This window comes from Wolbachia endosymbiont (group A) of Machimus atricapillus (genome assembly GCF_964027095.1).
In the GTDB taxonomy this organism is placed as follows: Bacteria; Pseudomonadota; Alphaproteobacteria; order Rickettsiales; family Anaplasmataceae; genus Wolbachia.
In genome coordinates this window covers 1,211,104-1,383,300 of sequence record NZ_OZ034727.1, presented here as the reverse complement: position 1 = coordinate 1,383,300, position 172,197 = coordinate 1,211,104, and the positions used below count along the sequence as shown (strand labels likewise).

The window sequence follows — 172,197 nt, the reverse complement described above, 5'->3', positions numbered from 1 at the left end:
TCTATTTTATCTATTTTTCTGTATACTAAAGTATAGTAGTAATAATAGTTCTATCAACAACTTGTTACTAACTTAAAATTCAGTAAAAATTGACGTTGTTTAATTTGTGGATAAATATGTTAACAACTTCTATATGCTATTGATTTTCTGTTATGATTTATGTGTATAAGTAAGATGTTCAGAGTGTTAGTAATTTTCTTTTATGGAAAACATTTTACCATCATGCATTGTTACATAACTATGTATATGTCGTTGAAAAAACTGTTGATCAATTGTTGGTATTTTATATCAACAAATAATTCACAAATTAATTTGACATTATTCACATGCTTATTAAACATTTAATAACAGTTTTCTTGATAAATCTGATCTGAAAACGTTTTTGCCATTACAGGGAATAAATTGAGTAAAAAAGGAACCTTAGTAGAAAAAATAGCATATAGAATTTTTCTCTTCCTTTTCAAAAAAGCTTCTGTGTTGAAAAAGTGTGCGACTGAAGCATTAATGAAAGATCTGCCAGACCTTAATATATTTAATGGTCTATTAAAATTCCGCGATTGTGGTATAATGGATATAATGACTCCACGTACAGAGATATGCGCAGTAGACATTGAGTCAAGCGAGCGTGAAATAATAAAGAAGATAAAAAACACTTGCCACACTAAAATACCAATTTATAGAAATAACTTTGATAACGTAATAGGCTTTTTTTATGTAAAAGATGTTATTTTTAATAGGGATAAAAATTTTAATCTGAGAAATATTATACAAAGCGTAATATTTGTTCCGCCCTCGATGAAGACAACTAATCTTTTTGTTAGGATGAAATCTTCTAAGTCATACTTAGCTATTGTATTGGATGAATATGGTGGAACTGATGGTTTAATTTCAATGACCGATCTTATAGAGGAGCTAATACCAAACATTGATAGTGAGAACGAAATAAATTCAGAATATACCATTACTGAATTGTCTCAAAATAAGTTTGAAGTGTCAGCAAGGGTTCTTATAAAGGATATAGAAGAGGATCTAAAAATAGAATTACGTGACCCTGAAGAAGACTATGTTACACTTGGTGGTTTGATTCTTTCGATTGCTGGTAAAGTGCCTTCTGTAGATGAAGTCATTAAATATAAAAATGGTATGAAGTTTATCATCAAAGATGCAAATGAGCGCTACATTAATAAAATAGTACTAGACTTAAGTGATTACAAAAATTAGATTTGGTACCCCTTGTCGGGGAATGTCTTGCCTTGAAACGAAGAAAAAGTTGTAATAACCAAATATGCAACTCAAGGTATAGTTAAACCTATCTCCAGCAAATTATTTTCGCAAGTACAATGCATTTCAGTTTTATAGTACTCTAATAATAAAGAGGTCATATAGATATTAATATCTTTTGTATTTAAATTAGTGTCATTTTTTTTGATTAATTTGTCTACTAATGATTTGCTTATTGGTTTGTGTTCATTTAGAATTTTTATAGTTAATAGCATTTTATCTTCTGTTTGACTCAGTAAAACAGACACTAGTTCAACTTCCGCCACTGCGCTGGCTATAGTTAGCACCATATTAGAAATTATCTTATTTATCTTTTCAATTAAATCTTCCTTATTTTTTGCAGAGTATGCGTCTATTTTCCACGTAAGCTTTACTTTTTTTTTAATAAATAATTTTCGATATTAGATTTGGTCTGATCAAAGCTGTAATTATCTGCTGAAGAAGAATATGCCTGCTTCATAACTTTATGTTTATATATTAAATCATCGGAGCTTTCTTTAAGAAACGACAACGCTTCCTTCTGCGCATCAGCATCGTTCTTATCTATTACTTCAAGCTCTTCTAAGCCAAACATTATTCCATTCATAGAGTTAGCAAAGTCATGAAGCAGCCGTCCTGATAGCAGCTCCGTTATTAACAGTATGTTTTTGATGTTTTTGTTCATTGGATAATTATAAATGATTTAAGTTACCCTATATTGGTAAACATATAATAGTCAATTAAGAGAAAGTTTCGTTGCATTTTTTATATCAAGGCATTAATATAGTATTAACAATTTTAAAATTTATAGAAGGATTATGAATACTTATATCAGATCAGGAATAGATCTTGAACTATATAATAAGTTAATAAAAGAAGTCAAGCCTATTGCTCAAGAAACTACTAGAGAAGAAGTAATCAGCGAAATAGGTTCATTTTCTGCGTTGTTTGATTTTGCTGCACTAAGTAAGAAATATGACCATCCAGTACTTGTTTCCTCAACTGATGGAGTAGGTACGAAACTATTGATAGCTCAAGAAGTGAATAGGCATGATACTATAGGTATAGATTTAGTTGCAATGTGTGTAAATGACTTACTTGCACAAGGAGCAACGCCTTTATTTTTCCTTGATTACTTTGCAACAGGTGTTTTGAGCAAGGACGTTTTATTATCTGTGGTCCAAGGCATTGCAAAGGGGTGCAAGCAAGCTAAAATAGCATTGGTTGGTGGGGAAACTGCAGAAATGCCTGGAATGTATGATAATAATCACTATGACCTTGCAGGGTTTGTGGTTGGTGTAGTTGATCGAAAGCAAATTCTTCCAAACTGTAGCATGATGAAAGTAGGTGATTATATAGTTGGCTTAGAGTCAAGTGGAATTCACTCAAATGGGTTTTCTTTGGTGCGCCATATTTTCAAAGGCTTAGGTATAAATTATAACGACTCATCTCCATGGAATAATCAGCTTTGGAAAGAAGTGTTGCTCGAACCAACAAAAATATATGTTGATTCTTTGTTGCCTATTATGCCAAAGGTAAAAGGCATTGCACATATAACAGGTGGTGGCTTGATAGATAATATTCCGCGGATTCTTCCAAAAAACTTATTTGCAAACATAGACATTAATTCCTGGAAATGGCCAGATATATTTTTATGGCTAACAAAGGAGGGTAAAATAGAGAAGAAAGAAATGCTAAAAACATTTAATTGTGGTATTGGCATGGTATTGATCGTAAGTCCTGAGAATATGCAAAACGTGAAAAATCATTTCCAAAAACGTGGAGAAAAAATTGAAATTATTGGAAAACTTGATGAGGCATGTAACCCTCCACTTGATAGAGTAGTATTTAGTTAGTCTAACTTTACTGACAGTCTTTTTGCAACTTCTAGGTACGCTTCCTTTAAATCTCCTAAATTCAAACGAAAGACGTCTTTATCTAGCTTTTTATAAGTATTTTTATCCCATAACCTGCAGTTATCAGGGCTGATTTCATCGGCTAAAATGATTTTAGTACTGTCATTTATTAATCTGCCAAATTCTAACTTGAGATCAACTAAATATATACTTGCATTTGAAAATAGGTGGACTAAGATTTCGTTGATTTTTAAAGTTGTAGTTTTAACTTCATCCATTTCTTTGCTAGATAGCCAATCAAAATACAGTATGTGATTTTCATTCACCATTGGGTCGGCTAGGTCATCATTTTTGTAAAAAAACTCGATTATAGGAGATGTAAGTGCCTCACCTTCTTTGATATTAAAACGTTTGCAAAAGCTGCCAGCTGCAACATTTCTAACTACCACCTCAAGAGGTATTATCTTGAGCTTTTTGACTAGCTGTTCTCTTTCGTTTAGAGTTTTTATAAAGTGCGTGCTAGTTCCTGCTTCTTCAAGCTTTTCCATGATAAAAGCACTAACATGATTATTAATTATTCCTTTGCCCTCAATAATTTCATATTTTTTCTTATTGAATGCTGTAACATCATCTTTAAAGTGCTGTATAACAGTTGATGAGTCTTCAGTTTCAATAATGGCTTTCGCTTTACCTTCGTATATTGTTTTATTCAGTGACATGCTTAATTTAACTATATATTATATCAATTTACTGTTCTTAGAGTATAGCTCCAAATAACTTAAAATAAACCTTAATGGCATTCAATGTTACAATATTAACCATATTTCCAGAAATGTTCCCCGGGTTTTTGAACTATTCTCTTGCCGGAAAAGCGTTAGAAAAAAAAATATGGAACCTTGAAGTAATAAATATTCGTTCTTTTGCGAAAGATAAACATTCAACTGTGGATGATGTTCCATATGGAGGTGGAGCAGGAATGGTTATGCGTTCTGATGTAGTTGGTGATGCAGTAGATAGTATGCTCTCTGTTCATAAAAACACTAAGTTTATTTACATGACTCCATCTGGAACTAAGTTTAATCAGAATATTGCCAGAGAATTATTAGAGTTTCCTCATATAACAATATTGTGTGGTCGATTTGAAGGTATTGACCAAAGGATAATTGATGCGTATACTCCTTATGAATTAAGTATCGGAGATTATATACTTTCAGGAGGTGAGCCAGCTGCGATGGTGGTTCTCGATGCATGCATTAGACTTCTTCCAGGTGTAGTAAATAATTCCGATAGTATTATTGAAGAAAGTTTTAGTTATGATGGTGGTATGCTTGAATATCCTCAATATACTAGACCTGAGCAGTGGAAGGGATATAAAGTACCTGAGGTTTTGTTATCTGGCAATCACAAAAAAATAAGTGATTGGAGGCAGAAGCAGTCTCATGTTATAACAAAAAAGCGTAGGCCTGAATTATTGAATGGAGAGATAAATGACAAATTTACTTAAAAAATTTAACGAACAGCAAATGCAAGTGTTAGCTAAAGAAATACCAGAATTTCGTCCTGGTGATGATTTGAAGGTCACTTTTAAAGTAGTTGACGGTGCAAGTGAACGTATACAGATATTTGGAGGTGTATGTATATCAAAAAGGAACCGCGGGTTGCATTCTTCTTTTGCAGTCAGAAAAGTGAGCCATGGAGAAAGTATAGTGTCTCAATTTTTTGTTTATTCTCCTGCACTGGTTTCAGTGCAAGTGACAAGAAAAGGAAAGGTTCGTAGAGCAAAACTGTATTATCTATGCAAACTATTTGGAAAAGCTGCAAGGATCAAAGAGCGTACTACTTATGTTAAAAAGAAATCTAAGTAGATACAATAGGGAGTGATGTCAATTGTGTCATCCCAGCACTTCCCCAGTGTCATCCAAGTAGCTGATACTGGGATCTACCTTATTCTATATCATGGATGTTATTTTTAGCATGGAGTCTGTTACCAATTGCCTGATTTGTAAATATTTTTATAACTGGATTCCAGTGTCAAGCACTGGAATGACATCAACGTTTATTAAACTGGACGTTTGTACAGCTGTGGGCTTGACGATAGGATCCAGGGAAAATAAATGAGTATAAAGAAAAAATTCCTTAAATTACTTCAGTCAAGGCGTGTACATGCTCGTATAAAAAGGAAAAATAAAAAGAACAGAGCGTTACGCTTTTGCTCTTTCACGGCACTAGTTATCTCACTTGGCTGTCCTGTGTGTATATTGTTGAGTATATTAGTTAACTCTTACAGTGCCTTAACAGTAACGAAAATTTTATTGCCAATTGAAATAAGTGCTGATCTTACTTTAACAAATAATCCTAGTGATTTGCGGTATAAGTCCATTGGCTTACTCAACGATTCTTTACGTAAGGTGTTTAAAGGAACTGATTTTAAAGACAGTGACGAAATTTTAAGTCGTAATTCTTACAAAGAACTAGAGAAATTTTTTCGTAAGAAAGTAAAAGATAGTGGTGAATATGAGATCTGGTTTACCGCGTCAAGTATAATTAATTCAATAAATAAAGATAAACATTTGAATGATCGTTATGCTAAATTACTTGATTGGCTAAAAGAAAAGAGGAGAGTGAAAAAATTTTTTAATAAGTCTTTATTCCTTAAATCTGACTCTCGTGAACCTGAGAATGCAGGGATTTTAGGGGCATTTATCGGTTCATTAATGACAATTATAGTGTGCCTAGCATTAGCATTACCAATAGGAATTATGTCGGGCATCTGTCTTTACGAATTTATGCCTAAAAATAGGCTAATGACTAATATTGTAGAAATTAGCATGAATAATCTTGCTGCAGTGCCTTCAATAATATTTGGTGTAGTGGGCTTAACTCTCTATCTTGGCATATTTGGGCTACCGCGCTCTTCACCACTTGTTGGTGGAATGACTCTTTCATTTATGATGTTACCTAATATTATAATTGCAACAAAAAATGCCTTTGCGAATGTTCCTATTACGATAAAAGATGCAGCGTTTGCGCTCGGTGCGCCTCACATCAAGGTGATATTAGATCACTCTTTACCGATTGCGTTACCAAGAATAATACATGGTACTGTGCTTGCAATTGCAAGGATTTTAGGTGAATCTTCCCCTTTACTTATGATAGGTATGGTGGCATTTATTGCTGATACACCTACGTCCTTTTTCGATCCGGCGACTGTTCTGCCTGTGCAAATATACATATGGTCAAGTAGTCCTGAAATTGCATTTATTGAACTTGCTGCTATTGCAATTATAGCTTTATTATTGGTGTTATTTGCGTTAAATTTAGTAGCAAATTTTGTAAAAAAGAAATTCGAATTTTTTAATTTTTAGCAATTCATGAAAATCACAGTCCTATCTGGTTATGGCTTAAATTGCGAAAAAGAAACCGCATTTGCATTTATGGAATGCAGCAGAAAACTTGGTATTAGTAATATTGAAGTAAAAATCGTTCACATTAATGATATCATAGATAATCCAAGTGAACTGAAATTAAGCAATATACTTGCAATTCCAGGAGGTTTTTCCTATGGTGATAACACTGGTGCTGGTAATGCGTTTGCTTTACGTATTAAAAACAACTTGTTGGATGAGTTTCAAGAGTTTTTATCTCAGGACAAGCTGATTATAGGAATATGTAATGGTTGTCAGATATTAGTAAAATTAATTCCAGAGTTCTCTAGTCTAGCTTTAATCCATAATGATATAGGCAATTATCAATGCCGTTGGATTAGAGTGGGAGTTAATCCGCAGAGTAATTCTGTTTGGCTACGGGGCCTGAGTGAACTATATCTCCCTATTGCTCATGGGGAAGGCAAATTTTTTATGGATCAAGATATTTTGAACCAATTGATTGAGAGCAATTCCACCGCATTACGTTACATTGATGAAAATGGCAACTATGCTAACCTACAATTTCCTTACAATCCGAACGGATCTACATACGACCTAGCAGCTTTATCAGATAAAAGTGGAAGAGTGCTAGCTTTAATGCCCCATCCAGAGAGGGGAATATTTTTTACTCAGCAAGATAATTGGCCTCTTGAAAAAGAAAAGAGCAAGCGTTTAGGTATTGCTGTGCCAAAATATGGTGATGGAATGCTTATATTTGAAAATGCACTAAAGTATTTTTGTTAAAATTTATTGGTAGGGGTTTATGGTCGAAATTATCCCCTGATATTGCAAAAAATTACTTTACAAGTTTCGCCAGTCCCCTTATTATGATAATAAGGGTATTTATGACTCAAAACTTGTTTTTGACCTGCAGGCTCAATGACAAAATTCAGTAAAAAACTCAGGGTATTTATTGGCGGATTACATAAAATTATAGCGGCTGCATGTCTTTTTTATTTTTTCTACATTCAGCCAAATCGCGCTTATTTTAAGCGTTAGCACATTATTACAGCGCCACTTACAGTAATATAGAGTCAAAACTCGCACCACGGGAGTTCTTTGCCTTTTTTTTTATTTGGTAAATTTCTTAATGTTTGTAGCTAAAGCAACTTAAGAGACCGAAAATGGTGTCATTCCAGCGCGTGACGCTGGAATCTAGTCTTTATTATGCAGCCACTTATTTAAAGTTAAGTTTTCTGGATCCAAGTAGTCAGGGCACTGGGATGACACCTTGACGATTTGAAGAATCGTCATCCCGCTACTTGTTAGCGGCTAAGAGATACCGCGGCGGTATGACGTAGGGACTCCGCCAACAATATTGGAAGAAATCTGAAACTTGAGAAAACTATTTCCCGAAAGCTTCTACAAAAAGAACAGAGAGTTGAATTTATTTATAGAGCTAGTGATCAAATAACCATATGTCTCGATGAATAATAAATGGGAGAGCTAATGGGCAACAAGAAATTAATAGTTTGTATTCGTTGTAGTTATGAAGTGAATAGATTAGCAGAGTTGTATCTATTAGATGCATATGAAAAATTAGTGTTAAGTAAACCAATAAAAGTGAGCAAAAAGGAAGAAAACTCTGAATGTAAGAAAGTAGATTTGAGGAGGGTTAAATGGTAACAGTTAGATTATATGCAAGAGTTTCTTCAGGGAGACAAGCACAAGAAGGTACAATAGCAAGTCAAATTGCTGCTATAGAGAATCAAATTAGTATGGACGGACATAAATTATTAAATGAATATAAATTTATTGATAATGGTTCTAATATAATCCGTCCTGGTTTAGAAAAATTACGTGATAAAATAGCAGAAGGTAGCATTGATAAGGTTTATATTCATTCTCCTGATCGTTTATCTCGCAAGTATGCATATCAGATGGTATTACTTGAAGAGTTCAAGAAACTAGGAGTAGAAGTCATTTTTTTTAATTAGCGATAATCCAGAATCTCAATTACTATTACAAATGCAAGGTATGATAGCAGAATATGAACGTGCAAAAATCATGGAAGGAAGCTGCCGAGGAAAGATTTATGCAGCCAATAAGGGTTATATAAGTGTAATGAGAGCTGCTCCTTATGGCTATCATTATATAAATAAAAATACAGAGACAGGACAAGCCTTATTTGAAATTTATGAAGAAGAAGCTGAAGTTGTGCGTAAAGTATTTTTTTGGGTAGGAAGAGAAAGAGCGAGTATAGGAGAAGTATGTCGTGGGCTAAGTGCTATGTCCGTTATGACGCGAACAGGAAAAGAATATTGGGATAGGGCTGTAGTTTTGAGTATGTTAAAAAACTCTGCTTATAGAGGACAAGCAGCTTTTGGTAAAACAAGGTTAGGCGTAAAATTAAAACATATAAGACCAAAAAAAACTCCTGCGAGCAACCAAAAGATAATTATTCTACTTATCCTGTTCCAAAAGAGGATTGGATTTATATTAAAGTACCTAGTATAGTAAACGAAGATTTATTTGATATAGTTCAAGAACAATTAGCAGAGAATAGAAAAATAGCAAGAACAAGACAAAGAGGAGCAAGATATTTATTGCAAGGTTTAGTAGTATGTAAGCTTTGTAATTATGCATATTATGGTACTAGCACTGCAAGGAATAAGGAGGGAAAAAAACTAATAATCAGGTGTATTATCGTTGTATTGGCACGCCGTTTTGGTGGTAATAAAATGTGTAACAACAAATTAATTCGTACAGATACATTAGACATAGCTGTGTGGGAAGAAGTAAAGCATCTATTAAAAAATCCGAATAGAATATTAGAGGAGTATAAACGAAGACTTTCAGAACTTACCACTAGATCAAAAAAGCGCTTTGCTTGAAGCACAAGAAGATAAATTAAAACGTGGTATTGCAAGGTTAATTGATAGTGATGCTCAAGAATATATTGATCAAGAAGAATTTGAGCCAAGAATTAAAGCAATGAAACAAAACTTAAAAATGGTTGAAGAACAAAAGAAAAAAACATTTGATCAGAAAAAACTCACACAAGAGTTCACTCTAGTAGTAACAAATTTAGAGGGATTTTCCTCTAGTATTAACTCAAGTCTTGATAATGCAGACTGGCTAACTAAACGTGATATTATTAGAACGTTAGTTAAGCGAATTGAGATTAATTTTGAGGATGTGAACATCGTGTTTAGAGTGAAAGAGCTTCCAGACTCTTCTCATGGGGAGAAAAATCAATACTTGCAATGTTGTTGTAGGGGTAGTCATCCCGCTACTTGTTAGCGGGATCTAGAGATACTGCGGCGGTATGACGTCTCGCTTGGGTCAGCTATACCTTTTTTCTACTTAGTTTGGGTTATGCAAGAAGTCTATTATAATCAGGCTTTAAGTGTGCGGAAGTAATTTTTTGCATTAGAGTAAAAAATTTTTTCTATAGCTAATCAAAGTGGGGTCAAGAGAAACTTACCACTTTCTTTACAAAGGGTTTGATGTTACCATTTGATGAACTATTCTGAATTTATTGAATGAACATTAACATAAAGAATCTAGTTCATGCTTTTTCTAAATTGCCAAGTTTAGGACCATCATCATCACGCAGGTTGGTTATACATTTACTCCAAAACAAAGAGAAAGTTATGCTACCACTTGTATCTTTGATTAAAGAGCTAGCAGATCTTATAGTAGAATGTGAGATTTGCGGAAATCTAGATACTAAATCACCTTGTTCTATTTGTACTAACCCAAAACGTGACACTAAGTTACTGTGTGTAGTAGAAGAATTGGGTGATCTATGGGCGTTTGAAAAAGGAAATATATATTCAGGTTTATACCATGTTTTGGGGGGCAGATTGTCTGCAATAAACGGCATAGGTCCAAAAGAACTTAACCTTGATACTATTCTGGAAAGAGTGACAAAATCTAAAGTTGAAGAGATAATTATTGCAATTAATCCGACATTAGAGGGTCAAGTTACTGCACAATATATAATTGAATTGCTAAAAAATTTGGATGTGAAAATATCACGTCTTGCTTGCGGCATACCAATGGGCGGAGAAATTGACTATCTAGATGAAGGAACGTTAAAAGCAGCCCTCACTTCAAGACAAGAATATGAGTTAAATATAAAATAAGGTATGTGCTTAAAAAAACTTGCATCGTTAATAACGTTCAAGAAGAAAGAAACAGCGCCACCACTTCAAGTGGCGGATTGGGAAAATGACCGTCTAAACTATAAGCAATTTTCAGGCAAATTCAACACTATAATTAAAACGATTGATCAGTTTTTTACAATAATATCTTTAGAAGGATATGACGGATGGGGTAAGACGTTTTTTCTGAAAGAGTGGGTAAAAGAGTTAAAACAGCAAAATGAAATTGCAGCTTACTATAACGCATGGGATATCAATGCACTGGATCAACCACTTCCTTCTTTTTTAAATTTTCTATTTGAAGATTTATTTGCATCGTATGAAGTAAAAAGAAGCGTTATACAACAGTTCAAGAACATAAACCAAGAACTATTTTCTCTAAACACACTAGGAAAGCTGATCAGTAAATCTCCACTTGCTATGCTTTCCGTATTGCTTGACGCTACAAAAGAGGCTGATAGGAAAGATATTGGTTCTGTACTGAGAGAGTTGAATACTCTTCAAAGAAGAGAAGAAAACATTAAGGATTTTAAAACACAATTGGCAAAAGTAGTTAATAGAATTAGAAAAGACAAAAACATTTATATAATGGTGGATAATCTTGATGTGTGCCGCCCTAAATTCGTTGTCGATTTTTTGGAATCTATAAAGTATATGCTTGATGTGGAGGGGCTGGTTTTCATTATTTCTGTAAGTAAAGATAAGAGCAATGTGCATAAAGCCATTAGCACGATACTTGGACCAAATTTTGACCTAAAATCTTTTACTGATCTCTCTTTACATTTACCGAAGCAACCGATAGAAAAATTTACAAAAGAACTATTTGAAAATATTAAATTACCGAAAAAGTCAAAAAATTTGATTGTAGATAGTTTTATATTTTATGCAGAAAGCCTTTTACTATCGTTAAAAACAATAGAATACTGCGTAAAAAAAATAAAGCTGTGTCTTCTGAATTACACAAGAGAAGAATTACCTGCTCCAAATTTGTTTTCGTTTTTGGTAATACTGCAATCAGTAAATACTGATTTGTATGAGGAGTTAGATTCCTCATGTCAAAGAGCATTGGAAAAAATTGAAAATGAATATAAATCTTTAATTCTAAATGGTCAAGAGGAATGGGAAAAACTTAAAACCTCTCTAGAAGCTGCTTTTGCAGAGAAGGAATCAAAAATTAACAAAGCTATAAAGGATATAATATTTTGAAAAGATACCCTACCTTTGCATATACAAAGATAGGGTAATATTTGATTAACGCCCCTTTACTATGTTATTACCTTGTTCAAACTTTCTGATTAATTCGCTTACGTTGACATTAGATAATTTTTTACCTGCAGATTTGTCATTATGTGAAGCATCAGGTTTACGAAGGTCTTCCTTACTGTTACTCCTAGTAATATTACATCTGACAATGTTTGAATTATTAGACTTATCGCTTATATCTGAAATATTGCTTTTTTCACTACATGAAGACGAATTACTCGACATATTGTCTAAGCTAAAGCGCTTTTTACCTTGATAGATTGGATTCCAATCAAGTGGATTGTAAGCTTTAGCTTTTTTATCAAGAGTACTGCTACTAACATCACTGATACCACTATCCCCTGAATCACGGCGTTGTTTGTTAGAAGTGCTATGAATATTGTCTTTCATGAGTTTTTGCATTGTTGGGCCAAATGTTCTTCCAAGATTGCTACTTACTGTTTTATTACTATCATTTGCTTGGGAATGAGATGCATTTCGCTCAAAAATCGCTTTTATTCCAGCAAATTTAGCTTGGGAAGATTTCGGAGGAACAGGTGGAGCAACTTTCTTAAGCTTTACTATTTTTTCTAACTCATTCTGCGACGATAACTTGGTCTCTGGTGCTCTTGGTGGTACCGGTGGGGCAACCATGCCTTTTGAGTTAATCTTTCCTTCATTTTTAGGAAAAATTTTTGGATTATTTTTTTCTACTGTAGTATTCATTTTTTTACCTCTAAGCCTATTAACTAGTAGAATTATAAACTTAGAGGTATTAATTTTGTAATAACGATGCTAATAGGTTTCAAATAAGCATCGCCAGAGGACTCTCTATATAATGCTTAAAGGCATTTAAAAATTTTGCTCCTAATGCTCCATCAACTGCTCTATGGTCAACAGAAAGTGTTACTGTCATTATTTCTGCTATCTCTATTTTCTCATTCATAACAATTGGTTGTTTTTTGGATGCACCAACTGCCATAATGCAAGATTGCGGCGGATTGATTATAGCACTGAAGGCTTTTATACCAAACATTCCTAAATTGGAAATAGTAAACCCACCTCCTTGAAATTCTTCTGGCCTTAATTTTCCAGATCTTGCTCTGCTTACTAAATCTTTCACTTCTTTTGATATAGATAAAATACCCTTTTTATCAGCATTTTTTACTATAGGAGTAATTAGCCCATCTTCAAGTGCCACAGCGATTGAAATGTCTACATTCGAGTATTTAAGTATTTTATTATCTATCCACGAAGAATTTATATCAGGAAATTTTTTCATGCTGAAAGCTGCAGCTTTTATGATTAGGTCATTAATTGTTACTTTGTTATTTTCATCTGCTGAGCTAATCTCGTTTTTTAACGATATTAACTTATCAACCTGGCAGTCTACAGTTAAATAAAAATGTGGAACATTCTGTTTGGATTCAGTTAAGCGCTGTGCTATCACTTGGCGCATATTGCTTACTTCAACCATGGTATCTTCCTCGGGCCTTTCACGACTTTCAATGCGTGTACCACTACCTAAAGACTCCAACACATCAGCCTTAATTATGCGACCATATGGTCCTGTACTTTTTAATTGCTGCACATTAACCCCTTCATTTTGAGCTATTTTCTTAGCTAATGGGCTTATTTTTATTCTACCTTCTACATAACCCTCTGTCATCTGAGTAGCTGACACTGGTTCTTTTCTTCTGGATTCCAGCGTCACGCGCTGGAATGACACCGAAGAATGACTTGTTGGCTTTCCGTTTAAATCTTGGTGTTCTGATTTTTGATTATCAACAGCACTTTTTGTCACTTCCTTTTTAACTGCACTATTGATGGAAGTTGAAGTATAGTTGTTAAGTGCACTTTCATCTTCTCCTTCTTCCAGCATTAAAGCTATTGGTTGATTTACAGGCACGCCACTTGTTCCTTCTGTTACTAAAATTTTTGCTAAAACTCCTTCATCTATAGATTCAAACTCCATTATGGCTTTATCAGTCTCTATCTCAGCAATTACGTCGCCTACTTCAACTTTGTCTTGTTCTTTTTTATGCCACTTGACAATTTTTCCTCCAGTTTTGCTCATTGTCGGTGAAAGAGCAGGCATTAATATTTCTATAGGCATTGATTTTGCATTTAAAGATCTATTCAATTTTTAATTTACTCTTTATCTTATGTCAATCTAATCGTGAATTATGATGAATAAGTCTGTTACACTATCCCTCACGTCATCCCAGTGCGTGACACTGGGATCTTGGTTCAGTACTATTATCCTATTGTTTTTATTATTTAGTCATAGCTTGTTTGCTAATAACTTTGTTTCAACAAAGTCAAACAAAATCAACATGAGAACAGGGCCAGGGTTTCACTATCCTGTAAAATGGATATACACTTGCAAAAATCTGCCCCTGAAAGTGATAGAAGAGTTTGAGAGTTGGAAAAAGGTCTGCGATATAGATGAAGACTGCGGATGGATAAAAGGCAATCTGCTTAGTGATAAGCACCACGCAATGATAAAAGAAGATACTTATGGATATCAAAAACAGAGTGTAGACAGCAAGATTACTATGAAAATAGACAAGTTCGTTGTAATGAAAATAGAAAAATGCAACGAAGAATGGTGCTTTCTTTCCACCCCAAAACGTAAAGCATGGGTACAAAAAAAACATATATATGGGGTTGATTAGGTTGATAAAGGATCTGGATTAACACTAGTTTCCGGACCTTCTGTAGCAGACTCTTCAGATGAAGCAGGAGTTGCACTAACTTCTTGAGGTTCTGGAGAATTATTTTGCCATATAGTGCTGTCACAAAAACTCTGTAACATCTCCTCAGCAGATGAGTTTAAAATTTGTACAATAGACTTTTCACTTTGTTCTCTTAGCGATTGATCCATTCTAGAAATCAACTTAAGAAACTCACTACCTGATTTTTCAGCTTCACTTTTTATTTTGCTTTCTATGCTTGCAATATTACCTTGATCAATTTCTTCTTTTGTTATGTTGAATGAATTTGCAACATCTTAATATCCAATCTTGCAATTTCCACAACCAATTATGCAAAAAGCAATAGAATTAGATATTTCATTTGCAGCCCACTTATGTATAGTGGTAGCCAAATAATTGTCATGGTATTTAATGCTAAATTGTTGTTCTATTAGCTCAGAAATTTTATTCTTTAGAGACATAAAGCACCCTCCTACATTCGTTATACCTTTTTGTTAAGATACACCATTTACTACATGCTTTACTTTAATTAATTATTAAAACGAGAGCATAATTTTCAGAGTTATATCTTTTTACCTTAACAATTCTTTTTTGATTTCCTCTTCAACTTTCTCTCTTATATTCATATTAAGGTCCTTCGTCGAAAAATCAGTCATAGCTTCAAGATCATATAGATCTCTTGTCACTTTTTCAATAGCATCATTTATTTCTTCTTTGTCAAATTCCTTTATAATAGGTCTAATCTTCACATACCCTGGAGAGCCTTTACCATAAATTTCTTTGCTTTTATAAATGCAACCACCTGCACCAGGTTTACTGCTTCTCAAACCACTTCCACACTCTATTATTTCATACTTGACTTGACCATCTTCTATATATGTTATTTTATTATCTTCAGTAGACTTCAATGCACTTGCTGGTATGACTGTTTTTTCTAACTCTAAACTCGGTTCATGAATTATTGTGTCCCGATAACTTGTATGTTCAGGACCATATGTTCTATACATACCTCCACCTGCAACAGTGATTAATGGCTTGCAATCTTGTTTGTCTGAACGACACATTTTTATAAAAATAGGTCCTCCGTCCTTATCTGAGGAGTTATTTTCCTGGTTACCCCCTCCCTCTGTAACTTTCACCTTAATTACAGGATAATTAGGGTCAATTTTCAGTTTAGCTTTAATATAATCGCCTGGCATTCCTGCTCTACTTTCAGTGGAACATACAGAAGATTCGCAGTTAATAGGTGTATCTTTTATATGACCTGCTTCACCACTTCCCCACGCTTCTATTTCAACACGATCAAATTTTATTGATAAGTCATCTGTATAAACATCTTTATTTTCATGATCATAGGATTTTTCATTATTTTTTTCAAGATCTGGTTTCTTATTTTTCAGCTGTTTCTTGATTATCTCTTTTAATTTCTTTTTGAGACCTTCTAAATCGAACCTACACAATTTATCAGCGTAAAAGACCTCTGTTCTATCTGCTTTAATCAGTTGATCTTTTAATTGTGTACACTTTTGTACTTCATTTTTTTCATCTCTTAATACTTTACCATCCTTATCTTTACAATCCACTTCCTCATACCTTAAGTAGAATGGCTTATCATTTTCATTTTTATTCAAATATTGTTTTGAACGGCTGCATTTTCCATCAGAGCAGATGCAACCATCATCACCTTGATTACATTTTTCTCTATGCTCTACATCCGTCAATTTGTATACTACTTTCAGTCCTTTACCAGATTTAAATGCCTTGTCTATCTCATCATTTCTTTTTACACAGTAACTGCATTTCCCCTTTTCCTGTTTATTGTCGTCAGGGAAGAAAACATACCCTTGCTTATTAAATATTATTTTATCCAACTGATCTTGAAGTCTTTTTATTTTTAAGAGGTCGACTGTTTCCCTTTCCTTGCTTGGAAGATAATAGAACCGATTTGATTCCTTTGAATAAACAGCATTGTATTTAATATATTTTGTTCCCATTAATTTTAGTGGTATTATTTTATTTTCTCTTTCAAGAACAAACTCTTCTGGTTCTGGCTGCCATCCAGAAAGACAAAGCATTCTACTGTTAGAATTTTCTTTATATTTTATTTCTACTTCTGGTTGTCCTAAGCTGTTCAATTTGCATTTATTTCCTTGAAACTCTTTACATTCTGTTTCAATATCAGGAACATAGTCATATTCTTTCAGAACTTTAAATTGTTGCGGATTACTTTCTAATATACCTTCTATAATATTATCAATATAACTTTTTTCGTTATTACTATCAGTTGTTTTTTTAACTATTCTCGGTTTTACTACCTTTAAAGATAGAGGGCCAATGTTTGTAGAAGAACCAGCATTAACATTAAAAGTACATAAACCATTGCTGTAGGTTCCACGTGCTTCATAAGTACAAGTGTTCTCACTCATCTTCATTCTTATCTTTAACGTGTTACTCTGTTTTCCAGGCGTGTTACTTTTTACTATCTCTACTACTTCAGGCTCTGGAGTAGGTGGTGCCGGGAAACAGCGGACGAACTGTGGATTTTTTTCATCTATACTTTGAGTTCCAAGGTATTCAGCGCAGAGCTTATCTTTTTCTCTATAAGTTTTGAAGTAGTACGTGATGCCATCTTTGTCTAAAATAGAGCGCCACTCAGCTTTATCTTCTCCATACCCTTTAGGGAAATCTAATTTTTCTCCAATCTCTCCGTCTCCTCCTTTCAGATCACCAATGATTACCTTAACTTTAGGGTTAAAGTAATCATTGTCTTCATCTGTTATAGGAACAATTCTAACTTGTGGAGGTGACATCGCAAGTTGCTCACAGAACGGAGGGGGGCCAGGTGCAAGTGGCACAGGGGCACATTTTACTTTTTCCTGATAGCAAGTATCACAAACATTTTCCATTTCTCCAGGGCGAAAGATATTTTCCCCTGAAAAAACTCTAGAATCCCATGCAGAAATACCTGATATACAAGCACCCTTTTGACTGCAAGCGCATATTTTAGGAGAGTTAGCGAATCTTCTTTTTTCCTCATCAGTAACACCATCTGCCCATTCCCACTCAAGACCCCGTGTCACCTGTCCATGAATTTTTCCACCATTCAGCATTTTATCCCCTCCCCAGTCAATAAAAGCTGCAGCAGAAACACCCCCACCTGTACTTTGTGTTCCATATATTTGGCGGCAGGATTCCCCGCTTTGTAAGTCATAACAATAACTTTTTCCATCATAAGCACATACTCTAATTTTAGGATTAAAATAGCCATCAACTCCTTGATCTTTTATTGCTTGTACTTTAATTTCTTTTACCCAATCTCCGCTAACTATTGCTTCGAACCAAGTATTACTCGTTACAAAATTCGGACAATCAGCATATCCTTGATACGAAAGACCAAGTATCAAAAAGAACATCAATAAGAAATTAAGCTTTACACTTCTCATAAAACACCGGTAACCACTCATTAACTTCTTCTCCTTTTTCCTTTATTGCCTCGTACATATACTTTATCGTCTCTTTGTTAGCTGAAAGTACATGTATTTCTTGCATATTCTTTAAATCTAAATTTAAAGTTACTAACCCTTTATACTGCTTTATCAAAAATAAACCTTCCTGTGTTGGCGTCTGCAGAATTATATTCAGCTCCTCTTTCGATAAAGAAAATGCTTTCATGTATAACCTATTTGCATTGACGTTTGGCATCAAGATCCTTGTATCAACATGTTTATCTAAATATTGAGTAAATTTGCTAGCAAATGCGAGGTTTAAGTTTTCAGTACTTAGGATTACTACAACATTTAGTTCCGTCATTCTTTGCATCCAGTTATCAAACTCTTTCTCTGTAGGAAAGATATTACTTATCTCCCATGCTTCATCCAAAACAAGTATTGCAGGCGAGCCATCACATTTTGCCTCAAAAGAATATAAAAAATAGTAAAGTATCACGGACATACATTCTTTTCGTTTTGTGAGGTTTGCGGTGTTGAGAGATATAATTTTTGTTTCCCAGTCAATATCTGATTCATTACCATCTTGAAATAAGTAAGCAAACTCACCACCGTCACACCATCTACTTATTTTACCCCCGAGGAGCAAAAGCACCTCAGAAATTTGCGCAATAGAACGTGACTCCTTGGGTATAGCAAATATAGAATCCACAATTTTTCTTATCTTTTCTTCTACGTCCACCAAGCTCGTATCGGCTACCATTCTTTTGATCAGTTCAACCAACATATTGCGATTGGAAGCACTATCTTCAATGTTTAGTGGATTAAATTTTAGGCTTTTGTCCTTATACTTCGGATCGATTATATAATATTTACCACTCACTGCTTTAGTAAAAATTATCGACTTTCCAGTGTTATCCAATATGACAATTCTTGGGTTAAACTTTCTTGATTCTGATAATAGGAAATTAATGAGTGAAGTTCTGCCTGAATTTGGAGCTCCAAGTATCGTAGTATGGCCATTATTTCTTTTTCCATAGAAATTAAAGAAGTAAGGATTTCCTTCTTTTGAGAAAAAAACTGTTACCGCTTCTTTCCACCTTCCTCCTTTTAATGTACCTGACGTAAAATCATGCAGCATAGCAAAACTGCAAGCATATTTTGCTAATATATTTTTCGGTTGTGTAATAAAGGTAAAATTGCCCGGAAGTTGTGCCCAAAAATGACTTTCCATATGTAGATCAGTTCTAAATATCATGAAGCCAATTAATGACATTATAGAAGATAAATCACTAATATTTTCGGCTAACTTATTCCTATCGTCTGCAAATATTGTAAAAATAATTTTCTGTTGGCAGAAGTCTAGACTAGAGGTCTTTTCAAGCTCTATTATTTCTTCAATTCCTGAGCTTTTAAGTAAGGTATTATCCTCACTAATTTGCAGCATGTTAATTTGTTTATTAAATTCTTTTATTGCCTTACTATTACTAGTAAATATCATTATTTCTGTAATGATAAATTCAGATTCAAGCTGCAAGCACCTATCTATATTGCCTAAGGAGATTTCTCGGTATTCCTTTATGCTGAAAACAGAGCCAAATTTCTGTTGATTTTCAAAGATTGTCTGAAACGTATTGAAACCAAAAGCTATTTTAAAATTTCTAATATATTGCGACAGGTCCCTTTCATGTATTGGATAATCTTTGTGCGTTAATGTAACAATATAGTGGAGAAATTCTATCATTTCAGAATATATTTTACCTTCACTAAATCTTAGACCCAGTTTTTTAGCTCCAAAAGGTCCTAAATCATCGTGAATTAAGTCAGTTATCTTTTGCAACTCCTGGTGGCTTTCTTGTAAAGACAGCTTATGCTTATTCTTTATTCTATTAAAAAAAAATGAATTATTAGTATGCTTACCAAAATCGCTAAACAATATTACAATATATAATTCATTTATATACTGTAATTTACTATCAGTGAGTTTATCAAACCGCGCTGAATGTAGCTTATCAGAGAAGTCTTCAGTTTTATTCCATTTTAAGCTCAATTTATTGCGCTTTCGGACAGTATGAATCCAAACGGTAAAATATAGGCTATTAATATTTTTTGATATGCTTTTTCTAATTTCAGTTCTAAGGTCGCTGTAATTATCAACAGAAGAATAATCTTCTAACTTGATTATTTTTAACAACTCTCCCTGTTTTGTTAGTATAGTTTCTTCATTGTAATGACAAGCATAAGGAATGAAATCTAAATCAATGCTCTCTAGTAATGCTAAGTTGTTCTTTTTTTCAAACTTAGAGTTAATTGCTTGTACTTTTAGCTGCATATGCGTATTCAATAAAGATAATTAAAAAAGATAAAAATACTATCTTAATTTTTATCTTTTTTTTCGCTATCGGATTGTAATTTTATATCTTTTGCAAAATTAAATTTTTCTTTTAAGTAGTCTGTTGCCTTTTCTGTACTACCAAACATCATGATCAGTACACCAAACATTATCATCAAAAAGATTAGACCTCTGAACACTACTGCAAGTATCACCGCAGCTATACACAACCCTATGATTGTTGAAGGACTCATATTTTCTACAGTATCTTTAATTGAAAATGAAGAAATAAAATCTTTTACTGTTTCTTGTACATCCTTTAATTCATCACTCACCGAAGCTTCGCTAGAATATGATGCAAAAATGAAACTTAATAAGGCTATAAAAACCAAAACTTTATTCAATTGAATGCGCATCAACTAAATACCCTTTAAATATTCCTCAAATATAACAACTTTTATATCAATAGGCAAGAACTGAATTCACTTATCCACTACAAGTAACACATATTTAATTTTTACAGATGTGAACATGCTGTAAGCTTTTTATCATCAACAAGAGGTTCCACATTAATGGATGTTAATTTACTTGATAGGAAGTTTGAATGCAATTCAGCTACTGCTGCTATAGCAAACACTGCAGCCATAGCAAGTAGTCCTGCTCCTACCAGTCCTGATGTCATTGCTCCTGCAACAATGCACCCTATTGTAGAGAGAGCACAACCTGCTACAAGTGCAACGTGAAGATTTCTGTTATTGGGTTGTTTAAGTGGAGTATCTTCACCCTTTTTCTCATTCACAGGAGGTTTCTGCATGGTTGTAATGGTATTTTTTTTGTCCTTTTGTTCTTCAGATTTCACTGGCTGACTACCTGTCCTCTGAGTAGCCTGACCACTTGGGTCCATATTTTCTTTTTTTTTGGATCCCAGTGTCACGCACTGGTATGACACCTGAGCTGGCTTTTTTTCTGTGGTCTGTTCTAGCAGCACTTTATTTTCAGTTTCTGCTTTTTGTGGATTACTATCTTCTTCAGTAAAGCTTATACTGCTCCTTACTGGTAATTCCAAACTTTCTTCACTCTTTCTAGGTGAATCTATTCTACTATCTGAATCATTATCATTACTGAGTTCAGAAGTCTGCTTATGCTCCTTTATTTCTTCCACAACCTTGCTATCTTTTTCAAGTATTTCTTCTGTAATACCTAAATTACTAAGTATTTTATTATCACCACTTTTTTTCTCAGCTATATTCAAGGGTGTTTCTTGTGTGTTGTTTTGCTCTTCAATATGTCCTAGCTGCATTTGATCTTCAATATTTTCTTTAACAGCACTTGGTATTGAGCTTACACTGCTGCTCTTGCTAACAACATCTAAAGTTATTAGTTCCATAATTATTTTTTCTATTTCCGTTCTTTTTGCTGTAGTTAGTTTTTTTGAGTTTGTTATTTCTACTTCCAATGCTGGAAGAAATTTCTCGGTGTAATAATTATAGTATTTTTGATATTTTTCTTGCTCTCTCAGTGATTTTTCTAATTGAATTAATACGTTAGGGTCAGCTCCTTTGTTGAACAACTCTATGCATTTTGCGATAGTTCCATCTCCATTTTTTTTTGGACTTTGATTACTATGTGTTTTTTTTGTTACCTTTTTGTATATAGTGTCGCGCAATTGTTGGTTAATATCTTTTTTAGAACTTGGCATAGACTTCTCCATACATAATAAAATGTATAGATACCTTTTTAGCGTTAATTTTACATTAAAACTGGGCAATTATGCCGTATTATGGATAATTATTTGCTCTTCTACTTCTACATTTCAATATAATTGTTTGCCTGTTGAATTAATATGTCTATCACTTCTTTTACAGGCTTTTCCCTATCAACCATGCCAACACTTTGACCGGCCATTAAAGATCCCGTTTCAACATCTCCATCAATTACTGCTCTTCTTAAAGCTCCAGCCCAGAACTTTTCTATTTCAAGCTGCCCATCTTCTTTTGAGATCTGTCCCTTTTGGTATTCATCAATAACTTTTTTTTGATGCTTCATAAAATCATCACTTGCTTTGTTGGCTATAGCTCTTACTGGAATTACAGGAAAATCAGCACTTATCTGTACAGAAGGTATTGCATTACGTGCGGCTGATTTAATAAACACTTTCTTAAAATTTTTGTGGGCAATTGACTCATTAGTGCAGACAAATAATGTACCTATTTGACAGCCACTTGCCCCCATTTCTAAGTAATTAACTATCATTTCACCTCTTCCTATTCCACCTGCAACAAACACTGGTATTTGTTCATTTTTAAAATGAGGCAATATCTCTTGTGCGAGAACAGAAGTGCTAACTGGCCCTATGTGCCCGCCTGCTTCCATTCCCTCTATTATTAACGCATCTACTCCCATTTTTACTAACCTTTTCGCAAGGCTTAATGCTGGTGCAAAGCACATAACTTTAATGCCTGCACTCTTGATTTTTTCTATATTAGGCTTCGTTGGTAATCCGCCAGCAAGCACTATATGGCTCACTTTCGTTTCAATGCACACATCTATCAACTCACTTAACTTTGGGTGCATAGTAATTAGGTTTACACCAAATGATTTGTTAGTTAATTTCTGTGTCTCTATGATTTCTTTTTTCAATAGGTCTGGAAACATTGCACCACATGCAATTACACCAAAACCACCAGCGTTTGAGATTGCCGAAACCAAGTTTCTCTCTGAAACCCAGCTCATAGCACCACCCATTATCGCAAACTCACTACCAAGAAAATCTGTTCCTTTTTTCCAGAGGCTACTTAACATATAACCTATATCATACGTTTAAAAATGTTTTGCTTATCTATAAATGTGTGTTTCAAAGCGCCAAGTATATGCAAGATTATAAAGAGTACCATAAAACATGCAAGCATCGAATGTAGTTGATTAGCCGTGTTAGCTAGATCTTTGTTTTGATTAATCAACAAAGGGATATGAAAAAAATACTTGATCTTTTTGCCAGAAGCAGAAGACATAACATAGCCAGATAGTGGCATTAGCACCATTAAAGAATATAAACCAAAGTGTACTGTTTTACTTGCATTGATTACAAATCGAGAAAAATTTGCTGGAAGTCGTGGAACATAAGTAAAGACGCGAAAAAATATGCGTACTATGATTAGTCCAAGAATAGTGATACCGCAAGCCTTATGAATAGCGTATATGTTGAACTTAATCTCATTGCTAAGTGGTAAGCTTTTCATATAAAGTCCAGAGCAAAGCATACCAATAATAAAAACAGCCATCAACCAATGGATAACTCTTAAACCTAGGCTATATTTATCGTCTTCCATTTTGATTACCCTAAAGTAGCATTTATATAATAGAAAAACTATTTTTCAATCAAAATTATTAAAGCAATTTAGATTTACCGACAATGTAGCTATACAAATTCGACCCAGCCGGGAGTCAAGTAGCTGGCCGGCACCTAAGCCATAAACGGATTAAATGCAAAACTTCCTTGACAAACTCCGCCAACCCCCTTATTGTAGTATTAAGGGTATTTCTGACTCAAAACTTGTTTTTGACCTGCAGGCTCAATGACAAAATTCAGTAAAAAACTTAGGGTATTTTTTGGCGGATTACATAAAATTATAGCGGCTGCATGTCTTTTAAATTTTTTCTACATTCAGCCAAATCGCGCTTATTTTAAGCGTTAGCACATTATTACAGCGCCACTTACAGTAATATAGAGTCAAAACTCGCACCACGGGGCTTCTTTTGCCTTTTTTTTCGTTTGGTAAATTTCTTAATGTTTGTAGCTAAAAGAGCCCAAGAGAGGTGTCATCCCGCTGCTTGTTAGCGGGATCTAGAGATACCGCGGCGGTATGACGTAGAGCTCGCGTTAGCTATGCTTTTATACTCACCAACTTAGTGTCCAATCTGGATCCCAGTGTATGGGCACTGGGATGACATCATAGAGGCGCTGGGATGACACCCTGACAATCGTCATCCCGCTGCTTGTTAGCGGGATCTAGAGATACCGCTGCGGTATGACGGTTCGCGGTGGTATGACGTAGGACTGCTGTCATCCCGCTACTTGTTAGCGGCTAAGAGATACCGCGAATGAATCGCGGTATGACGGTTAAGTATCCCGCTACTTGTTAGCGGCTGAGATACCGCGAATGAATCGCGGTATGACGGTTAAGTATCCCGCTACTTGTTAGCGGCTAAGAGATACCGCGAATGAATCGCGGTATGACGTGTTGCTTGGGTCAGCTATACTTGCCTCCTTGTATGTATTAGATGTAGGCTGAGTTGTGGTCGTGATAAATGTGGTCGCTTGTGTAATCAAACATTTTCACAAAGCCATTCTCTAGATAAAGATTATATTCGTGATGTTGATCTGATAATACAATATTATCTTGCTCCCCTAAATTGAAATGACTTGAATCTGACAGCAATTCGTAATTTGGATTATCTATTTTACTAATGCTGCTTATTACTTTGCCATTACCACTTGATATAGCTAAACTATAACTATCACCATCCTTCATTATTTTGATGGACACCTTATCTTCAGGTAACACTATAAGCTTCTTTGTGCCACTATCGTGGATTACGAATTTGCCTTTTTCAAAATAGTATTTGTCTTCCGGCAAAGCACCAACCTTATATCCTGATTCAGCCAATTTGTGCCAAAACTTTAACACAGATTGCTTTTCTGCTCCTTCCGCTCTATCATACAAGGCTTTCACATCATTATAATCTATGGTTACATTTGCCTTGTGCTTCCCTTCTGAGTCCTGCTCGCGACTCTTTTCTATTTTGAGAATTGTGTCTTTTAATACTACCTGTTCTTGCTCTTTCTCCTCCACTGAAGCTGTTCTTTTCGTTCTTGTTAAACTTTGTGATGGAATTGGCTGATCAGACTGCATTTCACTATTGTCGTTTGATACAGTTCTCTCTTCAGCAGCTTGTGCAACAACATTAGTAGTATTGTGACTTATGTGTGATGTATCAACTTCTGTCTTAGTTTCACTTACTTGCCCTTTTGGACTTTCGGTTTGTTTCTCTTTTGTGAATATTCTCTGATAGTCCGTGTAGCCTCTATTAGTGTCACCGATATCACCATCACCTTGATCGAAAGTTATTTTTTTACTTCCATTCCCCATGTCCTCAATTTCAACTTGAGGAGAAACAGATGCGAGGAAGTCGTTATAACTGTAGTTATAATCAGCAGAAAAGAATATTTTCCCTTTGAAGTTATGGAAATTATTAAATAACATTCCAATTTCTTCATCAGTATCACCATCAAATAGTTTTACTTTAGTGAAATATGCTTGATCTTTTATTCTAACTATTTCACCGCTAGAGTTTCTTTGTATTTGGTAATCATTTGGATCGTACTTTATAGCAAAAAGTTTGCCAGAGCCATATTTCTCTAAGTTTATAAGGCCCACATTTACATGTTTATGGGAATAATCTCTCTTCTCATATTCATGTGCAAATATTGGATCTATATATCTATATTCATCTGGTATGCCATTATACTCTCTCCCTTCAGAATCAGATGGTGCTAACTTATATTGTCCATCCTTTTGCACTAACTTTAGATGAGTAACTTTTTCAGGTAACTCATAGCGCACATTTTTTCCGTGATCATGAATGAACAAGTTACTTCCATTTGTAATTTCACCTCTTTCATTTTTCACCTCTTCGGTAATATAAAAGCCCATATTTTTGAATTCATGTAAGCGCTCGTCTCCTTGCTTTACAACCGCTTCGTATACATCGTCGTCTGTCCTATCTGTTCCCTTATTATCCAGTAATTTTCCTTTTTCCACGATTACTCCATTTGCCTTTTGCTCATCAGAATATTGTGCATGCTTTGAATCCTGATGATTCAAAATTTTGGTACCTCTAAGGAGCAGAGAATCTAAATCTTTTTGGATGTGTCCAGTGCTAGGATGCAACAATTCATTTTCATGTAAATGTGCTTCATCAAAGTATTCATCGCGTTCAACTGTTCTGCCATCTATCAGAGAAGCTTTATAATGACCATTTTCTTTTGTAACCGCCATATAAGCACCACCATCATATTGAACATTTAAGTTGTGCAATATGTCCTCAAAAACAAAAGTTTCTTTAGTTTGGCCTTCAACTTGCTTAAAAAATCCTGATTCGCTCAATAATTCTCCAAGCTTTGTATTTCCGTCATATATAGACAGTGCACCCATATCTCCTTGACCATGAGCTTGCATAGAAAAAATCTTACCTTCTTGTAGATTAATGTGAGTACCTCTGATTAAGTTTGGATCGATATTGATCATCTCTTCTAACATCTTTTCTACATCGATGTTCTTAGTCGCTTTTACTTGTTCTAAGCCAGTGTTTATGGTTTTATCAAGCAAGGTACTTTTTAAATTTTCATACTTATCTAGTATTGCATCTTTCAGTTGTGTATATTTGTCTTGTGTAGCACTATATAATCTCTTATCTTCATTACAATAATTAGTGCTGGCTGAATTGCATTTTTCTACAAATTTCTCATAAGAGATCTCTCCTCTTTTGTGTTGCTCGTATGCATCATGATGCTGTGTTTCTTCCTGTTCACGCAGGCCTTTCAACACATCATCATATTCTATATCCTTCTGCTTATCTAAGTCTTCTAGCTCGCTCGCACGTATTTTTTCTAAGTCTTCTTTCCCATTAGAGTAAGATTTTCTTAGATCTTCACCATATTTTGATAGCATCCTTAAAGCTTGCATTTTATACTCTTGACTGTTTTGATATTCATTACCTTGTTGGTCAGAGTAAGTCAGCTTAACCTGCCCATCAGCAGTTTTTACTGCCTTTAAGAAATGATATTCCTTTGATATATCGAGGTTATCATTTGTTGCCCTATTAACAGCACGAGCATAATCATAAAACGACACATGTTCTACAGGAGAAAAACTTCCAACGTTTTCTCCATCTATTTTTTCTATATTTGCTTTATAGTAGGATATGTTTTTAATTTCTCCACCAACTATTTCTTGACCAGTTGCTATAAAATCTCCTTTTGTAACTTGTAGGGCATTAATTTCTTCCATAGCAGTTTCTGTATCATTCTCAGCAAGCCAACTTTTGAAGTCAGCATCATGTCCTTTTATGTCTTTCAAGAAACTTTTTGACTCATCTGAGTTACCTTGACGTAAAGCATCTAGGTAGTCTCTTAATAAACTAGGATCTTTTTCCTGTAAGTACATTATCAACGCATGACCTGTTTTATAAACCAGGCTATTTGCTTCGCTGTCCTTTGAATATTCTAAACTTAAAATTTTATCTAAATCCAAATTTGCAGCTTCAGTTTTATCGATACTTGATCCTTGAGAATTGAATTTATGATCTGAATGATGCTCAAAGTAATCTGCAATTCCTTCCATTAATACTGTAGGTAGGTGCTTACCTCTTGTAGCCAAGTAAGTTAAACCATGTGCAAATTCATGCTGAAGGTTATGAACGCCACCTTGCTGATAGACATACATTTCAGCAAAAACATCAGCTTCCCCTTTGTAGTAACATTTACCACCCTCATCTCCAAGGTAAGAACCGAAACGCTCGCTTCCGCCAAGGTGAGTGTAATCATCCTTGTCATCAAACATATAAATTTTAAATGTTTGTTCTGAGTTGCTGTGTTCTAACTTGAATGTATCTTTAAAACTAGTAGCTGTTTCTTTTATCTCACTTTCAATTGTTGCAATTTTACTTGCTCTTAAATTATGAGAATAAACTTCTACTTTAATATTTAAATCTTTAACTTCTACAACATGTGGCGAATTAAACCCTTTGCCGTTATTGTTAAAGTATTCTTCTTTAGTTATATTTTTATTTATTTGTTGATTGATTGTCATAATTCTAACCTCTAATTTATTAACTCTTCAAATATAAGGTGATCTCTACTAAAAAAGTGTGAATTTTTATATTGGTATAATCTATATCTTAGTGAAGAAATATAAGTAATTAATTTAATATGAACAATATAAGATATAGCTATAACTAAAGCAATTTAGATTTACCGATAATTTGGTAAGCTATGAACTCGTCATTCCGCTACGTGTTAGCGGAATCTATGCTGAGATACCGCGAATGAATCGCGGTATGACGTAGGAAAACCTGACCTGCACTAGCTATAGGCTCTATAGCTTGACCACAAAAAAAATCTAAATTCTAACGTTACATTAGGATAGGGTAAGAATTTAAAAGCAAATTGACTTTCATTCCACCAAAGCACTATACTAAAACCACGATGGGTAATTAGCTCAGTTGGTAGAGCACTTGCTTGACGTGCAAGCGGTCGCTGGTTCGAACCCAGTGTTACCCACGTTTTTGTTCATGAAAAGATTTTATATGACAGCAGTGCATAACGGCAAACACTCAGCAGCACAGTCCAAGCGCTTAATCTATTCCATAATAATAGTTGCGATAACAATGTTTATGGAAATAGTAGGTGGAATAATTTCACATTCGCTTGCTCTACTATCAGATGCAGGGCATATGCTCACTGACCTCTTTGCCTTAGTTTTAAGCTGGTTAGCACACAAATTTTCAGCTAAGAAATCTGATTTGCAAAGATCATACGGGTATCATCGGTTGCAGATAATTGCAGCATTTGTTAATGGTTTAACTTTATTCTTCATTGCAGTAATCATTATAATTGAGTCAATAAAAAGATTTATTTTTCCGGTAAATGTTGAGTGGAAAGTAATGTTAGTAATTGCTACACTTGGCCTGATCTCTAATATTATAGTCTTTTTTATATTACATAGTAAATGCGAGAGCAATATAAACATAAAAAGTGCTGTACTACACGTTATAGGAGATATTTTAGGTTCTGTAGCTGCTATACTTGCATCCATAATTATCATGTTTACTGGATGGCAAATGGTGGATCCGATTTTATCGGTATTTGTCAGTATAATCATTTTGAATAGTGGCTACAAAATTCTAAAGAATTCTTGCCACATACTTCTTGAAGGCACACCTGAAGGGATATCTACTGAGGAAATAAAAAGTAAGATCACATCAGAATTATCTGAAGTGATAGATGTGCACCACATACATGCATGGTCACTGTCTGATAATTATTTTATAATTACCATGCATGCCAAAGTAAAGCAAGATGCACAACACACTGATATTTTGTATGAGATAAAAAAAATACTACTAAATAGGTTCGAGATAGCACACTCTACAGTCGAGATCGAATACGATGAGTGTGCGGATAATAAGATACTTAAACATTGACGTTTTAAATTACTATGCTATTACTAGAGCGTAATGATGTTGAAGGTAAGCTATGATAGGTATCTCTCAAATACAATTTCCTCGCAGTGGTTCCAGTAAAGTTAGAATTGCTCTCTATTTATCTTTTTATTATGCGTTAACTATAGTAACCATTCCTACTTCGATAATAGCTAGCTTAGTATCTACTCTATATGATACAGAAATTAAAACATTTCTTGGATATAAAAAAATAAAAGGTGGGGAAAAAATAAGTAATAAAGAATATTGGAAAATATTTGGTCAAGGTAACATAATCAAGTCAATCGCAGTTTCATGTATTGCTGGGCTAACAATTTATTATTTTTTCTCTAAGTCTTTAATATTAGCTTGGCTGCTGGCGCCGATACCATTGGCAATTGGAATAATCCTATTGCAGCCCGAAACAAGGCCAGCAACACTTAACCCTATAGCCTTACTTAAAGCTTCATTAAAGCTACTTTCCGATGGTTTGTATAAGAATTTAGTTGGTACAAAAAATGTAATAAATGCTATGAAAGAACATATGATGCCTCATATGGCAAATGATAGCATTATTGACAGTATTAATACACTAAAAGATAAATATGGTGAGAAGATACCAGAACCTAATGGTGTTATACATAATGATGAATTTGTTAAGTTTATTAAGTTCGTAGAAGGGGAAAAAGAGCTTGGAAACAATAATAAAAAAGAATTTATTAACTTTCTTAATGAATGGTGCAATAATGATGAACAAGTTCATGTTTCTGGACTCATGGGGGGGCAAATTTTATATTTGGTTCTAAAGGCTTGTAATAGTGGAGATAGTGAATCAGTTGCAGTAAAAAGGCAAGAGTTAGTAAAGTCTTTAATGTATGCCATGAACTATGCTAAAGGAACAATTGTTCCTGAAACCTGCTTTACTGGTATTATTGGTGCAATGTTAAAGTCATTAGAAGGAATACACCCTGGTATTAGAGTAGAATACCTTGTAGAAGATAGAATTGGAATATGTGCAGAAGATGAGGCATGTGAGTTTATTAAGAAAGAGCTGCAAAAAAAGAAGAATCATAAAGAAATCCTCAATGCCTGGGATAAGTCAGATGATAGCAGTAACCAAATAACTTCTAATTTTATTCAAGAAATCAAGATACCTTTAATGAGAAATTTGTTTAGCTTGGATTGTAGTGAACAGAATGTAGTAGATACAATAGAAAATCTTGAATATATTAATCCAGGAAAATTAACCGACCCAAACATCGATAATATAAGAAGCAACAGGGTCAGCACATGAATTATAAAAATTTATGTTCCTTGCCTTGCAGAAGATTCATAATATTCTTGTAGTGCTTGAGAAAAACTAGTGTTCCTATAACTAGTAATGTTAAGAACAAATTCCTCTGAAAAAAAAAGGACCATGCTACAACCGTTGAAGTAGCAGTCAAAGAAGCAAGAGAAGAGTATCTAAAGATAAAAAATACCACTATCCAGGCAAATATAAACACTAATGCCACAGGTATGTTAAACGCTATCAACACTCCCAGAGTTGTTGCAACTCCTTTACCTCCTTTAAATTTTAGCCAAATAGGAAACATGTGCCCTAAAACTGCTAAAATTGCAGATACATATATATAAAAATCGTTATTATCACAAAATTGTTGTGCTATATAAACTGCGATGAATCCTTTTAAGGAATCCAGAAGTAATGCCAGAGCAGCAAGACATTTATTTCCTGTTCTTGCAACGTTTGTAGCGCCAATGTTTCCTGAACCTACTTCTCTTAAGTTTATCCCTTTTATTTTTGTAATGATTAAGCTAAACGGTATTGAACCTAATATGTAGGATAGTATAAGGACTACATGCTTTTCCATTATACCAAGAACCTAATTAATTTTATTATTCCTCAGCCTTTTTAGGTAGCACTGAACTTCATCGTTAATCTGATTACTAAACAGTATAAGCGCTGTCATATTGATGAGAGCTAAACAAGAGAACAAAGTTCCACCGATATTGGCAATAGCCATTATATCTTTAGAAAGAGCAGAAAAAAACGCTACAATTATTACTGCTATGCGATATATCACTATACTTTTTGCACCGAATAAATATAGCCACCCCATTTCACAACAATATACAAACGAAATTACTGAAGAAAATGCAAACAAAGGTGCAGCTATGGTTAAAAGTATAGGAAACCATGAAGAAACAGTTTCAAATGCCTTTTGAGTGATTAATATCCCTTCACCAACACTAGTCTGGTATGCACCTGTTATTACTATCGTTATTCCAGTTAAACAGCAAGTGAGCATTGTATCAAAACACGGTTCTATCATAGCAACAAGCCCAGTTCTTACTGGTTCTTCATCTTTAGTTGTTGCATGAGTAATTGCAGCAGAGCCGACACCAGCTTCGCTGGCAAAAATTGCTCTTTGAATTCCAGCAACAAATGCTCCTACCATCCCTCCGCCAACAGCATTAAAATCTATCATGCTGGAAAATAATATCTTAAATGTGTGACCAAGATTGTGGATATTAAATCCAATAATAATAAGGCAGCTACATATATATATGAGTGACATAATAGGCACTAGTGCAGAAGATACTCTAGCTATCCTTTTAATTCCGCCAATAATCACTAGAGCAAGCAGCGCAGAGATTATGGAAGAAAGAAACCAAGAGTGACCATCTACCCAACTTGAATAGCCAGATAATATTGAAACCATTTGGTTGGTTTGAAACGCTACACTTCCACCAAGACCTGATAATACAAAGAATACTGCATATATTGCAGCTAAAACAATACCAAGTTTTTTAAATCCAAATTCCTCCAGACCATTCCTTATATACTGAAAGGGACCACTAAACAATTGCTCCTGATCTTCTGTTCTATGTCTAAATGCTAAAGTCACTTCGGCAAATTTTGCTGACATACCAAAAAAACCTGTAATCATCATCCAAGGCACCGCTCCTGGCCCTCCCATTGAAACTGCAATTGCGACTCCAGCAACAGTTCCAAGGCCTACTGTGCTTGAAAGTGCAGTCATAAATGCCTGAAAATGCGTAATATGACCATCATGGTGATTCGTGTCATATTTTCCACATAAAATAGCAAACGCATGCTTAAACATTCTTATGTTGAGAAATCCAAAACGTAATGTTAGAAACACATAACCAAAAGCTAGTAGAAAGATTATAAATGGCACGTAAAGGATTTTGAAAAACAGCACTTCATTCATGAAGTTATTTATTCCATTCAACACAGCATCATAACTTTCATAAAAACCTGAAGCAGCGTACACATCATTAAACAATAGGCAAAATAACACCATACAAAGTAATCTATAAATCATGTTAATACCCTTTAGAATTGTAATAAGAATCTATTGTATTCAAAACTTCCCTTCTTAGTAGATATATTGCAACAGCATTTGGAATCATAAGGCACATGAACAAACTGTCGCCTAGGTAAGATATAAATTCTATATTTTTTGACATACAACTGATATATACTGAAACCACTATAAGAATTTGGAACGGTATCAGTATTTTTTTATTACCAAATAAATACAGCAGAGCAACTTCACAGTAGTAACAATAAGCTATTATTGTAGAAAATGCAAAGGAAAACATCATTAGCGGAAAAACTAACTTGCTGAACAAGGGCAAAACTGTTGAAAATACCGAACTAATTAGTGTAATATCACCCACGTTATCAGTGCTATGCATACCAGTAATAATTATCACGATACCAGTCAAAAATGAGATTAGTATTGTGTCTATAAGTGGTGCAATCATTGCAACGCATCCAACTTTAATTGGATCTTCTTCTTTTACAGCTGAATGTGCTATAGCTGCTGTTCCGGTACCTGCTTCGTTAGCAAACACTGATCTTCTCACTCCTGCTATTAATCCGCTCAATACTCCGCCTCCTATAGCTGATTTATTGAAGATGTCTTGGAATATTATGGATAGAGCATTCAGCAAATTACTTCTGTTTACATAAATTAAATATATACACATACCCATATATAGCACTATCATAATTGGTGCTAAGCTCGTTGAAACGAAAGCAATGCGCTTTATTCCTCCCAATATTACAATAAAGACAAGCAGGGATATAATAATAGATGCGTTGTATTCGAAGAGGTTATTTGACAATGCTGCTATCTGATTCGCTTGAAATGGTATACCGCCCAAAATCATTGCAATAAGTAGCATAATCGCATAAGTAAAGGCAAGAAATCTACCAGTTTTTGCAAATCCAATTTTTGCAAGCCCGTACTTCATGTAATAAAAAGCCCCGCCAGTTGCATTTTCAGAGCGATAGGTGAATGCAAGCACCACCTCGGCAAACTTTATCGACATACCAAGTATTCCGGTAATTACCATCCAAAAAACTGCACTTGGGCCCCCTATTGTGATAGCTATTGCAACTCCTGATATTGTTCCAAGACCAACTGTTCCTGAAATTACTGTTGCAAACGCTTGAATATGAGTGATTATGCCATTGTTATTGTTATTACACTTTAGATTGAATAGCGTCTGTATTCCATGCTTGAACAATCTAAAGTTAGTGAATTTGAATTGGATGGTACAAAAAACCCCAGTTGCAATTACCCAAATAATTATAAATGGAATGTTGAATATCTTTATGTACAGAAATGAATTTAACAGTTCACTTATTTTTACAATCATGCTGCTCACTACTTTTTATTACAACTTATAGCTAACGAGCTTTATACGAGTAATATATATAAAGCCCAGTGCTTACTGGAATAGTAAGTACATACACTACACCTAAAATTGGTAGCGTCATCCAGGGCTTACTGATGAAAAATATAATAAGTACTCCAAAAAATGACACAAATATATAGGATAGGCTTTTGGGAACATAAATATATTTTGCAGAGAAGGTTGGAATGTGACTTATCGAAAAAAATGAAATGGCCAGAAAGTAACAAGCTACGTTTCTTGTGTTAAAAAATCGCTCTATGAGAAGTAAGTATTCACTCTCATGAGATTGAAAGGTAATAATTATTGGTAACAAAGAAAGTAAAGCACACACTGGAGCTGGAACACCAGAAAAGAAAAATTTTTCCCAGTGTGATTGTTCTGAGTGTAGCGAAACATTAAATCTTGCAAGTCTTATTGATATGCAGATTACGTATATCATTACTAAAATCCAACCTATGACTTTGATTTCGTTTAGCTTCCAAAAATACAAAAGAAATGCAGGCGCTGCACCAAAATTTAGAAAATCTGCAAAAGAATCAAGCTGGGCTCCAAAATCGCTAGTTGATTTTAGAATTCTAGCTATTCTGCCATCCATTCCATCTATTATTGCTGCAATGATGATAAAAATTACTGAGAATTCCCATTGTTCATTAAATGTAAATTTAAGTGAAGTGAGACCAGAACATAAACCCAATAAAGTTATAAAGTTTGGGAATAATTTAGTAATAGGTAAGAATCTACTGTTACTTCCATCGTTATTCATATAACGTCAAAAGTAAGCTTCTCTTGAACGTTTTCCTTATTTAAGTTTGCTATAATTGTTTCACCACCAATAACAGTTTGCCCTTCTGAAACTCTGACTTCTATATCAGCAGGAACATAAATATTCACTCTACTACCAAATCTTATAATTCCAAACCTTTCACCTGCTTTCACATTCTGGGATACTCCTAAATTACAAACGATACGACGTGCAATTAATCCAGCTATTTGCTCCACAATAATTTCTTTTCCCTTTTCGTATTCAATCACAATAACCTGCTTTTCATTTTCATTACTAGACCTATTGCTCATTGCGGATACAAACTTGCCTTTTTTATAATTCATTTCCTTTATCGTACCAGATATTGGTATACGGTTCACATGGACGTTCAAAACACTTAAAAATATGCTAACAAGCGTGAACTTCTTCTCTTCTCCATTTTCTGCCGATAAAGGATAATTAACTTCTTCAATTTTTGAAATCACACCATCAGCAGGACTTAATATAAGATCCTTGTTGTTTGGCACAGCTCTTGTTGGATCGCGAAAGAAATAAGTACACAATAATGTCGGAAACAAGCACGTAACACCAAACCCCCAAGATATAGAGAATGCTATACACGTTACTATAAAGGCAACGACTATAAATAAATAACCTTCCCTGTTTATATTAGGTAAACTAAAACACATAATCTTATTCACAATAACCTATTGTTAACAATTTATCATTTATAATTTCTCATGAAAAGCTTTTTTTAACTGCTTCAGCAAAGTCCTCTTGATACAAGGTAACATTACAGATTAGCACACACCGTCATACTGTAACAACCCATCCAACACAAACTAAGTTTAGATCAGAACACTGATTCTTCTAAAAGTTGATCACTATCCTCGTCTATTATAATAGAATTATCATGATTTCTGAGTAAATCTCTGATTTTCATTTCTATTTCATTTGCGACTTCTTTGTTTGTTTTTAGGTAAGTTTTTACATTCTCTCTTCCTTGTCCAAGACGTGTATTGTTATATGAATAGTAAGCACCTGCTTTTTCAAGCACACCAAGCTTTGCTCCCATATCTATTATTTCTCCGAGTTTTGATATACCTTCATTGTACATTATATCAAATTTCGCTTCTCTAAATGGAGGAGCAACTTTATTTTTTACAACTTTAACTCTTGTTTCATTGCCTGTAATATTTTCTTTGTCTTTTATTACACCAACTTTTCTTATGTCAAGCCTTACAGAAGTATAGAATTTTAATGCATTTCCACCCGTGGTAGTTTCAGGATTTCCATACACTACTCCTATTTTCATACGAATTTGATTAATAAATATCAATATACAGTTCGCTTTTGAAACGGCAGAGGTTAGCTTTCGTAGCCCGTGACTTAGAAGCCTTGCTTGCAGCCCCATATGTTGATCACCCATATCACCTTCAATTTCAGCTCTTGGAGTTAACGCTGCAACAGAGTCAATAACTATCACATCAACCGCACCAGAACACACTAAGTACTCAACAATGTGTAATGCTTGTTCCCCAGTGTCTGGTTGCGAAATTACTAAATCATCAGTGCTTACCCCAAGTTTACGAGCATATAAGACATCCAATGCATGTTCTGCATCGATAAATGCGCATGATCCTCCTTTTTTTTGTGCTTCAGCAATCACGTGCAAGGCAAGAGTGGTTTTACCAGAACTCTCGGGACCAAATATTTCAATTATACGTCCTTTTGGCAGACCTCCAACACCTAGAGCCGAATCAAGCGCAATTGATCCTGTGGATATTGTGTCTATTTTCTCTACAGGGTTTTGCTTCAACTTCATTATTGCACCTTTACCAAATGCTTTTTCAATCTGGCTTATTGCGTTATCTAATGCTTTTTGCTTATCATTATTTCTTTCTTCTGAGTTGTTTGCCATGGATCATTTATTAACTTGTATAACTTCCATGATAATCAAACGTGAACAACCTGCCAAGGGTTTTTTAATAACGAAGAACGTTATCGTAGAAAAATTAGCTACCTAAATTATATTAAGATAGAAAGTTAGATAGACTCTGCAGTGCGATACAAAATAACGATAGAATACAATGGTAGTAGTTTCTCTGGCTGGCAGAAGCAGCAACATTCTGCTAATTCAATCCAGGAAGCCATAGAAAATGCTATATTTAATTTTAGTGGTGAGAAAGTTACTTTGTACTGCGGTGGCAGGACTGATGCAGGGGTTCATGCTTTAGGACAAATTGCTCATTTTGATATGGAAAAGGAATTTGAGCTTTATAGAATAAGAAACGCAATAAATTATCATTTAAAATCAATTCCCATAGTTGTACTGAATGCAGAAGTTGTAGATGATGCGTTTCACGCACGGTTTTCAGCAAAAAAAAGATATTACGAATACAGAATAGTTAATCGCTATGCTCCTGCCGCTCTGGAGACAGGTTATGTATGGCAAGTGTTTAACCCACTTGATGTAAATATTATGCGTGAAGCTGCTAAACATCTACTTGGAAAACATGACTTTTCAAGTTTTCGTTCAAAAGATTGTCAAGCCGCAAATCCGATGAGAACAATTGATGATATCGATATAATACAAAATGGGAATCATATACACATCAAAATATCTGCTATTTCCTTTTTACATAACCAAGTGAGGATCATTGTGGGTACTTTAGTTGAATTTGGAAAAAATAGAACTAATCCACAAGAAATGCTAAATATATTAAACCAATGCAAAAGAAATGCAGCTGGAGTTACTGCACCACCTTTTGGCTTATATTTGGTAAAGATAGATTACTAATTTAATAAAAAGTAACGTTCTTAGTGAAATAAGTGTCATACCGCCACGGTATCTCCAGATCCTGCTAACAAGAAGCGGGATGACAAGTTTAAGTTCTCATTGGCATCACTACATATAATACACTTGAATCGTCTTCATCAGTGATAATTGTAGCACTATTACCATCGGCTAAGCTAAACTTACATTTATTTTTTATGCAGGATAGAACATCAAGTAAATAACGCGAGTTAAACCCTATTTCTATAGGGGCTTCATTGTAGTCCACTTCTATGGATTCAGTTGCATCATTGCACTCTTGAGAGTTTGAATGCAGAGTCAGCAGCTTTTCTTGTAGTGAGAATTTAATGGATTTTACTTTATCAGATACAACAACGGAAACTCGATCTATAACATCTGAAAGTTTTTTACTTTCAATAATCATATGCTTATCTTGAGATGCTGGAATAACTGCTTTATAATTTGGAAAAGTCCCATCTATTAATTTTGATATTAGAATATATTCACCGCATGTAAACTTGATTTTTCTGTCTGAGAGTTTTACATTAATTTCATTACAGTCGTCCAATATTTTTAACAGCTCCATAACAGTTTTACGTGGAATGATCACACCAAATTCGCCATTGATGTTCCCAGGCTTTGGTCTCTTTATACATGATAAACGGTGACCATCAGTTGCAACGCAGTACAGAAACTGCTCGTCTGTATGTAGATATATTCCATTTAAATTATACCTTGTATCATCTAGTGATACAGCAAATTTTGTTTTAGTTAATAAGTCTATCAGGTCCGTATTTAGTAGAATAAAATCATGTTTATAATTGTCTTCTTCAAGAGCAGGAAAGCTGCTTGAAACTACATTCGGTAAAGAAAAGTTTGCATTTCCGCAAGACATCAATAATTTTCTTTGGTTGTTTACTTCAAAATTGACATCCAAATCAGCGGGTAACTTCTTCACTATGTCATGTAAAGTATGCGCTGAAATTTTTACTTCTCCTTCTGTTAATACGGTTGCAGCAAGTGAGGCAAACATTGAAATGTCAAGATCAGTTGCCATTAATTTTATGCTGCCGTGTTGTGCTTTGATATTTATACATGCCAAAACATCTATTGCATTACGCCTTTCAACCACTCCACTTACTCTGGATAATGTATTTAAAAGACTTGTACGGCTCACGCTAAAACGCATCTGCTCGCACACAGAATTTTGCTTTTTGATTTCTGTATCTACACCTGCAACCTCTGACATTGCTAACTCTCAAAAATATATTTTAAATGATATCCACATCCTATATAAAGTAAAGTGCTATTTATATTTCCATTGAAAGAGTAGTCCAGTTTATACTATAGCTGGGTATTTTGTTACAATGATTTACTTTGTATGACATAAATCATGCATTTTTTGATACGCTTTTTGAAAACCAAGTAGGGAATAAGTATCATCAATGGTCACTGTTTTTGTTTTTCCATTAACTACCATTGATAATCCCTGCTTCATTTTTAGAATGATATCTTGATCTATTTTTGTATGCTCTGCCCACGCAAAACTTCCCTGTATTATAGGCAGTGTATATTTAATTTTTTTGTCGATATTGAGAGCTACAGGCTCCTTATCATACTGAAAACCAGAGGTAACGCTTACCTCATCTGCTTTTTTATCAACATAACTGACCATTACATACGGCTTGCGATTGGTTGTATAATGCTCGCTTTTTGTCTTAGGGTAAGATACAATGTAACACACTTTCTCTCCATCTTCTGATGCAGTATATACAAGCCAGTCTTTGTATTTTTCCTTCAATTGCACATCACTAACCGATGCAAAAGCGCCTATTGAAAAAAATATTAGAAATATAAAAAAACTACGCATGCAAACCAAATTTCAAACTTTCTGATTGTATATATTGTTTTACCTTAGCCATCGCCTGCTCAGCCAACTGTCTTATTCTTTCTCTTGAAACACAATATTTTTTACTAAGTTCATCTAGAGTTTGAGTGTTTTCAGACAAATATCTACTGATAAAAATGTCTCTTGCCCTTTCGTTAAGGCTTGCTAGTGCATTGTTTAAAATTGTTTCTTTTAATTCTTTTTCTTCATGATTCTGATAGGTTACTTCTTGACTGACCAAGTTACATGGGATCATATCTTGCAACTCCCTTTTAGAGTCATCACCTATTTTTATGCAATCGTTTAGCGACTGATCCTTACAAGCCAAACGGTAATTCATCTGCAGAACATCTCCTTCGGATACAGAAAGCTCATTAGATATTGCTTTTATTTCTTCATTGCTTAAAGTCTCTCTGTTTGTATACTGTAAAATTCTTTTTTTTATTTTACGTAAACTAAAAAATAATCTTCTTTGTGCTTGCGTTGTGCCTATTTTCACGAACGACCAAGATTTCAATATAAAGTCTTTTATTGAAGCTTCAATCCACCACACTGCATAAGTTGAAAAACGAAACCCTAAATCAGGATTAAACTTTTTTACTGCATGCATTAAACCCATATTCCCTTCCATGACCAGGTCCATCAACAATAGTCCATAATTTTTGAATTTCATTGCAATTTTCACTACCAAATTCAAATGGCTGGTAATCAATTTATGAGCAGAAGAAATATCCTTATATTGGTTCCAATTTTTTGCTAATCGTACCTCTTCCTCTTGAGACAGCATAGGAAATTTTTGCACTCTAGCAATATATTGCATGAGATTGGTTCTGCTATCAACACATAAGCTTGCCATTGGGGTCAACATAACAACTTAAATTAAAACTTCATATATATAATATATTGATTTTCAAGCAAAAATTCAAGCTTTGATTTGAAAAAAGTATAAACCTTCTATCTAATTGGGATCTTAAAGACGATAAGCCCCAGCACAGCTACCTGGGTAACACTATATATGACATCCTGCCAGCGTGTAATGATGAACATTATAGTTTAAATACTTAGTAAGTGGTGTTATTCCAGTGCCTTGACACTGGAATCCACATTTCTTTTTTCTAGATCCCAGTGGGCTTTGTTGCATAGCAACGTAAGTTTTTTCCAGAGTAAATAATTTTATGCGACTATTTCAAATTTAGGCATACCAATTGCAGTAAATTTGTTCATTAAGTAGCATTTAATAAGCAGTTTCTTCTCTCTATTTGTCTCAGATTTATTCTTAAAACTAAACCCAAATATTCGCTTCAACCTTGAGAAAAATCCTTCAATATACGATCTTTTTCCGTAATTTACTTCTTCTTTCCATCTTTTTATACCATTCTCACCATGTAATTTCATTAACTGAATAGCGGCATTTCTATCAAGCATATAATCCAATTTTGGATGCTCTGCTGCGTTGTTTTTCGGAGGAATTTTCGTTTTTATGCCATATTGATTACACAGCTTATAGAGCTTTTATAGCATATTTAACATCAAATTTCCCCAATGCTCCATAGTGATCAGAGTAAACGCCATTACTGTATTTTGTAGCTATGACTTGTTTGCTCAACATTATGTGCAATTTTCTTACTTGTTTATAGCCGCGGTACTCTCTATCTTTGCTATTCTCTTTGCTGTGTGTTGTTGTATATACTAATTCCTGTACTGTCTATAGCAATTTCGATATCTTCCATGTTATTTTTATCAACTCTGCAATCATTGATCTTAATATCAAGTTTCTTTTGATGCTTGTGAATAGCTGCAAATTTTTTCCTATTTGTTCAATGTATCCCTCTAAAAATCCCACTCAAACCTATTCTGAATAGATGGGTTATTATATGTATCAAAATTACCACTTTGTTGCTGTAAATATTGTTGCCACCCTACATTTTTGGCCCAATTTCATACCAATTTTCTATGGCTTCGTTGATATAATGAAAAATATTTCCTCTTTTTTCTAGAAATTTGTTATATTCTCTATGGTTACTGACTCTCATTTTTTGTGGCATATTTATCCTTAAATCGTCATTTTATAATGAATTTAGTCAGTAATCACTAGCTTTTCTGCTGCTATGCAACAAAGCCCACTGGGATCCAGATTGGATACTGAGTTGGTGAGTATAAAAGTATAGCTAACGTGAGCTCTGCGTCATGCCGCCACGGTATCTCAGCAGATCCCGCTAACAAGCAGCGGGATGACACCTCTCTTGGGCTCTTTTAGCTACAAACGTTAAGAAATTTACCAAACGAAAAAAAAGGCAAAAGAAGCCCTGGTCATTGTCTATTTTCTGTATTGGCGTTTTTTTAAGTCTTAAACACTGCAATTTAGCTGCTTTTAAGTGCAGCTCACCTTAGTTCAAATATTTAAGAAATTTACTAAGCAGAAAAAAAGGCAAAAGAAATCCCGTGTTAGCTAGTTGTCACTCTCTAATCCTGCAAATTGGCGTACTATAATGTCTTAAACGACTTATAAGCGCGTTTCAGCTTATATAGGTAAAAACCCAGAAATGTTGTGAAGACATAAGGTGCACATAGTGCAAAAAATTAAAAATAAGACGCCAACTACGTTGTTTTCTTGCTGTTTAATCTGCACAGATGAAGATAACTGAATACCTTCACTATCATAATAAGGGGGCTGGCGGAGTTTGTCAAGTAGTTTTGCATTGTGAAAACAACGATCACAAAAATCCTATATCACCGGTCATGAATACGTTATTTGCCCATTCGATTAATAACTTACCTCCTGGTAAATCTACTAAAGTCTGTTGGGCAGTCAGATATCCACGTAGTGTGGATGCAACAAGTGCTGCACAGGCTGCACTACCGCATGATGCAGTAATGCCTGTACCTCTTTCCCAAACTCTTAAAGCTATTTCTCCAGACTTTTCAACTTGTGCAATACTAATATTAATTTTCTGAGGAAATAGTACGTGATTTTCTAGCTTTGGTCCTAAATTTCGCAATGGTATTTCACTTATGTTATCAACAAAAAAAACTATATGAGGGTTACCAATATTTACTGCAACAGGATCTTTTAGCATTTCAAGCTCTATAGGTAAGTGAAGAGTGTCACACTCAGTAGACAAGGGAATTTCATGCCATTTTAGCAAAGGTTTACCCATGTTAACCTTTATGGATTTATCACCAACTTTAAAACACTCTAAAATGCGTTTGTTTACCAGCTCAATAGTGATATACTCAGTACCTTTTTCTGACATTATCAAATATCCAACACAGCGTGCTGCGTTTCCGCACATTTCAGCTCGACTACCATCAGCATTATAGATATGTATAAAGCAGTCTGCAGCATTAGACATTGTTATAATTATCACTTGATCACAACTGCTTTGATCAGCAATTTGTCTATAGTTCCAGTCTAAATTGTTTGTTGAACGTGAGTCTATGATAACAAAATTATTGCCAGTACCGTGCATCTTGATAAAATTTTTAGGACCTTGGCCACTCATCATAAAAAAATATTTCTTCTATTGGTCTTCTTTTTTTCTTACTTGTTTCAGCACCCTCTTCTTCGTAACCAACCGCTATCACTGACATTACATTAAAATCATCGGATATGTTGAATCTTTCTACTATTTTATCTCTATCAAATCCACCCATTTGATGAGCCATTAAGTTCACAGATGCAGCCTGTAGCATAAGTGCATAATTTGCTGCACCAGTATCATGACTAGCCCAAAGATTTTCTCCTTTACCTCGTTTACGGAAGTTTTTAGCACTGAAAGATATGATTAACACTTGTGCATCTTTTGCCCATTTTTGATTAGATTCATCAAGACAATTTAGCAGCTTTTCCCATGCGCTTTGATTGTTCTGTTTGTTGCATATCACATATCTCCAAGGTTCATCACCAAAACATGAGGGAGTCAGCCTTACAGCTTCCATTAAAATATCCATGTCTTCCTGAGATATTGCTCTTGTAGTATCGTATGAACGTCCGCTGTGTCTTGCTTTCATCAACGATAATAGATCTTGTTTACTTATCATTTTTAATTTAATAGTGCATAAATAATTCATTGTAGCACAATATAAGCAAAATTTAAATTGCAAAACCTCTTATATATATTATATTTTATAAGTTATTTTTATTGGGAAGGTATGTTTATAACACAATCTAGCAGTAGATCAACACTGGCTGAAATATTGTCTTGCGTTTTACTTTTATTCTTGATGGCTCAAATAAGCGTACCATTGCAGCCTGTGCCTATCACATTGCAAACTTTAGGAGTAATGCTTATTGGGCTTAAATTTAACCGCAGAACAGCATTCTATTCTGTGCTTACATATCTATCACTTGGTGCAGCAGGATTTCCTGTTTTTGCGAATTTTTCTGGTGGTTATCACATTTTTCTCGGACCAACAGGTGGATATTTAATTGGCTTTTTAGCTGCTGTCATAGTGATGGGTGAAGTAAATGAACTCTTAAGCCTTAAATGTGAATTACTCGCGCGCAATTCTTTAAGTTGTCTGGCTGGTACAGTTGTAATCTTTATTTGTGGTGTTAGTTGGCTTGCTGTTTACTTGGGTCTGGGACAAGCAATAATGGTGGGTGTTTTACCATTTATCCTTCCTGGTTTGGTAAAAATTTTTCTACTCGTAGCGGTTTTGCAGTATTTGAAAAAGTGATAAGGTTTCGTCCTCATCATTTCATGTGCACCCTCGCGTTTCGGGGATATGGGTATTCTCAGGGTTTTGTAGAAAATTATAAAAAGATAGCAAGCAAAGTAATGAGTGATCCTAACACTCAAATCAAAGTAGTTGGCAATCTTGATAGTATTTGTAGTGCTTGCCCAAACCAGACTAAACAAGGTAAATGCACCGAACAAGCTAAAGTTTTAGAGCTAGATAGAAGGCATATGGGAATTTTAGGAATAAAAATTGGCGAGACTTTAACTTGGAATGAGGCGGTAAAAAAGATTAGAGAGAAAATGTCTTTAAAGAAATTTGATTACGCATGTGAGGGGTGCAACTGGCAGCCATATGGAATATGTAAAAATGCCCTTTTAAATTGTCGTTCCTATAAAGGTAGTTGACAAAATGTTAAGATAAATTGAAGCATTTTTGTGGAAATAGACTTCTTGCACTACCTCCCAAGCCACAACTGTCATTCAGTAGAAAAAAAACTTGCTTGACAAACTCCGTCAGCCCCCTTATTATAATAATAAGGGTATTCATGACTCAAAACTTGTTTTTGACCTGCAGGCTCAATGACAAAATTCAGTAAAAACTCAGGGTATTTATTGGCGGATTACATAAAATTATAGCGGCTGCATGTCTTTTTTATTTTTTCTACATTCAGCCAAATCGCGCTTATTTTAAGCGTTAGCACATTATTACAGCGCCACTTACAGTAATATAGAGTCAAAACTCGCACCACGGGGCTTCTTTTGCCTTTTTTTCCGCTTGGTAAATTTCTTAAATATCTTCTTAAATTTTATAGCTAATCAGTACTGGGATGACAAGAAAGGAGCACTGCTATTATAGAGTGAAATGAGATCCCAGTGTCACGCACTGGGATGACATTATAGGAGCACTGGGATGACATTATAGGGGCGCTGGAATGACACCCTGACAATCGTCATCCCGCTACTTGTTAGCGGGATCTAGAGATACCGCGGCGGTATGATGCAGGAAAACCTAGCCAGCGTTAGCCATAACACAACACTTTTATACTCACCAAACCCAATGCATTACTTGCAATTAAGTTTCCTGGATTCCAGACTAGAATGACACCGTCATAAAAGAACCAGTGTCAGCTACTTGCATGACACCTTCCTGATAGACAATGTTCGTACAGTGTTAGCTACTCAGATAACAGGAAGAAGGTGCTGGGATGACAGGAGATACCGTCTTGTTAGTCAACAAAAAAATTATAAAAATTTCCCAAGTTGCATCATAAAATCAAAAAATACTTCCAATTGTGTAACAGTACACAGATTATAGTTAGTGGATATGTTGATAAGTAAATTAGTTTTATACGCACAAAACAGATGAAGTTTACTTATCAACATATCCACTAACCAACAACATTCAATAAATTTGTGTAAGATACCACTTTACATAAGATAGATAGGAAGCATTTTTGATTTTAAAGTACTAAACCTTCAGTCAACCTCCTAGCCCTGTAGTTTTTGATATGGTTAGGATCAAAAGCACTTTTGGATGTCAGAATACCGAAAATGATATGGAGTAGCTTACGCATTGCAGCACCAACGATGGCCATATTATGCTTACCCTTTTCCTTTAATCTTTGGCAAAAGCTCATAATGATAGGATTGTGATTCTTAGCTACTATGGCAGGAAAGAAAAGTGCCTTACGTAATGTTTGTGAACCGGATTTACTTAATCTGGGTTTGGCATATACAGAGGAACCTGACGTCATATTTCGTGGTATAACTCCTGTATATGCTGCCAATTGCCTGGCATCTCTAAAAACCTCTATATCAGAAACTTCAGCTAAAATAGCTATTGCTGATTCTTCTCCTATGCCTGGAATAGTCAATAGAAGTTGAAAATTTTCCAACAATTCTTTGTGTTGATTTAATAGTTCACGTACGGAGTTTTTTATTGTTTCTATTTTTTGAGCTATATTCATTGCAAGGTCTTCCCAAGCATTTGCAACTTCTTTAGGCAGTCTCTCTTTTTTTTCTAAGTGGTTATTTACTAATGTTAACTCATCTTTTAACGCAACTGAGCAACGATAAAGATGTTTTAATTTTTTCATTTCAGGAGAAGGTGGTGTCCAACTAGAAGGTTCCTGTCTTTGGCAATAATCAGCAATAACTTCTGCATCGGTCTGATCATTCTTTTGTCGTATCAGCTTACTCCTTGCATAAGATTTTATGCAATAAGGATTTACAACACTTACAAAATGTCCAGCATTGTGTAGAAATTCAGCCAGTGCTTCGCTATAACAACCAGTAGATTCCATGCAGGTTTTTACTTTTTCTACATTATGTTTGTGTAGAAAATTCAGTAGACTTTGAAACCATCGTTCTTAAAGCTTCTTTTTCTAGTTTCACGCTTTCCTTTTTTGCTTATAAATGAGAGAAAAACATCAAAGCGATCTTTTGATATATCTATGCCCAAAAAGTTGTTGATCATATATAACCCCATACGTTACCATTAAAAATGAAAAGTAAGGCTAACCTTGTGAATACAGAATTAGAACCATTCAGGTCTTTCTACGATACCGTCCAGCCTATACTTTTGAGAAGGGAATTCTTATCTCCTCTACAGATTTTATATCTAAGAAGAAGCACAGAGTTCCTCCCTTCTCCACCTAATGCTTAAGCTTAAAACATTAGATGCTTTTGACAAGATACAAGAAGGGGCTACTCGGATAACAAGAAAGAGGCTACTCGGATGACACCCTGACAACCGTCATCCCGCTGCTTGTTAGCGGGATCTATGTTAAGAGATACCGCGAATGAATCGCGGTATGACGTAGGAATGAATCGCGGTATGACGTAGGACTGCTGTCATCCCAGTGCCCAGACACTGGGATCCAGTTTTCCATATAACCTCATCGAAAACGTTGTATTTTAACGTAAAACATCTATTTTTATGCTTACCAACTTAATAAAATTCCTGGATCCCAGTGTCGGGGCACTGGGATGACAAAAAAGGGGCTACTCGGATGACAAAAAAAGAGCACTGGGATGACAGGAGAAGGGGCTACTCGGATAACAAAAAAGAGGCTACTCGGATGACACCCTGACAACCGTCATCCCGCTGCTTGTTAGCGGGATCTATGTTAAGAGATACCGCGAATGAATCGCGGTATGACGTAGGAATGAATCGCGGTATGACGTAGGACTGCTGTCATCCCAGTGCCCAGACACTGGGATCCAGTTTTCCATATAATCTCATCGAAAATGTTGTAACCACTTTCTATGCTAGTTTGCTTGCTTACAAGCAAACTTTTCTGGATCCCAGTGTCGGGGCACTGGGATGACAGGAGAAGGAGGCTACTTGCATGACACCATTCTTTTTCCTGAATCCAAGTAGTCAAGCTACTCGGATGACACCATTTACAACCACTCCCCTACCCTTTCTAGCTGTTTATAGCTATTAAATCTCAGGAATTTATCAAAATATGGAGAGGCAATAAAGGGTGTGGAATTACTTAAATAATTAGATAAAAAACCAGGCAGATCATTTTTTAATTCTTGCATTTTGTATCTATAATTTTGTATAGAAATAACTTTTATTTTATCATAATCAAGTTTCCAATAAGCAAGTTCTGAAACTTCTCTTTTTGTTATATGTTCTACCGCTAAGGCTTGCAAAATTAACTGTGGAAAAAACCCCGACATCACTTCTTCGTTGGAAGGTGGTGAACCAAGTTTATAGTCTATAATTGCTACTTGCCCACTTGGTAGATACTTAACTCTATCACATCTTGCTGTCAGTAAAATTTCTTGTGGGATCAGATCTCTATTTGTCATCCAAGCAGTTTCATACTGGGATACATCATCACAAGAAATATAGATTCCAGCGTCACGCGCTGGAATATGAAATATCGGACAGGTAAAACTCTTTTCCAACTCAACATAATTGCTTCGAGTTTCATCAAATTCGACAAAAGATTGAATTATCCTTTGCAGTCTTACCCACCACATATTTGAAAAATTAAACTGACTAGTCGAGAATGCTTTTCGTGCAATGCTCATTGGCGACTTTTTGTTGCGTAAATATCTTGCAAGAATGTTGTGCACCATAGTGCCAAATTCCAATATCGATGGCTTAAAATTCAAGTCTCTTAATTGTTTAAGGCCCAGTATATATTCAACGTAAAATGAATAAGGATTACGAATTAGCTTTTCTATTGCACTGCAAGACATCACCTGCATTTTTTCTTTTCTAACTTCGGTTTGAGGTTTTGGCATAGGCTGAGTACATGGAACAGTACATTCAGGCGTATTTAATATCCTCAGCCAATCGCGATACGGCTGTTTCCCCTCCTTGAGCAGAATTTCCAAACGCTGCAATAGAATTGGTTTTCTATGGCTTAGCGATCTTGTAATATAAACCTTACTTGCACAAAACAAATTGTGTAAAGTATAAAAAAAATACCCCTGCTCTTCTTGCGCAGAAGGAAGGTTAAATTTTTCTCTCGTAAGTGCATTCAAAAGCGGACTTTGAAAGCTTGGCGCTTCATTAAATCCAGCGAGTATTACAACTTTGTTGTGATATAAGCTGAATTTATTCAAGTCATTTGCTACAGAGAAAAACTCTTTCTCTAAAAATAAGGTCAGAATTTGGCTATATAACTCTAAGGAGCACTTAATTTCTATACCCTCACATGCATTCAAGAAATTACAGGTGAAATTACCTATTTCACTATTTAGCTCTGAAAAATTTATACCAGATAGCACATTAATACACTGCAAATGAGTTGCCACCACATCAGAAATAGGGCAATTTATAGAGTTAAGTAAAAGATTAAGTATAGCCTCTAACCTATTGATAATAAGCAATATATCCTCTTTATGTTTTAGCTTTTTATAGGTATTAATAGCATCTATAATATCTTTAAGGCCATTTGTACTAAAGTTGCGTAATATCTCTATTTCAAATTCAGATAAAATCCGAGTGTACTCTTCTTGAGTGTAACCAAAAGTCACTAGCCTATGTTTAAGGAGCGAAAGTAATGACACACTGCTCCAATTTGAGGTCAAAACTTCGATACTATAAAGTAGGAGTGTTATATAAGGATAATTTTCCGGTATGGCACTGTGTTGCCTTGATAAACATGCTATACGAGCTGCAAGTAATTTATCAAAGACAACCAAAGAAACGTTTTCATAACCTTCATTCTCTATAATTAATGATGTCACTTGTGCTTCTTCCTCTCTGGAATCACAAGTGATGACTTCAATATTGCCAATATGTCCATTACTAACTTTGCTTAGATCGGCAGTTGTATCAAAAATGTAATCTAGATATTCCTCAGGACTTCCTGTTATCCCAGCCCTTTCTTCTGTCATCCCAGTGCTTGACACTGGGATCCAGTTTTCATTATACAGCCACCTGGTGCGCTCATTTAAAGTTAAGTTTTCTGGATCCCAGTGTCTGGGCACTGGAGAACACGCTTCTGGCAGAAAACTCACATCTCTTCTATCTACATTTAAATAATCGAGTAGATCTTTCAGGCAATATTGATAATGTTTTTTATCAAGTGATTGCCAATCTTTCTCTTTAATTTTCAAATTCAGATTAGGAAAAATTATTTTTCCAAACGGCAGGTCATATATAGCCTTAATTAACGACTTATCCTTTCCAATTCCAACAAAGATTATATGTTGGTCTTTTTGTAAAGAGATTATCATATTGTTTATGTAATCACTCTTATGTTCTAATATATCTACTACTCCTAAATCTTTTAAAATTTTATTCCAACTCTCAATGAGTAAGCTTGTGAAATTCTCTATTTTTTTTGAATGTTCATCGAATTGATAGCAATCCGTTGTTTGGGTAGATTGAATTTTATCAAGCAATGATGGCAGGCTATAAGCTAAATCAATGGGGAAATTATCATTATTTTTTCTATTCCACTCCAATATGAATTGAATGAGTAGCAGCGTCCTCTTTGTTGGATTGATAACTTTAACTCTATCAAGATTTAATATTAAATCCTCTTCATCAATGTTTTCCAGTGAAACTATCTCTGGCAAAATTATGCATTTTTTAGCGTTATAATTCTTGAACGCACTCAGCAGCGCTATTACATCCCTTTTGCAGGGAAGTATGATCTTTATCTCGGGAATTTTTTCTCTTTCATATTCAGAAAATATGTGCTGAACCAATACATTGAAAAAGGACTCATCCACATTAACGGTAAAAACTCTTCCCACTAACAGTAACAATTAATACAATATTTTATTATATAGAAATCACTCAAAATATAAATGTGCTCGCAGTTTCTTATGCTATGATATATTAAAGTCTTTCACAATATTACATGGCAAACATCAGAATAGAAGTTTTAAATAAATGTGAACAAGTTGGCCGCAGAAGGGTAGTTAATGTTTACTTGATTTACATAAGCAAAGAATTACCATCAAAATTACATGAAGAAATTTGTGGGCTATTTTATAATAAAGTCATACAAGACTGCCGTTATTATTCCTACAATGAAAACCTTCAATATGACTTCATAGAACCACAAGCAAAGTGGGGCTTGGAAATAAGCTTTTTACCTGGCATGACTGACAATGTGGGCAACACAGCGAAACAAATTGTTAGAGAGTATTTAATTAGCAAGGGCCACATTGATGAAGGCGTTCATATCAAAGCAAGAAGTTCAAAGCTGATTTTGGGTAAAGGAAGCATGCCAACCGAAGATGATATAAAGCAAGAATTCAACCCTATCACTGAATATTGCACACTTATCTGTAAGAACTATAGCTGGAAATATTATGGTAAATCGAATACAACACCTGGTGTCATCCCAGTGCCCCGACACTGGGATCCAGAAAATTTCAAGCAATTGTATAATGCAAACTGGATTCCAGTGTCAAGCACTGGAATGACAGAAGGTAGGGTTGGGATGACAGAGGATAGTACTAAGTCTGTTGACCTCAATGTGAGTGACCAAGAGCTTGAAAAAATCAGCAGAGATGGAATCGATGGTAATGGCACTTTAGGGCTCTCGCTGGCAGCAATGAAAGCTATAAAGGATTACTTTAAAAAACTCGGTAGAAATCCATATGATATTGAACTTGAGTCTCTGGCACAGACTTGGTCTGAACATTGTAAACACAATATTTTTTGCTCCCCTATTGATGAAATAAAAGACGGTCTATATGCTCATTATATTAAGCGTGCAACGCGTGAGATAAATTCTGACATATGCGTGTCAGTTTTCTCCGACAACGCAGGAGGAATAATTTTTGATGACGATTACTTGATTGTCGATAAAGTTGAAACTCACAATAGCCCTTCAGCTCTTGATCCATTTGGTGGAGCAATGACCGGAGTGCTTGGAGTTAATCGTGATATAGTGGGTTTCGGGAAAGGCGCGGAGCCTATAATGAATACCTATTACTTTTGCTTTGCCAAAGAAGCAAAAGGCAAATTTTATAGGGACAAGGAGCGCACTGATGAGATCTTACCGCCAAAATATATAATGAAAGAAGTGATTCATGGCGTTAATGTTGCTGGTAACTGTTCTGGCATTCCAACGCAACTTGGATCGGTATATTTTGACGATAGATTTTGTGGCAAGCCATTAGTCTTTGTTGGAAGTGTCGGAATTATTCCACGCAATATAAATAATGCACCTTCACACATTAAAGGACCAAAAAATGGCGATAAAATCGTAATTATTGGTGGAAGAGTTGGAAGAGATGGAATTCACGGTGCAACGTTTTCTTCAGAGGCTTTGTCGGGAAACAGCCCTTCAACGATTGTGCAAATTGGTGACCCCATAACACAAAAAAAACTATCCAATGCCGTCATAAAAGCAAGAGATCTTAGTCTTTATAATGCAATAACGGATAATGGAGCAGGCGGTCTATCATCGTCTATTGGTGAAATGGGAAAAGACGGATTTGAAGTTGATTTGAACAAGGTTCTCCTTAAAAACGATGGTATGGCTCCGTGGGAAATATGGATATCAGAATCACAAGAGAGAATGACTTTAGCAGTGCCAGAAGAAAATTTTCCTGCGTTTAAGCAAATCATGAAAAAACATGATGTGGAGGTTTGTGTGATTGGAGAGTTTAATGAGAGTGGTAAAGCTGTTGTTAAATGTCCTGAAGGGACAGTAATAATGGATATGGAAACTGAATTTTTGCATGACGGTAATCCCAAAGTGCATTTACAAACAAAGCCATGGTCTAAGGAGCCTGCTGTCATTCCGGAACCCTCTCCTGTCATCCCAACACTCTTCCCTGTCATCCCAGTGCTTGACACTGGGATCCAGCAGGCTGAGCCTGCAAACATTTTATGCAAAAACCCATCCAACGGTGGAATTGAATGTGAAATGGATTCCAGTGTCAAGCACTGGAATGACACCTTTGCATTAAAAAAAATGCTAAGCAGACCAAACATATGCAGCAAAGAGTTCATAGTGGTGCAATATGACCATGAGGTTCAGGGGTCGTCAATACTGAAACCACTGCAAGGCAAGGGAAGAGTATGCAGTGAAGCTGTTGTCTCGAGGCCAGTCCTTTCTTCAAACAAAGGTGTTGTAAAATCGCAGGGATTTGGCTCAAGTTATGGAGAAATTGACACTTATCACATGGCAGCATGTGCGATTGACACTGCAATACGCAACTACGTAGCTGCAGGAGGAAATATAAATCATCTAGCGTTGCTCGACAATTTTTGCTGGTGCGATGCTTATAATCCAGAAAGGCTATGGCAGCTAAAGAGAGCTGCAGAGGCTTGTTACGACTTTGCAACTGCATTTAAAACGCCATTCATATCCGGAAAAGACAGTATGTTCAATGACTTCAAGGGATATGACGAAAATGGCGAGAAAGTGATGATATCTGCACCACCTTCATTACTCATTTCAGCAATTGGAGTTATAGAAAATATTGAAAATGCGGTATCGCTTGATGTGAAAATGCCAGGGGACTTGATATATGTGCTTGGTACAACCCACGATGAGCTTGGTAGATCTGAATATCAGTTATATAGTGGAATAGATAATAACAACGTGCCAAAAGTTGATGCAAAGAGCGCTAGGAAGTTGTATGAGCGTTACAACCAGGCAATAAAAGATGGCATAATTGCCTCTGCAATTGCACCAAACTTAGGCGGCTTAATTATTGCTCTGGCAAAATCGCTAATTGCAGGAGACCTTGGTGCTGAAATCGATCTTTCACTAGTACCAATAGGAAAAACACAAAATACAGACATAATAAACAAGATAATAATGTTTTCTGAATCGCAAAGTAGAATTTTGGTTACTATTGCACCACAAAATCAGCAGAGGTTTGAAGCGTTGTTTGAAGATGCGGCTTATTCATGTATTGGCAAAGTAACAGAGAAAAAGGTGCTAAACATAAAGGATGTTTTAAAAGTAAATCTGAAAGATTTGGGAAATAGTTATTATATAGCTAAAGTAACTTAGGTTTACAGACGATTTGATAAACGACAAACTCGTCATCCCGCTGCTTGTTAGCGGCCGCGGCGGTATGACGTAGGAAAACCTTTCTTGGGTAGCTATAGCATGTCAGTTTAAAATGTTTTTTTTCCATTAGGTTAAATAACTCTTTCACTATGTGCAATATTTACTTAAAATAAATGTATGTCATTAAATTTGGGTAGGTAGTTATGTCTATTTTACTGACACTCTTATTTATCAGTCTTTCTTTACTCAACGCTTCAAATAAATTGATGATATGTGCTGCTTTATTTATAGGAGCTGCTTTAGTTGTAAATTCAATGGTTGAATTTTATGGCAAAGAAAAAGCTACGTATAGCTTAATAGTGTGTACAGCGCTATGCTGTATTTTAAAATGGCAAAGTTTTAGTTTGATGATATTGACTTCATATGCTGCAATTTTAGTATCTCTTCTCTCGAGCATAATTGTTTTTGAAAAATTGAAGTCCAAGTTGAATTTTCATATGGCAAATTTCATTACTTTAATTATGGCATCAGTAATTGATAGTGCCGTTGTATGTGTTGGATTACTATACAAATTTTCTGCAGGTAAATGCTTAGCAATATATATTAGAGATTTAATTTTTAAGTTTTCTTATGCGTCAGTATTAAGCATCTGCTTGTTTGTAGGAATGTATTTATTTTGCTTGGCAAACAAGAAGTATTTTAAGATTTCCACATAACCTGTTTTCTGATATAGCTAAACTGACTTTGGGTCCTGGGAATGTATTTGGTGCGTAACAACAGTTTAGAATTTATAGGTAGTAGATTTGCCCTAAGACTCTAACACAAGTTGTACAGCCCTACGTCATACCGCCCGGTATCTCAGCATAGATTCCGCTAACAAGTAGCGGAATGACGATTTACCAAACGCTGCCTAATTTTCCGTAACAGTTGAAAAAATCAATAGAAAATCAACATATCACTGTAAATTCATGTATTTTAAGGCTATAATGGTTAAAATACGTTATATAGTATAATATGGACGATTTTATAAGAGTTAAGGGTGCAAGGGAACATAATCTGCAAGGTATAGATGTCAATATACCGAAAAATAAGCTAGTTGTTATAACTGGGCTAAGTGGTTCTGGTAAATCTAGTCTCGCATTTGATACGATTTATGCAGAAGGCCAACGCCGATACGTTGAAAGCCTATCAGCTTACGCGCGTCAATTTCTCAACATTCAGGATAAACCAGATGTTGAGTCGATTACAGGTCTTTCCCCTGCAATATCTATCAACCAGAAATCGATCTCAAAAAATCCAAGGTCAACAGTTGGAACTGTTACCGAAATTTACGATTACTTGCGCTTAGTATATGCACGAATAGGGGTTCCTTATTCACCTGCAACTGGATTACCGATAACAAAGCAAACTGTATCTCAAATTGTAGATACTATAATTGCGTTACCTTTAGAAACTAAAATATATATACTTGCCCCTGTTGTGCGTGGTAGAAAGGGAGAACATCTCAAAGAGATATTGGAAATTAAAAGACAAGGTTACGTAAGGTTCAAAATAGATGGTGAAGTGTACAATGTAGATGACTTGCCTAAACTTGATAAGAACAAGAAACACGACATTTTTGTGGTTGCAGATAGAATATCAATATTGGGCGATATAGGAAATCGACTGCCAAGTAGTATAGAATCCGCACTAAAACTTGGTAATGGTCTAATGTATGTAGAAGTAGTAAACCTACCTGACAACCATAATTCCGAGTATAAAAATGGTCAAATTCTGACTTTTTCAGAGAATTTTGCATGCCCCGAGTCTGGTTTCACTCTTGAGGAAATAGAACCAAGATTATTTTCTTTTAACAGCCCTTACGGTGCATGTGGTTCGTGTAATGGGCTTGGTAAAAAGCTGGCTGTTGATGTAAAGCTGATAGTGCCAGATGAAACTCTTTCAATATCTGAGGGTGCTTTAAAGCCAGTAGGACCAATGTTCCGTCAAGTGCACACAAGTTATGGATTTCTAAAAAGTGCAATTCTATCACTGGCTGAAAATTGTAAATTTAGCCTTGATGTTCCGTGGAAGAACATAGATCAAGAAGTAAAAGATATGATACTCTTTGGCTCTAATAAATTTCAAGGTTTGATCAGTATCTTGGAGAACCAGATGGATTATGATGAAACGCTTGTTGAGCGATACTGCTCTGTTATTCATTGTAAGGAATGTACTGGCCATAGATTGAGAAAAGAAGCACTCACAGTGAAAATTGATAGCAGACATATAGGTGAAATATCAGGGCTCAGCATCGATAAATCCCTTAAGTGGTTTGAAAATTTGCCAGACAAGCTCACAGAACAACAGAAGCAAATCTCAAGTAAAATATTAAATGAAATAATCAAGAGGCTAGCATTTCTAAAGAATGTAGGGTTGAATTACCTAACGCTCGATCGAGAATCTAGCACTCTCTCTGGCGGTGAGAGTCAGAGGATCAGACTTGCTTCGCAAATTGGCTCTGGTTTAACAGGAGTGCTGTATGTGCTTGATGAACCCTCGATAGGCCTTCATCAATGCGATAATGATCGGTTAATTGCTACACTGAAAGACTTGAGAGACATGGGTAACACTGTAATCGTTGTTGAGCATGATGAAGATACAATAATGGCTGCTGATTATGCGATTGATATTGGTCCTGGAGCTGGCGTAAATGGTGGAAAAGTTATTGCAGAAGGAACACCAGACCAGGTGCAAAGAAATTCAGGGAGCATAACAGGGCAATATTTGAGTGGAGAGAAAAAAATTTTAATTCCAAGGAGAAGAAAGCAAGCAACTCAGTTCATAAAAGTAATAAATGCATGTGAAAATAACTTAAAAAATGTGAACGTTAAATTTCCTATAGGGAATCTTATTTGTGTTACTGGAATATCAGGAGGGGGAAAATCAAGTTTAGTCATAGAAACGTTATATAAATATTCAGCACATAAGATATATCATTCGTCTGCACGGTATGGTCGGTGTGATAGAATAGAAGGCCTTGAATATATAGATAAAGTTATAGAAGTTGATCAGTCGCCAATTGGTAGAACTCCTGCGTCAAATCCAGCAACATATGTCGGTATGTTTACTCATATAAGAAATTGGTTTGCAGGTCTTTCGGAGTCAAAAGCAAGGGGATATAATATAGGCCGGTTTTCATTTAATACCAGAGGGGGAAGGTGTGAGGCTTGTAAAGGTGATGGGCACTTAAAGATAGAGATGCATTTTCTACCGGACGTTTATGTGAAGTGTGAGCAGTGTAAAGGGCGAAGGTATAATCGTGAAACATTGGAAGTTACTTATAAAGGAAAATCAATCTCTGATGTGCTTGATATGACGATAGATCAGGCTTGTGATTTTTTTGAAAACCTTCCAATGGTAAAAGAAAAGTTGGTTTCTTTGCAGGAAGTGGGGCTTGGCTATATAAAACTCGGACAGTCGTCAACAACGTTGTCTGGGGGTGAAGCACAACGAATAAAGCTGTCCAAAGAGCTATCAAAACGATTTACCGGAAGAACATTGTATATTCTTGATGAGCCAACAACTGGATTACACTTTGAAGATATAAATAACTTACTAAAAATACTCCATAGATTAGTCGATCTGGGAAACACTGTTATAGTTATCGAACACAATTTGCACGTTATAAAAACTGCAGATTATATAATAGACATCGGACCAGAGGGCGGAATAAAAGGCGGAGAAGTGATTGCCACTGGAACTCCAGAAGAAGTGGTAAAAATTCCAGAAAGTGTTACAGGCAGGTATCTTAAAACGTATTTATTATAAACTATTTCTTAATTATATTAGGCTAGGTTGCATATTTATGATTTGGAGAGGGTAATGTCAATATATCAATATTTTAAAAGGTATGCTAAACATGGAATTGTACCTGCTAAGAGAGCAGAAGATTGCACACTAGTTCCAGAAAATAGTTTCTATAAGTCCGTACATTACGTTGATAATGTGCTAGGACCTGTGAAAGATGTAATTTGTGGAGTTGAGAGTAAAGACAATTATAACAAGTATTATAAAAACAATGATAAATGTGAATACGTGGGTTACAGGGCAGAGGAAGTGTTTCCACTTTGTGAACGGGGTGCTTTTCTAGTAGCTAGCATAATATTGCAACCTTTATGTTTGATACTAGCATATTTGTCATACTTCCCAATTAAGTTATTATCAAAAATAACAGGGGACTATTGTTTAAAAGCAAGTACAAAGTCATTAGTTGATCATTCAAATGCATTTTTAAGTGCTGGGCAAGATTGTGCTAGTGCAGTAGCTGAAGTATTTAACAAGATTGTAAGTTATGCTTGCGCTGCTATCATTTGGGCTGCCGCGTCAATGATAACGCCACTTGTGTGGGCTTGCAACAAAGTGCAAAGTAAGTTAAGTGAAATACAGGAGCCAGAAAAACATCAGCTTTTATCTAATAAGTTATAAGTTCTGCTTTTTCAGCAGTGGCTCAGTTTGAATTACATTGAAATGAAATAAAAAGTGAAAGAGTGTAAGCACAAGTTACTTTAGCTATACTATATAAATTTTATAATATATTTAATGAATTGTGAACCTTCTCTTACTAAAAAAAGCTACAAATCTTATATTTCCGAACGTATGCGTAAGTTGCGAATATATCATTGATGAAAATCTTAATCTATGTAGTGAATGCAACAAAAAAATCAATTTTCTAACTAAGCATTACTGCAATGTTTGTGGCGTAGTAATCTCAGACAATATTCATACGTGTGGTAAGTGCATCATCAATCCTCCACCGTTTAAAGTATTAAGATCAGTTTTTGCTTATGATCAACATAGTAAAAACATGATTATAAATTTCAAATTTTTTGATAATTTGAATTACGTAAAAATCTATGCAAAGTGGATACACCAAGCTAATCAGGATACGTTTCAGAACGCAGAGGTCATAATTCCTATACCGTTACATAAAATGCGCTTGTTTAAACGTAAATATAATCAAGCAGCATTGCTTGCAAAAGAGTTGAGTAAGTTGTCCAATTTATCCTATACGCCATTTGCAATAAAACGTCTTCGCCATACTGCGCCTCAAGCTGGTCTTTCACTTAAACAGCGTGAAAAAAATTTGAAAAAGGCTTTTAGCATAACCAACAAGAAAATTATCGAAAATAAAATCGTGATATTAGTTGATGATGTGGTAACAACCGGAGCAACTGTAAGATCTTGCTCTCAAGAAATTTTAAACTCCGGTGCAAGAGAAGTGAGAGTGCTATCACTTGCAAGAACGGTGAATGATTGGACCTCTTGCATAAAAAATTAGCAGTCAGTGTCATCCAAGTAGCTTGACTACTTGGATCTATTTTTTTCTAGATTCCAGTGCCAGCGTTACGCACATAGCTGTACGAACATTGTCTACCAGGAGGATGTCATCCCAGTGTCAAGCACTGGGATGACATCACTTTTGCTTCAATATTCGCACATTAGCCACGTCCCTGAACAGATACGGAGGTAAGCCCATTGTGAAAATCAGTATGTTAAGGCATGATTTTTAATAACCTCAACATCACTGAACTCAAAAGTTTGGCTTCCTACAATTTGGAATTTCTCATGTCCTTTTCCTGCAACTAGCAGAATCATACCCTCGTTATAGGCAATATCTACTCCTTTCTCTATAGCTTCTCTTCTATCTTCTATCTCTAGCGCATTAGGGCAATGTAGTAAAATACCACGACGAATTTCTGCAGGATTCCCATCACGCGGATTGTCATCCGTGATTATCACTTTGTCTGCATATATTTGTGCTACTTTACCCATTTCTGCGCGTTTTGTTTGATCACGATTGCCACCACAACCAAAAACTAGAATTATTTTTTTATTGAAGTGCCATTTTAAAGACAATAGGGCTTGTTTAAGCGCACTTGGAGTATGAGCGTAATCCACAAATGCAAAAGGTTTCACTTTTTCCATTCTTCCTGGTGGAGAAACGAGTTTTTCTACGCATATTTCTCTGTAATTCAGTCCAGACGAGGTAACTATACCCATTGCACACAACAGATTATATGCTTGAAATTGCCCCAGAACCGGAAAAAACGTATCATAAATTTCACCACCAATTTTTATTGTAAGGTGTTGACCATTAGGGGTTGGTGTTTGCTCCAATAAAGTAATATCAGAGCCTGTTTTTCCATAGGTGATAATTTTGTTGCTGCGTTTTTCAGCTATCTTAAGCAACGCGTAGTATTCATCTATATCCGCATTTAAAATCGCTGTTTTTCCTTCTGGTAATACCTCGTAAAATAACCTTTTTTTAGTTTCTAAATATTCACCAAGATTTTTATGGTAATCTAAATGATCTTGCGAGAAATTAGTAAAAGCTGCAGCACTCAACTTTAATCCATGGATTCTATATTGATCAATCCCATGACTTGATGCTTCTAACACTAAGTGTTCTACATTTATACCACGCAATGTTGCGTAAAGGTCATCTGCATCTGGAGTGGTAAGACTGTTGCTATTACCTTTTCTACCATTATTGATGCATGTTCCAAGTGTTCCAATAGACGCAGCATTATAGCCAGAGTTTTGCCAGATCTGGCGGCAAAATTCTACTACTGAAGTTTTACCATTCGTACCCGTTACAGCAGCAACATATTTGGGCTGTTTGAATTGATAAAACCTGCTGACTATTTCGCTGTATATTTCTTGAGGATTTGGGTGTTCAAGCACTGCAAAGCTCGAAGTATCTGTCATTCCAGTGCGTAACACTGGAATCCAGTTTTTATTATACAATTGCCTAGTGTGCTCATTTGCAATTAAATTTTCTGGATCCAAGTAGTCAAGCACTGGGATGACATCTTTTTTGGTTCCTTGTATGACAACGTCTACACAGTCGTGTGCGTGATACTGGGATTCAGTAGGAAAAATCTGGATACATGCTGGTTTTCTAGATTCCAGCGTCACGCGCTGGAATGACACCGCAGACACACAAACGAAAAGATAACCTTCCTTGACTCTCTTGGGATTACATGTAACGCCCTTGATTTCAACGTCAAAGTTAACATCAACAATATCATGCAGTAATTCTCTCAGTTTCATGTCCTACTTCATCGTTTTGAAAGTCTAAACATGGTAACCTTTTTAGTGCGTCATTAAGGTCAAAGATTAAATCTTCAGGATCTTCCAGTCCACAAAATATTCGCACGAAACTTCCACCACAATCTGAATTCATTACAGATCTTGACATAGATCTACGATCTACTGGTAATATCAAACTGTCGCACCCTCCCCAAGAAGCACCAATACTAAAAATTTTCATATGATCAACCATGCAGCTTAGTTCTTCACATGAATATTCTCTATCCAGTGCTATACTGAATGTGCCGCTTGCTCCTTTGAAGTAACTTTTCCATAATTCGTGTTGAGGATGGGAGGGAAGTGCTGGATATAAAACCTTTCTAACTTTTTGCTGTGCTTCTAGCCACTTTGCCACTTCCATTGCTGTATTTTGGTGCCTTTTCATACGTGTGTGCAGTGTTCTTAGTCCCCTGTGTGCAAGGTAGCAGTCGTGCGATTGAATGGTTACTCCATAATTTTTATAGCTCTCATAAAGCAATTTAAAAATTTCACCTTCAGCAATAATAGCTCCCATAACTAAATCTGAGTGACCGGCTAGATACTTTGTCACTGAATATAGTGCAACATCAATTCCATAATCAAGCGGCTTAAATAACAAAGGAGTGGCCCATGAATTGTCGCAAACGGTTACGATTCCATGTTCTTTAGCAACTTTTACTATATGCTCTATATTCGAAATCTCAAACATTATAGAACCAGGAGTCTCGATCATTATCAATGAAGTATTACTCTGAATTAAATCAGTTATATCCTGCGTTGGATCATAAAAAGTTACTTCTGTTCCTCTTTTTGGTAGCTCATTTTCTGCAAACCTCCTAAGCCTATAATAACTATTATCTTGAATTAAAACGTGCGAGCCTGCTTTAGTGAAAGTCAAAATAGCAAAAGTAAGTGCAAATAGTCCGGAAGGATAAATAAGCGCTTGTCCACTCCCTTCAATTTCAGCCAGTGCATTTGAAAGATAATGGACAGTAGGAGTACCAATATTACTGTAGCTATAATCCCTTGCAACACCATCGTTGATTACATCGTATATACTTTCTCCATTTGCTGCATTTAAGTAGTCCTTGTAAGTAGGAAATAATATGGTAGAAGAATGATAAACTGGCGGGTTCATAGAACCTTTATAGTCATTAAATTTTCTTCCTGCTTTAACTAATATAGACTCTTCCTTCACATTTTTATTATTTATTTTTTAAATTGTACTCGTTTTGCGTATACAAGTGAAGAGAAATTGCATGTATTAGCTCTATCTCACCCTTCAATAACTCATAAATCAACTTATGTCTTTTTAGAATACTCATTCCAATAAAGCCGTCAGATATTAATATTAATTTAATGTGCGAAGGTAATGTTGAAGATGAAGCAAAATAATGATCAGCATGCTTTGCTGATTCATCGACAATGTTGATATCAATTACATCTATCGAATCGCGTATCTTTTCTTCTATTGTTTTAATAATATCCATAATGGTTTCTTTAAGCAACAACATGCTCCTCTTGTCATCCAAGTAGCTGACACTGGGATGACAGGAAAAGTGATATAACAATACACCCTTATTTATTCTCTTCCTTATTATCTATGTCTTGATAATCAGAATCTACTACTTTTTCTTCTTTATCATTTGGATTCCCTTCTGATGAAAAGCCATTTCCAGCACTATTTTGTTGTGAGGCATTATACATAGCTTCTCCAAGTTTCATAGATAATTGAGAAAGATTAGTAACTTTCTGCTGGATTGAATCAGCGTCATCAATGTTATCAGATTTACTAACTTCTTTTAATTCGTTAACTGCATTTTCAATAGCAGATTTATCTTCTGGTGAAACTTTATCACCATACTCTGTCAGAGACTTTTCTGTAGAATGAACTAAACTATCCGCTTGATTCTTCACTTCAATAAACTTTTTGCGCTTTTCATCTTCTTGCGCTTTTTCTTCAGCTTCTTTTACCATGCGATTTATTTCATCATCAGATAGACCACCTGAAGATTGAATGCGTATTTTTTGCTCTTTTCCAGTAGCTTTATCTTTTGCAGAAACGTGTGCTATTCCATTTGCATCTATGTCAAATGTTACTTCGATCTGAGGAACTCCACGAGGAGCAGGAGGTATCCCTTCCAAACTAAACTGACCAAGTAGCTTGTTATCAACCGCCAATTTTCTTTCACCTTGATGTACCTTAATTGTAACGGCTGTTTGGTTATCTTCTGCAGTTGAAAACACCTGAGATTTTTTAGTAGGAATAGTAGTATTACGTTCAATAAGTGGAGTGAATACTCCTCCTAGAGTCTCAATACCAAGAGAAAGTGGAGTCACGTCAAGTAGTAACACATCTCTTACATCACCTTGAATGATTCCCGCCTGTATTGCAGCTCCAATTGCTACAACTTCATCAGGATTTACTCCTCTATGTGGATCTTTGCCAAAGAATTCTTTAACTTTCTCTATGACTTTTGGCATACGAGTCATGCCACCAACGAGAACCACTTCGCCAATTTGACTAGCAGACAAACCAGCATCCTCAAGAGCTTTTTTACAAGGAGCCATAGTTCTTTCGATTAAACCATTCACTAAGCTTTCAAGTTTTGCTCTCGTTAATTTCATATTTAAGTGTTTTGGACCACTTGCATCAGCTGTAATAAACGGTAGATTTATTTCCGTTTCCATTGCACTTGATAATTCAATTTTCGCTTTTTCAGCAGCTTCTTTGATTCTTTGCATAGCCATTGGATCATTTTTCAAATCAATGCCATTACTTTTCTTGAATTCATCTAGTAAATAACTCACTATTGCGTTATCAAAGTCTTCACCTCCAAGATGAGTGTCACCATTTGTAGCCTTTACTTCAAAAACCCCTTCACCTATTTCAAGTATTGAGACATCAAATGTACCACCACCAAGGTCATATACCACTATTGTGTGCCCATGTTTCTTATCAAGACCATAAGCAAGCGCTGCAGCAGTCGGTTCATTTACTATTCTGAGCACATTTAATCCGGCGATTTTTCCTGCATCTTTTGTTGCTTGACGTTGAGAGTCGTTGAAGTATGCTGGCACTGTTATCACAGCATCTTTTACTTCCTCTCCAAGATAAGCTTCTGCTGCTTCTTTCATGTTTTGTAGTATGAATGCACCAATTTGACTAGGAGAGTATTCTTTATTATCAGTGGTTTTAACCCATGCGTCACCATTTTTTGCTGCAAACACTTTATACGGCACGTTTAGATTTTTCATTTCAGAATCACCGTATTGACGGCCTATTAATCTCTTAGTAGCAAAAAAAGTATTACTTGCATTGGTGGTTGCTTGTCTTTTTGCAGGAGCGCCAATCAACCTTTCTCCTGACGAAGTAAATGCAACTATAGATGGAGTAGTTCTTGCCCCTTCTTTATTTTCTATTACCTTTGTATCCTTGCCCTGCATTATTGCAACACAAGAATTTGTTGTTCCGAGATCTATGCCTATTGCTCTTCCCATAATGAGTACCCCATTGTAAATATTATCTGATATAAGAATATATAAGTATAGGACTTATTAATTACAAGCCCAATTTAGGGTTTCTAATTAGTTATTAGAACTTAAAAAGCGCGAAAGCCATTTAGTCAGCCAAAAATTGCCTCGTAGTTTATTTGAATTATCAACTTCTTCATTGCTGCTATCCTCAATTTGGTATCCAGAGTTCTGTAATGGCTTATAACCGTTTGAATTAACATCATCTCCTTGTTTTAAAACAAATGTATTTACATCTAAACTGTTATCAATACTAATGTTCAATGTAATATTAAACTCTTTTTCGATTGTAGAAACTGTATTCCTTTTATTATTAAAAATATGCGCTATAACCGCACTATGCGCTACTAAATCAAAAGACTTATTTTGGTTCCTATGAGCAATGTGTTGTAAATCCCTTAGTATCGATGCAACAATTACTTCGTTCGATTTTACTCTTCCAATACCCTTGCAGTGTAAACACTCTGTAGTATTAATTTCTTGTATGTTTGGTTTAATTCTTTGTCTTGAAAATACCATTAAACCAAAGTCATTTATGTAGCTAAATTGAACTTTAGCTTTATCGTCTTTAAACGCTTGCTTTATAGCAGACTCAACAGCTCTGCAATACTGATATTTCAACATGTCAATAAAATCGACTACTATTAATCCTGATAGGCCCCTAAGATTCACCTGTCTTGATATTTCAGGTACTGCTTCCATATTGGTTCTATAAGCTGTTTCTTCTATGCTATCTTCTCCTGTCATCTTTCCTGAATTTACGTCTATTGAAACAAACGCCTCAGTTAAAGTTATTACCAAAGACCCACCAGATGGCAACTCTACCCTATTGCTATATAACTCAGAAATTTGATCTTCGATTCCATAGTAAGTAAAGATTGGGATAGAACCTCTATACAATCTGTAACGCAACTTACTACCTTTTAATGCATTTTTAGTATATTGTCTCACTGCTTCAAAAGCTTCCTTCCCAGATACTATGACTTCTATACCATCGCTACAAAAATCACGAACAGATCTCATAATTACATCTGCTTCGTTGTAAATTAATGATGGAGCATTTACAGAGAAGGCATTTTTTTGAATGCTCTGCCATAATGAGGATAAGTAATTGTAATCCTGCTCAATTTCTTTCTTATCTTTTCCTGAACCAACAGTTCTTACTATTAAACCTGATCTTTTTGGCAAGTTTATTGAACTCAGTATATCCTTTAACTGCTTTCTGACATTAGCATCTTCAATTCTGCGAGACACTCCACCTTTACTCATGGAATTTGGCATGAAAACACAGTATCTACCCACTAAAGTTATGTATGTTGTAAATGAAGCTCCTTTATTGCCTCGTTCCTCTTTAGTTAGCTGGACCAATACTTTTTGATTTACTGAAATAACATCTTGTAATTTGTATTTTTTATATAAAGGTACCTCTCTTACAAAACCACTACCTAACTCGTTGACATTCTTACTAGCTGCAGAATCTGAAGAAACATTTGCTGAAGCTTCTTCTGTACAATCGTCATTTGAGTAGCCCTCAAAGATAATTTCCTTTTCTTTTTCTGGAATATTGAAGTAATCTAGAGATATCTCGGAAAAAGATAAAAAACCTTGCTTGTTTTTTCCATATTCAATAAATACGGCTTGCAAAGAAGGCTCTATACGCTTTACATAAGCAACGTATATATTACCTCTTAATTGTTTTTTTTCCTTGAATTCTTGTTCAAATTCTACAACCTTATTATTAACTGATAAGGCAACTCTTACCTCATTAGAACAGGCAGAATTTTCTATCAATAATAACCTTTTGCCACTATTTGCCACTTATTTACCGTTTGCTTTTCATTCTGAAGTTAACTTCATGCTACTTAATGCACTGTTGATTGTCAAGAATTTTACGATCTGCATTATTCGGTTGACTTTTAGTGTTTTGCGTAATAAACTCGCATAGAATTTATTATATCATTATAAGTATGGCGAAAAAAAATGCTTCTTTGCTCGTTAAGTTAGTCAGCACTGCAATCAAGATAACAAAAACTGGTGAAGAAAAATCAACTGGCTATTTTTATGTAAAAAAGCGTAATCCAAAAAAGCTCACCAGAAAACTGGAGTTTAGGAAGTATGACCCAGTAGTCAGAAGGCACGTATTATTTAAAGAAGAAAAATTAAAGTAGTTTTTTTATAAGGAATTTTATTATTATGCAAAATTTACAATTAAGTTATCCTATAATAGTAGAGTTGGGGGATGTAAAAGATACAAAACTGAAATTAATAAAGGTCATTGCACAATTAATAAGTAAGAGGTACAAAACACAGAAAAAAGCAGCAAGCGCTCTAAAGATTGATCAACCTAAAGTATCTCAAATCAATAGGTCAAAAATCGAAGGGTTTTCCTTAGAATACTTGCTTAACTTATTGATTGCATTGGACCAAGACATAAACGTAAGAATAAAGCATAATTCTAAACCTGTATAATATGTAAAGGACAAATGGTGATTTAAATGCAGAACAATAAAACAGTAAGTCAGAGGCATTTTAAAAAGAACTTGTTACTCAACAAAACAAGATTTGAAATTTTGTGCAATGCTATTGATTATAGCTAGATATGCATCTTTTCCAGGCTCTATGTCTGATCCAATAGGATCAAGAACTACCATTTTTGCGTCATTAGAAAGAGCATTAGGCTTTATGCTATCTTCTTGTGAATGAGCAAATATACATTTAACGTTTTCTTCCTTCATTATCTTTTTTAGCTTCATTAAACTCTTCATACCTATGTACGAATCCTCTTCTATAGAAAGAATGGCGCTTGGGTGATTTAAACCAAAATATTTTTCAAAATATTGATAAGCATCGTGAGTGACGATGTATTTTTGATTTTTAAAATCATTCAGTTCTTTCACGATTTCTTTTACTTCTTGGTCTATTTTTTTTATGGCTTTTGTTGCATTAGAGTTGTATCGATGGAAATTTTCTTTATCTATGTTAGACAATGTTGCACTTATAAAAAGTACCATGCTCTTTGCATTTTCGGGACTCAGCCAAATGTGTAGGTCTTTTTCATCTTGAGTATTGGTAATTTTTCTAGAAAATGAATGTGGCCGAGCAGGAAGTAGGTTGATTACCTTTGACAATTGCACTAGTTCTTTATTATTTTTGGCGAAAGTTTGAACAAACGTCTCTAAGTTATCGTCAGTGTAAAATATGACATCACTTGATTCCAAATTACTCGCATCAGACGGCTTTAATATATAATTATGCGCAGATGTTGCATAGCCAAGCAATTCCGGTTCTAAAATTCCTTCTGTCACAGAAGCTACAAGTGAGTGGATAGGTTTGATTGTAGCTACAACTTTTAAATTGGATGAAAAGGCAATATTATAGTATAGTGTAAATGAAAGTAATAGAAAAAAAGGCAGTAAATGTCTCATATAAACGTTGAGAAGAAGTTAAATTTTGCCAAAAAGTTAAATAATGTCAATAATCGTGTTCTAAAAATAGAAAATCTTGCTCTCACATATGATGGTAAAAGAATCCTTGACAATATCAATATGTTCATGGAAAGAGGAGACGTAATTACAATACTTGGTCCAAATGGTGGAGGTAAAACCTCTTTAGTGAAAGCAATTGCTGGCATAAATAAAAGCTGTACCGGTAGTATCGTATTTGCTGACAACATAAAAATTGGCTATATGCCGCAAAATTTTAGTATTAGTAATTTGATGCCAATAACAGTTGAATATTTCCTTTTAAATAGCTCCTTGAAAAGACTAAAGAAAAATCAATCCATTATTACAGAAGCGATAGAGTTGGTTGGTATCGGTAACATTTTGAAGAATCAAGTGTTAGAAATTTCTGCAGGGCAAACACAATTATTGCTGCTTGCACGTTGTTTAATTGCAGAACCTGACTTGATCATTCTAGATGAACCAGTCAGTGCAATGGATATTAACGCGCGGGCTAAATTTTATGATATTATAAATAAAATAGCAAAAAAACGATTGGTATCGATTCTTATGACTTCTCATGATCTTAACTCTGCTCTACCATCCTCAGATTACGTAATTTGTATAAATAATACTATCTATTGCCAAGGCAAGCCTGATGAGATTATGAAAAATAGAACCCTAAATGAAATATTTAGCAGTTACGCAGCAAAATGATTCAAAATATTTTGCGTCTTCTGCACATAACTACAGTGCTGACACGTTACAATATATTACCTTATTTACTTCCACCATCAAAGAAATCAATAAATAAAATACAAGGCCATAAGCTAAAGTGTGCTCTTGAAAAATTAGGTCCGGTGTTCATTAAGTTTGGGCAGTCTATCTCATCACGTACTGATGTTTTAAATGAGGATATAACAAATAACTTGTTATTGATATGTGATAGATTGCCATCATTTTCACATAAAATAGCAGTTAAAACTATAGAAAGTGAGTTTAATTGTAAATTGAGCGACATTTTTTCAAGCTTTTCTGAAAAGCCAATTGCAGCAGCATCGATTTCTCAGGTGCATAGAGCGGTTACAACTGAGGGTAAGGAAGTTGCTGTGAAGGTTTTAAGGCCAAATATTGAGAAAACATTCTCAAGGGATATAAAAATGCTTTCTTGGCTTGCAGAAATTGCAGAAAAATTTAGCGAACAATCAAAAAGGCTGAGGCCAATTGAATTAGTCAAAACTTTTGCTGAAATTTGCCGATTAGAGTTAGATCTACGTTTTGAAGCTGCTCACTCTTCAGAACTAAAGGAAAACACAAAAAATGACAGAGGTTTTTATGTACCTGAAATAGATTGGAATAGAACTGCAAAAAAGGTTTTAACATTAGAATGGATAGAAGCAACACCAATATACGAAGTTGAAAAACTGAATAATCGTAAGCAAATAGCTATCAATCTTATAGAATCGTTTTGTAGTCAGGTATACAGGGATTGTTTTTTTCATGCTGATATGCATCCTGGAAATCTAATGGTTGATAGTAATAACAATATTATTGCCCTGGATTGTGGAATCATGGGTAGAATAGATCGTGAGACATGCTATTACGTTATAGAGATACTCAAAGGCTTTTTAAATCGGGATTATGACCACGTTGCAAAAATGCACTTTAAAGCTGGTTACGTTTCATCACAGCATAGAAATTTTGTCACAGCTTGCAGGGCAATAGGTGAACCCATTATTGGGCAGCCTATACAGAAGATTTCATTTGCTAGTTTACTTGCTCAGCTATTAAAAATAACTGGTGATTTTGATATGAAAGTTCAAACACAATTGTTATTGCTGCAGAAAACTATGATTTTACTGGAAGGGACATGTAGAAAGATCTACCCAGAAATCAATATGTGGAAAGTAGTTGAAGCGTGGATAAGCAGTCAACATGAAAGTAAAATAGGGTATAGGGAAAAAATTAGAAATTCTTATCCTGTAAAAACAATCCAAGGGATATTTAGCCTTATAGAAAAATTAAACCTAATAGCTGATAAAAAATTAGAAAACATCCAAGTTAAAAATAAATCAAATGGAAAAGTCTATTTTTTACTGTGGTTTGTAATTATAATTCTAATCGTTAAATTTTTAGGGAGTGTTAAATAAACTGTGTCAAACCCAATTTTTAATTCAACTTAATTTTTAATCTGCAGGAGTCGAGTTGAGAATGTCCAATTTTCCACTTTCTTTATAGCATAACATACTTCAGTCCTGATCCGCCTCTTGCTCCTCTTGAAGCCCAATGGCTCACCACTTATGTGTAAATTAATCGTTAATGTTGTACACGTTCTTTTCTTTTTCTACTCTCTCTTGCTCTTCAATACAATATATAGCAAGCGGATTAGCTTTAAGTCTTTCGACTCCTATTTCTTCTCCTGTTCCATCGCAGTAACCATAAGTGCCTAATTTTATTTTTTCTAACGCCTCCTTAATCTTTTCTTTTCTATCTTTTCGGCGCTTGATTAATTCCTCATTTCCACTATCTCCATCAGAATAGTATGTATCAATACTATTATCTTCTAGTTCTTGTTTCTCCAACTCAGCGAGTATTGATTGTAACTTTAAGCTGAAGTATTCCAGTTGTTTTACGCTCATATATTCTTCATCTTCTGAAGGAGTATAATCCTCTGGTGACTTTATTTTCGGTAACTTTTCCATAATTGCATTATCAAAAAAATAATAAAACCTATATAACTTATGAACAAAAAATTATACTACCCTCAAAGTAAACACTATAATTTATAATAAACATTTAAAAGCCTAGTATGATCGACTTAGTAAAAAAATTAGTAATAGATGTTAAGAACCTTACCTATATAGTATGTATTTTTATTATAATGTTAAGTTTATCTTCATTTACACTTGAAAACAACAATAAACAAGAAGTTATGTTAACATTAACATGGATATGTGCTACATTTGTTTTGCAGATCTCTACAAATAATTTGTTTACATCTGATTATCATGATGGAATATTAGAGCAAATCTTTGTACAGCCACTCTCTTCTAGGCTTATAGTTGCTTATAAAATTTTCGCTCACTGGTTATTATTTGGGCTACCGATTTCAGTGGTTTCTTCCATATTCAGCTTTGCAGTTCTAGGCAATAGTATTGAACACTCAATAGCAGTTGGAGTGTCTTTATTATTTAATACGCTGATAATCATTAATATTTCAGCTACTGGAAATGCATTGATGATTGGTCGAAACAACTTAGCATCAGGAGTATCGCAAATTCTTGTTTTGCCAATGATAATGCCAACCTTTGTGTATTTTAAAATGCTAACTCAATTTGAAAATTTGTCCTTGAATATTTATACACTACTAATCACCATGTTAATTTTTGTCGTTTTGATTGTTAACAGCACTATAACTACTCACATGGCACTAAAATTTGCTGTGGAACAGGATTGAAAAATCTTACTGTTATTCAGTAGGTATCCGTTTAGCAGAGTGGCAAAATAGGTAGACAAGATAAACCAAAAAATCAAGAAAAAGTGAGTTTACAACAAATGGTGTCATGCAAGTAGCTGACAACATAGAAACGAAAAAACTTACTTGACAAACTCCGCCAGCCCCTTATTATGAAACTGAAGCTATTTATTTATCTTCTCTGTACAGATTAAATGACAAAAAAACTCAACGTATTTGGCGTCTCATGTTTAATTTTTTGCACTATGTGCACTCTATGTCTTTATCAAATTTCTAGGTTTTTACCTATACAAGCTGAAATACGCTTATAAAGCATTTAAAACATCAAAAAACGCCAACTTAAAAAATGGATAGTGAATAACTAGCTACCCTAGGGTTTCTTTTGCCTTTTTTTCTGTTTAGTAAATTTCTTAAACATTTATGACTAAAGGTTAGTTGCATTAAAAAGCAGCTAAATCGCGGTTATTAAGCGTTTAGAATAAAAAAACGCCATACTTGAAAGTATAATGTAAGTAATTAGCCAACCACGGGGCTTCTTTTGCCTTTTTTTTTATTTGGTAAATTTCTTAAATTTTATAGCTAATCAGTACTGGGATGACAAGAAAGGAGCACTGCTATTATAGAGTGAAATGAGATCCCAGTGTCAGCTACTCGGATGACATTATAGGGGCTACTGGGATGACATTATAGAGAGGCACTGGGATGACATTATAGAGGCTACTGGGATGACATTATAGAGAGGCACTGGGATGACATTATAGAGAGGCACTGGGATGACACCCTGACAATCGTCATCCCGCTACTTGTTAGCGGGATCTGCTGTGGCGACATAAACTCAAATCATTTCAAATTTCAATCCAAAGAGGTATCATTATGTCAAACAACTTCAATTTTAAAGAATTTTTTAACCACTATGAAACAAATAGTACGTCAGATGATATACAAAGGTATTATTTGCTGTGGAAATCAGTAATAGCGCAGGCAATGACTGATGCAGCAAGTCACTGTAAAAAAACAGAAAGCTTGGTAGAGAAACGTAAGGCGATTTCTTGGTTATCGGACTTTAGTCAAGATTTTGCACACACATGTATATTGGCTGATTGTGATCCGGTATACGTAAAAAACAAAATACAGCCAATCTTAAAAAGCCTTACTAGATAAAGCCTTTTTAATGAGGTTTACTCCTTTTACCGAAAAAAATATCATTCAATCTCCTATCTATAGTTGCCTCTATATCTTTGATTAATAGCTGCTTTATTATGTTTACTTTCCGCTTTGCATCTTGAGCGTGATGCTCACTGTTATTGCTGTAATTATTCTTATCACTATAACTACTGCCACTTGGTTTACTACTGTTACTGAACTCACTACCCTTTTTTCTTCTTGTGCTGAGTATCTGCACTATCTTTTCCTTTAAAAAAGACTTCCAGCCTGTGCTAAGGAACAACTTATAGAGAAAATGCGGAGTAAGGAATGCTACTAATATTCGAATAGAAATTCCGTAACCGAGGTCTTCCCTATTTTCATAATACCACTTGCAATATTGAAATAAATGGTAAAACGCATTTTTGAAAGAGCCAAATTCTACAGCATACCAAAAACCATTGCTGAGAAACATGAGCACAATGCTGGATGTGTAAAGATACATTGTGAAGAGAAACAGTTTCACAATTATATCTTTTAGACTACCTAATATATAATTCAATAATCTTAATTTATAGAAAAGTGATATCATTTCACACCCACTTCAATATGGCTGGGGTGGAAGGATTCGAACCTTCGCGTGACGGTATCAAAAACCGCTGCCTTACCACTTGGCTACACCCCAATACTACTTACATCAATAACACTATTAGCCCAATTAGTAAAAGATTTATTTGCTTTTTCTATGGACATCACAGCAATAGCTGGCTGATCATAAGAATGCATTGCTTCGATTTTTTCTACAATTTTATCAACTTGATCATTTTTGCTCTTCATAATTGCTACTACTTCACAACTATTACTAATTTTACCTTCCCATAAATACAGAGAATTCACTTCAGGAAATATATTTACACATACAATTAATTTCTCGTTTAACAATTCCTCAGAAACAGTTTTAGCCTCCTTCAAACTTGAAAAAGTTGTATAAATCAAAACTAAATTATTCATTAGAATCTACGTAAATGCATTTCTACTATACTCCACTTAGGTTTATTCATCAAGAGAAAATAGATTAGATTTTTCTGTCATTCCAGCACTCTCTTCTGTCATTCCAGTGCCTCCTTCCCCTGTCATCCGAGTGCTCTCTTCTGTCATTCCAGTGCTTCCTTCCCATGTCATCCCAGTGCGTGACACTGGGATCTAGGAATTTTGATTGAGCACTAAGTTGGTAAACATGAAAGTGGCTAACATTTTTTAAAACACAGCGTTTTCGATGGGATTGCGTGAAATGGCTAGATCCCAGTGTCACGCACTGGGATGACAAGAGAGGGCGCTGGGATGACAAGAGAGGGCGCTGGGATGACAAGAGGGGGTATTGGGATGACAAAAAAAGGAGGCTACTGGGATGGCAAGAAAGGAGGCTACTGGGATGGCAAGAAAGGAGCAGCAGGATGACGCCTCACCATGTCATTCCAGCGCTTGACGCTGGAATCCAGCCTTTTCATAATCATCAAAATGTTGTATTTTAACATAAAACGGCTACTTTTATGCTTCCCAACTTAACAAAATTCCTGGATCCAAGTAGTCAAGGCACTGGGATGACAACTTCCCTAGTGGAGAAATCACAATGTTCATACGTTTGTGCGCATAACGCTGGGATTTTTCTATAGTTTAAAAACAAAAAAAGGATGTTACTCATTGAGTAACATCCTTTGGAGAAAGTGAGTGGTTTTGTTTATGCTACTTACCAGATGTAACTCCTGGCTGCTGTGGTTCAATGTAAACTTCAGACTTACACGTAGAAGGCTGTTCCACCATTTTGCCCAGATAACCTGTTTTTTTCAGTTCTGCACGAGCTTTACTTAAGTCTTCTAGAGAAGGACTTTTTGGCGTAGAAGAACCAGAACCCATTCTACTATCAGTAGAAGAGCTTCTTGATACCTTTGGTGGAGTAACTGGAATAGGCTGCTTACCAGAAAGTCTTCCTCCTGCTGTTGCAGTTTTACCAGTATTTTCAATGGGAATAGGAGTATCAACGTAAAAAGTGCTCTTTCCTACTTGTCTAGACAACGTGTCTGATTCAGAAAGAACTTGATATTTAACATTAGTAGTTTCTTCTGGTGCTTTTTTACCCCCCAACCATAATGGCACTTTAAATGGAGCAGTTGTTTTCACTTCTTTATGCTTCGCAGGATTGAACAATTCCGCTTCGCTGCTAATAGTACTTTCAGTCCTTACAGAATCTAGTGAACTCATTGAACTGCTTTCTGATAAACTGCTAGTTGATTGTGTAGAGTCTTTTCTTCCTAGTGAAGACAATGATGACGATATAGACCTAGTTAAACTTTTGAAAGAAGGCCTGTTAGCTCTTTTCTCAGCTTTGTTGAACATATTGCTTACGCTTGAATACAAATGACTTTCTTTACATTCTTTAATAACCTCCTTAATTTCATCATAATGGTCAGAGAAAACACTGTCGATGAAATACCTATACTTAGGCAATGACCTTTTTGTTAACAAGCTATACAAACTTTTTTCATTTAAATTATGAATGAATTCTTTCTGTACTTGCCACTTAGGAGTATACTCTTTCCATCCTAATTTTGCTTCCTCTGCCATTTTTAAATCAATTTTTGACGATATTCCAGAAAGTATATTTTTTACTAACCCAGAATTATTTCCTTTGTCAGCAAAAATTGCCTTGAGATCCCCTTTTATTTCTTGAATTTTCTTCTTTTGTGATGAATCAGGAACAAGCTCATCATTTATTCTGTCTGAATAATTCTCGCTACCAGCCGCATTATATAACTTATTTGCCGCTGCCTCAGTCACACGACTTGCTCCTTTCTTTACTTTTTCACCTACAAAGCTAACACCTCTTTCTAGTGAAGCTGCCGAATATTCATAACCCTCTTTTACCTTGTTTTTGGAATATACAGCACCATCTCTAATTTTTCCGCCAATATACTTCGCCCCATCAACTGTCTTTTCTGCAGCATATTTGAAGCCTTCTTTTATTTGTGCTCTATATTTCCACATTGCATAAGAAGCACCAACCAAAACAATAGCTCCTACTACTGCTCCAATTACAATTCCAGCTATTGGTACAGCAGCTGTTCCTGCAGCGACTGTAGCTGTTCCTGTAGTTGAAAAAGCAGAAGCAATTGCTGACCAGTTGGTTGCAACAAGATAAGATATGAAGCCAATTGCTCCCAACCTAAAAATACCACGGTCCAATCGACCCTGCTTTTGTAATGATTTTATTTCTTTCCCCAATGATTCTATTTTTTGTTTTAATAAATCCTCTGAAGAAGGCGTAGAATTATTTTGTTGTTGAAGTTGTTGTATTTCAACAACATTTGAATTTGTTTCATTATTAGGTAACATTTTAAACCTCACTATTAATTAAATATATTCATATTGTACACCCTCGATTCTTAAGTTAGTGTTAATTTGGCTGTTAATGTTCATTTGTCTTTGAATAATTCTGCTTGACGTGTTTTTTGGAAGCGTAGAAAATTAGGTCAAGAAGCCGGAGTATTTATGAGGTGCATAAAAAGGGCACTCATCTTTTTGGCTGTTATAACTTTAATAATAATAGCTTTACTATTTAGGTATAATTCCCATTTTCACGAAGACGTAGTGCACTTAAAGAGTGACAACAAAGAATTCAAAAAAAAGCCAGAAAATTCTATAGAGTCGACCATACTACATAGAGAAAAGGAAGTGTACGATCATGTTTTCCATCCTGATGATTAATTTGTAAATAAAATAGCAATTTATGTTTGCATTTTCTTATTAAAGAAGTAATATTAGCGTATTAATTATAGAATCAATCATTATGTTTGATGAGAATAATCCTTGGAATCTGGGAAAGAAACCGGTAGGGAACAAAACTCCTAATAATGAAGATATTTTAAGTAAAGCTGTATCTGATGTAAGGTTCTTTCTTAATGGATTAACCAGAAACAGGGGCAAAAAACCTTATTTCATCATTTTCATTATTTTACTGTTCTATGCTTGCACTGGCTTTTATATTGTCCATCCTAGTGAGGAAAGTATAGAACTTACCTTTGGTAAATATTCTAATACAGAAACACCTGGTTTGCGTTATCACTTCCCCTACCCTATTGGCAAGGTTTTTAAAGTGAATGTTAAGGAAGTAAATCGTGAAGAAATTGGGGTAAGTAATTCTTATGGGCGAGACACAGATCGCGGTGAAGGTGTGATGCTAACTGGAGATGAAAATATAGTCAACGTTAACTTCGAGGTTCAGTGGCGCGTTAGAGATGCTAAGGACTATTTATTCAAAGTGCGGGATTACAAACCCGGTTTCAGTGTTAAAAATGCTGCTGAAAGTGCCATGAGAGAAATAATAGGTAAAAACACGATCTCTTTTGCACTTGGTCAAGGCAGACCAGAAATTTCTAGAGATACTAGAATTCTATTGCAGCAGATTCTTGATGGATACCAAATGGGCATAGAGATTTTATCTGTTCAAATGAAAAAAATTGATCCACCAGAAAAAGTAATCAGTTCGTTTAGAGATGTACAAAGTGCTCGTGCAGACAAAGAGCGTACTATAAACGAAGCATACGCTTATAATAATGATATTATACCTCGAGCAAAGGGTGAAGCGATAAAGATAAAATTAGATGCAGAGGCATATGAGAATGAAGTAATAAATGAAGCAAAAGGTAATGCAAATCGCTTTTTATCTCTTTATGAGGAATATAGACAGAATCCTTCTCTCGTTAAGAATCGTATTTATCTTGAAACTATGGAAAATATTTTCAGTAAGGTAGACAAAGTTGTTGTAACTGATGATCTGAAAGGTATGTTTTCTTATTTACCTCTTACAAATTTAGGGAAATAACCATGAGTAGTAATATTAAAATTGTTTTTGTTTCTGTATTTGTTGTTTTATTGATTGTTTTATTTAATTCAATATTTGTTGTGCAAGAAACAAAGCAAGCGATAGTTATACAACTCGGTAAAGTTGTAAGAGATGTTAGGGAAAGTGGCTTATATTTTAAGTTACCATTCATAAACAGTGTAGAGTTTCTTGATAAAAGAGTTTTAGATTTAAGTCCTGATAAGATCCCAAGGGAAGTGATAACAGCGGATCAAAAACGTATTATAGTAGATGCGTATGCAAAATATAAAATAACAAATCCTGTTACTTTTTACCAGGCTGTGAGGAATGAATCAGGGCTGGTTAGAAGATTGTATCCGGTTATAGAAGCACACATAAGAGAAAATATAGGCAGATTTTCGTTGATTAGTTTGTTGAACGAAAAAAGATCAGAGGTTATGCAATTGATTCAGCGTGGAGTTTATTCTGAAGCTGAAAAATTTGGCATAGAAATAATAGACGTAAGAATTAAGAGAGCAGATTTACCAGAAGAAAATAGTTCTGCAATATTTCGCCGTATGCAAACTGAAAGGGAAAAAGAAGCAAAAGAAATTAGAGCAGAAGGAGAGCAAGCTGGGCAGGAAGTTAGATCAAAAGCTGATAAATTAAAAAGGGAAATTATCTCCAGTGCAGTAAAAGAATCATATGAAATAAGGGGCCGTGGTTATGCTGAAGCAACTAGAATTTATAATGAGGCATTTAAGGTTGATGAAGAGTTTTTTAACTTTTATCGCTCTATGAGCGCTTACAGTAAATCATTTGCCGAAAATAATACTAAATTTGTACTTTCACCAAACAATAACTTTTTAGATATTTTAAACAAAGGATGGAAATAATTTATGAAAAGTAAGGCATTTATTTTATCTATATTTGCATATTTTCTAATTGCGTTTTCTTCATACGCTAATATGTTTGATTGGAATGCAAAAAAGGTCGTTGATGCTAGCACTACTGCATGTAACTGTAATCAAGGACTTGCCGATTTAGTGGAAGAACTCATTCCTGCGGTTGTAAATATTTCAAGCGAACAAATAATCAAACAAGAAAGTAACAATAGAACTAAAATCCCTTTTATGCCAAGAAATAATTTCTTTGATGATTTTAGAGAATTTTTTGAGCATTTTGATCAGTTTTTTATGGATAGGGGCCCTAGTGTTAACAGAGAGGTGGTGCTGCTTGGTTCTGGGTTTATTATAGATAAAGGTGGAACTATAGTAACCAATTATCACGTTATTAAAAACGCCCAAGATATCACAGTTACTATGAACGATAATACTTATTTCAAAGCAGAAGTTTTAGGCTATGATGCAAGAACTGATCTTGCTGTGCTTAAGGTTCATTCTAATAAAGATCTTCCTTTTGTTGCATTTAGTAATTCTGATACAGCAAGGGTTGGCGATACAGTTATTGCAATAGGTAACCCATTTGGTTTGGGTAGCTCTGTAAGCACAGGAATTATATCTGCAAGGTCCAGAGACATTAGTATCGGCACTATGAATGAATTTATTCAAACTGATGCTGCAATTAATAGAGGCAACTCTGGAGGGCCATTATTTGATTTAAATGGAAAAGTTATAGGCATTAACACCGCTATCTATTCCCCATCTGAGTCTGGCGGTAACGTGGGTATAGGCTTTGCTATACCATCTAATTTAGCTATGTCAATTATTGACACATTAAAAAGTGGCAAAAAAATAAAACATGGTTGGCTTGGTGTGCAAGTTCAGCCTATAACGAAAGAATTTGCTGAGTCTTTGGGTTTAAAAGATACAAAAGGTGCACTGGTTGCAAGTATAGTAAAGGATAGCCCTGCAGAAAAAGGTGGAATTAAGGTGGGTGACATATTATTAGAATTTGATGATAAAAAAATTGATAGAATGACACAACTGCCTCAAATGGTTTCAAGAACTGAACCTGGAAAAAAAGTACAAATTAAGTTACTTAGAAAGGGCAAAGAGGTCAATATTAAGGTTGTGATTGAAGAATCTGCAAATGATGGTCAAGGTAATAATCAAGAAGAAAATAAATCAACATCCGATTACATAACTGGTTTAACTGTTTCAAACCTGCCAAAAGAATCAAAAGAAAGTAATCCTACAAAAGGTGTGATAGTTATTAATGTAGATAGTAACAGTAATGCCACGCTGCGTGGTATTAAAAAAGGAGACATCATTATCCAATTAGATGGAACCGATATAGAAAATACTAATGATTTTCAAAAACAAGTTGATTCAGCAGTAAAGAAAAACGGTAAAGATTCAATAATGTTGCTCATTTACCGCAATGGAAATCAGTTTTTTACTTCAATAAAGTTAAAGAAATAGCACTTTTCGTAGGTTATTTACTAAATTCACAAAGCAGTAGCGTTTGCCATTATAGCTACTTCAATCTTATCAAATAAATCAAATCTACATTAGATTTATTGCATAACCATATATAAAAACCAAAGGATGTCATTCCAGTGTCAGCTACTTGTAAGAACATTTACTAAAATATACACATGAACAAAATCAACTTCCTAAAATTCATTGAACTGTGCTTTCAAACGGTGGTGCCGGGATGTGAGTATAATGATTATCAGTACATAAAAGTCATAGAAGACAGGCTGAAAGCAGCGAATGCTGGCGAAGTAAGGCGCATAATATTCAATATGCCTCCGCGTTCAATGAAGTCCATGTGCATAAGCGTTGCGTGGCCCGCATGGATACTGGGAAATCAGCCAACCGCAAGAATAATAGTTGCAAGTTATTCTCGGCTGCTCAGCGAAAAGCACTCGCTTGACACCAGGTGCGTAATGCAATCGGATTGGTATAAAGAGCTGTTTCCAGAGGTAAAATTATCCAAAGACCAGAACACTAAATATAAATTCCAAACAGTGCAGAGAGGATACAGAATCGCAACATCAGTTGGAGGGACGTTAACAGGTGAAGGTGGTGATCTTATTATTGTGGATGATCCGCTTAACCCTGCTCAAGCTTTGAGTGAAACGTTTAGAAAGCGTGTTACAAACTGGTTCGATCAGACTTTAGTAACGAGACTCAACGATAGAAAAAAAGGAGTAATTGTGCTTGTGATGCATAGGCTCCACCTGGAAGACTTAACTGGGCACCTCTTATCCAAGCCAAAAAACATATGGCATCACATTTGTTTGCCAATGATTTCTGAAAATAAGGAGGTTATTTATTCAATTAATAACCATACTGGTGTCATTCCAACCCCCCCTCCTGTCATCCCAGTGCCCAGACACTGGGATCCAGAAAATTCAACCGCAAAAGACTGGATTCCAGCATCAAGTGCTGGAATGACACTACCTGCAAGAGTATTATACTCAAGAGAAGAGAATGAGTTATTATATCCCCTGGAGGGAGGAAGAGAAGAAGTTGAGATGATAAAAGTTGAACTCGGGAGTTACGCTTTTGCTGCTCAATATCAACAAAACCCCCTGCCGCTTTCAAGCGGTATAATTAAACAAGAGTGGCTAAAGCGCTATAAAAATTTCCCTGATAATCTCTCACATGTAACACAAAGCTGGGACACTGCAGTTTCAACAAACGATTCCAGCGACTTTAGCGTCTGCACCACCTGGGCAAAAATAGATAATAAATTCTATTTACTTGATGTATATCGAGCAAAGCTTGAGTATCCAAAGCTTAAAGAGCAAGTTCTGTCACTAGCTGCAAGATGGGCACCACATGCAATTTTGATCGAAGCAAAAACAAGTGGTCAGCAATTAACACAAGAGCTAAAGGCAAATAGCGATCTACCGATTATTGAAATAGTGCCACACAATGACAAACTCACTCGATTTTATCAAATTGTTCCGACTATAGAGTCTGGCAGGATTTTTCTGCCGCATCAAGCAGTATGGCTCAGCGATTTCGAGTACGAAATTTTAATGTTCCCAGAAGCCCGTTATGATGATCAGGTGGACAGTACGGTACAATATTTACAATGGATGAGAAAAATTAACACCAGTGCTTTCAGGGTCAGGGACTTTGGCCCCAACCCTAATAAAACGCTTAGATGGTTAAGGTATATCTAAAAACCTAAATTTATTTCCCCAAAGCTTCTGACATATGCTTTACCTGTTGCGGATGTTTAAGCTCTGAAGAGACACTTCCCTTATGTGGCACAGCAGGAGAAGCCGATCCAATAGAACAAAAGCCACTATCTCTATTAACTTTTTCAGAACTAAGGTTATCAGATGACGGTAATTGTGCGTTTACACATCGCATTAAGTTCTCTTCTGGACTCTCGAAAGATTTTGTTATCTCGCATTTCCCCGAAGGAGTATGCGTCAAATATAAATGCTGCTCCTCCCCAGGGGAGAAAGAGTTGGAGTCTAGCTTCTTCTGCAGCTCAGGAGAAAGAAATGGGCGTAGTTCCTTCCTCTCGTCACTAGTAAGAGGTTTTAGTCCACCTGACGCACCTTCATGCGTAGGAGAAGTCACCCCTGAGGGTGGATTACTTTTTGCTTTTATTCTAGTTGGGAATGAAAAAAATGGCTTAGACACAGATGATTTTTCAGTTACATGATACACAAGATCACTTTTACTTGAACACATCGTATCACGCTCTACGCTACGTCGCTTAAAAGGTGATAACTTTGCTAGTATCGGCATTCCTTTTTTACAGAACAAACCACCCCCATGTTTCTTCGAAGATTCACTCTCTTGTGACTGTGCTTCAGAACACTCATCACTACTTTCTCGATCACTTTTATCAGTAACTTGCTGTTTTTCAGGTTCCACACTAAAAATGCTCTCCTTACCTTTAACACTTGGAGAATCTGCAAAAACCCCAAGACTTGAGGACATTGAATCATTCCTTGTCGTAAGAAAAGAAGTCGATGATGGCAACCACCAAGTACTATTCCCTATTGACGTGCTTTCATTAGCACCTTTCCATGATAAACCACTAAATCCTGGTTCAGTAAATTGCATTGACGATATCCATTTATTTTCGGACGTGCCTTGTGATAAACAAGGGTTCGTTTGCTGAGTCCAAGCACTAGTCCCTGCTGATCCACTTTCAGCAGCACCTACCTCAGCAGCGCCTACATTATGCGGCGGCACCCCTCGCCTGGGAAAACACGACTGTGGCTCCTGTATCTCTTCAAAGAAGGATGATCTTGGATCGCTACTTGAAGAATGTGCAACAGAATCCTTAGGTTTCGGAGGTGAATTACTATCATAACCACTGTCTGTATCTTTTTTCCTTTGGTTGGGCGGTGTTCTTAGTCCACTCGGTCCTGCATGTATAGGAGAATTTACTGTTGAGGAGAATCGACTCGAGCCACGTCTCTTAAAATTTTCAGGATCCACTGCAAATTCAAAACGTCCGTTTCTTTCACTATATGCAATTGGAGACTGCATAATTTCAGGAAGTAACTGAGCAATTCTTTCATTAGAGATAGCATAAATTGGGTTTTCAGAATTAGTAATATCTGGATCTGCAGTCTTGCCTCTGATATCACTTATAAGATTTTGATATTTTATATTAATTTTGTACACATCCTTATACTTTAAAAATTCAAGCTGACCACTATATCTTTCTGTTAAAGGTACAAGGACAAAATCATTACCATTCTCTATTTTCTTTTTGTCTGTAAAAATATCATAATCATAAGCGTTAATTGATTTCCCTGTCAATTTAAAAATAAAATCGCCAAGAACATCTTTAAAATTTTCGACTTTAGAATCTTCTGTGCCTGGAGTTCTAAAATCAAATGCTACTTCCTTTTTAACATATTCTGTTACACTCTTGATTACCTTATCGCTAACGTTTTTGACGTATAACATATCATTTTTATATTCGTAAAAGTCCGAGCTCTTCAGGCCACAGTTTTCTAACCTTGAGTTAAATTCTTTAATATATGCCTGCTTAAAAAATTCAAAAGTCTCTAAATCATATTCCCTCTCAAGGTATTCATCGCTAAAAGCTATACAGTACAAATAAGGCTTACCTATTGCTCCTGTTTTAACAGTTCCTTCCATCCATTCATATGCTTCTTCCTTAGTTATCCCTACTTCTTTTTGTAGACATGCAACCACTTTCGCTCCCACAGCCCTCTCAAACTCATTAGCAAAATGAACCTTCAAATTACGAATCACTTCATTATTTGTAGAGCCTGCAAGCTTCACTTTCACTATGCCATTACCTAAATCCTCTTTATCAGGATTAGCACCTAGAACAAATGGGAAACAGTTTAAGTTATAATATCTACTTGCTACCTTAGTTCCACCAAGATAGTGCCGCTTTATTATCTCCTCTCCTATTCCTCGCAGATATTCTTTTGTATCAGTATTACTAGCAAATAAACCAACAATCTTTTTACCTTCTACAGTAAAATTAGTATTGATCTTATTACAAGTATAATTATTTAAATTAAACGCTTTAACCAGCTCTTTTATATCCATAACTACCTCTATTAAAAATTGTTAAGAAACAACACTACTTGCTTTTGCCTTTATCTTTACTACTACCGGCACTAGTAGCACTGCTACTACCCAGTTGTGTGTTAGGCTTACTGCTTTCACGTTGCCGCTCGTAGTTTTTATACTTATCAGGACCAATCCATTCTAACCTTTCACTTGGAATCCACGAACCATCAGGTTGAGGTCCTGATTTGCTTTTTTTATCATTTGGCATATTACCCTCCAGTAAAAATATTATGTAGCTAATATACTAAAAATAAATTGTAGTGCAAGTACTTTTTTTATATTTTTTAGTATAAATTTTATTCACTCTTTTTTCATAAAACTTAAGTTTTCGAGATTCCTCTAACACGTAGCGGAATGACGAGCTGTCGACATCTATCTATATACCCCTGGATTCCAGTGTCACGCACTGGAATGACAAGTCATTGGCAACCCTAAGTTCCCTACGTCATACCGCGATTCATTCGCGGTATCTCAAGCATAGATTCCGCTAACACGTAGCGGAATGACGAACTGTCGACATCTATCTATATGCCCCTGGATTCCAGTGTCACGCGCTGGAATGACAAAAAGGAAGCACTGGCTCCTGGATTCCAGTGTCACGCACTGGAATGACATGGTGAGGCGTCATCCAAGTAGCTGATGCTGGTTCCATCCAAGAGGGTGTCATCCCAGTGCCCAGACACTGGGATCCAGTTTTTTTTCCATCAAAAACACTCCCTTCTAACATAAAACCATACACTTATCAAACCTAATGTACATCCTGGATTCCAGCGTCACGGGCTACCCTCCTTTGTCATCACAAATAACCCATAGGTGTCATCCAGTACTGGGATCCGGTGTTCTTTATCACATAAGTAGCTAGCACTAGCTATCTCGATAGTGTATTACCATTTCCTCTTGCTGCACGTTCATTCAATACATCAGTAACTTTTGACTTAGGATTTTCTTTAGCATCACTTGCAGAACTACGCTGAGCAGCACTAGATTTTCCATTATCAGTAGTTCCTGATGGAGCTTGCCAAGTATCAATTGGATAATCGTGTTTAATAGTGGCAGATTCTTTTCTTTGAGTGTTCCTTTCAGCAACTTTTTTTGCAAGCTTAGCGTAAGGGTCATACGTTTCCTGCTTATTAGTAGATTTGATTCCTTCCTTGTTAACACTATTAACATTACCATTTAGACGGCTTTCTGCGCAACTAGCAGACCCGCTTTTCTTCTCTTTATTATTGTTTCCTTGTTCATCAGCGGGCCGTCTAGCAGACTTGTTTTCCTTTCCATTATCAAGCTTGTTTCCTTGTCCATTAGTGGGCGGCGTGGTTCCTCTTCCATTAACACTAGTATTTGGACGCCTTTCTTCAAAATTAACATACTCGCTTGGCTTAGAATCAAGTTTTATCCCACTTGCCAGAGGCTTCTTCTCTGGAACTTTCGGTGGACACACCTCTTTCTTCGGTTCCGCTTTTTCCTTTTCTTTGTCCACTTTTTCTGGTTTTTGTGAATTTTCATGAGATTTTCTTTCAAGCTCAGTAATACGCAATAGATGTTTCAAAGGATCTGACACAATTTCAAGTTCTGGCTTGCTCAGAACAACCGGCCTTACAAATCCGGGTGAAACTTCAAAAAGGGAAACTGGCACTTTAGGTTTTTTTCTTTCATCCACTTTTATTTCTTCACGAACTTCTTTATTTTCTTCCTTTAATAATGTTTTTTCTGCTTTTTTATCTTCTGCTTTAGTTGTTTCTTCTGTAGATGCCTCTACTATAGCTGCTAGCTCAACTCCAAAAATCTCTGCGAACATTGTAATAATCCATCCGGTAACGGCGAGCTGTAACTTGAGTTTCAGATCCTGCAAAAATTGTAGACGTTCGAGCACCCTTGCAATCTCCTCTTCTGATAACTCACCACTGCCCAATTTCTCCTGCAATTCTTTTATCTCTTTGTCCAACCTCTGATCGAAACTTAAATCGCGTGCAAAAATCTTCTTGATTAACTCCTTAAGCTTCTCACGCAAAAACTTCATTATCGCAGCAATCAGGTTTTTTTCTTTCTTCTCCTTGAGCATTTGGTAGATTTTCGGATCATCTACATCTACTTCAAAGAGGTTGAAGAGAGGTTCAAAGAAACTCCAGAAATCTCTGAGTGGTTTTTCACAATCGAAGTAGCCCCCGTCACCATCTTCGATATGTAGCTCTGCTTGAGATGATATTTCATCGATACAACTAGAAGCCTGACGCTCACACTCGAGCCTTCTGAGCAAATCTTGTCTGTCAAGCTTCTCTATGGCTGCTTTCAGTTCATTTAACTTCTGCTCCGCAGAGAAATCTTGCTCCCTGATTTTTCCTTGGAAGATTGAGCTACCGTTTTCGTTATTATCTGAAAAATTTTCCATTATTTTTGTCCCCTCAATAAAATTACTGTCTTTATTGTTACCTGAAAAGCTTTCCATCATTTTTACTCCCTTCATAAAACTTAATAATTTAATTCTACAGTACTAAACATTTAAGAAGTGTTAACGTAAAGATGTCAATAAAATTATTTATATTTTTATACTATGTATATTATATCATACGCCATTTAACCTTTCAATAATATTTTTTATTCTTGCTGCTTTTTCAAGCTCTAGCATGCGCTTTCCTTCTTATTAATGTTCACTTTTGCCTCTACCACCACTTTTTCTTGTAAAGTATTTGATATAAGTTTTATTATACTCTCTAGCATAACTTGTGCAACATATTGTATTCAGAGTGTATTGAACGAGCCTGAAAGGCTGATAAACGAGTATCAACAAAGACTGTCAGAAAGCAAAGATAAAGCTACGTTAGATATATCTTAGCCACTTAAGTAGGGTTGGGCCTGACCCTGAAAGCACTGGTGTTAGTTTTTCTCATCCATTGTAAATATTGTACCGTACTGTCCACCTGATCATCATAACGGGCTTCTGGGAACATTAAAATTTCGTACTCAAAGCCATACCGCTTGGTGCGGCAAAATAACCCTGCCAAATCGGAACAATTTTGAGTGAGCTTATTATTGTGTGGCACAATTTCAATAATGGGTAGATCGCTATTTGCCTTTAGCTCTTGTGTTAATTTGCTGCGAACAAGCTTGCGTAACATCAGTACGTGGAACATCCTTAATAGTCTCGATTGACTCTGTAGGTACATTACCATTTTTCTTAAAACCTTTCTCTTCTATAGCTTTCCAGAACACTTTTTCCTCCCAAAAGACAGTTTTCTCCTAAACTTTTCTTCTCAGCTTTTAACTTGTTAAGCCTTTCTTCACTCTCATCATCAATTTCTACTTCTATTTTATTACTATCTTTCTCACTAGGACTTAGATAAATATTAATCTCTCCTGCCTCAGTGGTAAAAGACATTTTAATGCTACTTTCTAAGACATCTGTGTAATTTCTTTTTCCATCTTTTGTACCTTCAACTCTTACTATACTCTCCCCAACTTGAAGTATGCCGACTTTTAAATTTAAATCTTCAGCTTTGTTAAAGATTTTCACAGGTTCAATAATACTATCTTGTGAATATTTCACATAAAAACATACATTATCTATGTCTACCTCTTCTGGCTCCCCCTTTTGAGCTTGTCTATCTCTGCCTACAATACTTTCATATGCTATACTCTTTAGCTTGTCTTTAGTTTCTTTATATTTCTTAGAGAGATCATTTATATAATTAGATCCATAATTTTGTGCTAGCTCAGTATTACCGGAGAAAAATTTTTGTCTTGCTTTCCCACCTTTTAACAATAACTTGTTAGTGATGCTTTCTATGATGCCTGAAACTTTATCTTCGTTGCCGTCGTCTTGGTCGGCGATACCATCAGACTGCCTTTCACGCGCTCTGGTTTCATCGCGTGGTTTCACACGATTATTAAGAACACCTTCTATTTCTTCAAGTATTAAACTTATTACAGTTTCTTTATCACCATTGTCATTTTCATTACCATTATTACAACTTGAATTCAACCTTATTCCTTTCTTCAAGTACTCATTTACTATTTTCTCAATACTTTCTAGAATACTTTCTTCAGATTCTTGTTTATTTTGTGCTGTTATACCTCTTATCTTCTCACAAAAATCTTTAATTAGCCCCTCTTCGCTTGTAGTTAATGGTATTTCTAGCTTCATCGAAAGTAAGTCTTCTAGAAAAAGATGATCACTTGAACTACAGCTCGAATCCTCGTCTTTCCGGTCACAATCACTCGGTTCAGTAGAAATTGTTTTATTATCGTCACCGGAGCTATACCCTGGATCATCACGAAGTGTCTGATCATCATTGTGCTTGTTAGGGTAATTACTAGAGTTATTTGTCAAATTCCCTTTATCTTTAGTAGGAACTGTTTTATTATCATCACCGGAGCCATTCCCTTCATTTTTACGAGAATCATCTGAATAATAGCCCTGATCCTTGTCTGGATCCGGATCACTTAATTTAGTACAAGTTGTTTCATCATTAGAACTACAACCTAAATCCTTCAAAGCTTGAAGGCAGTTATGTTCAGTAACATATTCAAATGGAGTCTTTCCACTTTGATCTTGCACATTTCGATCAGCTCCTGCTTTTAAAAGAAATCCTATACCGTCAGTATCGTTACGTTCAGCAACGTAATGTAACAGAGTTTTTCCATCTTGGTTTTGTACATTTGGATTAGCTCCTGCTTGTAGAAGAAACATTATACGTTGAATATAATCATTTAATATACCTCTATCGATTGCTAACCAACCTAAAATATCAGATAATCTTTTATCTAAGTAATGTGACAGAGTTTTTCCATATCGGTTTTGTGTATCTCGATTAGCTCCTGCTCCTAGAAGAAATATTATATGTTGAGCATAATTATCTAATAGACTTCTATCGATTGCTAACTCATTTAAAATGTCACGTAATTTTTCACTTGAGTAATCTGACAGAGTTTTTTCACCTTGGGTTCCTGTTGTATTTGGATCAGCTCCTGCTTGTAGAAGAAACATTATATATCGAGTATAATTGGAATTATCTAATAGATCGCTATTGCTTGCTAACTCATTTAAAATGTCACGTAATTTTTCACTTGAGTAATCTGACAGAGTTTTTTCACCTTGGGTTCCTGTTGTATTTGGATCAGCTCCTGCTCCTAGAAGAAACATTATATGTTGAATATAACCGGGATTATCTAATAGATTGATATCCTGTTCTAACTTATCTAAAATGTCACGTAATTGTTCATTTAATCCCTTGCTTGGTACCCCACCATTCATATTCTATAACCATTACTCACTAATTCTTTAGTGATTACCGTAATACATAGGTAAGTCAATAAAAAAATACACCTTTCCTTCTTCAGTTCTAAGAAATTGTCAAAAGTCTCAAAAAGATGAGTTAAAATAAAAAGAAGAATAGTGGAAGTTTAGTTGTTTACACTTTCATGCTATGCCCATAGCATCATATATTACTTAACCTTGCAATAATTTTTTTATTCTTGCTGCTTCTTCAAACTCTAAATTTTCAGCATGCTCTATCATTTGCTTTCTCAAGTCATCCTTATTAGTATTTACTTTTGGTTCTGCTATTGCCCTCTCCTGTAAGGTGTTTGATATAGGTTTTATTATAGTCTTCGGGACAATATTGTGCAATATATTATGTTCTTCTTGTTTTTTTCTTCTTCTTTCAGTCTCTCTTAATGCACGATCTAAAGAACCAGTGATTTTATCTGCATACAAAATTACTCTACCTTCAGCATTACGTGCAGCACGACCGATCGTTTGAATGAGCGATGTTTCTGATCGCAAAAATCCTTCTTTATCAGCATCTAAAATTGCAACCAAACCACACTCTGGAATATCAAGACCTTCCCTAAGCAAGTTAACACCTACTAAAACGTCAATTTCTTTAGATCTTAATTTACATATAATTTCTATTCTCTCCAGCGCACCAATATCAGAATGCAAATAACTCACTCTCATATTTAATTCACTCATATATTCAGCTAAATTTTCAGCCATTTTTTTTGTCAGTGTAGTGATTAAAACACAAAATCCCTTTCCTATTGTCACTTGTGCCTCATGAATTACATCATCAATTTGACTCTCTATTGGTTTCACAATGCAGATTGGGTCTGTAAGCCCTGTTGGACGGATAACTTGCTCTATAAATACATTATTGGTCTTTGCCAACTCATACTTTCCAGGAGTAGCTGAAATGTAAATAGTCTGCGGCCTAACTTTCTCCCATTCTTCAAATTTTAATGGACGATTATCAAAAGCGGAAGGGAGCCTGAAGCCATAGTCAATCAATTTCTTTTTACGCGCCTCATTACCACTGTACATTGCACCAATCTGAGGAACGGTGACATGACTCTCATCAACAAATAAAATTACGTCTTTGGGTAAATATTCAAACAAAGTAGGCGGTGGATCCCCAGCTTCCATTCCATAGAGATAACGCGAATAATTTTCAATACCTTTACATATTCCTGTTGTCCTCATCATTTCAATATCAAAATTAGTGCGTTGTTCGAGGCGCTTTGCTTCAACAATCTTGTTTTGCAAGTAGTAATAATCCAAGCATTCATGCAGCTCTTTTTTGATTAGCTCAACTGTCTGCAACAGAGTCTCACGTGATGTAATGTGATAGCTGTTTGGAAAAATGGTGATTGTATTTAGGCTTTTGGTAATATTACTCGTTATAGCATCAATTTCAGAAATTTCTTCTATTTCATCACCAAGCAGCGATAAACGCCAAGCTTTATTTTCATAATAGGCAGGAAATATATCGATAATATCGCCACGCACTCTGAAATATCCTCTCTCAAACCTGGTATCAGAGCGCTTGTATTGGAGATCAGCTAAGTTACTCAAGAAATCATTAACATGAATTTTATCTCCAACACTTAAAGATATAGTCATGCTGCGGTAGCTTTCAGGCGAACCAAGACCGTATATGCAAGAAACACTGGCAACTACGATCGTGTCCCTGCGCTCCAAGAGGGAGCAGACGGCAGAATAACGCAGCATGTCAATTCTGTCGTTGATTGCAGAGTCTTTTTCGATATAAGTATCAGTTTGCGGCAAATAAGCTTCGGGCTGATAGTAATCATAATAAGAAATGAAATATCCAACAGCATTATTGGGAAATAATCCTTTCATTTCCTCATAAAGTTGTGCTGCTAAGGTTTTATTGTGTGCCATGATCAGCGCAGGTCTGTTTGTCCTTGCTATAACATTTGCCATAGTGAAAGTTTTCCCAGAACCAGTAACCCCAAGTAAAATTTGGTCTCTTTTATTGCTATTTAGCCCCGCAATTAAACTATCGATTGCCTGCGGTTGATCTCCAGCGGGTTGAAAATGTGTAGTGATTTGAAATTTCATAGACTTTACTTACTATCTTTGATTCATTGCATAGTGAACACTATATTGCTTTTAAGATAAGTTGTATAGCTATAAACTTTCCGTAAAGCCATAAAACTTTAACCAACAATAGACTTCTCCTAAGAAACTCACTCAACTAACTCTTCTTGTTGAACTAATATGTAGCCAAATTCGCTCGCTTTTTTGATCAAATTTTTTACAGTTCTATCTTTATAGCGTGTTTCATAGTATTCCATTCCTTTTTCTACATATTCCTGTCCGTATTTGAGCATACTATAAAATATGCATGCCATTTTTCTTGCAGTAGCTGTTATTGCTTTTGGTGCTCCTAGTCGTTTTTTCAATCTTCTGTAGTATGCACCCAACGCACTTTTACTATTTCCTACAGAATGAGCAGCTATTCGCAAAGCATTCGCAGCACGGTTAATGACTTTACGTGTTCTTGTGTTAAACACTTTTTCCCCTGTAACTTTATTAGCAGGACTGAGTCCCAACCACGACGAAAAGTGCTTTTCTGTTGGCCATTTACTATGGTTTATACCAACTTCTGAAATTATGGTTTGTATACTTAATACATCAAATCCAGGAATTTTAGTGAAATCCATACCAGTTATTCGGTGCAGTTCCTCATACAAAGCAAAGCTTGGCTTACTTTTGCTATTTTTATTCTTTTGCTTACTTAGCTGTTTGCTTTCACAAGACTTTGTTTCAAACGTTTTATAATAGGCTTCAATATTTCTATCACATTCTGCTATTTTTTCTTGATAAATATTATATAATTCAAATTCTTGCTTTAGCGTGAATAAGTGTTCCTCTCTATAGTCACCAGCTAACGCTTTTGCAATAGTAGACTGATCATTTTTCATTCGCACGTCCCTGAATTCTGCTAATTTTTCAGAATCTCTTTCGCCTTCAATTATAGCTTCAATGATTTTCATACCAGTTATCCCAGTAATATGACTAATAACCTTGTGTAATTGTATATTCATTTGAATTAATGCCTTCTGCATACGCAGAATATGTGTAGATGCACTTTCAGTGAGATTTTTGCGTTGCCGCACGTAACTGCGCAATACACACATCTGATTATCTGGCCTAAACGATCCATGAAGCAGTCCGTAGCTATGCAGTTGTTGGAGCCATTGGCAATCTTGAACGTCAGACTTCCTACCAGGTACATTCTTTACATGCCGTGCATTTTACCTCGAATTTGTATGACTCAAGTATTTGAAATAAAGGAATCCAGTATACTCCTGTTGATTCCATAGCTACTGTTGTAACTTTACACTTTTTCAACCACTGTGCTAAGTTATGAAGGTCTTCAGTAAAGCAGCCAAATTTCTGAACGCGTTGTTCATCTCTTCCTTCAGGTACACACACATAGTGTACAGCTGAACCAATGTCTATTCCTGCTGCATTAGGATTCACTATTTCTAATTTACTTTTTGCTTTTTTCATGGTAACTCCTACATATAATTTGTAATAGGGAAACGCTTCAGCTTGGAACGGTTGATAGTACAATCTCCTAACCGAGGTAGTCTAAATGACTCCATCAATGATTTGACCGTTCCTTCCAAAACCATGCTTGCATACGGGCACTTAGGCACCATTGAAAATGTCGGTCATAACTGCAGAGGCGCTCCCTGTACAACTATACTTGAAAACTACTAAAAACTTAAATTTGTGTGTTTCTTTCTGATTTGACAGATTTCGTCTGTTCGATGCTTGTATCCATGCTTCAACTTGTTCAAGTTGGCTTTGGTTCAATATAGTTTTTCTACGGCGTTGAGGTGGAGCAAATAATTTTTCTTCTCTGCCAAATTTTAGGTCATGCAGTAAGTGCCTTTCTTGAAATGCAACATATTTTTGCTACGGCTGTTATACTATGCTTTTTTGCTGCAATTACAGCATTTAGTTTTTTTGCAACATATGCATTATTTCTTACTTTCTTCAGCATTTCTTTTGCTCACTTTTTCATCCAATAATTTTGATCTTAATGCCATTTAAACCTCGCTATTTTACTTACTCCAGTATGGCTTTTTTCCATTATTGTCTATCCGTTACTTGTATAGCGGGAATTGGTATTAGGAGATTTATTTGACTTTCTTTTTGGTAGTTCTAAAGCTAATCGCCAATTTGAAAATAATATCGGAGTACAAAAAGAATTGTATGGTCGGTACAATAAATTCATGGATAGTCTTGGGGGCTTAGGAAAAGATGGTCCAGGAGGATTTATTAATCAAATAGCATCGCAATATCAAGGCAATCCTTACCAGCAGTTTATTAGCAATCAAATGATTGGCAACCAATTAAGAGCAAGTAGGCTTGATCAATCAAGCTATGGTCTATCTAAAGTTGCAAGTTTAAACTCTGAACTTGCGTCGCGTGGCTTGAATGACTTTATCGGTTCATCTTTAGGAGGGCTGCAAAGTCTTATCGGAGCACATGGACTTGGTGCACAAATTGGTCAAAATCTAGGTGGTGGTTACACTTCTTACGGAAAATCTTTAAATGATCGTTGGATAGCTATGAATCAAATGTTAGATAATTTTGGTCAGGTTGCGGGTAAGGCTGCAATATAGCCAACTACAGCATTTTATTTTTTCAATAAAGAAAAGAATGTACTTATCTCTTGTAAATAGTATCTCTATGTCCTATCTCTGTGATAACCACTGTACGTTCTGATTGATCTACCCTGTAGACCACGCGATAGTCACCTACTCTTAACCTTCTGAGCCCTTTTAAGCTATGATGTAGTGGTTCACCAAGATTTATTGGATCGACTGTAAGTCGTTCTTTTATAGCCTTTTGAACTCTTAGCCTTATTGTCTTTGGAAGATTTGGTAAATCCCTTTCAGTAACGCTCTTTAGAGACTTAATTTTATAACGTTCTAGTCCCACTTAATATCTTCAAAATCAACTGTTTCTGCGCCTTCAACATCACGCTCATCAGAAATTTTAGACACTAAAAAATCCTCGATTTCAAGCTCAATTGCTTCTTTGAGTAGTTTCTCTGCTAATTCTTGAGCAGGCTGCTTAGTGAGCTCAGCTAGCTCGGCAAGGTGCAGTAAAGTTTCTTTACTGAGAACTATATTAGCGTTTAAGTCTGCCATAAGTTTTACCAAAATCTACTACTGTAACAATTTTACAACATTTTTTTTAATTTTTCAATAAATTAGTGTATGCTGGAATTAGTTTAAAGGATGAAAAATGCTATCTCAGGAGGATATTATTTTATGCCGCAAAGATTTTGGTTTCTTTGCGTTTCAAGGCATGCTGCGAGTGTTTAATATCAGATTAAATTTAAAAAGAAAAGATGGCAGCAAAAACTATTTGTGGGTGCTGTTCAGCAGCATTAATCGCTTGGTGTTTGAAAAAGCACACAGTCAATGGTGGAACATACCACCACGCTGTGCTAAGACAACACTGGGTTTTATATTTCATGTGGCGTTTGCCCTCGGTAATAATCCAAGGGCAAAGTTTATGTATATTACGCACCAAAGAGATTTGATGCGTGAAAAAATCAATGAACTGCACATTGTCCTTGAGTCTCCATTTTACCGTCAAGTCTTTCCAAACGTAAAAGTAGTTGGTCGCAAAAGTACGCGAGTAATTAGAACTAAAGAAGGAGGTTTTGTTAATGGCTTTTCAATATCAGGGCATGTAACAGGTACAGGAGCTGGGGATAGTTCTCTTGATTTTGATGAAGGTCGAAAGTACGGTGGTTGCATTATCCTTGATGATTTACATGATGCAAGCTGCGCTTATAGTCGGGTATCGCTGATCAGTGCCTGTCAAAAGTTTGAACAATGCATAACTTCAAGGCGTAATACTGCTGATACGCCATTTTTAGTGATTGGTCAAAGGATCAGTGTTTACGACATATTTGGTTATTTAGAGAAAAAATCAGAGCGACAGTTTGAGAAGATCATAATACCTGCAGTACTTGAAGATGGCACGAGTATTGATGAGAATAGATTGCCAATGCAGGAACTTAGGATCAAGGAAAAAGCAGATACCGTCACGGAATAATTAACCGTCATACCGCGATTCATTCGCGGTATCTCTTAGCATAGATCCCGCTAACACGTAGCGGGATGACGATTGTCGATGAACCTAAGTTACTTTAGCTATAAACATTAAGAAATTTACTAAACGAAGAAAAAAGGCAAAAGAAACCCCGTTGGTGGTTGGCTATTTACTATGTACTAAAATATCGGCGTTTTTTTATTCTAAAACGCTTGATTAAGAGCGATTTAGCTGCTTTTAACTTGCAACTAACCTAAATTATAAACGTTAAGAAATTTACTGAGCGGAAAAAAAGGCAAAGAAACCCCGTAGTAGCTAGCATTCAAATTCTCCCTTGTCAATTTGACGTTTTTTGCTGTCTTAAACGCTTTGTAAGCGCGTTTCGGCTTTTATAGGTAAAAACCCAGAAATTTTTAAAGACATGCGATGCACGTAGTGCGAAAAATTAAACATGAGACGCCAAATACCCTAAGTTTTTTGTCATTAACCTGCACAGATTGCGAAGATAAATAAATAGCTTCAGTTTCATGATAAGGGGGCTGGCGGAGTTTGTAAAGTAATTTTTCGTAGCTCTCATGACTTAAAAAGCTGGATTCCAGCTTCACGCGCTGAAATGACAGATTACTGTTACCTTATCTAGATACAGAAAAAAAAATCTTAATACTTAACACATTTTTCATAGTACACACCGTATGATTGATAAATAAAATAATGAATAGATTTACATAATGTTTGGAGGCTACCAATGGTCAACGACAAGATTACTTTGAACTTTGAGATAGAAAAAGGCGAACCTATAGATCGATACTACTTTTCTGCACGTATGAGGCTTACAGATGAAAGCAAAAATCTTTTGCGTGAGAAGCTTGGCAGTACAATTCAATTCGATAACCTAGATGATCACTTCAATCTTAACCATGAGAATTTTTATATCTACTACAATAAATATAGTGAGCACAATGGTAGAAGTGAGCTATACGTTAGGGATGATAACGGTAGATATTTAACTTCCAATCTTCCACTTAATCACTATGGATTCTCAATGGAACTATCATCTGATGGGGCGTCAATAGCAGATTATGGCTTTTATCCTCTTTATGCAATCTATAACCCAAATCACTATGATAAGGCAAAGGAAAAAGTATTTGATGATCACGGTGAATTGTCACCAATTGCATCAAATATGTTAGATAATTTTTTAAGCAACACAAATAGCTTAACCACACAAGAGATGTTTTTACAGTTGCAAAATGGAGCTACTGAAAAAGAGGAGAAATTGATAAGAGAGAAAAGACAAGCAGAAGAAGAATTAGATCAAAAGAATGAGAAATTAAAGGAGTTCATAGAAAAAGGTGAAATTACCTTGTTTAAAGTGGTAAAAGGTAATGACGTAGGTAACGGGCGTTCAGAAGTAGTTTTACAGTTTACTGCAGAAGGTAAGGGGACAAATGAAATTACCCTTGATTCCGAAAAATTCTATATAGCAGATTATGAAGATAGTGAATTCTTGCATTGTGTTAGCTCTGATTATGACATGCTACTTGATTATGAAAATTTATTTTTCGCGCTCAATCAAAGCTTCTACTCAGACTTTGAAAGTGGGTTTTATTCAGCAGACAGCACTGATCCCTATAATTACGCTAAATATTCAAAGGAACCATATTTGAGTGGTGATCAGCTATCTGAAAAATTATCTCATGAGTTGGAGAAAGATAGTAACCAGATAGATGCAGAAGTTATGTTTAGTGATCAACCTATGAACGAAGAAGTTACAGTGAAAAGTGAAGTCAAATCTAGAAAGAAAAGGGCAGTTGAAGAAGATAATGCAGAAGATACTATAGGAAACATAAATGAAACAAATGAGGTAACCGGTGCGACGCGTTTGCACTCTGCTTCTTTATCAGGGGATTTGAATGAAGTTATCGAACTTGTAGAACATAGCGCAAATATTGACGCGAAAGATAAAGCCGGACAAACACCGCTACATCATGCTATTAAATCAGGAAATACAGAAATAGCAAAATATCTTATCGATCAAGGTGCAAATCTCAATTCTCAAGATATTTATTACGAAGGAACTGATTACTCTTGTTTTAAGACACCTTTGCACTATGCCATAAAATCGGGAAACATGGAAATAGTTGAATACTTAGTAGAACATGGTGCAAATCCTAATATTCCAGATGCTCACAATCTCAGGCCGCTCGACTATGCTATAAAGAACACAGCTTTAGTAAAATATCTTGTGGACAATGGTGCAGATATTAATGTACGTAATCCGATATTCCATTTTGTTAAGCTAGGTGACCTGGATATGGTGGAATATTTAGCTCAACATGGTGCAGATCTTAATGTCAAAAACACCTCTGCTCAAACACTACTACATTATGCTATTGAACTCAAACATACAGAGATAGCTAAATACTTAATAGATCACAATGTAGATATTAATACTCGAGATATTAGTTCTGGTAAATCTCCATTACATTTTGCTATGAGTATAAAAAACATGGAAGTGGCTAAATATCTAATAAAGCATGGTGCAGATGTTAATGTTAAAGATAGTTACAGTTTAGCACCTTTACACTTTGCTGTTAATTTAGGAAATCAAGAGATATTAGAATATTTAATAAAGAATAATGCAAATATTGAGGTTCGAGATAGTGAAGGCTGGACACCACTTATTCATGCAGTAAGGCATGGGCAATTGGACAAAGTAAAGTACCTGATAGAGAATGGAGCTGATGTTGATATTTGTGGTAATGAAGGATGGACGCTATTTGAGCATGCTGAACAATGGATAGATGATAGAAGAATATTAAAGGATGTAATCAATAATGATAGAAAATATGCAGATGCTGCAAGTTGGGAAAAGACTGGAAAAGATATGCTTGATTACCTTAAGGGAGTTACAAAAAATACTATACAGGAAGAAGAATCTAACTATATAGATCAAATGCAAGCAGATGATAGCAGCAGTTATGTTGAAGATCAACCAGCTTTGCAAAGCAATCGTGACGGTTATGCTGACATGGAAAAAGCTCTGCAGGAGAAATTGCATGGAGATGAAATACGCAAGCAAAGTAATGAGAAAGCTCAAAAAGATATGGAAACAAGAAAAGTCACTGTGGAAACTGACAGTAGCAATAATAAAATTGAAAAACAAGCAAAACCAATAGAAGACGAACAAGAAACTGTTATGGCAAGTGTGATAGAAAATATGGATAAAAATTCTGATAGTGAAGCAGAAGATTCTAACAGTATTGCAAATGCACAACATCCCTTAAAAATAAGGACAGGAAGTCCTCTTGAGGTGGGAAAGTATGAGGTGGAGCTGCAAGTGACATATGATGATATAAAGAATTTTTATGATACCGTACGTGGTAAATATCATGCTGGTGATGGATATAACTACGAGCAAGTAATGGTTTTATATAATGAAATTGTTAGGCCAGCATCGCAGCATTATGATAAACCATTTACCCTGCCTAAGGCATACATAACAGATGGTCATCTATTTGTTCAAAATAAAGATTTTGGAACTTTGGATGATTTTAATGAGATGTTCTATAGAAGTGATGAGTTAATGTGATGTAAAAAGCAAGATTCAATTTGGTGAACGAGAGTTAACTGACAGAGGAGATTGACACGTATGCCTTTATCTTTAAGATTGTTTATCAAGTATAGACATCAGCTCGTCCCATTCTCTTTTACCAATATTACTTTCTTCCCTAGTAACGTTTTCCCCTTTAATTAATTTGCGAATTATTTCTAGACCAGTTCTTGAAATACAAGCTGATTCTAGGCAATATTCAACAAAGGCATTGTAGGCCAATGGGACCCATTTTTTTATTATATCCAGCATAACTTCTGCATAAACTCTGATTTCATATTGGGCATGCTTATCAGCTCTAAGCTTCAAAAAATGAAGGAGGTTATGCAGATCTATTTTCCAATAAAATTGCGTGTAGTAATTAAGCGTTAGATTAGTTCGGGCAATTTCTCTTGCAAGCCCCTGCTCAATAAATTTTTCATAATGAGAATATACTAAATTAGAGTCGTTTGTTAGAGAATCTATTATTTCCTTTGAGGTATCCGGATCAAAAGCTTCACCGCTACCTTGTTTATTATTATCAGATTGTTTTGCAATCTGTTCTGGTTTTGGTATATAAAATTCATTGTCAAGTATTGAATATCTTGCCGAATATTCATTCACATTTGCAGTTCTATGCCTTATCCATTGCCTTGCAACAAAAATTGGAAGTTTCACGTGAAACTTAATTTCACACATTTCAAATGGAGTTGTATGATGATGTCTCATTAAATACTTTATAAGTGCTTCATCCTGACTTATCTGTTTTGTTCCCTTGCCATAAGAAACACGAGCAGCTTGAACTATAGCGCTATCAGAGCCCATATAATCCACTACTCGAATAAATCCATGGTCTAATACCTTATGTTCTTCATATAAGATTTCATCTATTTCTTTTACTGTAGTTCGTTTAGTTGCTTCATTCATAAAATATCCTCAAGATGAAATGGAAATATCAGCTCCACATGAATTGAGTTTTTCGTGCATTGCTTCATATCCTCTCCATAAATGATGCGAATTATTTATTGTAGTTTCTCCACCAGCTACCAAAGAAGCAAGTACCAAAGCTGCTGTTGACCTTAAGTCAGTGGCACACAGATTAGCTCCAGATAAGCTTTTTATTCCACTTATAGTAGCTTTGCTTTTCTCGATGCTGATATTAGCGCCTAACTTTCTCAATTCATCTGCATGTGCAAATCTGTTTTCAAAAATGTTCTCTTCAATTACTGATATCCCATCAGCGATGCACATTGCAGACATCAGTTGTGGTTGCATATCACTGGGAAAGTTGGGGTATGGATCTGTTGCAATGTTAGCAGACCTAATAGAGCAATTTTTTCTGGAAATCATAACCCCCTCATTATATAGTTCAACATTAGCCCCTATAGCCTTCAATTCATTCACAATACATCTTATATCAGATAGACTTATTCCTTCTAACTCCAACTTACCACCGGTTATTATAGCAGCTAGTGCATAGGTGCCTGCTTCTATGCGATCTGGTATTATTTTATGAACACATCCATTTAATTCTTCAACTCCTGTTATTGTGATCCTTCTATCACTAATCTCAATATTAGCACCCATTTTCTTTAGGAACTCTATTAAATCAAGAACTTCCGGCTCCGTTGCAGCATTGTTTATTATTGTCACTCCTTCTGCAAGTGTTGCTGCCATTATTACATTTTCTGTTGCACCAACGCTTATTTTCTCAAGTATAACTTCTTTTCCTTGTAGCTTTCCTTTCACTGTTGCAATTATATTACAGCCTTCAACTTCAATTTTAGCTCCCATTTCTTCTAATGCTTTGATATGCATATCAACGGGACGCTTTCCGATATTGCATCCACCAGGAAAGACTGTTGTGATTTTACCAAATCTACTGAGAATTGGACCTAGCATTAAAAGAGATGCTCGCAGCTTACTTGCAGTTTCGTGTGACATTACGTGATTGTTGATATTACTGCAATCAATTTCCAAAGTATGATTTGCTTTATAATCTTTATTGCGTGTAAAATTCACTTTCGCTCCAAGACTCTCAAGCAGCTTAGACATTAGATGCACATCAATTAAATCAGGTACATTATGCAAAATTACCGAGAAGCTACTCAATAGACTTGCTGCCATTATTGGTAAAACAGCATTTTTTGAGCCATTAATCTTGATTTTTCCGACCAGAGGTTTATGGTTACTACTTACTAATATTTTGTGCATTTAATTAAGCTAGATCTTACCAAATAAGTATAGTAAATCGACAGTAAAAGGCAAATTACAGATAATATAGCTATCACAGATCATAATGTTCGTACATTTTAGCTATTTAGCAGCAAAATTGATTACACTTGTCCAAAGATGAGCGATGCATTAGTGCCACCAAAACCAAACGAATTAGAAAGTGCATATTGAATTTTATGCTCCTGAGCTTTAAACGGTACAAAATTTAAATCACATCCTTCTGAAGGTTTATGTAAATTTAAGGTTGGCGGAATAATTCCATTATTTAACGCAAGAATACTGAATATTGCTTCAACGCTCCCTGCAGCACCAAGTAAATGTCCTATAGAAGATTTAGTTGAAGAAACAGGTATTTTATAAACGTAGTCACCAAATAACTGTTTCATTGCTATTACTTCAATTTTATCTCCAAGTGGCGTTGAAGTTCCATGTGCATTGATATATCCTACTTGATTTGGATTAATTTGCGCACTTTTTAAGGCAAGCTGCATTGCCTTAAATGCGCCTCTTCCTTCTGGATGTGGTGCTGTAATGTGGTGTGCATCTCCTGTGAGTCCGTACCCAACCAGTTCTGCATGTATTTTTGCCCCCCTTTTTTTTGCATGTTCGTATTCCTCCAGCACCAATATACCTGCTCCTTCACCCATAACAAAACCATCGCGTTCTGCATCCCATGGCCTTGAAGCTTCTTCCGGTTTATCATTGAATTTAGTTGATAATGCCTTCATAGACGCAAAACCTGCAATTCCAACTCTACACAGTGCACTTTCTGCTCCACCTGCAATCATAATATCCGCTTCACCAAGTTTTATAGTTCTTGCTGAATTTATGATTGCATGCGCACCTGTTGCACATGCGGTTACTGCTGAATCGTTTGGACCTGTAAATTCGTATTTAATAGAAATATGGCCAGATATCAAATTTATTAGACTTGCAGGGACAAAAAATGGACTGACACGTCTGGGCCCTTTTTCCTGCATGGTAATAACATTTTCCTGAATTGACGGAAGACCACCTATACCAGAGCCAATAGTTACGCCAACACGTTCTCTATCTACTTTTGAATCTTCTAAAGATGAATCTTCCACAGCTTGAATCGCTGCTGCAATGCCGTAATGAATAAAACGATCCGTTCTTTTTAGATCTTTTTCAAAAATATAACCTACAGGATTAAAGTAATTCTCAATGTTATCGGATTGCACAGGCACCTGCCCTGCAACCTTGCAAGCAAGATCAGAAGAGTCAAATCTATCTGTATTGATTGCTTTTATGCCAGACTCGCCTTTTATCAGCCTTGACCAAGTGTTGTCAACATCTGCCGCTAGTGGAGTGATTAAACCAACACCAGTGACTACTACTCTTCTGCTCATTTAACACTAACTATTAGCCTTTTTTACTATTAATGTACTCAACTATTTGCTCCATAGTTTCCATTTTTTGTGCGTCTTCATCTGGAATTTCTATTCCGAACTCTTCTTCTGCTGCCATGATGATTTCAACTGCATCTAAACTGTCTGCACCATGCTCCGAAAGCTTTGAAGAGCTGTTGAATTTCTCTACATCCTTACTAATGTGCTCTAGTATAATCTTTTTCACTTTCTCTTCTATGTCTTCTCTAGTGCTCTTTGCTAGTTCGCTATTCACATTTCTTACCAAAAAAATAACCTATTCTTTGATGTTATAAAAAATTTTTATGTTTGCAATATCTTTTATAACTGGTAAACTACAGCAAAGTTTTCTACTGCCCTAGCTGGCTAGCGTTACGTGCTAAACAATTAACAATTCAAAAATGCTAGACGAAACAACAAAAAATTTGCTTATTGTAGAAGTAAATAAACTTTTACCAGAAAATAGCGAGAATAAGCTTATATCAGCTATGCGTTATATACTCCTTGCTCCTGCAAAACATATACGCTCCTTTTTAGTCGTAGCTTCATCGCGAGTGTTTAACGCGGAAGCTAAAAAAGTAATATCAGTTGCTGCAGCAATTGAATTTGTTCATGCTTACTCTCTAATTCACGATGATTTACCGTGCATGGACAACAGTGATACTCGCAGAAGCCAGCTAAGCTGCCATAAAAAATTTGATGAAGCAACAGCAGTGCTTGCCGGAGATGCACTACTTACTCTGGCTTTTGAGGTATTATCTTCGTTAAATGAGAAATGCTGTGAAATCATGAAAGTTCTTTCTCAGGCAATAGGAATTAGGGGAATGGTAGGAGGACAGATTTTAGATATTGGTGCAGATTTTAACAAAATAAAAGAAATTCATTTGATGAAAACCGCAAAACTATTTGCAGCTTCATGTGAAATAGGTGCTATAATAGGGAATGCTACAGATAAGCAACGTAAAGCGTTATATAACTACGGGATAAACCTAGGGCTTATCTTTCAAGCTAAGGATGATATTGAAGATTACGAACAAGATAAAACAAATAATCTAATGTCTGTACTTGGTAAAAGTGAAGTAGAGGACTATATAGACGCCCTCTTTAAACAAGGCTTGGATAATTTGAGTGCGCTTTCAGGGGATACTAATTATTTATATGATTTATTGAATCAAGTAAAGAAAGATGGTTAGAAAAATTATATTACAAATGCTTATTTCCATAGTAATGATTCTCACTTTAACCTCTGCTTTTATGTTTACTATTGTCTATATAAACAAAGGTAAACCGGGAAAAAAGGACAAGCTTTATGAGATAAGTGCCACGCATGGTGGTTTGATACAGACAATAGCACATTATCTAGTGAAGCCAATACTTGAATCAGCACTCGACCGCTATATTGAAAAGCATGGGCTAACAGAATATTTAGAAGAAATGACGCAGCAAAAGGAAGAAGATTCGATAAATTTTTATGAAATTACTGAAGGCAGTGGCAGCAAGGCTTTCTGTGGCATGGAAGTCCTATTGCAAATATATAAAATTTCTAATAATAACTCAGCAACACTCCCTAGCAAAGTTTCTGATGTTACTTTGAAAATAGGTCAAGATGACCTAAAAGAAGTGGGTTTAGGGGTGATAGGTATGAAAGAAGGCGGAGAGCGTGTAGTTACTATTGCCAATGATAACAAAATGAATTTTAATTCTTATTACGTCAAACTGATCGAAGTAAAGGATAAATATCCCGACTCAGTGAATAATCTGATGGTTTTTAATGACTTAATTAACAAGACTGGAAAACAAGTAAGGTGCGGTGATGAGATATCAGTTAAATATAGCGTAAAGGAGCATAATGGGGAATATATAGTCAAAGATCAAACAGTGCAATTTAGGGTTGGCGATAAAAAAATACCACTTGCTATAGAGCTTGGAGTTGTGGGAATGAGAGCTGGTAATAAAAGAACTATTCTTTCTCCGCCTGACCTTTTGACTATTACTGACGATATGTTAATAAAAGACATAGATTATGATGAAGAAAATATCTCAATAATTGACTTAAGCTTAGATATTAAGCAAGAGGTCGCAGCACACCATTCTACTGTTGAAAAACAGCCTAAAGAATATAGCTGAAATTTTAGGCTTACTGGCTGACCTTCTGAACACTCTCTATACTACTTAAAGTAGGCTTTTTGTTTTTCCTAAAGTATAAACTTAGATAAATCAAGCTGCTTCGAAATTGACTCAAGTTTATCTTTTACATACTTGCTGTCTATAATGAATTTTTCGCTATTTTTCTCAGAAGCAATGAAACTTATTTCATCTAAAAGCTTCTCCATGATAGTGTGAAGCCTTCTTGCGCCTATATTTTCCACTTGCCTATTAACTGTAAACGCTATTTCAGCTATGGTTTTTATACCATCATCAGTGAACTCAAGCATCACATTTTCTGTTTTCATTAAAGCTATGTACTGCTTTAACAAACTAGATTCTGGTTCCTTTAATATTCTTATTAAATCCTCTTGAGTAAGTGCCTTAAGTTCTACCCTGATCGGTAATCTGCCCTGTAATTCCGGTAAGAGGTCAGATGGTTTAGACTGATGAAAAGCACCAGATGCAATAAATAATATATAGTCTGTTTTTACATGGCCATACTTAGTTGTAACAGTTGTTCCTTCAAGTAGTGGTAACAGATCGCGTTGCACTCCTTCTCTGTTTACTTCACCTTTTACTTCTGTACGCGCTGCAATTTTGTCTATTTCATCCAAAAATACTATACCGTCATTACTAACAAGATCAATGGCTTCTTTGATTATCTTATCTTCATCGATTAGCCTTTCACTTTCTTCATTAATTAATATTTCACGCGCTTCTTTTACCTTCACCGTAATAGTTTTTGTTTTTTTGCTCCCGTTAAACATCTTGCCCACTATTTCTGTTACATTCATCACACCAACTTGCCCACCTGGCATGCCTGGTATATCGAAAGTAGGTAACATACTCTTGCTCTCTCTGACGTTAATAGAAACTTCTCCGTCCTCAAACTCTTTATTCCTCAACCTTTCTCTAAAAATTTTTTTACTCTCTTCGGTTGCATTTTCGCCTACCATAGAGTTTACTATTGTTTTCTCAGCTAAAATTAAAGCCTTGTTAGCTAAGGCTTTACGGGCTTTCTCTTTAACTAAAACTATTGCTGCATCAACTAAATCGCGTATTATCGAATCAACGTCACGTCCAACGTATCCTATTTCAGTAAACTTCGTTGCCTCAATTTTTATGAACGGTGCACCGGCAAGTTTTGCTAAGCGGCGAGCTATTTCAGTTTTACCAACCCCTGTATGACCGATCATCAATATATTCTTAGGTATGATTTCATCACGCAATGGAAATGGAACCTGATTGCGACGCCAACGATTTCTGAGCGCAATAGCAACAGCACGCTTTGCATCATCCTGTCCGATTATGAATCTATCTAATTCTTTAACTATCTTCTGTGGTGGCAGGTCATCTAACAAAACTTGAGTACTGTCATTAACTTGAATATCGCTGTCATTTGAATCAAAACCACTCTTAGTATCTTTATAGAGGTCATTTTTTTCATCATAGGTGTCACTACTACAAGGCCGCCCTTCTGAAAGGGTTATAAGCTGATTGGAAAAATTAGTGCACAAAGTTTTTTGCTTGGAAGACATATCACTCCTCTATCTTTTCAATAACTACATTATGATTTGTATAAACACATATATCGCCAGCTATCTTCATAGCCTTTTTTGCAATCTCTTCTATTGATATTCCTTTAATGTCAATTAAAGCTCTTGCTGCAGATAGAGCAAAATTTCCCCCAGAGCCAATAGCTGCGATTCCATCTTCAGGTTCAAGAACATCACCTGTTCCCGTAATTACTAATGAAATAGATTTATCTGCAACAATCATCATAGCCTCTAATTTTCTTAGATATTTATCCATTCTCCAGTCTTTTGCAAGTTCAACACATGCTCTCATTAATTGCCCTGGGTGCTTGTCAAGTTTAGATTCTAGTCTTTCAAAGAGAGTAAATGCATCGGCTGTTGCTCCAGCAAAACCGGCAATTACAGAATCACCAGAAAGACGCCTAACTTTTTTTGCTCCGGATTTTATAACAGTGTGGCCCAGTGAAACCTGTCCATCACCTATTACTACTACGCTTTTATCTTTTCTAATTGACAGTATAGTAGTTCCATACATTTTATTGTTATCGTGTTGAATCATTTTTCTATTACTTTAAATAAGAATCTCATTATACTTTAATCTTTACTTTAATCTTTAGTCAAATTTGCTAAATATGTTTAATTATAGCTTATAATATAATACCTTCCTTATAACATTTAAAGTGTAGATGCAAAACATAATTCACCCAGATTTGGAAAAAAGTATAAATAATTGGTTTGAGGCAAAATTTAACGGCCTTACATTGCCATTTTATAGCTCTATAGATCTTAGAAACTCCAGCTACAAAATTGCCCCAGTGGACGCTAATTTATTTCCTGCAGGGTTCAACAATCTAAGTGAGACATCAAGAGCAACAGCAGCAAAACTAATAAAAAGTTATTTTGAAACAAAACAATATAAAAAGACTCTTATAATACCGGAGAATTACACACGAAATAAAATGTATATAGAAAACGTATTTGTTATAGAGAAAGTACTGCAGCTCGCAGGTTTTGAAACTAGAATTGGCCTCTTTCACAACGAAGCATATAATTTAATAGAACCATATGAAACTATCGTGAAAGAAAACTCTCTGCTAAAGACAACTTCAGGATTTGTGCCTGATGTTATTATACTGAATCGTGATATGACGAGCCACATTCCAGACACGCTAAAAGACGTAAAGCAAGATATAGTACCAAGCCCACTATACGGTTGGCATAGCAGACAGAAATTTAAGTATTTTGAAATCTATCAAGAATTAGCGTCCGAATTTTGTAGCGAATTTAAAATGGACCCATGGCTTATTTCTGTGCTTACAGAAAGCTGTAATGGAGTTGACTTTAATGATGATTCATCACTAGGAGCAGTAGCGACTAAAGTTGACCAAATATTATCTCTAATGCAAAAAAAGTATGAGGAATATGAAATAAAAACACAACCTTACGTTTTTATCAAAGCAAGCAATGGCACATATGGGATGGGCATTATAACAGCAACAAGTGGAGAGGAAATATTAAATCTCAATAAAAAAAAGCGTCATAAAATGAAAAAGATAAAAGAAGGAATAGCAATCAATAGCGTTATTATACAAGAAGGTGTACCAACCATTGACATATTTAAAAGCAGTTCTGCAGAACCGCTGATATACTATATAGGAGATACTCCAACATGTTACTTATACCGATGTAATAGCAGGAAAGATGTATATTCTAGCTTGAATGCCACTGACTGTGAGTTTCATGATGTTAGCCAGGTTGTGGAAGGTAAAATTCTGTCACTTTGGAATATTGTTGGCAAATTAGCAGTACTAGCGTTGGCAGTAGAAATAAAATCTTTTCACCTCTAACCCTTACATTCCCACAGCGTTGCCATCGGGCAGATCATTATCATCATTACCGGGCTGAATATGGTTATGGCCAGCATTATCAAGTTCAGTGGAAGGATCATCATTGACAGGTTGTTGAAACAATTTGTCAAGCTGAACTGCCAGAAATACTGCACTATATATTATGCTAACTGTTACGCTTAAGTTGAAATTATAGATTATACCATTACCTAAGTTTATTGGTATGGTTGCAGTCTCCATTCTTTTTAATATGAAGTTTAACAAACCTAATGACAAAGTTAATGTGCTGATAATAAGGTCCTTCTTACACTTAGCAGACTTTTCAGGATCCTTATTATCTAGGTATTTTCTCCATGAATAATAGTAGCTTATAGGTTCTGAAATAAACAGAAATAGGATCGTTGATGTTAAGTGAATGTGACTTATTACGTCTCCATTACCCCTAGTAAAAAAATGGATGACTTTCAACATCATCAATGCTTCTATGATGCTGCTTGCAAGATTAGCCGATTTACCCACAACTTTTGCCAGCTCTTTTTTACTCTCAGGGTTTCTGTAATCCTTAATTAGATCCTGTAGAGTAAATGCAGAATGGGCAATATATAGAATAGATGTCGGAAACTTTACTAGTCGAGCAACATTCCGTATAAGAAAGATATTGGATCTATTATTGTCAATGAACTCGCAGCAAAATTGCAGTGAAATCTTACACAATAGGGCTGTTAAACCTGTTGTGATGCAGATTACCTTCCTGAAATCATGATCATAAATATCATGCACCTTTTGTGCGAGTATGTTAGATTTCTTTTTTAGCTTGTTTGGCATGAAATAGTTAACAAAATAATAACTCCCTTTTATTCTATCACATAAAAGCCTTGAAGAAAAGCCCTATAAATCAGGACTTTAAGGGTGATTTATGCATAAATCGGCTAAGCATTTTATAAACAAGGAATCAATACTGAGAGTTGGTACGCGAAAATAATATCCATCCTTGATAATTGCTTTATATTCTATATCAAGTTCAACTAGAGTTTCTGAATGCTCAGAAACAAAAGATATAGGTGATAAAACTACAGGTACACCATCAGCTTTTGTACGTGATAGCTCACTTTCAGTGCTTGGCTCTAGCCATTTTACAGGACCAATCTTACTCTGATAACATATTGACCAATCTAAGTTATTGATAGCTAACTTTTCTACTATTAACTCTACGCTTCTTTCTACCTGTGAAGCGTAAGGGTCGCCTTTTTTAATAACGCTAAGGGGCAAGCTATGAGCTGAAAATAGGACTCTTGGCTTACCAATCCTGCTGGCTAATTTGTAGTACTTGGCTATCAAGTTAGTATGAGCCTCAATAAAGTTTTCATTGTCATAATAATGATGAATTATTTTTGTATTGCATTTTAGGCCATGCTTTTTAGCATTTTTTTGCCAATTTTCGATGGATGACAAAGTTGTGGTAGTTGAATATTGAGGGTATAGTGGCAGCAAAATTACTTCATCAGGATCAAACTGTTTTACACTTTTAACAACTTCGTCAGCAAATGGATGCCAATAGCGCATGCAAATGAATACCTTGTGTACATGGTTTCTATCTTCATTTAATTTTAGTTCTAAAGCATTAGCTTGCATTTTTGTATTCTCCAGAATTGGCGATTTACCTCCGATTTCCTCGTATATTTTTCGTGCAGTATTTTCTCGTTTCGCAGATATAAACTTTGCTAAAAGAAACCGAAAGGGATTCGGTAGATTGATTATTCTCCTGTCATAAAAAAGGTTGAATAAAAAAGGACGGACCGCATTTAGTGAATCAGGCCCGCCAAGATTAAATAAGATAACTGCCTTTTTCACCTACGCACTACTACAACAAGTTACTTCTGGGATGCCTATAAAATTAGCTACACACTCATCAAATTTAGTTATAGGCACTAAATTTCTTACACTGGCATACAATAAGTGGCCTGATCTCTTCAGGTTACTCTTGGTGGATGTGAAGTTCCAATCGAAAAATGTATCGACAAAAAGACTTGGTACCGTTTCAAGAAGTTCAACAGCAGCTAAAGATAGCATTATACAACTTTGCAGGACATTCAGAAGAACCTTGAGGGGAAAAAGTAAAACTTTAACGAAAAGGGAGGTGCTACTTGTTTCATCCAGTGGTCGCCCTGAGTTAGGCGAATTATACTCAATATGCTTTCTATTTTGATCAAAGATAGGAAATTTTATAGTATCTTTCTTAAATTGCCCATCTATTTCTTGTGTACTATGTTTGGTCCATTTTTCTAGTGACCACTCACGCACGTGAAAAGTTCTTACAAAAAAGCATGTTGTAACCATCAATGCAGCACATATAAGCGCACACTGCATAAGACTTATACTACCTACCATAGCTGGCAGCGCAAAACAAACAAATGGCACTATGATAGCCATTTCAAGAAATGGAATAGTGTTTCTTTTCATTGCAAAGGCAGCGCCTTTTTTTAGCTCCGTGTATTGATTATTACTTTTTCCTTGTTTTTGTAGAATATGGTCACACATACCATATTCTAAATAACTTAAAAAAGCCAAATTAAAAGTTAAAAACCCTTTTGCTCCACAAAAAATTGACGATTTCAAGTTATTGACCAATTTTTTAGCAGTAGATTCAGTTTCAACCAGTTGTTTGGTAGTAGATTCAGGTTTTTCATTAGTTTTTTTACAACAAGTATGCATACAATACTCCCTTGATGGTTTATTCTTAACTATAAATAAAAAACTGCTTTTATCAAATCAAAATTTACAATAAAATAAATCTATAAATATACTATTTTATATAAGGAGATAATATGGCAATTGAGAGAACACTTTCGATATTAAAACCTGATGCAGTAAAAAATAATATTACAGGCAAGATAAATTCATACATTGAAAGCTCTGGGCTCAAAATTATAGCACAAAAAATGATGTTACTGACAAAAAAACAAGCAGAGCTGTTTTATAAAATTCATAAAGATAGGTCTTTTTTTGGGGAATTGGTAGAGTTTATGACTTCTGGTCCTGTGATAGTTCAAGTTTTAGTTGGTGAAAATGCAGTAAGTAAATACAGACAAATCATGGGAGCTACCGATCCAAAGCAGGCAGATAAAGGTACAATCAGGGGTGATTTTGCTGATGACATTAGTGAAAATAGAGTTCACGGCTCGGATAGTCTAGAAAATGCTCGTAAGGAGATAGCTTTCTTTTTTGCTGAACGTGAGTTGGTGTAGTCAAATCAGATTTTCCTATATATAACTAAATTTTCTGGATCCTATGTCAAGCATACATCTGTACGAACGTTGTAATTAACAGGTGGCAAATCCAAGTAGCTGACAACATAGAAACGAAAAAATTCCTTGACAAACTCCGCCAGCCCTCTTATCATGGTACTGAAGGTATTCAGTTATCTTCATCTGTGCAGATTAAACAGCAAAAAAACAACGTAGTTGGCGTCTTATTTTTAATTTTTTGCACTATGTGCATCCTATGTCTTCACAACATTTCTAGGTTTTTGCCTATGTAAGCTGAAACGCGCTTATAAGTCGTTTAAGACAGTATAGTACGCCAATTTGCAGGATTAGGGAGTGAACACTAATTACCACGGGATTTCTTTGCCTTTTTTTCGTTTGGTAAATTTCTTAAATATTTATAGCTAAACGACAACCGTCATCCCGCTACTTGTTAGCGGCTGAGATACCACGGCGGTATGACGGTTCGCGGCAGCATGACGACAAATTCGTCATTCCGCTGCTTGTTAGCGGCTAAGAGATACCGCGAATGAATCGCGGTATGACGGTTCGCGGTGGCATCTCGTCATCCCGCTACTTGTTAGCGGGATCTAGAGATACCGCGGCGTTATGACGTAGAAGCTATACTTTTATACTCACCAACTCAGTTTGCTTGCTTACAAGTAAACTGCAACCCTAAATGTTGGAGCACTGTCGTACACTAAGCGCTGTAATGACAATTTTAGTCGCTTCATACACTTATCATGCTAGTCATAACAGAAATAATTTTTACCAGAGATATTTATGAAATAATTGACATAGTTTGGAAATATGTATATTATAGAACATTAATAGTTAGTTAATTTGCAGGTGTAATATGGCTAGAAAGATTTTGAATGAAAATGAGTATCACGCTTTTAAGCGGTTGTTTTTAATGTTTGGTATTCAGAAGAAGGATGTGGTAAATTCTGGCATTGAGAATATTAATAAAAAGTTTAGTGAACAATATCGTAAATTATCGTTAAAATATCACCCAGATAAAAACCCAAACAATAAAGAAGCGGAGGAGAAATTTAAGGTTATTGCATTAAATAAGCCATTTTTTGAAGAATTTATAATAGAGCCGTTGGAGAAAGGTCTCAATAAAAGAAATAATTTAATAAAAGAATTACGCGGTAAGTTGTGGAGTCGCAGTTATGAAGAATTGCAAAAATACTTAGATGATAAGCACAGAAATAAACTCTATAATAAGCAGCAGTCAATTAACAATAATGTAACTGCTTATTCAAAATATTCTTCTTATTCACATCTCTTAGGAAGTCTTTTAGTATTCTTCACATCAATTGCATTTTTAATCATTAATGGTATTTCTTGTAATGTACCAATAGCAGTAGGTTTTCTTGCTCCCTTGTTAGCAGGATTTATTTTGAGTTCAGCTATCAAGAGCATTTATACTAGAAATGGAAAAGAGTTTAATAATCAGACTAATATTTTATTATTGTTTTACTTTGACCAAGAATGCGAAAATTTTTCAAAGAGTGATAGGACTAAATTAAAGTGGCTAAAAAATTCATTTATTTTGAGCAACATAATCTGTACATCTTTAATGTTTTTCGGTGTGGGATTAGATTTAGTTGCCAACGGCTTTGGTATAACTAACTCTATGATGTTATCCGGCTTATTACTTTCATTACCATTCAAGCTTTTAATTGTTACTTCACCTGTTTTCAATGCTGCAAGTAATTATATTCTCAAAAAGACGACTATAAATTCAATTGAGGAGCAATTTAAAGGTGATGGTCCACTTGTAGAAGTTGATGACGAACAACCAAGCAGTACTATGAGCAATCAAAGTTATTTCCCCATCGGTCAGTTAATGCTCACATATCATCAAAGTTAGTTATTCTCCATAGCGAAGTCTCTAGCTAGGAACAATGAGCCACAGATTAGTATGGTTTTGATGTTTTGGATAGAGGCTTTTAATATGTGATTTGATATTGCATCGCCAATTGATTCACATTCAACTGCTTTTATTCCTATGTTATTGGCTTTTTCCCTAATCAAATTTGTATTTGTTGCTTTAGGTTCAGACTTAACACAAACCGCACATAGTAGCTTGATATATGGCTTTAAGTGCTCTAAGAACTCTGCCACATTTCTGTTACGAGTAACACCAAAAATTATATAGATACCTTCAGCAAAATTATCTTTTACCCACTGAGATAGCACTCTAGCACCGTCATTATTGTGCGCACCATCTAAAAATAATTGCCAATCTTTCGGTAGTAGGGAAATTAAATTACCCTCTTTTATTAGCTCTAGTCGTGCAGGCCAGTAGGTACGCTGTAAACCTGAAGTGATATCCTCTTCTCCAATATCAAATCCATATTTTCCACTTAAAATACTACATGCTGCAATGGCGTTTCCTGCATTGATTATTTGGTGTTCACCCTTCAGAGATGGCAAAGGAAATTCTATTGATTGAATAGCTGATTGGAAAACCATTTTGTTGTTCTTTTTTTTGCAATTCCATTCAAGACCTCCTCTATATAGAGGAGATTTCTTATTTATTGCATGGAATTCTAGTGTACTCATCACAGACTTTTCTTGTGGTGCTATTACGCAAGGAACATTAGGTTTCATTATTCCAGCCTTTTCACCTGCTATAATTTCTACAGTAGGGCCAAGATATTCTGTATGATCAAGGGCAATGGAAGTAATTATTGTTAAAATCGGACTATCTATAACATTTGTTGCATCAAGTCTTCCGCCCATACCTACTTCAACTAAAGTAATATCGGCTTTATGACGAGAAAAAGCTAAAAAAGCTGCAATAGTTGCAGCTTCAAACAGAGTGATAGGTTGTTCTGCAATCACGGCACGGCATTCTTCTAATAAGCTATATAATTCATTATCGTCGATATAACTGCCTGCAATAACTATTCTTTCATTAAAATTCACCAAATGTGGAGAAGTGTATGCATGGACCTTATACCCTGCTGCTTGCATTATATATCTTATAAATGCTAGTGTTGAGCCTTTCCCGTTAGTCCCAGCTATATAAATTACGGGAGGCATTTTTTTCTCAGGATTGTCCAATTTATTTGGAAAGCTTTTTATGCGATCAAGAGAAAAATCCTTTGGTCTACTACCAAGCGGTTTAGGCCAATGAGGCATATATATCATGGATTGTTATTGCATTTTAATTCAGCTATAACGCTTGCTATGCCATGCGTGTCGATTTTTTCACTAAATTGAGAACGTTGATTAATAGCAATACTTATTCCACTCATTACAACATCACTTATCAAGAAAGAACTGTTATTTTTAGTAACTTTAAAATCAATATTTGTAAATTCTTCATCACCGTAAGAAAATCTTGTACCAATTAAGCAAGTTTCATCGTCAACTGCTTTTGTACTCATTATGATCATTTCACTATCATGCATGTATTTATATAAAATTTTAACGCACAAACGCGTAAGATACACTTCATACTCTCTTAAAAAATCTTCTTTTTCTTTTTGTTTAACTAAAGCCCAATGTTTTCCTATAACGAATTGCGATATTCCTTTGAGGTTAACATTATTCTGAATGACCTCCTGAAGCTTTTCGTGTACATGCCCTAGGTTTTTTCTATTTCCTTTTGTAGATATACCATCCACTTGTTGCTTCATAGTATGCACAAAAATTTTGTGATCTGTACAACTAGTGTAAGCTCTTGAAGAAATTGCAATAAAAACAATAATGATTAAAACTTTAGTAATGTTCATAAGATAAACTATAATACTTAAAATGCAAAATTTAATAAAGATTAAATAATAATCGCTGACTTTAATATACCTATAGACATGCCCTGTGTAAATCATCTATAATTCAAGTAAGGGTCTGTGCTATGCGTTATGAGTTAAGTTAAATTTCCCGAGCGATAATTTCTAGAGAAGGGAATTGCCTCTGCTGGTTTCGTTGAAACTAATATGCGATGCCCACCTTAACTTCAGGTCTCAGGAATCTACTAAGGCTGACGGTAGATACGGATCCTTTTTTGATTGGTACTAAATTTATGCTTCATCAATGCAGAGAACAAGGTACCTTCCTATGTTCGCCTAATGAAGTATTCCAAATTGTAATTGATGTTGAAAGGTATCCTGATTTTGTTCCTTGGTGCAAAGCCGTTTATATAAAAGAAAAAATTGACAACCAAATGGTTGTGGATCTTCTCGCAGTTTTTCATGGAATTAAAGGAAAGTACACATCAGAAGTAACCTTTCTTTCTCCAAGTGGAACAAATGAAGGTTGGATAAAAGCTGTATCATCAAATGGAATATTTAAACATCTATACAATGAATGGCAATTCATTCCCATAGATGAAAATAAAACTATGGTAAAGTTTTATATAGAGTTTAAGTTTAAGTCCAACTCATTTTCCACTTTATTAAACTCAGTATATAAATATACACAGAGTAAAATAATTGCTGCATTTAAAGATAGGGCTGAAAGCCTTGCTAAACAAAAGTTATCTTGACATTATTAATATAAATATGTAATTTTTTTAGTAAGTTAAGTGTTTGTATTGTAATGATTTTCAGACTATTGTTTTTACTAATTCTTATGAGTGTTAATTCTTATGCAGTTGTTAAATCCAGTAACCAACATATTCAAAAAGAAACTAATGAAATAACATCAAAGGAGTTACTATCACTATTACCTGATGATAAATTATTAGGAGATCCAAAAGCACCAATTCTAATGATAGAATATGCTTCATTAACTTGCTATCACTGCTCTCTTTTTCATAAGAATGTTTTTCCTAAAATTAAAGAGAAATATATAGACACAGGTAAGATGTTATATATATTTCGTCATTTTCCTTTGGATTACAGAGGGCTAAAGGCTGCAATGCTAAGTCATTGCTACGAAAAACAAGAAGACTACTTTAATTTTAACAAAGCTGTTTTTAACTCAATAGATTCGTGGAATTACTACAATTTAAGTGATTTGACTTTACTACAAAGAATTGCTGCACTAAGCAACTTAAAGCAAGATGCATTTAACCAATGCATTAATGATAAGAAAATTATGGATAAAATCGTAAATGATAAATCACTGGCAATCAATAAACTTGGTATCACAGCCACTCCAATATTTTTCATCAAGCTTAACGATGATGGTAAGTCATATATAGAGCATAATAAAGTTAAACATGAAGGGTATAAAGAGCTGAAATATCTTACTGATGTGATAGATAAATTATATGGAAAAGCTATAGTGAAGTAATACCACTGTAGCTTACCATATAAAAGACTCTATGCTGAGTCATTGTTTTTCACTACTGTTTGTTGTTTTTTACGCTCAAACTCTCTTTTTTTACTGTGCCAAGTGTAGTAATACATAGCGATTTTATTCTCTATTAATACTATTGTCCCATCATAAAACTGAACCATATCCATAACTTTTCTCTGAGCTTCATTAAAACGTTCTTTATACTTTTCACGATAAGCTGGATTATGTAGTAACATAACCCCTTCATTCTTGTTAGATTTTTTGTTTAACGTTTCAACTTCACTAGCAATAGTATAAGACATATAACCCCCTCTAATTGATTATAAAAATTATATTTTAAAAAGAGAAATGCGCATAAACAATCCCTTTAATTCTAGTATAATAATCGATTGTTTATTATACTAGTTAACCATAGTACGATATATAATAATTTTTGTCACTTAAAATTTTATACTATGAAATAATAACTTAAAATAAATGTTTTTATTATTTTAAACTATATTATTATATTTATAAACTGTGTATGAATTAAGCTTCCCTAATTTATAATATAAAACGTAATGCGTAATAATTTTAGTATAAAATTATCATATATAAGAAATCTATTTGCAAAAGAATATAAAAAAATAGAAGAATATTGTATTCTTGAAAAAAAGCAACATATTCAGATTGGCCCTGAAGAAGGAAAGCTATTAAGTTTATTTATAAAAATCCATAAAATCAAAAGTATTGTTGAGATTGGCACGTTATACGGTTATTCGTCGATTTGCATGGCAAAAGCTCTACTGAAAGACGGTCATATATATACAATAGAAAATAATCCTCAACACTCAAGAATAGCAAAAAAAAATTTTAGTGCTTTTAATCTAAGTGATAAAATTACTCTAATAGAAGGTGATGCACTGGAAAAAATTAATGAATTATCAGCAAAGGCACCATTTGACATGATATTCATCGATGCTGACAAAAGTAGTTATCCTAAGTATTTAGATTGGGCAGAGTCATACATTAAACAAGATGGGCTAATCGTTGCAGATAACACTCTATTATTTAATACAGTATTTTTAGAATCGCCTCCAAAAGAAGTATCAGAAAAATCATGGCATGCTATGAGGGAGTTTAATAATAGATTATCAGATGAAAAGAAATATTTCTCTATATTGATTCCAACTGATGAAGGAATGACTGTAGCTTTAAAGCTAACATAAGTTAAAAATCAAGGTCAGCGTAATGTTTAGGAGGGGTTAAACCGGAAACTCTCTCTAATAATATCTCACGAAAACAAGGCTTTGATTTAACAATGGAGTACCATTCTTTTAAAATTTTACTTTTTTCCCATGGAAAACTACTTACATAATCCATTACGGAAATATGCGATGCTAAAGCAATATCAGCCAAAGTGAACTTATCAGTTGCAAGCCAAACGTTCTTGTTAATTAAGTGTTCGATGTATTCCATATGGCAAGGCAGGTTATGCTGAGCTGCATGAAGAAATCTAGAGTCAGGGCTGCGGTTAGTAATTACTTTTTCATTCATAATATACTTAGTAACTTCATTGTAAAATTTGTTGTCGAACCAATTGATTAGAGCGCGTATTTTAGACTTAATAATAGTGGATGAACCAAGTAATTTGACGTCGCTATTGTAAGTCTCTTCTATATATTCACAAATGGCATTACTATCCGCTATTACAAAGTTATTATCTATTAATACTGGTACTTGCCCAGTTGGATTGATCTCCATAAATTCATTCCGTTTTTCCCACGGATTTTCATACACTAGATCGCAGCCTAATTTTTTTTCTTTTAGAAAAGTTCTAACTTTTCGTGAAAATGGACAAAGAGGAAAATGATATAAAATCATAATATTCCTCTTTTGTTATCCCAGTACCTATAGGTTGTTATTCCAGTGTGTGACACTGAAATCCACATCTTTTTTCTCTGGATCCAAGTTGGAATGACAAGAGAAGAGTATTTTAGGTAACAGTTGTTTACTCCAAAGTAATGTTGCAAAAGGTCTAACATATAAATTATAAGACTAATATAGGATATACCTTGCTAAATAAAAAAAAAAGTATAATATTTTATAAGGTATGCAGGCAAAAACTCTGTAATTTGGTCAGATCAGAAATGAAGCAGCCATATCAGAACCTTTTTGGGTTGCATACCTATTTCTTATTTGTTTTATCAGAGGCTATGAATATAGCATTAAAACATCGTCCTAGTAGCTTTAAAGATCTAGTAGGTCAAGATATATTAGTGCGTGTATTAGAAAATGCTTTTATTTTAAACAAAATCCCACAGTCTATACTGCTCTCTGGTAGTAGTGGAGTTGGTAAAACCACCACTGCAAGGATAATAGCTTTATGTTTGAATTGTTCCCTGGGGCCAATTTTTGAACCTTGCGGATCATGTGAAAATTGTCTAGCAATAAAAAATTCAAGCCATCCAGATGTGATTGAAATTGATGCAGCAAGTCACACTAGCATTGACGATGTTAAAGTAATCCTGGGAGATATTTGCTATTCACCTATAAGCTCTAAATTCAAAGTCTACATTATAGATGAAGTACACATGTTATCCAGCAGTGCATTTAACGCATTACTTAAAACCCTAGAAGAGCCACCCTCTAGTGTAAAATTCATTTTAGCAACTACAGAAATAAAAAAGATACCAATAACTATTATTGCACGTTGTCAAAGATTTGATTTACACAACATTCCTGTAGCTAAAATAGTAGAACGTTTAAATGATGTTGCACAAAAAGAGAGTTATTCCATTGAAAAGGGGGCATTAGAGTTAATTGCACGACATTCTGGAAATTCAATGCGTAACGCCTTGTTTTTGATGAATCAAGCAGTGCTATATAGCAAAGATGGTGCAATATCCACTAAAAATGTGATAGACATACTTGGCCTAGTGGATAAAGATATTATATTCGATCTATTAGGAGCAATATTAGAAGGTGATTTACAGAAAGCTCTATCAGTGTTTGACAAGGCGATAAAAACAGCAAACCCACTTAGTATTTTTGAAGGTCTATTGCAAACAATTCAGTTAGTATGCCGTTTTTTGATTACAAAAGAAATTGATAATGCAGTTACAGAGTATGAAAAGAACAGGATAAAAGATTTAAGTATAAAGAAGTCTTTAATATTTTTTTCGAGATTGTGGAAGGTGTTGCTTAAAGGTATTCAAGATATAAAAACTTCAACATGCAACGATGTTGCTGCTGAAATGGTGTTAATTAGCCTCTGTTATCTTTCTGATCTGCCTTCTCCGGAACAAGTGGTCAAAAAAATTCTTTCGCAGAATGCACAGCAGGGAAATACGCATAGTATAGGAAATGAACAGCAACAAAATTATGATTTTGACAAAGTTTTGCAACTATTAAGGCGGAGTAACCAAATTTATCTTTACAAACAACTGTGTAATAATCTACAATTAATAGATTGTAAACCTGGATATTTAAAATTAAAAGCTGTATCTAAGTTGGATAGTAATTTTTGCAATGATTTAAAAAATTACTTAAACCAGGTGACTCAGCAGGAGTGGGTTATTACAGTTGATACGGGTTATATAAATAGGGAAGTGAGTAATTTAAATTATGCACCTGCAGTTAAGGATATACTTGATACATTTAAAGGTGCAAAAGTAGTTAATATAGAAAATAAGGAGTAAGTTGTGGATTTTAGTCAAATAATGAAACAAGCGCAAGAGATGCAAAAAAAGCTTGCAGAAGCTCAAGAAAAATATGTTGGGAAAGAGTTTCAAGGTATTTCTGGTGGTGGCAAAGTTTCTGTATTAGTGGAAGTCATAAAAATAGGTAGCTATAAAGCTAAAAAGGTGAACATAGACTTAGAACTTATGAGAAATGAGGAAAAAGATATAGTAGAGGATTTAGTAACAGCAGCGTTTAATGATGCCGTTAAAAAAGCAGAAGAAGATATGGCAAATGCAACTTCTGATCTTGCAGGTATGATGGGTTTACCACCTGGGTTTAAACTTCCTTTTTGAATTTACTACTGAAGTTTCTTTTAGTGTAAGTATTTCTTTTTTAATATTTCTAACGCCAGTACTTCTTCATATAATGCACCTATAGCTAGCACAGCCCTACGTCATACCGCGGTTCATTCGCGGTATCTCATCCGCTAACATGTAGCGGGATGATGAGGTTATCGTCTGCTGCCACGAACCGTCATACCGCGATTCATTCGCGGTATCTCAGCCGCTAACACGTGGCGGAATGACAGCAGTCCTACGTCATACCGTCACGGTATCTCTAGATCCCGCTAACACGTAGCGGGATGACGGTTGTCAGGCTAGTACCTTCCCCTGTCATTCCAGTGCCCTGACTACTTGGATCCAGGAAACTTAACTTTAATGAACGTGTCAAGTAGGCTGCATAATAAGGACTAGATTCCAGTGTCAAGCACTGGAATGACATGGTGAGGCGTCATCCTGCTGCTCCTTTCTTGTCATCCCGCGCGGAATAATTAACCGTCATACCGCGATTCATTCGCGGTATCTCAGCCGCTAACACGTAGCGGAATGACAGCAAGTCCTACGTCATACCGTCACGGTATCTCTAGATCCCGCTAACACGTGGCGGAATGACAGCAGTCCTACGTCATACCGTCACGGTATCTCATCCGCTAACAAGCAGCGGAATGACGAGGTCTTTCGATAGTAAATCTTACCTATGTTAGCTATACCAAAAAATCAAAAGTCGTGTAACTCTATTTATTCATTAATAAAATCTTTGTCTTCTCCTAAAAATTAGTTAAAATGTAGAATATTTTGTGTTATTAAGTTAGCACTTGACTTAACTTTAGTTGTTACTTAGACTGCTAAAGTGGAATTTTAATTTTTTTTTACGAGGACAATTATGCATTATAAAAAGTTTTTTTCAGCAGCCGCTTTAGCAACGTTGCTAAGTTTATCAAACTCTGCTTTCTCAGATCCTGTTGGTCCAATAAGTGATGAAGAAACTAGCTACTACGTTCGTTTGCAATACAACGGTGAAATTTTACCTCTTTTCACAAAAGTTGATGGTATTGCACATAAATCAGGCAAAGACAATAATAGTCCCTTAAAAGCATCTTTTATAGCTGGCGGTGGTGCGTTTGGTTATAAAATGGACGACATCAGGGTTGACGTTGAAGGACTTTACTCATGGTTGAATAAAGATGCAGATGTAGTAGGTGATACAGTTGCAGAAAGCTTAACAGCAATTTCAGGATTAGTTAACGTTTATTACGATGTAGCGATTGAAGACATGCCTATCACTCCATATGTTGGTGTTGGTGTTGGTGCAGCGTATATTAGCACACCTTTGGCAACTGCTGTGAGTAGTCAAAATGGTAAATTTGCTTTTGCTGGTCAAGCAAGAGCTGGTGTTAGTTACGATGTAACTCCAGAAGTCAAACTTTACGCTGGAGCTCGCTATTTCGGTTCTTATGGTGCTAACTTTGATAAAACTGACAAAGACGGCAAAGGGGAACTCAAAGTTCTTTACAGCACTGTTGGTGCAGAAGCTGGAGTAGCGTTTAATTTCTAGTCTATCTCAATCTTGTTATCCCAGTGGGTTTTTTCTTGTCATTCAAGTAGCATGACACTGGGGTGGCTTTGTTGCATAGCGTTCAGAAAAACTAGTGATTACTGACTAAATTCATTATAAAATGACGATTTAAGGATAAATATGCCACAAAAAATGAGAGTCAGTAACCAAAACGAATATAACAAGTTTCTAGAAAAAAGAGGAAATATTTTTCATGATATCAACGAAGCCATGGAAAATTGGTATGAAATTGGGCCAAAATGCAGGGTGGCAACAATATTTACAGCAACAAAGTGGTAATTTTGATACATATAATAACCCATCTGTTCAGAATAGGTTTGAGACAAACAGTCGGGTTTATAAAATGATATTTGCAACGTAATTGGTATGCCTAAATTTGAAATAGTCGCATAAAATTATTTACTCTGGAAAAAACTTACGTTGCTATGCAACAAAGCCATCCCAGTGTCTGCTGCTTGCATAGCATTTATCTACCAAAACAATGGTCATGCAAGAGACTTTGCTTGGATGTGTGATATAATTTAAATTGTAAGGTCTAAAAAATACTAGCATGAATGAAGTGATAACATTTGGTTGTCGTCTAAATTTTTACGAGAGTGAGTTAATCAAAGAAGCATTAAAAAAAGCAGAAAGAAAAAATGTTGTTGTGGTACATAGCTGTGCAGTGACAAACGAAGCAGAACGCCAAGTAAAGCAAAAAATACGTAAGATCTATAAAAACGACCCAAGTAAAGAAATTATCGTAGTTGGTTGTGCTGTTCAGTTGGATCCAGAAGTTTACAGTAGCATTCCTGGTGTAAGTAAAGTGCTCGGTAATCAAGATAAGCTAAAAGCTGAAAATTACTTACTAAATGACGATAAAATCTTAGTCAGTGATAACCAAGTAAACAAATCAGAACCTGTTCTAATTAATGGATTTGAAGATAAATCAAGGGCATTTATTGAAATTCAAAATGGTTGTAATCATAGCTGCACATTTTGCTCAATTACTGAGGCAAGAGGGAATAATCAATCTGTGCCAATAAACAGTATTATAGAGCAAATTAGGATCTTTGTAGAAAATGGATATCAAGAAGTAGTGTTTACAGGTGTTGATATTACTGACTTTGGTACAGATTTGTTTGCCAAGCCATCACTTGGTTCAATGATTAGGAGAGTTTTAAAAGATATACCAGAGTTGAAGAGGCTAAGACTTTCCTCTATCGATGTTGCTGAAGTTGACGACGAATTAATGGATTTAATAGCTAATGAGTCAAGACTTATGCCTCATTTACATTTGAGTCTACAATCTGGTAATAATTTAATACTAAAGAGAATGAAGCGTCGTCACAACAGAGAACAAGTAATAGAATTTTGTCATAAAATGAAGAGCTTGAGGCCTAATATAGCATTTGGCGCTGATATTATTGCTGGATTTCCAACAGAAACTGATGAAATGTTTCAGGATACAGTTGATTTACTGAAAAAAACAAATATAGTTTACCTACATGCTTTTCCATATTCAGAGCGGAAGAATACACCTGCTGCACGAATGCCACAAGTACCAGAGAATGTGCGTAAAGAACGAGTAAAAAATTTAAGAGAAATGAATAGAGAAATGATGAGTAGCTTTTATCAATCTTTGATAGGCACTGAACAAAGTGTTCTGGTTGAGCAAAATAATGTCGGTAGAACAGAAAATTTTGCATTAGTAAAGCTTGAATCAAAAGCTCAAGCCAAGAGTATTGTGAAAGTTAATGTTAAAGGAGTGGAAAATAATTATCTAATTGGAAATATTCTTTCTTAATTTTTGTACATTAAAGAAATATATGATATAGTAGTTATACTATAAATGATAATTATGGGTTCATTTGTGATAACTAAAATATCTATTACTTTATTTTTGATTTTCATTCCATGTGTCTATTTTTTTATTACTTATATTAGTAATACACACATTGAGCAAGTACAACTCTTAAAACTAGAAACGGACAATAATGAAGATGTAATGCATTCTGAAGAGGTTACTGAGAAAAAAATACTAATAAATGATTTAAAATATCAAGAACTTGAAAGTAGTCCTACTGAACAACCTTCTATTCTCCAAGTAGCTGATCAGAAAAATATGTGGTCACGTATTGCAGATCAAGCTGATAATGAGCAGCCTACAAAAGAAAAATCAAAAAAACTTGATTTTTATGTTAGTGCTAACGGTGGTAAGGTATACCATGATAATTCAGAAACATTTGTAAAGGGTATAAAGGCAATAGGGGAGAGAGTCCTAACTTTAGTTGAAAGTCATTATGGTTTTATGATAAAAAATATAGTGGCAAATGAAATTAAAAGCATAAAAGAATTTAATGGTAAAATTGATTTCCAATGGGTTAACAGCATATCTTTAGGTTACTATGCTGGAGAAAATGGCCGAGTTGATTTTGAAGCCATGTATTCTAGAGCCAATATTGAAAATAGTAATTCTCCTCTGGTATTTGATAAATCAGCAAGTATATTTGCGTTTTTGTTAAACTTATATTATAATCCCAGCTTTCAGGATACGCAATTTGCTCCATACATCGGCCTTGGTATAGGACCAACAGTTTTTAGATTAAAAAGAATTAATGGATCACCCCAAAGTTCAATGCCACTTAATGTTCCTTGGTTTGCTTATCAAATAAAGCTTGGTATTAACTATTCAATAATCCCAGAAGTCAAAACCTTTCTCGGCTATCGTTACTTTAGCGTTCCGATACCTGTTGCAGATGACATATCCACTCATAATATTGAAGTTGGTTTGATATTTAATTTTTAGTAGTGATTTAATATATATATAAATTCTTATCTTTTCTATCTAACAAACCAAATGTTGGTACGATTGTTGCTTTTAAAAAAATGACAGTTTCTACTGTTCTAATGTTATTCGCTAGCCTTTTTGACTTCTGATGTAATGTAGCTTTAAAGCTTTGCTTATCTTCCCTATGTTCTATAAGCCCGCCGATTACCATAATTTCACCGCTCTTAATTTTTAACATAGAGTTCATTTCTCTGATTTCAACAATTGGAATGTCGCTATTTAATTTCATTTTACTCTGCTGTGCGATGTACTCTATATCTGGATCTTTAATGTAGCCGTTAATTCTTGATAAAGTTGGATGTATATCCATGAATATTTCACTAGTATCAATGTTAATGCTTGGGTGGATTATTAGCACAACACCTATTGGAACACTATTCATCTTGGTAATTAAGGTCTGATTAGAATTTCTAGTATCTTTTTGTATGTCGGAAGTAAAATAAATATGGTTTTTAGTAAATGAAATCATCGCTTGCTGATTATTTATAGCATGTACTCTGGGGCTTGAAATTACAGTTGAAGTGCCAAATTTGTCTAAATTTCTTACTAAATCTCCTAGATCACTCGCACCAAAGTTCATTGCTAGGTTAATAATGGAGTTATCTTGATTTATTATAGACTTAGTTCCATCGCGTAAGTCATTTAAGTTTATACCAGAAAGATATTTGTCATCTAACACAACTTCAACTATTTTTGCCTCTATCATTACTTGAGAAGACGCTAATTTCTTAACCTTATTAATATATTCTTCAACAGCTTTATGGATATCTTTTCTAGCATTCAAAATAATAACACCAGCTTCTCTGTTGGATGAAAGGAATTCGCCATCATCCACCCCGTTAACATCCATTATTGCATTCAAGCCTTTTTCTAATGAATTCCATAAGTCACTACTGTATTGAGACTTCATAACATTGTTATAGTCCCTATCAGTGTGACTTCCATCACTGTTAGTGATATTGTTACTAATGACGAAACTGCTTTGAGCAGAATGTTGAATATTAATGAAGTCTGCGTAATAATTTTGCGCGTATGGCAAGTCCTGCTCAATTCTAATTACACCATTGCTTGTTGAGTAACGCAATTTGGCGCTATTTGCTATACTCTGAATTACTTCATTTATATTCTTATCTTTTAGCTTTAAAATAATATTACCTGATATTTTTGGGTCTATATCCAAGTTAACGTCAGAAAGTTTTCCTATCTCAATCAGCAAATCTTTTACTGATACTTCTTCACTAACATTAATAGAAATAAGCTGATTACTGATTGTGAGATCGGGAAACTCTATTGGTAAAGGCATAATTTCTGGTATTGCCGGTTCATTAATCTCCAAAGAGGTGTTGTATTGCTGCAACGAATAATCGTGCTCACCTATATCATGATGATCTTCGTTGCCTATATTAGTGAGATGTTGCTTAGTAGGCAGGTGTGTGCAAGAAATAATGAAGAGGAGTATTAAGCATTTAAAAATAGCCATTAGAACAGCATATAGATCTATACTAATAGATTTCTATAAAAATATTAAAAATGTATTTAATTTCGTTTTCATCGAGCAGATAATTGTCATATATTAGCTTGACCTACACTGGCTATAGCTAAACTGACTTAGATTTACCGACGATTTGAAAAACCGTCATCCCGCTACGTGTTAGCGGGATCTAGAGATACCGTGACGGTATGACGGTTCGCGGCGGTATAGTAACTCGTCATTCCGCTACTCGTTAGCGCCGTGGCGGTATAGCTATATATGTTTTTTTGTACGCCCCTCTTGTACTTAAATGTAGAGTAAGTTTTCCAGCATAGCCTTAGTTTTTTTATATATTTTACTTCTTTCTCTATATTTAATAATAGGCTTAAAAATAAATGGTAAGCCTATAATTGTTAAGCTTAGAGCTAGGGTTGAAAGTATACAACAGGCTTTGTGTTTACTATGTAGCTCTTTCAGGTAAAGCATCAAAAATCTACAAAATTTTTTGTAATTTTCTTCGATGTTTTTTTTGCTATGAGCCTTGCTAATGAATATATCTATTGCGGTATGACCGTTATTACACTTAATGTTAAGGTCTGCACCTTTTTCTGTTAACAGCTGAGCTATATCAAAATAATCCTTTTGAACAGCAAGATGTAGAGGTGCAAAACCTTGTTGCTCACAAATGTTCATATTGGCTCTAACTTCCAATAACATTTTCACAATTTTTGTATGGCCTTTTTTAACTGCCAGTAGCAAGGGAGTTCTGTTACATTTAGTAACAGCATTAATGTTTACCTTAAGCTTCAATAAGAGCTTAACTGTTTTAGTGTTACCATTATGGCTAGCTTTATGCAGCCTGGCGTTGCCATTAAAATCTTGATCATTTGCATCTATTCCTTTTGATACAAGAAATGTTACCATTTTTCTATTATTATGCTCAATAGCGCAATCTAATGCATCAAAACCATGGTTGTTTTTTGTGCAAAAAAACTCTTTAAGTTTAATTTCATCGTTACTTGCTTGCTGTCTTTTTGCAATAAGTTTAACTATTTGCATTTTGTTGTTATACGCTGCTAGGAAAAGCGTAGTGTTATTTTCTGCATCTTTGGCTTCTATATTTGCACCTTTCTTTATCAGATATTCTATAATTTCTGCTCTGCTGTCATAATGTGCAGTGCATTGATAGATAGTTAAAAACAAAGGAGTGCGAAAATTGTTATCTTCACATTCGAGATTTGCTCCGCTATCAATTAAAATTTGGACGCTTTTTTTAGAACCGTATAGTGAAGCTATATGAAGAGGAGTATAGCCCTCTTTGGCGTCTTTTTCATTAATTTTTGCGCCTTTTGTTATCAAAAAATTTATTAATTCCGTGTCATCTTGTAGTGCAGCAAGGTGCAGTGGAGTGAATCCATTTTTATTCTTGGAATTGATTGTCAGTTGATTAACAAAAAGTTTAGCAATTTTCTTGTGTCCATGCATAATGGCGTAATGCAGTGGGTTTCTATTTTCGTTGTCTACGACATTAAAATCAGCTTCGTGCTCTAGCAATGATTTTACTCCAACTAAATCGCCTTCTTTTGTGAACTTATGCAAGAGAGTGATTCCACTTGCATCTTTTGAGTTAATATCAAATCCATTTTCTACTAATTGGTTTATATCTTCCTCACGCGCCATATCACTTAAGTCTCTAATTGAACCCTTTTCGCGTTAATAATACTCCTACTTGATTAAGTTTAAATGAATCTGTGAGAAATGGCTAGGATACTATGCATTCTTGCATAACAAACTTTTGGCAGCGCGTTGGATGAAACAAAAAAACCACTTGACAAACTCCTCCAGCCCCCTTATTATGACAATAAGGGTATTTATGATTCAAAACTTGTTTTTGACCTGCAGGCTCAATGACAAAATTCAGTAAAAAACTTAGGGTATTTTTTGGCGGATTACATAAAATTATAGCGGCTGCATGTCTTTTAAATTTTTTCTACATTCAGCCAAACCGCGCTTAAACTAAGCGTCAGCACATTATTACAGCGCCACTTACAGTAATATAGAGTCAAAACTCGCTACTCGGGGCTTCTTTTGCCTTTTTTTTCATTTGGTAAATTTCTTAAATATTTGTAGCTAAAAGAGCCCAAGAGAGGTGTCATTCCAGTGCTCCTTTTTTTGTCATCCCAGTGCCCAGACATTGGGATCTAGCTAAGTTGGTGAGTATAAAAGTAGCCGTTTTATGTTAAAATACAACGTTTTGATGATTATGAAAAGGCTGGATTCCAGTGTCACGCACTGGAATGACAAGAAGAGGGCACTGGGATCTAGCTAAGTTAGTGAGTGAAAAGTAGCCGTTTTATGTTAAAATACAACGTTTTGATGATTATGAAAAGGCTGGATTCCAGTGTCACGCACTGGAATGACAAGAAGAGGGCACTGGGATCTAGCTAAGTTGGTGAGTATAAAAGTAGCCGTTTTATGTTAAAATACAACGTTTTGATGATTATGAAAAGGCTGGATTCCAGTGTCACGCACTGGAATGACAAAAAAAGGAGCACTGGAATGATAAGAAAGGAGCTACTCGGATGACAGGAGAAAGGGGCACTGGAATGATACTATTATAGAGTGAACCAGTGTCTGGGCACTGCCGTCATAAAGGAACCAGTGTCAGCTACTTGGATGACACCATCCTTTTTTCTGGATCCCAGTGGGCTTTGTTGTATAGCTACTTATGAAGAGGGCAAATGGAAGAAATTCATTTGCCCTCAAACTGTGCCTTGCGATCCTTAAAAGGAAGAGTAGATGGATCTTTCACCTCACTATTCACCTCAGTCACTGTTGTTGCAGGAGGAGCTTGAGGTCCTGTTTGTAAATTAGCAGGCTAGGAGGTATTGGTGGCTTTTCTGTATTTGGTTGGTGGCTTGGCAAAGCTGCAATTTTAGGATATTGTTGATCCACATCATCAGATCTATAACCACTCTCGGGAGTGCTTGTTCCTTTTTCATCGTCTGATTGGTGGTTTGGAGGTGTTTGATGTTCATCTTCCCATTCACTATTAAGTGTACGATTTTGATCGTCATCTTCGTCATCACTATCACTCGAATAATTTGCTTTAAATCGAGACTGAAGCTTTTTGGACAAAACATCTATAAGATTTTTTGGTTGCACATCTTCCAGTTTATTTAACCTCTCTTTCTCCCTCTTGTCAGACTCTTTCTTGTTCGTGAGTTTTGTTCCTTTTTTTATTGCCTTAAGCAAATCATTATTAGCTTTAGGCATACTAGGACCACCAGTTTCCTTTAGTTTTACATTCTTTATCCCTGCGAACATATCATCATCCTTGGTTTGCATCGTAAGCTTGGGAGCTGGTGCACCACTTGCTTGATTCAATTGCTCAGGAGTTGGCATAGGAGGAGGAGGTGGTGGTGGAGTACCAGTTAATGGAGGAATTGCTACACCAAGTGTTAGCTGATGTTGTGAAAGAGTAGGCGTACTTGACTTATTCTTCAGATCAGTACCATTTTCACACACAGATTTTTTTGTTGGTTCTGGAAATTCAGTATGTTGTTGGTCAGACTGATCAAATTCTTTTCCACTCAGATCTATTTTTTTCTCATTACCAGCTATAGAAATGGCCCGTTTAATAAGATATATCACTGAAGCCAATGCAACAACCGTAGAAACAGCAAAAATTGCTAAAGGAACTGCTGCAATGGCACCAGAACCAGAAATTGCTGTAATAACATAAGGAAGATATTGACTAGCTGTGAAACTAAATGCAGATAATGATAAAACAGCAATTAAAGGACCAAGATTTGATGTACGCATTTTTTACTTCACTTGTTAATGATAATTTAATAATAACTAGATTATCATCATTCGTCAATAGTTTATGACTAAATTAATGTTTATATTAAGATAATACACGACAAGTAATAGCCATAATATTTATAGTTACTTTTCAAGCATGTATTGAAATATCTCATTAGCCATAGCAACATCTTGGCGCGGGGCTTTGCCGTGTTCTATAAACACAGAGATTGCGTAGCGCGGGTTATGGTAAGGACCATAAGCGATAAATAACTTATGACTTTCACCCTTAGAGTTTATCTCTGGTGTACCGGTTTTGCCGGCAATTTGTATGCTGCTTAGCCCTTTTCTATAGTTAGAATTCACCACGTCAAACATAGCTTTTCGAATTATGCTAAAATGCTCATAATCTACATCAATGTCAGGGAAATTTTGCACTGTATTACTCATTTCAATGTGGGGAATTACCTCTTTTCCTGTTGCAATCCTCGCTGCAAGAACTGCAAGCTGCAGTGGTGTTGTAAGCAAATACCCTTGTCCTATAACTAAGTTGATAGTGTCACCTAAATACCACTGCGAATATAGTTTTCGTGCGCGCCAATCTCTATCGGGCAACAATCCCGGAGCTTCTTCCTTAAACGTTCCAATCAGCGACCCACCGCCAATACCAAATTTTCTGGCCATTTCCACCAGAGAGTCTACACTTATTTTTTTTCCTATGTTATAAAAGTAAGTGTTGCATGATAATGCCATTGCCTCATTTAAAGATACATACCCATGGACTTTGCTTTTCAGGCAACGAAATTTCCGCTCACCTATTTTCATATAGCCCTTACACGAGAATTTCTCTTCTGGTATTATTATCCCGTCTTTTAAACCCGCAAGCGCAACTATTACTTTAAATATTGAACCAGGTGGAATTTGATACGACAATGCACGATTCACAAGTGGTAATGAAGGAGTATTCAAGCTTTCCCAAGTCTCATTTGATAGTCTGCTAGCAAAAAGATTATTATCGTAAGAAGGTGAATTATATAGTGCTAAAATTTCTCCGTTACTTACATCAATTACCACTGCGGAGCCTTGGTGATCTTTAAATACCTTTGCGATTTTCTCTTGCAGATTAATATCAATTGTTAGCTGTATATCTTGTCCGTCTTGTTGTGGTATGCTTGATAATTCTTTTATGACGCGTTTTTTAGAATTTATTTCCTGCTCAGATTTTCCTGACTTGCCTTTCAATATATGATCATATGTATATTCAATACCGCTGATTCCTACTTCGTTTATGCCTTGCTGTCTTTTTGTATATCCAATTACATGAGAACATATTGAACCAAACGGGTAATAACGTTTATAAAGAGCAGTTACTTTTGTTTCTGACGATCTTGCTATTTTAGACTCGACTTCTGATAATGTTTGCAAATCGACCTCCTCACCAGAAGTTTTTTGCCCATCAAACAGAACAACATACGAAATTTTGTTTACCGCAAGTTCAGTGCTATTCCTATCTAAAATTTTGCCCCGCTGAGGCATAATAGTAGCAACTCTTATTCTATTACTATTAGATAGTGCTTCGTACTTTTGTCTGTTTCGTATTTGTAAATTATATAACCTATAGCTAAAAATAGCGGAAATGGTAAGCTGAATACCACCTAATATGAATGCTCTGCGGTTAAAGACTTTGTTTTTTGTCCACATAACATTCCTTCAAAACGCACTTTTTCCCCCTCTTTTATTGTTACACTTCTGGCTTTTACCGTATTACAAACCCTTTCCTCCCACTCACTTAAGGTAACAAACTTGTAACCCGATTTTTTTAGTATTTTAATAATATGAGGTAAAGCTTCAATTGTGTTTGATCTGTTATTGTGATCATGAAACAGTATAACTGCTCCATTATGTACATTACTTAAAACTCTTTCAACTAAAGCTTCTGGTTTATCACCTTGCCAATCTAGCGAATCAACTGTCCATAATATTGAATACATATTTAATTGATCAGTATTTTCAATCAGATTATCGTCATGACATCCATATGGCGGGCGAAACCATTTTACATCTTGTTTTATTGCATTTTTAATTGCTGTATTTGTCTTTTCCAATTCTTGCAATTGTTCCTCACTTGAAAGTGATGTCAACTTCCTATGCGACCAAGAGTGATTGCCTAACTCATGACCTGCTTCATGGATTTTCTTTACTATCTCATATGTTTTTTTATTTATACGTTCACCAAGCACAAAAAACGTTGCTTTTGCTTCATAGCTTTCCAGAACATTAATAATATCGTTTACTCTATTGTTGGAAGGCCCATCATCAAACGTAAGCGCAACAAACTTATCGTCGTTATTCAACAATTTTTTTATATTACTTAAATTTCTATATGATAGATCCAGATTACAACTGAGCCCACAGTATGGTAAATTAAAATTACAATCACCACAGAAAACCGCGCTTGAGTATAGCAAAAGAAAAGTTATTATCCTTATAAGCATTTTGTAATCAGCAAAGTGATAGGATACTATGCACTTTTTTGCTAAGTTAAGCCATCTTTAATTGCTGTAGCCTTTACTTCATCACTTCTTTAATATATTATATTAACAATTTTATATAATATATTATGATTGCAAATATAAATACCGTTGCGCTTCAGGGAATTAGCACAGTAAATGTCAATGCACAAATTCATATGGCAAATGGTATTCCAGCTTTTAATATTGTTGGATTGCCGGATAAAACTGTTGCGGAATCCAAAGAGCGCATCAGAGCAGCGTTAAATTCAATCAATCTACTACTACCTCCAAAAAGAATTACAGTTAATCTCTCCCCTGCGGATTTGCTGAAAGAAGGCAGTCATTATGACTTGGCTATCGCTATTGGACTACTTGTTGTAATGAATGTGATACCAGTTGAAAAAGTTCAGTCTTATATAATCATGGGTGAACTGGCTCTTGATGGCAGAGTTATTCCAGTTTCAGGAGTGCTGCCAACAGCAATTAATGCAAAAAAGGCAAATAAAGGAGTAATTTGCCCAAGGGGAAATGGAGTAGAGGCTTCATGGGTAAAGAATGTTTCAATTCTAGCTATAGAGAAATTAACTGATATTATCAGACACTTTAAGGGTGAGCAATTAATTCAGCCAGTAATTTTTAATTATAGTGATGCACCCAAAGAAAAAAGATTGGTTCCCGATATGAAGGATATCAAAGGCCAAGTTGTTGCAAAAAGAGCAGCTGAAATTGCAGCAGCAGGTGGGCATAATATGCTTCTTGTTGGCCCTCCTGGTACTGGAAAATCAATGCTTGCTAAGCGCTTTATAGGATTGCTGCCTGATTTGACCGAACAGGAGATGATTGATGTTAATATTATTTCCAGCATAACAAAAACTGGTAATGAAATATTCAAAGTAACTCGCCCCTTTCGTGAACCTCATCATTCATGCTCTATGCCAGCAATGATAGGGGGAGGAAAGAATGCAAAACCTGGAGAAATCACTATGGCTCACAATGGCGTGTTATTCCTTGATGAGCTACCTGAATTTCCAAGACTTGTGCTTGATTCTCTGCGCCAACCACTTGAAGATAGAAAAGTTACCGTTGCAAGGGCAAATGCTCACATAACCTACCCTGCAAATTTTCAACTGATTGCTGCGATGAACCCCTGCAGATGTGGTTACTTGGGGGATGCAAGTAGATCGTGCAACAAAGCTCCAAAGTGTGGCACAGATTACAAAAACAAAATATCAGGACCATTGCTTGATAGAATAGACATATGCATTGAAATGCCAAACGTTAGCATACTCTCTCCTGAAATCTCTGTGGAGGTAGAAAGTACTAAAATCATAAGAGAAAGAGTGATAGCAGCAAGAAAAGTTCAAACTGAGCATTATAGTAAATTGAATGTTCGTTGTAACGCAGAAGTAAGCGGTGAAGCATTTAATAAATTTACTGAACCAGATCAGGCAGGGTTAGAATTGCTAAAATACGTACTGAAAGAAAATTACATTTCCAATCGAGGCTACACACGCGTATTAAAAGTTGCAAGAACCATTGCAGATCTTGCAAAAAGTGAAGAAGTAAAAAGAGCACACATTGCTGAAGCGCTGAATTACAGAATAAGGATATATTAAAAAATTAGTTTACTTGACAGACAATTTGTTTCATTATATACTGCCCTTAATGAAATTTTAACATTCTATTTAAGGAGTAGAGTTATGGCATTAACAGAATATAATTACGAACAAGAACATAGTGTTTTTCACGCTATTTCAGAGGGATATAAAAACCCTGATAATGGACACTGGGGAGTTACAGGTGCTGCTGGTGGGCTTGGTCAGTATATTAAGGATAATAAGTTAAGAACAGCATTATTTCCGGTTGCAGTTGCAAGTGTTGTCTTTACAGCAATGCATATGAAAGCAGGCTTTGTTAGTGCAGCAGAAGCTTCTGGGTTTCTTGCTAAGACTGCCAGCTACTTTGTTGGGACAAATCAAGCAATAGCTGCTTCATTACCTGGATTTATCGGAACAGGTGTTGCTGGTCAGATAGTTGCAGGTGCCATAATGACAATTGCTGCAGCTGCTGTTCTTTATGGAACATATCAAGTTGCCTCAAAATTAAAAGATGTTGTGGTTGAAGCATCGAACAAAGCAGAAAAAGGTGTATAATAACTTCAACAAAACAAAAAGGGATAGGTCTCTGTCCCTTTTTATAAACATTTTTTATTTTTTTGAAGTAATATCATCCAAAAATCTAGTAATTATAAAATAGCACTTATTAGTATAAATATTAAGAATAAGTAAATCCCGTTTACTGTTTACGCCTATAGAAGTGAAAAGTATTTGCATATTATTAAAAAAGCGGTAACTTACTATCAAGTGAATTCGCTAAATTTGAGTAATTTAAATGTCTATTGATCTTAGTCTGCCGGAGTTACCTATATTACACCCAAGGATTACCGTTGTGGGAGTGGGTGGTGCTGGTGGAAATGCTGTGAATAACATGATCCAATCTAATTTGCAAGGAGTGAATTTTGTTGTCGCAAATACCGACGCTCAAGCACTAGAAAAGTCGTTATGTGATAAAAAAATTCAGCTTGGCATTAATTTAACTAAGGGTCTTGGTGCTGGTGCTTTGCCTGATGTTGGGAAAGGTGCAGCAGAAGAATCAATCGATGAAATTATGGAGCATATAAAAGATAGTCATATGCTTTTCATCACAGCAGGAATGGGCGGTGGTACCGGAACCGGTGCAGCACCGGTAATTGCAAAAGCAGCCAGAGAAGCAAGAGCTGCAGTTAAGGATAGAGCGCCAAAAGAAAAAAAGATATTGACTGTTGGAGTTGTAACTAAACCGTTCGGTTTTGAAGGTGTGCGCCGCATGCGCATTGCAGAGCTTGGACTTGAAGAACTGCAAAAATACGTGGATACACTTATTGTCATTCCAAATCAGAATTTATTTAGAATTGCAAATGAAAAAACTACATTTTCTGATGCATTTAAACTTGCTGATAATGTTCTGCATATTGGCATCAGAGGAGTAACTGACTTGATGGTCATGCCAGGGCTTATTAATCTTGACTTCGCTGATATAGAAACAGTAATGAGCGAGATGGGCAAAGCGATGATCGGCACCGGAGAGGCAGAAGGAGAAGATAGAGCAATTAGTGCTGCGGAAGCTGCAATATCCAATCCATTGCTTGACAATGTATCAATGAAAGGTGCGCAAGGAATATTAATTAACATTACTGGTGGCGGAGATATGACTCTGTTTGAAGTTGATGCTGCAGCCAATAGAGTGCGTGAAGAAGTAGATGAAAATGCAAATATAATATTTGGTGCTACTTTTGATCAAGCGATGGAGGGAAGAGTTAGAGTTTCTGTTCTTGCAACTGGCATTGATGGTCGCAATAATAAGTCAGAAACTTCACCTATAAGTCAGAGCGAAGACTCAGAGAAAGAGAAATTTAAGTGGCCCTATAGTCACAGTGAAAGTACGCAAGACAAAACACTGGAAACAAAACCAACTGAACAGGTAAGCGAAGGAGCTAAATGGGGCAGCAATGTTTATGATATACCGGCTTATTTAAGAAGAAAAAAATAATGCAACTTTGGCTACTCAAGTCAGAGCCAAGTGAATATTCATGGCAAAAAATGGAAAAGGAGCAGGTAGTTGAGTGGGATGGCGTGCGCAATTATCAAGCTCAAAATTACATGAAAATTATGAAAGTAAGCGATCTTGCGTTTTTTTATCATACAGGTAAAGAGAAAGCAATACTTGGAATCGTTGAAGTATTTAAAGAGTATTATCATATTAATGATCCCAAGTTCGGATTAGTGAATGTAAAGTTTTTGAAACCTTTAAATAACCAAGTAACGTTAAATAATATAAAACAAAACCCACTTTTGAAAAATATGTCTATATTAAAACAACCACGTTTATCAATTGCCCCAGTTTCGGAAATTGAATGGAATGAAGTAATAAGGATGAGTGAATGTTAGAAGTAAATATTCTTGACAAGAAATGGTGCAGCATTATAGAAAATCCTAAAAATTTTGTATTAGGTGTCATCAATGCTTCTCTAAAAGAATTAAAAATAGACCACTATAAACCAAATATATCAATAGCTCTGGCTGATGATGATTTGCTACATCAACTTAATTTAAAATTTAGAGAAATGGATAAGCCAACTAACGTACTATCATTTCCGTGTGAACAATTGTCTAATGAGTGCGATTTAGGAGACATAGCAATTTCAATAGACACAATAAAAAGAGAATCGCATGAGTATTGTATACCTATTCTTGCTCACATTGCACACATGTTAGTGCATGGATTACTGCATTTACTTGGTCATGATCACCAAAAAAAAGATGAAGAAATTATAATGAAAAATCTAGAAAGAGAAATTTTAGCTTCGCTTGGCTACAATATGTGCGCGATTTAAAAGGAATTTAATAAAAATATAGTAGATGATAATAAAATATGTTATCTACAAAGGGTTTTAGCTATAAACAATAAAAGGTAAGTGATATGGTTCAGTTTTCTTTGCCAAAGAATTCTAAAATTAATCAAAAGGGCAAAATTTATCCTATTCCTGCTAGAGCAAAAAACATCAGAAGATTTCAAATTTACCGTTGGTCTGCTGATGACGAGAAAAACCCTAGAATAGACACATTTTTTATTGATATGGATAGTTGTGGCCCTATGGTACTTGATGCATTAATAAAAATAAAGGATGAAATAGATTCGACTTTAACTTTCAGACGTTCTTGTAGAGAAGGCATATGTGGATCTTGTGCCATGAATATTGACGGAACCAATACTCTTGCATGTACTAGATCTATACACGATATAAAAGGTGATGTAAAAATATATCCATTACCTCACATGTATGTGATAAAGGACCTAGTCTCGGACTTGAGCCAATTTTATGAGCAATACAAATCAATTAAACCTTGGTTACAAGCAGATAAGCCTGCCCTACCAAATAAAGAATACTCTCAATCTCCTGAAGATAGAAAAAAATTAGATGGCTTGTCCGACTGTATATTATGTGCTTGCTGTTCGACTGGTTGCCCAAGCTACTGGTGGAATAGTGATAAATTTTTAGGACCAGCAATACTATTACAAGCCTACAGATGGATTGCTGACAGCCGTGATAATAAGACAGGTGAAAGACTTGATGTTTTAAACGACCCATTCAAGTTGTATCGTTGTCATACAATAATGAATTGCACAAAAACTTGTCCTAAAGGACTTAATCCAGCAAGAGCAATAGCGAAAGTAAAACAGCTCATGGTAGAGAAAGAAGGAGTTTAAGTATCATCTTTTGCATTCTTCGTAAGAGAACAGCAAACCTTCCGAAGCGTAGGGTATTGTTAATACCCTGAACGCTTTTCCATTCGTGAAATGCATCGTATCATCATACGATGCAAATAATTTTTTGAATAACTCATGTCTTTGGTTACTAATAGTTTGAAAATCCTCTTTTTCTAAAAGCTTTTTAGATTCGAAGAGGTAAAGCATAACTTCATGATAAGTTGGGTAAGATGCCAAAAATTTTGGGTCAAATTGAAAGGTTTTTATGAAAGCATTATTATAAAATTTTAGCTTTTGATTCTTACTATATATTACTATAGCAACCGGCAACCTCTCAAGCAAATTTTTCTGTGTAGCTAAATAACTGTTTAATTCAGTATATAATTTCTCTGCATCACTAACATCTTTCCCATACATTACTATGCTACCAGAACCTTGTATTGGAATTTTAACAAAATCGAAAACCTTAGGTTCGTTCTTGTAAGTTACGACATGCCTTCCTGGTTTTGTGCTATGAGCGCTACTGGTAATAGCAAATTTCTTAGAGCCATCTACATATTTATCATAAAACAAATTATAAAATTCTACCTTTCTATTCTTGTTATATTTTAGTATTGGAAATGGTAAAGAGTTGAAAACATTTTTATAGCTCTCCACTTCTTGTGTAAGCTTACTATTTTCTAGCTCAAGTCCGTGAGCTTTTATTTTACAGTCTGAGACATTCCTTATCCATAACAGCACACCAATCACATTGTTAGAATCATCTATTATGCTTCTACCATAACATATGCAATAAACCTCACTGTCTTTTGACTTTAAATCTAGAGTAAAAGATTTATTTATTTCCTTTGCCTCAGCAAAATTTTTAATTAAACTTTCTGATTGCTCAAAAAAATTCACAAACTCATTAAATGAGTAAAAAACAGTATTAAGCAAAATTAGTAAGTTGGGAGAGAACTTTTCTATACGCTTTTTTGCATCCCAAATATAAAACCCATCATTCACAGTATCAATTAAATTATTTATGATAACATTTCGATGTTGTAAGTTCTTAATCTTATTACTAATTTTTAATTTAGAATAAGAGAGAAAGAATAATATTAGAATCAATATTAAAACCACTTCATACAAAAAAAACATAGCACTTCTAAAACAGATGTAAAAACTTGTAACCGCTCAGAATTATGCTGAAGAGTTATATAAGTAAAGATTGCCTAACATCTGAAAGCCCAATCTCTTATAAAGGTTTACAGAAGGTTTCATACAATGTGCTACTATATATTTGCATTCAAGCTGTTTAGCTATCTTTATTCTTTCTAAAACCATTTGGGTACCTATTCCACGATTCCTGTAAATTGGTAAAACTCCATCACTATAAAAACCAGCTACACTGTCTTGAACATAAAGACCGCATGTCCCAATAATTTCACTATTTAGTGTTACAAGAAAAAATCTTAATCTTGAGTTTTTATCATCATAATTTGATAATCCGCGAAAAAATGTGCTGACAATTCCAACGCCATGATAAAAAATTTTAGAAGTGTGTAAATCTAACTGTTCTAAGAGGTCGCTACCATTTACAGCATTTAACCTCAAGTTTGGAATAACATCAGCAGGTAAAAAGTAATTTTTCATATTAAGTAAAGCTTTTTTTGGTGTGCTAACGTGTTTTATTTCACACTTTTCTAAAATATCTCTTATTTTCATATGTGAATTTATTACCCATGTTGCTTCTATATCTCTTGTTCTGAGATAATCTAGAGTTTTTTGTATAGAAAGCTCGGTACATTGATCTCCACAGAACACAAAATTAAATAATGACTCCCTAGTACCATTTATTGTAAATGTAACGTTATCAAATTCATCGTGTACTTCCCACTCAGATAAATTCGCTGTGTACAGTATATAATCCTTTAAATTTTGAACAATTAAGCTTGAATAATAAATTTTTTTATCCTGCATACATCAACAATAAACAATAAAAGGCTCCTATAAGAACACAGGCTAAAATTGCAGCTATAATGTCATCTAGCATAACACCTAAAGGACCTTTGGTATTTTTATCGATCAAATTTATAGGCCACGTTTTTATTATATCAAAAAACCTAAAAGAAAAAAAGCACAACAACAATGAAGAGCAATTCATCTCTTGGCTTAACAATATCGAAACTAAAAGTATTGTCAGCAATTGACCAACTACTTCGTCAATTACTACCTCTTTTGGATCACATGAAGTCTTGTAGTGTTTTATATAATTGCCTATAGACCATAGTCCAATCAAAAATAAAAAAAAAATAATTGCTGCACCTAAAATTCTGTCACTCAGTATCACAGGAACAATTGGATAAGAAGCTAAGCTGCCTATGGTACCTGGCATTTTTTTTACTGTGCCAGACAGCCACCATGTTGATATCAATTTATATAAAAATTTCACAATACACCAAAGTACAAAACTAATTTACAAGAACAGAAATAGTATCCTCTATAGAGGCGCTTTCATACAATAATCTATAGACCGCTTCACATATAGGCATTTTTATCTTTAGCTTTCTTGCTAAATTAAATATGGGCTCAGCAGTGCTAAAACCTTCAATCACTGACTTGCCTTCTGACAAAATCTGCTGAACATTAAAGCCATTGTCACTATTACCTATTTTAAACCCAAAAGATAGGTTTCTTGAATTCAAGGATGTGCATGTCATAATTAGGTCACCCAGACATGCCGGTCCAAGTAGTGTATTTATATCCACATTACCGTTACCAACTTTTGCTGAGTATAAAGCCTTAATTTCGCTTACACTTTTCGTAATCAATGCTGCATGAGCATTAAACCCAAGTTTACTACCTAGAACAATCCCACACGCTATAGCAAAAACGTTCTTTAACGCTGCACAAACCTGTATCCCTATAACATCGCTACTAAGGCGTAATTTAACATTTTCTTGCTGTAGTTCTGATACTAGCTTTGAACCCAATATGTTATTTCGGCATGCAAGAACCATTGAATAGGGCAATTTTCTTGCAACTTCTACAGCAAAACTAGGGCCTGAAAAAATAGCAATAGGATTGTTAGGTAAAACTTCATTTACTATTTCACTAGGTAATTTTAATGTAGACTTTTCTATTCCCTTACAAGCTAAAATTATTGCTACATCTTTTTTCAGATTACAATTATGCAATTGCTGACATACCTCCCTCAGAGATTGAGTGGGAACAGCGAGGATTGTTACTGAAGCATTAATTGTGTCTTCAATAGCCAATTTTACTGACACATTATCAGAAATTCGACAACCGGGTAGCTTGTCACTTTCTCTTTTCCCGTTGATTGATTCAAATGTAGTTTCATTGCGAGTCCACAAAATCACATCTTTCTTACTACTGAGTGAAATTGCGATTGCTGTACCCCATGCACCAGCACCTAAAATTGATATTGCCACACAATATTCCTGAAAGTATTACTTATACTTTAAAACAGTAGGATAAGTAAATTAAAAATATAACACAGACATATAGAATAGTTAAATATTTATTAACCGAAGTATTCTTTTAATAATAGTAACTTTAATTCAATATTTACTAAAAATATTATTACTACCATGGTATATCTATTATATTTTAGATCTATTTATATAACTTTGGAACAATATATTTATTATTAATTAATAAGTGTAATTTTGATCATTTGTTAATAAAGATTTGATTTATTACTTTCCTTAGTTATATATATTACTAAAATTATAAATTATTTATGGGGTGTAAAATATGCGTATATTATTAATCGAAGATGATCAAGTAAGTGCAAAGACTGTGGTTAATGCCTTAACTTCTGATGGACACTTCTGTGACGTTGTTACTTCTGCACAAGATTATAACAATAATATGGTTTCCTCAAACGGAGATTACTATGACCTAGTTATTTTAGATATACACTTGCCTGGTGATATTGACGGATATGATATATTGTTAAGACTAAGAAGTGCAAAAATCAAAGTTCCTGTCTTAATACTTTCATGTATATCCGCTGTCAATCACAAAGCTAAAGGGCTTGGGTATGGTGCAGATGATTACTTAACCAAGCCATTTCATAAAAGCGAGTTATTAGCTCGAATTAAGGCCATAGTGCGTCGTACTAAAGGCCATCCTGAATCGGTGATAAAGATTGGTAATATAAATATCAATTTTGATCACAGGATTGTTGAGGTGAAAGGTAAAACGGTTCACCTTACTAATAAAGAGTATTCTATGATAGAATTGCTAGCACTGCGTAAAGGAACAGTACTAACAAAAGAAATGTTCTTAAATCATCTTTACAATGGCTTGGATGAACCTTCAGATAACAAGATAGTTGATGTTTTTATGTGCAAATTACGTAAGAAACTTGAAAGTGCAAATGATGGAAAAAGCCACATAGAAACCGTTTGGGGCAGAGGGTATGTTCTGAAAGAGTATATTGATGATGAAGAATATTCTAATGTTAATGTAGGCGAAAGTAGTGATGGCTATCAAGCAGAACAAGTGAAGGACAACGCATGAAATGCCTACACTTAAATATAGCATGGCTTATATCGCACGTATCATGTGACGCCTAGGTGAAATATAAGCCGAGTTCTGTTTATGTAGCTATTTATCTGGAGTAAATGTTACCATTTACCTCATGCGATTTACCCGAGTAGATATGAGAAAAACATAAAATCTACTTCTATTTAATCTTGCTCCTAGTGTTGGTTACTCGACTACCAATGTTGCCATTGCCATGGTGTGCTCTTACCACACCTTTTCACCCTTACCTAAAATATTTTAGGCGGTAATTTTCTGTAGCCCTATAACTGGAGTTACCTCCGGCGGGCGTTACCCGTCACTATTTTTCCTTGGAGCCCGGACTTTCCTCTGCTATGTTTATCACACAACAGCAGCTACTTATTTCACCCAGGAATTATACTTTAACATGAAAATCACAAAAGCAAAAGACAATTTCCTAACAGTCTACATATTAAAAACATTCAGACAAATAGCTAAAGGTGATATTCCGGCACATCATCGCTATCCCAAGATAAGCTTTTTTCACTTTTAGACTCCGCTTCAGTCAGTCAAGAGCTTGGTCCACCGCCTGAAGACGATGAGCTACTTCTTGACCTACTACTACTTTCTACCGATATACTGTCTAGCATTGTTTCAGATTGATACGTAGTTTGTATAGATATGTTATTATCACTGCTTGTTCTGCTATGGGTGAAAAAAATTTCTTCATTGCTGCTATTTGAATGCGATTCCAAATCAGCTAATTCTAACACATGAGCAGCATTATAATAACCGTGATATTTCTTAATACATTTATATGCTATAAATCCTATAATTCCAGCAATACCTATTGTTCCAATCAAAGATCCTCCTATCATTCCTGCCCTATTAGACCCTATAGCAAGTTGAGTAGGCTGTGGTGAAGAAGTAGGTTGAGGAAGTAAAGTCGTGGTAAATATAGGAGTTGTTGACTCTTTTGTTCTAGTACTTGGTATACTAAATACTGTTTGTATAGTTTTCTCTGAGTTTATTATTGGCACACTAGTTGACGTTGTAGCAACCGTGGTCACTTGTGAAGTAGTAGTTGTTTTTGCTACTGTTGTTGGCTTCACTGTTACTGTACTTGTTTGAGTCGTTGACTCCGTTGAAGGTTTATTCATTGTAGAAGTAGGTGTAACGGCTTCTGTTGTTGGCTCCATTGTTACTGTACTTGTTCGAGTCGTTGAAGGTTTACTCATTGTAGAAGTAGGTGTAACGGCTTCTGTTGTTGGCTCCATTGTTACTGTACTTGTTCGAGTCGTTGAAGGTTTACTCATTGTAGAAGTAGGTGTAACGGCTTCTGTTGTTGGCTCCACTGTTACTGTACTTGTTTGAGTCGTTGACTCCGTTGAAGGTTTATTCATTGTAGAAGTAGGTGCAACGGCTTCTGTTGTTGGCTCCACTGTTACTGTACTTGTTTGAGTCGTTGACTCCGTTGAAGGTTTATTCATTGTAGAAGTAGGTGCAACGGTAGTTGATGCTTCTGTTGTTAATTTGGTAATCTTTACAGTGTCGGTTTCTGTTGTGCTAGTAATTGCAGCAGTCAGCGTTTTCTTAGAAGTCACAACCGTTTCTGTAATAGTTACAGGAGCCACGGTACTACTAGAAATGATATCAGGTGTCAATCGACCGTTAATGATATCAACAAAATCACTGAGAGTTTTGATACTACTTGCCGGTATTATTGTTACCTTAGAAGGTTTTTCAAATCTTTGATGATTGAAAATTGCGATGTTTTCTTCACTTATTGCAGTTACAATAAAACTGTCTTGACCATTGTCTTTAACGTACAATTGCTCTATAGAATCTGCAAATTCGCAAATAGTAAAGTTCGATTTTGATCCATTCTTAACAAGACTTGTTAAATGTAACGTTTGTTTATCAGACAACCGGTCTTCTGCAAGAAAGGCAACTAGATCATTGCCTTCAGTTCGTTTCACATACTGTAAAAAGCTTATTTCATATTCTCTGGAAAGAGATAGTGCTTTATTATCTATCTGACATCTCTTACTAAGCAAACATTCATCTTTCTTGCCACTTTTTAGATCCTTAACCACTTTAGCCATATCGAACTTAAAAATATTTGTTCTTACTTCTTGATTTTCAATACTATTTTTTCTCACTTGCGAATAAAGTATCGTATTTTCATCTAGTACTAATTGCCCTGGATTATCAAATTTGAATAATTTTCTTTCTATAAGACCGTTTTTTTCACGCAAAACCTTAAATTTTCCATTTGTGTCTGATTGTAAATACCAAGAAACTAAAGTTTGATCCTTTAAGTTATGAGCAATTACAATAACATTACCATTACCAACTTTTACTGCTTTTGGTTGAAAGTAGCTATTGTCTTCATTTGCAAGACTATCTCTATTAATGTTCTTGTATAATTTTACTTTTCCTACGTATTCAACTAAGGGAACATTAATTGAATGCTTGATTTCGTAAGTGTTGAATGTTAAGCCTTTGATGCATTTTTCTTTTTTGTTAATTTCTTCTGTAGGAAAGATAACTCCAACTTTATCTGTTTCAGCTGAATCTTCTATTAATGTGAGAGACAATTGATCTTTGAATTCATTTACTACGCTGACATTTGTACCCCATTCGTATGTTTTTGATTGATATAATGGACTAATAAGTAATTTTACTTTACTGCTCCCATTACCATTATCTTGATAGCTAAGTCCATAAGCGACTCCATCTCCTTCAATCAACCCTACGTTTGCTGGGTTAAAACCTACCGCTTCTTTAACTTCCGGTGTATTTGAGTTGATCCCGAGCAATCTTCCTAATATAGACATAATTTTATTTAAAATATTAATAAAATGCTATTATGATTACTCCTGTGTGTTAATGTCAATGAAAATTTTAACTAAAATTAAAAAATTAACGTCTTTATTTTATACTAAAAAGTAAGTATAGGCTCGAAAATGGCTAAGAAGTTTTATAGATGAAAGGAAGGTAGAGTTCTCAAAACCCTATAATCTATATTTAAAGGTAAATTTTTATTCGTTATGTCTTATGCAGATTCCGCTAACAAGTAGCGGAATCTTAAGTTTTGGCTAAATTTCTTTTTTACTCCCTAATAGGGCTTCTGCCTTTAGCTCATCTATAATTGTTTGAACCTCAGGAAGCTCCTTATGTTTTTCGTGATCTGATACATATTCTCCCTTTTTGTTGGAGGCTTTATATTCATGTTCTTGATAAAGTGAGTATAGAAATCCAACTCCAAAGATAACAATTGCTGCAAGTGCCATGTATTCAAGTGGTTTTTGCACTTTTTCTCTTAGATCGAAATATCGAGATAGCAGAATGAGAGCACAAGATCCTATTACTACTGCACCAGAACCAATTTTGTTGTACATGAAATACTTTTCATTGTAACTTTGTTCGTAATTTCTGTAAATAGTTGTGGCATGCTTTTGAAGATTTTCTTTATCTAGTGATGTGAGAAAATTTTTAAATTTCTCTTCACCAGTTTCTTTTATCCATAAATTTAATTGTTTACTCATAGTTTAACCTCATATTAATAAATATAGTTTATCATACACAACATTTATAATAAATGTCAAGGATAGTGTATTTATAAATAATATACTATAATTTCTTAAGCATTTTTTTAAAGTAGTTAGCTGTAGCTAAAATAATTGAGATTTACTAAAACAAACTTATGAAACAATTGAAGTTAGCGCATGATCAGATTTTTTAACTGGATCCTATGGCCAAGCCAAAAGAATTTACAAGTTGGGCAGTATGGGTAGTATGATACTGCAAAATGCTATTTCTCAAAAAACCAACAATTGCAATCATTGGTTCTACAGGTATAATCTGTAAAGTTTACACGAGTCTCATGAATGATAGAAAAAAAAGAGCAGTTTAGTTTTACATCAGAAAACCTTAAGAAAGCGGAAAAGTTTATAGAGATGTATCCCAAAGGTAGAGAAGGTAGTGCTGTCATGCCTTTACTATACCTGGTTCAAGAGCAATGCGGATGGGTTTCTGAATCTGCTATGCGTTATGTTGCTGATATGCTGCATATTCCACATATTCGTGTATATGAAGTGGCAAATTTTTACACCATGTATAATTTAAAACCAGTAGGCAAATATCTAATACAAATTTGTAGAACAACTCCTTGCTGGTTGTGCAATAGTGAAGAAGTTTTAAATACCTTTAAAAAAAAACTTGGAATCAATATCGGTGAGACTACTAAAGATAATTTGTTCACTTTAAAAGAAGTTGAATGCCTAGGTGTATGCGTTAATGCTCCCGTTGTGCAGATCAATAATGACTTCTATGAAAATCTTACTCCTGAGAAAGTAGAAAACATCATAACAGAACTTTCAGGCAAATAGATGAAAGAAGAATTTGCATTCAAGATAATCAAGCAATCAGGTTCTGCAAAAGTTGGAACAATTAAAACTCCAAATGGAAGCGTAGAAACACCAGCTTTTATATTCTGTGCAACAAAAGCTGCAATTAAAGCTGCAGATATCGAGAGAATTAGTGAAGCAGGTACTCAGATAATACTTTCCAACACCTATCACCTAATGCTCCAACCAGGGGAAGATACCGTAGCAAAACTTGGTGGTTTGCACAAGATGATGGGATGGAGTGGACCAATGCTCACTGATTCTGGTGGATACCAGATATTTAGCTTAGGGCACGGATCAGTTTCGGAAGAGATAAAAGGAATAAGAAAAAAACAAAAAACTCTGATCAAAATTAATGAGGATGGGGCAATTTTTCGTTCTTACATTAATGGTAAAACTTATTGCTTGACTCCTGAAAAGTCTATACAAATTCAACAGAAACTAGGTGCAGATTTAGTCTTAGATGAATGTACTCCATTTCACATAAGCAAAGAATACACAGCAAAATCAATGCTCATGAGCCACAAATGGGCTGAACGTTCTTTAAATGAATTTGAAAAAAACAATAATGGCAAGCAGGCACTGTATGGAATTAGTCAAGGCGGAGTATATCAAGATTTACGTAGAGAAAGTTGTAGTTTTATTAACGATTTGCCATTTTTTGGTCAAGCAATAGGTGGATCACTTGGTCAAAGTAAAGAGCAGATGTACGATGTAGTTTCTTTCACTATGGACCATCTGAAAAAAGATAGGCCTACTCATTTGCTTGGTATTGGTGGAATTGTGGACATCTTTCGCGGAGTTAGTCTTGGAATTGATACGTTTGATTGCGTGCATCCAACCCGTTTAGCAAGGCATGGTGGTGCGCTTATTAAAGTAAAAAATAGAGATTCTATTTCTTCAAAGTGCAAAGAGCATATTAATTTGCGAAATCAACAATTCGAGCTGGACAATAACCCAATTGAAAGTGACTGCTTATGTTTTACCTGCAGAAAGCATTCAAGAGCTTATATACACCATTTACTGAAAGCTAAAGAGCTCCTGGCTTACACACTCGTTACCATTCATAACGTTTTCTTCATGAATAAGTTAATGGCATCTATAAGGCAGGCAATATTGGATGATAGGCTAGATCAAGAGAAAAATAATTGGATTAGTGAAATACCATTGCACTTTGATTTGGCCTCTCTTTAAGTCTTTTCTTTATGCCGTTGATTTTTACTTCTTGTTATATTTACTTTATTTATCACACTATTAATTAGAAAGGTTATAATAAATAATTAATCTATTAATGTTAGTCTCTACCCATATGATTTGTAAGGATTAGAGGTGAAGATATGGCTAAAGGAAATAATACCCTATTAATATTTGATTTTGATAACACTATTACTAATGGACACATGCATAATATTTTCTCCGGTAAACACTCCGGGTTCAAAAAAAGTGATTTCAATTCTGGTGCAGAATATGCAGTGAACGATACTGATATAGGAAATTTTCTAAAGAATACAGGCGGAGTAAAAAATAAGGAGACATTAAAATCTGTGTTGCAATCTGCACTTTCAAATGGAGTGAAAGTTAATATCGCATCGTATACAGGATATTCAGACGCTGTGAGAAGGGTTGTAGAGAATCATTTGGGGTTTATCTAAAGAACAAGCAGGCGGTATTTCTGTATTTGGTGGGTTTCCAGGAGATTATGATAATGAGCTTCCAAAAGGTCTCAAAGAACAAAAAAATCAAGTTGGAAAAAATTTACACATCTGTAAGGCAATTGTGGAGTATAAGGATAAACATGGTGAGTTGCCAAAAACTGTCATGCTAGTTGATGATGATGTAAAAAATATTCAAAAGATTAATGAGTTTGTTGCATCAATGAGTAAAAGAGAGGAATGGCTTGAAAAAAATGGGCTGAGTATTGAAGAGATACAAAAAATCAAATTTGAAGGTGTGCGAGTACCTAAAGAGGATAAAAATGTTGGTTATCTAGGAAAGGTACAAAAGTTTATCAATACCAGTTTGATACAAGAACCAAATTATGAAAACTCAAGGGAACAAGAATCGCTATATGCTAAGATTAATAAAAGCACTGTTTCCTTAGAGAAAGAAATGGAGACAATTAAGTCTGTTCTTATTAACAATGGTTATAAATTAAGGAAAGAAGTACATAGTGTTCAAGACTTGTTTAAAGAGGAGGCGATAAGGGCACTCAAAGAGCAAGGCTATGGTGTGAGCAATAAGGACAGAAAAGAAATTGTTGTCAAAGGGAGTAAGCAAATAGATATTCAAAAGGTTCAGGAGATAATAAAAGATGCTTCGGATCGAGTAATAGAGGGATTTAAGGCATCAAAAATAGTGCCAGAGGAAAGTATATACCAAAATTTTGAAGATATTAAGAGTGCATTAAAAGTGCAAGCAAAGCCTATACATAAGAGTGCATCACCATCACTTCCTCAAAAAAGGAAATCAAGTGATGGTATGGTTACTGATGGTGAGAATAAAAAACAAGTATACACTGAGACTATCTCCTTAGCACAGGAATTTAAAGCAATCAAAGCTTTTTTTAAAGATTGTATTCAAGAGGTAATAAATGCTATTTGCAATTTATTTAGAAGAGAAGTGGCAACAAAAATTGAAGGGCAGGGCTATAATGTAAGTAGTAAGCAAGGAAGTAGTGAAATTACTGTCAAAGGAAGTAAGCCAATAGATGCTTCAAGAATAAACAAAGATATTATTGTCGAGTCCTTAGCTCAAATAATCGAGAAAAAAGAGAAAATCAAAGATCTTAACAATAATTATAAAGGTGATCAGCTAGGGCGAGAGATATCGAAATTATTGAACGCTGGTTTGCAAAAGGAAAATATAAACTCAAACTATAATGATGGAGAGCCTATATTCCAGACTCGTGAAGAGGCATCGAATTATCCTCCGCAAAAGAAAGACATAAACTCAAACTCTGTGAGAGGAAACTATAATGATGGAGAACCTACACATCAAACCGTTCAAGAAGCATGGAACTATCATCAGCAAAAGAAAAATAAAAACTTGAATCCTGCAAGCAGCACTACACCTCAAGGTCAAGCATCATCATCTCCTCCTAGAAGCAATATAAAAGAAGCGTGTAGTTCACAGCACATTGCTTCAATTGTAAAGCAGCCAAATCAATATAACAGAATACACTAAGCTTTAAGCAGGGAGTGTTAAATAAACTGTGTCAAACCGCATTTTTAGTTCAACTCAATTTTCAATCTGCCAGGAAAGAAAACATCAAGTTGAGAGATAGTTAATGCCCAATCATGTACAGGCATCGTCCACTTTTCCTCTGCCTTCTTTATAGCACAATATACCTGCTTATACAAGGCATTTATGCTGGTAAATGAGCCTTTGGTCTTAGTGAATTTCCTAATTTGCCTATGTAGCCCCTCTATGGGATTGGTGGTGTAGATTATCCTCCTAACTGGACCAGAATACTTAAAATAACCAGACAAGTTTTCCCAATTATTCTGCCAAGATTTTATAACCATAGGGTACTTTGTGCCCCATTTTTCATCCAATTCCAACAGATAATTCTCGGCAATTTCCTTGCTTGAAGCTTGATATACCTTCTTTAAATCGCTCAAAAAACTCTTCGCATCTTTACTGGCCACATACTTCAGTGAGTTGCGTATCTGATGCACTATACACATCTGCACTTCCGCATTAGGAAAGACACTGTTTATAGCTGCAGGAAAGCTTTTCAGCCCATCAACGCAGGCAATAAGGATATCTTCTACTCCTCTTTCTTTGAGGTCATTTAGCACTCCCAACCGGAAGTTAGCTCCTTCACTTTCAGCCAAATAAAAACCTAATACTTCTTTTTTGCCATTTTGATCTATGCCTAATATGTTATACATGCATTTACTTACGCAATGCCCGTCCTCTTTGACTTTAAAAAACCATGAAAACTATCGGATATACAGACTGCAGCGGGCGACTACGCCATTCGTTGATTACTGGTAGCAATTTGTCAGTAATACTTGATATCTCTGCCACCGATATTTTGTGATCATAAATTTCCTCAACATGTGACACTATATCTCTATAGCCCATACCACTGGCAAATGTGCTCAAAATCTTCGTTTCAAGCTCTGGATGTAAGTTTGTTTGCCTTTTTTTGACTATTTGTGGTTCGAAACTTCCTTCCCTATCTCTTGGCGTCAAAAGTTCAAATGACCCTGCGCTTGTACGTAAAGTCTTTGCATTCCTCCCATTTCTTCGATTATTCTCTTCGCTTTCAGCCGACAAGTGGTTTTCTATTTCACCTTCCAGGCTTACCTCCAGCAACTTTTTTATAAACGGTGTTAATGCTCCATCTCTTCCTGTCAACGGTCTTCCTTCTCGTATAGACGACAGGATATTTGTTTCTAATTCTTTATAATCTACCAAACCGGTAGTTCTGTTTACTACTTTCTGACTCATTGTCAAACCTCCATTTTTTTATATCAATTTATTACTTTTTTTTCGGTTTGACACAGTTTATTTAACACTCCCTGCAATTGTGGTTCGCTCTAACCATACATTAAATACATCTTTATTACACCCTCCTGTGAAGGTCATTGGTGTAATAAACTTCTTTTCAATCCATCCACCTATTATACTCACTCTTTCCCACTTTTTTCCTGGAACATCAGCATATATTTTTTCTCCTCTTGGAGCTCATGCATATTCTCGGTATAGTCTATTATCAACTCCTGCTTCATCTATATATAAAATGCTACAGTGGTCTATTTTTGAGACTTTATCGATAAATTGCTGCCTATCTTCTTGATTGCGCTCTTGATAGAATGTGACTTTTTTTAAGGTTATTTTTAGCTGTTTTAACCTATACCAAATTGCACTTATTCCAAAGCCAAGGTTTTGTTTCATTTCTGCTAGTGTGTGATCTGGGTGTTTTTTAACATAGTCTACAAGTATTTTTGGGTCTATTTTCCGAATAAAACCAGTACTTTTTACCGCTTTGAGACCTTGGCCAGTAGCTTTCTTTTTTAGCCATCTATATAGTTTCTATCTCAAAAACCTCTGCAACTTCAACCTTTGACTTTCCTTTTTCTACCAAAGACACTGCTTTTTCCCTTAAATCTACACTATATACCATCGCTTTCCCTACTTTAAAAAAACATATTATACCTTTATCATTCGCTTTTGAAAATACTATAGTTTGCTTATGAGCAACCTGGATCCCAGCGTCAGCTACTCGGATGATAAAAGGAAGGAATATCGGAGTGACAAGAAAGGGATCATAGTGTGCTAGACTTTATACCTTTTGCATTCAAACTCACACAAATCATGAATTATACACGTTTCACACGAAGGCTTTTGCGCTTTGCAAACATATCTACCATGCAAAACTAGCCAGTGATGAGCATAAAGCAGGTATTCTTTTGGAACTACATTTAAAAGAGATTGCTCTGTTTTAAACACATCTTTTTCTCTCACAAGTCCAAGTCTATTGCTTACTCTAAAAACATGAGTATCAACTGCCAATGTTGGAATACCAAGTCCTGAATTTAAGAACACATTAGCGCTCTTTCTCCCAACCCCTGGTAAAGATACCAAATCATCGAAATCAGTAGGCACTTTGCTATTGTACTGCTCAATCAATATTTTGCTGAGCCCGATTATGTTTTTTGCTTTGGAATTATATAAACCAATACTGCTTATGCATTTTTTCAGCTCATTTTGTCCAAAGCTCAGCATTTTTTCTGGCGTATCAGCGATACTAAATAGCTCCTTTGTAATTTTATTAACACTGACATCGGTTGTCCGCGCTGATAGAACTATTGCAACTAATAACGTAAAATGATTGGTATAATTTAGCTCTATTTTCGGTATAGGATTTGATTGTTGAAACTTTTCAAATATCAATTCTACTTTTTTTGAATCCATTTCATTTATCACACCTCTTTTAAAGAATTAAGAAAAGAACCCCTCTTTCCCATCATATAAATACAACTTATCCATTCTCACCACGTCAAAGCTATTTTCTTCGAGTTTGATTAGCAAGTTATTCACATCAATATTTGTAATAGTTTTCTTTTCATTATTTGCGATAAACCTACAGGTTATTTGATCGCTTGAAGATTTTGAGCTTCTTGGCCAAATTGCCAGTCCTTTTGAGTATATTGCTATCATTTGCAGATTATTTAATCCTACTATTTGATCAAAATTGCTGGATTTGTCCCAAGCAAGCGTTATATCACTACCCACTAGCTTTTTAACTTTGTAATCTTGTTCGTAATTGTCTTGTACTTTATTTATTTTACTATCTGAACCACTGCTAATTATAAGCTCAGGTAATGTTGCAGGTTTCTTTCCTAGATTATCTATAACAGCTTCTGCAAATTCTTTTGTACCAACTTTCTGTTTACTTCTTTTCTCCTTATACAAATCGGCAGTGTGTATTCCATCCTCTAAAGTCTTCAGCCATGCATCGTAGATTAGTTTTGCAGTACCCACTTGACCTATGTAAATTAGCATATGCACTGCAGCATTTAAAAGACCAGAAGGATTAGCTATGTTTTTTCCTGCAATATCAGGAGCAGAACCATGAACCGCTTCAAACATCGCATATTCATTACCTATATTGCTACTTCCAGCGAGTCCCACAGATCCAGAGGTTTGTGCCACTATGTCTGATAATATGTCGCCATATAGATTTTCAGTTACTATAACATCGAAATTCTCCGGTTCTGTGGCAACACGTGCCATTCCAATATCAACTATATAATGTTCTGCCTTTATGTCCTGGTATTCCTTTGCAATGCGATCAAACGCTGCATGGAAAGTTCCGTCAGTCATTTTCATTATGTTGTCTTTAGTCAGGCAAGTTACTTTTTTTCTGTTGTGTTTTTTCGCGTATTCAAAAGCATACCTGCATATCTTCTCTGAGCCAGATCTAGTAATAATTTTAGTGCATTGGTAAGAATCACCAGTGAGCCTATGCTCTATTCCGGTGTAAACGTCCTCTTCATTTTCGCGTATCACTACGATATCAAACTTATCGAATTTATTTTCTATAACAGGATGATATGAAACGCATGGTCTGATATTTGCATACAACCCTAGATTTTTTCTGAGTGCAACATTTAAGCTCTTGTGGCCTTTACCTTGAGGAGTTGTTGTTGGAGATTTTAATAATATTTTTGTCCTTTCAATTGATTCCCAACCACTTGGAGAAATTCCGTGAGACCATTCCTTACTATAAACACGCTCACCTATTTCAATAATATCTATTGAGATTTTTGCTTCCGCTTTGCGCAATATCGACAGCACCGCTTCCATGATTTCTGGTCCGATACCATCACCATATGCAACTGTGATTGGTGTTGACATAACTTTCCTAGTTATAAATGATTTAATATTAATTCAAATAACAGAGTGGCACAAGTAGCTAGTATTATCCAAATTAGTATATTTACGGTTATTTAATAACATATTTTTATACTAGTTATGTCACAGTAGAACATGGGCAGAGTATGGATACTAAAGTAAGTTATGCAGGGATTCTGAGGCGAGTTTCAGCATGTGCGATCGACGGTGTTTTATGGATGATAATAGCACTTGTTTCACTCCTTTTTCTAAATTACGATGTAGATGATATATCTACCCATAGGATAATCCTTATGGCAACACTGCTTATAACATATATAGTATTTAATATATTAACAATAACGAAGTACGGTTGCACTCCAGGAAGACTACTGTGCGGCGTACGTATAAAAGATGCAAATACATTTAAAAACGTTACTCTAATGCAAGCAACAATAAGATACATTTTTAGGGAAGGCATTTGGGTTATTTATAATTTTCTGTCTTATCTTCTGCCTGGCTATGTTTCTGGATGCCTTTTTATTATACTAACTTTAGTTTTAATGTTTGCAATATTTGACCAACGTAAACAGACCTTTTATGATAAAATTGCAAAAACAGTGGTAATAGACTATAAACCTAGTTGATATTTTTCTTTATAGGCAGTGTATGGATAAAAACGTAAACTACTCAAAAATGACAAGGCGTATTCTAGCATTTATAGTTGATTGTATTTTATTTATCGCAATACCATTTGCTTTAATGGCGGTAGGTTTCTCACTTACACACGTAATACAAGGGATCATGGGTGCAATAATTGTAATCACCACGATTGTATTTTCTTTATTTTTAATGATACCATGTATATTTCATATATTCATGCTAGTAAAATTTGGCGGCACTCTAGGGCACTTGTTATTTAGCATGCGTGTAAGAGACAAAGATACACTTGAGCAGATCACTCTAATACAAGCAATAAAAAGAACCATCGCTTTTTTCATAATTTACTGTATATCGCTTTATAATCCTATTTTACTTTTAGCTATACTAATCCTAGTTTTAGTATGTGCAGTAGATGATGAACATAAACAAGCTTTTCATGACAAAATTGCAAACACGGTAGTGATAGATTATAAACCTAGTTGATATTTTTCTTTAGTTGTTACCACCAAGGGTGTTATTCCAGCGCGTGACGTTAGTTAGAATCCAAAAACCATGAGAGCTACAAAAAATTACTTTACAAACTCCGCCAGCCCCCTTATCATAACACTGAAGCTATTTATTTATCTTCGCAATCTCTGCAGTGGATTAATGACAAAAAACTTAATGTATTTGGCGTAAATCATGCTTAATTTTTGCACTATGTGCACCTCATGTCTTTATAAAACTTCTAGGTTTCTACCTATATAAGCTGAAACGCGCTTATAAAGCGTTTAAGACAGTAAAAGACGTCAAATAGACAAGGGAGAATTTGAATACTAGCTACCCTAGGGTTTCTTTGCCTTTTTTTCCGCTCAGTAAATTTCTTAACGTTTATAATTTAGGTTAGTCGCATTTAAAAGCAGCTAAATTGCAGCGTTTAGAATAAAAAACGCCAATATTTTGAAGTACATATAAATAACTAGCCAACCATGGGGCTTCTTTTGCCTTTTTTTTGTTTGGTAAATTTCTTAATATTTATGACTAAAGTAATTTAGGCCTACCGACAACCGTCATCCCTGTAAAGGTCAAGTATCCCGCTACGTGTTAGCGGATGAGATACCGCGAATGAATCGCGGTATGACGTAGAGTCAGCGTTAGCTATACTTTTATACTCACCAAATCAGTTTGCTTGCTTACAAGCAAACTTTCCTGGATCCAAGTAGTCAAGCTACTCGGATGACACCATTATAGAGTGAACCAGTGTCAGCTACTTGAGTGACACCCTTTCTAGCAGAAACTGCTCCTCAAATCACAACGTTCTTACAGCTGCGTTTTAGATTAGGCACTAATGCATTACTTCCAATACCTTCTTACCAATCACTGCAGGGGTTTCAGCAATTGCAATCCCGGCGCTCCGCATAACTTCTAGTTTTGCACCAGCACTTCCACCACTGGAAGAGATGATTGCTCCAGCGTGTCCCATACGTCTTCCTGGAGGTGCTGTTTGACCTGCTACAAAACCAACGATTGGCTTTTTAGTTTTTTCTGTTTTCACAAAATGTGATACATCTTCTTCTTCGTTTCCACCTATTTCACCAATAACTACAATACCATGAGTATCGTCATCTTTTAAAAAGAGCTCCATACAGTCGACAAATGTCATACCATGAACTGGATCCCCCCCAATTCCGATACACGTGGATTGACCAAGACCAACAGCGGTCGTTTGTGCTACTGCCTCGTAAGTTAAAGTTCCAGAACGAGACATAATCCCTATATGTCCACGCTTATGGATATGGCCAGGCATAATCCCTATTTTGCACTCTTCGGGCGTAATAATTCCCGGGCAGTTAGGACCAATCAATCGACTTTTTGAACGAGCAAGAGCATGCTTCACCTTTACCATGTCAAGTATAGGAATGCCCTCTGTAATGCAAACTATTAGCTCTATCTCTGCATCTATTGCTTCAAGTATTGCATTAGCTGCAAACTTAGCAGGTACATATATTACCGTGGCATTCGCATCAGTTTTTTCTTTGGCTTCTGCTACAGTATTAAAAACTGGTAAGTTAAGGTGAGTGCTACCACCCTTGCCAGGAGTTACACCACCAACCATTTTTGTTCCGTAGCTAACTGCTTGCTCTGAATGAAATGTACCTTGCGCACCAGTAAAACCCTGGCATATTAACCTTGTATCTTTGTTTACTAAAACGGACATACTCTATTTCACCTCTTGTACTATTTTCTGCGCAGCATCGCCCAGTTCATCTGCAGCAATAATATTTAATCCTGACTCTTCTAAAATTCTTTTTCCTTCTTCGAAATTAGTGCCTGATAATCTAACCACTAGAGGAACTTTAATGCTCATTTCTTTTACAGCCGCAACAATTCCACTTGCGATAATATCGCAACGCATTATACCACCAAATATGTTAACCAAAATTCCTCTTACGTTGCTATCAGACAATATGATTTTAAATGCTTCAGTTACAGTTTCTTTACTCGCTCCACCACCAACATCCAAAAAGTTAGCAGGCTCTGCTCCGTAGTATTTTATTATATCCATTGTTGCCATAGCAAGACCTGCACCATTTACCATGCAACCAATACTGCCATCCATTTTGATGTAACTGAGCCCATACTTTGAAGCCTCTATCTCTTCTTTCACTTCTTCATCATAATCACGAAGTTCCATAATTTCTGGGTGACGATATAAAGCATTGTCATCAAAATTAATTTTCGCATCGAGCGCAATAAAATCTCCAGAACTTGTTTCAACCAGTGGATTAATTTCAATTTGGCTCGCATCAGTTGCAATAAACGCATCATATATATTTTTTGCAACATTTATTATTTTTTCTATTTGTTCTGAACTCAAATTAAAACTGCTGCTTAACTTGCTGCTATCAAAACTTGTAGCAAGATCAATATCAAATTTCACAATTTTTGCGGGAGAATTTTTCGCCACTTCTTCGATGTCCATTCCACCTTCTGAGGAAAATATGAATATTGGCCTACTGAGCTTCGGGTCAATTACCAGGCTTAAGTAATACTCTTTCTTAATGCTTGAGCCTTCTTCAATATATACTCTTCTTACTTGCTGCCCGCTTGGCCCTGTTTGATGAGTAACTAAAGTCATACCAATCATGTCTTTTACAAACTGTTGAGCTTCTTCAGCTGACTTTGCTAGCTTTACGCCACCGGCTTTACCCCTACCACCTGCATGAATTTGAGCTTTAACCACAAACACGTCAGATTTTAATTGACTTACTTGAGTCTTTACTCCTTCTGCAGATATAGTGACAAAACCTTTTGGCACCGAGACATTAAATTTATGCAAAATCTCTTTTGCTTGATATTCGTGAATATTCATAAAACAACCAATGATAAACTATTAAAAAATTACCAACCGTAACGCTGCCTTCTGCATTCTTGCTGGTGCCTCTTTTTTCTCGCTTCAGCTTTCTTTTTAGCTCTTTTTTCTGATTTTTTTTCATGATATTGTTTTTTCATTTTCAACCCTCTTCCTTCCTTTTGAATTGTTTTTTTCAATACTGGAAGAGCTCTGTCTACATCACCATAATGGACTGATACTTCAATCAAACTCTATACCTCCTTCGGTAATCATTTCAAAATTTATTTATAAATTAGAAAATTAACATTGTCAATTATTTTATAAACTTGAGCGTTAAACTGCAATATGAACGAAATGCCTTTAAAAGCTCTAACTATTAAAAGCGTTAAAACTTCTGCTAGCATCGGGGCGGAGAGATTTGAACTCCCGACCCTTTGGTCCCAAACCAAATGCGCTACCAGGCTGCGCTACGCCCCGACTTCTTTACTCAGAGTATCAATAACTCAGGCAAAATGCAAGATTCATTTGTTTATTTTAGAAAAAATATAATATAAGATTTAATATTATTTTAGAATATGTTTTTTATTAGCTCCTCTTTAGTAGCAAACTGCTTCGCAGGCGGCCTATAGAGTTTGTACAGTTAGCGCGTGCAACACTGAATCAGATTTCTCTATGGCCCAAACCTTAGCCATATTTAAAAATCTAGCTACACCAATTGGTGAAAGTTAGTGCAGCAACCACAGCAGTATCGACCCTTAAAATTCTTTTTCCTAGACTCAATTTTTGACAAAACTTATCGGCAAGATCAAGTTCATAAGATGAAAAACCACCTTCAGGGCCAACAATAATAGCAACATTTTTCTTACCTTTCAGCACTTTATCAGCTTTACCTGTTTCATCACATAAAACAAAATTTTTACTCTGGGAATCAGGTAACTCACAAAAGTTAATAGGAGGCAAAATCTCTGGTATACTCATCCTACCGGATTGTTCCGCAGCTTCGATTGCCTGTAATTTTGCTCTACTTAGGTTAATGTTTTTTACTACTGTACGTTCCGTTGAAATAAATTGAATGCAGGTTACTCCCATTTCAGTTGCCTGTCTTACTATGTTGCCTAAAGCACCACTTTTTACCATGGCACAATATAAGTATAAATTTTCCTCATATTGCTGTTGTTTAGTGCATTCTTTGAGTGTAACTTTTGTTAATTTACGCGATATATTAACTACTTCTCCTAACCATTCTCCATCCTTTCCATTAAAAAGAGAGAGATTATCATACTTCTTAAGCCGCATTACATTGCAAATATAGTGACTTTGTTGTGGATTAAGTGCTAAACTCACGCCTTGTGATAAAGCTTCTTCAAAATAAAGCCTAATTTTTCCCATTCAAAACTTTAATTATATTCTACTTGAGTGACTCTTACGGGATTTGAACCCGTGTTACCACCGTGAAAGGGTGGTGTCCTAACCACTAGACGAAAGAGTCAATGCGAATTAACTCAAGTTATATTGATTATGCACATAAAGTCAATTATTTTATGGCGCAAACGTCTTTCTCTATTCCATATTTAATATTCACTGAATTTATTTCAGATTTAGGAGTTTTAGATCCTAATTCTAATTGTTGTTCAACTTTTGTATCGGAATCATAGCCAGAATCGTAGCCAGAATCTCTACGCTCATATTTCTGCTTTATTTCTTCTACACTAAAGCCAGCCTTTTAGTGCATTGTAGAGACTTAGAGTCAGTTTAACACCTTTTATGTCATTGTTTTTGACAGATTTAATTAAAAAATTATCTATTATACCCATGATTATACCCCCTATATAAAAGCTCACTATCATGGTACAACTTTAAACTATGATGATTTATTTTCTGCTAATAGCAGCTCTCTATAACCACTTAACAAGTGGTGGCATTGACATCATAATTGCATCTGGATTGCCGTCAGTCATTAAACCAAACCTTGTGCCACGATCGTATAACAGATTGAATTCTACATATCTGCCACGTTTTATTAATTGATTTTCTCGTTGTTCTTTTGTCCAAGATTTTTGTATATGTTTACGTATGATGTGCAAATAAATTTCCAAAAAGGCTTCACCTACTGCTTTTGTGAACTCAAAATCATTTCTCCAATTGCCAGAACTCAGATTATCATAGAAAATACCACCAATGCCACGCGGCTCTTTTCTATGTGGTAAGAAAAAATAGTTGTCACATTGCTCTTTAAATTTTGGATAATATCCGGTGTCAAATCTATCACATGTCATTTTGATTGATTCATGAATATACTTGCAATCTTCTTCATTTTTATATATTGGCGTAAAATCCATCCCTCCACCAAACCATTGTTTTGAAGTATATATCAGCCTTGTGTTCATATGTGCTGCAGGGATAAGGGGCGATTGCATATGAGACACTAAAGATGTACCGCTTGCCCAAAACTCTCCGTTACTTTCACTTGCACCAGGAATTTCATTAATGGCTGAATCTGCAAATTTTCCGTGTACTTTTGAAACGTTTACTCCAACTTTTTCAAAAACATTGCCAAAAATAATTGTAGATTCACCACCTCCACCACCTGGGCGATCCCACTTTCTTTTTTCAATCTTTGGCTCTGTGGATGATTGTTTTTCAATTAATAAGAAAGATTCTATGATCTTATCTCTTAGTGCACAGAACCACTTAAATGCTTGTGTTTTTTGTTTTTCCATAATGTCCTCTTGCTAGCTTATTAACATTGTTATATCTGATATTTAAGGAACTTAATTAGATTTGGATGATAATTATCTATCAAAGACGTTAATAAATCTATAATAATTAAATCAATATAATAAAACATTTTCGTATATACAACAATGCCAAATAGCAATAATGAATAAAAGATACATAGATAACAAGAAAGAGAACAGGGTTGACTTCATACTAAGAAATTATGGAATGTCAATTGTTGTGATGGCAGTTATTATGCTCTTACCTCCAGTAGCAATATCGATACTCTACTTTTTTGATATATATAGTCAGCATATTAATATAGAGATTAATTTATTAGTGAGCATTCTAACAACTCTCTTTATGATATATAATGTAAAACGCTACAGACACCTACTTAATACTATAGAATTTCAAAATGCAATATTTGCAAATGCACTAAATCATAATACAGAATTTTGCCTTATTTTACATAGAGATGAGGGTATTATTTATGCTGATGCAAGGTTCTACGAAAGGTTTAAAGATCATATAGATGATGACATTACGTTAGGCAAGATTTTTGAAATAGGAGATGTTTCAGAAGAAGACAAAAAAGTACTCTATCATGCACTAAAAAATAACTCTTCTGTACAAGTATGCATTTCCTTAAACAAGAAGAATAGAGTATCTAACTTTCTTTTGCTCTTTGAGCCGATACCAGATAATCCCCAAATTGCTATAAATAGTAATAAGATTTTAAATTTATCATTAGTGCCAATAGCAAGGCCAGATGGGTATTTTGTGTTAAAAGCAACACAGATAAACAAGGAGCAGATATATGAAGAGTTAATAGAAAAACACAGTATAGGAACTTACATTGCAAATGCCAAAGGGGTGATTTTATCTGTAAATAAAAGATTTTTAGATATATTTGAACTGAAAAAACTGGAAAAAGGTAGCTCAATCAGTGATTTTATATCTCAATCTAAATATAACAATACAACAACCGATAATGAAATTTTGTTTTTTACTATAAGTGGTATTCCATTCAAGGCTTATATGAGCACTGCTATATTTTGTGATAAATACAACCATAGCTATATATATGGCTTTATAACACCAACCGAATCAAATATTGTTGATTATCAATTACACCCTTGTTTTGCAAATTCATCAATTGCTATTGCACAATGTGACATAAACGGCAACTTTGTAAAGAAAAATACGGCACTAATAAAGCTTGCAGGGTCAGATAATAATTCAATCTTTACATTGATATTAGATAGTTATCATGTGAAAATACGTGAATATTTTTCGAGTAATAGAATAAATAATGCGTCCTTTGATGTACAGCTCAACGGCGATAATAACATAAAAATATATTTCAATAAGTTTCTTCATAATAAAATGATCTTCATACTTTGTTATTTTATTGACAATACTGAACACAAAAACCTAGAGATAAAGCTTGAGCATTATCAAAAGATGCAAGCTATAGGGCAGTTAGCAGGTGGTATTGCGCATGATTTCAACAATATATTGACTGGGATAATAGGATTTTGCGATTTGCTTTTACTCCAACATTCAGCTGGTGATCCATCTTTTGGAGATATAATACAGATACAGCAAAATGCAAAGCGTGGATCAAATTTAGTAAGACAATTGCTTGCTTTTTCAAGAAGACAGACCTTGCAGCCAAAAATTATTGATATAAATAGTACTATAGCTAATCTTTATGAAATGATAAAAAGATTAATAGGTGAAAATATAAAGTTTAATATTTATTATGGTAGAGACTTGGGTGCTGTTAGGGCTGATCAAGGGCAATTAGAGCAAGTTATACTTAACTTAGCAGTCAATGCTAGTGCTGCTATGGAAAAGGGCGGAGAATTAACTATACGAACCTTTAATCAAAAGATTGACTCATTAAATTCTACATCTCAGGACATGTTTTCTCCAGACAAGGAAACGATCGAACATGGAAATTATGTTGTGATTGAAGTAATTGATACTGGATGTGGAATGACAAGTGATACAATTGAAAAGGCATTTGACCCATTTTTTTCTACCAAAGATATTACCTCTGGTACAGGTCTTGGCCTCTCTACTGTATATGGCATTATTAAACAAACTGAAGGATACATCTATGTTGCTAGCAAAGTAAATCATGGAACTAAATTTAGCATATTTTTGCCCATGGTTTACATATCAGATGAAAATCTGATAGAGGAAGATAGTGAAGAAATAGAAAGACCGGTAGTAAGTGAAATTAAAGGTAATGGTATAATTTTATTGATTGAAGATGAAAATTCAGTAAGGGAATTCATCTCTAAAGCACTCAAAAGAAAAGGATTTGATGTAATAGAAGCGAGCATAGGCAGCGAGGCGCTAGAAATAATCAGTAAAAAAAATCAACACATAGATCTAATAATCACTGATGTAATCATGCCAGAGGTGAGTGGTCCAGAAATAGTTAAAGAAGCATTGATCCATAGGCCAAATATCAACGTTATTTTTATTTCTGGGTATGCAGAAGATGCTTTTTTAAAGAGTGATGACATCAATATAGAAGATTTTCACTTTTTGTCAAAACCATTCACTCTGAATGAATTAGGAAACAAGGTTCAAAGTGTGTTACACAAAGCAAAAAAGACAGTCTAATTTTAGTGTGATTAGCAACAAAAAAATTTTCTAATGCAAAAGTTTCTTGCATATATACAATAGAATTATTTTATACATAAGATAAAAGGCGTGAGCAAGATTATTGCAATAGTAAATCAAAAGGGTGGAGTTGGCAAAACCACAACTAGTATAAATTTATCGACAGCCTTTGCTGCTGTGGGAAAAAGCACTTTATTGGTAGATCTTGATCCTCAAGGAAATGCTAGCACCGGACTCGGGATTTCTTATCGTAGTAGGGAAGAAAAAAATATATACAAAATACTACTGAGCAGAGAAAATAAATTGATAGAATCGGCAATTTTCAATATAAAGGAAATTCCAAATTTATCACTAATTTCGTCAGTAGTTGATCTGTCAGCTGCAGAAATTGAATTATCGCAACTTGAGCGAGGAAAATTTGTGCTAAAAAGCGCATTAGAGAAGATACGCGATAATTATGAGTATATAATCATCGATTGCCCTCCATCACTTGGGCTTCTAACCATAAATGCTTTGACTGCTGCTAATTCTATTATTGTTCCTCTTCAGTGTGAGTTTTTTGCTCTGGAAGGATTAAGCCATTTAGTTAAAACTGTAGAACTGATAAAAAGGAATAACCTAAACCCTTTTTTGGCAATAGAAGGGATCGTGTTAACAATGTATGACAGGCGCAACAAACTCAGTGAACAGATTAAAAACGATATTTGCCAGTATTTAAATGATAAAGTATACAAAACTATCATCCCATTGTATGAGACTGTTATTCCACGTAACGTACGGTTATCAGAAGCGCCTTCTCATGGAAAACCCGCTATTGTGTATGATCTTAAGTGTCCTGGTGCACAAGCATATATAAGTTTGGCAAGGGAAATTTTAAAAAAGCACGCGAGCAGTTGTAAGGAGAAGAAGCTAGTGAGTGAGGGCGTGGTATGAAGGATGATAGACGCCTCGGCAGAGGTCTTGCCGGCCTCATAGGCGATAATTATGATAATAAAGAAGATCGACAAGAGTATTTGCCTATTTCATTACTGCACCCAAGCAAATTTCAACCGAGGAAACATTTTGACGAGGAGTCATTAAGAGAACTTGCAAATTCGATAAAGAAAAGTGGCATTATACAGCCTATCGTGGTACGCAAAGATTCAAATGATGATGGTTACGAAATAATAGCTGGGGAACGTCGTTGGCGAGCAAGCAAGATTGCAAATCTTGATAGTGCACCCGTTATCATAAAAGATCTGAGCGACAAGGAATGCTTGGAAGTATCCATTATTGAAAACATACAAAGGCAAGATATTAATCCAATAGAAGAAGGTGAAGCGTATAAGAGACTGATAGATGAGTTTTCCTATACACATGAAGAATTAGCTTCAACTATAGGCAAAAGCCGCAGTCACATAACCAATATGATTCGGATGTTGTCACTTCCTGATGGAGTAAAAACAATGATCAACGAAAAAAAGCTATCTATGGGCCATGCAAGAGCGTTGATTAATGTTGAAAATGCGGAAAGTATTGCAGAAAAAATAATTTCCCAAGGCTTAAGCGTTAGGCAAACTGAAAAATTGATAAAAGACTTACATCAAAGTAACAACCAAAAAGAGCAGAGATATACCAAAAATCAAGATATGGCAGCACTAGAAGGTGCTATATCTTCTCAACTTGGTTTAAAGATCAAAATTAATGACAGTAATTCTAAGGGTAAAGTTATGATACGGTATAATAATCCAAATGAATTGAATTTAATATTAAAAATTTTAAATAGGAAACTTGAGTGCTAGTAGAGCAAAAAGATAATATAAAATACAACTGTTGGTGTCACCCAAGTAGCATGGAGAGACAAAAATCACTTGACAAACTCTGCCAGCCCCCTTATCATGAAACTGAAGGTACTCAGTTATCTTCATCTGTGCAGATTAAACAGCAAGAAAACAACGTGGTTGGCGTCTTATTTTTAATTTTTTGCACTATGTGCACCTTATGTCTTCACAACATTTCTGGGTTTTTACCTATATAAGCTGAAACGCGCTTATAAGTCGTTTAAGACAGTATAGTACGCCAATTTGCAGGATTAGAGAGTGACAACTAGCTAACACGGGGTTTCTTTTGCCTTTTTTTCTGCTTAGTAAATTTCTTAAACATTTAAACTAAGGTGAGTTGCATTTAAAAGCAGCTAAATTGCAGTGTTTAAGACTTAAAAAACGCCAAATACTGAAAATAGACAATGACTAGGGCTTCTTTTGCCTTTTTTTTCGTTTGGTAAATTTCTTAATGTTTATAGCTAACATGAACTGGGCAGGAAGGTGTCATCCCAGTGCTCCTTTCTCGTCATCCGAGTAGCCCCTATGATGTCATTCCAGCGCGTGAAGCTGGAATCTAGTCTTTATTATGCAGCCACTTATTTAAAGTTAAGTTTTCTGGATCCAAGTAGTCAAGCTACTCGGATGACACCTTGACAATCGTCATCCCGCTACGTGTTAGCGGGATCTATGCTAAGAGATACCGCGAATGAATCGCGGTATGACGGTCTGCGGCGATATGACGGTTCGCGGTGGCATGACGATAACTTCGTCATCCCGCTGCTTGTTAGCCGGTATCTAGAGATACCGTGACGGTATGCGGCAGCATGACGATAACCTTGTCATTCCAGCGCGTGACGCTGGAATCCAGACTTTAACTGATATGATTACAGAAAGAGAATTTATTAGGTAGTCATAGACACTGAAAGTGGTAAAACTTACCACTTTCAAGTAAAGAAAACTACGTTTTGTGCCTCCAATAATTTCTATGGATGAACCGCTACTGCACCGTCTTTACAAATCACACCGCTTGGTGTTATTTTTGAAACGACTACAGGAGCGCCAAAAAACACAGCAGTAAATGCACCGAGTGCAAAAAGCGCTGGCCACGGCATTCTGCCGAATATTGCAAGCAACGCTGCACCAATTATCACTATTGTGATCATTGGTCCACCTATGCCATGAGTATAGCCTATTATCTTGCATATCACTAATGATGTTGTATCATTTTGATCAACAAAAGTAGGACTAGTATCAGCATTTGCATCAAATGCAAAGGAGAGAATTAAAGCTACAAGTAGAAGAAAATTTTTCATTACGCCTCCTATAATTTCTGTTTCATATTTGATTATCTATCACATTGATTAAGTTTAAGTAAATGGTGAGGATTTTTTGCTTAAAAGTATCCTTTATTTCATTTAGAATACTTTTCTTGGTTCGTTTATATTACATGCTACAGAAATTTTACAGCATCGTTTATTGCCTTTATCGTGCTTTGATTGACACAATTCATAATGATGGAGTGGAGCATGCAGGGTATCTATCATTTTTAATCCTGTTATCAATATTCCCTTTTCTCATCGTTTTAATGGCTGTGGCGTCAACATTCGCAAATTTCTTAGACCAGTATAACATTGGCTGGGTATTTATCATTGATAACATGCCACAGGATATTTTATCATCTTTGATGCCGCGTATCAGAGAGATAATATCAGGCCCGCCGCAAAGCTTACTAACTTTAGCAATTGTAGGCGCTGTTTGGACCGCCTCGTCAACAATTGAAGGGCTAAGAATAATATTGAACAAAGCTTATAAAGTTCCGGTTTCGCCACCTTATATATTAAGAAGGTTGTTAAGTATACTACAATTTTTAGTGATCACGCTTATTATAACTCTAACTATAGTGTTCTCTACATTAGTGCCAATGCTAATTGATTTTTCCTATCAGGGGATTAGTTATACTAAATATCTCCTCATTGAATTTGTACTTTTCACAGTAGTCTCTTGGCTATATTTTATGTTGCCAAACATAAAACAAAATTTATCAGACGTCTTTCCTGGATCTTGTGTGGCTGTTATTCTTTGGACAATTTCTGCTTCAGCTTTCAAGCAATACTTAAAAGCTTCCTTTGATCAACTGAATTTGATATATGGAAGTTTAGGTGGTATGGTAGTGTCATTACTATTTTTTTATATGCTAAGTTTGATTTTTATATATGGAGCAAAATTTAATTTTCAGCTAAAATATTTCAATGAATCTCGCTAAGGAGAAAGAAATGAGTAAGTTAGAAGGTAAAGTAGCTTTAATCACCGGAGCTTCAGGTGAAATAGGCTCTGCTGTTGCAAAAAGATTTGTAAAAGAAGGTGCATGTGTAATTCTGATTTCAAGATCTCTTGATAATCTCAAGCCACTATATAATGAAATTGAAGAGCTTGAAGAATTTAAAGAAGGCTCTGTGAAACTAATTCAGCTTGATCTTTTAGACTTTGAGAATGTAAAGATACTGACAAACATGATAGAAAGCCTGAAATTATCAGAATCTGGAGCACTTGATATATTAGTTGCATGTACTGGAATTTTAGGCAAATTGAACCCTATTCACGACTGTGAGATTGAAGAGCTACAGAACGTAATGAATACAAATTTTACTGCCAATTGGTACTTACTAAAAAACTTAGATCCAATGCTAAAGAAGTCTAATGCTGGAAGAGTGATATTCATGACCTCAGAGGTGACACTTTCTCCTTCCTCTTATCCATATTGGATGCCGTATGCTGCAAGTAAAGTTGCACTAGAAATAATGGTGCAGATATATGCATCTGAGACAAAACATACAAAATTATGTGTAAATGCTGTATACACGAAAGGACCTGTGGGTAGTGAGCAGGCATTTCCTGGATCTGAATTGGTGTCACCTGATAAACTAACAGACAAATTTGTGGAGTTAGCTTCTAACGATTGCAGCGTATCAGGAAAAATCTTACCGCTTAGCAAATCTCCCGAATAAATTACACTAGAAAGGATGTCATCCCAGTGCCCAGACACTGGGATCTAGTTTTTAATTTAACATAATCAAGAACGTTGTGTTTTACTTTTATGCTTACCAAATTAGTTTACAATCAAAGTTTCCTGGATCCCAGTGTCTGGGCACTGGGATGACACCATTCTTTTTCCTGGATTCCAAACTGGGATGACAGCTAGCCTGACAATCGTCATCCCGCTGCTTGTTAGCGGGATCTAGAGATACCGCGGCGATATGACGGTTCGTGGTGGAATGACGATAAGCTCGTCATCCCGCTGCTTGTTAGCGGGATCTATGTGAGATACCGTGAATAAATCACGGTATGACGTAGAAGCTATACTTTTATGCTTACCAACCCAATCAAAATCCTGGATCCCGCTGCTTGTTAGCGGGATCTAGAGATACCGCGGCGGTATGACGGTTCATGGTGGAATGACGTAGAATTTTATACTCACCAACTCAGTGTCCAATCTGGATTGTATCTTATCGGTAAAAAAGAAGAGCTATTTTAGGAAGTTTTTATAGGGCTAAAACTAAAGAAAACTTGCATATAAGTTCATCAAGTGTAAAATTAGAGTTGTTTTAAAAGAATAGGTCAATTATGAATCTTGTAACAAAATCTGCTATCGATTTTACTGCTTCAGCTGTTCTCTCCGGCGGAGAAATTGTTGATGATTTCTGTCTGAGTAAGCACATAAAAAATAAGTATGCTGTCCTTTTTTTCTATCCACTTGATTTTACTTTTGTTTGCCCAACTGAATTGATATCGCTCAATAATAGAATAAATGAGTTTGCAAAGCGTGGTATTGAAGTGATAGGAATAAGTGTAGATTCAAAATTTTCACATTATAAATGGCGAAACACTCCAGTTAATGATGGTGGTATTGGAGAGGTTAGCTACACTTTAGTGTCTGATATCAAAAAGTCTATATCAAGAGACTATGGGGTCTTATATGATGACTCAATTGCGCTGAGAGCAACTTTCGTTATTGATGATAAATTTATTGTACGTCATCAATCGATAAATGATTTGCCTTTAGGGCGTAATATCGATGAATTCGTTAGAATCATTGATGCAATTAAACATAATGAGGAGCGTGGTGAAGTATGTCCAGCAGGGTGGAAAAAAGGTAAGCCAGCAATGCAGGCAAGCGATGAAGGAGTAGCTGATTATCTAAACTCATACAGTGAAGAATTATAGATTTAGTACAAAAGTTCTTATTATTGGATCTGGAGCAGCGGGTTATGCTGCTGCTATATATGCAGCACGTGCAAACTTAGAGCCAATTGTAGTAACGGGAATGCAGCCTGGTGGTCAGCTTACAATTACTACAGATGTTGAAAACTATCCTGGTTTTGTTTCAATACAGGGTCCAGAACTAATGGAGCAAATGAGGTTGCATGCAGAACAGGTTGGAGCAAAAATAATAGATGATGAGATAAAAAGCGTTGAACAACTTGAGGATTCTAATGAGTATAGGTTTAGATCTTCTGGTAATACTAATGACTACTATTCAGATGCAATTATAATTGCATCTGGTGCGCAAGCGAAGTGGCTTGGTCTCAAGAGTGAAAAGGAATTTCAAGGTTACGGAGTTTCGGCTTGTGCAACTTGTGATGGTGCATTTTTTAGGAATAAAGTTGTAGCCGTGATTGGTGGTGGAAATACCGCTGTTGAAGAAGCAATATTTTTAACTCGATTTGCCAAAGAAGTGATATTAATACACAGGCGTGATAAATTGAGAGCGGAAAAGGTAATGCAAGATAGGCTCTTTAAAAATGATAAAATAAAAGTAATGTGGAACCATACCGTAGAGCAGATTCTTGGAGAAGAAAATCCGAAAAAAGTTACTGGTATTATAGTTAAATCAACGGAAGCTCAAGAATTGAAAGTCGATGGAGTGTTCATTGCAATTGGGCATGCACCAAATACAGGTATTTTTAAAGGCTTTGTTGAAATGGATGAACAGGGTTACATAATTACAAAACCTGGAACAACTTTAACTAGTAAAGCAGGAGTATTTGCTGCAGGTGATGTTCAAGATAAGGTATATCGCCAGGCAGTAGTTGCCGCAGGAACAGGGTGCATGGCTGCACTTGATGCAGAGAAGTTTTTAGAGTCGTAATTAATTAACTCAGAATTAGGATTTTATAGCTAAAGTGACTTAAGTTCATCGATAATTTTAAAAACAAAAATTCGTCATTCCGCTACTTGTTAGCGGAATCTATGCTGAGATACCGCGAATAAATCGCGGTATGACGTAGGAAAACCTTTCTTGGGTTAGCTATAGATAAATCGCTTGCAATTTTCCTTTTTTTTTACATAATTATATTAGTAAATCATTAATAAAGAGGGTTTAGTATGCCTTATAGAAACGGTGTAACATATTATGGAGCTTATGGAGGTGGTGATAACACGGCATCGCAAGCTCGAAATTCGACAACTTTAAGACAGCTAAGTGAATCAACAAAACAGTTATTTAAAGCTATTGATGATGAAAACCTAGAGAATTTTAAACAAGCTCTAGCAGAAGGTGCGGATGTTAATGCGTTTGATGAGAGATATACACCACTAATGACTATTATCATGAATGGTGATGACAGCCCTATATGCTTAAAAATGATGATGTTGCTTTTACAACATCAAAATTTAAATATTAATGCTCAAGAAACTAAAAAATGTAATACAGCTCTACATCTAGCCTTTCACATGGAAAATAAGAATTTTATACGGATGTTACTTAGACATCCTAGCATTAATACAAACAGTAAAAACAAAGTTTTTCTTCTTCAGGATAAATATCTTGAGCCTGAACATGATCGTACCAGAGCATATCTTATAGAACATGCAGAGTACAACCAATGTTTTTTTTATACTTCTAAGGAATATATTGAAAAAATAGGGCGAATACAAAAAAAGGACTTTTCGCATCTTACAATGGAAATAACAAAAGCACAAAAAGGAAAAAAATTATTAGATGCTCTTTTTAATGGAAATATTAACCGAGCAAAAACACTGTTGGCTCAAGAGCTTAATCCTAATTGCTGGAAAAGAAACCAAAATGGAGAAATAGAAACACCCCTGAGCTTAATATGTTTACAAGGAATAACACAAGATAACGAAGAAGTATTGATTAAACTTTTAAAACATAAAGACCTAGATTTTAGTCAAATAAAGCCAATACGAGCTATAGAGCAAAATTCACGGTTGAAGAAAATAATTGAACAAGCTATTACAGAGCGATTAACTGATGCTATTAATAGAAAAGATTTAGATGATGTAGAAAAGTTAGTAGAGGATAATTGTTTCATAAATCGTGCAATTGTTACTGCTGCATTTGAAAGTATTGAACGTATCAGAAATTATCTAAATGAAAAATTCCCTACAAGTGCAGAGCAACCTGTAGCAAATACGAATAATATACCAGCAGGTTTTGAGGAGTTTGCACAAAAACTTGTAGATGAACTTGAAAAGACAAAAGCTCAACTTGCAGAAACAGAGCAAAAGCTGGATAAGGTTGTGCGTGAAAAAAC

159 protein-coding genes, 4 tRNA genes, 3 other RNA genes and 6 pseudogenes (1 of these 172 only partly in view) are annotated in these 172,197 nt (G+C 35.2%); 78 read left to right on the top strand and 94 right to left on the bottom strand.

From position 1 onward, the window contains the following. Positions 1–402 precede the first annotated feature (402 nt). Positions 403–1,221, top strand: a complete 819-nt coding sequence (locus AAGD68_RS06725) for a transporter associated domain-containing protein (protein WP_253307227.1) — start codon at positions 403–405, stop codon at positions 1,219–1,221. A gap of 71 nt (positions 1,222–1,292) precedes the next feature. Here AAGD68_RS06725 and AAGD68_RS06720 read toward each other — a convergent pair whose 3' ends face one another. Both AAGD68_RS06720 and AAGD68_RS06715 read right to left on the bottom strand, forming a co-directional pair. Next, positions 1,293–1,529 (bottom strand): hypothetical protein, encoded by a 237-nt coding sequence (locus tag AAGD68_RS06720; RefSeq protein ID WP_406722571.1) that lies wholly within the window; start codon positions 1,527–1,529, stop codon positions 1,293–1,295. 122 nt (positions 1,530–1,651) lie between these two features. Then, positions 1,652–1,945, bottom strand: a complete 294-nt coding sequence (locus AAGD68_RS06715) for a hypothetical protein (protein ID WP_253307226.1) — start codon at positions 1,943–1,945, stop codon at positions 1,652–1,654. 133 nt (positions 1,946–2,078) lie between these two features. On the opposite strand from AAGD68_RS06715, the gene purM reads away from it, so the two are divergent. After that, positions 2,079–3,116 carry a phosphoribosylformylglycinamidine cyclo-ligase gene (gene purM / locus AAGD68_RS06710; protein WP_253307225.1) on the top strand — a complete coding sequence of 346 codons (1,038 nt, stop codon included), beginning with the start codon at positions 2,079–2,081 and terminating at the stop codon, positions 3,114–3,116. Here purM and purC read toward each other — a convergent pair. Beyond that, positions 3,113–3,835: a phosphoribosylaminoimidazolesuccinocarboxamide synthase gene (gene purC / locus AAGD68_RS06705; RefSeq protein ID WP_253307224.1), complete on the bottom strand. Its 723-nt coding sequence runs from the start codon at positions 3,833–3,835 to the stop codon at positions 3,113–3,115. The genes purM and purC overlap by 4 nt on opposite strands. 74 nt (positions 3,836–3,909) lie before the next feature. Here purC and trmD point away from each other — a divergent pair, with 74 nt between their 5' ends. The 11 genes from trmD (at position 3,910) to AAGD68_RS06650 (ending at position 11,856) form a co-directional block, all read left to right on the top strand. After that, positions 3,910–4,620: a tRNA (guanosine(37)-N1)-methyltransferase TrmD gene (gene trmD / locus AAGD68_RS06700; protein WP_264328690.1), complete on the top strand. Its 711-nt coding sequence runs from the start codon at positions 3,910–3,912 to the stop codon at positions 4,618–4,620. After that, positions 4,604–4,981 (top strand): 50S ribosomal protein L19, encoded by a 378-nt coding sequence (rplS, locus tag AAGD68_RS06695; RefSeq protein ID WP_253307222.1) that lies wholly within the window; start codon positions 4,604–4,606, stop codon positions 4,979–4,981. Before trmD ends, rplS begins: the two co-directional genes overlap by 17 nt. Positions 4,982–5,230: 249 nt before the next feature. After that, complete coding sequence (locus AAGD68_RS06690) at positions 5,231–6,481, top strand: PstA family ABC transporter permease (RefSeq protein WP_253307221.1); 1,251 nt, start codon at positions 5,231–5,233, stop codon at positions 6,479–6,481. 6 nt (positions 6,482–6,487) lie between these two features. Further along, positions 6,488–7,285 (top strand): phosphoribosylformylglycinamidine synthase subunit PurQ, encoded by a 798-nt coding sequence (locus AAGD68_RS06685; RefSeq protein ID WP_264687850.1) that lies wholly within the window; start codon positions 6,488–6,490, stop codon positions 7,283–7,285. 705 nt (positions 7,286–7,990) lie between these two features. Then, positions 7,991–8,167, top strand: coding sequence for a hypothetical protein (locus tag AAGD68_RS06680; RefSeq protein WP_264687851.1), 177 nt, complete (start codon positions 7,991–7,993; stop codon positions 8,165–8,167). After that, the gene (locus AAGD68_RS06675) at positions 8,161–8,478 is read left to right on the top strand and encodes a recombinase family protein (protein WP_264687852.1); all 318 of its coding nucleotides are present in this window, start codon (positions 8,161–8,163) and stop codon (positions 8,476–8,478) included. The genes AAGD68_RS06680 and AAGD68_RS06675 overlap by 7 nt, the downstream gene beginning before the upstream one ends. A 31-nt stretch (positions 8,479–8,509) precedes the next feature. Then, positions 8,510–8,998 carry a recombinase family protein gene (locus AAGD68_RS06670; RefSeq protein WP_264328685.1) on the top strand — a complete coding sequence of 163 codons (489 nt, stop codon included), beginning with the start codon at positions 8,510–8,512 and terminating at the stop codon, positions 8,996–8,998. An 89-nt stretch (positions 8,999–9,087) separates the two neighbouring features. Next, positions 9,088–9,375 (top strand): zinc ribbon domain-containing protein, encoded by a 288-nt coding sequence (locus AAGD68_RS06665; protein WP_253307215.1) that lies wholly within the window; start codon positions 9,088–9,090, stop codon positions 9,373–9,375. Further along, entirely contained in the window at positions 9,368–9,784 is a 417-nt protein-coding gene (locus tag AAGD68_RS06660) for a hypothetical protein (RefSeq protein WP_253307214.1), read from the top strand. Before AAGD68_RS06665 ends, AAGD68_RS06660 begins: the two co-directional genes overlap by 8 nt. Positions 9,785–10,032: 248 nt before the next feature. Continuing rightward, positions 10,033–10,632: a recombination mediator RecR gene (recR, locus tag AAGD68_RS06655; protein ID WP_253310001.1), complete on the top strand. Its 600-nt coding sequence runs from the start codon at positions 10,033–10,035 to the stop codon at positions 10,630–10,632. 3 nt (positions 10,633–10,635) lie between these two features. After that, positions 10,636–11,856, top strand: coding sequence for a P-loop NTPase fold protein (locus tag AAGD68_RS06650; RefSeq protein WP_341814216.1), 1,221 nt, complete (start codon positions 10,636–10,638; stop codon positions 11,854–11,856). Between the two features lie 45 nt (positions 11,857–11,901). On the opposite strand, the gene AAGD68_RS06645 is transcribed toward AAGD68_RS06650, so the two are convergent. Together AAGD68_RS06645 and AAGD68_RS06640 are read right to left on the bottom strand one after the other, a co-directional pair. Further along, positions 11,902–12,618 (bottom strand): hypothetical protein, encoded by a 717-nt coding sequence (locus tag AAGD68_RS06645; protein WP_253307212.1) that lies wholly within the window; start codon positions 12,616–12,618, stop codon positions 11,902–11,904. 79 nt (positions 12,619–12,697) lie between these two features. Continuing rightward, positions 12,698–14,008 carry a pyruvate dehydrogenase complex dihydrolipoamide acetyltransferase gene (locus AAGD68_RS06640; RefSeq protein WP_265045554.1) on the bottom strand — a complete coding sequence of 437 codons (1,311 nt, stop codon included), beginning with the start codon at positions 14,006–14,008 and terminating at the stop codon, positions 12,698–12,700. 70 nt (positions 14,009–14,078) lie between these two features. On the opposite strand from AAGD68_RS06640, the gene AAGD68_RS06635 reads away from it, so the two are divergent. Continuing rightward, a complete protein-coding gene (locus AAGD68_RS06635) occupies positions 14,079–14,570 on the top strand; it encodes an SH3 domain-containing protein (protein ID WP_264687854.1) in 492 nt (163 codons plus the stop codon). On the opposite strand, the gene AAGD68_RS06630 is transcribed toward AAGD68_RS06635, so the two are convergent. The 9 genes from AAGD68_RS06630 to AAGD68_RS06590 all read right to left on the bottom strand — a co-directional run bounded on the left by AAGD68_RS06630 (position 14,567) and on the right by AAGD68_RS06590 (position 28,258). Then, positions 14,567–14,779, bottom strand: coding sequence for a hypothetical protein (locus AAGD68_RS06630; RefSeq protein ID WP_253307210.1), 213 nt, complete (start codon positions 14,777–14,779; stop codon positions 14,567–14,569). The two genes, AAGD68_RS06635 and AAGD68_RS06630, sit on opposite strands and share 4 nt — an antisense overlap. A 126-nt stretch (positions 14,780–14,905) precedes the next feature. Next, the gene (locus tag AAGD68_RS06625; protein ID WP_265016560.1) at positions 14,906–15,070 is read right to left on the bottom strand and encodes a hypothetical protein; all 165 of its coding nucleotides are present in this window, start codon (positions 15,068–15,070) and stop codon (positions 14,906–14,908) included. A 111-nt stretch (positions 15,071–15,181) separates the two neighbouring features. Continuing rightward, on the bottom strand, positions 15,182–18,052 hold the full coding sequence (locus tag AAGD68_RS06620; protein WP_341814215.1) for a hypothetical protein: 2,871 nt from the start codon (positions 18,050–18,052) through the stop codon (positions 15,182–15,184). Beyond that, positions 18,033–20,387, bottom strand: a complete 2,355-nt coding sequence (locus AAGD68_RS06615; RefSeq protein ID WP_264687856.1) for a type VI secretion protein — start codon at positions 20,385–20,387, stop codon at positions 18,033–18,035. Before AAGD68_RS06615 ends, AAGD68_RS06620 begins: the two co-directional genes overlap by 20 nt. A 44-nt stretch (positions 20,388–20,431) precedes the next feature. After that, positions 20,432–20,803, bottom strand: a complete 372-nt coding sequence (locus AAGD68_RS06610) for a hypothetical protein (protein ID WP_341814389.1) — start codon at positions 20,801–20,803, stop codon at positions 20,432–20,434. A gap of 101 nt (positions 20,804–20,904) precedes the next feature. Next, complete coding sequence (locus AAGD68_RS06605; RefSeq protein ID WP_341814214.1) at positions 20,905–22,086, bottom strand: hypothetical protein; 1,182 nt, start codon at positions 22,084–22,086, stop codon at positions 20,905–20,907. A gap of 107 nt (positions 22,087–22,193) precedes the next feature. Beyond that, on the bottom strand, positions 22,194–23,189 hold the full coding sequence (locus AAGD68_RS06600; protein WP_253307206.1) for an NAD(P)H-dependent flavin oxidoreductase: 996 nt from the start codon (positions 23,187–23,189) through the stop codon (positions 22,194–22,196). Between the two features lie 5 nt (positions 23,190–23,194). Beyond that, entirely contained in the window at positions 23,195–23,716 is a 522-nt protein-coding gene (locus AAGD68_RS06595; RefSeq protein ID WP_253307207.1) for a cytochrome b, read from the bottom strand. Between the two features lie 948 nt (positions 23,717–24,664). After that, complete coding sequence (locus AAGD68_RS06590) at positions 24,665–28,258, bottom strand: peptidase M2 (RefSeq protein ID WP_341814213.1); 3,594 nt, start codon at positions 28,256–28,258, stop codon at positions 24,665–24,667. Positions 28,259–28,655: 397 nt separating this feature from the next. On the opposite strand from AAGD68_RS06590, the gene AAGD68_RS06585 reads away from it, so the two are divergent. The 3 genes from AAGD68_RS06585 (at position 28,656) to AAGD68_RS06575 (ending at position 30,942) form a co-directional block, all read left to right on the top strand. Beyond that, positions 28,656–28,728: transfer RNA gene (locus AAGD68_RS06585), tRNA-Val, on the top strand. An 11-nt stretch (positions 28,729–28,739) separates the two neighbouring features. Further along, positions 28,740–29,651: a cation diffusion facilitator family transporter gene (locus AAGD68_RS06580; RefSeq protein WP_265017443.1), complete on the top strand. Its 912-nt coding sequence runs from the start codon at positions 28,740–28,742 to the stop codon at positions 29,649–29,651. Between the two features lie 52 nt (positions 29,652–29,703). Then, a complete protein-coding gene (locus AAGD68_RS06575) occupies positions 29,704–30,942 on the top strand; it encodes a hypothetical protein (protein WP_265045177.1) in 1,239 nt (412 codons plus the stop codon). Between the two features lies 1 nt (position 30,943). Here the strand turns inward: AAGD68_RS06575 and plsY are convergent, their stop codons facing one another. From plsY to recA, 6 genes are all read right to left on the bottom strand, one after another. Then, entirely contained in the window at positions 30,944–31,519 is a 576-nt protein-coding gene (plsY, locus tag AAGD68_RS06570; protein ID WP_253309423.1) for a glycerol-3-phosphate 1-O-acyltransferase PlsY, read from the bottom strand. Positions 31,520–31,531: 12 nt separating this feature from the next. Further along, the gene (locus AAGD68_RS06565; protein WP_253309422.1) at positions 31,532–32,998 is read right to left on the bottom strand and encodes an alanine/glycine:cation symporter family protein; all 1,467 of its coding nucleotides are present in this window, start codon (positions 32,996–32,998) and stop codon (positions 31,532–31,534) included. A gap of 1 nt (position 32,999) precedes the next feature. Continuing rightward, positions 33,000–34,343 carry an alanine/glycine:cation symporter family protein gene (locus tag AAGD68_RS06560; RefSeq protein WP_253309421.1) on the bottom strand — a complete coding sequence of 448 codons (1,344 nt, stop codon included), beginning with the start codon at positions 34,341–34,343 and terminating at the stop codon, positions 33,000–33,002. A gap of 31 nt (positions 34,344–34,374) precedes the next feature. Next, positions 34,375–35,145: a CDP-alcohol phosphatidyltransferase family protein gene (locus AAGD68_RS06555; RefSeq protein WP_182183504.1), complete on the bottom strand. Its 771-nt coding sequence runs from the start codon at positions 35,143–35,145 to the stop codon at positions 34,375–34,377. Then, positions 35,142–35,834 carry a phosphatidylserine decarboxylase gene (locus tag AAGD68_RS06550; protein WP_253309960.1) on the bottom strand — a complete coding sequence of 231 codons (693 nt, stop codon included), beginning with the start codon at positions 35,832–35,834 and terminating at the stop codon, positions 35,142–35,144. The genes AAGD68_RS06555 and AAGD68_RS06550 overlap by 4 nt, the downstream gene beginning before the upstream one ends. Positions 35,835–35,998: 164 nt before the next feature. After that, entirely contained in the window at positions 35,999–37,066 is a 1,068-nt protein-coding gene (gene recA, locus AAGD68_RS06545; protein ID WP_265045175.1) for a recombinase RecA, read from the bottom strand. A 141-nt stretch (positions 37,067–37,207) separates the two neighbouring features. On the opposite strand from recA, the gene truA reads away from it, so the two are divergent. Beyond that, entirely contained in the window at positions 37,208–37,945 is a 738-nt protein-coding gene (truA, locus tag AAGD68_RS06540; protein ID WP_096617503.1) for a tRNA pseudouridine(38-40) synthase TruA, read from the top strand. 88 nt (positions 37,946–38,033) lie between these two features. On the opposite strand, the gene dnaN is transcribed toward truA, so the two are convergent. From dnaN to AAGD68_RS06505, 7 genes are all read right to left on the bottom strand, one after another. Next, positions 38,034–39,191, bottom strand: a complete 1,158-nt coding sequence (dnaN, locus tag AAGD68_RS06535; RefSeq protein ID WP_253309419.1) for a DNA polymerase III subunit beta — start codon at positions 39,189–39,191, stop codon at positions 38,034–38,036. A gap of 123 nt (positions 39,192–39,314) precedes the next feature. Continuing rightward, positions 39,315–39,812 (bottom strand): invasion associated locus B family protein, encoded by a 498-nt coding sequence (locus AAGD68_RS06530; RefSeq protein ID WP_341814211.1) that lies wholly within the window; start codon positions 39,810–39,812, stop codon positions 39,315–39,317. Next, positions 39,805–40,698 (bottom strand): RNA polymerase factor sigma-32, encoded by an 894-nt coding sequence (locus tag AAGD68_RS06525; RefSeq protein WP_253309418.1) that lies wholly within the window; start codon positions 40,696–40,698, stop codon positions 39,805–39,807. Before AAGD68_RS06525 ends, AAGD68_RS06530 begins: the two co-directional genes overlap by 8 nt. A 305-nt stretch (positions 40,699–41,003) precedes the next feature. Then, positions 41,004–41,225, bottom strand: coding sequence for a hypothetical protein (locus tag AAGD68_RS06520; RefSeq protein ID WP_341814210.1), 222 nt, complete (start codon positions 41,223–41,225; stop codon positions 41,004–41,006). A gap of 524 nt (positions 41,226–41,749) precedes the next feature. Further along, positions 41,750–41,875, bottom strand: a complete 126-nt coding sequence (locus AAGD68_RS06515; RefSeq protein WP_264732015.1) for a hypothetical protein — start codon at positions 41,873–41,875, stop codon at positions 41,750–41,752. A 669-nt stretch (positions 41,876–42,544) separates the two neighbouring features. Further along, complete coding sequence (gene dapF / locus AAGD68_RS06510; protein ID WP_341814388.1) at positions 42,545–43,333, bottom strand: diaminopimelate epimerase; 789 nt, start codon at positions 43,331–43,333, stop codon at positions 42,545–42,547. Further along, on the bottom strand, positions 43,314–43,901 hold the full coding sequence (locus AAGD68_RS06505; protein ID WP_253309416.1) for a nitroreductase family protein: 588 nt from the start codon (positions 43,899–43,901) through the stop codon (positions 43,314–43,316). The genes dapF and AAGD68_RS06505 overlap by 20 nt, the downstream gene beginning before the upstream one ends. Before the next feature lie 81 nt (positions 43,902–43,982). On the opposite strand from AAGD68_RS06505, the gene AAGD68_RS06500 reads away from it, so the two are divergent. Beyond that, positions 43,983–44,510: a biotin transporter BioY gene (locus AAGD68_RS06500; RefSeq protein ID WP_264687867.1), complete on the top strand. Its 528-nt coding sequence runs from the start codon at positions 43,983–43,985 to the stop codon at positions 44,508–44,510. Continuing rightward, positions 44,507–44,917, top strand: a complete 411-nt coding sequence (locus AAGD68_RS06495) for a DUF1284 domain-containing protein (RefSeq protein WP_309165647.1) — start codon at positions 44,507–44,509, stop codon at positions 44,915–44,917. Before AAGD68_RS06500 ends, AAGD68_RS06495 begins: the two co-directional genes overlap by 4 nt. Positions 44,918–45,972: 1,055 nt before the next feature. On the opposite strand, the pseudogene AAGD68_RS06490 reads toward AAGD68_RS06495, so the two are convergent. From AAGD68_RS06490 to AAGD68_RS06480, 3 genes and pseudogenes are all read right to left on the bottom strand, one after another. After that, positions 45,973–46,988: pseudogene (locus AAGD68_RS06490) on the bottom strand (IS110 family transposase). Between the two features lie 652 nt (positions 46,989–47,640). Continuing rightward, the gene (locus AAGD68_RS06485) at positions 47,641–47,898 is read right to left on the bottom strand and encodes a hypothetical protein (RefSeq protein WP_341814209.1); all 258 of its coding nucleotides are present in this window, start codon (positions 47,896–47,898) and stop codon (positions 47,641–47,643) included. Positions 47,899–47,917: 19 nt separating this feature from the next. Then, entirely contained in the window at positions 47,918–50,743 is a 2,826-nt protein-coding gene (locus AAGD68_RS06480) for a WPE palindromic element domain-containing protein (protein WP_265045174.1), read from the bottom strand. Positions 50,744–50,850: 107 nt separating this feature from the next. Between AAGD68_RS06480 and AAGD68_RS06475 the strand changes: the two genes are divergently transcribed. The 5 genes from AAGD68_RS06475 (at position 50,851) to AAGD68_RS06455 (ending at position 59,293) form a co-directional block, all read left to right on the top strand. Next, positions 50,851–53,973 carry an AIR synthase-related protein gene (locus tag AAGD68_RS06475; RefSeq protein WP_341814208.1) on the top strand — a complete coding sequence of 1,041 codons (3,123 nt, stop codon included), beginning with the start codon at positions 50,851–50,853 and terminating at the stop codon, positions 53,971–53,973. 203 nt (positions 53,974–54,176) lie between these two features. Further along, positions 54,177–54,689, top strand: coding sequence for a hypothetical protein (locus tag AAGD68_RS06470; protein ID WP_253309619.1), 513 nt, complete (start codon positions 54,177–54,179; stop codon positions 54,687–54,689). A gap of 298 nt (positions 54,690–54,987) precedes the next feature. Next, complete coding sequence (gene uvrA, locus AAGD68_RS06465; RefSeq protein WP_253309618.1) at positions 54,988–57,783, top strand: excinuclease ABC subunit UvrA; 2,796 nt, start codon at positions 54,988–54,990, stop codon at positions 57,781–57,783. Between the two features lie 54 nt (positions 57,784–57,837). Continuing rightward, positions 57,838–58,440, top strand: a complete 603-nt coding sequence (locus AAGD68_RS06460; protein ID WP_253309617.1) for a hypothetical protein — start codon at positions 57,838–57,840, stop codon at positions 58,438–58,440. Positions 58,441–58,561: 121 nt separating this feature from the next. Then, positions 58,562–59,293 carry a ComF family protein gene (locus AAGD68_RS06455; RefSeq protein ID WP_253309616.1) on the top strand — a complete coding sequence of 244 codons (732 nt, stop codon included), beginning with the start codon at positions 58,562–58,564 and terminating at the stop codon, positions 59,291–59,293. Positions 59,294–59,499: 206 nt separating this feature from the next. Here the strand turns inward: AAGD68_RS06455 and AAGD68_RS06450 are convergent, their stop codons facing one another. From AAGD68_RS06450 to AAGD68_RS06430, 5 genes are all read right to left on the bottom strand, one after another. Beyond that, the gene (locus AAGD68_RS06450) at positions 59,500–61,068 is read right to left on the bottom strand and encodes a UDP-N-acetylmuramoyl-L-alanyl-D-glutamate--2,6-diaminopimelate ligase (protein ID WP_265045172.1); all 1,569 of its coding nucleotides are present in this window, start codon (positions 61,066–61,068) and stop codon (positions 59,500–59,502) included. Continuing rightward, positions 61,043–62,284 (bottom strand): cystathionine beta-lyase, encoded by a 1,242-nt coding sequence (gene metC, locus AAGD68_RS06445; RefSeq protein WP_341814207.1) that lies wholly within the window; start codon positions 62,282–62,284, stop codon positions 61,043–61,045. The genes AAGD68_RS06450 and metC overlap by 26 nt, the downstream gene beginning before the upstream one ends. A 7-nt stretch (positions 62,285–62,291) precedes the next feature. After that, positions 62,292–62,576 (bottom strand): BolA family protein, encoded by a 285-nt coding sequence (locus tag AAGD68_RS06440; RefSeq protein ID WP_253309613.1) that lies wholly within the window; start codon positions 62,574–62,576, stop codon positions 62,292–62,294. An 88-nt stretch (positions 62,577–62,664) separates the two neighbouring features. Continuing rightward, complete coding sequence (dnaK, locus tag AAGD68_RS06435) at positions 62,665–64,587, bottom strand: molecular chaperone DnaK (protein WP_264731144.1); 1,923 nt, start codon at positions 64,585–64,587, stop codon at positions 62,665–62,667. A gap of 87 nt (positions 64,588–64,674) precedes the next feature. Continuing rightward, a complete protein-coding gene (locus AAGD68_RS06430) occupies positions 64,675–66,438 on the bottom strand; it encodes a ribonuclease E/G (protein ID WP_264736208.1) in 1,764 nt (587 codons plus the stop codon). 149 nt (positions 66,439–66,587) lie between these two features. Between AAGD68_RS06430 and rpmG the strand changes: the two genes are divergently transcribed. Continuing rightward, complete coding sequence (rpmG, locus tag AAGD68_RS06425) at positions 66,588–66,788, top strand: 50S ribosomal protein L33 (RefSeq protein ID WP_064124823.1); 201 nt, start codon at positions 66,588–66,590, stop codon at positions 66,786–66,788. Positions 66,789–66,813: 25 nt separating this feature from the next. Beyond that, positions 66,814–67,089, top strand: a complete 276-nt coding sequence (locus AAGD68_RS06420) for a helix-turn-helix domain-containing protein (RefSeq protein ID WP_264687833.1) — start codon at positions 66,814–66,816, stop codon at positions 67,087–67,089. Between the two features lie 74 nt (positions 67,090–67,163). Here the strand turns inward: AAGD68_RS06420 and AAGD68_RS06415 are convergent, their stop codons facing one another. After that, complete coding sequence (locus AAGD68_RS06415; protein ID WP_253309609.1) at positions 67,164–68,045, bottom strand: zinc ABC transporter substrate-binding protein; 882 nt, start codon at positions 68,043–68,045, stop codon at positions 67,164–67,166. Between AAGD68_RS06415 and AAGD68_RS06410 the strand changes: the two genes are divergently transcribed. Together AAGD68_RS06410 and ubiB are read left to right on the top strand one after the other, a co-directional pair. Beyond that, positions 68,037–68,777, top strand: coding sequence for a metal ABC transporter ATP-binding protein (locus AAGD68_RS06410; RefSeq protein ID WP_064124826.1), 741 nt, complete (start codon positions 68,037–68,039; stop codon positions 68,775–68,777). The two genes, AAGD68_RS06415 and AAGD68_RS06410, sit on opposite strands and share 9 nt — an antisense overlap. Further along, positions 68,774–70,210, top strand: coding sequence for a 2-polyprenylphenol 6-hydroxylase (gene ubiB, locus AAGD68_RS06405; protein WP_253309721.1), 1,437 nt, complete (start codon positions 68,774–68,776; stop codon positions 70,208–70,210). The genes AAGD68_RS06410 and ubiB overlap by 4 nt, the downstream gene beginning before the upstream one ends. A gap of 159 nt (positions 70,211–70,369) precedes the next feature. On the opposite strand, the gene AAGD68_RS06400 is transcribed toward ubiB, so the two are convergent. Continuing rightward, positions 70,370–70,762, bottom strand: a complete 393-nt coding sequence (locus AAGD68_RS06400) for a TraR/DksA family transcriptional regulator (protein ID WP_253302608.1) — start codon at positions 70,760–70,762, stop codon at positions 70,370–70,372. A gap of 107 nt (positions 70,763–70,869) precedes the next feature. Between AAGD68_RS06400 and AAGD68_RS06395 the strand changes: the two genes are divergently transcribed. After that, positions 70,870–71,517, top strand: coding sequence for a heme exporter protein CcmB (locus AAGD68_RS06395; protein WP_265045171.1), 648 nt, complete (start codon positions 70,870–70,872; stop codon positions 71,515–71,517). Between the two features lie 891 nt (positions 71,518–72,408). Next, positions 72,409–72,696, top strand: coding sequence for a hypothetical protein (locus AAGD68_RS06390; protein WP_264687830.1), 288 nt, complete (start codon positions 72,409–72,411; stop codon positions 72,694–72,696). A gap of 7 nt (positions 72,697–72,703) precedes the next feature. On the opposite strand, the gene AAGD68_RS06385 is transcribed toward AAGD68_RS06390, so the two are convergent. The 4 genes from AAGD68_RS06385 to AAGD68_RS06370 form a co-directional block, all read right to left on the bottom strand. After that, positions 72,704–73,270 (bottom strand): hypothetical protein, encoded by a 567-nt coding sequence (locus AAGD68_RS06385; RefSeq protein WP_265016699.1) that lies wholly within the window; start codon positions 73,268–73,270, stop codon positions 72,704–72,706. A gap of 18 nt (positions 73,271–73,288) precedes the next feature. After that, positions 73,289–73,363, bottom strand: a tRNA-Gln gene (locus AAGD68_RS06380). Then, positions 73,354–73,689: a divalent-cation tolerance protein CutA gene (gene cutA, locus AAGD68_RS06375; RefSeq protein ID WP_253309717.1), complete on the bottom strand. Its 336-nt coding sequence runs from the start codon at positions 73,687–73,689 to the stop codon at positions 73,354–73,356. The genes AAGD68_RS06380 and cutA overlap by 10 nt, the downstream gene beginning before the upstream one ends. Before the next feature lie 42 nt (positions 73,690–73,731). After that, positions 73,732–73,875 carry a hypothetical protein gene (locus AAGD68_RS06370; protein ID WP_265045170.1) on the bottom strand — a complete coding sequence of 48 codons (144 nt, stop codon included), beginning with the start codon at positions 73,873–73,875 and terminating at the stop codon, positions 73,732–73,734. A 108-nt stretch (positions 73,876–73,983) separates the two neighbouring features. Between AAGD68_RS06370 and AAGD68_RS06365 the strand changes: the two genes are divergently transcribed. Next, entirely contained in the window at positions 73,984–74,136 is a 153-nt protein-coding gene (locus tag AAGD68_RS06365) for a hypothetical protein (RefSeq protein ID WP_341814206.1), read from the top strand. Positions 74,137–74,421: 285 nt separating this feature from the next. Here the strand turns inward: AAGD68_RS06365 and AAGD68_RS06360 are convergent, their stop codons facing one another. Further along, positions 74,422–76,068 (bottom strand): hypothetical protein, encoded by a 1,647-nt coding sequence (locus AAGD68_RS06360; protein WP_341814205.1) that lies wholly within the window; start codon positions 76,066–76,068, stop codon positions 74,422–74,424. A gap of 156 nt (positions 76,069–76,224) precedes the next feature. Here AAGD68_RS06360 and AAGD68_RS06355 point away from each other — a divergent pair, with 156 nt between their 5' ends. From AAGD68_RS06355 to terL, 5 genes are all read left to right on the top strand, one after another. Continuing rightward, on the top strand, positions 76,225–76,440 hold the full coding sequence (locus AAGD68_RS06355) for a hypothetical protein (protein ID WP_264687826.1): 216 nt from the start codon (positions 76,225–76,227) through the stop codon (positions 76,438–76,440). Positions 76,441–76,522: 82 nt separating this feature from the next. Continuing rightward, the gene (gene hflK / locus AAGD68_RS06350) at positions 76,523–77,557 is read left to right on the top strand and encodes an FtsH protease activity modulator HflK (protein ID WP_264687825.1); all 1,035 of its coding nucleotides are present in this window, start codon (positions 76,523–76,525) and stop codon (positions 77,555–77,557) included. 2 nt (positions 77,558–77,559) lie between these two features. Then, positions 77,560–78,432 (top strand): protease modulator HflC, encoded by an 873-nt coding sequence (gene hflC, locus AAGD68_RS06345; protein WP_010962867.1) that lies wholly within the window; start codon positions 77,560–77,562, stop codon positions 78,430–78,432. Between the two features lie 3 nt (positions 78,433–78,435). Then, positions 78,436–79,920 carry a DegQ family serine endoprotease gene (locus AAGD68_RS06340; RefSeq protein ID WP_253309713.1) on the top strand — a complete coding sequence of 495 codons (1,485 nt, stop codon included), beginning with the start codon at positions 78,436–78,438 and terminating at the stop codon, positions 79,918–79,920. Between the two features lie 176 nt (positions 79,921–80,096). Then, positions 80,097–81,638 (top strand): phage terminase large subunit, encoded by a 1,542-nt coding sequence (terL, locus tag AAGD68_RS06335; RefSeq protein ID WP_265017484.1) that lies wholly within the window; start codon positions 80,097–80,099, stop codon positions 81,636–81,638. A 10-nt stretch (positions 81,639–81,648) separates the two neighbouring features. Here terL and AAGD68_RS06330 read toward each other — a convergent pair whose 3' ends face one another. The 9 genes and pseudogenes from AAGD68_RS06330 to AAGD68_RS06290 form a co-directional block, all read right to left on the bottom strand. Further along, positions 81,649–84,015: a hypothetical protein gene (locus AAGD68_RS06330; protein ID WP_341814204.1), complete on the bottom strand. Its 2,367-nt coding sequence runs from the start codon at positions 84,013–84,015 to the stop codon at positions 81,649–81,651. 34 nt (positions 84,016–84,049) lie between these two features. Beyond that, positions 84,050–84,247 (bottom strand): hypothetical protein, encoded by a 198-nt coding sequence (locus AAGD68_RS06325; RefSeq protein ID WP_253309710.1) that lies wholly within the window; start codon positions 84,245–84,247, stop codon positions 84,050–84,052. Between the two features lie 339 nt (positions 84,248–84,586). Further along, complete coding sequence (locus AAGD68_RS06320; protein WP_341814203.1) at positions 84,587–84,778, bottom strand: hypothetical protein; 192 nt, start codon at positions 84,776–84,778, stop codon at positions 84,587–84,589. Between the two features lie 129 nt (positions 84,779–84,907). Beyond that, positions 84,908–86,488 carry a hypothetical protein gene (locus AAGD68_RS06315; protein ID WP_265045166.1) on the bottom strand — a complete coding sequence of 527 codons (1,581 nt, stop codon included), beginning with the start codon at positions 86,486–86,488 and terminating at the stop codon, positions 84,908–84,910. Positions 86,489–86,876: 388 nt separating this feature from the next. Beyond that, entirely contained in the window at positions 86,877–87,155 is a 279-nt protein-coding gene (locus AAGD68_RS06310; protein ID WP_265045165.1) for a hypothetical protein, read from the bottom strand. Positions 87,156–87,214: 59 nt separating this feature from the next. After that, entirely contained in the window at positions 87,215–89,290 is a 2,076-nt protein-coding gene (locus tag AAGD68_RS06305) for an ankyrin repeat domain-containing protein (protein ID WP_341814202.1), read from the bottom strand. 195 nt (positions 89,291–89,485) lie between these two features. After that, positions 89,486–91,399 (bottom strand): excinuclease ABC subunit UvrB, encoded by a 1,914-nt coding sequence (uvrB, locus tag AAGD68_RS06300; RefSeq protein ID WP_253309707.1) that lies wholly within the window; start codon positions 91,397–91,399, stop codon positions 89,486–89,488. Between the two features lie 128 nt (positions 91,400–91,527). Further along, positions 91,528–92,857, bottom strand: a pseudogene (locus AAGD68_RS06295) (IS110 family transposase). Between the two features lie 267 nt (positions 92,858–93,124). Then, positions 93,125–93,402 (bottom strand): annotated as a pseudogene (locus tag AAGD68_RS06290) (IS630 family transposase); the annotation flags it as partial. A gap of 75 nt (positions 93,403–93,477) precedes the next feature. On the opposite strand from AAGD68_RS06290, the gene AAGD68_RS06285 reads away from it, so the two are divergent. Next, positions 93,478–93,981 carry a hypothetical protein gene (locus AAGD68_RS06285; protein ID WP_253309214.1) on the top strand — a complete coding sequence of 168 codons (504 nt, stop codon included), beginning with the start codon at positions 93,478–93,480 and terminating at the stop codon, positions 93,979–93,981. 43 nt (positions 93,982–94,024) lie between these two features. On the opposite strand, the gene AAGD68_RS06280 is transcribed toward AAGD68_RS06285, so the two are convergent. Together AAGD68_RS06280 and AAGD68_RS06275 are read right to left on the bottom strand one after the other, a co-directional pair. Continuing rightward, entirely contained in the window at positions 94,025–94,300 is a 276-nt protein-coding gene (locus AAGD68_RS06280) for a type II toxin-antitoxin system RelE family toxin (RefSeq protein WP_264687741.1), read from the bottom strand. Continuing rightward, positions 94,291–94,512: a hypothetical protein gene (locus AAGD68_RS06275; protein WP_253309216.1), complete on the bottom strand. Its 222-nt coding sequence runs from the start codon at positions 94,510–94,512 to the stop codon at positions 94,291–94,293. Before AAGD68_RS06275 ends, AAGD68_RS06280 begins: the two co-directional genes overlap by 10 nt. 97 nt (positions 94,513–94,609) lie before the next feature. Here AAGD68_RS06275 and AAGD68_RS06270 point away from each other — a divergent pair, with 97 nt between their 5' ends. Together AAGD68_RS06270 and AAGD68_RS06265 are read left to right on the top strand one after the other, a co-directional pair. After that, positions 94,610–95,431, top strand: a complete 822-nt coding sequence (locus tag AAGD68_RS06270) for a hypothetical protein (RefSeq protein ID WP_253309217.1) — start codon at positions 94,610–94,612, stop codon at positions 95,429–95,431. A 742-nt stretch (positions 95,432–96,173) separates the two neighbouring features. Then, positions 96,174–99,020, top strand: coding sequence for an ankyrin repeat domain-containing protein (locus tag AAGD68_RS06265; RefSeq protein WP_341814201.1), 2,847 nt, complete (start codon positions 96,174–96,176; stop codon positions 99,018–99,020). A 72-nt stretch (positions 99,021–99,092) separates the two neighbouring features. Here AAGD68_RS06265 and thyX read toward each other — a convergent pair whose 3' ends face one another. From thyX to acpP, 4 genes are all read right to left on the bottom strand, one after another. Continuing rightward, positions 99,093–99,947 carry an FAD-dependent thymidylate synthase gene (gene thyX, locus AAGD68_RS06260; RefSeq protein WP_265017404.1) on the bottom strand — a complete coding sequence of 285 codons (855 nt, stop codon included), beginning with the start codon at positions 99,945–99,947 and terminating at the stop codon, positions 99,093–99,095. A 9-nt stretch (positions 99,948–99,956) separates the two neighbouring features. Further along, positions 99,957–101,234 (bottom strand): UDP-N-acetylglucosamine 1-carboxyvinyltransferase, encoded by a 1,278-nt coding sequence (gene murA, locus AAGD68_RS06255; protein WP_341814200.1) that lies wholly within the window; start codon positions 101,232–101,234, stop codon positions 99,957–99,959. Positions 101,235–101,356: 122 nt separating this feature from the next. Further along, complete coding sequence (gene fabF / locus AAGD68_RS06250; protein ID WP_253309221.1) at positions 101,357–102,625, bottom strand: beta-ketoacyl-ACP synthase II; 1,269 nt, start codon at positions 102,623–102,625, stop codon at positions 101,357–101,359. Between the two features lie 13 nt (positions 102,626–102,638). Beyond that, positions 102,639–102,899, bottom strand: coding sequence for an acyl carrier protein (gene acpP / locus AAGD68_RS06245; RefSeq protein ID WP_341811841.1), 261 nt, complete (start codon positions 102,897–102,899; stop codon positions 102,639–102,641). 145 nt (positions 102,900–103,044) lie between these two features. Between acpP and AAGD68_RS06240 the strand changes: the two genes are divergently transcribed. Together AAGD68_RS06240 and AAGD68_RS06235 are read left to right on the top strand one after the other, a co-directional pair. After that, on the top strand, positions 103,045–103,836 hold the full coding sequence (locus AAGD68_RS06240) for a polyprenyl synthetase family protein (protein ID WP_253309222.1): 792 nt from the start codon (positions 103,045–103,047) through the stop codon (positions 103,834–103,836). Beyond that, entirely contained in the window at positions 103,829–104,770 is a 942-nt protein-coding gene (locus AAGD68_RS06235; RefSeq protein ID WP_264731576.1) for an FKBP-type peptidyl-prolyl cis-trans isomerase, read from the top strand. Before AAGD68_RS06240 ends, AAGD68_RS06235 begins: the two co-directional genes overlap by 8 nt. A gap of 68 nt (positions 104,771–104,838) precedes the next feature. Here AAGD68_RS06235 and hslU read toward each other — a convergent pair whose 3' ends face one another. Then, positions 104,839–106,329, bottom strand: coding sequence for an ATP-dependent protease ATPase subunit HslU (gene hslU / locus AAGD68_RS06230; RefSeq protein WP_341814199.1), 1,491 nt, complete (start codon positions 106,327–106,329; stop codon positions 104,839–104,841). A 1-nt stretch (position 106,330) separates the two neighbouring features. Beyond that, positions 106,331–106,885, bottom strand: a complete 555-nt coding sequence (hslV, locus tag AAGD68_RS06225) for an ATP-dependent protease subunit HslV (RefSeq protein WP_096617344.1) — start codon at positions 106,883–106,885, stop codon at positions 106,331–106,333. Positions 106,886–107,012: 127 nt separating this feature from the next. Here hslV and gshA point away from each other — a divergent pair, with 127 nt between their 5' ends. Continuing rightward, on the top strand, positions 107,013–108,173 hold the full coding sequence (gene gshA / locus AAGD68_RS06220; protein ID WP_265045157.1) for a glutamate--cysteine ligase: 1,161 nt from the start codon (positions 107,013–107,015) through the stop codon (positions 108,171–108,173). Between the two features lie 3 nt (positions 108,174–108,176). On the opposite strand, the gene AAGD68_RS06215 is transcribed toward gshA, so the two are convergent. The 3 genes from AAGD68_RS06215 to AAGD68_RS06205 all read right to left on the bottom strand — a co-directional run bounded on the left by AAGD68_RS06215 (position 108,177) and on the right by AAGD68_RS06205 (position 110,885). Beyond that, the gene (locus AAGD68_RS06215) at positions 108,177–108,998 is read right to left on the bottom strand and encodes a hypothetical protein (protein ID WP_253309226.1); all 822 of its coding nucleotides are present in this window, start codon (positions 108,996–108,998) and stop codon (positions 108,177–108,179) included. A gap of 78 nt (positions 108,999–109,076) precedes the next feature. Next, positions 109,077–110,024: a ferrochelatase gene (hemH, locus tag AAGD68_RS06210; RefSeq protein ID WP_253309227.1), complete on the bottom strand. Its 948-nt coding sequence runs from the start codon at positions 110,022–110,024 to the stop codon at positions 109,077–109,079. Next, positions 110,025–110,885 (bottom strand): hypothetical protein, encoded by an 861-nt coding sequence (locus AAGD68_RS06205; protein WP_341814198.1) that lies wholly within the window; start codon positions 110,883–110,885, stop codon positions 110,025–110,027. It lies immediately after the preceding gene. Between the two features lie 113 nt (positions 110,886–110,998). Here AAGD68_RS06205 and ndk point away from each other — a divergent pair, with 113 nt between their 5' ends. Next, the gene (ndk, locus tag AAGD68_RS06200) at positions 110,999–111,418 is read left to right on the top strand and encodes a nucleoside-diphosphate kinase (RefSeq protein ID WP_341814197.1); all 420 of its coding nucleotides are present in this window, start codon (positions 110,999–111,001) and stop codon (positions 111,416–111,418) included. 931 nt (positions 111,419–112,349) lie between these two features. After that, positions 112,350–112,499, top strand: a pseudogene (locus AAGD68_RS06790) (DnaJ domain-containing protein); the annotation flags it as partial. A gap of 812 nt (positions 112,500–113,311) precedes the next feature. Here AAGD68_RS06790 and AAGD68_RS06190 read toward each other — a convergent pair. Continuing rightward, the gene (locus AAGD68_RS06190; RefSeq protein ID WP_341814196.1) at positions 113,312–114,601 is read right to left on the bottom strand and encodes a folylpolyglutamate synthase/dihydrofolate synthase family protein; all 1,290 of its coding nucleotides are present in this window, start codon (positions 114,599–114,601) and stop codon (positions 113,312–113,314) included. Next, positions 114,598–115,188 carry a phospholipid-binding protein MlaC gene (locus AAGD68_RS06185; RefSeq protein ID WP_253309232.1) on the bottom strand — a complete coding sequence of 197 codons (591 nt, stop codon included), beginning with the start codon at positions 115,186–115,188 and terminating at the stop codon, positions 114,598–114,600. Before AAGD68_RS06185 ends, AAGD68_RS06190 begins: the two co-directional genes overlap by 4 nt. A 109-nt stretch (positions 115,189–115,297) precedes the next feature. Between AAGD68_RS06185 and ssrS the strand changes: the two genes are divergently transcribed. The 3 genes from ssrS (at position 115,298) to AAGD68_RS06170 (ending at position 116,692) form a co-directional block, all read left to right on the top strand. Then, a non-coding RNA gene (gene ssrS, locus AAGD68_RS06180) (6S RNA) lies at positions 115,298–115,459 on the top strand. 19 nt (positions 115,460–115,478) lie between these two features. Continuing rightward, positions 115,479–115,940 (top strand): type II toxin-antitoxin system RatA family toxin, encoded by a 462-nt coding sequence (locus tag AAGD68_RS06175; RefSeq protein ID WP_253309233.1) that lies wholly within the window; start codon positions 115,479–115,481, stop codon positions 115,938–115,940. 53 nt (positions 115,941–115,993) lie between these two features. Further along, positions 115,994–116,692: a DsbA family protein gene (locus tag AAGD68_RS06170; RefSeq protein WP_253309234.1), complete on the top strand. Its 699-nt coding sequence runs from the start codon at positions 115,994–115,996 to the stop codon at positions 116,690–116,692. A gap of 29 nt (positions 116,693–116,721) precedes the next feature. On the opposite strand, the gene AAGD68_RS06165 is transcribed toward AAGD68_RS06170, so the two are convergent. Beyond that, positions 116,722–117,000, bottom strand: coding sequence for a DUF2671 domain-containing protein (locus AAGD68_RS06165; protein WP_253309235.1), 279 nt, complete (start codon positions 116,998–117,000; stop codon positions 116,722–116,724). A gap of 258 nt (positions 117,001–117,258) precedes the next feature. Between AAGD68_RS06165 and AAGD68_RS06160 the strand changes: the two genes are divergently transcribed. Further along, complete coding sequence (locus tag AAGD68_RS06160) at positions 117,259–117,906, top strand: O-methyltransferase (RefSeq protein ID WP_253309236.1); 648 nt, start codon at positions 117,259–117,261, stop codon at positions 117,904–117,906. A gap of 1 nt (position 117,907) precedes the next feature. On the opposite strand, the gene AAGD68_RS06155 is transcribed toward AAGD68_RS06160, so the two are convergent. Then, positions 117,908–118,561: a glutathione S-transferase family protein gene (locus AAGD68_RS06155; protein WP_064125276.1), complete on the bottom strand. Its 654-nt coding sequence runs from the start codon at positions 118,559–118,561 to the stop codon at positions 117,908–117,910. Next, entirely contained in the window at positions 118,558–118,722 is a 165-nt protein-coding gene (locus tag AAGD68_RS06150; protein WP_187297265.1) for a hypothetical protein, read from the bottom strand. Before AAGD68_RS06150 ends, AAGD68_RS06155 begins: the two co-directional genes overlap by 4 nt. Positions 118,723–118,783: 61 nt before the next feature. Here AAGD68_RS06150 and ffs point away from each other — a divergent pair. The 3 genes from ffs to AAGD68_RS06135 all read left to right on the top strand — a co-directional run bounded on the left by ffs (position 118,784) and on the right by AAGD68_RS06135 (position 120,714). Continuing rightward, positions 118,784–118,873, top strand: an RNA gene (gene ffs, locus AAGD68_RS06145) — signal recognition particle sRNA small type. Positions 118,874–118,893: 20 nt separating this feature from the next. Continuing rightward, complete coding sequence (dnaX, locus tag AAGD68_RS06140; protein WP_265045150.1) at positions 118,894–120,378, top strand: DNA polymerase III subunit gamma/tau; 1,485 nt, start codon at positions 118,894–118,896, stop codon at positions 120,376–120,378. A gap of 21 nt (positions 120,379–120,399) precedes the next feature. Beyond that, positions 120,400–120,714, top strand: a complete 315-nt coding sequence (locus AAGD68_RS06135; protein WP_064125278.1) for a YbaB/EbfC family nucleoid-associated protein — start codon at positions 120,400–120,402, stop codon at positions 120,712–120,714. A gap of 265 nt (positions 120,715–120,979) precedes the next feature. On the opposite strand, the gene AAGD68_RS06130 is transcribed toward AAGD68_RS06135, so the two are convergent. Next, positions 120,980–121,144, bottom strand: a complete 165-nt coding sequence (locus AAGD68_RS06130) for a hypothetical protein (RefSeq protein WP_264687755.1) — start codon at positions 121,142–121,144, stop codon at positions 120,980–120,982. A gap of 441 nt (positions 121,145–121,585) precedes the next feature. Between AAGD68_RS06130 and AAGD68_RS06125 the strand changes: the two genes are divergently transcribed. The 4 genes from AAGD68_RS06125 to AAGD68_RS06110 all read left to right on the top strand — a co-directional run bounded on the left by AAGD68_RS06125 (position 121,586) and on the right by AAGD68_RS06110 (position 125,066). Next, positions 121,586–122,257, top strand: coding sequence for a P44/Msp2 family outer membrane protein (locus AAGD68_RS06125; RefSeq protein ID WP_253309239.1), 672 nt, complete (start codon positions 121,586–121,588; stop codon positions 122,255–122,257). A 141-nt stretch (positions 122,258–122,398) separates the two neighbouring features. Then, the gene (locus AAGD68_RS06120; protein ID WP_265045148.1) at positions 122,399–122,557 is read left to right on the top strand and encodes a hypothetical protein; all 159 of its coding nucleotides are present in this window, start codon (positions 122,399–122,401) and stop codon (positions 122,555–122,557) included. A gap of 271 nt (positions 122,558–122,828) precedes the next feature. Continuing rightward, a complete protein-coding gene (gene mtaB / locus AAGD68_RS06115) occupies positions 122,829–124,064 on the top strand; it encodes a tRNA (N(6)-L-threonylcarbamoyladenosine(37)-C(2))-methylthiotransferase MtaB (protein WP_253309241.1) in 1,236 nt (411 codons plus the stop codon). Between the two features lie 66 nt (positions 124,065–124,130). Continuing rightward, the gene (locus AAGD68_RS06110) at positions 124,131–125,066 is read left to right on the top strand and encodes an outer membrane protein (RefSeq protein WP_253309242.1); all 936 of its coding nucleotides are present in this window, start codon (positions 124,131–124,133) and stop codon (positions 125,064–125,066) included. A gap of 7 nt (positions 125,067–125,073) precedes the next feature. On the opposite strand, the gene AAGD68_RS06105 is transcribed toward AAGD68_RS06110, so the two are convergent. The 5 genes from AAGD68_RS06105 to AAGD68_RS06085 all read right to left on the bottom strand — a co-directional run bounded on the left by AAGD68_RS06105 (position 125,074) and on the right by AAGD68_RS06085 (position 132,881). Beyond that, complete coding sequence (locus AAGD68_RS06105; protein WP_253309243.1) at positions 125,074–126,588, bottom strand: secretion system protein; 1,515 nt, start codon at positions 126,586–126,588, stop codon at positions 125,074–125,076. A 297-nt stretch (positions 126,589–126,885) separates the two neighbouring features. After that, positions 126,886–128,259, bottom strand: coding sequence for an ankyrin repeat domain-containing protein (locus AAGD68_RS06100; RefSeq protein WP_341814195.1), 1,374 nt, complete (start codon positions 128,257–128,259; stop codon positions 126,886–126,888). Positions 128,260–129,408: 1,149 nt separating this feature from the next. Next, positions 129,409–130,404, bottom strand: coding sequence for a hypothetical protein (locus AAGD68_RS06095; RefSeq protein ID WP_265045145.1), 996 nt, complete (start codon positions 130,402–130,404; stop codon positions 129,409–129,411). A gap of 126 nt (positions 130,405–130,530) precedes the next feature. Beyond that, entirely contained in the window at positions 130,531–132,087 is a 1,557-nt protein-coding gene (locus AAGD68_RS06090; RefSeq protein ID WP_264687761.1) for a penicillin-binding transpeptidase domain-containing protein, read from the bottom strand. Continuing rightward, the gene (locus AAGD68_RS06085; protein WP_341814194.1) at positions 132,042–132,881 is read right to left on the bottom strand and encodes a polysaccharide deacetylase family protein; all 840 of its coding nucleotides are present in this window, start codon (positions 132,879–132,881) and stop codon (positions 132,042–132,044) included. The genes AAGD68_RS06090 and AAGD68_RS06085 overlap by 46 nt, the downstream gene beginning before the upstream one ends. 125 nt (positions 132,882–133,006) lie before the next feature. On the opposite strand from AAGD68_RS06085, the gene AAGD68_RS06080 reads away from it, so the two are divergent. From AAGD68_RS06080 to AAGD68_RS06055, 6 genes are all read left to right on the top strand, one after another. Further along, positions 133,007–134,515 (top strand): YifB family Mg chelatase-like AAA ATPase, encoded by a 1,509-nt coding sequence (locus AAGD68_RS06080; RefSeq protein WP_341814193.1) that lies wholly within the window; start codon positions 133,007–133,009, stop codon positions 134,513–134,515. An 84-nt stretch (positions 134,516–134,599) separates the two neighbouring features. Beyond that, positions 134,600–135,052 (top strand): hypothetical protein, encoded by a 453-nt coding sequence (locus AAGD68_RS06075; RefSeq protein ID WP_264687995.1) that lies wholly within the window; start codon positions 134,600–134,602, stop codon positions 135,050–135,052. A 238-nt stretch (positions 135,053–135,290) separates the two neighbouring features. Beyond that, complete coding sequence (ftsZ, locus tag AAGD68_RS06070) at positions 135,291–136,487, top strand: cell division protein FtsZ (RefSeq protein ID WP_253309308.1); 1,197 nt, start codon at positions 135,291–135,293, stop codon at positions 136,485–136,487. Further along, positions 136,487–136,885, top strand: a complete 399-nt coding sequence (locus tag AAGD68_RS06065; protein WP_253309309.1) for an EVE domain-containing protein — start codon at positions 136,487–136,489, stop codon at positions 136,883–136,885. The genes ftsZ and AAGD68_RS06065 overlap by 1 nt, the downstream gene beginning before the upstream one ends. Further along, a complete protein-coding gene (gene ybeY / locus AAGD68_RS06060; RefSeq protein WP_253309310.1) occupies positions 136,879–137,331 on the top strand; it encodes an rRNA maturation RNase YbeY in 453 nt (150 codons plus the stop codon). The genes AAGD68_RS06065 and ybeY overlap by 7 nt, the downstream gene beginning before the upstream one ends. An 86-nt stretch (positions 137,332–137,417) precedes the next feature. Then, positions 137,418–138,206, top strand: a complete 789-nt coding sequence (locus AAGD68_RS06055) for a succinate dehydrogenase iron-sulfur subunit (protein ID WP_253309311.1) — start codon at positions 137,418–137,420, stop codon at positions 138,204–138,206. Between the two features lie 3 nt (positions 138,207–138,209). On the opposite strand, the gene AAGD68_RS06050 is transcribed toward AAGD68_RS06055, so the two are convergent. The 4 genes from AAGD68_RS06050 to AAGD68_RS06035 are packed head-to-tail and all read right to left on the bottom strand — an operon-like array spanning position 138,210 to position 141,643. Further along, a complete protein-coding gene (locus AAGD68_RS06050; RefSeq protein WP_187297077.1) occupies positions 138,210–139,346 on the bottom strand; it encodes a hypothetical protein in 1,137 nt (378 codons plus the stop codon). A 42-nt stretch (positions 139,347–139,388) separates the two neighbouring features. Continuing rightward, on the bottom strand, positions 139,389–140,168 hold the full coding sequence (locus AAGD68_RS06045) for a GNAT family N-acetyltransferase (protein WP_253309312.1): 780 nt from the start codon (positions 140,166–140,168) through the stop codon (positions 139,389–139,391). Continuing rightward, positions 140,158–140,640: a phosphatidylglycerophosphatase A gene (locus tag AAGD68_RS06040; protein WP_265016633.1), complete on the bottom strand. Its 483-nt coding sequence runs from the start codon at positions 140,638–140,640 to the stop codon at positions 140,158–140,160. Before AAGD68_RS06040 ends, AAGD68_RS06045 begins: the two co-directional genes overlap by 11 nt. A 19-nt stretch (positions 140,641–140,659) precedes the next feature. After that, positions 140,660–141,643 (bottom strand): NAD(P)H-dependent glycerol-3-phosphate dehydrogenase, encoded by a 984-nt coding sequence (locus AAGD68_RS06035; protein WP_253309313.1) that lies wholly within the window; start codon positions 141,641–141,643, stop codon positions 140,660–140,662. A 325-nt stretch (positions 141,644–141,968) separates the two neighbouring features. Here AAGD68_RS06035 and AAGD68_RS06030 point away from each other — a divergent pair, with 325 nt between their 5' ends. Then, complete coding sequence (locus AAGD68_RS06030; protein ID WP_096616586.1) at positions 141,969–142,739, top strand: response regulator transcription factor; 771 nt, start codon at positions 141,969–141,971, stop codon at positions 142,737–142,739. Positions 142,740–142,787: 48 nt separating this feature from the next. Here the strand turns inward: AAGD68_RS06030 and rnpB are convergent. The 3 genes from rnpB to AAGD68_RS06015 all read right to left on the bottom strand — a co-directional run bounded on the left by rnpB (position 142,788) and on the right by AAGD68_RS06015 (position 146,275). Next, positions 142,788–143,136: RNase P RNA component class A (rnpB, locus tag AAGD68_RS06025), an RNA gene on the bottom strand. A 157-nt stretch (positions 143,137–143,293) separates the two neighbouring features. Then, positions 143,294–145,564 (bottom strand): hypothetical protein, encoded by a 2,271-nt coding sequence (locus AAGD68_RS06020; protein ID WP_341814192.1) that lies wholly within the window; start codon positions 145,562–145,564, stop codon positions 143,294–143,296. Between the two features lie 261 nt (positions 145,565–145,825). Continuing rightward, positions 145,826–146,275 (bottom strand): hypothetical protein, encoded by a 450-nt coding sequence (locus tag AAGD68_RS06015; protein ID WP_265016635.1) that lies wholly within the window; start codon positions 146,273–146,275, stop codon positions 145,826–145,828. A gap of 342 nt (positions 146,276–146,617) precedes the next feature. Here AAGD68_RS06015 and nuoE point away from each other — a divergent pair, with 342 nt between their 5' ends. From nuoE to AAGD68_RS05995, 4 genes are all read left to right on the top strand, one after another. Next, on the top strand, positions 146,618–147,118 hold the full coding sequence (nuoE, locus tag AAGD68_RS06010; RefSeq protein ID WP_341814191.1) for an NADH-quinone oxidoreductase subunit NuoE: 501 nt from the start codon (positions 146,618–146,620) through the stop codon (positions 147,116–147,118). Beyond that, positions 147,119–148,330 carry a tRNA guanosine(34) transglycosylase Tgt gene (gene tgt, locus AAGD68_RS06005; protein WP_265045138.1) on the top strand — a complete coding sequence of 404 codons (1,212 nt, stop codon included), beginning with the start codon at positions 147,119–147,121 and terminating at the stop codon, positions 148,328–148,330. A 143-nt stretch (positions 148,331–148,473) separates the two neighbouring features. Next, entirely contained in the window at positions 148,474–148,788 is a 315-nt protein-coding gene (locus tag AAGD68_RS06000) for a hypothetical protein (protein WP_341814190.1), read from the top strand. A 124-nt stretch (positions 148,789–148,912) separates the two neighbouring features. After that, complete coding sequence (locus tag AAGD68_RS05995; protein WP_341814189.1) at positions 148,913–150,319, top strand: hypothetical protein; 1,407 nt, start codon at positions 148,913–148,915, stop codon at positions 150,317–150,319. Positions 150,320–150,363: 44 nt separating this feature from the next. Here AAGD68_RS05995 and AAGD68_RS05990 read toward each other — a convergent pair. The 6 genes and pseudogenes from AAGD68_RS05990 to icd all read right to left on the bottom strand — a co-directional run bounded on the left by AAGD68_RS05990 (position 150,364) and on the right by icd (position 154,507). Then, a pseudogene (locus AAGD68_RS05990) lies at positions 150,364–151,594 on the bottom strand (IS256-like element ISWpi15 family transposase). Between the two features lie 57 nt (positions 151,595–151,651). Then, complete coding sequence (locus AAGD68_RS05985) at positions 151,652–151,777, bottom strand: hypothetical protein (protein WP_264687987.1); 126 nt, start codon at positions 151,775–151,777, stop codon at positions 151,652–151,654. Between the two features lie 54 nt (positions 151,778–151,831). After that, positions 151,832–152,116 (bottom strand): annotated as a pseudogene (locus AAGD68_RS05980) (IS630 transposase-related protein); the annotation flags it as partial. Between the two features lie 52 nt (positions 152,117–152,168). Further along, positions 152,169–152,270, bottom strand: a complete 102-nt coding sequence (locus tag AAGD68_RS05975; RefSeq protein ID WP_253309320.1) for an IS630 transposase-related protein — start codon at positions 152,268–152,270, stop codon at positions 152,169–152,171. Positions 152,271–152,422: 152 nt separating this feature from the next. Next, positions 152,423–153,061: an endonuclease III gene (nth, locus tag AAGD68_RS05970; protein ID WP_253309321.1), complete on the bottom strand. Its 639-nt coding sequence runs from the start codon at positions 153,059–153,061 to the stop codon at positions 152,423–152,425. Between the two features lie 27 nt (positions 153,062–153,088). Then, entirely contained in the window at positions 153,089–154,507 is a 1,419-nt protein-coding gene (gene icd, locus AAGD68_RS05965) for an isocitrate dehydrogenase (protein WP_253309322.1), read from the bottom strand. A gap of 143 nt (positions 154,508–154,650) precedes the next feature. Here icd and AAGD68_RS05960 point away from each other — a divergent pair, with 143 nt between their 5' ends. Next, on the top strand, positions 154,651–155,130 hold the full coding sequence (locus tag AAGD68_RS05960; protein WP_264687985.1) for an RDD family protein: 480 nt from the start codon (positions 154,651–154,653) through the stop codon (positions 155,128–155,130). 22 nt (positions 155,131–155,152) lie between these two features. Then, positions 155,153–155,629 carry an RDD family protein gene (locus AAGD68_RS05955; RefSeq protein ID WP_253309324.1) on the top strand — a complete coding sequence of 159 codons (477 nt, stop codon included), beginning with the start codon at positions 155,153–155,155 and terminating at the stop codon, positions 155,627–155,629. 841 nt (positions 155,630–156,470) lie between these two features. Here the strand turns inward: AAGD68_RS05955 and sucD are convergent. From sucD to hemF, 7 genes are all read right to left on the bottom strand, one after another. Continuing rightward, positions 156,471–157,343 (bottom strand): succinate--CoA ligase subunit alpha, encoded by an 873-nt coding sequence (gene sucD / locus AAGD68_RS05950; RefSeq protein ID WP_253309325.1) that lies wholly within the window; start codon positions 157,341–157,343, stop codon positions 156,471–156,473. Positions 157,344–157,346: 3 nt separating this feature from the next. Then, positions 157,347–158,498 carry an ADP-forming succinate--CoA ligase subunit beta gene (gene sucC, locus AAGD68_RS05945; protein WP_265045136.1) on the bottom strand — a complete coding sequence of 384 codons (1,152 nt, stop codon included), beginning with the start codon at positions 158,496–158,498 and terminating at the stop codon, positions 157,347–157,349. A 29-nt stretch (positions 158,499–158,527) separates the two neighbouring features. Beyond that, the gene (gene rpsU / locus AAGD68_RS05940) at positions 158,528–158,728 is read right to left on the bottom strand and encodes a 30S ribosomal protein S21 (RefSeq protein ID WP_064125049.1); all 201 of its coding nucleotides are present in this window, start codon (positions 158,726–158,728) and stop codon (positions 158,528–158,530) included. A gap of 155 nt (positions 158,729–158,883) precedes the next feature. Further along, positions 158,884–158,957, bottom strand: a tRNA-Pro gene (locus tag AAGD68_RS05935). A 225-nt stretch (positions 158,958–159,182) separates the two neighbouring features. Next, positions 159,183–159,869 (bottom strand): 16S rRNA (uracil(1498)-N(3))-methyltransferase, encoded by a 687-nt coding sequence (locus AAGD68_RS05930; RefSeq protein WP_264687982.1) that lies wholly within the window; start codon positions 159,867–159,869, stop codon positions 159,183–159,185. Between the two features lie 28 nt (positions 159,870–159,897). Further along, a tRNA-Glu gene (locus AAGD68_RS05925) sits at positions 159,898–159,969 on the bottom strand. 406 nt (positions 159,970–160,375) lie between these two features. Further along, positions 160,376–161,200: an oxygen-dependent coproporphyrinogen oxidase gene (gene hemF / locus AAGD68_RS05920; RefSeq protein ID WP_253309328.1), complete on the bottom strand. Its 825-nt coding sequence runs from the start codon at positions 161,198–161,200 to the stop codon at positions 160,376–160,378. A gap of 160 nt (positions 161,201–161,360) precedes the next feature. On the opposite strand from hemF, the gene AAGD68_RS05915 reads away from it, so the two are divergent. From AAGD68_RS05915 to AAGD68_RS05900, 4 genes are all read left to right on the top strand, one after another. Continuing rightward, on the top strand, positions 161,361–163,841 hold the full coding sequence (locus AAGD68_RS05915) for a response regulator (RefSeq protein WP_341814187.1): 2,481 nt from the start codon (positions 161,361–161,363) through the stop codon (positions 163,839–163,841). A gap of 90 nt (positions 163,842–163,931) precedes the next feature. Next, positions 163,932–164,774, top strand: coding sequence for a ParA family protein (locus tag AAGD68_RS05910; protein ID WP_264687980.1), 843 nt, complete (start codon positions 163,932–163,934; stop codon positions 164,772–164,774). Further along, positions 164,771–165,622 carry a ParB/RepB/Spo0J family partition protein gene (locus AAGD68_RS05905; RefSeq protein WP_264731549.1) on the top strand — a complete coding sequence of 284 codons (852 nt, stop codon included), beginning with the start codon at positions 164,771–164,773 and terminating at the stop codon, positions 165,620–165,622. The genes AAGD68_RS05910 and AAGD68_RS05905 overlap by 4 nt, the downstream gene beginning before the upstream one ends. A gap of 522 nt (positions 165,623–166,144) precedes the next feature. Next, a complete protein-coding gene (locus tag AAGD68_RS05900) occupies positions 166,145–166,297 on the top strand; it encodes a hypothetical protein (RefSeq protein ID WP_341814186.1) in 153 nt (50 codons plus the stop codon). Between the two features lie 329 nt (positions 166,298–166,626). Here the strand turns inward: AAGD68_RS05900 and AAGD68_RS05895 are convergent, their stop codons facing one another. Then, positions 166,627–166,956 carry a TrbC/VirB2 family protein gene (locus AAGD68_RS05895; protein WP_264687977.1) on the bottom strand — a complete coding sequence of 110 codons (330 nt, stop codon included), beginning with the start codon at positions 166,954–166,956 and terminating at the stop codon, positions 166,627–166,629. 134 nt (positions 166,957–167,090) lie between these two features. Here AAGD68_RS05895 and AAGD68_RS05890 point away from each other — a divergent pair, with 134 nt between their 5' ends. From AAGD68_RS05890 to AAGD68_RS05870, 5 genes are all read left to right on the top strand, one after another. Next, positions 167,091–167,906 carry a YihY/virulence factor BrkB family protein gene (locus AAGD68_RS05890; protein ID WP_341814185.1) on the top strand — a complete coding sequence of 272 codons (816 nt, stop codon included), beginning with the start codon at positions 167,091–167,093 and terminating at the stop codon, positions 167,904–167,906. Continuing rightward, a complete protein-coding gene (locus AAGD68_RS05885; RefSeq protein WP_264687976.1) occupies positions 167,893–168,648 on the top strand; it encodes an SDR family oxidoreductase in 756 nt (251 codons plus the stop codon). The genes AAGD68_RS05890 and AAGD68_RS05885 overlap by 14 nt, the downstream gene beginning before the upstream one ends. 616 nt (positions 168,649–169,264) lie before the next feature. Then, a complete protein-coding gene (locus AAGD68_RS05880) occupies positions 169,265–169,864 on the top strand; it encodes a peroxiredoxin (RefSeq protein ID WP_265045135.1) in 600 nt (199 codons plus the stop codon). After that, on the top strand, positions 169,851–170,789 hold the full coding sequence (gene trxB, locus AAGD68_RS05875; protein WP_264687975.1) for a thioredoxin-disulfide reductase: 939 nt from the start codon (positions 169,851–169,853) through the stop codon (positions 170,787–170,789). The genes AAGD68_RS05880 and trxB overlap by 14 nt, the downstream gene beginning before the upstream one ends. Before the next feature lie 236 nt (positions 170,790–171,025). After that, a protein-coding gene (locus tag AAGD68_RS05870; RefSeq protein ID WP_265045132.1) for an ankyrin repeat domain-containing protein crosses the window boundary here: on the top strand, positions 171,026–172,197 show its 5' portion. 409 nt of this gene lie beyond the right edge of the window; the window shows 1,172 of its 1,581 coding nt (coding positions 1–1,172); its start codon is at positions 171,026–171,028; the stop codon falls past the right edge of the window.

Coding starts and splice junctions, on each gene's coding strand:
- AAGD68_RS06715 (WP_253307226.1), bottom strand. CDS start 1,945: ATGAACAAAAACATCAAAAACATACTGTTAATAACGGAGCTGCTATCA.
- purM (WP_253307225.1), top strand. CDS start 2,079: ATGAATACTTATATCAGATCAGGAATAGATCTTGAACTATATAATAAG.
- purC (WP_253307224.1), bottom strand. CDS start 3,835: ATGTCACTGAATAAAACAATATACGAAGGTAAAGCGAAAGCCATTATT.
- trmD (WP_264328690.1), top strand. CDS start 3,910: ATGGCATTCAATGTTACAATATTAACCATATTTCCAGAAATGTTCCCC.
- rplS (WP_253307222.1), top strand. CDS start 4,604: ATGACAAATTTACTTAAAAAATTTAACGAACAGCAAATGCAAGTGTTA.
- AAGD68_RS06690 (WP_253307221.1), top strand. CDS start 5,231: ATGAGTATAAAGAAAAAATTCCTTAAATTACTTCAGTCAAGGCGTGTA.
- AAGD68_RS06685 (WP_264687850.1), top strand. CDS start 6,488: ATGAAAATCACAGTCCTATCTGGTTATGGCTTAAATTGCGAAAAAGAA.
- AAGD68_RS06680 (WP_264687851.1), top strand. CDS start 7,991: ATGGGCAACAAGAAATTAATAGTTTGTATTCGTTGTAGTTATGAAGTG.
- AAGD68_RS06675 (WP_264687852.1), top strand. CDS start 8,161: ATGGTAACAGTTAGATTATATGCAAGAGTTTCTTCAGGGAGACAAGCA.
- AAGD68_RS06670 (WP_264328685.1), top strand. CDS start 8,510: ATGCAAGGTATGATAGCAGAATATGAACGTGCAAAAATCATGGAAGGA.
- AAGD68_RS06650 (WP_341814216.1), top strand. CDS start 10,636: ATGTGCTTAAAAAAACTTGCATCGTTAATAACGTTCAAGAAGAAAGAA.
- AAGD68_RS06645 (WP_253307212.1), bottom strand. CDS start 12,618: ATGAATACTACAGTAGAAAAAAATAATCCAAAAATTTTTCCTAAAAAT.
- AAGD68_RS06640 (WP_265045554.1), bottom strand. CDS start 14,008: ATGCCTATAGAAATATTAATGCCTGCTCTTTCACCGACAATGAGCAAA.
- AAGD68_RS06635 (WP_264687854.1), top strand. CDS start 14,079: ATGATGAATAAGTCTGTTACACTATCCCTCACGTCATCCCAGTGCGTG.
- AAGD68_RS06630 (WP_253307210.1), bottom strand. CDS start 14,779: ATGGATCAATCGCTAAGAGAACAAAGTGAAAAGTCTATTGTACAAATT.
- AAGD68_RS06625 (WP_265016560.1), bottom strand. CDS start 15,070: ATGTCTCTAAAGAATAAAATTTCTGAGCTAATAGAACAACAATTTAGC.
- AAGD68_RS06620 (WP_341814215.1), bottom strand. CDS start 18,052: ATGAGAAGTGTAAAGCTTAATTTCTTATTGATGTTCTTTTTGATACTT.
- AAGD68_RS06615 (WP_264687856.1), bottom strand. CDS start 20,387: ATGCAGCTAAAAGTACAAGCAATTAACTCTAAGTTTGAAAAAAAGAAC.
- AAGD68_RS06610 (WP_341814389.1), bottom strand. CDS start 20,803: ATGCGCATTCAATTGAATAAAGTTTTGGTTTTTATAGCCTTATTAAGT.
- AAGD68_RS06605 (WP_341814214.1), bottom strand. CDS start 22,086: ATGCCAAGTTCTAAAAAAGATATTAACCAACAATTGCGCGACACTATA.
- AAGD68_RS06600 (WP_253307206.1), bottom strand. CDS start 23,189: ATGTTAAGTAGCCTCTGGAAAAAAGGAACAGATTTTCTTGGTAGTGAG.
- AAGD68_RS06595 (WP_253307207.1), bottom strand. CDS start 23,716: ATGGAAGACGATAAATATAGCCTAGGTTTAAGAGTTATCCATTGGTTG.
- AAGD68_RS06590 (WP_341814213.1), bottom strand. CDS start 28,258: ATGACAATCAATCAACAAATAAATAAAAATATAACTAAAGAAGAATAC.
- AAGD68_RS06580 (WP_265017443.1), top strand. CDS start 28,740: ATGAAAAGATTTTATATGACAGCAGTGCATAACGGCAAACACTCAGCA.
- AAGD68_RS06575 (WP_265045177.1), top strand. CDS start 29,704: ATGATAGGTATCTCTCAAATACAATTTCCTCGCAGTGGTTCCAGTAAA.
- plsY (WP_253309423.1), bottom strand. CDS start 31,519: ATGGAAAAGCATGTAGTCCTTATACTATCCTACATATTAGGTTCAATA.
- AAGD68_RS06565 (WP_253309422.1), bottom strand. CDS start 32,998: ATGATTTATAGATTACTTTGTATGGTGTTATTTTGCCTATTGTTTAAT.
- AAGD68_RS06560 (WP_253309421.1), bottom strand. CDS start 34,343: ATGATTGTAAAAATAAGTGAACTGTTAAATTCATTTCTGTACATAAAG.
- AAGD68_RS06555 (WP_182183504.1), bottom strand. CDS start 35,145: ATGAATAACGATGGAAGTAACAGTAGATTCTTACCTATTACTAAATTA.
- AAGD68_RS06550 (WP_253309960.1), bottom strand. CDS start 35,834: ATGTGTTTTAGTTTACCTAATATAAACAGGGAAGGTTATTTATTTATA.
- recA (WP_265045175.1), bottom strand. CDS start 37,066: ATGGCAAACAACTCAGAAGAAAGAAATAATGATAAGCAAAAAGCATTA.
- dnaN (WP_253309419.1), bottom strand. CDS start 39,191: ATGTCAGAGGTTGCAGGTGTAGATACAGAAATCAAAAAGCAAAATTCT.
- AAGD68_RS06530 (WP_341814211.1), bottom strand. CDS start 39,812: ATGCGTAGTTTTTTTATATTTCTAATATTTTTTTCAATAGGCGCTTTT.
- AAGD68_RS06525 (WP_253309418.1), bottom strand. CDS start 40,698: ATGTTGACCCCAATGGCAAGCTTATGTGTTGATAGCAGAACCAATCTC.
- AAGD68_RS06520 (WP_341814210.1), bottom strand. CDS start 41,225: ATGAAATTACATGGTGAGAATGGTATAAAAAGATGGAAAGAAGAAGTA.
- AAGD68_RS06515 (WP_264732015.1), bottom strand. CDS start 41,875: ATGCCACAAAAAATGAGAGTCAGTAACCATAGAGAATATAACAAATTT.
- dapF (WP_341814388.1), bottom strand. CDS start 43,333: ATGAGTGGCCAAGGTCCTAAAAATTTTATCAAGATGCACGGTACTGGC.
- AAGD68_RS06505 (WP_253309416.1), bottom strand. CDS start 43,901: ATGAATTATTTATGCACTATTAAATTAAAAATGATAAGTAAACAAGAT.
- AAGD68_RS06500 (WP_264687867.1), top strand. CDS start 43,983: ATGTTTATAACACAATCTAGCAGTAGATCAACACTGGCTGAAATATTG.
- AAGD68_RS06475 (WP_341814208.1), top strand. CDS start 50,851: ATGGCAAACATCAGAATAGAAGTTTTAAATAAATGTGAACAAGTTGGC.
- AAGD68_RS06470 (WP_253309619.1), top strand. CDS start 54,177: ATGTCTATTTTACTGACACTCTTATTTATCAGTCTTTCTTTACTCAAC.
- uvrA (WP_253309618.1), top strand. CDS start 54,988: ATGGACGATTTTATAAGAGTTAAGGGTGCAAGGGAACATAATCTGCAA.
- AAGD68_RS06460 (WP_253309617.1), top strand. CDS start 57,838: ATGTCAATATATCAATATTTTAAAAGGTATGCTAAACATGGAATTGTA.
- AAGD68_RS06450 (WP_265045172.1), bottom strand. CDS start 61,068: ATGAAACTGAGAGAATTACTGCATGATATTGTTGATGTTAACTTTGAC.
- AAGD68_RS06440 (WP_253309613.1), bottom strand. CDS start 62,576: ATGGATATTATTAAAACAATAGAAGAAAAGATACGCGATTCGATAGAT.
- dnaK (WP_264731144.1), bottom strand. CDS start 64,587: ATGGGAAGAGCAATAGGCATAGATCTCGGAACAACAAATTCTTGTGTT.
- rpmG (WP_064124823.1), top strand. CDS start 66,588: ATGGCGAAAAAAAATGCTTCTTTGCTCGTTAAGTTAGTCAGCACTGCA.
- AAGD68_RS06420 (WP_264687833.1), top strand. CDS start 66,814: ATGCAAAATTTACAATTAAGTTATCCTATAATAGTAGAGTTGGGGGAT.
- AAGD68_RS06410 (WP_064124826.1), top strand. CDS start 68,037: ATGTCTCATATAAACGTTGAGAAGAAGTTAAATTTTGCCAAAAAGTTA.
- AAGD68_RS06415 (WP_253309609.1), bottom strand. CDS start 68,045: ATGAGACATTTACTGCCTTTTTTTCTATTACTTTCATTTACACTATAC.
- ubiB (WP_253309721.1), top strand. CDS start 68,774: ATGATTCAAAATATTTTGCGTCTTCTGCACATAACTACAGTGCTGACA.
- AAGD68_RS06400 (WP_253302608.1), bottom strand. CDS start 70,762: ATGGAAAAGTTACCGAAAATAAAGTCACCAGAGGATTATACTCCTTCA.
- AAGD68_RS06395 (WP_265045171.1), top strand. CDS start 70,870: ATGATCGACTTAGTAAAAAAATTAGTAATAGATGTTAAGAACCTTACC.
- AAGD68_RS06390 (WP_264687830.1), top strand. CDS start 72,409: ATGTCAAACAACTTCAATTTTAAAGAATTTTTTAACCACTATGAAACA.
- AAGD68_RS06385 (WP_265016699.1), bottom strand. CDS start 73,270: ATGATATCACTTTTCTATAAATTAAGATTATTGAATTATATATTAGGT.
- cutA (WP_253309717.1), bottom strand. CDS start 73,689: ATGAATAATTTAGTTTTGATTTATACAACTTTTTCAAGTTTGAAGGAG.
- AAGD68_RS06360 (WP_341814205.1), bottom strand. CDS start 76,068: ATGTTACCTAATAATGAAACAAATTCAAATGTTGTTGAAATACAACAA.
- AAGD68_RS06355 (WP_264687826.1), top strand. CDS start 76,225: ATGAGGTGCATAAAAAGGGCACTCATCTTTTTGGCTGTTATAACTTTA.
- hflK (WP_264687825.1), top strand. CDS start 76,523: ATGTTTGATGAGAATAATCCTTGGAATCTGGGAAAGAAACCGGTAGGG.
- hflC (WP_010962867.1), top strand. CDS start 77,560: ATGAGTAGTAATATTAAAATTGTTTTTGTTTCTGTATTTGTTGTTTTA.
- AAGD68_RS06340 (WP_253309713.1), top strand. CDS start 78,436: ATGAAAAGTAAGGCATTTATTTTATCTATATTTGCATATTTTCTAATT.
- terL (WP_265017484.1), top strand. CDS start 80,097: ATGAACAAAATCAACTTCCTAAAATTCATTGAACTGTGCTTTCAAACG.
- AAGD68_RS06330 (WP_341814204.1), bottom strand. CDS start 84,015: ATGGATATAAAAGAGCTGGTTAAAGCGTTTAATTTAAATAATTATACT.
- AAGD68_RS06325 (WP_253309710.1), bottom strand. CDS start 84,247: ATGCCAAATGATAAAAAAAGCAAATCAGGACCTCAACCTGATGGTTCG.
- AAGD68_RS06315 (WP_265045166.1), bottom strand. CDS start 86,488: ATGATGGAAAGCTTTTCAGGTAACAATAAAGACAGTAATTTTATTGAG.
- AAGD68_RS06310 (WP_265045165.1), bottom strand. CDS start 87,155: ATGTTACGCAAGCTTGTTCGCAGCAAATTAACACAAGAGCTAAAGGCA.
- AAGD68_RS06305 (WP_341814202.1), bottom strand. CDS start 89,290: ATGAATGGTGGGGTACCAAGCAAGGGATTAAATGAACAATTACGTGAC.
- uvrB (WP_253309707.1), bottom strand. CDS start 91,399: ATGAAATTTCAAATCACTACACATTTTCAACCCGCTGGAGATCAACCG.
- AAGD68_RS06275 (WP_253309216.1), bottom strand. CDS start 94,512: ATGGCAGACTTAAACGCTAATATAGTTCTCAGTAAAGAAACTTTACTG.
- AAGD68_RS06270 (WP_253309217.1), top strand. CDS start 94,610: ATGCTATCTCAGGAGGATATTATTTTATGCCGCAAAGATTTTGGTTTC.
- AAGD68_RS06265 (WP_341814201.1), top strand. CDS start 96,174: ATGGTCAACGACAAGATTACTTTGAACTTTGAGATAGAAAAAGGCGAA.
- thyX (WP_265017404.1), bottom strand. CDS start 99,947: ATGAATGAAGCAACTAAACGAACTACAGTAAAAGAAATAGATGAAATC.
- murA (WP_341814200.1), bottom strand. CDS start 101,234: ATGCACAAAATATTAGTAAGTAGTAACCATAAACCTCTGGTCGGAAAA.
- fabF (WP_253309221.1), bottom strand. CDS start 102,625: ATGAGCAGAAGAGTAGTAGTCACTGGTGTTGGTTTAATCACTCCACTA.
- AAGD68_RS06240 (WP_253309222.1), top strand. CDS start 103,045: ATGCTAGACGAAACAACAAAAAATTTGCTTATTGTAGAAGTAAATAAA.
- AAGD68_RS06235 (WP_264731576.1), top strand. CDS start 103,829: ATGGTTAGAAAAATTATATTACAAATGCTTATTTCCATAGTAATGATT.
- hslU (WP_341814199.1), bottom strand. CDS start 106,329: ATGTCTTCCAAGCAAAAAACTTTGTGCACTAATTTTTCCAATCAGCTT.
- hslV (WP_096617344.1), bottom strand. CDS start 106,885: ATGATTCAACACGATAACAATAAAATGTATGGAACTACTATACTGTCA.
- gshA (WP_265045157.1), top strand. CDS start 107,013: ATGCAAAACATAATTCACCCAGATTTGGAAAAAAGTATAAATAATTGG.
- AAGD68_RS06215 (WP_253309226.1), bottom strand. CDS start 108,998: ATGCCAAACAAGCTAAAAAAGAAATCTAACATACTCGCACAAAAGGTG.
- AAGD68_RS06205 (WP_341814198.1), bottom strand. CDS start 110,885: ATGCATACTTGTTGTAAAAAAACTAATGAAAAACCTGAATCTACTACC.
- ndk (WP_341814197.1), top strand. CDS start 110,999: ATGGCAATTGAGAGAACACTTTCGATATTAAAACCTGATGCAGTAAAA.
- AAGD68_RS06190 (WP_341814196.1), bottom strand. CDS start 114,601: ATGATATATATGCCTCATTGGCCTAAACCGCTTGGTAGTAGACCAAAG.
- AAGD68_RS06185 (WP_253309232.1), bottom strand. CDS start 115,188: ATGAACATTACTAAAGTTTTAATCATTATTGTTTTTATTGCAATTTCT.
- AAGD68_RS06175 (WP_253309233.1), top strand. CDS start 115,479: ATGCTTCATCAATGCAGAGAACAAGGTACCTTCCTATGTTCGCCTAAT.
- AAGD68_RS06170 (WP_253309234.1), top strand. CDS start 115,994: ATGATTTTCAGACTATTGTTTTTACTAATTCTTATGAGTGTTAATTCT.
- AAGD68_RS06165 (WP_253309235.1), bottom strand. CDS start 117,000: ATGTCTTATACTATTGCTAGTGAAGTTGAAACGTTAAACAAAAAATCT.
- AAGD68_RS06160 (WP_253309236.1), top strand. CDS start 117,259: ATGCGTAATAATTTTAGTATAAAATTATCATATATAAGAAATCTATTT.
- AAGD68_RS06155 (WP_064125276.1), bottom strand. CDS start 118,561: ATGATTTTATATCATTTTCCTCTTTGTCCATTTTCACGAAAAGTTAGA.
- AAGD68_RS06150 (WP_187297265.1), bottom strand. CDS start 118,722: ATGTTAGACCTTTTGCAACATTACTTTGGAGTAAACAACTGTTACCTA.
- dnaX (WP_265045150.1), top strand. CDS start 118,894: ATGAATATAGCATTAAAACATCGTCCTAGTAGCTTTAAAGATCTAGTA.
- AAGD68_RS06135 (WP_064125278.1), top strand. CDS start 120,400: ATGAAACAAGCGCAAGAGATGCAAAAAAAGCTTGCAGAAGCTCAAGAA.
- AAGD68_RS06130 (WP_264687755.1), bottom strand. CDS start 121,144: ATGTCATTCCAGTGCTTGACACTGGAATCTAGTCCTTATTATGCAGCC.
- AAGD68_RS06125 (WP_253309239.1), top strand. CDS start 121,586: ATGCATTATAAAAAGTTTTTTTCAGCAGCCGCTTTAGCAACGTTGCTA.
- AAGD68_RS06120 (WP_265045148.1), top strand. CDS start 122,399: ATGCCACAAAAAATGAGAGTCAGTAACCAAAACGAATATAACAAGTTT.
- mtaB (WP_253309241.1), top strand. CDS start 122,829: ATGAATGAAGTGATAACATTTGGTTGTCGTCTAAATTTTTACGAGAGT.
- AAGD68_RS06105 (WP_253309243.1), bottom strand. CDS start 126,588: ATGGCTATTTTTAAATGCTTAATACTCCTCTTCATTATTTCTTGCACA.
- AAGD68_RS06100 (WP_341814195.1), bottom strand. CDS start 128,259: ATGGCGCGTGAGGAAGATATAAACCAATTAGTAGAAAATGGATTTGAT.
- AAGD68_RS06095 (WP_265045145.1), bottom strand. CDS start 130,404: ATGCGTACATCAAATCTTGGTCCTTTAATTGCTGTTTTATCATTATCT.
- AAGD68_RS06090 (WP_264687761.1), bottom strand. CDS start 132,087: ATGTGGACAAAAAACAAAGTCTTTAACCGCAGAGCATTCATATTAGGT.
- AAGD68_RS06085 (WP_341814194.1), bottom strand. CDS start 132,881: ATGCTTATAAGGATAATAACTTTTCTTTTGCTATACTCAAGCGCGGTT.
- AAGD68_RS06080 (WP_341814193.1), top strand. CDS start 133,007: ATGATTGCAAATATAAATACCGTTGCGCTTCAGGGAATTAGCACAGTA.
- AAGD68_RS06075 (WP_264687995.1), top strand. CDS start 134,600: ATGGCATTAACAGAATATAATTACGAACAAGAACATAGTGTTTTTCAC.
- ftsZ (WP_253309308.1), top strand. CDS start 135,291: ATGTCTATTGATCTTAGTCTGCCGGAGTTACCTATATTACACCCAAGG.
- AAGD68_RS06065 (WP_253309309.1), top strand. CDS start 136,487: ATGCAACTTTGGCTACTCAAGTCAGAGCCAAGTGAATATTCATGGCAA.
- ybeY (WP_253309310.1), top strand. CDS start 136,879: ATGTTAGAAGTAAATATTCTTGACAAGAAATGGTGCAGCATTATAGAA.
- AAGD68_RS06055 (WP_253309311.1), top strand. CDS start 137,418: ATGGTTCAGTTTTCTTTGCCAAAGAATTCTAAAATTAATCAAAAGGGC.
- AAGD68_RS06050 (WP_187297077.1), bottom strand. CDS start 139,346: ATGTTTTTTTTGTATGAAGTGGTTTTAATATTGATTCTAATATTATTC.
- AAGD68_RS06045 (WP_253309312.1), bottom strand. CDS start 140,168: ATGCAGGATAAAAAAATTTATTATTCAAGCTTAATTGTTCAAAATTTA.
- AAGD68_RS06030 (WP_096616586.1), top strand. CDS start 141,969: ATGCGTATATTATTAATCGAAGATGATCAAGTAAGTGCAAAGACTGTG.
- AAGD68_RS06020 (WP_341814192.1), bottom strand. CDS start 145,564: ATGTCTATATTAGGAAGATTGCTCGGGATCAACTCAAATACACCGGAA.
- AAGD68_RS06015 (WP_265016635.1), bottom strand. CDS start 146,275: ATGAGTAAACAATTAAATTTATGGATAAAAGAAACTGGTGAAGAGAAA.
- nuoE (WP_341814191.1), top strand. CDS start 146,618: ATGATAGAAAAAAAAGAGCAGTTTAGTTTTACATCAGAAAACCTTAAG.
- tgt (WP_265045138.1), top strand. CDS start 147,119: ATGAAAGAAGAATTTGCATTCAAGATAATCAAGCAATCAGGTTCTGCA.
- AAGD68_RS06000 (WP_341814190.1), top strand. CDS start 148,474: ATGGCTAAAGGAAATAATACCCTATTAATATTTGATTTTGATAACACT.
- AAGD68_RS05975 (WP_253309320.1), bottom strand. CDS start 152,270: ATGGTATATAGTGTAGATTTAAGGGAAAAAGCAGTGTCTTTGGTAGAA.
- nth (WP_253309321.1), bottom strand. CDS start 153,061: ATGGATTCAAAAAAAGTAGAATTGATATTTGAAAAGTTTCAACAATCA.
- icd (WP_253309322.1), bottom strand. CDS start 154,507: ATGTCAACACCAATCACAGTTGCATATGGTGATGGTATCGGACCAGAA.
- AAGD68_RS05960 (WP_264687985.1), top strand. CDS start 154,651: ATGGATACTAAAGTAAGTTATGCAGGGATTCTGAGGCGAGTTTCAGCA.
- AAGD68_RS05955 (WP_253309324.1), top strand. CDS start 155,153: ATGGATAAAAACGTAAACTACTCAAAAATGACAAGGCGTATTCTAGCA.
- sucD (WP_253309325.1), bottom strand. CDS start 157,343: ATGTCCGTTTTAGTAAACAAAGATACAAGGTTAATATGCCAGGGTTTT.
- sucC (WP_265045136.1), bottom strand. CDS start 158,498: ATGAATATTCACGAATATCAAGCAAAAGAGATTTTGCATAAATTTAAT.
- AAGD68_RS05930 (WP_264687982.1), bottom strand. CDS start 159,869: ATGGGAAAAATTAGGCTTTATTTTGAAGAAGCTTTATCACAAGGCGTG.
- hemF (WP_253309328.1), bottom strand. CDS start 161,200: ATGGAAAAACAAAAAACACAAGCATTTAAGTGGTTCTGTGCACTAAGA.
- AAGD68_RS05915 (WP_341814187.1), top strand. CDS start 161,361: ATGAATAAAAGATACATAGATAACAAGAAAGAGAACAGGGTTGACTTC.
- AAGD68_RS05905 (WP_264731549.1), top strand. CDS start 164,771: ATGAAGGATGATAGACGCCTCGGCAGAGGTCTTGCCGGCCTCATAGGC.
- AAGD68_RS05895 (WP_264687977.1), bottom strand. CDS start 166,956: ATGAAAAATTTTCTTCTACTTGTAGCTTTAATTCTCTCCTTTGCATTT.
- AAGD68_RS05890 (WP_341814185.1), top strand. CDS start 167,091: ATGCTACAGAAATTTTACAGCATCGTTTATTGCCTTTATCGTGCTTTG.
- AAGD68_RS05885 (WP_264687976.1), top strand. CDS start 167,893: ATGAATCTCGCTAAGGAGAAAGAAATGAGTAAGTTAGAAGGTAAAGTA.
- AAGD68_RS05880 (WP_265045135.1), top strand. CDS start 169,265: ATGAATCTTGTAACAAAATCTGCTATCGATTTTACTGCTTCAGCTGTT.